This is a genomic window from Micromonospora avicenniae, assembly GCF_900156065.1.
GTDB classification, from domain to species: domain Bacteria; phylum Actinomycetota; class Actinomycetes; order Mycobacteriales; family Micromonosporaceae; genus Micromonospora; species Micromonospora avicenniae.
In genome coordinates this window covers 1-169,965 of sequence record NZ_FTNF01000014.1, presented here as the reverse complement: position 1 = coordinate 169,965, position 169,965 = coordinate 1, and the positions used below count along the sequence as shown (strand labels likewise).

Annotated in this window: 154 protein-coding genes, 3 tRNA genes and 5 pseudogenes; 68 read left to right on the top strand and 94 right to left on the bottom strand. The window is 71.8% G+C overall.

Annotation, left to right across the window (positions count from 1 at the left end; all coding sequences use genetic code 11):
• The first annotated feature begins 701 nt into the window (after window positions 1–701).
• Window positions 702–929 (top strand): hypothetical protein, encoded by a 228-nt coding sequence (locus BXA10_RS21475; RefSeq protein ID WP_076472588.1) that lies wholly within the window; start codon window positions 702–704, stop codon window positions 927–929.
• A gap of 6 nt (window positions 930–935) precedes the next feature.
• Here the strand turns inward: BXA10_RS21475 and BXA10_RS21470 are convergent, their stop codons facing one another.
• The 6 genes from BXA10_RS21470 to BXA10_RS21445 form a co-directional block, all read right to left on the bottom strand.
• Window positions 936–1,733: a carbon-nitrogen hydrolase family protein gene (locus BXA10_RS21470; RefSeq protein ID WP_076472587.1), complete on the bottom strand. Its 798-nt coding sequence runs from the start codon at window positions 1,731–1,733 to the stop codon at window positions 936–938.
• A gap of 96 nt (window positions 1,734–1,829) precedes the next feature.
• The gene (gene clpX / locus BXA10_RS21465; protein ID WP_076472586.1) at window positions 1,830–3,119 is read right to left on the bottom strand and encodes an ATP-dependent Clp protease ATP-binding subunit ClpX; all 1,290 of its coding nucleotides are present in this window, start codon (window positions 3,117–3,119) and stop codon (window positions 1,830–1,832) included.
• A gap of 212 nt (window positions 3,120–3,331) precedes the next feature.
• Window positions 3,332–3,994, bottom strand: coding sequence for an ATP-dependent Clp protease proteolytic subunit (locus BXA10_RS21460; protein WP_076472585.1), 663 nt, complete (start codon window positions 3,992–3,994; stop codon window positions 3,332–3,334).
• 10 nt (window positions 3,995–4,004) lie between these two features.
• Window positions 4,005–4,646 (bottom strand): ATP-dependent Clp protease proteolytic subunit, encoded by a 642-nt coding sequence (locus BXA10_RS21455; RefSeq protein WP_076472584.1) that lies wholly within the window; start codon window positions 4,644–4,646, stop codon window positions 4,005–4,007.
• A gap of 171 nt (window positions 4,647–4,817) precedes the next feature.
• Complete coding sequence (gene tig / locus BXA10_RS21450; RefSeq protein WP_076472583.1) at window positions 4,818–6,167, bottom strand: trigger factor; 1,350 nt, start codon at window positions 6,165–6,167, stop codon at window positions 4,818–4,820.
• Window positions 6,168–6,311: 144 nt separating this feature from the next.
• Window positions 6,312–6,385 (bottom strand) — tRNA-Pro (locus tag BXA10_RS21445).
• A 348-nt stretch (window positions 6,386–6,733) separates the two neighbouring features.
• On the opposite strand from BXA10_RS21445, the gene BXA10_RS21440 reads away from it, so the two are divergent.
• Window positions 6,734–6,807, top strand: a tRNA-Gly gene (locus BXA10_RS21440).
• A gap of 91 nt (window positions 6,808–6,898) precedes the next feature.
• On the opposite strand, the gene BXA10_RS31595 is transcribed toward BXA10_RS21440, so the two are convergent.
• On the bottom strand, window positions 6,899–7,141 hold the full coding sequence (locus BXA10_RS31595) for a hypothetical protein (protein WP_175649260.1): 243 nt from the start codon (window positions 7,139–7,141) through the stop codon (window positions 6,899–6,901).
• Between the two features lie 130 nt (window positions 7,142–7,271).
• Between BXA10_RS31595 and BXA10_RS21435 the strand changes: the two genes are divergently transcribed.
• Window positions 7,272–7,775, top strand: coding sequence for a nitroreductase/quinone reductase family protein (locus BXA10_RS21435; protein ID WP_245828339.1), 504 nt, complete (start codon window positions 7,272–7,274; stop codon window positions 7,773–7,775).
• A gap of 542 nt (window positions 7,776–8,317) precedes the next feature.
• On the opposite strand, the gene BXA10_RS21425 is transcribed toward BXA10_RS21435, so the two are convergent.
• The gene (locus tag BXA10_RS21425; RefSeq protein ID WP_076472581.1) at window positions 8,318–9,040 is read right to left on the bottom strand and encodes an acetate uptake transporter family protein; all 723 of its coding nucleotides are present in this window, start codon (window positions 9,038–9,040) and stop codon (window positions 8,318–8,320) included.
• Between the two features lie 203 nt (window positions 9,041–9,243).
• Between BXA10_RS21425 and BXA10_RS21420 the strand changes: the two genes are divergently transcribed.
• The gene (locus BXA10_RS21420; protein ID WP_076472580.1) at window positions 9,244–9,825 is read left to right on the top strand and encodes a GNAT family N-acetyltransferase; all 582 of its coding nucleotides are present in this window, start codon (window positions 9,244–9,246) and stop codon (window positions 9,823–9,825) included.
• Window positions 9,826–9,880: 55 nt separating this feature from the next.
• On the opposite strand, the gene BXA10_RS21415 is transcribed toward BXA10_RS21420, so the two are convergent.
• Window positions 9,881–10,921 (bottom strand): L-dopachrome tautomerase-related protein, encoded by a 1,041-nt coding sequence (locus BXA10_RS21415; RefSeq protein ID WP_084753090.1) that lies wholly within the window; start codon window positions 10,919–10,921, stop codon window positions 9,881–9,883.
• A gap of 167 nt (window positions 10,922–11,088) precedes the next feature.
• On the opposite strand from BXA10_RS21415, the gene BXA10_RS21410 reads away from it, so the two are divergent.
• On the top strand, window positions 11,089–13,236 hold the full coding sequence (locus tag BXA10_RS21410) for a M14 family zinc carboxypeptidase (protein WP_076472579.1): 2,148 nt from the start codon (window positions 11,089–11,091) through the stop codon (window positions 13,234–13,236).
• Window positions 13,237–13,428: 192 nt separating this feature from the next.
• Here BXA10_RS21410 and BXA10_RS21405 read toward each other — a convergent pair whose 3' ends face one another.
• A complete protein-coding gene (locus tag BXA10_RS21405; RefSeq protein ID WP_076472578.1) occupies window positions 13,429–13,968 on the bottom strand; it encodes a hypothetical protein in 540 nt (179 codons plus the stop codon).
• Window positions 13,969–14,170: 202 nt separating this feature from the next.
• On the opposite strand from BXA10_RS21405, the gene BXA10_RS21400 reads away from it, so the two are divergent.
• Window positions 14,171–14,503, top strand: coding sequence for a hypothetical protein (locus BXA10_RS21400; protein ID WP_076472577.1), 333 nt, complete (start codon window positions 14,171–14,173; stop codon window positions 14,501–14,503).
• A gap of 112 nt (window positions 14,504–14,615) precedes the next feature.
• Here BXA10_RS21400 and BXA10_RS21395 read toward each other — a convergent pair whose 3' ends face one another.
• The 4 genes from BXA10_RS21395 to BXA10_RS21380 form a co-directional block, all read right to left on the bottom strand.
• Window positions 14,616–15,083, bottom strand: coding sequence for a ribose-5-phosphate isomerase (locus BXA10_RS21395; protein WP_076472576.1), 468 nt, complete (start codon window positions 15,081–15,083; stop codon window positions 14,616–14,618).
• Window positions 15,084–15,153: 70 nt separating this feature from the next.
• Entirely contained in the window at window positions 15,154–16,353 is a 1,200-nt protein-coding gene (locus BXA10_RS21390; protein ID WP_076472575.1) for a DUF1015 family protein, read from the bottom strand.
• Between the two features lie 106 nt (window positions 16,354–16,459).
• Window positions 16,460–16,858 (bottom strand): hypothetical protein, encoded by a 399-nt coding sequence (locus BXA10_RS21385; RefSeq protein ID WP_076472574.1) that lies wholly within the window; start codon window positions 16,856–16,858, stop codon window positions 16,460–16,462.
• A gap of 149 nt (window positions 16,859–17,007) precedes the next feature.
• Window positions 17,008–17,634, bottom strand: coding sequence for a mycothiol-dependent nitroreductase Rv2466c family protein (locus BXA10_RS21380; RefSeq protein ID WP_076472573.1), 627 nt, complete (start codon window positions 17,632–17,634; stop codon window positions 17,008–17,010).
• Between the two features lie 218 nt (window positions 17,635–17,852).
• On the opposite strand from BXA10_RS21380, the gene pepN reads away from it, so the two are divergent.
• Window positions 17,853–20,402 carry an aminopeptidase N gene (gene pepN / locus BXA10_RS21375; RefSeq protein ID WP_076472572.1) on the top strand — a complete coding sequence of 850 codons (2,550 nt, stop codon included), beginning with the start codon at window positions 17,853–17,855 and terminating at the stop codon, window positions 20,400–20,402.
• A gap of 87 nt (window positions 20,403–20,489) precedes the next feature.
• Window positions 20,490–21,053 (top strand): Uma2 family endonuclease, encoded by a 564-nt coding sequence (locus tag BXA10_RS21370; RefSeq protein ID WP_076472571.1) that lies wholly within the window; start codon window positions 20,490–20,492, stop codon window positions 21,051–21,053.
• Between the two features lie 51 nt (window positions 21,054–21,104).
• Here BXA10_RS21370 and BXA10_RS21365 read toward each other — a convergent pair whose 3' ends face one another.
• From BXA10_RS21365 to BXA10_RS21355, 3 genes are read right to left on the bottom strand one after another with little or no spacing between them, the layout of a single operon-like run.
• Entirely contained in the window at window positions 21,105–21,512 is a 408-nt protein-coding gene (locus tag BXA10_RS21365; protein WP_076472570.1) for a DUF5130 family protein, read from the bottom strand.
• Window positions 21,499–21,807 carry an aa3-type cytochrome oxidase subunit CtaJ gene (gene ctaJ / locus BXA10_RS21360; protein ID WP_483869397.1) on the bottom strand — a complete coding sequence of 103 codons (309 nt, stop codon included), beginning with the start codon at window positions 21,805–21,807 and terminating at the stop codon, window positions 21,499–21,501. The genes BXA10_RS21365 and ctaJ overlap by 14 nt, the downstream gene beginning before the upstream one ends.
• 56 nt (window positions 21,808–21,863) lie before the next feature.
• Window positions 21,864–23,327, bottom strand: coding sequence for an amidase (locus BXA10_RS21355; RefSeq protein WP_076472568.1), 1,464 nt, complete (start codon window positions 23,325–23,327; stop codon window positions 21,864–21,866).
• A gap of 260 nt (window positions 23,328–23,587) precedes the next feature.
• Here BXA10_RS21355 and BXA10_RS21350 point away from each other — a divergent pair, with 260 nt between their 5' ends.
• Together BXA10_RS21350 and BXA10_RS21345 are read left to right on the top strand one after the other, a co-directional pair.
• Window positions 23,588–24,316, top strand: a complete 729-nt coding sequence (locus tag BXA10_RS21350) for a helix-turn-helix domain-containing protein (RefSeq protein WP_076472567.1) — start codon at window positions 23,588–23,590, stop codon at window positions 24,314–24,316.
• Window positions 24,317–24,373: 57 nt separating this feature from the next.
• Entirely contained in the window at window positions 24,374–25,033 is a 660-nt protein-coding gene (locus tag BXA10_RS21345; RefSeq protein WP_076472566.1) for a dihydrofolate reductase family protein, read from the top strand.
• A 91-nt stretch (window positions 25,034–25,124) separates the two neighbouring features.
• Here the strand turns inward: BXA10_RS21345 and BXA10_RS21340 are convergent, their stop codons facing one another.
• The 11 genes and pseudogenes from BXA10_RS21340 to BXA10_RS21290 all read right to left on the bottom strand — a co-directional run bounded on the left by BXA10_RS21340 (window position 25,125) and on the right by BXA10_RS21290 (window position 35,967).
• Window positions 25,125–26,126 carry an amidohydrolase family protein gene (locus tag BXA10_RS21340; RefSeq protein WP_076472565.1) on the bottom strand — a complete coding sequence of 334 codons (1,002 nt, stop codon included), beginning with the start codon at window positions 26,124–26,126 and terminating at the stop codon, window positions 25,125–25,127.
• A complete protein-coding gene (locus BXA10_RS21335; RefSeq protein ID WP_076472564.1) occupies window positions 26,126–26,650 on the bottom strand; it encodes a 3-hydroxyanthranilate 3,4-dioxygenase in 525 nt (174 codons plus the stop codon). Before BXA10_RS21335 ends, BXA10_RS21340 begins: the two co-directional genes overlap by 1 nt.
• On the bottom strand, window positions 26,647–27,078 hold the full coding sequence (locus BXA10_RS21330; RefSeq protein ID WP_076472563.1) for a RidA family protein: 432 nt from the start codon (window positions 27,076–27,078) through the stop codon (window positions 26,647–26,649). The genes BXA10_RS21335 and BXA10_RS21330 overlap by 4 nt, the downstream gene beginning before the upstream one ends.
• Complete coding sequence (locus BXA10_RS21325) at window positions 27,075–27,848, bottom strand: 2-keto-4-pentenoate hydratase (RefSeq protein WP_076472560.1); 774 nt, start codon at window positions 27,846–27,848, stop codon at window positions 27,075–27,077. The genes BXA10_RS21330 and BXA10_RS21325 overlap by 4 nt, the downstream gene beginning before the upstream one ends.
• 52 nt (window positions 27,849–27,900) lie before the next feature.
• The gene (dmpG, locus tag BXA10_RS21320) at window positions 27,901–28,962 is read right to left on the bottom strand and encodes a 4-hydroxy-2-oxovalerate aldolase (protein WP_076472558.1); all 1,062 of its coding nucleotides are present in this window, start codon (window positions 28,960–28,962) and stop codon (window positions 27,901–27,903) included.
• 71 nt (window positions 28,963–29,033) lie between these two features.
• Window positions 29,034–29,957 (bottom strand): annotated as a pseudogene (locus BXA10_RS21315) (acetaldehyde dehydrogenase (acetylating)); the annotation flags it as partial.
• A gap of 43 nt (window positions 29,958–30,000) precedes the next feature.
• On the bottom strand, window positions 30,001–30,798 hold the full coding sequence (locus BXA10_RS21310; RefSeq protein WP_076472556.1) for a 2-keto-4-pentenoate hydratase: 798 nt from the start codon (window positions 30,796–30,798) through the stop codon (window positions 30,001–30,003).
• 94 nt (window positions 30,799–30,892) lie between these two features.
• A complete protein-coding gene (locus tag BXA10_RS21305) occupies window positions 30,893–32,374 on the bottom strand; it encodes a 2-hydroxymuconic semialdehyde dehydrogenase (RefSeq protein WP_076472609.1) in 1,482 nt (493 codons plus the stop codon).
• A 23-nt stretch (window positions 32,375–32,397) separates the two neighbouring features.
• Entirely contained in the window at window positions 32,398–33,735 is a 1,338-nt protein-coding gene (locus BXA10_RS21300) for an FAD-dependent oxidoreductase (RefSeq protein WP_076472554.1), read from the bottom strand.
• The gene (kynU, locus tag BXA10_RS21295) at window positions 33,732–35,042 is read right to left on the bottom strand and encodes a kynureninase (protein WP_076472551.1); all 1,311 of its coding nucleotides are present in this window, start codon (window positions 35,040–35,042) and stop codon (window positions 33,732–33,734) included. The genes BXA10_RS21300 and kynU overlap by 4 nt, the downstream gene beginning before the upstream one ends.
• 22 nt (window positions 35,043–35,064) lie before the next feature.
• Window positions 35,065–35,967, bottom strand: a complete 903-nt coding sequence (locus tag BXA10_RS21290) for a tryptophan 2,3-dioxygenase (protein ID WP_076472548.1) — start codon at window positions 35,965–35,967, stop codon at window positions 35,065–35,067.
• 145 nt (window positions 35,968–36,112) lie between these two features.
• Between BXA10_RS21290 and BXA10_RS21285 the strand changes: the two genes are divergently transcribed.
• The 3 genes from BXA10_RS21285 to BXA10_RS21275 all read left to right on the top strand — a co-directional run bounded on the left by BXA10_RS21285 (window position 36,113) and on the right by BXA10_RS21275 (window position 38,099).
• Window positions 36,113–36,586, top strand: a complete 474-nt coding sequence (locus tag BXA10_RS21285; protein WP_076472545.1) for an Lrp/AsnC family transcriptional regulator — start codon at window positions 36,113–36,115, stop codon at window positions 36,584–36,586.
• 127 nt (window positions 36,587–36,713) lie between these two features.
• Window positions 36,714–37,247: a hypothetical protein gene (locus BXA10_RS21280; protein WP_076472544.1), complete on the top strand. Its 534-nt coding sequence runs from the start codon at window positions 36,714–36,716 to the stop codon at window positions 37,245–37,247.
• A gap of 12 nt (window positions 37,248–37,259) precedes the next feature.
• Window positions 37,260–38,099, top strand: a complete 840-nt coding sequence (locus BXA10_RS21275) for a class F sortase (RefSeq protein WP_076472541.1) — start codon at window positions 37,260–37,262, stop codon at window positions 38,097–38,099.
• 40 nt (window positions 38,100–38,139) lie between these two features.
• Here the strand turns inward: BXA10_RS21275 and BXA10_RS21270 are convergent, their stop codons facing one another.
• The gene (locus tag BXA10_RS21270; protein ID WP_076472538.1) at window positions 38,140–38,673 is read right to left on the bottom strand and encodes an HNH endonuclease; all 534 of its coding nucleotides are present in this window, start codon (window positions 38,671–38,673) and stop codon (window positions 38,140–38,142) included.
• Between the two features lie 322 nt (window positions 38,674–38,995).
• Between BXA10_RS21270 and BXA10_RS21265 the strand changes: the two genes are divergently transcribed.
• From BXA10_RS21265 to BXA10_RS21255, 3 genes are all read left to right on the top strand, one after another.
• Complete coding sequence (locus tag BXA10_RS21265; RefSeq protein WP_076472608.1) at window positions 38,996–40,063, top strand: mechanosensitive ion channel family protein; 1,068 nt, start codon at window positions 38,996–38,998, stop codon at window positions 40,061–40,063.
• A 237-nt stretch (window positions 40,064–40,300) separates the two neighbouring features.
• Entirely contained in the window at window positions 40,301–41,710 is a 1,410-nt protein-coding gene (locus BXA10_RS21260; protein ID WP_084753082.1) for an MFS transporter, read from the top strand.
• A 195-nt stretch (window positions 41,711–41,905) separates the two neighbouring features.
• Complete coding sequence (locus tag BXA10_RS21255) at window positions 41,906–42,325, top strand: globin (protein ID WP_076472536.1); 420 nt, start codon at window positions 41,906–41,908, stop codon at window positions 42,323–42,325.
• A gap of 218 nt (window positions 42,326–42,543) precedes the next feature.
• Here the strand turns inward: BXA10_RS21255 and BXA10_RS21250 are convergent, their stop codons facing one another.
• The 4 genes from BXA10_RS21250 to ettA all read right to left on the bottom strand — a co-directional run bounded on the left by BXA10_RS21250 (window position 42,544) and on the right by ettA (window position 46,128).
• A complete protein-coding gene (locus BXA10_RS21250) occupies window positions 42,544–43,128 on the bottom strand; it encodes a type III secretion system chaperone family protein (RefSeq protein ID WP_076472534.1) in 585 nt (194 codons plus the stop codon).
• Between the two features lie 131 nt (window positions 43,129–43,259).
• Complete coding sequence (locus tag BXA10_RS21245) at window positions 43,260–44,006, bottom strand: DUF8185 domain-containing protein (protein ID WP_076472532.1); 747 nt, start codon at window positions 44,004–44,006, stop codon at window positions 43,260–43,262.
• On the bottom strand, window positions 44,003–44,449 hold the full coding sequence (locus BXA10_RS21240) for an acyl-CoA thioesterase (RefSeq protein ID WP_076472530.1): 447 nt from the start codon (window positions 44,447–44,449) through the stop codon (window positions 44,003–44,005). Before BXA10_RS21240 ends, BXA10_RS21245 begins: the two co-directional genes overlap by 4 nt.
• A 2-nt stretch (window positions 44,450–44,451) precedes the next feature.
• Window positions 44,452–46,128, bottom strand: coding sequence for an energy-dependent translational throttle protein EttA (ettA, locus tag BXA10_RS21235; protein ID WP_076472527.1), 1,677 nt, complete (start codon window positions 46,126–46,128; stop codon window positions 44,452–44,454).
• A 348-nt stretch (window positions 46,129–46,476) separates the two neighbouring features.
• Here ettA and BXA10_RS21230 point away from each other — a divergent pair, with 348 nt between their 5' ends.
• Window positions 46,477–47,877, top strand: a complete 1,401-nt coding sequence (locus BXA10_RS21230; protein WP_076472525.1) for an alpha,alpha-trehalose-phosphate synthase (UDP-forming) — start codon at window positions 46,477–46,479, stop codon at window positions 47,875–47,877.
• Window positions 47,878–47,912: 35 nt separating this feature from the next.
• Window positions 47,913–50,474 (top strand): trehalose-phosphatase, encoded by a 2,562-nt coding sequence (otsB, locus tag BXA10_RS21225; protein ID WP_076472607.1) that lies wholly within the window; start codon window positions 47,913–47,915, stop codon window positions 50,472–50,474.
• Window positions 50,475–50,527: 53 nt separating this feature from the next.
• Here the strand turns inward: otsB and cobA are convergent, their stop codons facing one another.
• The 3 genes from cobA to cobC all read right to left on the bottom strand — a co-directional run bounded on the left by cobA (window position 50,528) and on the right by cobC (window position 54,073).
• Complete coding sequence (gene cobA, locus BXA10_RS21220; protein ID WP_076472523.1) at window positions 50,528–51,757, bottom strand: uroporphyrinogen-III C-methyltransferase; 1,230 nt, start codon at window positions 51,755–51,757, stop codon at window positions 50,528–50,530.
• A 64-nt stretch (window positions 51,758–51,821) separates the two neighbouring features.
• On the bottom strand, window positions 51,822–52,922 hold the full coding sequence (gene cobT / locus BXA10_RS21215; protein ID WP_076472521.1) for a nicotinate-nucleotide--dimethylbenzimidazole phosphoribosyltransferase: 1,101 nt from the start codon (window positions 52,920–52,922) through the stop codon (window positions 51,822–51,824).
• Window positions 52,922–54,073 (bottom strand): Rv2231c family histidinol phosphate aminotransferase CobC, encoded by a 1,152-nt coding sequence (cobC, locus tag BXA10_RS21210; RefSeq protein WP_084753079.1) that lies wholly within the window; start codon window positions 54,071–54,073, stop codon window positions 52,922–52,924. The genes cobT and cobC overlap by 1 nt, the downstream gene beginning before the upstream one ends.
• Before the next feature lie 132 nt (window positions 54,074–54,205).
• Here cobC and BXA10_RS21205 point away from each other — a divergent pair, with 132 nt between their 5' ends.
• Window positions 54,206–56,332 (top strand): transglycosylase domain-containing protein, encoded by a 2,127-nt coding sequence (locus BXA10_RS21205; protein ID WP_076472519.1) that lies wholly within the window; start codon window positions 54,206–54,208, stop codon window positions 56,330–56,332.
• Window positions 56,333–56,474: 142 nt separating this feature from the next.
• Here BXA10_RS21205 and BXA10_RS21200 read toward each other — a convergent pair whose 3' ends face one another.
• Both BXA10_RS21200 and BXA10_RS21195 read right to left on the bottom strand, forming a co-directional pair.
• Complete coding sequence (locus BXA10_RS21200; RefSeq protein WP_076472517.1) at window positions 56,475–57,044, bottom strand: GNAT family N-acetyltransferase; 570 nt, start codon at window positions 57,042–57,044, stop codon at window positions 56,475–56,477.
• Window positions 57,041–58,423, bottom strand: coding sequence for a cobyrinic acid a,c-diamide synthase CobB (locus BXA10_RS21195; RefSeq protein ID WP_076472515.1), 1,383 nt, complete (start codon window positions 58,421–58,423; stop codon window positions 57,041–57,043). Before BXA10_RS21195 ends, BXA10_RS21200 begins: the two co-directional genes overlap by 4 nt.
• Window positions 58,424–58,587: 164 nt before the next feature.
• Here BXA10_RS21195 and BXA10_RS21190 point away from each other — a divergent pair, with 164 nt between their 5' ends.
• Window positions 58,588–59,409 (top strand): SURF1 family cytochrome oxidase biogenesis protein, encoded by an 822-nt coding sequence (locus tag BXA10_RS21190; RefSeq protein WP_076472512.1) that lies wholly within the window; start codon window positions 58,588–58,590, stop codon window positions 59,407–59,409.
• Between the two features lie 45 nt (window positions 59,410–59,454).
• On the opposite strand, the gene BXA10_RS21185 is transcribed toward BXA10_RS21190, so the two are convergent.
• The 4 genes and pseudogenes from BXA10_RS21185 to BXA10_RS21170 all read right to left on the bottom strand — a co-directional run.
• The gene (locus tag BXA10_RS21185; protein WP_076472510.1) at window positions 59,455–61,038 is read right to left on the bottom strand and encodes an ATP-dependent DNA ligase; all 1,584 of its coding nucleotides are present in this window, start codon (window positions 61,036–61,038) and stop codon (window positions 59,455–59,457) included.
• A 122-nt stretch (window positions 61,039–61,160) separates the two neighbouring features.
• Entirely contained in the window at window positions 61,161–61,367 is a 207-nt protein-coding gene (locus BXA10_RS21180) for a hypothetical protein (RefSeq protein ID WP_076472507.1), read from the bottom strand.
• A gap of 82 nt (window positions 61,368–61,449) precedes the next feature.
• On the bottom strand, window positions 61,450–62,796 hold the full coding sequence (locus BXA10_RS21175; protein ID WP_217696820.1) for a dipeptidase: 1,347 nt from the start codon (window positions 62,794–62,796) through the stop codon (window positions 61,450–61,452).
• Window positions 62,789–63,726 (bottom strand): annotated as a pseudogene (locus tag BXA10_RS21170) (uridine kinase family protein); the annotation flags it as partial. The pseudogene BXA10_RS21170 and the gene BXA10_RS21175, both read right to left, overlap by 8 nt.
• 418 nt (window positions 63,727–64,144) lie before the next feature.
• Between BXA10_RS21170 and BXA10_RS21165 the strand changes: the two are divergent.
• Complete coding sequence (locus tag BXA10_RS21165) at window positions 64,145–64,546, top strand: rhodanese-like domain-containing protein (RefSeq protein ID WP_076472604.1); 402 nt, start codon at window positions 64,145–64,147, stop codon at window positions 64,544–64,546.
• A 27-nt stretch (window positions 64,547–64,573) separates the two neighbouring features.
• Here the strand turns inward: BXA10_RS21165 and BXA10_RS21160 are convergent, their stop codons facing one another.
• The 3 genes and pseudogenes from BXA10_RS21160 to BXA10_RS21150 all read right to left on the bottom strand — a co-directional run bounded on the left by BXA10_RS21160 (window position 64,574) and on the right by BXA10_RS21150 (window position 68,237).
• Entirely contained in the window at window positions 64,574–66,115 is a 1,542-nt protein-coding gene (locus BXA10_RS21160; protein ID WP_076472603.1) for a cobyric acid synthase, read from the bottom strand.
• A gap of 143 nt (window positions 66,116–66,258) precedes the next feature.
• Window positions 66,259–67,233: pseudogene (locus BXA10_RS21155) on the bottom strand (cobalamin biosynthesis protein); the annotation flags it as partial.
• A 245-nt stretch (window positions 67,234–67,478) separates the two neighbouring features.
• Entirely contained in the window at window positions 67,479–68,237 is a 759-nt protein-coding gene (locus BXA10_RS21150; protein ID WP_076472500.1) for a single-stranded DNA-binding protein, read from the bottom strand.
• Window positions 68,238–68,547: 310 nt separating this feature from the next.
• Here BXA10_RS21150 and BXA10_RS21145 point away from each other — a divergent pair, with 310 nt between their 5' ends.
• Window positions 68,548–68,958 carry an HPF/RaiA family ribosome-associated protein gene (locus BXA10_RS21145; protein WP_076472602.1) on the top strand — a complete coding sequence of 137 codons (411 nt, stop codon included), beginning with the start codon at window positions 68,548–68,550 and terminating at the stop codon, window positions 68,956–68,958.
• 108 nt (window positions 68,959–69,066) lie between these two features.
• On the top strand, window positions 69,067–70,206 hold the full coding sequence (locus BXA10_RS21140; RefSeq protein ID WP_175649265.1) for an alpha/beta hydrolase: 1,140 nt from the start codon (window positions 69,067–69,069) through the stop codon (window positions 70,204–70,206).
• Window positions 70,207–70,217: 11 nt separating this feature from the next.
• On the opposite strand, the gene BXA10_RS21135 is transcribed toward BXA10_RS21140, so the two are convergent.
• Complete coding sequence (locus BXA10_RS21135; protein WP_076472498.1) at window positions 70,218–70,901, bottom strand: hypothetical protein; 684 nt, start codon at window positions 70,899–70,901, stop codon at window positions 70,218–70,220.
• 212 nt (window positions 70,902–71,113) lie between these two features.
• Here BXA10_RS21135 and BXA10_RS21130 point away from each other — a divergent pair.
• Both BXA10_RS21130 and BXA10_RS21125 read left to right on the top strand, forming a co-directional pair.
• Window positions 71,114–71,186, top strand: a tRNA-Arg gene (locus BXA10_RS21130).
• Between the two features lie 289 nt (window positions 71,187–71,475).
• The gene (locus BXA10_RS21125; RefSeq protein ID WP_084753074.1) at window positions 71,476–71,778 is read left to right on the top strand and encodes a DUF7677 family protein; all 303 of its coding nucleotides are present in this window, start codon (window positions 71,476–71,478) and stop codon (window positions 71,776–71,778) included.
• 313 nt (window positions 71,779–72,091) lie between these two features.
• Here BXA10_RS21125 and BXA10_RS21120 read toward each other — a convergent pair whose 3' ends face one another.
• On the bottom strand, window positions 72,092–72,631 hold the full coding sequence (locus BXA10_RS21120) for a TetR/AcrR family transcriptional regulator (RefSeq protein ID WP_076472495.1): 540 nt from the start codon (window positions 72,629–72,631) through the stop codon (window positions 72,092–72,094).
• Between the two features lie 72 nt (window positions 72,632–72,703).
• Between BXA10_RS21120 and BXA10_RS21115 the strand changes: the two genes are divergently transcribed.
• Complete coding sequence (locus BXA10_RS21115; RefSeq protein WP_076472494.1) at window positions 72,704–73,204, top strand: nuclear transport factor 2 family protein; 501 nt, start codon at window positions 72,704–72,706, stop codon at window positions 73,202–73,204.
• A 324-nt stretch (window positions 73,205–73,528) separates the two neighbouring features.
• Entirely contained in the window at window positions 73,529–73,786 is a 258-nt protein-coding gene (locus BXA10_RS21110) for a DUF6228 family protein (RefSeq protein ID WP_076472492.1), read from the top strand.
• 123 nt (window positions 73,787–73,909) lie between these two features.
• Here the strand turns inward: BXA10_RS21110 and BXA10_RS31590 are convergent, their stop codons facing one another.
• Window positions 73,910–74,440, bottom strand: a complete 531-nt coding sequence (locus tag BXA10_RS31590; protein ID WP_175649264.1) for a GNAT family N-acetyltransferase — start codon at window positions 74,438–74,440, stop codon at window positions 73,910–73,912.
• 208 nt (window positions 74,441–74,648) lie between these two features.
• On the opposite strand from BXA10_RS31590, the gene BXA10_RS21100 reads away from it, so the two are divergent.
• Window positions 74,649–75,911, top strand: coding sequence for an NAD(P)/FAD-dependent oxidoreductase (locus BXA10_RS21100; RefSeq protein ID WP_076472489.1), 1,263 nt, complete (start codon window positions 74,649–74,651; stop codon window positions 75,909–75,911).
• Window positions 75,912–75,958: 47 nt separating this feature from the next.
• Here BXA10_RS21100 and BXA10_RS21095 read toward each other — a convergent pair whose 3' ends face one another.
• Entirely contained in the window at window positions 75,959–77,191 is a 1,233-nt protein-coding gene (locus BXA10_RS21095) for a TolB family protein (protein ID WP_139338071.1), read from the bottom strand.
• 85 nt (window positions 77,192–77,276) lie between these two features.
• Between BXA10_RS21095 and BXA10_RS21090 the strand changes: the two genes are divergently transcribed.
• Complete coding sequence (locus tag BXA10_RS21090; protein ID WP_139338070.1) at window positions 77,277–77,825, top strand: hypothetical protein; 549 nt, start codon at window positions 77,277–77,279, stop codon at window positions 77,823–77,825.
• Between the two features lie 43 nt (window positions 77,826–77,868).
• Here BXA10_RS21090 and BXA10_RS21085 read toward each other — a convergent pair whose 3' ends face one another.
• Window positions 77,869–78,609, bottom strand: a complete 741-nt coding sequence (locus BXA10_RS21085) for a class I SAM-dependent DNA methyltransferase (RefSeq protein ID WP_076472599.1) — start codon at window positions 78,607–78,609, stop codon at window positions 77,869–77,871.
• Window positions 78,610–78,909: 300 nt separating this feature from the next.
• On the opposite strand from BXA10_RS21085, the gene BXA10_RS21080 reads away from it, so the two are divergent.
• From BXA10_RS21080 to BXA10_RS32585, 4 genes are all read left to right on the top strand, one after another.
• Entirely contained in the window at window positions 78,910–80,088 is a 1,179-nt protein-coding gene (locus BXA10_RS21080) for a sensor histidine kinase (RefSeq protein WP_076472481.1), read from the top strand.
• Window positions 80,089–80,179: 91 nt separating this feature from the next.
• Window positions 80,180–81,319: a hypothetical protein gene (locus tag BXA10_RS21075; RefSeq protein ID WP_076472598.1), complete on the top strand. Its 1,140-nt coding sequence runs from the start codon at window positions 80,180–80,182 to the stop codon at window positions 81,317–81,319.
• Window positions 81,292–82,005, top strand: a complete 714-nt coding sequence (locus BXA10_RS21070; protein WP_076472478.1) for a response regulator transcription factor — start codon at window positions 81,292–81,294, stop codon at window positions 82,003–82,005. The genes BXA10_RS21075 and BXA10_RS21070 overlap by 28 nt, the downstream gene beginning before the upstream one ends.
• 73 nt (window positions 82,006–82,078) lie before the next feature.
• Window positions 82,079–82,813 (top strand): hypothetical protein, encoded by a 735-nt coding sequence (locus BXA10_RS32585; protein WP_342742896.1) that lies wholly within the window; start codon window positions 82,079–82,081, stop codon window positions 82,811–82,813.
• Window positions 82,814–82,823: 10 nt separating this feature from the next.
• Here the strand turns inward: BXA10_RS32585 and BXA10_RS21065 are convergent.
• From BXA10_RS21065 to BXA10_RS21025, 9 genes and pseudogenes are all read right to left on the bottom strand, one after another.
• Window positions 82,824–83,675 (bottom strand): annotated as a pseudogene (locus tag BXA10_RS21065) (GlxA family transcriptional regulator); the annotation flags it as partial.
• A 3-nt stretch (window positions 83,676–83,678) separates the two neighbouring features.
• Window positions 83,679–84,287: a cysteine hydrolase family protein gene (locus tag BXA10_RS21060; protein WP_076472473.1), complete on the bottom strand. Its 609-nt coding sequence runs from the start codon at window positions 84,285–84,287 to the stop codon at window positions 83,679–83,681.
• A gap of 164 nt (window positions 84,288–84,451) precedes the next feature.
• Window positions 84,452–86,512 carry an amylo-alpha-1,6-glucosidase gene (locus BXA10_RS21055; protein WP_076472470.1) on the bottom strand — a complete coding sequence of 687 codons (2,061 nt, stop codon included), beginning with the start codon at window positions 86,510–86,512 and terminating at the stop codon, window positions 84,452–84,454.
• A complete protein-coding gene (locus tag BXA10_RS21050) occupies window positions 86,512–86,880 on the bottom strand; it encodes an SCP2 sterol-binding domain-containing protein (RefSeq protein ID WP_076472467.1) in 369 nt (122 codons plus the stop codon). The genes BXA10_RS21055 and BXA10_RS21050 overlap by 1 nt, the downstream gene beginning before the upstream one ends.
• 315 nt (window positions 86,881–87,195) lie before the next feature.
• Complete coding sequence (locus BXA10_RS21045; protein ID WP_076472464.1) at window positions 87,196–87,612, bottom strand: CBS domain-containing protein; 417 nt, start codon at window positions 87,610–87,612, stop codon at window positions 87,196–87,198.
• Between the two features lie 134 nt (window positions 87,613–87,746).
• Window positions 87,747–88,229: a PPOX class F420-dependent oxidoreductase gene (locus BXA10_RS21040; protein ID WP_076472462.1), complete on the bottom strand. Its 483-nt coding sequence runs from the start codon at window positions 88,227–88,229 to the stop codon at window positions 87,747–87,749.
• A gap of 170 nt (window positions 88,230–88,399) precedes the next feature.
• Window positions 88,400–89,425 carry an aspartate-semialdehyde dehydrogenase gene (locus tag BXA10_RS21035; RefSeq protein ID WP_076472460.1) on the bottom strand — a complete coding sequence of 342 codons (1,026 nt, stop codon included), beginning with the start codon at window positions 89,423–89,425 and terminating at the stop codon, window positions 88,400–88,402.
• 182 nt (window positions 89,426–89,607) lie between these two features.
• Window positions 89,608–90,945, bottom strand: a complete 1,338-nt coding sequence (locus BXA10_RS21030; RefSeq protein ID WP_076472458.1) for a M16 family metallopeptidase — start codon at window positions 90,943–90,945, stop codon at window positions 89,608–89,610.
• On the bottom strand, window positions 90,942–92,234 hold the full coding sequence (locus BXA10_RS21025; RefSeq protein WP_076472457.1) for a M16 family metallopeptidase: 1,293 nt from the start codon (window positions 92,232–92,234) through the stop codon (window positions 90,942–90,944). The genes BXA10_RS21030 and BXA10_RS21025 overlap by 4 nt, the downstream gene beginning before the upstream one ends.
• 125 nt (window positions 92,235–92,359) lie before the next feature.
• Between BXA10_RS21025 and BXA10_RS21020 the strand changes: the two genes are divergently transcribed.
• Window positions 92,360–93,112, top strand: coding sequence for a phosphodiesterase (locus BXA10_RS21020; RefSeq protein ID WP_245828337.1), 753 nt, complete (start codon window positions 92,360–92,362; stop codon window positions 93,110–93,112).
• Here BXA10_RS21020 and BXA10_RS21015 read toward each other — a convergent pair.
• Window positions 93,079–93,291 carry a hypothetical protein gene (locus BXA10_RS21015; RefSeq protein ID WP_076472454.1) on the bottom strand — a complete coding sequence of 71 codons (213 nt, stop codon included), beginning with the start codon at window positions 93,289–93,291 and terminating at the stop codon, window positions 93,079–93,081. The two genes, BXA10_RS21020 and BXA10_RS21015, sit on opposite strands and share 34 nt — an antisense overlap.
• A 288-nt stretch (window positions 93,292–93,579) precedes the next feature.
• On the opposite strand from BXA10_RS21015, the gene BXA10_RS21010 reads away from it, so the two are divergent.
• The 3 genes from BXA10_RS21010 to BXA10_RS21000 all read left to right on the top strand — a co-directional run bounded on the left by BXA10_RS21010 (window position 93,580) and on the right by BXA10_RS21000 (window position 95,504).
• On the top strand, window positions 93,580–94,665 hold the full coding sequence (locus BXA10_RS21010; RefSeq protein WP_076472451.1) for a 3-deoxy-7-phosphoheptulonate synthase: 1,086 nt from the start codon (window positions 93,580–93,582) through the stop codon (window positions 94,663–94,665).
• A 367-nt stretch (window positions 94,666–95,032) separates the two neighbouring features.
• A complete protein-coding gene (locus tag BXA10_RS21005; RefSeq protein WP_425436102.1) occupies window positions 95,033–95,266 on the top strand; it encodes a hypothetical protein in 234 nt (77 codons plus the stop codon).
• Between the two features lie 28 nt (window positions 95,267–95,294).
• Window positions 95,295–95,504, top strand: coding sequence for a hypothetical protein (locus BXA10_RS21000; RefSeq protein ID WP_076472445.1), 210 nt, complete (start codon window positions 95,295–95,297; stop codon window positions 95,502–95,504).
• Between the two features lie 61 nt (window positions 95,505–95,565).
• On the opposite strand, the gene BXA10_RS20995 is transcribed toward BXA10_RS21000, so the two are convergent.
• The 3 genes from BXA10_RS20995 to BXA10_RS20985 form a co-directional block, all read right to left on the bottom strand.
• Window positions 95,566–96,108, bottom strand: coding sequence for a DUF1360 domain-containing protein (locus BXA10_RS20995; RefSeq protein WP_076472443.1), 543 nt, complete (start codon window positions 96,106–96,108; stop codon window positions 95,566–95,568).
• 84 nt (window positions 96,109–96,192) lie between these two features.
• Window positions 96,193–96,528, bottom strand: coding sequence for an SRPBCC family protein (locus BXA10_RS20990; RefSeq protein WP_076472441.1), 336 nt, complete (start codon window positions 96,526–96,528; stop codon window positions 96,193–96,195).
• Window positions 96,528–96,848: a DUF6158 family protein gene (locus BXA10_RS20985; protein ID WP_076472438.1), complete on the bottom strand. Its 321-nt coding sequence runs from the start codon at window positions 96,846–96,848 to the stop codon at window positions 96,528–96,530. Before BXA10_RS20985 ends, BXA10_RS20990 begins: the two co-directional genes overlap by 1 nt.
• A gap of 130 nt (window positions 96,849–96,978) precedes the next feature.
• On the opposite strand from BXA10_RS20985, the gene BXA10_RS20980 reads away from it, so the two are divergent.
• Entirely contained in the window at window positions 96,979–97,392 is a 414-nt protein-coding gene (locus tag BXA10_RS20980; RefSeq protein WP_076472596.1) for a hypothetical protein, read from the top strand.
• A 25-nt stretch (window positions 97,393–97,417) separates the two neighbouring features.
• On the top strand, window positions 97,418–97,744 hold the full coding sequence (locus tag BXA10_RS20975) for a DUF3817 domain-containing protein (RefSeq protein WP_076472435.1): 327 nt from the start codon (window positions 97,418–97,420) through the stop codon (window positions 97,742–97,744).
• A 40-nt stretch (window positions 97,745–97,784) separates the two neighbouring features.
• Here BXA10_RS20975 and BXA10_RS20970 read toward each other — a convergent pair whose 3' ends face one another.
• The gene (locus BXA10_RS20970; protein WP_139338068.1) at window positions 97,785–98,267 is read right to left on the bottom strand and encodes a DUF6232 family protein; all 483 of its coding nucleotides are present in this window, start codon (window positions 98,265–98,267) and stop codon (window positions 97,785–97,787) included.
• A gap of 544 nt (window positions 98,268–98,811) precedes the next feature.
• Between BXA10_RS20970 and BXA10_RS20965 the strand changes: the two genes are divergently transcribed.
• Entirely contained in the window at window positions 98,812–99,789 is a 978-nt protein-coding gene (locus tag BXA10_RS20965; protein WP_076472431.1) for a C40 family peptidase, read from the top strand.
• 69 nt (window positions 99,790–99,858) lie between these two features.
• On the opposite strand, the gene BXA10_RS20960 is transcribed toward BXA10_RS20965, so the two are convergent.
• The 3 genes from BXA10_RS20960 to BXA10_RS20950 form a co-directional block, all read right to left on the bottom strand.
• Window positions 99,859–100,848 carry a sigma-70 family RNA polymerase sigma factor gene (locus BXA10_RS20960; RefSeq protein ID WP_175649268.1) on the bottom strand — a complete coding sequence of 330 codons (990 nt, stop codon included), beginning with the start codon at window positions 100,846–100,848 and terminating at the stop codon, window positions 99,859–99,861.
• 506 nt (window positions 100,849–101,354) lie between these two features.
• The gene (gene murQ / locus BXA10_RS20955) at window positions 101,355–102,314 is read right to left on the bottom strand and encodes an N-acetylmuramic acid 6-phosphate etherase (RefSeq protein ID WP_076472425.1); all 960 of its coding nucleotides are present in this window, start codon (window positions 102,312–102,314) and stop codon (window positions 101,355–101,357) included.
• Window positions 102,311–103,225: a MurR/RpiR family transcriptional regulator gene (locus BXA10_RS20950; RefSeq protein ID WP_076472422.1), complete on the bottom strand. Its 915-nt coding sequence runs from the start codon at window positions 103,223–103,225 to the stop codon at window positions 102,311–102,313. Before BXA10_RS20950 ends, murQ begins: the two co-directional genes overlap by 4 nt.
• A 297-nt stretch (window positions 103,226–103,522) precedes the next feature.
• On the opposite strand from BXA10_RS20950, the gene BXA10_RS20945 reads away from it, so the two are divergent.
• Complete coding sequence (locus tag BXA10_RS20945; protein WP_076472419.1) at window positions 103,523–104,215, top strand: SDR family NAD(P)-dependent oxidoreductase; 693 nt, start codon at window positions 103,523–103,525, stop codon at window positions 104,213–104,215.
• A 94-nt stretch (window positions 104,216–104,309) separates the two neighbouring features.
• Here the strand turns inward: BXA10_RS20945 and BXA10_RS20940 are convergent, their stop codons facing one another.
• Window positions 104,310–105,017, bottom strand: coding sequence for a nucleoside/nucleotide kinase family protein (locus BXA10_RS20940; RefSeq protein ID WP_076472416.1), 708 nt, complete (start codon window positions 105,015–105,017; stop codon window positions 104,310–104,312).
• Between the two features lie 150 nt (window positions 105,018–105,167).
• On the opposite strand from BXA10_RS20940, the pseudogene BXA10_RS20935 reads away from it, so the two are divergent.
• The 5 genes and pseudogenes from BXA10_RS20935 to BXA10_RS20920 form a co-directional block, all read left to right on the top strand.
• Window positions 105,168–105,758: pseudogene (locus BXA10_RS20935) on the top strand (nucleotidyltransferase); the annotation flags it as partial.
• A complete protein-coding gene (locus BXA10_RS20930; RefSeq protein ID WP_076472411.1) occupies window positions 105,755–106,030 on the top strand; it encodes a BON domain-containing protein in 276 nt (91 codons plus the stop codon). The pseudogene BXA10_RS20935 and the gene BXA10_RS20930, both read left to right, overlap by 4 nt.
• A 9-nt stretch (window positions 106,031–106,039) precedes the next feature.
• On the top strand, window positions 106,040–106,801 hold the full coding sequence (locus tag BXA10_RS20925; RefSeq protein WP_076472409.1) for a metallophosphoesterase family protein: 762 nt from the start codon (window positions 106,040–106,042) through the stop codon (window positions 106,799–106,801).
• A gap of 5 nt (window positions 106,802–106,806) precedes the next feature.
• The gene (locus BXA10_RS31585; protein WP_165435832.1) at window positions 106,807–106,950 is read left to right on the top strand and encodes a GPGG-motif small membrane protein; all 144 of its coding nucleotides are present in this window, start codon (window positions 106,807–106,809) and stop codon (window positions 106,948–106,950) included.
• A 139-nt stretch (window positions 106,951–107,089) separates the two neighbouring features.
• A complete protein-coding gene (locus tag BXA10_RS20920; protein ID WP_076472406.1) occupies window positions 107,090–107,587 on the top strand; it encodes a TspO/MBR family protein in 498 nt (165 codons plus the stop codon).
• A gap of 108 nt (window positions 107,588–107,695) precedes the next feature.
• On the opposite strand, the gene BXA10_RS20915 is transcribed toward BXA10_RS20920, so the two are convergent.
• Window positions 107,696–108,472 carry a M23 family metallopeptidase gene (locus BXA10_RS20915; RefSeq protein ID WP_076472403.1) on the bottom strand — a complete coding sequence of 259 codons (777 nt, stop codon included), beginning with the start codon at window positions 108,470–108,472 and terminating at the stop codon, window positions 107,696–107,698.
• 248 nt (window positions 108,473–108,720) lie between these two features.
• Here BXA10_RS20915 and BXA10_RS20910 point away from each other — a divergent pair, with 248 nt between their 5' ends.
• The 5 genes from BXA10_RS20910 (at window position 108,721) to BXA10_RS20890 (ending at window position 115,030) form a co-directional block, all read left to right on the top strand.
• Window positions 108,721–110,064, top strand: a complete 1,344-nt coding sequence (locus tag BXA10_RS20910) for an ABC transporter substrate-binding protein (RefSeq protein WP_076472400.1) — start codon at window positions 108,721–108,723, stop codon at window positions 110,062–110,064.
• Window positions 110,065–110,132: 68 nt separating this feature from the next.
• Window positions 110,133–111,182: a carbohydrate ABC transporter permease gene (locus BXA10_RS20905; RefSeq protein WP_076472397.1), complete on the top strand. Its 1,050-nt coding sequence runs from the start codon at window positions 110,133–110,135 to the stop codon at window positions 111,180–111,182.
• 1 nt (window position 111,183) lies between these two features.
• Window positions 111,184–112,149: a carbohydrate ABC transporter permease gene (locus BXA10_RS20900; RefSeq protein WP_076472395.1), complete on the top strand. Its 966-nt coding sequence runs from the start codon at window positions 111,184–111,186 to the stop codon at window positions 112,147–112,149.
• Window positions 112,150–112,219: 70 nt separating this feature from the next.
• Window positions 112,220–113,290, top strand: a complete 1,071-nt coding sequence (locus tag BXA10_RS20895) for a LacI family DNA-binding transcriptional regulator (protein ID WP_076472392.1) — start codon at window positions 112,220–112,222, stop codon at window positions 113,288–113,290.
• Between the two features lie 78 nt (window positions 113,291–113,368).
• Window positions 113,369–115,030, top strand: a complete 1,662-nt coding sequence (locus BXA10_RS20890) for a glycoside hydrolase family 13 protein (protein WP_425436100.1) — start codon at window positions 113,369–113,371, stop codon at window positions 115,028–115,030.
• Window positions 115,031–115,080: 50 nt separating this feature from the next.
• Here BXA10_RS20890 and BXA10_RS20885 read toward each other — a convergent pair whose 3' ends face one another.
• The 4 genes from BXA10_RS20885 to xylA form a co-directional block, all read right to left on the bottom strand.
• Window positions 115,081–116,508, bottom strand: coding sequence for an MFS transporter (locus tag BXA10_RS20885; RefSeq protein WP_076472390.1), 1,428 nt, complete (start codon window positions 116,506–116,508; stop codon window positions 115,081–115,083).
• A 62-nt stretch (window positions 116,509–116,570) separates the two neighbouring features.
• The gene (locus BXA10_RS20880; protein ID WP_076472389.1) at window positions 116,571–117,686 is read right to left on the bottom strand and encodes a DUF5925 domain-containing protein; all 1,116 of its coding nucleotides are present in this window, start codon (window positions 117,684–117,686) and stop codon (window positions 116,571–116,573) included.
• Window positions 117,687–117,820: 134 nt separating this feature from the next.
• Entirely contained in the window at window positions 117,821–119,272 is a 1,452-nt protein-coding gene (gene xylB, locus BXA10_RS20875; RefSeq protein WP_076472388.1) for a xylulokinase, read from the bottom strand.
• A 10-nt stretch (window positions 119,273–119,282) separates the two neighbouring features.
• Complete coding sequence (gene xylA, locus BXA10_RS20870; RefSeq protein WP_076472387.1) at window positions 119,283–120,470, bottom strand: xylose isomerase; 1,188 nt, start codon at window positions 120,468–120,470, stop codon at window positions 119,283–119,285.
• Window positions 120,471–120,546: 76 nt separating this feature from the next.
• Here xylA and BXA10_RS20865 point away from each other — a divergent pair, with 76 nt between their 5' ends.
• Window positions 120,547–121,785 (top strand): ROK family protein, encoded by a 1,239-nt coding sequence (locus BXA10_RS20865; protein ID WP_245828336.1) that lies wholly within the window; start codon window positions 120,547–120,549, stop codon window positions 121,783–121,785.
• A gap of 50 nt (window positions 121,786–121,835) precedes the next feature.
• Here BXA10_RS20865 and BXA10_RS20860 read toward each other — a convergent pair whose 3' ends face one another.
• Entirely contained in the window at window positions 121,836–122,408 is a 573-nt protein-coding gene (locus BXA10_RS20860) for a MarR family winged helix-turn-helix transcriptional regulator (RefSeq protein ID WP_076472384.1), read from the bottom strand.
• 57 nt (window positions 122,409–122,465) lie between these two features.
• Between BXA10_RS20860 and BXA10_RS20855 the strand changes: the two genes are divergently transcribed.
• Entirely contained in the window at window positions 122,466–123,596 is a 1,131-nt protein-coding gene (locus BXA10_RS20855) for a PP2C family protein-serine/threonine phosphatase (RefSeq protein ID WP_076472382.1), read from the top strand.
• Window positions 123,597–123,605: 9 nt separating this feature from the next.
• Here BXA10_RS20855 and BXA10_RS20850 read toward each other — a convergent pair whose 3' ends face one another.
• The 7 genes from BXA10_RS20850 to BXA10_RS20820 all read right to left on the bottom strand — a co-directional run bounded on the left by BXA10_RS20850 (window position 123,606) and on the right by BXA10_RS20820 (window position 132,126).
• Window positions 123,606–125,090 carry a sugar transferase gene (locus BXA10_RS20850; RefSeq protein ID WP_076472594.1) on the bottom strand — a complete coding sequence of 495 codons (1,485 nt, stop codon included), beginning with the start codon at window positions 125,088–125,090 and terminating at the stop codon, window positions 123,606–123,608.
• Between the two features lie 219 nt (window positions 125,091–125,309).
• Window positions 125,310–127,061 (bottom strand): substrate-binding domain-containing protein, encoded by a 1,752-nt coding sequence (locus BXA10_RS20845; protein ID WP_076472379.1) that lies wholly within the window; start codon window positions 127,059–127,061, stop codon window positions 125,310–125,312.
• A 145-nt stretch (window positions 127,062–127,206) separates the two neighbouring features.
• Window positions 127,207–128,244 carry a lactonase family protein gene (locus tag BXA10_RS20840; protein ID WP_076472376.1) on the bottom strand — a complete coding sequence of 346 codons (1,038 nt, stop codon included), beginning with the start codon at window positions 128,242–128,244 and terminating at the stop codon, window positions 127,207–127,209.
• A gap of 137 nt (window positions 128,245–128,381) precedes the next feature.
• Window positions 128,382–128,984, bottom strand: coding sequence for a GTP-binding protein (locus BXA10_RS20835; protein WP_076472373.1), 603 nt, complete (start codon window positions 128,982–128,984; stop codon window positions 128,382–128,384).
• Window positions 128,965–129,351: a DUF742 domain-containing protein gene (locus BXA10_RS20830; protein WP_076472592.1), complete on the bottom strand. Its 387-nt coding sequence runs from the start codon at window positions 129,349–129,351 to the stop codon at window positions 128,965–128,967. The genes BXA10_RS20835 and BXA10_RS20830 overlap by 20 nt, the downstream gene beginning before the upstream one ends.
• The gene (locus BXA10_RS20825) at window positions 129,341–129,763 is read right to left on the bottom strand and encodes a roadblock/LC7 domain-containing protein (RefSeq protein ID WP_076472593.1); all 423 of its coding nucleotides are present in this window, start codon (window positions 129,761–129,763) and stop codon (window positions 129,341–129,343) included. The genes BXA10_RS20830 and BXA10_RS20825 overlap by 11 nt, the downstream gene beginning before the upstream one ends.
• Window positions 129,763–132,126, bottom strand: a complete 2,364-nt coding sequence (locus BXA10_RS20820; RefSeq protein ID WP_076472371.1) for a sensor histidine kinase — start codon at window positions 132,124–132,126, stop codon at window positions 129,763–129,765. Before BXA10_RS20820 ends, BXA10_RS20825 begins: the two co-directional genes overlap by 1 nt.
• A gap of 454 nt (window positions 132,127–132,580) precedes the next feature.
• Between BXA10_RS20820 and BXA10_RS20815 the strand changes: the two genes are divergently transcribed.
• The 7 genes from BXA10_RS20815 to BXA10_RS20785 all read left to right on the top strand — a co-directional run bounded on the left by BXA10_RS20815 (window position 132,581) and on the right by BXA10_RS20785 (window position 139,037).
• Window positions 132,581–133,288, top strand: coding sequence for a hypothetical protein (locus BXA10_RS20815; protein WP_245828334.1), 708 nt, complete (start codon window positions 132,581–132,583; stop codon window positions 133,286–133,288).
• 12 nt (window positions 133,289–133,300) lie between these two features.
• Window positions 133,301–134,155, top strand: coding sequence for a hypothetical protein (locus BXA10_RS20810; protein ID WP_076472368.1), 855 nt, complete (start codon window positions 133,301–133,303; stop codon window positions 134,153–134,155).
• 156 nt (window positions 134,156–134,311) lie between these two features.
• On the top strand, window positions 134,312–135,970 hold the full coding sequence (locus BXA10_RS20805; RefSeq protein WP_076472366.1) for a sodium:solute symporter family protein: 1,659 nt from the start codon (window positions 134,312–134,314) through the stop codon (window positions 135,968–135,970).
• Window positions 135,971–135,986: 16 nt separating this feature from the next.
• Entirely contained in the window at window positions 135,987–136,334 is a 348-nt protein-coding gene (locus tag BXA10_RS20800; protein WP_076472363.1) for a hypothetical protein, read from the top strand.
• 106 nt (window positions 136,335–136,440) lie between these two features.
• Window positions 136,441–136,824 carry a hypothetical protein gene (locus BXA10_RS20795; RefSeq protein ID WP_076472361.1) on the top strand — a complete coding sequence of 128 codons (384 nt, stop codon included), beginning with the start codon at window positions 136,441–136,443 and terminating at the stop codon, window positions 136,822–136,824.
• Between the two features lie 319 nt (window positions 136,825–137,143).
• Window positions 137,144–138,334 carry a hypothetical protein gene (locus BXA10_RS20790; RefSeq protein ID WP_076472591.1) on the top strand — a complete coding sequence of 397 codons (1,191 nt, stop codon included), beginning with the start codon at window positions 137,144–137,146 and terminating at the stop codon, window positions 138,332–138,334.
• Window positions 138,318–139,037 (top strand): class F sortase, encoded by a 720-nt coding sequence (locus BXA10_RS20785; protein ID WP_076472359.1) that lies wholly within the window; start codon window positions 138,318–138,320, stop codon window positions 139,035–139,037. The genes BXA10_RS20790 and BXA10_RS20785 overlap by 17 nt, the downstream gene beginning before the upstream one ends.
• A gap of 61 nt (window positions 139,038–139,098) precedes the next feature.
• On the opposite strand, the gene BXA10_RS20780 is transcribed toward BXA10_RS20785, so the two are convergent.
• A complete protein-coding gene (locus BXA10_RS20780) occupies window positions 139,099–144,159 on the bottom strand; it encodes an NAD-glutamate dehydrogenase (protein WP_076472356.1) in 5,061 nt (1,686 codons plus the stop codon).
• Between the two features lie 287 nt (window positions 144,160–144,446).
• Here BXA10_RS20780 and BXA10_RS20775 point away from each other — a divergent pair, with 287 nt between their 5' ends.
• Window positions 144,447–146,411, top strand: a complete 1,965-nt coding sequence (locus BXA10_RS20775) for a penicillin-binding transpeptidase domain-containing protein (protein WP_076472354.1) — start codon at window positions 144,447–144,449, stop codon at window positions 146,409–146,411.
• 132 nt (window positions 146,412–146,543) lie between these two features.
• Here BXA10_RS20775 and BXA10_RS20770 read toward each other — a convergent pair whose 3' ends face one another.
• From BXA10_RS20770 to BXA10_RS20745, 6 genes are all read right to left on the bottom strand, one after another.
• Window positions 146,544–147,698 (bottom strand): arginase family protein, encoded by a 1,155-nt coding sequence (locus BXA10_RS20770; RefSeq protein ID WP_342742895.1) that lies wholly within the window; start codon window positions 147,696–147,698, stop codon window positions 146,544–146,546.
• An 84-nt stretch (window positions 147,699–147,782) separates the two neighbouring features.
• Window positions 147,783–148,685: a tetratricopeptide repeat protein gene (locus BXA10_RS20765; RefSeq protein WP_076472352.1), complete on the bottom strand. Its 903-nt coding sequence runs from the start codon at window positions 148,683–148,685 to the stop codon at window positions 147,783–147,785.
• 157 nt (window positions 148,686–148,842) lie between these two features.
• Window positions 148,843–150,531: a coenzyme B12-dependent isobutyryl-CoA mutase large subunit gene (gene icmA / locus BXA10_RS20760; RefSeq protein ID WP_076472350.1), complete on the bottom strand. Its 1,689-nt coding sequence runs from the start codon at window positions 150,529–150,531 to the stop codon at window positions 148,843–148,845.
• 123 nt (window positions 150,532–150,654) lie between these two features.
• A complete protein-coding gene (locus tag BXA10_RS20755) occupies window positions 150,655–151,071 on the bottom strand; it encodes an Asp23/Gls24 family envelope stress response protein (RefSeq protein ID WP_076472348.1) in 417 nt (138 codons plus the stop codon).
• 82 nt (window positions 151,072–151,153) lie between these two features.
• Window positions 151,154–152,089 carry a methylmalonyl Co-A mutase-associated GTPase MeaB gene (gene meaB / locus BXA10_RS20750; RefSeq protein WP_175649267.1) on the bottom strand — a complete coding sequence of 312 codons (936 nt, stop codon included), beginning with the start codon at window positions 152,087–152,089 and terminating at the stop codon, window positions 151,154–151,156.
• Window positions 152,090–152,212: 123 nt separating this feature from the next.
• Window positions 152,213–153,412 (bottom strand): acetyl-CoA C-acetyltransferase, encoded by a 1,200-nt coding sequence (locus tag BXA10_RS20745; protein ID WP_076472342.1) that lies wholly within the window; start codon window positions 153,410–153,412, stop codon window positions 152,213–152,215.
• A gap of 60 nt (window positions 153,413–153,472) precedes the next feature.
• On the opposite strand from BXA10_RS20745, the gene mce reads away from it, so the two are divergent.
• From mce to BXA10_RS20720, 5 genes are all read left to right on the top strand, one after another.
• Window positions 153,473–153,946, top strand: a complete 474-nt coding sequence (gene mce, locus BXA10_RS20740; protein ID WP_076472339.1) for a methylmalonyl-CoA epimerase — start codon at window positions 153,473–153,475, stop codon at window positions 153,944–153,946.
• A 357-nt stretch (window positions 153,947–154,303) separates the two neighbouring features.
• Entirely contained in the window at window positions 154,304–155,659 is a 1,356-nt protein-coding gene (ccrA, locus tag BXA10_RS20735; protein ID WP_076472590.1) for a crotonyl-CoA carboxylase/reductase, read from the top strand.
• A 365-nt stretch (window positions 155,660–156,024) separates the two neighbouring features.
• Window positions 156,025–157,287 carry a coiled-coil domain-containing protein gene (locus tag BXA10_RS20730; protein ID WP_076472337.1) on the top strand — a complete coding sequence of 421 codons (1,263 nt, stop codon included), beginning with the start codon at window positions 156,025–156,027 and terminating at the stop codon, window positions 157,285–157,287.
• 171 nt (window positions 157,288–157,458) lie between these two features.
• The gene (locus BXA10_RS20725) at window positions 157,459–159,753 is read left to right on the top strand and encodes a hypothetical protein (protein WP_076472335.1); all 2,295 of its coding nucleotides are present in this window, start codon (window positions 157,459–157,461) and stop codon (window positions 159,751–159,753) included.
• Between the two features lie 573 nt (window positions 159,754–160,326).
• A complete protein-coding gene (locus BXA10_RS20720; RefSeq protein ID WP_139338074.1) occupies window positions 160,327–161,424 on the top strand; it encodes an AI-2E family transporter in 1,098 nt (365 codons plus the stop codon).
• Between the two features lie 58 nt (window positions 161,425–161,482).
• On the opposite strand, the gene BXA10_RS20715 is transcribed toward BXA10_RS20720, so the two are convergent.
• From BXA10_RS20715 to BXA10_RS20695, 5 genes are all read right to left on the bottom strand, one after another.
• Complete coding sequence (locus tag BXA10_RS20715; RefSeq protein WP_076472331.1) at window positions 161,483–162,292, bottom strand: alpha/beta hydrolase; 810 nt, start codon at window positions 162,290–162,292, stop codon at window positions 161,483–161,485.
• A 67-nt stretch (window positions 162,293–162,359) separates the two neighbouring features.
• Entirely contained in the window at window positions 162,360–162,686 is a 327-nt protein-coding gene (locus tag BXA10_RS20710) for a hypothetical protein (protein WP_076472329.1), read from the bottom strand.
• A gap of 37 nt (window positions 162,687–162,723) precedes the next feature.
• Window positions 162,724–164,514, bottom strand: a complete 1,791-nt coding sequence (locus BXA10_RS20705) for a 3-hydroxyacyl-CoA dehydrogenase family protein (protein ID WP_076472326.1) — start codon at window positions 164,512–164,514, stop codon at window positions 162,724–162,726.
• Window positions 164,515–164,622: 108 nt separating this feature from the next.
• Window positions 164,623–165,723 carry an alpha/beta fold hydrolase gene (locus BXA10_RS20700; RefSeq protein WP_175649261.1) on the bottom strand — a complete coding sequence of 367 codons (1,101 nt, stop codon included), beginning with the start codon at window positions 165,721–165,723 and terminating at the stop codon, window positions 164,623–164,625.
• A gap of 130 nt (window positions 165,724–165,853) precedes the next feature.
• On the bottom strand, window positions 165,854–166,267 hold the full coding sequence (locus BXA10_RS20695) for an FHA domain-containing protein (RefSeq protein WP_076472322.1): 414 nt from the start codon (window positions 166,265–166,267) through the stop codon (window positions 165,854–165,856).
• Window positions 166,268–166,507: 240 nt separating this feature from the next.
• Here BXA10_RS20695 and BXA10_RS20690 point away from each other — a divergent pair, with 240 nt between their 5' ends.
• Window positions 166,508–168,007 (top strand): aldehyde dehydrogenase family protein, encoded by a 1,500-nt coding sequence (locus BXA10_RS20690; protein ID WP_076472320.1) that lies wholly within the window; start codon window positions 166,508–166,510, stop codon window positions 168,005–168,007.
• A gap of 79 nt (window positions 168,008–168,086) precedes the next feature.
• On the opposite strand, the gene nucS is transcribed toward BXA10_RS20690, so the two are convergent.
• Window positions 168,087–168,746, bottom strand: coding sequence for an endonuclease NucS (gene nucS / locus BXA10_RS20685; RefSeq protein WP_076472317.1), 660 nt, complete (start codon window positions 168,744–168,746; stop codon window positions 168,087–168,089).
• Between the two features lie 71 nt (window positions 168,747–168,817).
• Between nucS and BXA10_RS20680 the strand changes: the two genes are divergently transcribed.
• Window positions 168,818–169,435, top strand: coding sequence for a DUF4126 domain-containing protein (locus BXA10_RS20680; RefSeq protein ID WP_076472589.1), 618 nt, complete (start codon window positions 168,818–168,820; stop codon window positions 169,433–169,435).
• Window positions 169,436–169,965 lie beyond the last annotated feature (530 nt).

Genomic DNA, 169,965 nt, shown 5'->3' with positions numbered 1-169,965 from the left:
CCCACAAAATGAGGCCAACCAGTCCGGGGTAATAAATCAATTTGGCACTGGCTTATCAAGCACCCTGTTGAGTTCTCAAAGAACAACCACACACCGATCAGAAGCCCTGCTCCGCAGGACCCCGTTTCGGGGCAACCGCTCCAAACTACCCGAACCGAACCTCGTCGTCAACCTCGACCTGAGGTGATCAACTAGTTGGCCGGACCCACGTCGACGCACGCCCGAGCTGGGCGGTCGTTGCTGTCGTGGGAAACCGCAGACCGGCCGATCGCCGCTTCGCGGCAACCCGCCCGACTCCTGCCGGCTTCAGTACTTTAGCCGGTCGGCTTCGCGTTCGCAACCCCAAGTTTCGGAGTGTTTCCGCACCGCCCGGCCCAGCCTCGCTCGGCGTCTCCACCACGAGCCTGGCGCCCGCTCTCGGCCGGTTTGTCCGGCCTCCCGCGTGCAGAGAGAAAGTTACGCGGACGGCCGGGAGAAGGCAAATCAACGTCCGCAACTGTCTGCGGACGACCCCCACCCGCACGGCGGAACCACACGGGAAACGTGTCCCACTCCCCCAGGTCGACCGCATCGCCTGACCCACGCCCCGGTTCACCGGCGCGGCCGGCGGGCTGTCATCTCGCGCGGAGTGCCCGTACGCACGGATGACTGCTCCGCGCGACCCGTGTCCCCCGGTGCCCACACGTGCCAGAGTGTCTGTCATGGATGTCGTCTCCGAGCAGTCCGCCGCCCCGCTCGCCGAGGAGGCGATGCTCGGGCTCCTCCTGCCGTTCTGGCAACTGGTGATCGGTGCCTTCGTTCTCGTCGTCGTCGTGTTGTCGCTCGGTCGGCTGGCTCGCCGGGGACGTTCGCGCATGACCACCGCGCTGGTGGTGACCGCCGCCGCGATCGCCGGCTTCGCCGTGATCGGGGTGCTGTTGCAGGGGTGACCCCCGTCAGAGCCGTCGGTTGGCGAGGCTGGGCAGCTCGGCGCGAATAGTGGCGAGCCGGTCGAGGTCCAGATCGGCGAACGCTACGCCGGCGCCGTCCGGCACCTGGGTGAGCACCGTCCCCCAGGCGTCGACCACCATGCTGCGACCGAAGCAACTGCGTCCCGGCTCGTGGTCACCGATCTGGCCGGCGGCCAGGACGTAACACTGGTTCTCGATCGCCCGGGCGCGCAGCAGCACCTCCCAGTGGTCGCGGCCCGTGTGCAGCATGAATGCGGCGGGAACCACCAGCACCTGAGCGCCGCCCTCGGTCGCGAGCCGGCGGTACAGCTCCGGGAAGCGCAGGTCGTAACAGATGGAGAGGCCGACCCGCACTCCGTCGACGGTCACCACCACCGGCTGTTCCCCCGGCGCCACCGTCGCCGACTCACGGTAGGACACGCGGCCAGGGATCTCCACGTCGTACAGGTGGATCTTCCGGTAGGAGGCGGCGAGCGCGCCGCTGCGGTCAAAGACCAGCGAGGTGTTCCAGGTCCGCTGCGGGTCCGGGCTGGCCTCGTGGAAGGAACCAGCGATCACCCAGATGCCCAGCCGACGTGCGACGCTCGCGAAGAACTCGCTGACCTCACCGCCGATCGGCTCGGGCGCGGGCATCCCGGCAGCCGGGCCGAGGTAGTCGACGTACTCCGGTAGAAGTGCGAGGTCCGCGCCGCCGGCCGCCGCCCGCTCCAGCAACTCCGCTGCGACGGCCAGGTTGGCCTTGCGGTCCTCGCGGGCGTTGAGCTGGCAGACGGCGACGCGCATGAGCCTCAGCGTACGGCGAGGACCGCCCCGCGGACAGGCCCGGTACTCCGGCAAGCCGGGGCACCGGGCCTGGAAACCTGGACGGAGGAACTCCGGCTAGGCGGACTTCTCCTCGCGGTCCCGGCGAGCGCGTCGGCCGGTGAACTCGCGCGGCACGATCGTCGGGTTGACGTTCTCGAGTACGACCTCACGGGTGATCAGCACTCGTGCCGCATCCGGGTTGCTCGGCACCTCGTACATCACGGAGAGCAGGACCTCTTCCATGATCGCCCGCAGGCCCCGCGCCCCGGTGCCGCGCAGCATGGCCTGATCGGCGATCGCCTCCAACGCCGGCTCCTCGAACTCCAGCTCCACGCCGTCCAGCTCGAAGAGGCGCTGGTACTGCCGAACCAGCGCGTTGCGGGGCTCGGTGAGGATCCGCACCAGGGCGTCGCGGTCGAGGCTGCGCACGTTCGTGATCACCGGGAGCCGGCCGATGAACTCGGGGATCAGCCCGAACTTGAGCATGTCCTCCGGCATGACCTGGCTGAAGATGTCGTCGGTCGACCGCTCGGAGACCGACCGGAGCCGGGCGCCGAAACCGGTGCCGCCGGAACCGGTGCGGGCCTCGATGATCTGGTCGAGCCCGGCGAAGGCACCACCACAGATGAAGAGCACGTTGGTGGTGTCGATCTGGATGAACTCCTGGTGCGGGTGTTTCCGGCCGCCCTGCGGCGGCACGTTCGCCACGGTGCCTTCCAGCATCTTGAGCAGCGCCTGCTGGACGCCCTCACCGGAGACGTCCCTCGTGATCGACGGGTTCTCGGACTTGCGGGCGATCTTGTCGACCTCGTCGATGTAGATGATGCCGGTCTCGGCGCGCTTGATGTCGTAGTCGGCGGCCTGGATGAGCTTGAGGAGGATGTTCTCCACGTCCTCACCGACGTAGCCGGCCTCCGTCAGCGCGGTCGCGTCGGCGATCGCGAACGGGACGTTCAGCATCCGGGCGAGGGTCTGCGCCAGGTGGGTCTTGCCACACCCGGTCGGCCCGAGCAGCAGGATGTTGGACTTGGCCAACTCGACGGTGTCCGTACCCGGCGCGCCGGCCGCCTCGGCCTGGATGCGCTTGTAGTGGTTGTAGACCGCTACAGAGAGCGCCTTCTTCGCCTGGTCCTGGCCGACGACGTAATTGTCGAGGAACTGGCAGATCTCCATCGGCTTGGGAAGCTCTTCCCACTTCACCTCGCCGGACTCGGCCAACTCCTCTTCGATGATCTCGTTGCAGAGATCGATGCACTCGTCGCAGATGTAGACGCCAGGCCCCGCGATGAGCTTCTTGACCTGCTTCTGCGACTTACCGCAGAAGGAGCACTTCAGTAGGTCGCCGCCGTCACCGATCCGTGCCACCTACGTTCTCCCTGCACTCAGTCGGCCGGAGACCCGGCCATGACCCGCGGCGGCAGCGCCCCCGCCTCGTCTCGTTCACTCCGCCGGTCCGACCCAGCGAAGCGGTACAGACCCGACGTTACCCGCTGGCGGAGTTTTCTCCGACCCCCAAAACGGGTGTGTCAGAGGTCGGCCGGGATCAACGCCCCGGCCGACCTCTGACCCGGTACCGGTCAGCTGGCGGCGTTGGCGGCCAGCAGGCCCTTCTTACGGCTGGTCAGGATCGTGTCGACCAGCCCGTACTCGCGGGACTCCTCGGCCGTCATGATCTTGTCGCGGTCGATGTCCTTGCGGACCTTCTCGATCGGCTGGTTGCAGTGCCGCGAGAGCATCTCCTCCAGCTGGGTCCGCATCCGCAGGATCTCCCGGGCCTGGATCTCGATGTCCGAGCCCTGCCCGTAGCCGCCCTCGGTGGCCGGCTGGTGGATGATGATCCGGGAGTTCGGCAGCGCCATCCGCTTACCCGGCGTACCGGCCGCGAGCAGCACCGCCGCGGCACTGGCGGCCTGCCCCAGGCAGACCGTCTGGATGTCCGGCCGGACGTACTGCATGGTGTCGTAGATCGCCGTCATGGCCGTGAACGAGCCACCGGGCGAGTTGATGTACATGATGATGTCGCGGTCCGGGTCGGTGCCCTCGAGCGTCAGCAGCTGGGCCATCACGTCGTTTGCCGACGCGTCGTCCACCTGGACGCCGAGGAAGATGATCCGGTCCTCGAAGAGCTTGTTGTACGGGTTCGACTCCTTGACCCCGTACGAGGTGCGCTCCACGAACGACGGCAGCACGTACCGGTTGTGCACGGCCGCGAACTGGGGCGGCAAACTCAGGTCGGTCATCGTCAGCTCCTCAGCTCAGGGTCCCGGCACCTTCCGGAACCTGGGTGGCTCCGGTGATGACCTTGTCGATGAAGCCGTAGTCCACAGCCTCCTGGGCGGTGAACCAACGGTCGCGGTCCGAGTCCGCCTCGATCTGCTCGGGGGCCTGACCGGTGTGGTGCGCGACCCGCTCCTGGAACATCCGCTTCGTGTAGAGCATCTGCTCCGCCTGGATGGCGATGTCGGCGGCGGTGCCGCCCACGCCACCCGACGGCTGGTGCATCATGATCCGCGCGTGCGGGAGGGCGTAACGCTTGCCCTTGGTGCCCGCGCAGAGCAGCAGCTGCCCCATCGAGGCAGCCATGCCCATCGCGACCGTCGACACGTCGTTGTCGATGAACTGCATGGTGTCGTAGATCGCCATACCCGAGTAGACCGAGCCACCCGGGGAGTTGATCCAAAGGTTGATGTCGCGGTCCGGGTCCTCCGCGGCGAGCAGCAGCAGCTGCGCGCAGATGCGGTTGGCGACCTGGTCGGTCACCTCGCTGCCCAGGAAGATGATCCGCTCCTTGAGCAACCGGTTGTAGACCGAGTCGTCGAGGTTGCCAATGTTGTCGCCACCTCGGGCGTCAATCGCCCGGAGCGGCTTCGGTGGGATGTGCATGTCGGTCATGGCAGCCCTTCGCTCTCCGTACCGTCCTACCCGACACTAACCGCTCGGCCGGGCGGCAGAGTCCCGGTCGTGGCACTGTTCGCTCACAGCGCAGCCACCGCCGGGACGTACCCGGAAAAGGGTTTTGGCCGCCACCCACCGCAACCGGTGGATGACGGCCGCACCCGACGATCAGTGCTCGTGGTTGTGGTGCTCGGCCTCGTTGGCGGCGCGCAGCGCGTCGAGGCTGACCTCGTTGCCCGCAGCGTCCTTGATCGTGATCCGCTCCATGATCGAGGAGAGGACCTTCCCGCGCCGGACGTCGCCGTACACGGCGGGCGCCGTGCCCGAGCGCACCAGCTGGTCGTAGTACTGCTGCGGCGCCATCCCGGCGTGCTGGGCCCGGTGCACGATCTCGTGACCGAACTCGTCGTCCGAGACCTCGACGTTCTCGGCGTCGGCGACGGTGTCCAGCAGCAGCTGGACCTTGACGCCCTGGGTGGCCGCGTCGGTCAGCTCGGCGTCGATCTGCTCCTCGGTCTTCTCCTCCGAGGCGAGGTAGTCCTCCATGGTGGCGCCGATCCGCTCGAGCTGGTCGATCATGGCCTGCTTGCGGCTCGCGACCTCCTCGCGGACGACGCCCTCCGGCGCCGGCACCTCGGCGGCGGCGATCAGCTGCTCCAGGGCCTTGTCCCGGGCGGCGTAGATCTGCTCGACCTGCTTGCCCCGGGTCACCCGCTCGCGCAGGTCGTTGCGGAGCTCCTCGATGGTGTCGAACTCGCTCGCCAGCTGGGCGAACTCGTCGTTGAGCTCCGGGAGCTCCTTCTCCTTGACCGTGCGCACGGTCACCGCCACGTCGGCGTCCCGGCCGGCGTAGTCGCCGCCGACGAGCTGCGTGGTGAAGGTCTTGCTCTCACCCGCCGCGACGCCGACCACGGCCTCGTCCAGGCCCGGCAGCAGCTGCTTGCTGCCGACCTCGTGCGAGATGTTGGTCGCCGAGCCGCCCGGCACGTCCTCGCCGTCGACGGTGGCGTGCAGGTCGATCTGGACGTAGTCGCCCTCCTGGGCGGCCCGCTCCACGGTCTTCAGCGTCGCGAACCGCTCGCGCAGGTTCTTCACCTGCTCGTCGATCTCGCTGTCGTCGATCTGGAGCTCGTCCACCGTCACCTCGACGGTGGCGAGGTCGGGCAGCGTGATCTCCGGGCGCACGTCGACCTCGGCGGTGAAGTTCAGCGAGTCGCCGTCGGCGAACTCGGTGATCTCGACCTCGGGGCGACCGAGCGTCTTCAGGTCGTGCTCGCGGACCGCGGCGAGAATCTGCTGCGGGATGGCCTCCTGCACCGCCTCGTTGAGGACGGTGCCCCGGCCCACCCGCTGGTCGATCACCGCGGCCGGTACCTTGCCCCGGCGGAAGCCGGGAACCTGGACCTGCTGGCCGATCTCCCGGTACGCCTTCTGGAGGCTCGGCTCGAGCTCGACGAACGGCACCTCGATGGCGAGCCGCACGCGCGTCGGGCTCAGAGTCTCGACGGTGCTCTTCACAGGCGTACTCCTTGACGGATCTCAGTTGAGTCTGGGCGTGGATTCAGCCCATCGAGTGTAGGCGAGCCGGCCGGGCACTCCGGCAGCGCCCGGGAACCGCAGCGGAAACGGCGGCACCCGGGGCGACCCGGCCGCGGACGACAGTCGGGGTGGCGGGATTTGAACCCACGGCCCCTCGCTCCCAAAGCGAGTGCGCTACCAAGCTGCGCCACACCCCGTGGCGACGAAGAGTGTATGCCTTCGCGCCCCGGGTCGGGCCCCGGGGCACGGCCAACCCGACACTTCACGCAGTTCCACCCGCGCGTCGACGCGCCGGCACGCACCGGTCAAGCCCCCCCGGCAGCCTGCCGGGCGGCACCGGCGGGGCGCGGACGAGGCCCGGGCCGGGCGGGATCCGGGCCGGGCGCGACTCGCCGGGAAGCGTCGGTACGCCGCGCCGGGAGAGCTTGACTTCCCCGCACATCGAGTCGATCTCGATACCCGTGGCGCGGCGGATCGGGTGGGGCTGCGCGCGGCACCGGCGCATTGGGTAGGCTGTCGGGCGCGCCTCGCGTGTCGAGGCGTACGCGGGCGTAGCTCAATGGCAGAGCTTCAGTCTTCCAAACTGACGGTGCGGGTTCGATTCCCGTCGCCCGCTCCACCCGCGAAGGCCCAGGCAGACCGCATGATCGCGGCACCTGGGCCTTTCGCATCTCCGCCATATTCGATCTTGCATGCCATCCGCGTGCCATTCAGCGGCGGCGTCGGCCCTCACTGGCAACCCGGCGGTCCATCGCTGAGGCGATCTCGCGGTCCTGCTCGCTGGTGGCGTGCTGGTAGATCAGGGCCAACGCGCGTGGTGGCATGTCCCATGCGGTGCATGAGCTCGTGGGTGCTCGCCCCAGACGCGGCGGCGCGACGACGCGAACACCAGCCGCCGACTTGGGCGGGCCGAACTCCAGACAGTCTTTCAGCGCGGCGAGCTTGCGGCGCACCCGAACTGTGGCGGCGTCAAGTACGCCGTGACCGGAGTTCCGCGGTGTCGGGACCTTGGACTCTGCATTTCCCGCCCGGGATCGCCAACCCTGAAGTCCTGATAGGCCGGACCGGTCGAAGGAGGATGTGGTGGCGAAGTTGGGGAGCTGGCCATTGTCCGAGAACGCCATTCGCGCGATGTACGCGGGGGGCCGCGGCAACGCGGCGGCCCGCCGGTTCGCCCGGGTGTGGGCGGCCGTGCACGGCGCCGGCCTGCTACCTCGGCGCTGGGTGACACTGGAGGTCGCCGGACGCCGTAGCGGACGGCTGGCCCGGTTCCCGCTGGGCATGGCCGACTGGCGGGGCAACTGGTATCTGGTATCGATGCTGGGCGAGAACTGCAACTGGGTCCGCAACGTACGGGCGGCCGACGGGCTGGTGACCATCCGGCACGGGCGGTCCCGGGCCTGCCGGCTGGTCGAGGTGCCGGTTGACGAGCGCGCACCGATCCTCAAGCGGTACCTGGCGACGGTACCCGGAGCCCGGCCGCACGTTCCCGTCGACCGGCACGCACCCTTGGCCGAGTTCGCGGCCATCGCGGCGCAGTACCCCGCGTTCCGCGTCGAGGCGGCGGGCGAGAAGTCGGACTACTGAGGCCGAAGTTGATCTCGGATTTCTCCGGTCACCCGTGCCGTCCAAGTTCCAGAAGCCGGTACGCCGGACGGTCACAGGGGGCATGAACGGGTCACGCGCTTCCTACTTCGACCTAGCCCACCAGGTCCTTGTTGGCCGTGATCTTCGTCCTTCCAAACCGACGGTGCGGGTTCGATTCCCGTCGCCCGCTCCACCGCTTCCGACCCAGGCCAGAGGATTCACTCCCGCTCCTGGGCCGGTCGGCCACTCCCCGCCCCGATCTTGCGGGCCATCAGCTCCTTTGGCCCGCCCCTGAGCCGGGCCTGCCGAGCGATCCGCCGAACCATGGTTGAGGCGATCTCGCGGTCCCGCTCGCAAGTCACGTGCTGGTAGATCAACCGCCGCCCGCGTGCTCGCGTGCCCCCATCCGCTGCATCCGGTAGCCAACTGCTCGACATCCTTGATGTCGGGGCATCGCCACCCCCAGGACACCCCGACATCAAGGAAACCGAGTCGATCAGCTCGACGGCCGGGGGCCGCCCAGCCAGCCGGGGAGTGTCCGGTCACTGTCCGACCTTGATGCCTGGTTCACCGGCCATGAACTGGATGACCTGGCGGGGCTCCTGGCCCGGCCGGTTCGGAGCCCCCCGCTTGCCGACCGGCAGGATCACCCGGCGGTACGTCGACTCCAGCATCATCGCCGTGGCGGTGTACCAGGCGATCACCGCGGAGGCGATGAAGATGTAGGCGCCCGCCGTCCGCCAGCCCGAGATGCCGGCGATCTGACCGACCGCCTGGCAGGTGGCCCCGGCCGCGAGCGTGGCGAGCACCAACGCCACAGCGATGTTCTCCGCGAGCGCGGCGAACGCCCCCGACCAGGTGATGGCGGCGAGTGCGATGAACCAGTAGCCGAGCGGCACGAAGGGGTCCGGCGGGGTCAGCGCGCCGACCGCGACGAGCAGGAAGAGCACACCGTACGCGAGCCAGAATGCTCCCCAGATCCCGTGCATGGCGGTGGCCAGGCCGTCGCGTGCCCGGTAGGCCCACATTCCGGCGAGGAACTGGGCGAGCCCGCCGGTGAAGGCGGCGAACGGGAACAGGAAACGCGGGGTCCCGGTGTCGCCGTACCAGCCGGCGAGGTTCGCCGCCACGACGAAGGTGGCGGCGGCGAATCCGAACAGACCGAGGATGGAGGGCGCGGCGACCGGCTGCAACGAGATCTGGGCGTGGTTACGCCAGAACTCGAACTCGCCGTCGTGCGCTGGCGCGTGGGGCACGCGAGACATCTGACCCTCCTCCTCACGACGGCGGACCCTCCGCCGGTCCGGACGGACATCGGCGCCGTCTACCCCCTACGACAGGTCCCATTCGCCTCCGTGCTCCCGCTGTGCCGGTCGGGCCGTCGCGTGCCCCAGGCAGAAAACCCGTCGCGTGCCCCGGGGCAAAAAATGGCTGGTCCGGGCCGGGCGGACGGGCGAAGATCCGGCGCATGCCCCAAGCCACGCTGCACACCGCCCGGATCCGGCTCGTCCCGCTCGCCGACGAACACCTCGAGCACGAGGTGGAACTCGACGCCGACCCCGAGGTGATGCGCTACCTCGGTCCGGCGCGTACGCGGGCGGAGGTGGAGTCGGCGCACCACCTGCGGCTGGCCGCGGCGCAACGGGTGCCGGGGCTCGGCTTCTGGGCCGGATTCGTCGACGGTGACTTCGTCGGCTGGTGGATCCTCGAGCCGCCGGAGCGCGCCGACCAGGGCCCGGTGGCGGGGCAGGCCGAACTGGGCTACCGGCTGCTACGCCGGTACTGGCGCCGGGGGCTGGCCAGCGAGGGTGCCCGCGAACTGATCCGGCACGGCTTCGAGGATCTCGGGCTGACCCGGATCTTCGCAGAGACGATGGCGGTGAACGAGGGGTCCCGGGCCACGATGGCCTCCGTCGGTCTGCGGTACGTCCGGACGTTCCACCTGGACTTCGACCACCCGCTGCCCGGCACGGAACTGGGTGAGGTCGAGTACGCGCTCACCCGCGAGGACTGGCTCGCCGGACGGTCGTTGGGGGCGGCCCGCGACTGAGTCGAGCTCGCCCGGCCGGTCGACGGTGCCCCGCCGGGCCGGACCCGGTGGCGGATCAGGCGTGGTCGTTCGGCGCGGGGCCGGCGCCGACGTTCATCCGGTAGATCCAGACCGGGTAGTCGACGTGGTTCGCGCCACCGGACAGGCCCGGCGTGCGGTGCAGCTGCGCGGCGGGCAGCCAGAGGTCGCCGTCGCTGTCGATCCACATGGCGTCCACCCAGGCCAGGCGGGGGTCGGCGACCAGGGTGGTCACCTTCCGTTCCGGGGTGATGCGCAGGACCCGCCGCTGCTCGGCGTCGCTCAGGTAGATCGTGCCGGTGGCGTCGATGGCGGTGCCGCCGGTCGTCGGCGTGTCGAGCCACGGTTCGACGTACCCGGCCACCGTGGCGGGGTCGAGCGCCGGGTCGTCGAGCCAGCGGGTCTCGATGCGGGACAGGCCGCCGGAGGCGGGTTGGTAGTACAGGTGGCGTCCGTCCGGCGACACCTCGAGCTGGTCGACGTGCAGGACGATCTCGTTGCCGTCGGGGTCGTGCAGTACCTCCCCGTCCGCGACCAGCCGCCGCCCCACCGTGCTGGGGTGCCCGTCCAGCACCCGACGGGCCCGCCGGGACCCCAGGTCGAGCACGATCAGGCCGGGCGCTCCGGCGTCGGTGAGGTAGGCGATCCGCCCGTTGAACCGCACGTCGTCGACGTAACTGTCGTCGCGGACCGCGTCGGTGAGGTCGTAGATCCGGGTCACCTCGCCGGTGCCCGGGTCCACCACGATCAGCCGGGCGCCCCCGGGGACCTGCCGTCGGCCCAGCCCGGGCGCACCGGAATCGATGATCCACAGCTGGCCGTCCGGCCCGGTACGTACGCCGTTGACGTGCACGTACACCCCGTCGGAGCGCGGCTCGTCCGGGGCGGCGTTCCACGACTCGTCCGGCCACGGAACCCGCCGGCCGTCCGGCAGCGCCTCGGCGACCTGCACGCCCGGCGAGTCCGCACCGGGGAAGCTCACGAAGATGCGTCCGTCGACGGTGGTCACACCGGTGCAGACGCGATCGTTCGGGAGCATCGGGGTCAGGCGCGGGTCCTCCCGGGTCGGCAGTGGCATGCGTTCCTCCAGCGGCCGCGTGGGCGGTCGTCCCCAGGCGGGGTGACGGCGGCCCCATCCCCCGCCCCTGGCCGGCCAAACATCATCACCGCGCCGAGCATCCTTGACATATGTCGATCTTTCGACTGGTGTGGGGTCAGCGACATCGATTTCCCACAGGAGGGCACATGATCGTCCGACGACGGTGGGCGGCAGCGGCCACCGCAGCGATCCTGGTCAGCACGGTGCTGTCCCATCCCGGCTCCGGCGTCGCCGCGCCGGCCCCCGCACCATCGCCCAGGGTGACCCTGGCCGGTGGAGAGACCGCGCTGGTCCGGGTGCAGCTCCGCGACCAGGCTCAGCTCGACCAGCTGGTCGCCCGGGGTGCGGACCTCGCCAACCGACCCCGGTCGGTGGACGGGCGGATACTCGCCGACGTGGTGCTCACCGGTTCCCAGCTCGCCGAGCTGACCGCGCAGGGGGCCACCGCGCTCCAGGTGGTGCAGCGCCCGGGTGACGGCGAGCGGCACTTCGCGGAGAGCGTCCGCGCTGCTCAGGCCCGCACCGCCGCCGGGCTGCGCGCGCAGTCCGCCGACCAGCGGACGGCGAGCGCGACGGCGGCCGTGGACACGCTCCAGTTCCTCCAGGCGTACTGGTGGACCAGCGGTGGGCAGACCTTCGTACAGACCGAGGTGGCCACCACCGCGACCGACGACCCGGACGTCGAGATCACCGTGAACTGGCGGACCGCCGACGGCGCGACCGGCTCGTTCCCGCTCTTCCGGTTCGAGGACTCGGGCGAGTACCAGTACCACTACGCCCAGCCGGTGCCGGTGCCGAGCCGACCGGTGCAGGTGACCGCCACGTCCAGCCTGGGCGGGGTGAGCCGCGCCGTCACCCCGACGTCCTGGCCCGGCGCCACTCCGCCGCCGCTGCCCGGCGGTTACCAGAAGGACTTCATCGACGCGTACCTCACTCCGGTGGACATCCAGGCGCGGATCAAGCGGCTGGCCCGCCAGTACCGCGATCTGGTGGACGTGATCGACCTGCCGTACAAGACCCAGGGCTACCGGCGTACCGCCGCCGCGTACCTCGGTGACCCGGCGGCCGCCGCCGTGGTGGTGGAGTCCGTGCGTTTCGGCGACCAGAACATGAACGGTGTCCAGGTCCGCACGGTCGACCCCGGCCGGGCGAACCGGCCGCTCACCGCGACCTACCGGGACCGGGTGCTGACCGTCTCCCTGGCCACCGACGGCGCCGGCAAGGTCACGAGCAGCACCGACCAGGTCGCCGCCGTGATCAACGCGCGCTTCGCCAACCGGTTCCAGGCGTTCGTCGAGCAGGGCTCGGCCGGCCTGCCCATGCCGGTGGTTGCGCCCGTACGCCTCGACGACGGCCTGCAGGGTACGGAGGTGCCGACCAAGCCGTGGACCGTGCAGGCGCTGCGCATCGGCGTCCACCGCGACGGCTCCCGCGTCGGCGTACTGGCCTATTCCCAGGAGCACGCCCGGGAGTGGGCGACCCCGCTGGTCACGCTGGAGTTCGCGGAGCGGATGCTGGCCAACTCACGCACCGACGCGGCCACCCGCGAACTGCTGGAGGAGACGGACATCTTCGTCATCCCGGTGGTCAACCCGGACGGCGCGAACTACTCCTTCCACGACTTCAACTTCCAGCGCAAGAACATGGTGAACCACTGCACCGGCGCCAGCCGTGACCCCGGCAACCGCGACTCGTGGGGGGTGGACCTCAACCGCAACTACACGGTCGGTTCGTACTTCGACGGTTACGTGGGCGCCAGCGGCAACTGTCTCTCCGGCTCGTACGCCGGCACGAGTGAGCTCTCCGAGGCGGAGAGCCGCAACGTCGTCGCGCTGGCCCGGGAGCACAGCAACATCCGGTTCGCCATGAACGTGCACTCCTACGGCGGCTACTTCATGTGGCCGCCGGGGGCGTACAAGGCCGACGGGCGGGTCACTCTGCCCCGGCCGTCGATCGACGAGTCGAAGCTCTTCCAGGACAGCGCCCGGCGCATCGTCGGCGCGATCGCGCAGGAGCGCGGCACGGTCACCTGGCCGTCGCAGACCGGTCCGGTCGCGGACGTGCTCTACTCGGCCGCCGGCAACTCCGCCGACGAGCTCTACTACGAACTCGGGATCTTCGCCTGGGACTTCGAGGTGGGCAACGACCGCTGGAACGCGGCCACCGGCCAGTGGGAGGGCGTCGGTTTCCAGCCGCCGTTCGAGGAGGCGCACGGCGAGTCCCAGGAGTACGCCGGCGGGCTCGTGGAGATGGTCCGGGTCGCCCGCGACTACGCCGCCGCGCAGGAGGGTTGACGAACACCGGGCCGGCCGGGGCTTACCCGGCCGGCCCGGTGCCCGCAGCTGCGCCGGCCGGCCGCGGATGAACCGCGGCCGGCCGGGTAAGCAGCACCATCCTGGCGGAGAACGACCAAGGTCGCGGCGATCCCCGTGACCGGACGCGCGGGCGGGCGGCACAGGCCGGCCCGCCCGCGGCGTACCCGCGGATCAGTTTCCGGTGATCCAGTTCCAGGCGGATACGACCCACTCGGTCTGCTGGAGCCACGCGACGCCCAGGCCGACAAGGAAGACCGCCGTGATCAGGTGCGCACCCCGGGCGGTACGCCGGACCCGGCCGAGCTGACGCTCGATGATCACCCGGCCGAGCAGCCGGGAGAGCGCGAAGAGCCCGACCGCGACCAGCAGGCTCAGCACCAGGATGAAGATCGGGCCGGTCAGATTGCCCTGGCCGGAGATCGCCCAGATGCCCCAACAGATGAAGGCGAAGAGCCCGCCCGCGGCGCTCCACTCACCGCCGCGGCGAAGCTGGGCCAGATGCCAGCTCACCGGCCGCCGCGGAACCGGTTCGCCCGGCCAACCCGTTCCGGTCGGCTCCTCCACCACCGGGAACGGCTCGGTCTGCGGCGCCCGTGGCTGACCGACCGACGCCACACCGCGGCGGTAGCCGTCCCGCTGCTGTGGCACGACCCCGGGCTGCGGCGGCACCTCGACGGTCCGCTCCGCCCACGGCTGTGTCTGGTCCGCCATGCTCGTCCCCTCCCCCTGACCGACGGCGCCGACGGCGCCTCGGTCCGAGGGTAGCCACCCGGCAAATCGGTCGCCGAGCCCCACCACCACCCGTCTCCGGACGGACCGACCCGCCGCGCGGGCCGGTCCCGGTCGCCCGCGCCGCAGGGGTGACGGGAATCTGCGGGCAGCGGTACCCGGGCCACGGCGGTACGGTCGGTGGATGGGTGATGCGGAGCGACGGCGACGCCGGCTGCGGCACCAGGGCGGTGAGCAGACCCGGGAGCCCGAGGGGACCCCGGCCACCACCGCACGGGTGTACGACGGCAGCGAGCCGTCCCGCCGCCGCGGCGCTCCCGGCGACGAGCGGGAGGGTGAGCGTGGGTTGCGCGGCCTGGTCGGGTCGGGCTCGTCGCAGGTGAAGCCCAGCGCCGCGCTGCGGGCCAGGGACGCCGCCCGGCCGACCGAGGAGGACCTGGCCGAGGCCGAGGCCCGGGTCGTCGTCGTGCGACGCAACTGGGTGCCCCGCGAGGAACTGCCCCGGCCCCCGCGTTGAGGCGGCCGGGAACGGCTGACCGCTTCGAGATCACGCTCCGGCCGGCACTTCCTCCGCCGCGTCGTCGACCGGCCGGGTCGGGACCATCGGTCGTGGTCCCGCCCCGGAAGGGTCACGGCAGCGGCGGGAGTTCCCGGCTCGCCTCGTACGCGGCGACCTGCGCGATCCGGCGGGCGTGCCGCTCGTTGCCGGAGAACGGCGTACTGAGGAACGCCTCGACGATGGCGGTCGCCTCGTCCAGGGTGTGCTGCCGGGCGCCGACGGCGACGATGTTGGCGTCGTTGTGCTCCCGGGACAGCTGGGCCGTCTCGATGTTCCAGGCGAGCGCCGCCCGCACACCGGCGATCTTGTTGGCGGCGATCTGCTCGCCGTTGCCGGAGCCGCCGATCACCACACCGAGGCTTCCCTCGTCGGCCACCACCCGGTCACCCGTGTGCAGGCAGAAGGCCGGGTAGTCGTCGTCGGGGTCGAAGACGTGCGGACCGACGTCCACCACCTCGTAGCCCTGGTTGGCCAGGTAGCTGGCCAGGTGCACCTTCAGCTCGTAGCCGGCGTGGTCGGATCCCAGGTAGACGCGCATACCGCGCAGTCTGTCAGGCCGCGCCCGGTGACGCTTCGGGGGCGGCGTCACCGGGCGTTTTCGTCACAACTCAGCGGGGCAGCTCGGCGACGACCAGGCCACCGCGCGCCTTCGGCGTGAACCAGGTGCTCTTACGCGGCATCTTCTCCCGGGCCAGGTTCACGGCCACGAAATCGTCCACGGTCACCGGGGCGACCAGCACGGCCAGCTCGGCCCGACCGGAGTCAACCTCGCCGGTCAGCCAGCTCGCCGGGTAGTCCCCACCGACGTACGTGATCCGCTTGTCGCCCGGGTCGAGACCGAGCGCGTCACGCAGCAGCAGCCGCTCGACCAGGGCGTGGTCCAGGTTCTCCAGGCGCCCGCCGGCGACCCGCGGCAGCCGCACCGCGTACCCCTGACCGGCGAGCCGGAGGTGGACGGTGCCGCCGGTCGCCGGGACCTCGACCGGGCCGTCGATCGGGCTGATCTCCGCGCCGGCCGCCCGCAGGCGCTCCAGCAGCTCGTCGCCGCTGGTGGTCAGCTCGCTGACCAGCCGGTTGTACGGCTGGATGGCGACCGAACGTGGCGTGGTCACCACGGCCAGGAAGCGCGGTAGGCCGCCGGTCTGGGCGGCGAGGCTGCGATGGTTGCCGTCGGCGACCACCAGCTCCCCGCCGCCGGCGAGCGCGGTCAGCTCGTCCTGCTGCCGCCCCGGCCCCACCAGCCAGATCGCGTGGGTGCGCCCCGCCTGATCGGTGTCGGTGGCCGCGGGCACGCCCGCCGCCTCGGTGGCCGCAGCGAGCGCCTCGTGCAATTCCGCACCGCGCCCGGTCTGCAGCAGCAGCACCGGGGAGAGCAGGTGGCCGAGCGCCTCGGCCAGGGCGACCCGCTCCCGGACCTTGGCGATGAAGACGTCCTCGTTGCGGATCACCAGACCGGGCTCGTCGGCGCGCGTGGAGATCTGGTCGGTGTCCACCACCGCGAAGAGCCCGTACGCGGTCTCCTCACCGGGCGCGGTGATCCGGTAGAGCACCACCACCTGCTCGGCCGGGGTGTAGCTCCCATCGGCCTTGGCCTCGGCCAGCCGGGCCACGGCGTCCGGCAGCGCGTCGAGGAACGACTTGCCGAGGCTTCCCGGGGCTCGGTGCGGCATCTCGATGCCGAGAGCACTGTGCGGGTTCGCCTCGATGATCGCGGTGATCTCCGCGTCGTCGGCGAACTCGTCGTAGTTCTGCGCGCCGGTGCCGCCAGTGGTGATCCAGGCCCGGGCGATCGGATGCACGATCGTCATGCCCGCTGACGCTACCGTCGCCGTACCGACCACGGACGCGGACCCGGGCTGCCGTCCATCAGGTGAAAGCGTCGGCCCGGGCGGACCGGCCATCGCCGGCGGGCGGTCAGAAGCGGCGCTCGGCTGCGGTCCGGCGGTGCCGGCCGCCGGCGGGCGTGCCGACCGGGTCGGGTACGCCGGCCGGGCGGACCGCCGAGGCCGGCACGGTCCGCCGCGTCGTGGGGGCGGTGGTCGACGGGGCCAGCACGGCCGGCGCGGGCACCGCGCCGGGCGTCGTCCGCCGGGTCCGGGTCGGCGCCGCGCCGGGCGGCGTCAGCCGGGACGTCGCAGCCACCCGGGCGACGCCCACCACGATCGGCGGCGCGAGCAGGTCCGCCACGTCCCTGGGCAGGTCGGGTCGGATCGCCGGCCAGCGGGAGTCGTCGACCGACCAGTACGCGGGAGTCTCGGCCGCCTCTTCCAGGTTCAGCGGATCGTCACCGGACACATGGCGGTGCTTGGCCATCGGAATGCCTCCACGAGCTGCGAACTCAGCGATTACGGCTGCGGCGGACATCCGGCCAAACGAGGTCGGCGGCGGGGCGGTGACGGGCGCGGTAACTGTGTTAACAGGGGCCCCGCCGGAGACGATGACGAGGGCCCCTTCGCCGCGCCTCAGTCGAAGATCGGGTCGGCGTCCCGGGTCCGCTTCAGCTCGTAGAAGCCGGGGGTGCCGGCCACCAGCAGGACGCCGTCCCACAGCCGGCCGGCGGACTCCCCCTTCGGGGCCGGTGTGATGACCGGGCCGAAGAACGCGACGGTGCCACCGTCCGGGCCGGGGGCGTGGATCACCGGCGTGCCCACGTCCTCGCCGACCGGGCGCATACCGGCCTCGTGGCTGGCGCGCAGCGCCCCGTCGTACTCGGTGCTGTCGCCGGCTGCGGCGAGCGCCGGGTCCAGGCCGGCGTCGGCCAGCGCGGCCGCGTACAGCTCGGGCCCCCGCTCCTGCTTGCCCAGGTGGATCCGGGTACCGAGCGCGGTGTAGAGGTCGCGCAGCACGTCGCCGCCGTACCGCTGTTCCGCGGCGATGCAGACCCGCACCGGCCCCCACGCGGTGCTCAGGAACGCCCTGTAGCTCTCCGGCAGGTGGTCCCGGCCCTCGTTGAGCACCGACAGGCTCATCACGTGGAAGCGCACGTCCACGTCGCGGACCCGCTCGACCTCGAGCAGCCAACGAGACGTGATCCAGGCCCACGGGCAGGCCGGGTCGAACCACATGTCAACGGCGACACGTTCGGTCACGAGGAGGTCCCTTCGAAACGAGGACGCCGGATGTCGGACGTCTCTCCCGATCCTCACCCCGCAGGGCATCGACCGACAGAGGAATGAGACCGTGACCTCGGCCACCGCGGCAGGCCGGTGCATGGAAGACTCGGCTTCGGGCCGACCGCCACGAGCCGGTCGGCGGACGGGCGCCGCGCGGCGTAATGCGAATGGGATGGAGACGAACAGTGCCGGGAGTGCGCAACCTGACGCAGGTCGAGGCGACCGAACGGGCCCGCCTGCTCGAGGTGACCGGGTACGACATCACTCTGGACCTGTCGACAGCCGTGCAGGCGGCTGAGGGTCGTACCTTCCGGTCCACGACGGAGGTGCGCTTCCGCTGCGCCGAGCCGGGCGCGAGCACCTTCATCGAGGTGGCCGCCGACTCGGTGCGGTCGGCCACGCTGAACGGGTCCCCGGTCGACCTCGCCGACTGGTCCGCCGAGAAGGGGCTCGCTCTCGCCTGCCTGCAGAGTGAGAACACACTGGTCGTCGACGCGGACTTCGCGTACTCCCGCAGCGGGCAGGGCCTGCACCGCACCGTCGACCCGGTCGACGGCGAGACCTACCTCTACAGCCAGTTCGAGACGGCCGACGCGCAGCGGGTCTTCGCCTGTTTCGACCAGCCGGACCTGAAGAGCGTCTACACCTGGCGGGCCACGGTGCCGGAGCACTGGCGGGTCGTGTCCAACATGCCCGTCGACCGGGAGGAGCCGGCGGACGAGGGGCTGAAGACCGTCCACTTCGCCCAGTCCGCGCGCATGAGCACCTACATCACCGCGCTCTGCGCCGGGCCGTACCACGAGGTGCGCGACAGCCACGACGGCATCGACCTCGGCGTGTTCTGCCGGGCCTCGATGGCGCAGTACCTGGACGCGGACGACCTCTTCCTCATCACCAAGCAGGGCTTCGACTTCTTCCACGAGCAGTTCGGCGTCCGCTACCCGCTGCCGAAGTACGACCAGCTCTGGGTGCCCGACTTCAACGCCGGCGCGATGGAGAACTTCGGCTGCGTCACGCACGCCGAGTCGCACTACATCTTCCGCTCCCAGGTGACCGACTTCGAGTACGAGCAGCGGGCCAACACGATCCTGCACGAGATGGCCCACATGTGGTTCGGTGACCTGGTCACCATGCGGTGGTGGAACGACCTGTGGCTCAACGAGTCGTTCGCCGAGTGGGCCAGCCACTGGTGCAACACCCACGCGACCCGCTTCCGTGAGGCGTGGACGACCTTCCTGTCCATCCGGAAGAACTGGGGCTACCGGCAGGACCAGCTCTCCTCGACCCACCCGGTCTACACGGAGATGCCGGACATGGAGGCCGTCGAGGTCAACTTCGACGGCATCACGTACGCCAAGGGCGCCAGCGTGCTCAAGCAGCTGGTGGCGTACGTCGGTGAGCAGCCCTTCCTGGCCGGGCTGCGCGCGTACTTCGGCAAGCACGCCTGGGGCAACGCCACCTTTGACGACCTGCTCTCCGAGCTGGAGGCCGCCTCCGGCCGGGAGCTGCGGAAGTTCGCCGCCCAGTGGCTGGAGACCGCCCAGGTCAACACGCTGCGCCCGGAGGTGACCGTCGGCCCGGACGGCACGTACCAGCAGGTGGTGGTGCGGCAGGAGGCGCCGGCCGACTACCCGACGCTGCGTACCCACCGGATCGGGGTGGGCCTCTACGACCTGACCGACGGGCGTCTCGTCCGCCGGGAGCGGCTGGAGGTGGACGTGGTCGGCGAGCGGACCGAACTCGGCGACCTGGCCGGCGTCCGGGCGGCCGACGTGCTGCTGCTGAACGACGACGACCTCACCTACACGAAGCTCCGGCTGGACGAGGGCTCGATGGCAAACGTCGTGCAGCACATCGCCGGTTTCGAATCGTCGCTGGCTCGTGCGCTCTGCTGGACGGCCGCCTGGGACATGGTCCGCGACGCGGAGCTGGCGGCCCGGGACTACGTTGCGCTGGTGCTGGCCGGGCTGCCCGCCGAGAGCGACATCAACCTGGTCACCGCCACCCTGCGGCAGGCCACCACGACGCTCACCCTCTACGCCGACCCGGCCTGGGCGCCGACCGGTTGGGCGGGGCTGGCCCGTACCGCGAAGACGGCGCTCGCCGCCGCCGAGGCGGGCAGCGGCTTCCAGCTCGCCTGGGCCCGGGCGTACGTCTCGGCGGCCCGCTCCAGCGAGGACCTGGCGACGCTGCGGGGTTGGCTGGACGGTACCGACGTGCCGGCCGGCCTGACCATCGACACCGAGCTGCGCTGGAGCCTGCTCGCGTCTCTGGTCGCCAACGGCGCGGCCGGACCCGCCGACGTGGACGCCGAGTTGGCGCGCGACCGGACGGCGAGCGGCGAGCGCGAGGCCGCGTACGTGCACGCGCTGGTGCCCACCGCCGAGAACAAGGCCGCCGTCTGGGCGCAGCTCACCGGTCCCGAGGCGCTGCCGAACTCGCGGAACCGGGCGCTGTTGCAGGGCTTCACGCACCCGACGCAGGTCGAGCTGGTCGCGCCGTACCGGGAGAAGTACTTCGCGGCGGTCGCCCAGGTCTGGGCCAGCCGGGACAGCGAGCCCGCGCAGGAGTTCGCCCAGCTCGCCTACCCGACGTACCTCGTGGAGGACGACACGGTGGCGGCCACCGACGCCTGGCTGGCCGGCGACGGTCACCCGGCGCCGCTGCGCCGGCTGGTCGCCGAGGGGCGCGACGGCGTGGTCCGCGCCCTCAAGGCCCGCGAGCGGGACGTCCGCAGCGCCTGACGCTCGACGCGACCAGGCCCGGGGCCGGCGTGGGTGGGAGCCCGCGCCGGCCCCGGGCCGTTATCGTGGCGAAGAGGAGGTGACGTGATGGCACAGCCGGGATACGAGTGGCGCCCACCCGAGCGTGGCTGGCAGGAGCAGGATCTCTCGGACCTGCCGGAGGACGGGAACCGCTACGAGATCATCGACGGGAGCCTCCACGTGACCCCACCGGCCGGACCCGACCACCACGAGCTGGCCGACGATCTCCGGATGGCCCTGCGCCTGACCGCTCCGAAAGGCTGGCGGGTCATCCGGGAGGTCGGCGTCCGGGTGCCGGGCGGCAACTTGATCCCGGATGTCACGGTGCTCAAACCGGGTGCGTCACGTGCGCGGATGTGGGCCGAGGCTGCCGACCTCGCGCTGGTCGTGGAGGTGGAGTCACCCGGTAGCCGCCGGCACGACCGGTTCACCAAACCCGCGCTCTACGCCGAGGCCGGCATCCCGGCGTACTGGCGCGTCGAACGGGGCGATTTCGGCCCGGTGATCTACCGCTACGGGCTTGCCAAAGGCGTCCACTACGACCTGCTCGGCACGGTCGGCCCGGACGACCCGGTCGAGGTGACCGAGCCATGGCGGATGCGTCTCGATCCGGGCGACTGGCCACGCTGACAAGAGAAGCCCGGTCCGCGCGAACGCGGACCGGGCTTCGTCGTACGAGGGTCAGCCCCGGCCGGCGTGGCTGGCGAGCTGGTCGAGGCCGTTGATGATGCCGCCGGCCAGGTCGCCGAGGCCGAAGGCCGCCACCATGGAGAGCGCGGCGAGCCTGGCGTACGTGTCCGGGATGCGCTTACGCGCGTGCCGGCCGGTGACGACCTCCAGCCGCCGCTGGTTCGGCGACACCGCGATCAGCACCGAACGGTCCGGCTCGGCGAGCTGACGGTGCAGCCGCTCGGCGTGCTCACGGATCGGCTCGTCGAGGCCACCGACGAAGACCGAGAAGACGAGACCGGTGCCATGGTCGGCCAGACGGAGCGCCTCGTCGATGCGCAGCAGCTGCCGAGTCGAGAACGGGCCGTCCAGCACCTCGGGCGGGTTGCCCCTACCGACCTGCGCCTCACCAACGGTCACTTGCGCCTCCGGTTCCACCGGCCGGCGCCTCACGGCCGGCCTGCTCCTGCTTTCGGCTGGTCAGCGCCGGTGCCAGCGCGCCGGCGGCCAGGGCGGTGCCGGCCGAGTCGGCCAGCTGCTCCGGACGGCCCAGGAACCAGACCGGAGTGAAGTCGAAGGGCCGGCCCGGCCGGTAGCGCTTGGCGCCGCCGCCACCGCCATTGCCGCGGCTGGCGGCGTACGCCAGGCCTCCGATCACCAGTATGGCTGCCGCCGGGATGCCGACGAAAACCAGCAACGTGTCGGTAACAGACAATCCCAACGCCCCCAGGCGGAAGAAGAGACCTCAGGCATCAAGGTCGGTGGACAGGTTCAAGGCGTCGACCGCCCGACTCCGCTGCCATTCACGTTAGCGGAGTCGACGGCCCGCCAGATCGCGGGGTGCCGATCCCAACCGCCACTGGAGTTCTCCAATTCCGCAGCGGTAGCGATCAGCCGCGCGTCGTCACCGTACCGACCGGTCAACAGGATGCCCACGGGTAGTCCCGCCCCAGTCGTCCCTACCGGCAACGAGACGGACGGCTCTCCCGTGACGTTGAAGATGGCGCAGTACGGCGAGAACCGGCGTTGCAGGTCGAAATCCGTCGCCGGGTCACCGCCGGAGGTGAACCAGCCGACCGGTGCCTGCGGGGCGGCGAGCGTGGGGCACAACAGCAGATCGCAGCCGGCGGTACGGCGAGCGCCGAGACGCACCTGGGCCTGAAGTTCGCCGAGCGTGGCGGAGAGCATGCCCGCCGAGACCCCCGCGCCCCGGTCCCGCAGGAACCGGGTCAGCGGCAGCAGTTCGCTCTCCCGCTCCGGCGGCACCGGCGAGAGCGCCAGTACGTACCAGACGACCTCGAACAGCGGCCACGCCGCGGGCCCGAACGGCGGCGGCACGTCGACCACCTCGTGACCGGCGGCGGCGAGCAACTCCGCGGCCCGGTCTACCGCGGCGACGCAGTCGGGGTGCACCGGCTCCTCGGCAAGCATCGGCGCGGTGAACCGCCCGATCCGCAGCCGGCCCGGCGTGGCGGCGCGGGCCGCCGCGAGGTAGCCCCCGGGTGGCGGCCCCGGCGACAGGTAGGGCTCGCCCGGCACCGGCTGCGCCAGCACGTCGAGCAGGGCGGCGACGTCGGTGACCGTACGCCCGATGGGGCCGTGGGTGGGCAGGCCGAACGCGCCGAAACCGAGCGGGCCGCCGGAGACCACCCCGCGGCTGGGTTTGTAGCCGACCAGACCACAGAGCCCGGCGGGGATGCGCAGCGAGCCGCCACCGTCGGAGCCCTGTGCCACCGGCACCAGCCCCGCCGCCACCGCGGACGCCGCACCGCCGCTGGACCCGCCGGCGGTGTACGAGAGGTCCCACGGGTTGCGCGCCGGAGGCGCCACCAGACCCTCCGAGTAGAGCGAGCAGCCCAGCTCGGAGGTGGTGGTCTTGCCAAGGCTGACCAGACCGGCGGCCCGGATGAACCGGACCACGTCCGCGTCGACGGGTGGCACGAAATCGGCGAAGGCGGCCGAGCCGAAGGTCGTCCGCACCCCGGCGGTCAGCGTCAGATCCTTGATGGCGGTCGGTACGCCGTGCAGCGGCCCGCGCTCGTCGACCGGTACCGCGTCGGCGGCCCGCGCCGCCTCCCGGGCCGGCTCGACGGTGACGGTGACGAACGCGCCGACGGTGTCACCGAGCGCCGCCACCCGCGACAGGTGGTGCTCCACCAGTTCCACGCTGGACAGCTCACCGCGGGAGATCGCGGCGGCCTGATCCAACGCGGTCAGGTCGTGCAGCTCGGCCATGCCCTCATCCTGCCCGTCCGCGTGCCATCGGGCGCGAAAGACACGGAAGCGTGCGTCGCCCGGTTCCTTACCGCCCCGAGTTCGCCGTGGTTCGCACGTCCCGGGCGATCTGCGCCCTTTCCCGCGTCCTCGGCGATTCGGACCCGCTTCCTCGCGGAACTCCCGGTCGTGCCTCTCGCGCTCCCGGGACGTGTCGGCACTGATCGTCGACGTCGCTAGCCTCACCAGGGAACCTCGGCGGATTGCGGACGGAGGAGGCCATGGCCCTGCGGTTCGAGCACCGCGACACCGAGATCGGCGTGAGCCTCGTCGACCGTGTGTGGCGCACCCGCTCTGACGCGGAGGAGACGATGACGTCCGCAGCACGCACCTGCTGCCATCTGATCCTCTCGCGGGCGCAGGGACGTCTACTCGCCAGCCTGCGTGGTCCGGAGACGAAGGCGACCACGGCACCGGTCCCGCCGGGCACCGAATTCCTCGGGGTCCGGTTCGCGTTCGGTGCGGTTCTTCGGCCGCATCCTTCAGCCTCGATCGTCGATGGGCACGTGCCGCTCCCAGTGACGGAATCGGGCAGGATCGTCATCGGCGGCGAGGCCTGGGAGGCGCCGACATTCGACAACATCGAGCACTTCGTCCGGCGGTTGCAGGACGCGGGCCTGCTGGCGCGATCGCGTCTCGGGGACGAGGAGCAGGTCGCCGGGCATCCCGAAGCCGGCCCGACCGAGCGGACCCTGCAGCGTCGCTACCGAGCGATCACCGGACTTTCGCGAACCGCCGTCAGACAGATCGACCGCGCGAACGCCGCAGCCACGATGCTGCGCGACGGCCTCGACTGGCACACAGTCGTCGAGACGTTGGGGTACTTCGACCAAGCCCACCTCGCGCATGCGCTGCGTCGCTACGTCGGGCACACCGCGCGCGAACTGCAGGCGGGTCACTTCGCCTCGATGTCGTTCCTGTACAAGACCCACCCTGGGCCCGGCAGCTAGCGTCCGGCTGCCAGCCACCCTGGCCGGCTGTCCGCGACCCGAGTTCCGAGGAGAACCGTGCTACTCAGCGTCAACACCTTCGTCAGTCTCGACGGCGTCATGCAAGGACCCGGAAACCCCGACGAGGACCGCTCCGGCGGCTTCGACCGCGGCGGGTGGCTCGTACCGCATGCCTCGACCCACACCAACGAGGTCGTCGAGGGCTGGTTCCGTGAGGCCGACGCGTTCCTCTTCGGCCGTACCAGCTTCGGCCTGCTCGGCGGGTACTGGCCGAAGGTCACCGAACCTGACAACCTGATCGCCACCAAGCTCAACACGCTGCCGAAGTATGTGGTCAGCTCCACGCTGACCGACGATGAAGCCGATTGGCGCCCGACGACGGTCCTGCGCGCTGACCTGGTCGACGAGGTACGCCGCCTCAAGGAGCTTCCCGGTAAGGAACTCCAGGTTCACGGAAGCTGGAGACTCGTACAGGCGCTGCACCAGGCAGGACTGGTCGATGTCTACCGGCTGCTCCAGTACCCGGTCATCGTCGGCACGGGGAAGCGTCTGTTCCCGGACGGAACGACGCCGGCGACGTTCGCAACCGTCGAGGAGAGCTCGCACGTGCTGCCCGGCGGCGTCGTCTCGCTGACTCTCAAGCCCGCGAGCCTCGGCGCGCTCTCCGCAGGCGCGTACACGGTGGACGAGGGACGCTCGACGACGGTCCTCAACTGATGTCCGCGCCCGACAGCCACCCGTCGAAGGCGGCGAGCCGGGTGGTGGCCCCGTATCGGACGACGAGTTCGCCGAAGCGGGTAGCGACGCCCTAGCGGCCGAGGAAGCGCAGGGCGTTGCCGGACAGCAGTTTCTGCCGCTGGTCGGCGGTGAGGAAGTCCGCCCGGTGGACCACCTGCCCCACCGGTCGCTCGCCCAACGGGTACGGGTAGTCGCTGCCGACCAGCACGCGGTCCTCCCCCATGGTGTCGACCAGCAGCCGCAACGCCGCCGGGTCGAAGACCACCGAGTCGACGCAGAACCTGTCGACGTACGTGCTGGGCGGTGCGGTGGACGCCCCGCGCACCAGGTCACCGCGACGGTGCCAGGCGTTGTCGGCACGCCCGAGCCAGAACGGGAAGCTCCCGCCGCCGTGCGCGAAGCAGATCCGCAGGGTGTGGGGCACCCGGTCGAAGACCCCGCCGAGGATCAACGCCAGCACCGACAGGTGCGTCTCGGCCGGCATGCCGGTCAGCCAACGGGCCATCCAGCGATCCAGTCGAGGCCCGCCGGGCATGTCCCACGGGTGCACGAAGACGGGGGCGCCCACCTGGGCGCAGTGCGTCAGGAACTGGACGATCCCGGCGTCGTCGAGGTCGCGGTCGCCGACGTGGTTGCCGATCTCCACCCCGACGTGCCCGGCGGCGAGGCAGCGGTCCAACTCGGCGCAGGCGAGGTCGGGGTCCTGCAACGGCACCTGGCAGAACGGCACCAGCCGTCGCCCGCCGGCGGCGGTCACCTCCAACGTGAGGTCGTTGAAGATCCGGGCCACCTTCGCCGCCTGGTCGGCCGGCCGGTCGTAGCTGAAGAAGACCGGCGTCGGCGAGACGACCTGCACGTCGACGGCGTCCGCGTCCATGTCGGCCAGTCGGGTCGGCGCGTCCCAGCACTCCGCGCCGACCGGCCGGAACTCCGTCTCCCCCACCATGATCATGGCGGCGCGTTCGGAGTCGATCCGCAGCCAGGGCCAGCCGGACCCGCCGCACGCGGCGGCGAGGTCCGGCCACCCCTTCGGCACGACGTGCGTGTGCACGTCGACCAGCGGTGCGCGCATCAGCCCTTGCCCGGGTGCAGCGCGCCGCAGCCGGCACAGGTACGCGCCTTCTCGTCGGCGTAGAACGCCTGGAAGACCGGGGGCAGGTCGGCGGCGATGTCACGCACCTGCAACTCGACCTCATGCACCTTGTGCCCGCACTCCTGGCAGTACCACTGGAACTTCTCCAGGGTGCCCTCCTCGCGGACCCGCTCCACGACCACGCCGATCGAGCCGGCCTCCGGACGCTGCGGCGAGTGTGGGGTGTTCCGCGGCAACATCCACATCTCCCCCTCGCGCACGTGCACCGTACGCGGCCCCTCCGGGAGCATCAGGTTGATGTGCATGTTGCCCTTGACCTGGTAGAAGAACTCCTCGTACGGGTCGACGTGGTAGTCGGTCCGCTGGTTCGGGCCGCCCACGACCATCACGATGAAGTCGTCCCGGCCGGGGAACATCTCCTTGTTGCCGACGGGGGGCTTGAGCAGGTGCTGGTTCTGCGCGATCCAGCCCGGAAAGCTGAACGGCTCGGCGATGTCGCTCACGACTGACCTCCTGAGGGAAGAAGGGCCACGGCCTGAATCTCGATGAGCAGGTGCGGGTGGGGCAACTGGTGCACGGCGACGGTGGTCCGGGTGGGGCCCGTGGCGTCGAAGTACTCCGCCCACACCTCGTTGTAGCCGCCGAAGTCGTTCATGTTCACCAGGTACGACGTCACCTGGACCAGGTCGGACAACTCGGCGCCGACCGACCGGAGCAGATCGGCGATGTTCTCGATGACCGCACGTGTCTGCGCGCGGATGTCCAGGTCGGTGGTGCCGAACTCGTCCACCTGCACACCCGCGAAGGTGTTGTCCGGTCGCCGGGACGAGGTACCGGAGACGAAGACGAAGCCACCCGCGACCTTCACGTGCGGGAATTTCCCGCGCGGCACGGCCTTGCCCGCTACGACGCGCGCCGCGCCGCCGCTCACGACGCGGCCCGCAACGACGCGGTGCCGAGCTTCTCGACGACGGCCCGGACATGCGCGCCCGGTCGCAACGGGACGGCTGCGGTCGCGGCACCGGCGAGGAACAGCCAACCCTCACGCAGCCCCACGCCGTGCCGGCCGGCCAGCCGGATCCCCTCGTCGAGGGCACGGCGCGGGTCGCCGAGGATCGCCGCGGTCGAACCGACCTGGGCCACCCGACCGTCGATCTCCAACAGCACGCCCAGGTTCTCCAACCCGTCCGGCACCGGCGACCAGGGGCCGACCACGAAAGCCGCGGCCGACGTGTTGTCGGCGACGACGTCGGGCAGCGAGAACGTGAAATCGGCGTACCGCGAGTCGATCAGCTCGATCGCCGGCGCGACCGCGCGGACCGCGTCGGTGAAGTCGCCGACCGGCTCGCCCGGCTCGGGGAGGCGGTCCAGCAGGAACGCCACCTCCGGCTCCACCCGCGGGTGGATGTACGCCCCGGTGTCGACGGTGCCGCCGTCGGGCACCCGCATGACGTCGGTGAGCCGGCCCCAGATCACCTCGTCCACGCCGACCTGGGCCATCTTCGCCCGGCTGGTGAGCCCCATCTTGAGCCCGACGAGTCGCTCCCCCCGGTCCAGCCGGCGCTGCAGGAGCGCCGTCTGCACCGCGTACGCGGCGTCGACGTCGAGACCCGTCTCCGCGGCGAGCTGCCCGATCGCGGTGGCGGTGTCCGCGGCGAGGCCGAGCCGCTCGGCGATCCCCGCGACGTCCGGCCCGATCATGCTGAGTCACCCTTCGTCCGTGCGGCCCACCGGCGTGCTTCGTTCCTCGCGCTCACTTGCCCTCCCGGCCGGCGAGGTCCAGCGCCACGTCGACGATCATGTCCTCCTGGCCACCGACCATCCGGCGCCTGCCCAGCTCCACGAGGATGGAGCGGACGTCCACCCCGTACTTCGCGGAGGCACGCTCGGCGTGGCGCAGGAAGCTCGAGTAGACGCCGGCGTACCCGAGCGAGAGCGTCTCCCGGTCCACCTGCACCGGCCGATCCTGCAACGGCCGGACCAGGTCGTCCGCCGCGTCCATCAACGCGAACACGTCGCAGCCGTGCTTCCAGCCGTGCAGCTCGGCCACCGCGACGAAGACCTCCAGCGGGGCGTTGCCCGCGCCGGCGCCCATCCCGGCGAGTGAGGCGTCCACCCGGACCGTCCGCCCGTACGGCGCGTCGGGTCCGGCCGGCCCGGACCCGGCGATCCGGCCGTGCTCGACCGCCGTCACGCTGTTCGCCACGCCGAGCGACAGGTTGTGGTGCGCGTGGATGCCGATCTGCGTCTCCGGCTCCAGCACCTGCCGGTACGCGTCGACCCGCTCGGCCACGTCCGACATCAGCAGCCGGCCACCGGAGTCGGTGACGTAGACGCAGTGCGCACCGTACGACTCCATCAGCTTGGCCTGGGCGGCCAGCCCGGCCGGGTCGTTCATGTGCGACATCATCAGGAACCCGGAGACGTCCATGCCGTTCTCACGGGCCCAGGAGATGTGCTGGGCGGAGATGTCCGCCTCGGTGCAGTGGGTGGCGATCCGGACGCTGGTCACCCCGAGCGCGCGAGCGGCCTTCAGGTCGGCGATGGTGCCGATGCCGGGCAGCAGCAGAGTGGTCAGTCGCGCGTTCGTCAACGCCTCGGCCGCCGCGGCGATCCACTCGGCGTCGCTGGCCGCGCCGTGGCCGTAGTTGACGCTGGAACCGGCGAGCCCGTCGCCGTGGGCCACCTCGATGGCGGCCACACCGGCCGCGTCAAGCGCCGAGGCGATGGTGCGTACCTGCTCGACCGTGTACCGGTGGGCGATGGCGTGCATGCCGTCGCGCAACGTCACGTCCTGGATGTACAGGTCGGTCACGCGGTCACCCCACTGTTCACGGCCGCGGAGCCCCGCTCCGCCGCACTGCCGGTGCTCACGGCCACCCCCGTGGCCACGGCCTCGCGCCGGGCCACCAGCCGTTCGGCGGTGCGCAGCGCCGCCGACGTCATGATGTCCAGGTTCCCGGCGTACTCGGGCAGGTAGTGTCCCGCACCGGAGACCTCCAGGAAGACCGAGACCTGCAGGCCGAACAGGTGGCAACCGAGCGACGGCACGTACGTGTCCACCCGGTCGAACTGCACGTCCTGCTTGAGCCGGTAGCCGGGCACGTATTCCTGCACGGTCGCCACCATCTCCGCGACGGAGGCCGCGATCGCCCCGGTGTCGGCCTCCGGATCCGCGCAGAGACAGTAGACCGTGTCGCGCATCAGCAGCGGCGGGTCGGCCGGGTTGAGCACGATGACGGCCTTGCCCTGCTCGGCACCGCCGACGACCTCGATGGCCCGGGCCGTCGTCTCGGTGAACTCGTCGATGTTCGCCCGCGTGCCCGGGCCGGCCGACCGCGAGGAGATCGAGGCGACGATCTCGCCGTACGCCACCGGCGTCACCCGGCCCACGGCCGCGACGATCGGCACGGTGGCCTGCCCGCCGCAGGTGACCATGTTGAGGTTGCGCTCGTGCAGGTGCTCGTCGAGGTTGACCGGCGGCACCACGTACGGGCCGATCGCGGCCGGGGTCAGGTCGATGACGCTGCGCCCGTGCGCGGCCAGCACCGCGTCGTTGCGCCGGTGCGCGCCGGCCGAGGTGGCGTCGAAGACGATTTCGACGTCGGCGAACTCCGGCATGGCGACCAGGCCGTCCACCCCACCGGCGGTGGTGGCCACGCCGAGCCTGCGCGCCCGGGCCAGGCCGTCGGATTCCGGGTCGATGCCGGCCATCGCCACCATGCGCAGGCTGTCACTGAGCCGCAGCACCTTGATCATCAGATCGGTTCCGATGTTGCCGGAGCCGATCACCGCCACCCCGACACTCATCGAGCCAACCTCTCGTTCGCGACCGCAGGACTCGCAAGCTCGCTCACCGGTCACCGTCCTTTGCGAAGCAGGTACGTACCGAGCCGAGGCCGGAGATCCGCGCCTCGTACGCGGCGCCGGGCGTGACCGGCACCATCGGGCCGAGCGCCCCGGAGAGCACCACGTCCCCGGCGCGGAGCGGGTCACCCGAGCGGGCCAGGGTGCGCGCGAGCCACTCCAGCGCGTGCAGCGGATTGCCCAGGCAGGCCGCACCGGCGCCGACCGAGACCGGCTCCCCCGCCTGCTCCAGGACCATGCCGCAGAGCCGCAGGTCCACGTCGGAGAGACGGCGCGGGGTGGCACCGAGCACGAAGAGCCCGCTCGACGCGTTGTCGGCCACGGTGTCGACGATGGAGATGTCCCAGTCGGCGATCCGGGAGGCGACGATCTCGATGGCCGGCAGCAAGTGGTCGACCGCGCGGATCAGGTCGGCGGTGGTGATCCGCTCGTCGGGCAGGTCGGCCCCGAGCACGAAGGCGACCTCCGCCTCCACCCGGGGCTGGAGCAACCGCCCCATCGGCACCTCGACGCCGTCCGGGACCGCCATGTCGTCGAAGAGCACCCCGAAGTCCGGCTGGAATACGCCGAAGCTCTCCTGCACCGCCCGGGAGGTGAGCCCGATCTTGGCCCCCACCCGGCGGTGACCCTCGCCGAGCCGCTGCCGGGTGTACACCTGCTGCACCTGGTAGGCCGCCTCGATGTCCCCCTCGGGCAGCAGCCGTCCCCGCAGGGGCGGGCACGGCTTCCCCTCCTGGCGGGCGCGCACGAGTTCGCGGCTCGCCGCTTCGATGTCGACGGTCATGGCCGCTCCTCGATGCGTACGGTGGCGCCGGGGTGCATCCTGCCCGGGGCGCCCGCTCGCGGCCCCCCGCGGACGAGCCGGATGGCCGGCCCGCTCATGCGAGGTCCACGCAGACGTTGGTGAGTTCGGAGTAGAAGTCCAGCGAGTGGATGCCGCCCTCGCGGCCGATGCCGGACGCTTTCACCCCACCGAACGGGGTGCGCAGGTCGCGCAGGAACCAGGTGTTCACCCAGACGATGCCGGCGTCGAGCCGGACACCGGCCCGGTGCGCCCGGCCCACGTCCCGCGTCCACACCGTCGCCGCGAGGCCGTACTCGGTGCCGTTGGCCAGCGCGTACGCCTCCTCCTCGTCGTCGAACGCCGCCACGTGCACGACCGGCCCGAAGATCTCCTCGCGGTTCGTCCGGGCATCCGGGCTGAGCCCGGTCAACACCGTCGGCTGCACGTACGCCCCGCCGTCGCGGGCGTCCCCGAAGCGCGGTGTGCCACCCCCGGCGAGCACCTGCGCGCCCTCGGCGCGGGCCACGTCGTAGTGGCCGAGCACCTTGGTGCGGTGCCCGTGCGAGATCAGCGGCATGGTGGCGGTGGCCTCGTCGATCGGCCAGCCGTACGCCAGTTCGCCCGCCCGTTTCGCGAGCCGTGCGGTGAACTCCTCGAAGACCGGCCGCTGCACGTAGATGCGTTCGGTGCAGAGGCAGACCTGCCCACCGTTGGTGAAGCTGGAACGCACCGAGCCGGCGACCGCCGCGTCCAGGTCCGCGTCGGCGAAGACCAGCCCGGCGTTCTTGCCACCGAGCTCGAAGCTGACCGCCTTCACCCCGTCGGCGGCGGCGCGCATGATGGCGCTGCCGGTGGCCGACTCGCCGGTGAACGTGATCGCGTCGACTCCCGGGTGCCGGGTGAGGTGCTCCCCCGCCGAGTCCGGCCCGAACCCGTGCACCAGGTTGAACACCCCCGCCGGTACGCCCGCCGCTGCCATCACCTCCGCGAGCAGCGTCGCCGAGGCGGGGGTCTCCTCGCTGGGCTTCACCACCACTGCGTTGCCGCAGGCCAGGGCCGGCGCGACCTTCCAGGTGAGCAGCAACAGCGGCAGGTTCCACGGAACGATGACGGCTACCACGCCGACCGGTTTGCGCACGGCGTAGTTGAGCGCGCGCCCACCGGTGGGGGTGACGGTGGTGAACGACTCGGTGGGCGCGGACGCGACGATCTCGGCGAAGGCCCGGAAGTTCGCTGCCCCACGCGGGATGTCGAGCGTCCGGGCCTGCGAGATGGACTTACCGGTGTCGGCCACTTCGGCGGTGACCAGGTCGTCGAAGCGGCGCTCCAGCTCGTCGGCGACCCGGCGCAGCACCTCCGCGCGCTCGCGCTCGCCCATCCGGCCCCAGGGGCCGCGCAGCGCCGACCGGGCGGCGGTCACCGCGTCGTCCACGCAGGACGCGTCCGCCTCCACCACCTCGAACACCGGGTCGCCGGTGACCGGGCTGGCCTTGGTGAAACGCCGCCCCGAGTCGACGAACTCACCGGCGACGAAGTTGCGCAGCAGGCCCGGCCCGTCCGGTGCGCGCCCGGTCATCAGCCGGGGATCCCACATGACGGTCATCGACGCCTCCCTCGGCCGAACGCCGCACCGACGGCGCCGACCAGCAGGGCCGCCGCGCCCGCGGCGACCACACCGAGCGCCTGGTGTTGCCGGCGCACCCGACTGACCACCTCGGCGTACGGGGTGGTGGAGAAGGACACCAGCTCGTAGCGGGAGACGTACCGGCCCGGCAGCGCCCGCTCCAGCGCGTGCTCGACCTTGCGGCCGAGCTGGAACAGCGGTGAGGCGACCTTGTCCCGCATCTCCACGAAGTTCGCCAGCGCCATCCGGGCGATCGCCTCGGTGTTGTCCTGCCGGCGCTGCTGGAACAGCGGCAACGCGGCCGCCCAGTCGTCGCCGCACTCGTCCAGGCAACGGTCCAGCTCGACCACGTCCTCGAACGCGCAGTTCGCGCCCTGGCCGTAGAACGGCACGATGGCGTGCGCCGCGTCGCCGAGCAGGCCGACCTTTCCGGCGGCCTGCCACGGCGTGCAGCGGACCGTGCCGAGGACACCTACCGGGTTGTGCTGGTAGTCGTCCACGAGGTTCGGCGCGAGCGGGATCAGGTCCGGGTAGTGCTCGGCGAAGTGCCGTTGGATCGCCGCCGGGCTGCCCAGCGAGGCGAAGGCCGACGTGCCGTGCGTCGGCCAGAAGAGCGTGCAGGTGAAGGAGCGGTCCGGGTTCGGCAGCGCGATCATCATCGAGGTGCCGCGCGGCCAGATGTGCAGGGCGTCCGGATCCAGCGCGAAGTCGCCTCCCATCGGCGGGATGGTCAGCTCCTTGTAGCCGTAGTCGAGGAAGTCCAGGCTCTCGTCGAGCAGCCCGTTGGCGAGCAGCTGACCCCGTACGGCCGATCCGGCTCCGTCCGTGCCGAGGACCACCTCGGCGTTCGCCGTCACCTTGCCCTGTGGGGTCTCGAACGTCATCTCGCCGGTGGCCGGGTCGAGGCCGACGAGCCGGTGATCGAAGGCGGCCCGTACGCCGGGCAGCGCGGTGGCCGCGTCGAGCAGGGCGTTGTTCAACGCGCCCCGGCTGATCGAGTTGATCGCCCGGTCCCCGGAGGCGCTGTAGGACTGGAACTGCGGTTCCCCCGCCACCGGGTGGATCATCCGGCCGCGCATCGGCAGGGCGTCGGTCATCACCTGCTCGTCGAGGCCGATCCGGCGCAGCGCGTCCAGGCCGCGCTCGGAGAGGGCCAGGTTGATCGAGCGGCCGCGCTCGACCCGTCCGGTACGCGGATCGGGCCGCCGCTCGTAGAGCGCCACCCGGTAGCCGCGCCGGGCCAGGAAGCAGGCCAGCAGGCAGCCGGCCAGCCCCGCGCCGACCACCGCGATCTCGTCGTGTTCCCGGTTCATCGGGTCACCTCCGCGACGGTCGCGGCCAGCGCGTCGGCGACCCGCCAGCAGTCGTGGTACGTGGAGTAGAGCGGGACCGGGGCGAACCGGAGGATGTCGGGCTCTCGGGCGTCGGCGATCACGCCGTGCTCATGGCGCAGCCGCTTGCTGAGTTCCGCGGCGCTGCCGGCGGCGACGCGTACCGACAGTTGGCACCCGTGCCGCTGCGGATCCCGTGGGGTGACCACGGTCAGCGGCCGGTCGGCGCTCACCTCGTCGAGCAGCCGCCGCAGGTATCCGGTGAGGCGCAGGCTCCGCTCGCGCAGCGCCGGCATGCCGACGGTGTCGAAGAGCTCGAGCGAGGTGCGGACCGGCCCCATCGAGAAGATCGGCGGGTTGGAGATCTGCCACGCCTCCACGGTGGCCGGTGGCCGGGACACCGGAGTCATCTCGAACCGGGTCGCGGCGTCGGTGCTCCACCAGCCCTCGAAGCGGGGCAACGTCGGGTCGCCGAGGTGCCGCTCGTGCACGAACGCCCCGGCCAACGCCCCGGGCCCGGAGTTCAGGTACTTGTACGAGCACCAGGCGGCGAAGTCCACCCCCCAGTCGTGCAGGTGCAGCGGCACGTTGCCGGCGGCGTGCGCGAGGTCCCAGCCGACGATCGCGCCGGCGGCCCGGCCGGCCTCGGTGATCGCCGGGATGTCCAGCAGCTCGCCGGTGAGGTAGTTGACGCCGCCCAGCAGCACCAGCGCCACGCGGTCGCCCGCCGTGGCCAGGTAGTCGGTCACGTCCCCGGTGCGCAGGGTGTCCTCACCCGGGCGGGGCCGCAGCCGGACCACTGTCTCGTCGGGGTCGAGCCCGTGGAACCGGGCCTGGCTGCGTACGGCGTAGCTGTCCGACGGGAAGGCGCTGTCCTCGATGACGATCCGGGTACGCCGCCCGGCCGGGCGGTAGAAGCTGACCATCAGCAGGTGCAGGTTGACCGTGAGCGAGTTCATCACCACGGTCTCCGCCGGCCGGGCGCCGACCAGTCGCGCGGCCGGTTCGGTGAGCAGCTCGTGGTACGGCAGCCAGGGCCGCTGCGCCTCCAGGTGCCCCTCGACGCCGAACTGACGCCAGGCGTCCAGGTCAGCGAGGAGCTCCTCACGGGTGGCTCGCGGCTGTAGTCCGAGCGAGTTCCCGGCCAGATAGGCGGCCTCCGGGTAGCGACCACCGTCGGCGGGAGGCACGTGGAACAGGTGGCGGTGCCCGGGATCGGTCGCGTCGAGCTGGCGGGCCTCGTCCTCCGGCGCGGTGATTCGGGGTGGGACGGAGTGAGGGGCGTTCATTCGGTTGCTTTCTCGCTCTCGTTCACATGCTGGTGCGGGCCGACCACAGCTCGGGGAAGACCACCCGGGCCATGCTGCGCTGCAGCCACGCCAATCCGGCGGAGCCGCCGCTGCCGACCTTGGCGCCCATCGTCCGCTGCACGGCCTTGACATGCTGCCAGCGCCACTCGCCGAACTGGTCGGCCACCTCGGTGAGCGCCTCGCCGAGCAGCCGGAGGTGGTTGTCCGGCTGCTCGGCGGCGTAGATCGCCACCCAGGCCGCCTCGATCTGCGGGTGCGTCTCGTGCTCGACGCTGACGTCCCGGTCGAGCACCTCGGCGGGGACGTCGAAACCGTGCCGGGCGAGCAGCGCGACGACGTCGTCCCAGAGGCTCGGCGCGGCGAGGGTCTCGCGCAGCTCGTCGTACACGTCCGGGTGCCGGCGGAACGGCCGGATGAGCGCCGGGTCCCGGAGACCGAGCAGGAACTCCAGCTGCCGGTACATGGCGGACTGGAAGCCGGACGCCTCGCCGAGCAGGTCGCGGAACCGGTTGAAGTCGGCGGGCGTCATCCAGCGCAGCCCGCGCCAGGCCGCGTTGAGCGCCTCCAGGTGCAGGGCGGCCCGGCGCAGCGGCGCGAGCGCGTCCCAAACCTGGTCGGCGCGGATCATCGCCTGGGCCTGGAGCAGCTCGTAGCGGGTCAGCCCGAAGTAGAGCTCCATGATCTGGGTGACCATGAGGAAGGACATCTCGCCCGGGTCGTCACTGAGCGGTTGTTGCAACCGGTGCAGGGTGCTCGCGTGGGTGTACACGTCGTAGGGCACCCGGCCGGCGAACTCCAGAGTCGGCTTGCCGCCGGTATGTGCCGCCTTGGCCGCCCGCTGCTGCGGCGTGACCGGGCGTACCGCCGAGGTCAGCGTCGGGCTCCGCAGCTCCATCTGCTCCACCTGTCGTCTCCTTCGAGCCGGATTCACAACATGATGTCGCGGGTGGTTCGCCCGATGGAATGCCTGATCGACGGTACTTCCCGACGCCCACCTGTCGCGCGAAAGGCATGAGGGCGCTTCTGGTTAAGGAACGTAAGATCGGCCAATGGACGACATGGACTGGACGCTGCTACGGGAATTGCAGACCGATGCGCGCCTCTCCTTCAGCGAACTCTCCCGCCGCGTGCACCTCTCGCCACCCGCGGTGGCCGAGCGGGTGCGCCGGCTGGAGGAGTCGGGGGTGATAACCGGCTATCACGCCCATGTCGACCTGGGCCGGGCCGGGCGCACCGTGGGCGCGCTCATCCAGATGAACTGCTACGGGCCGCGTTGCATCCTCAACAACGAGCAGGTCGCCGGGTGGCCGGAGATCCTGGAGATCCACCGGATCACCGGAGACGCGTGCTGTGTCCTGCGGGTGGCGGCCGGGTCGATCGTCGAGTTCGAGCGCGTCATCGACCGGCTCGCCCCGCACGGTCAGCCCTCCAGCACGATGATCCTCTCCACCCCGCTCGACTGGCACCCGATCACCCCACTGCCCGGGACCGCCGGACCGGAGGCCGACCTCCGCCGCCGCTGACCGGGCACGTCACCGCACTGTCGCAGCACGTCCGCCCGGATCCGCCCCGGGTTTGCCGGCGGACCAGAGGGAAAGCACCGCGGGTCGCCCCAGCAGGACCGGTGCACCGGTGCCGGGAGGGAGGATCATGCGGGGTCAGCGACCGGACGGCGGTGTGGTTCCCGCCCCGTCGATCATCAGCAGGCTGCTCGGGGCGTTCGCGCTGATCGCGGCGTTCGTCCTGGTCGGCGCCGCGCCCGCGCGGGCGGGCGAGAACGTGTTCGTCGAGGTCACGCCGAACAGCGTCCAGGCCGGCGAACGAGTGAACATCCGGGCCAGCTGCGACAACAACAACCGGCAGGCGCAGGTCGAGTCGGACGCGTTCGGACGGGTGACGGTACGGCCGGACAACGGGTTCCTGACCGGCTCGGCCACCGTGCCGCGGGACAAGCAGCCCGGTGACTACCCGGTCAATCTGCGCTGCCCGAACGGGAGCAACGCGTCCACCATGCTCACCGTGCTGAACATGGCCCAGCCGAGCAAGGGCCCGGCCACCGGCGGTGGGGGCACCGCCACGGGTGGGCGCACCGGCACGATGCTGCTGGTCGGCGGGCTGGCCGCGGCCGGCGTCGCGGTGGCCCTGGGCATGCTGGGCAGCCGCCGTCGCGGAGCCGGTTCCTGATCCGGGGGCAGCATGGCCCGCTCAACCGCAGGGCGGAGGCGGCCGGATCGGAACACGTTCCGGACGGCCACCCGGTCGGCGCTGCGCGCGTCCGGACGGCTGACGGTCCGGGCCTCGCGCCGGCTGGGCCGGGTCGCCCGGCACGCGCTCTCCGCAGGCGTCGCCACCGCCGATCCGGGGACCGCGCCGCTGCCGGCCCGGCCCGGACGCCCGCGAACGCGCCACCGGCTCGCGGCGGCCGGCGGCCCGGGACTTCCGGTGATGCTCGTCGCCGCGCTGATGGTGCTGATCGTCGCGATGCTCGGGGTGGAACGGGTGACCGGGCTCAGCGTCCTTCCGGACCAGCTCAGCGCGGGCCTGCGCCCGCCACCGAAGAAGTTTCCGGTGCTGCCGGCGAGCCCACCGGCGGAACTCTCCATCCGCACGATCGACCTGCGCGCCCCGGTGCACCACGTGGGGATCGCCGCGGACGGCAGCATCGGGGTGCCGGACGTCAGCCAGGCCCACGAGGCCGGCTGGTACGACCAGGGCCCCACCCCCGGCCAGTACGGTCCAGCGGTGATCGTCGGGCACGTGGACACCACCAGCGGACCGGCGGTGTTCCACAACCTGAAGGAGCTGCGCGCCGGCGACCAGGTGGAGGTGACCCGGGAGGACGGCACCGTGGCGGTCTTCGAGGTCAACTCGGTGCAGCGGTTCGACAAGAACGAGTTGCCGGTGGACGACGTCTTCCGCGACTTCAGCCGCCCGAACCTGCGCCTCATCACCTGCGGTGGCCGGTGGGTCGGTGGGGCGACCGGCTATGCGGACAACGTGGTGGTCTTCGCGTCCCTGGTGAAGGCACACCGATGACGGTGACCGTCGTCGGTGCCGGTGATGCTCGCGCGCCGGATCAGGCCGCCTCGGGCTCGCGCAGATCGAGCCAGTCGGCCCAGCGTGGGTCGGGTGCGCGGTGGCCGAGCACCCGCCAGGCGGTCCCTTTCGGTGCCGCGGGTGCCGAGTGCAGCCGCCAACCCAACTCGGCGGGAGTCTTGTCGCCCTTCGTGTGGTTGCACCGGGCGCAGGCGGCCACCACGTTGTCCCACGCGTGCCGGCCACCTCGGCTCCGGGGAAAGACGTGATCGATGGTCTCCGCCGGCCCGCAGCAGTAGGCGCAACGCCAGCCGTCGCGAGCGAAGATCGCCCGGCGGGACAGCCCGACGTGGGTGCGGTAGGGCACCCGGACGTACCGGGTCAACCGGACCACCGACGGCACCGGGAGGGCATCCCGGGCGCTGTGCAGGATGCCGTCACCATCGGCCACGCAGACCGCCTTCGCGGACAGGACGAGGATCGCGGCACGACGCACCGACACGACACACAGCGGCTCGTAAGTGGCATTGAGGACCAGCGCACCGGAGCCCACCGTAGGTCGTATGTCAGGCATCGCGCTCACCCTCCCGGTTCAGCGGCCACCTTCCGCGCGCCGCCGACCGAAGTTGGGCACAGGGCCACCACGGTCGACGCCGGCCGGATCACCGACGTCCGTTGCGCCAATCGTCCCTGATCGGACCCCGGATTGCACGTACTAATCCGGGGTCCCTCGTGAAGCATTTTCCGGACGTGGCAGGATGACCGGTTTCGCCCCCGGCAGGACGGGCGCCTGGTTCCGGGTGTCCGGCTTCGTCGCCGCCGGCCAACCGGACGATCGACGCAACCACGTCCCCGGCGTCACCCGACGGTGGGTCGGCCACGGTCCCGCCGACGGATTGCGGTACGAATTCACCGTGACTGCCTCCGCCCTCACGGTCCTCGCCGCCGCCCTCCCGGACGACAAACCCAGCCCGGAGTGCCTGAACGAGGCGCTGTGCAACGCCGTCTGGCGGGCGACCCACTGGTCCTGGCTCGCCGAGGGCAGCTACTGGATCCTCGTCAAGCCGCTGCGGGTCATCCTGATCGTGCTGCTCGCCGTGGTCGCCCGCTGGGCGGTGCACCGCACGATCAGCCGGCTGGTCCGCACCACCAGCGACGCCGGCGTGCCGGCCATGCTGCGGCCGCTGCGTGAGCGGGTACCGACGGCCGCGACCGAGCCCGGGGAGTTCGTGCCGGAACGGCGCCGGCAACGGGCCGAGGCGATCGGCTCCGTACTGCGCAGCCTGACCACCGCGTTCGTCTTCGGCATCGCGCTGCTGATGATCCTGCGCGAGTTCAGCTTCGACCTGGCTCCGCTGCTGGCCAGCGCCGGGATCGCCGGCGTGGCGCTGGGCTTCGGCGCGCAGAGCCTGGTCAAGGACCTGCTGGCCGGCCTGTTCATGTTGATCGAGGACCAGTACGGCGTCGGCGACACCGTCGACCTGGGCGAGGCGACCGGCGTGGTCGAGTCGGTCGGGCTGCGGGTCACCACGGTCCGGGACGGACGCGGGGTGCTCTGGTACATCCGCAACGGCGAGATCATCCGGGTCGGCAACAAGAGCCAGGGCTGGGCGCTCGTCGTGGTCGACCTGCCGATCGGCTTCGCCGGTACGGAGGAGGCCACCGCGGTGCTGCGTACCGCTGCCGCCTCCATGGCGGTGGACCCGGAGCTCGCCCCGGAGATCGTCGAGCCGCCCGAGGTGCTCGGCGTGGAGCAGATGACCGTGGAGGGCGCGGTGATCCGGACGGTGGTGAAGACGACCGCGGACGGCCAGTTCGCAGTCGGCCGGGAGCTGCGCCGCCGGCTCGCCGAGGCACTGGAGAACTCCGGGATCACCGCACAGATCGCCGCCGCCCGCCTGTTCCCCGGCACACCGGCCCGGCCGGCGGCCGACGGGGAGACCGGCCGGAGCGGCGCAACCTGAGTCTTTCTCGGCCATCCATCGATGGAGGGGTCGCGGGCCGCGCGGCCCCTCAGGTATCGTCCGTTCGTTCAGTCGGAGATGCGACGATCTATCCGTTCGCCCTAGCCAGTCGTCAGACGATCGGGCAGAATCCGGGGCACGCGTTCCCGCCAGAAGCGTGCTGCGTCCTCGCTGATCCGCAGATCTGACGAGAGTTCCCGAGCCGGCGGCCACCAGTGGCCCGCCTCCCCGGGAACGATGGAGGCGACGGTGACCGACGAGCGACCCTCTCCGGAGGGGCCGGCGACCTTCCGTGAGGTCTTCGCCCAGCGGGAGTACGGGGCGGTCTTCGCGGCGGGCGCACTTTCCTGGGTCGGCGACTACCTCGCCAAGGCCGCGGTCACCGTGCTGGTCTACCAGGAGACCCGGTCGGTCGTGCTCTCCGCCACCGCCTTCGCGGTCAGCTTCCTGCCGTGGCTGGTCGGCGGCCCGCTACTCGCCGCGCTGGCGGAGCGTCACCCGTACCGACGGGTGATGGTGGTGTGCGACCTCATCCGGATGGCGCTGATGCTGCTCATCGCCATCCCGAACCTGCCGATCTACCTCGTGCTGGCGCTGCTCTTCCTCGCGACCCTGGCCAACCCGCCGAGCCAGGCCGCGAAGTCCGCGCTGCTGGCACAGATCCTCAGCGGCGACCGGCTGGTGCTCGGGCTCTCGCTCAACGCCAGCGCCGGTCAGGCGTCCCAGGTCGTCGGCTACGTGGTGGGCGCCGCGATCTCCCAGTTCGACCCGGCCGTCGCACTGCTGTTCAACGCGGCCACCTTCGGCGTCTCGGCGGCCCTGCTCCGCTTCGGAGTCCGCGAGCGGTCGGCGGCGCTGCACGAGACGGACCGCACCCACCTGCTCCGGGAGACCGCCGAGGGTTTCCAGATCGTGTTCGGCACCCCGGTGCTCCGGGCGATCGCCGTGCTGGTCTTCAGCTCCATGCTCTTCTCGATCGTGCCCGAGGGCCTGGCCGTGGTGTGGGCGGACCGGTCTGGCGGCGACCTGGACCGGGGTCTGGCGCAGGCGGTCATCATGGCGGCCAATCCGGTGGGTTTCGTCCTCGGCGGGCTGCTGATCGGGCGCGTCTTCGGCCCGGCCCGCCGGCTTGCCCTGATGCGGCCGCTGGCCGTGCTCGCCCCGCTGACCCTGGTGCCCGCCCTGCTCGACCCCTCCCCGGTGGTGGTCGCGCTACTCGCCGCCGCCTGCGGTTTCGCGGTCGCGGGCATGCTGCCGACCGCGAACGGACTCTTCGTCCAGGCCCTGCCGGACGCCTTCCGCGCCCGTGCCTTCGGCGTGATGGCTACCGGGATGCAGGTGATCCAGGGGCTGGCGGTGCTGGTCACCGGAGCGCTCTCCGACCGCTTCGACCTCCCGTCCGTGGTCGGCGTGTGGAGCGCCGCCGGCGTCGTGTTGATGCTGGTGGCCACTCTGACCTGGCCGAGTCGCCCGACGGTGGAGGCCGCCGTCGCGGCCGCCTCGGGCGGACACACCGGCACTCGACCCGGATCCGCCGGAGTGCCCACGGCCACCGCCCCCGCCGGCAGCAGGAGCAACGGAGCAGGGGCGGACCTACCGGACGGCGATGCCATCGACGGCGAGCGGGCGCGGCACGCGGTCACCTGAACCCGCCTGTGGTCACCGCCGTCGAGGTGGCGGCGCCGTGGGTGCCGCCGCTCGACGGCGCGGCTGAGGGCGGCCGACATGAAGCCCGGCCGGATCGGGTCCGTGCGTTCGGAATCGCCACCCGTGACCCGGCGCACAGAGCGGCGGCGGTCTCCTCCGTGCCGCCGTGGGCGGAATGCCTGGCAGGATGGAACGGTGAACCCCGCAGGCGAATCCGACCGCTCCCAGCCGTCGCAGACTCTCTTCGACGCCATCGGTGGCGAGCCCACGTTCCGCAAGCTCGTGGACGAGTTCTACGCCGGCATCGCCACCGACCCGCTGCTGCGACCGATGTATCCCGAGGAGGACCTGGGCCCGGCGGCCGACCGGATGACCCTCTTCCTCATGCAGTACTGGGGTGGCCCGAACACCTACTCCGCGCAGCGGGGACACCCTCGGCTGCGGATGCGGCACGCACCGTTCCGGATCGGGGTGGCCGAGCGGGACGCCTGGCTGCGCCACATGCGCCGGGCCGTCGATCGACTCGACCTGCCGGCGGACCATGCCACCGCGCTCTGGGACTACCTGGAGCGAGCCGCCTACTTCATGGTCAACGTGATGGAGGACCCGGCCTGAGCCACCGGCCGCGCCCCTGGCGGGCGCGGCCGTCAGGCCGTCAGGCCGTCACGCCGTCACGCCGTCACGCCGTCACGCCGTCACGCCGGGGCAGCACACGGCACCGGCCCGCGCCGCACCGGATGCTCCGGGCCGCAGGGCGGACCGCCCCGGGCCCGTCCCGGAGCCGGTCCGGCCGCCGCCCGGCCACCGGAGCCCCCGGATGGGCGACTCGGAGTTCAGAGCAGGGCACCCTCGTCGTGCAGCCAGTCCACGAAGCTCGTGGCCACCGCCGCGCCACAGTCGAGCATCTCGACCAGGAGCGCGTCGTGCGTCCCGGCGCCCATCGGCACCTGCAACTCCGCGTAGATGGGTAACTGGCCACGCTCGGTCGGATCGCCCACGTACGCCTTGCAGAACCGGCGGGTGTGGTTCCACTCGTTGACCACGCGGTAGGCCCGGTCGGCCCAGTCCGGTGGAACCGTCGCGTGTGGACGGGCCCGCATGACCAGGATCTCGTCCTCCGGACCTTCGAGGGTTACCAGCACGGCGTGCCGCTCCCACATGGCGAGCAGGTTGCCGTCGCCGTCGGCCAGATAGCGCACGTCCAGCAGATCGAGCGCGTCGCAGACCCGGCTCAGCGTGACCGGTGCGACGGTCGCCGGAATCTCGGCGAGCACCGGTCTGTCGTTGGGCTTACAGTCGTCTCCCGGTTGGCGCTGGGCCGGCGGTCCGACCCGGACGGTGCCCTCCACTGTGATCCCGCTTCGAGTTTCCGGGTCACCGCCGTTGGCGGGACCGGGGCGCCATGACCACCACGGCATCGCTCGCGCACCTCACTCCCCAGCGGATCCAGCCGCCTACCGTGCGTTGGATCCGAGGATGGACGGTACCCGGACAGCCGGGATGAGGCATCCCCCCAACGGCCGCACCAAGCCAGAAGGATGAGTGCAGGTCATCCGTTCGGACGAGGCGTGAGGGACGTCACGGCAAGAGCCGAGCCCTTCTGCAACCAAGCGGCTCCGTACGGTCCCACCAGTCCGACCCATCGGCCGACGGCACGCACCTGCACGTCGGCCACCCGTCCGGGCCGCTCCGGCGTGCCCAGGAAGCCCATCCGGACGAGCCCCTGCACCAGTCGCTGCGGCACCTCCACGGCCGGGCCGGGCGGGTCTTCCGGGGTCACCACCACGGCCACGTGGTCGAGCAGGGCGTCACGCAGGGCCCGTTGCCCCACCGCTCGGCCGCCCACGCCCTGCTCGCTCGCCGTACGCAGGGTGCCAGCAGCCGCCTGAGCGATCCGCCACACCTCATCGGCGGGCAGGACCTCCACCGGACGGCTCGCGGCCGGAGGCAACGGCCACCGCCACTGCGCGTCCCGGCGGGGTGGCAGCGCCGAGCCGGAGCGTTCCAACTCCGCCAGCAGATCGGCGGCGCCCACCGCGACGTCGCCGGCGCCCGGACCGGCGACGGTCCGCACCACCAGCACCTGCCACGGCAGGCGGGCCCAGATTGCGATCCGGTCCGTCCCGACCGGCCGGAGCCGGACCGGCGCGGACCGGTCCAGCCGGACCAACCGGGCCAGGAACGCCTCGGCGTCGGTCACCCCGGCGATGCCGTGACCGCCGTTCGGCGCCGCGGCCCGTTCCGGCGGAGTGCCGTGCGCCGCACCGACCCCGGCCGCCGCCTCCGGGCGGGTCATGCGGACCCGCCCGACGGGGCATGGTTCAGCAGGAACTCCCGCTCCCGCTCGGTGATCCGGCGCGGCACCTGCCGGCTCAGGTCGAACGGCACCAACACCGAGCGGGCCCGGCCGGCCAGCACCTCGCCGTCGTAGAGCTCGTACGCGACGGTGAACCGCGAGGGCCGGATCTCCTCCACCCACAGCTCGATACGTACGGTCGGCGCGGCCTCGGCGGTGCCCCGGTCGAGGGAGTAGTCGACCGGGCGCAGGTAGTCCACCTCGTGCCGGCGAATCACCACACCCGCCGCGAACGAGTCCACCCCCCACGCCCGGGCACCGGCGAACATCAACGCCACCCGTGCCTCCTCGTACAGGGTGAGGAAGCGCGAGTTGTTGACGTGCCCGTAGGCGTCGAGATCTGACCAGCGCAGGGCGCAGTGGTAGACGAACCGGTCGGCCATGCTCAGTCGCGCGTCAGCTTGCGGTACGTCACCCGGTGCGGCCGCGCCGCCTCGGCCCCGAGCCGGTCGATCTTGTTCTTCTCGTACGCCTCGAAGTTGCCCTCGAACCAGAACCACTTTGCCGGGTTCTGGTCGTCGCCCTCCCAGGCCAGGATGTGCGTGGCGACCCGGTCGAGGAACATCCGGTCGTGCGAGATGACCACTGCGCAGCCGGGGAACTCCAGCAGCGCGTTCTCCAGGCTGGAGAGGGTCTCCACGTCCAGGTCGTTCGTCGGCTCGTCGAGCAGGATCACGTTGCCGCCGATCTTCAGCGTCAGCGCCAGGTTGAGCCGGTTCCGCTCACCGCCGGAGAGCACCTTGGTCGGCTTCTGCTGGTCCGGACCCTTGAAGCCGAACGCGGCGATGTACGCCCGGGACGGCATCTCGACCTTGCCCACCATGAGGTGGTCCAGCCCGTCGGAGACGACCTCCCAGACGGTCTTGTCGCCGTCGAGGCCCTGCCGGTTCTGGTCGACGTACGACAGCGAGACGGTGGGGCCGACGTTGACGTCGCCGCCGGTCGGCTGCTCCAGCCCGACGATGGTCTTGAACAGGGTGGTCTTGCCGACGCCGTTGGGGCCGATGATGCCGACGATGCCGTTGCGCGGCAGCGAGAACGACAGGTTGTCGATCAGCAGCCGGTCACCGAAGCCCTTGCTGAGGGTGTGCGCCTCGATGACCGTGCTGCCCAGGCGCGGGCCCGGCGGGATCTGGATCTCCTCGAAGTCCAGCTTCCGGGTCTTCTCCGCCTCGGCGGCCATCTCGTCGTAGCGGTCCAGGCGGGCCTTGGACTTGGTCTGCCGGGCCTTGGCGTTGGAGCGGACCCACTCCAGCTCCTCGGAGAGGCGCTTCTTCATCTTGGCGTCGCGGCGACCCTCGACGGCCAGCCGGGCGGCCTTCTTCTCCAGGTAGGTGGAGTAGTTGCCCTCGTACGGGTAGGCCCGGCCGCGGTCCAGCTCGAGGATCCAGTTGGCCACGTTGTCCAGGAAGTACCGGTCGTGGGTGATGGCGATCACGGTGCCGGCGTACTTGGCCAGGTGCTGCTCCAGCCACTGGACGCTCTCCGCGTCCAGGTGGTTGGTGGGCTCGTCGAGCAGCAGCAGGTCGGGCGCCTCGAGCAGCAGCTTGCAGAGCGCCACCCGGCGGCGCTCACCACCGGAGAGCTGGGTCACGTCGGCGTCCGGCGGCGGGCAGCGCAGCGCGTCCATCGCCAGTTCGAGCTTGGAGTCGATGTCCCACGCGTCGGCGTGGTCCAGCTCCTCCTGGAGCCGACCCATCTCCTCCATCAGCTCGTCGGAGTAGTCGGTGGCCATCTGCTCGGCGATCTTGTTGAACCGCTCCAGCTTGGCCTTGGTCTCGGCGACCGCCTCCTCGACGTTGCCGAGGACGGTCTTGGCGTCGTTGAGCGGGGGCTCCTGGGCGAGCATGCCGACGGTGAAGCCGGGCATCAGCCGCGCCTCGCCGTTGCTCGGCTTGTCGAGCCCTGCCATGATCTTGAGGAGGCTGGACTTACCGGCGCCGTTCGGCCCGACCACACCGATCTTGGCCCCCGGCAGGAAGTTCAGCGTCACGTTGTCCAGCACGACCTTGTCGCCGTGCGCCTTGCGCGCCTTTTCCAGGACGTAGATGAACTGGGCCACGGTGCGGACTACCTCCGTAGGTTTCGACTGGGAGCCGGCGGGCGAGGGCACGGGCGGCGGATGCCGCCGCAGCCGCCGGCCGGGCCGGCCGCACGCACGCCATCGTCAATCCTGACAGGTATCCGACGCCGCGCCCACATCACCCCGCCCGGGCGTACCGCCGCGTCGCGCCTGCTCCGGCCCGACGGCCGCCCCGGCGTCGGGCGGGAGCGTGGCTGTTGGCAAGATCACCGACGGGATTCGGCGAGCGTGGCGAGGGTAGGGAACTCCGGCACGGTCTCCCAGACCTCGCAGCTACGCTCAGTACGCCCATGCGGTTGATCCGCCCAGCACCGGAGGTGGCCGAACGTGACCGTCCGCAGCTCCTTTGTCGTAGTGGCGAACCGCCTGCCGGTCGACGAGGTGAGCACACCCGAGGGGCGGCAGTGGCGGCGCAGCCCGGGTGGGCTGGTGACCGCCCTGCACCCCGTCCTGGCCGAGCACCAGGGCACCTGGGTCGGCTGGGCCGGCGGCACCGGCGCCGCCCCGGAGCCGTTCGACCTGGAGGGCATCCACCTGCACCCGGTGCCGCTGAGCGCCGAGGAGCTCGAGCGCTACTACGAGGGCCAGTCCAACGCGACGATCTGGCCGCTCTACCACGACGCCGTGGAGACGCCTGTCTACAAGCGTCGCTGGCGGGAGACGTACCGCCTGGTCAACGCCCGGTTCGCGGAGGCCGCGGCGGACGTGGCGGCCGAGGGCGCCACGGTCTGGGTGCAGGACTACCAGCTCCAGCTCGTCCCCGCGATGCTCCGCGAGCTGCGGCCGGATCTGCGCATCGGTTTCTTCCTGCACATCCCGTTCCCGCCCATCGAACTGTTCATGCAGATGCCGTTCCGCACCGAGATCCTGCGCGGGCTGCTCGGCGCCGACCTGGTCGGATTCCAGCAGCGGCTGGCCGCCCAGAACTTCGTCCGGCTGGCCCGGCACCTGCTCGGGCTGCGCTACGAGGGCCAGATGATCCAGGTCGACGGCCGGCAGGTGAAGGCCGGCGCGTTCCCCATCTCGATCGACACGCGCGAGATGGAGCGGATGGCCGCCGACCCGGCGGTCCAGGCCCGGGCCAAGGAGATCCGGGAGGAGCTCGGCAACCCCCGGACGATCATCCTGGGCGTGGACCGGCTGGACTACACCAAGGGCATCGAACTGCGCCTGAAGGCCTTCCGGGAACTGTTGGCCGACGGGAAGCTGAGCGTCCCGGACGCGGTCATGGTGCAGGTCGCCACGCCGAGCCGGGAGCGCGTCGAGCACTACCAGGCCCTCCGCGTCAAGGTCGAGCGCGAGGTTGGTCGGATAAATGGCGAATTCGGCAGGGTGGGTGTGCCTGCGGTGCATTATCTCCATCAGTCGTACAGTCGCAGCGAACTCGCCGCGATGTACGTCGCTGCCGACGTCATGATGGTGACCCCGCTGCGAGACGGGATGAATCTGGTGGCCAAGGAGTACGTGGCATCGCGCGCCGACCAGGGCGGAGCCCTCGTGCTCAGCGAGTTCGCCGGGGCAGCGACCGAGCTGCGCCAGGCGTTCCTGTGCAACCCGCACGACCCCGACGCGGTCAAGGATGCCCTGCTGCGGGCCGTGCATGTCGAGAAGCCGGAGGCACGCCGCCGTATGCGGACGATGCAACGCCATCTGCGTACCAACGATGTGGGCCACTGGGCCCAGTCCTTCCTCACCGAGCTCGGTGCTCCCGAGGCGGAGGCCGCGTGACCACCTCTCTGCCCGGTGGCGTCGCCACCGACGTCATGGACCCGGAGCTGCGCACCGCGATCGGCCGGATCGCCCGGGTGCCGCAGCTCCTGATCGCCTGTGACTACGACGGCACCCTGGCGCCGATCGTCGAGGACCCGAGCAAGGCCGTACCCCTGCCCGAATCGGTGGCCGCGATCCGCGCGCTGGCCGCGATGCCGCAGACCACCGTGGCGGTGGTCTCCGGTCGGGCGCTGCGTGACCTGGCCGCGTTGTCCCGGTTGCCCAGCGAGGTGCACCTGGTCGGCAGCCACGGCTCCGAGTTCGACATCGGCTTCGTCGAACGACTCTCGCCCGAGCTGATCGAGATCCGCACCCGGCTGCGGAACGCGCTGCGCGAGATCGCCGCGGCCCATCCGGGCGTCCGGCTGGAGCGCAAGCCGGCGAGCGTCGCCGTGCACACCCGCGGGCTGGACCCGCAGATCGCCGCGGCCGCCATCGAGGCGGTCCGCAGCGGCCCCGCGACCTGGGACGGCGTCACCGTCACCCAGGGCAAGGAGGTCATCGAGCTCTCGGTGGTCGCCACCCACAAGGGCACCGCGGTCGACCAGCTGCGTACGCAGCTCTCCGCCAGCGCGGTCCTCTTCATCGGTGACGACGTCACCGACGAGAACGCGTTCGGCAACCTGCACGGCCCGGACGTCGGCATCAAGATCGGCCCCGGCGACACCCAGGCCCAGTACCGGGTGGCCGAGCCGATCGAGGCCGCCCGTGCGCTCGGCCTGCTGCTGGAGACCCGCCGGCACTGGCTCTTCGGCGAGCGGGCGGTGCCGATCGAGCGGCACTCGATGCTGGCCAACGGCCGTACCGTCGGGCTGGTCACGCCGGAGGCGAAGATCACCTGGCTCTGCCACCCGAAGCCGGACTCGGCGGCGATCTTCGCCGACCTGGTCGGTGGCAGCCCCGCCGGACACTTCACCGTCTCACCGGAGCGGGGCGGCATCCCGCTCGGCCAGCGCTACCGTCCCGGCACCATGACCGTGGAGACCCGCTGGTCGGGCCTGACCGTCACCGACTGGCTGGACACGCCCGCCAGCGAGACCACGCCGGACGGACCAGCCGTCATGGGTGGCGACTCGACGCTGATCCGGGTGCTCAGCGGCACCGCGCGGGCACGGATCGAGTTCGCGCCCCGGCCCGAGTTCGGCCAGGTGGCCGTGCAGCTGCAACCGCTCGACGACGGCCTGCTGGTGCTCGGCTCCAACGAGCCGATCGCGCTCTACTCCCCCGGCGTCGAGTGGGAGATCACCAGCGACGGCGTCTACGAGAGCGCCAAGGCGGTCGTCGACCTCCGCGCCACCGGCGGGCAGGTCGTGCTGGAGATGCGCTTCGGCACGCAGAGCCTGGAGCACCACCGGCTGTCGATCCACGAGCGGCAGGCCGCGGCCGAGCAGCCGTGGAAGGACTGGGTGTCCACGCTCCGGCTGCCCAGCACCGCCCGTGACCTCGTCGTCCGCAGCGCCCTCACGTTGCGCGGTCTCTGCCACCAGCCCAGCGGCTCGATCCTGGCCGCCGCGACCACCTCGCTCCCCGAGGAGCTGGGCGGCGTACGCAACTGGGACTACCGCTACTGCTGGCTGCGGGACGCGGCGCTGAGCGCCCGGTCGCTGGTCGACCTCGGCTCGACCGAGGAGGCCGAGGGGTTGCTGCGCTGGATCGACGGAGTCGTCGAACGCACCGGCGGGCACCCCGAGCGACTGCACCCGCTCTACACCGTGGACGGGTACGAGCTGGGCGCCGAGGCGGTCATCGAGACCCTGCCCGGCTACGCCGGCTCCCGGCCGGTACGCGTCGGCAACCTCGCCAACCACCAGCTCCAGCTCGACGTCTTCGGGCCGGTCGCCGATCTGATCGCCGCCGTGGCCGACCTGCGCGGCTCGGTCCGGGAGACGGAGTGGCGGGTGCTGGAGTCGATGGTCGAGGCGGTCAGCCGCCGCTGGCACGAGCCCGACCACGGCATCTGGGAGGCCCGCCTCCCACCGCGGCACCACATCTTCTCGAAGGTGATGTGCTGGATGACCGTGGACCGGGCGCTGCACGTCGTACGGCAGCACGGCGGCGAGGACCGCCCGGAGTGGGTGGACCTGCGCGACCGGATCGCCGCCAACGTGCTGGAGTACGGCTGGCACGAGCACGCCGAGGCGTACAGCGTCGCGTACGGCGACGAGGACATGGACGCCTCCTCGCTCTGGATCGGCCTCTCCGGCCTGCTCCCCGGCGACGACCCGCGTTTCCTGTCCACCGTGCTCAAGATCGAGGCCGACCTGCGCAGCGGCCCGGTGGTCTACCGCTACCACTGGGACGACGGCCTGCCCGGCCGGGAGGGCGGCTTCCACATCTGCACGGCGTGGCTCATCGAGGCGTACCTGCGCACCGGTCGGCGCACCGATGCCGAGGAACTCTTCACCCAGATGATCGACACCGCCGGGCCGACGGGTCTGCTCCCCGAGCAGTACGACCCGCTCGCCGAGCGTGGTCTGGGCAACCACCCGCAGGCGTACAGCCACCTCGGGCTGATCCGCTGCGCCCTGCTGCTGGACAACATGCTCAAGCAGTAACCCGAGCACCAGGCGGCGGCCGGAGGACACGTCCTCCGGCCGCCGTTGCGGGGTCAGAGGGTCAGGGCTGTCACCACGTCGCCGATGACCACCACGGCGGGTGGACGCAGGTCGGCGGCCGTGACGTCGGCGGCGACCGCGTCGAGGGTCGAGCGGATCGTCCGCTGCGCGCCCGTGGTGCCCTCCTGCACGACGGCGACGGGGGTCCGCGCGGGGCGGCCGTGCGCGACCAGGGTCGCGGCGATCGCGGCCAGGTTCTTCAACCCCATCAGGATCACCAGGGTGCCGCGGAGCGCGGCGAGCGCGTCCCAGCGCACCAGCGAGGCCGGCGAGTTCGGCGCCACATGCCCGGACACCACCGTGAACTCGTGGGCCACCGCCCGGTGGGTGACCGGCACGCCGGCCACCGCGGGCACCGCGACCGCACTGGTCACCCCCGGCACCACGGTCACCGGCACGCCGGCCGCCGCACACGCCAGCAGCTCCTCACCACCCCGGCCGAAGACGTACGGGTCGCCGCCCTTGAGCCGTACGACGAACCGCCCCGCCAACGCCCGGTCGACGATGATCCGGTTGATCTCCTCCTGGGTACGGGCCGGCCCGTACGGGATCTTGGAGGCGTCGACCAGCTCCACGTCGGCCCGCAGCTCGTCCAAGAGCAACCCGGGCACCAACCGGTCGGCGACCACCACCTCCGCCTCGGTGAGCAGCCGCAGCCCCTTCACCGTGATCAGCTCAGAATCTCCCGGCCCGGCGCCGACCAGGGCCACCCGCCCACCCGGGACGTTCGCCGGGATCCCGGCCGCCACCGGGTCGGTCGACAGTGGCTGCCCCGCCGCCAGCAGGTCGCGCACCGCGTCCCGGACGGTCATCGCCCGGCGCGGGTCGCCGCCTCCGAAGACCGCCACGGTCACCGGACCGTGCCGGGTCACCGCAGGTGTCCAGGCGGTCGCGGCATCCCGGTCGTCGGCGCGCACGCAGAAGATTCGCCGCTGCGCAGCGGCGGCGCTGACCGAGGCCGCGGCGAGCGGGTCGTCGATCGCGACCTGGACCAGCCAGGCCCCGTCGAGGTCGGCGGGCGTGAACCGGCGCTCCACCCAGCGCAGCCGGCCGGCGTCGACCTGCGCGCGCAGGGCCGGGGTCAGCGCCGGGGCGACCAGCAGCACGTCCGCGCCGGCGTTCAACAGAGCCGGCACCCGTCGGGTGGCGACCGTCCCGCCGCCCACCACGACCACCCGCAGCCCGGACAGCCGCAGCCCGAGCGGGTACGGCGCCTCGCTCACGCCGCCGCCCCCACGGCGCGAGGGATCACGTCGCCGAACTGCCGGCCCGGCTCGCTGCGCCCGTTCACTTCTCGGCCACGCCCGCGGAATCGAACGTGGCCACCTCGTGCAGCACCCGGACCGCCCCGGTGACCACCGGCAGGGCGAGCAGCGCGCCGGTGCCCTCGCCGAGGCGCAGCCCGAGGTCGATCAGCGGCTCGAGGCCGAGTCGCCGCAGCGCGAGCGTGGCGCCGGGCTCGGCCGAACGGTGCCCGGCAACCATCGCGCCCACCGCGTCCGGGGCGAACGCCGCGGCGGCGAGCGCGGCGGAGCCGGCGATCACCCCGTCCAGCAGCACCGGGACCCGCCGCGCGGCGGCGCCGAGGATCAGCCCGGCCAGTGCGGCGTGCTCCAGGCCACCGACCGCGGCCAGCACGCCCAGCGGGTCAGCCGGATCCGGCCGGTGCCGGTCCAGCGCGGTCCGCACCACCTCGACCTTCCGCCGGTACGTCGGGTCGTCCACGCCGGTGCCCCGCCCCGTCGTCTCGGCCGCGTCGGCGCCGGTGAAGGCCGCGATCAGAGCGGCGGCCGGGGTGGTGTTCCCGATGCCCATGTCGCCGGTGAGAAGGATGCCGGCGCCGGCTCCGATCAGCTCGCCGGCGACCCGGATACCCTCCTCGACGCCGGCCCGGGCCTCGTCCCGGGTCAGGGCGGCGGTCACCGTGAAGTCCCGTGTGCCGCGCCGGACGGTGGCACCTACCAACCGGGGCACGGCCGGGTCGAGCGGGACCGCCGCACCGCCGGGCACCGGGTCGGCGGGCGCACCGGGAATCGGGGTGGCCACGCCGACGTCGACGACGGTGACCGCGGCGCCCGCCTGCCGGGCGAACGCGTTGACGACCGCGCCGCCGGCCAGGAAGTTGGCGATCATCTGGGCGGTCACCTCCTGCGGCCAGGGGCTCACCCCCTGGGCGTGCACGCCGTGGTCGCCCGCGAAGATCGCCACAGCGGGAGCGCCGGGCAGCGGGGGCGGACAGGTGCCGGCGAGGCCGGCGAGGCGTACCGACAGCTCCTCCAGGGCGCCGAGTGAACCGGCCGGCTTCGTCAGCCGCCCGTGCAGCTCACGAGCCTCGGCCATGGCGGCCTCGTCCAGCGGCTCGATCGCCGCGATCGTGCTCTCCAGCATCATGCCTCCAGGATCTCGCCCAGTACCCGGGTGAAAGCGTCGGTGGTGGCCCGGTCCCGGACGGCCACCCGCAGCCAGTCGGGCCCGAGACCGGGGAAGGTGTCGCCCCGGCGTACCGCCCAACCACGCTCGCGCAGTCTGGTCCGGACCGCCGCGGCGCCCGGCAGGTGGATCAGCACGAACGCGCTCGCCGGCCGGCCGGCGACGCGTACGCCCGGCAGGTCGGCGAGACGGGCGACCAGGTGGTCGCGGTCGGCGGTGAGCTGCGCGGCGATGGCGCGCTCGGCCTCGACGGCGACGGGACCGGCGCAGGCGGCAGCCGCCGCCAGCGCGGGCGAGGAGACCGGCCAAAGCGGCTGTACGGCGGCGAGCCGGGCCAGCAGCTCCGGCGCGCCGAGCAGGTAGCCGATCCGGAGCCCGGCCAGTCCCCAGGTCTTGGTGAGGCTGCGCACCACCAGCAGACCGGGCAGATCCCGGCGGGCGGCGAGGGACTCGGGCTCGCCGGGCCGGTCGGGGTTGGCTGTCGTGTCGGCGAAGGCCTCGTCGACCACCAGCACCCGCCCCGGCCGGGCCAGCGCGGCGACGTCCCCCGCCGGATGCAGCACGGAGGTGGGATTGGTCGGGTTGCCGATCATGACAAGGTCGGCGTCGGCGGGAACCCGGGCCGGGTCGAGGCGGAAGCCGTCGGCGGCGTCGAGCAGGACCCGTTCGACCTGGTGCCCGGCCGCCCGTAGCGCCGCCTCGGGCTCGGTGAACTGCGGATGCACCACCACCGGACGGTGCACCCCGCGCAGCGCCTGGGCGATCAGCACGAATCCCTCGGCGGCGCCGGCGGTGAGCAGCACCTCGTCCGGGTTGCGGTCGTGCCGGGCGGCGACCGCGGCCCGGGCCGGCTCGGAGTCCGGGTAGCTGGCGAGGTCGGCCAGCGACGCGGTGATCGGTCCGGCGAGCCACGGCGGCAGCGGCGCCCGCCGGACGTTGACCGCGAGGTCCACCAGCCCCTCCCCCACCTCCACGTCGCCGTGGTGACCGAGGTCGTGCTCGCGGTGAACGGCCAGGTCGGCCGGGTCGACGACGTCGGAGCCGGCCGGGTCGCCGGCGCGGAATGGGACTTCGACGCCCGGGAGTGTCCCGCTCGGCTGACCACGCATGCCCGCGATCCTGCCGGGAAGGCAGCGCGCGGGACAGCCGATCACGGCGTGGGACGCGTCACCACCCGTTCATCGTGTGGGCGTTTATGAATTCTTCTCATTTCCGAATCGGAAATGTCATAGCTTGACCGTGTGAGCAACCGACCCCTTGCTGCCGCTGGTCGTACCGTTCCTCTCCTCCGCGCCGGCCTCATCGCCGGCATCGTGATCGCCGCCCTCGCCTATCCCCTCGTCGCCGTCACCGGCCTGGGCGCGAAGGCCACCGCGCACGCCACCGAGAGCAAGACCAGACTGCTGGCCAAAGCCCTCCCCGCGGAGACCTCGTACCTCTACGCGCCGGACGGCAAGACCATGCTGACGATGTTCTACGAGGAGTACCGGCAGTACACGAAGCTGTCGGACATGTCGCCGATCATCCAGCAGGCCATCGTGGCCGCCGAGGATTCGCGCTTCTACCAGCACAAGGGCGTCGACCCGAAGGGCGTCGTCCGGGCCTTCGTGGCCAACGCCCAGGCCAGCGGGGTGTCCCAGGGCGCGTCCACGCTGACCATGCAGTACGTCCGGATGGCGCTGCGGGACAGCGCGACGACGCCCAAGGAGGTCCAGGAGGCCACCCAGCAGACCAGCCTGCGCAAGATCAAGGAGATGCGGCTGGCGCTGGACCTGGAGAAGGAACTCAGCAAGGAAGAAATCATCGAGCGCTACCTGAACTCGGCGTACTTCGGGCACCGCGCGTACGGCATCTACGCGGCCAGCGAGATCTTCTTCTCCAAGACCCCGAAGGACCTCACCCCGGTCGAGGCGGCGACACTCGCCGGGCTGGTCAAGTCGCCGAGCCAGTACGACCCGGCGAGCTCGGACCAGAAGGAGGCCACCGCGCGGCGCAACTACGTCCTCGACCGGATGTCCCAGCTGGGCTACCTCTCCCCGGACGCGGCCGCGTCGGCCAAGGCCGAGCCGATCCGGCTGAAGCTGACCAACCCGCCGAACGACTGCGCCGCCGTCCCGGAGAAGTTCAACAGCTGGGGCTTCATCTGCGACTACCTGAAGAACTGGTGGAGCTCGCAGCCCGCGTTCGGGCAGAACCGCCTGGAACGGATGGACAAGCTGCGCCGTGGTGGCTACCGGATCGTGCTCAGCATCGACCCGAAGATCCAGGAGGCGGCCGAGAAGAACCTCGGAGCCGGCACCGGCAGCCCGTTCGCCAACGGCATCGTGCTCAGCGAACCGGGAACCGGACGGGTCAAGGCGATGGCGGTGAACCGGACGTACTCGCTGGACCTGAGCGAGAACCCGCAGAGCTCGAACCCGGAGGCCGGGCCGAAGGTGAAGGCGAACTACCCGAACACGGTGGCGCCGCTGCTCGGCGGTGGTGACCTGCCGGGCTACCAGGCCGGATCCACGTTCAAGATGTTCCCGATGCTGGCCGCCCTCAACGAGGGGATGCCGCTGTCCACCTCGTTCAACGCGCCGCACCGGTACCAGTCGGCGATCTTCGACGGGTGGGCGCCGACGAACGCGAGCGGCGCGATGACCGGCATGCAGACCATGTGGTCCGGCTTCGGCAAGTCCGTCAACACGTACTTCGTCTGGCTGGAGGAACGGGTCGGCGCGGACAAGGCGGTACGCCTGGCCGAACAACTCGGGCTGCGGTGGCGTACCGACGTCGACCGCGAGCAGGCCTCCCCGTCCAAGGTGAAGAAGTGGGGTGCGTTCACCCTGGGCGTCTCCGACGCCACCCCGCTCGAGATGGCGAACGCCTACGCGGCGGTCGCGGCGGACGGCCGGTACTGCGAGGCGATGCCGGTGCAGGGCATCTTCAACCGGGACGGCACACCGGCGACGTACACGACCGCCTCCGGGATCAGCCGGGAAGTGGCCAAGCCACGATGCCGGCAGGTGGTGACCCCCGACGCCGCCCGAGCGGCCACCGACGCGGCCCGCTGCCCGACCGGGGACACACCGGCGCGGGGAGGATGCGGTGGCTGGTCGACGGCGGACAGCGTGCGAGGCACGGTCGGACGGCCGGTGGCCGGCAAGACGGGTACCACGGACAGCACCCGGTCGGCCTGGTTCGTGGGATACACGCCGGAGCTGGCGGCGGCGAGCTTCATCTCCGATCCGGACAACCCGTTCAACGCGGTCGGTGACGGCCAGTCGCAGATCCCGGTCAACGCGGTCGCGGAGACCCTGCGGGACGCACTGAAGGGCAAACCCACCCGCCAGTTCACCCCACCCAGCGACGCCATCGTCGGCTGACCCACTCACCCACCCGGCCCCGCCCCAGACCCGGCCCTCCGGCCCACACGAATCGGTTGATCAAGAGGTTCGCGTCACGAACCAGCCACGTCCTGACGCGAACTTCTTGATCACCGGCGGAATCCCGGGGGTGGAGGTGGGGTCAGTGGAGGTCGGCGGCTACGAAGGACCAGAGTTCCAGGTCGGTCCGGGCGCCACGGACGTAGCCGGCGTTGCGGAGCAGGCCCTCGTAGCTGAAGCCGGCCTTCTCGGCCACCCGCCGGGACGGGGTGTTGCCGGGCGCGACCCGCAGTTCGATCCGTTGGAAGCCGTGCTCCAGGATCAGCGCGATGGCCACCGCGTCCACCGCCTCGACAGCCAGCCCGAAGCCACGCGCCTGCGGCGCCATCGCGTACGAGATCTCGGTGAGCCGGGCACCCCAGTCGCTACGCCGGGTCCAGAGGCAGCCGACCAGCTGGGCGTCCTCCCGGCGGATCACCCCGTAGTGGTCGCCGTCGCCGCTGTCCCGGCGCTGCCGGGCCAGGTCCGTGCACCAGGCGAGCCCGTCGATCGGGCCGGAGTCGTCGGCCAGCGGCAGCCAGCGCCGGGTCAACTTGTCGGCGAAGATCTCCCCGGCCGCCGCCGCGTCCACGTCCCTCAGCTGCCGCACCTCGGTGCGGGGCGTGGAGACGGTGAGCGCCGGGAAACGGCGGACCGCGACCTGACCGATCATGCCGGCACCGCCGCGGGGGCCGGCTCTGCCGCCGCCGCGGCCACCAGCCGGGTGGCGATCTCCGGATGGCCCGCCCAGTGCAGGGCGAGCTGCGAGGCGTGCACGTTACGCCAGACGAAGCCCTCCGCCGAGCCGCCCTCCCAGCTCCACGCCGGGCGCTGGCCGGCCCGCGGACTGAGCACCGCCCGGTGCTCCTTGTGCCCGACGAGCACCGCGCCCTCCGAGGCGACCACGCTCGTGGTACGGGCCGTCGCCGTCCGGTAGCCGACGACCAGGCCGTCCCGGCTCGCGCCGACGGCGTCCAGCACCCCGCACATCGGCAACCCGTCGAGCTCCCGCGCCAGCCAGAGCATGCCGGCCCCCTCGGCGATGACCGGCCGGCCGGTACGGGCCAGCTCGGCGACCGCGATGCAGAGGCGCCGGTTCGCCGACAGCTGTTCGGCGTACGACTCGGGGAGCGCCCCGCCGACGATCAGCGCGCGGGTGCCCGGCGGGAGCGCCTCGTCGCGCAGCGGGTCGAGCATCACCACCTGGGCGCCGGCCGCCCGCAACAGCTCGGCGGTCTCCGGCGTGCTGTAGCTGCCGCCCGGGGCCCCGGCCAGCGCGACCACCGGGGGATCCGCCGGGGCCGCCGGAGCGGCCAGCGCGTCCTGGGGTGACCAGGCCACGGCGGGCAGGGGTGGGGCGGAGCGGGCCAGCCCGAGCAGCCGCCCCAGGTCCACGGTCGCGGCGACCGCCTCCCCCAGGCGGCGTACCGCCCGGCTCGCCTCGCCGGAGCCGTCGATCGCCGGCACCACCCCGTGCCGCCGGTCGGGCAGCACCGCGGGCAGGTCGTGGCGGCGCAACGCCCCGTAGACGGGCACCCCGGCGTCGTCGAGCGCTTCACGCAGCATCGCGTCGTGTCGGGAGGAGGCCACCCCGGTGAGGATCACACCGCCGAGCCAGAGCTGCTCGTCGTACGACCGGAAGCCGTGCACCAGGGCGGCCACCGACTGCCCCATCGCCGCGACGTCGACGACCAGCACCACCGGGCTGCGCAGCGCGGTCGCCACCGCGGCGGTGGAGTCCTGGTCGGGGCGACCGGTGACGCTGTCGTACAGCCCCATGCTGCCCTGGACCACAGCGAGCTCGGCGCCCACGGCGCCGTGTGCGACAAGCGGAGCGAGCCGGTCGGCACCGACCAGCAGGGGGTCGAGGGTACGGCCGGGACGGCCGGCGGCGAGCCCGAGGTAGGCGGCGTCGACCCGGTCCGGCCCGACCTTGAACCCGGCGACCTTGACATCGCGGTCGGCGAGCGCGGCGAGCAACCCGATCGTCAGCGCGTTCCTGCCGTGCCCGGAGGACGGCGCGCTGAGCACCAGGCGCGGCACGACGGTCATCATCGACTCCTCGCGTGCGGCGGGTACGCGGCTGCGGGCCCGTGGGAGCGGTTCGCCCGGTGACGATACCGGCCCACACCGATGGAAGAGCGACACGCAACGGACCTGTCGCGCCCCGCAGCCGGACCATCGCGGGCAGTGGTGCCGGTCATACGGGTAGCCTCGTGGCTGTGTACCGGTTCCTGCTGACTCCGCGCTGGCTCGGCTACCTGGCGCTGGCCCTGGTCGCCGCCGTGGTGATGGTGTTCCTGGGTAACTGGCAGCTGGACCGCTACCGGGGACGCACCGAGATCAACGAGCGGATCGACGCGGGCCAGCGGATGACCCCGGCGCCGTTGCGCGACGCGCTGCCCGCCCCCACGGGCGGAGCGGGCACGGCCGGTCCCGCTCCGGCCGAGGAGAAGGTCTACACCCGGGTCACCGTCACCGGCCGGTACGACGCGACGAACACGGTGCTGGTCCGCGGTCGCACGGTGGACAGCCGGGTCGGGTTCGAGGTGCTCACGCCGCTCGTACTGCCCGACGGCAGCGCGGTGCTGGTGGACCGGGGCTGGATCCCGCCGGCGCCGGGCGGGGCGACCGCACGGCCCGAGGTGCCCGCCGCCCCCACCGGCGACGTGACGGTGGTCGGCCGGGTGCACGAGAGTGAGAGCCGTCCCGGCGCGGTCGAACGGCTCGACGGGCGGTTGGAGACCCGCCGGATCGCCGTCCCGCGACTGGCCCACGAGTTGCCGTACCCGGTCTACGGCGCGTACGTGCTGCTGGACGAGCAGACCCCGCAGGCCGACCGGACCTTCATCGCGGTACCGGTGGGGCACACCAACAACTGGCAGAACCTCGGCTACATCGTGCAGTGGTGGCTCTTCGCCGTGATGACGCTGTTCGCCTACGGCTGGGCGGCTCGCCGGGAGGCTCGGAGGGCCGCCGGCCTCGACAAACGGCCGGTCGACCGGGCCGCCGAGCCGGTGCCGAGCACCCCGGTCTGAGGGCAGGCCCGCGCTCGGCGCGCCGGCGGGCGCAGGCCCCGATGCTCAGGCGGTGGGGCGACCGGCGTGGATCGCCCGGACCGCGTCGATGGTGTCCGCCTCGGCGGCCGTCTTGTCCGTGCGGTAGCGCACCACCCGGGCGAAGCGCAGCGCCATCCCACCCGGGTAGCGGGAGCTGGTCTGCACCCCGTCGAAGGCGACCTCGACGACCTGCTCGGGGCGAACGCGAACCACCCAGTCGCCCTTCTCCACGGCCAGGTCGAGGAACCGCTCGGTCTGCCAGCGCAGCAACTCGTCGGTGAGTCCCTTGAACGTCTTGCCGAGCATCACGAACTCACCGGTGCGCGGGTCGCGGGCCCCCAGGTGGAGGTTGGACAGCCAGCCCTGGCGCCGGCCGCTGCCCCATTCGACGGCGAGCACCACCAGGTCGAGCGTGTGCCGGGGCTTGACCTTGACCCACGCGGCGCCGCGCCGGCCGGCGTCGTAGGGAGCGTCCGGCGCCTTGACCACCACCCCCTCCTGGCCGGCTTCGATCGCCGCCGCGAACGCCGCGCCCGCCTGTTCCGCGTCGTCGACCAGCACCCGGCCCACCAGCAGCGACTCGTCGACCGCACCGGCCAGCGCGGCCCAGCGGTCCCGGCCGGGCAGGTCGATCAGATCGTCGCCGTCGAGGTGCAGCAGGTCGAAGAAGTACGGCGTCAGCACCGCCTGGCCGGTGGTCTCGGCTGCGGCGAGTACCGCGGGGGCGACCGGTGTACGGCCGGAGGTGCTCGGTGTGGTGCGCCGGGCGGCGCGGCTCGAGGTCTGCTGGAACGGCAGGGGCCGCCCGGCCTCGTCGAGCCCGATCGCCTCGCCGTCGAGGACCAGCTCCCGGGCCGGCAGGGCGCGCACCGCGGCCACCACCTCCGGCACCCGGGAGGTGATCTCGTCGAGGCTGCGCGTGAACACGGCGATGTCCTCGCCGGAACGGTGAACCTGGATCCTGATGCCGTCGAGCTTGACGTCGACCACCGCGGGCGTGCCGGTCGCGGTGAGCGCCTCGTCGACCGAGGGCGCGCTCTGCGCCAGCATCGGGGCCAGCGGGCGCCCCACCTGGAGACCGAACCCGGCCAGCGCCGCAGCGCCCCCGTCGAGCGCGGCCACCGCGACCGTGCGCAGGTCACCGGAGAGCAGCAGAGCCCTGCGGACGGCCGTCACCGGCACCTCGGCGGCCCGGGCGATCGCGTCCGCGAGCAGCCCGGCCTGGGCACCCTGGCGCAGTTCGCCGCTGAACAGACCGGTCAGCAGGCGTTGCTCCTCGGCCGTGGCCGCGGCGTAGAGCGCACCGAGCAGCGCCCGGCGGCGGGCCTGCGAACCGGGGCCGTGCACCGCCGCGATCCGGTCGATCTCCGCGTCGACGGCGGCCACCGTCAACGTCGGTTCGGCGGCGGGCGGCGGGAGGTCGCGAAGGCTCGCGTAGCCCACACCGGTCTGGCGCTGCCGCAGTTCGCCGGCGAGCCAACCGGCGCCCGCCGGCACCTCGGGCGGGTCGAGCGCCCGCAGCGCGCCGGCCAGCAGCTCCACCTTGGCCCGCCGGCCGCTGGTGGCGGCCACGGCGGCGGAGGTGGCTGCCAGATCGAGGAACCGCACGGGTTCATCCTGCCAGCCACCTCCGACACCACCCGGGCATTGCCGTGCCCGGGAGCTGACGAACCACCCGCGGCCCCGCCGGCCGGGGCGGGCGGCGCCCCGGTGCCGGCGGAGCCGCGTGGTCAGGCCGGGACGGGCTCCTCGATCCGGAGCCCACGCGCGCGGACCTCATCGGCGACCCGGGTGAGCATCGAGTCGAGTGCGACCAGAGCTGCGGAGAGCTCACCGAGCTGTTCCTTGAGCGTGTCCTCGGGCCACGCGGAGACGTCGACGTCCCCCAGAGCGCTGACGGCGGCCTGCAACCGGGCCATCACCTCGTTCGTACTCATGTTCGAAAGGCTATACCAGTTGCGCGTGCGACACGCCGTAAAGTCCAGAATCGACCGCGCCGTTACGGTTTCGACGCACGCCCTAGCTTCGGGCCGCCTCCGCGACCTTGCCGAGCAGCAGCGCCTCGGCGAGGCAGACCCGGGCGAACTCGCCCAGGTGCAGGCTCTCGTTCGGCCCGTGCGCCCGGGCGTGCGGGTCCTCCACACCGGTCACCAGGATCGCGGCCTGAGGGAACATCTCCTGGAACGTGGCGATGAACGGGATCGAGCCGCCCACACCGATGTCGACCGGGTCGGTACCGTCCCAGGCTTCGCGGAAGGCCGACCGAGCGGCATCGAACATCGGCCCGGTCGCGTCGATCACGCACGGGTCCCCGTCGTGTTCGAAGGTGACCGTCACCTGGGCGCCCCAGGGCGCGTGCTTCTCCAGGTGGGTGCGGACCGCCTCGTACGCCCGCTTCCGGTCGTCGCCGGGCGCGAGCCGGACGCTGAGCTTGGCCTTCGCGGACGGCACCAACGCGTTCGGCGCCTCCCCGGTGGCCGGCGCGTCGATGCCGAGCACGGACAGGGCCGGCTTGGTCCAGAGCCGGTCGGTGAGCCGGCCGGTGCCGATGAACTCCACGCCCTCGACGACGCCGGCCTCGGCGCGGATCCGGTCCTCCGGGTAGTCGACCGTCGCGCCCTCGTGGCCGACCAGCCCCTCGACGGCGACGTCACCGGCGTCGGTGTGCAGCGTGGCGAGCAGCCGCACCAGGGTGGTCAGCGCGTCCGGGACCGGTCCGCCGAACATGCCGCTGTGCACGGCCTGCCCCAGCGTCCGCACCTCGACGAAGCAGTTCACGATGCCGCGCAGCGAGGTGGTCAGCGCCGGTACGCCGACGTCCCAGTTGCCGGAGTCGGCGATCACGATGACGTCCGAGGCGATCTCGTCGCGGTGCTCCTCGAGCAGCCGCTCCAGCGAGTCGGAGCCGTACTCCTCCTCGCCCTCGATGAACAGGACCACGCCGACCGGAAGGCGGTCACCGTACGCGCGCAGCGCCGCCACGTGCGCCATGATGCCGGCCTTGTCGTCCGCCGCGCCCCGGCCGTAGAGCCGGCCGTCCCGCTCGACCGGCTCGAACGGGTCCGACTCCCACAGTGAGAGGTCGCCGACCGGCTGCACGTCGTGGTGCGCGTAGAGGAGCACAGTCGGCGCGCCGGGCGGGGCCGCCTTCTTCCCGATCACCGCCGGCTGCCCGCCGGAACGTGCGATCTTCACGTCCAGGCCGCAGCCGCGCAGCAGCTCGGCCACCGCCTCGGCGGAGCGCTCCACGTGCGAGTGGTCGAAGCCGTCGAACGCGATGCCGGGGATGCGGACGAGGCGTTCCAGGTCGGCGCGGACGCCGGGCAGCTCCCGCTCGACGGCGGCCCGCACCTCGGACTCGGACATGATCGGTGTGGTCATGACCGGCATCGTATTCCGGCCTTACGGCGGCCTGCCGCCTGGGCCGCGAAGCCGGTGGCCGGCGCCGTCGGCTCGGCCGGGCCGGTGGCCGGCGCCGTCGGCGCGGCCGGGCCGGCCCGGTCAGCCGAGCCGAACGTAGTAGCGGGTGCGATCGTGCGGCAGCCCCGGCGCGCCGTCGACCACCAGGTCGGCGTGCTCGGCCGTACCGTCGGCGGCGAAGTGCGCCGACTCGCCGGCGTGCCAGCGACGCAGCTCGGGCAGGATCTCCGGACCGTCCCGAGCGACCGCACGGGCCAGCCGCAACGGCGCCGGCGCGGTGACGAAGACGGCCAGGGTCAGCTCCGGCCGTGCCGCCGCCCGTGCCGCGCTCACCCCCTCGACGATCAGCACCGGGCCGACCGGCACCGGCACCGCGTCGGGCAGGAAGCTGCGCCGGACCCAGCTGTACCGGTGGTACGCGCCCGCCCTACCGGCGCGCAGCGGCGCCAGCACCCGCGCCTCGAGCCGGGTCCAGAAGGTGAGCTGATCGTCCCAGCCGTCGAGCAGGTCGTCGGTGTGCACCACGGGCGGCCGGGCATCACCGTGCAGTGCGGTGAGGGCGTCCGCGAGGTGCGCCGCGAACCGGCTCTTGCCCGCGCCACTCGGCCCGTCGATCGCCACCATCCGGGTACGCCCCAGTCGCGCCGGACCGGCGAGCACCCGCCGGGCCAGTTCGGCGTACGCCTCGACGACCGCAACCGGCGTCATGCCGGCGTACCCGAGTGCGCGGTCCACCGGCGCGGGTGGGCGGGTCGGATGCGCGGCACCGCGCCAGTATGCGGGGCGGGTTCGGGCTCCCGGTGGGCTCCCGGCGGGCTGACGCGGGTTGGCGTGGGTTGGCGCGTGGGCTGACGCGGGTTGGCGGCCGACCCGCATCAGTTCGGCCGCCAGTCGTCACGCGACGTCACTGTGCGGGCCGCAGCCGGCACCCCTCCTCGCTCCCTTTGCTCTGCACCCCAATACGCACCGAACACGCTTCGTCACTCCGGCTCGAAAACCCCCTCGGCAACCATCCCGCGTTTCAGCAGTTCACGGCGGTGGTGCGTCCGCGGGTGCAGAGCAAAGCATCGGAAGGGGCAAGCACTGCACTCGGCGGCCAGTAACGCTCCGCTACATCGCGGGCAGTAATGGTCCGTGTGCACGCTCCCGGCCGGTCGCGTCCCCGTTCGGAGTACCGGATCGGCGACCACCTGTCACGTCCGGGGGAATCACGTCACCCGCCGGTTGGCGCCGATCTGTTCGCCCGGCGGGGCATCCTGTGGCTGGGCATGATCGGGAGGTGCTCCGTGACGTGATGAGCCCCGGCGTCGAGGCCCTGCTGGAACAGGCCCGCTCCGGGCTGCAACGGTTGACCCCGCACGAGACCGTCGAGGCGGTGCGTGGCGGTGCGCTGCTGATCGACACCCGCACCGAACGCCATCGCCGGGAGCAGGGCGACCTGCCCGGCGCGATAGTCGTCGATCGGACGGTGCTGGAGTGGCGGCTCGACCCGGCGAGCCCCTGGCGCATCCCGGAGGCCACCGGCTACGACCGGGAGATCGTGGTGGTGTGCCGGCACGGCTACAGCTCCAGTCTCGCGGCGGCGAGCTTGCAGGCGCTGGGGCTGCGGCGGGCGACCGACATGATCGGCGGCGTCCAGGGCTGGATCTCCGCCGGCCTGCCCCTCTCCGAGCACCCCGCCGACGTACGCCCCTGACCTGTCTCGCCGCCGCCGCGTCCGCTCCTATCCGGGCGGGGCGCCCGGCGGTATGAACGGGAGGCCCGGGGGCGGGCCGGTCTCGATGAGACGCCAGAGCGCGTCGGTGTCCAGGTGCTCCTCGACGAGGTCGCCGAGCACGTCCAGCGAGCGTTCCCGCGCCGCCGCGAAGGATGTGTCGGCGGCGACCCGGAATCCGTGGCGCCCGGCGAGCCGAGCCGCCTCGGTGAGGAATTGGCGACGGAACCCGTCGGACTCGAAGGCGCCGTGCCAGTGGGTGCCGGTCACCGCGCCGAGCACCATTCCCTCGCCGCTGCCGTCGGCGCAGGTGATCAGCGGGGCGACCGCCGGGTCGGCCGACGACACGTACCCGTGATGGATCTCGTACCCGCGTACCGGCAGGCCGGGCCCCACGGCGCCGACCGACTGCCGGACGGTCTTTCGCTGCTCGAAACCGATCTCCAACGGGAGCACGCCGAGGCCGGGGACGGTGCCCAGTCGGCTCTCCACCGGGTCGTGGATCGACCGGGCCAGCATCTGAAAACCGCCGCAGATGCCGAGCAGCGGCTTTCCGGCTGCGGCGTGGGCCAGCACCGCGTCGGCAAGACCGGTCTCGCGCAGCCAGGCGAGGTCCGCCACTGTCGACTTGGAGCCGGGCAGGACGACCAGGTCGGCGGCGGCCAGTTCGGCCGGCTCCACGGTGAGCCGTACCCGCACGCCGGGCTCGGTGGCGAGGGCCTCGACGTCGGTGGCGTTGCTGATCCGGGGCAGCCGTACCACGGCCACGTCGAGCCATTCGGTGCCGTGCGGGGCGGCCGGTCGACCGAGCACCTGGCCGTACGCGAGCGAGTCCTCGGCGTCCAGCCAGAGGTCGAGCGACCAGGGCAGCACCCCGTACGTCGGGCGGCCGGTGACCCGGTGCAGCATGTCCAGCCCGGGGCGGAGCAGACCGAGGTCGCCCCGGAACTTGTTGATCACAAAGCCGGAGATCAACGCCTGGTCGGCCGGGTCCAGTAGCGCCACCGTGCCGAACATGGAGGCGAACACGCCACCGCGATCGATGTCGCCGACCACGATGGCGGGCCAACCGGTGTGTCGGGCGAGCCCCATGTTCACGTAGTCACCGGCACGCAGGTTGATCTCGGCCGGGCTGCCGGCGCCCTCGCAGATGACCACGTCGTACGCGGCTCGCAACTCGGCGAGGGCCGCGTAGGCGGTCTCCGCCAGCCGGGGCCGCAGCTCGCGGAAGGTGCCCGCGGTGACGGTGTCGACCGCCTCGCCGAGCAGCACCACCTGGCTGGCCAGATCGCTGCCCGGTTTCAGCAGCACCGGATTGAAGCGCAGGTCGGGGGCGAGCCCGCAGGCGGCGGCCTGCATCGCCTGGGCCCGGCCGATCTCACCGCCCCGCCCGTCCGGGCCGACGACCACCGCCGAGTTGTTGGACATGTTCTGCGCCTTGAACGGCGCCACCTTCACGCCCTGCCGGTGCAACCAGCGGCAGATTCCCGCGGTGAGGACACTCTTGCCGGCGTCGGAGGTGGTGCCGGCCACCAGCAGCCCGCCACTCATCGCCGCCACCCGCGCCCGGCCGCCGCCCTGCCGACGATGGCGGCAGGCGAAACACCGGCCCGCCCGTCCCGCACCGGGCCGGACGGTGCGGGACGGGCGCCGACCGGCGCGCCGACGCGCCGCACAGCCCGTGGCAGTGTGCGCAGGACCCGGCGGCCGGCAACGGAGACCAGCCGGCCGGCGGTCAGCGGATAGGCAGCCGCCACTGCGAGAGCGAGCAGCCCCACCGCGCCGGAGATGCGGGCGGTGCGGGCGAGGTGTTGTGCTTCGGGACGTGGACCGTCGCCGAGGAAGGGCCGCACCTCCGACCGACCGAAGTAGACGTTGCGTCCACCGAGTCGTACGCCGAGCGCCCCGGCCATCGCCGCCTCGCACTGGCCGGCGTTGGGGCTGGGGTGGTCGTTGCGGTCCCGCCGCCACACCCGCCACGCCCGCTCGCGGTCGCCGTCCGCGTGCGGGGCGACGGCCACGGTGAGCAGCCCGGTCAGCCGCGCCGGCACCAGGTTGAGCAGGTCGTCGAGCCGGGCGGCGGGCGTGCCGAACCGGGCGTACCGGGGCGAGCGGTGCCCCACCATCGCGTCGAGCGTGTTCGCCGCGCGGTAGCCGAGCAGACCGGGCAGTCCCGCCACCGCGCCCCAGATCAGCGGGGCGACCACCGCGTCGGAGGTGTTCTCGGCGACCGACTCGACGGTTGCGCGCGCCAACTCCGGCTCGTCCAGGCTCGACGGGTCACGACCGCAGAGGTGGCTCAGCCGCTGGCGGGCGGCCGGCAGGTCGCCGTCGCGCAGCGCCCGACCCATCACCTCGGCCTCGTGCCGCAGCGTGCGGCCGCCCAGCACCGTCCAGGTGCCCGCCGCGACGAGGGCCGCCCGAGCGATCGGCCGGTGCCGGGTGGCCGCAGTCGCCGCCACACCGAGCAGCACCGGCGCGCCGACGGCCAGGGCGGTGAACGCGGCCCCCGCGCCCCGGTCCGGGCGGTAGAGGCGCCGCTCCAGCGCGCCGGCCGCGCGGCCGTATCCCGCGACCGGGTGCCAGCGGCGCGGGTCGCCGAGCAGCCTGTCCAGGGCGTACCCCGCCACCAGTCCCGCCGCGTTCGCCAATGGCGCCGCCTGCCGCACGCGTACCACCTCCGGCCGGCCAGCCTAGACGAAGGCCGTTTTCGGACTCGTGCGCGCGGACCCGGGTCACCCGCCGCAGCGCGGCCACCCATGTCTCCCGACCGACCCGGCAACCTCCTGGCGACGGCCCAGCCATGCGGGGTGACGGCGACGAAGCCGTCGCCACCCCGCCCCCCCCCGTTGCGTCGGCTGGGTCACTCACCCACGCAGCCTCGCGTCGACGCGTTGCCGGGTCCTCGCCGGCGTCACGCGGGCTGCGGCACCCGCCCACGGCGGCCGCGGCCCGACGACCGACCGTTCGGCGACGACTCGTCGGGCGCCGGGGCGAGCTCGCCGTCGCCGTCGTCGGATCCGTCGACCAACGGCGCGAGCTCGTCGGGGTCACTCTCGGGGCTCCCCGCACCGTCGGGTATTCCACCGAGGAAGTCCCCGGCTTCCGAGGCGAACGGGGATGTGGTGCCGGCGGAGGGCACGTCCCGGACGGCCTGCGGCGCGACGAAGTCCGGCAGCTCGAAGTCCTCGTCGAGGGGCCGGTCGTCGGGCAGCGCCGGGGCCTGATCGTCCGGCACCGGCTCGGTCGGCTCCCCCTTCACTCGGCTCTCCGCCTCCGCGTCCTCAACGGTGCTGGTGGTGACGCCCGGGCGGTTACGCAGGAACCGGGCCCGACCGCGGGACAGGTCGTGCCCGACGGCCACCGCCTCCAGTTCGTAGAGGGTGCGGTGGTTTCCGGCGTCGTCGGTCCAGTCCCGGGTGTAGAGGCGGCCGCAGACGACCACCGGATCACCGACCATCACCGAGGCGGCCACACCCTCGGCGAGCTTCCGCCAGCAGTTCACCCGGACGCGCAGGCTGTTGCCGTCGACCCAGCGACCGCTGTCCCGGTCGAGGCGGCGGGCCGTCGAGGCGACCTTGAAGTTGGCCACCAGGGTGTTGCTCTGGGTCGTGCGTCGCCATTCCGGCGCTGTCAGCACATTTCCGACGATCGTGACGTAGGTGTCGAACATCGTCCCTCCAGGGATCGGGGCTGCCATCGCGAGTCGACTCGTGCCGAGCCTGCGCCCGGCACGGGCCGCGCGCCACCGCCGCCGGCCGTACCTGTGGACGACGTGCCCGCCTGTGGAAAACACCCTGATCAAGCTCACATTTGCTATGCGAACGGTTCCGAATCGGGTCGGTCTGGGTAAGGAGTTGATCAAGCAACCACCGGCGCGCAGGCCCCCGGCGACGCGCACCGGCGGCAGCGCCCGACGAGAGGACAGCGACCATGACGACGAGCACACCTCGTACCGCCCGCGTACCGGCGCAGGTGCGGCCATGAGCGCCGTGACCAACCCGGCGACGGTCGACCGGTGCCTGCGGGTCGGCGCCGGGTTCTCACAGGGCGACCGGAACTGGATCGTGGAGCAGTTCGCCACCCTGGACGCGCGGCTCGCCGCGTTCCACGCCGACGCCACCGAACTGGAGGTGTCGGTCAAGGACCGCAACGCCCGCGGCCAGAAGGTCACCCTGGAGTGCTGGATCGCCGGCCGCCAGAAGATCGTCACCACCTCGGCCGAGGAGGACCTGCGGGCCGCACTCAACGACGCACGCGACGACCTGCGCCGACGCCTGAACGACGCGAAGACCCGGCAGGAGCCCAGGCACAACAAGCACGTACGCGAGATCGGCCGGCCGGAGGCCGAGGCGGCCGCCGACGCGGAGCGCGCCGACGCGGAGACAGTTTGAGCCGTACGCCAGTGGCCCCCGCCGCCCTCGGTCGGCCGCGGGGGCCACGGCACGGACCCACGACCGGAGGGGCTACCGGGCGGTAGCCTTCCGGCGTACCGTCGGATCGTGGAACCGGACGTGCTGGGCCTGCCCTACGAGCGGCAGACGATCGATCTGGGCACCGACGACGAGGGACCGGTCGTCGCCACCCTGGTCCGGCGGCGCGCCGAACGCCCCACCCGACGCGCCGTGCTCTACGTGCATGGCTTCGTGGACTACTTCTTCCAGACCCACCTGGCCGACTTCTTCGCCGAGCATGGCTGGGACTTCTACGCCCTCGACCTGCGAAAGTACGGCCGCAGCCTGCGCACCCACCAGACCCCGAACTTCTGCCGCGACCTCACGGACTACCACCCGGAGCTGGACGCCGCAGCGAAGATCATCCGCGATGACGACGGGCACGACACGCTGCTCGCCGTCGGCCACTCGACGGGCGGCCTGATCGTCTCGCTCTGGGCGCATGCCCGACGCGACAGCGGGATCGTCGACGGCATCGTCCTCAACAGCCCGTTCTTCGACATCAACGCACCCTGGCTGGTACGGCGCCCCCTCCTGGCCGCCGTCTCCCGGCTGGGCCGCCGCGCGCCGCACCGAGTCCTGCCCTTCGACCTCGGCACCGTGTACGGCGAGAGCATCCACTCCGCCCACCGGGGCGAGTGGAGCTACGACCTGGCGTGGAAGCCGCTGGCCGGGTTCCCGGTCCGGGCCGGCTGGCTGGCCGCGATCCGCAGCGCGCAGCGCGAACTCCGCGCCGGGCTGGACCTCCCCATGCCCGTACTGCTGGCCTGCTCGACCCGGTCCTTCCGGGGCAGGCGGTGGCACGATTCGGCCGGGCTCGCCGACGCCGTCCTGGACGTCGAGCACATGGTTCGGTACGCCCCTCGCCTCGGTCGGCACGTCACCCTGGCCCGCTTCGACGGCGGCCTGCACGATCTCACCCTCAGCGGCCCCGGCGTACGGGAGAAGGTCTTCACCGAGATCGGCCGATGGGCCGAGGCGTTCCTCGGCGCGGGTCCGACGGCCCCCGCCGACGGCGCTGACTCGGGCGCCACCCGTGCGGCCCCGCCCGACGGCACCGACGCGGGTGCCACCCGCACGGCGCAGGCCGGCGGGACCGGCCCGACGGACGCGGCGGGTGCGGACCCCGCGACGGGTGCCCCGGAAAGCCGGCGCCCCGCCGACTCCACGGGTGCCGTCCTGAGCTGACCTGGGCCTGCTCAGGCCTCGCCGGTCGCCGGCAGCATCGCGCGGATCCGGTCGAACGTGGCCACCGGGTGGCTCTCCGTGCCCGGCAGCACCAGACCCAGGCAGTGCAGGGCCATCCCACCGTCGGCGGCCGCGTCGACGCCGAAGACCGGCGCCCCGACGTAGCCGGCCGGCAGACCCGCACCGATCCGCACCTCGTCGCCGACGCGGGACACCCGCTCGATCGCCACCTCCAGCGGCCGGTCGCCGCCCTCCGGCAGACCGTGGGCGAGCACGAAGGCCGAGCCCGGCGTCGCGTCGATCCGGGCGACCACGTCGGCGTCGGCCGCGACGATGTCCACCACCGGTTGCAGGCGGAACGCCCAGCCGGCCGCCGCCGCCACCGCGTGCAGGCCGGCCACCGGCAGGATCGCCACACCGACCTCCGGACGCCGGACCCAACCGGCGACGGACAGCGCCGCCGGGGCCACGCCGACCGGTTCCGTGACGCTCGCCCGCAGGCCCAACTCACCCGCGCCGCCGGCCACCGAGTCGGCCGTCAGCAGGTACTCCCCAGCGGGGTCCTGGAAGAGGAAGGCCGTGCCGGCGCCGTCGGGGTCGAGCCCATCGGCGCGACGGTACGGCAGGATCGCGCGGCCGACGAGCTGGCAGAGCTCGTAGGCGACGTCGTTCTCCATGTCGGGGTCAAGCAGCACGCAGCCGAGGGTACGTCGTGTCCGGCCCCGTATCCGGCAGGCGTCCGGCCACCGATCGGTGTGCGCCGGCTCACGTCCGATACGCGGGCACCCACGACCCGGAAACCCGATGCCGGCCGCCGCCGACGCGTGCGAACCTTGTCGGCGTACGACGCCAGGACGGTACGTCGATCAGCCAGCGCGCGGGCGGTACCCTCTTGGCGCGACGCCACGCGCCCGTAGCTCAGCGGATAGAGCAGGGGACTTCTAATCCCAAGGCCGCAGGTTCGAATCCTGCCGGGCGCACCCTCTCCATCGCAGGTCAGCGGCTTTCACTCCCGTTCGGGGCGATCACCACGGCCTCCGTACAGCCATTCGTACAGCCAAGTCAGCCGAAGAGGTGCTTCGCGGCCTCGTCCACGGCAGCCCGCTCGATCTCGGGCAGGACGTGGGCGTATGGGGGCCGCCCACCTCCACGGTGAGTCCGGGCGAAGCCGAACAGACCTGCCCCGTTCCACGATGTGCGGACTCACGGCGGAGATGGGCTTTCAGGCACCAGGTAGCAGGGCTCTGGCTGGTGCTGCATGATCAGCGCGTGGGACAGCTGCCGGAAGATGTCAGGTCGTGTTACCGGTTCTTCGCGTTCTACCTCGCCAATGGCACGCTGTGCCTAGACCTCCTGGACGGGATTGACTGCCGGCCTGCTCTGATGCAGTTCGGCTCGACGCTGGAACAGGTCATGGCGATCTTCTCCAACGTGCTCGACATCGACGAGCACGACCAGGTGACGAACGCGGGCGATGCCGAGTGGCGCGCCGCGCAGTACATCCGTCGTTACTGCGACCGGGAGTACACAGTCGAGCCGCCATTCGAGGCTTGGGAGCTAGAACTGCCGTGACGAGGGGTGGCTGTACAGCCACCCGTACAGCCACGACCCCCGGCTGACGCCGACGCAACCCGACAACGGCGGACGGGCTGACCAGGTACGCAGCCACCCGACCAGCCTTCCGCGATCTTCTTCTAATCCCAAGGCCGCAGGTTCGAATCCTGCCGGGCGCACTTTCCCCACCGCAGGTCAGCGGCTTTCCACTCCCGGTCGAGATGATCGCTGCGGCCTTCGCGCAGCCATTCGTACAGCCAAGTCAGCCGAAGAGGTACAGCGCTTCAAGGCCGATGAGCGTGCATGTGGTCATGTCAGGACCAGCCGAAGATCACCGGGTGGCGAAGCCGGCCAGGAGAACCTCGACGGCGCGATCGAGCACGGCTGCCGGAACCGGCGTCGCCGCGGTGGTCTGGGCCAGACCGCGGATTAGCAGGTAGAGCTCCTCGACACCGACATCCGGCCGGACGCTACCGGCGGCCTGGGCGCGGCGCAGCGCCGTGTCGACCGCGGACTTGAGCTCGGTCGACACCGCGACGACGGCCGGAGGTGCATCGTCGCCCAAGATCGAGGCCAGCGTGAGCTTGCTGGCGCCTCTCGCGATCATCTCGTGGACCAGCGTGGACAGTGCCGCAGATGGGTCGGGTGCGGTGGCCGCGGCCCGGGCTCGGCCGAGCAGGCCGGTGAAGTGCCGCACCAGCGCGGCCTCGACCAGTGCCTCCTTCGTCGGGAAGTGCCGGAACACGGTGGCGATGCCGACGCCGGCCAGCCGCGCTACCTCTTCGGTCGAGCCGGTTTCACCGCGCGTGCCGAAGACCTGCTCGGCGGCGGCGAGGATGCGCTCCCGGTTCTCCCGTGCATCCTGGCGCATGGGAGCACTTTAACCGAAGTCTCGACTTCGCTATCGTAAACGAAGTCCAGACTTCGCTAAGAGGGAGAGACCATGCGCACGCCCGAAGAAACCGTCCGCACCGTGGCCGCCGGGGTCTGTCGCCTCATGCGCGGCGGCCTCACCGCGGCCGAGGAGGCGGCCCAGTTCGACGAACTGGCCGCCTGCTACGCCGAGCACACCGACGTGCGGCACCCGCTGAACCCCCTCGGCGACACAGCGCTGCGTAGCCGAGCTGCGGTGCGCGAACACTTTTCCGCCGGCCCTGGCCGCCCCACTGGGGTCCAGCGCTATGACATCGTCGACGACCACGTGTACACGACGGCCGATCCCGAGGTCGTGATCTTCGAGTTCCGGTACGCCGGCGTGATCGACGGCCGCACCTTTACGATGCCGTGCATCTTCGTGGTGCGGGTCCGCGACGGCGAGATCGTCGAGTCCCGCGACTACGTCGACCACGTGGCCGGTGCCCGCGCATTCGGCCGCTTGCCCGCCCTGGCCGCTGCACTGACAACCGGAGACTCGTCGGACCGGCCGGGCCCGGCGCGGTCGTGAGGATCAGCGGCCCAGCGGAATCCGGCTCAGGCGTCCTCGGGTCGCTTGCGAGAAAGTAGCTCGGCAGCGGGTCTACAGGCCCCGACGCGCCGACTTCCCGGACCAGCAACCGACGTCGCGCGCCAGCCATAATGCGGCAACATGAACGCCCCGCTGATCATCAAATACCCACCCGCAGAAAGCACGTGGGTGCTGCATCCACCAGAAGATCCGTGGGGTGACGGCTACGTCGCCGTCATGCAGGTAGAACTGCATGACCAAGGGCTCACAGCCCGGCGCGGAATTGAGCTTGCATGGCCTTCTCATGCCTAAGAGCCGGACCTCGTGGACTTCTTCCAGCTGCTAGCCGACGACTGGCGCGGCTGGGGCGGCGAACGAAGTTGGCGATCATTGGACGCCACCATGCGGATCACCGCCCGGCACGACGGCAAAGGACACGTCGCACTAGGCGGCACGCTTCACCGGGACTCCTACTCACCTGGCGGGTGGCTCGCCCGAGTCTTCATCACCGTTGAGGCGGGGGAAGAGATGACGTCGCTCGTTGCCGACCTTCGTGCCCACTTCGAGGGACTGGCGAGGTGACCCCGTACAGCCAAGCCTGCCAGCCAACGCCGACGCCAGGGGGCTGACGGCCCGAGCAGGCCAAAAACTCCCTATGCCCGCACCCCGCCCGGAAGCTCGCTCCCGCTCGGAGATCCGCGAAGCTCACGCGGCGGTCCCGGCGACGTGGTCGACGAAACCGAGTCGCCGGTTCATGGCTATCGCGGACGCGTTACGCGGGTGATGGATCGTCGCGAGCCACCGGTAGCCGGACGATCGCACGAAGCGGATCGCCAGCAACTTCATCGCGAGCGACAGGCCCTGCCCCCGGTACGGCGCGAGGACGCCGGTCATCTCGCTGAATGCGTACCCCTTGTCCGGGTGCAGCGAGGTGCTCGACATCCCGATCCAGTCGTCGCCCCGGAGGGCGAGGATGACGCCGCCGGGGTCGAACGCCGGCACGTCGACGCGTTGGGTGAGGTACTCCTCGTACGTGTAGAACTCTCCCCGGTCGGGGATGTCGGCCGAGCACGTCTTGTTCAGCTCGTAGAGCGCCCACCTGTGCTGGGGAGTGTCCCCGAGTTCGGCCATGGTCGTGAGGTCGATGCCGGACTCGCGCGCCCTGCGGAGGTACGGCTCGAACGCCTCGTCGTCGAAGCCGTCGATGTCCAACTGAAGGCGAACCCATTCCGGCATGGACGGACCGTACCCGGGAGGCTGTTGGTGCAGCCGAGCTGCCCGTCGACGCGGCTCCCGGCCGCCTGCCTCGTCCGCCCCAACTGTGACCATCGACATAGTTCGTACCAGCCGGTAGGTAGCATGATCGTTTGGCCGGGCTGAACGAAAGGACCAGGCGCGGTGCGGACGGGGCCGCTCCCTCCCCTGAGATCCGAAGGAGTGCACCATGCCCACCGCCGAGCCCGTACCCGCCCCTGAGCACGTCGCAGTCATCGGTGCGGGGATGGTCGGGCTGGCCACCGCCTGGTTCCTTCAGGAGCGCGGAGTACAGGTCACCGTGCTCGACCGCACCGGCGTCGCGGCGGGCGCGTCGTGGGGCAACGCCGGGTGGCTCACCCCCGGCATCACCACTCCCCTGCCGGAGCCGGCGGTGCTCCGGTACGGGCTGCGCGCCCTGCTCAGCCCGTCGTCGCCGGTGTACGTGCCGCCGCGCGCGGATCCCCGGCTGCTGCGGTTCCTGACGGGCTTCGCGCTGCACAGCACGCAGGCGAAGTGGCAGGCCGCGATGGCGGCCTACATCCCGATGAATCGGCGCGCGTTCGAGGCGTACGACGCGTTGGCGGCCGGCGGGGTCGGGGCGGTGGCGCACGAGGCGAAGTCGTTCATGGCGGCGTACCGGACCGAGGCCGAACGCTCGGTCCTCCTCGACGAGCTGGGGCACATCCACTCCGCCGGCCAGGAGATCGAGTTCGACGTGCTGACCGGCGCCGAGGCTCGGGAGGTGGAGCCCTCACTGTCGGACGCCGTCGGCGCCGCCATCCGCCTGCACGGTCAACGGTTCGTCAACCCGGGGCAGTACGTGCACGCGCTCGCCGAGGCCGTTCGCGCCCGCGGCGCGTCGATCGTGACCGGCGCCGACGTGGTGGACGTACGCGACGAGGGGGCCGGGGTGCGGGTGGTGACCGCCGCCGGCACGGACGACCGCTACGACGCGGCGGTGCTGGCGACCGGCACCTGGCTCGGCGCCCTGGCGCGGCGCTTCGGCGTACGGACCGTCGTGCAGGCCGGCCGTGGGTACAGCTTCAGCGTCGCCATCGAGCACCTGCCGTCCGGTCCGGTGTACTTCCCTGCGCAGCGCGTCGCGTGCACGCCGCTGGGCGACCGGCTGCGCGTCGCCGGGATGATGGAGTTCCGCAGCGCCGAGGCGCCGCTGGACAAGCGTCGGATCCGGGCGATCACCGAGGCGGCCCGCCCGCTGCTGCGCGGCGCGGACCTGGACGCGCGCGCCGACGAGTGGGTCGGATCCCGACCGTGCACCCCGGACGGACTGCCGCTGATCGGCCGGACCAACTCACCCCGGGTCTTCGCCGCGGGCGGTCACGGCATGTGGGGCATCACCCTCGGCCCGCTCACCGGCGAACTGCTCGCCGAACAGATCACCAGCGGCCGGCAGCCGGTGGAGCTCCGCCCCTTCGACCCGCTGCGCTGACGGAAGCCTGGTCCGGCGGCTACGGGCCGGATCGGCGAGAGCAACTCCTAGCGTCCCCCGGCACGCCGGCGGAGCCGACGCACCAGCAGGAGGACGGCGAGCAGCGACGGTACGGCGAGGGTGGCGTACAACCACGGCGGCGCGGCGAACGGGGAGGGGCGGGGCGCCGGACCGCCGAATGCCGCTCGGGCCAGCAGGTCACCGGGCACCTCCAGGTCGCTCACACCGCTCGGGGCGGTCACCAGCACCTGCTCCCGGCGGCCCGCGCCGACCGCCGTGAGCACGGTGCGCCGCTGCGCCTCGTCCTCCTCGACCGACTGCCGTTCCACCACCGGCTCCCCGTCGCGCCAGCCGACCAGCTCCACCGCCGAGCCGTTCACCGGGATCGGGTCGCCGACCGGCCGGCCGGTGGCGGCGTCGAGGAACTCGATCCGCCAGGAGCGTCGCAAGGACTCGGCCAGGTCCGCGCATCGGAGCGCGCAGCCGTCGTACGTCAGCAGGGCGATCCGCCGGCCGTCGGGGGTCCAGGCGGCCCGGCCGGCCAGTCCTCGCCGCTCGCCCAACTCGACCTGCCAGCGCACCACACCGCCCGGGTCGGTCACCACGAGCCGTTCCCGCTGGGCGACCTCGGCGGCCGGATCCACCCAGCCGGTGACGGCGATCAGCGAGCCGTCCGGGGACCAGGCGGCCCTGCTGTGGCTGGCGAAGGTGCCGATCGGCAGCACCCGTTCGGTGCCGCTCCACGGGTCGAGGATCAGCAGGTCGTCCGGCTTCGACGGATCGTTGACCGGCTGATTGTCCGGACCGTACGTGATCACGTCGTCGTCGTTCGCCCTGGTGGCGACTACCGACTTCCCGTCCGGCGACCAGGCGAGCGGATCCAGCCTCGGCCGGTGCGTACGCCGATCGTCTCCGCTGCGTAGGTCGATCATGCTTCCCTGGCCGGGACGCAGGTACCACCGGCCGTCCGGGGAGAGCAGTCCGTGCCCCTCGCCCACGCTGATCGGCAGCAGCCGGTAGCCGCCGTCCCGGCCGACCACGACCCCGGTGGACTCGAAGTAGCGGGTCTGGGCGGTGAAGAAGAGCACCGAGGCGGGTCCGACCGGATGCTGGCCGACTGTCGCCTGCCAGAGCCACGGGTCGCGCACCTGGGTGGGAACGACTTCGGCAGGCGGATCAGCGCGTCGCGCGGCGAGCCAGCCGGGCGCGTTCACGGCGATGAAGCCGAGGGCCGCCACGGCGACGAGGACGGCGACCTTCGGTACGCGGCCGATCGACACGACTCCATTCAACCCCACCGAGCCCGCGGCGATCATCCCACCCTGAACGCGCCACTGTATCGATCCGACCCGTACCCTCGTCGTCGTGAAAAGGCGTGTTCTGGTGCTGGTGGCGGCGCTGGGCGCTCCGGTGGCGCTGCTGCCGGCCGGCGCGGTCACGGCCGGCTACCTCGCGGTGCACAGGGACTCGACTCGTCAATCGACCTGCCAGGAGTCGCTGCCGATCGAGGAGGCGAAGGTACGCACCGTCCGGTGGGACCCGCCGGAGGAACTGCCGGACCTCGGCGACTACCCCAGGATCCGCTGGCAGGTCCGCGCGAAGGGAAACCCGTGCTCCCGAGCGCCCGGTCCGGCGGACTGGGCGTACCAGGGTGTGGTCGAGCTTCGCCCGGAGGACGCGCGGGCGTTGGCGAAACGGTACGGGTTCGTGGCGTACGACCCCGTCGGCTCCGAGGAGTACGCGAGCGGCCGGACCCCCGAGGACGTGTGGCCGGCCCTGGCACCGTTCCTGCCGTCCGAACCGCGATGGCTGACCAGCAGGGTCTACGACGAGTTGGACACGTCCACCCGATGGCGGATCGTGTACCTCGACGTCGCGCATGCGACGGTCCTGTTCATGCTCGACGACCACTGATCAGCGGGCCGAAGGCAGCGGAGCAGGGCGACCGGCCGGAAGATCACCCGCGCGGCAGCCGGTAGACGGACACATGGGACCGCGAGTCGGCGGTGAACTCGGCACCGGTCCAGTCCGCGTGCCGGCTCTCCAGCTCGAACCCGGCCAGCTGCCCCATGAGGTCCAGCTCGGAGGGCCAGATGTAGCGGTGCGGGCTGCGGCCCAGCTGGGCCTGCCGGCTCTCGTCGAAGCGGAAGTGGTGCGACACGACGTACTGATTGAGCACGTCGTACGTGTCCAGCCCGATGTAGCCGGGCTCGGAGTTCCAGACCACCGCCTGCTGGCCCGGCGGGAGCTTGCGCAGCTCCGGCACCCAGAGCTCGATCACGAAGCACCCACCGGGTGCGAGGTGCCGGGCGGCGTTGCGGAAGCACTGGACCTGCTCGGCCTGGCTGAGCAGGTTCGAGATCGTGTTGAAGACGAGGTAGACGAGGTGGTATTCGCCGGGAACGACAGTGGTGGCCATGTCGCCGACGGTCACCGGGATCGTCGCCTCGTCCACCTTGGCGCGGAGCCGGTCGATCATCGGGCGGGAGAGTTCGACGCCGGTGACGGGTACCCCCCGCTGCGCGAGCGGGATGGCCACGCGGCCGGTGCCGATGGCGAACTCGAGGGCCCGCCCGCCGGCGGCCAGCTCAGCGAGACGGTCCACTGTGGGCCCGAGCACCTCCGGTGCGAACATTCCCGTGCCCGGAGTGTCGTACCGTTCGGCGGTCTCGGCATCCCAGATCTCTGCCTGCAGCATGCCGACCACCCTGCCCTCGGCGGAGAAACGGCTCAATGCATTTTCGGCCGCGGTGGAACGGGTTCGGCGCCGGTGCGATCTGCGGGGTGCCCGGTCGGCAGCGCGCCGTCGTCGGCGCCCACCTGTTGACACGCTGTAACCGGTTCCGGTGCGGCGCGAACCGCTGACCAGCTTCGAAAAGCAGGAGTCACGCTGTCGCACACCGTGTGTGACGACACGCAACACCCTCATGTTATTCTTGCTCGTCGATCTATGCCGCAAGACCCCGGACCGGGTCGTCGCCGGAAGGACCCTCCCCCGATGCCGGCCGTTCCCGTTCGGACCGTGCCACCCGCCGTGCTGGACAGCCCGGCCGGCAGCGCGCTGAGCCTCACCTTCGCCACCCTGCCGGCTCTGCTGCGGCTGACCTGCGGGATCGTCGGCGCGGTCGTGGCCGTCTCCGTTCGTACGCCGCCGGTGCAGGCCGTTCCGCTGGTCTCCGCCGTCGTGGTGCTGACCGCCTGGTCGATCTGGTACGCGGTACGCGCCCTGCGCGGCGGCGTCACCCCGGCCATGGTCGCCGGGGACGTGACGCTCACCCTGGGCGCCTGCCTGCTCATTCCCTGGCTGGTGGCCCCCGAGGTGCTGCCCGGCGAAGGAAGCTGGATCGCCGTCCTCGCCAGCACCACGGTGATCAACACGCAGGTCACCGCACCGGCACGCTGGTCGATCCCGGCCGGCCTGCTGGTCGCGGCGGGGTACGCGACGGGCGCGCACACGGCGGGCAACCCACGGGAGGCCACGGCACACACCGCGACCCTGCTGGTCCAGGTCGGCTGTGCGGCGATGATGAGCGCGGTGATGGGTCGCCGGATCTCCCGCGCCGACCGGGCCTTCGCCACACGCCAACGGCTGGTCCGGGAGGTGCTGGTAGCCCGTACCGCACGGGAGTCGGAACGCCGGCAGAATCGCGACCTGCACGACACCGTGCTCGGCACGCTCACCATGGTCGGCCTCGGCGCGGTCACCGGCCCGTCGGCGGAGCTACGCCGACGGTGCGCCGCCGACCTGCGTACACTCGCCGCCCGCGCCGACACCCGGGCGGTCCCCGCCGACGGTCCGGTGTCGCTCGACGACCGGTTGCGGACGGTACGCGACCGGTTGCCGGCGCTGCCGGTGACGGTCGAACTGGCACCGTGCACGGCACCCGCGGCGGTGGCGGACGCGGTCGCGGGAAGCGTCTACGCCGCGCTGTCCAATGTGGTCCGGCATGCGCCGGGATCGACGGCCGAGCTACGCCTGCGCCAGGCTGCCGGCGGCGTCGTGGTCGAGGTGGCCGACGACGGTCCGGGCTTCGACCCGGCCGCCGTCCCATCGCACCGGTACGGGCTGCGCGAGTCGGTCCGGGGGCGCATGGCCTCGATCGGCGGCAGTGCCCGCATCGACACCGCCCCTGGTGCGGGCACCCGGGTCCGCCTGGAGTGGCCCGGTGTCGGCTGAACTCCACACCGCCGCCGGGCGGGGGCACGCCCCGGCGACGGCGCCCGCCGTCCCGCCGCCACCCGCCCCGGGCCCGAGCAGGGCCGGCGAGGTGCCGCCCCCGACGGCGGTGGGTCAGGTCGCGGCCGCGGTCGGACAGGCCTCGGACCGCGGCGCCCGGGTCGCGGCGACCGCCATCGCACTGGCCTGGCACTCCGCGATCGGGCTGCCCGCGGTGCTGGCCAACCGATCGGAGCTGAGCAACTCCGGTGTGGTGCTCGCCGCCTGGGCGCTGGTGGCCGTGATCGGGATCCTGGCCGGTGCCCGGCTGCTGCGGAACGCCCCGCTGCCGGCGTGGCCACTCGCCGGGCTGCTGCTCGCGGTCGACGCGATGGTCTTCGCCGCCGCCGGCGAGCGGCAGCTCTTCACCACCGCCAACTGGGTGTGGGGGACGCTCGGCTGGTTCTTCGTGCTGGCGCTCTGGGGTCGGCGGGTGGTGGGCCTGATCGCCCTGCTCGCCGCGCATTCGCTCATCGCCCTCGCGGCGGTCGTCGGATACGGCGCGACCGCCCCGGCCGACCTGGCCCGATTCGTGATGTACGTCTACGGCACGTCATCGCTACCGATCGCGGCGTTCGCGGGCAGCGCGGTGATCGCCGCACTGGCCGGGGAGCGAGCAGCCATCGCCGCGGCCACCCACGCCATGGCGGCCGAGCGGGACGCCGCCGAGCGGGCCCGGCGGGACCGACGGGAGCGGCTGGCCCTGGTCGGCGGTGCCGCCGGGGCGGTGCTCGCGGAACTGGCCGACGGCCGTGCCGATCCGGCCGACCCTCTCGTGCAGCGCCGGGCGGCGCTGGCCGCGGCCCGGCTACGGCGGCTGATCGCCGAGTCGGACGATGTACCCGATCCGCTGCTGCACGAGCTGCGTGCCGCCGCGGACCTGGCCGAACGCAACGGACTGCCGATCGACCTCGTGATCATCGGTACGCCGCCGCCGCTGCCGGTACAGGTCCGCCGGCGACTCGCGGACCCGCTCACGACCACCCTCGCGGACGCGCGGGAGTGGGCCCGGCTGACGGTCGTCTCGGGCCCGGACGAGGTGGTGGTCAGCCTCGTCACCCCGGACCGGGACGGTCCCGACACGACCGGCCCGCCGGGCGACTGGGCGGACGATTCGCACGGCGGTCGAGTTGACCGGCTCTACGAGCGGGACGGGGAGATCAGATGGATGCAGACCCGGTGGCGGCGATGAGCGGCGAACGACCGATCGGGGTGGCCATCGTGGATGACCACCCGGTGGTCGTCGACGGGGTGCGCGCCTGGCTGGCCACCGAGCCGCGGCTGACCGTACTGGCCACTGGGGACGACCCTGACGAGGTGCTGCGGACCGCTCCGGAGGCCGACGTCGTCCTGCTCGACCTGCGCCTGCACGGCCGGATGGCGCTGGGCAAGCTGGCCGAGCTGAGCGCCGCCGGGCGGCGGGTGGTGGTCTACTCGGAACACACCGACCCGGAGACGATGCTCGCGGCACTCGATGCGGGTGCCGTGGCCTTCCTCGCGAAGCACGAGGGGCGGGAGCACTGCGTGGCCACGGTACTCGCCGCGGCGAGCGATCGCCCGTACGTGCCGCCGGCGCTGGCCGGGGCAATGGTCGGTGATCCGCGGCCGGATCGCCCGGTTCTCTCCGACAAGGAGCGCGAGGCGCTGCTGCTCTGGTTCCAGTCGATGTCGAAGGCATCGGTGGCCCGCCGGATGAGGATCAGCGAGCACACCGTCAAGCAGTACGTCGACCGGGCGCGGATCAAATACACCCGGGCGGGTCGGCCGGCCGCCACGAAGGCGGCGCTGCTCGCCCGCGCGATCGAGGACGGCCTCGTCCGGCCGGAGGAGATCGGCATCTACCGGTCGCAGGCGAGGTACGACCGGCCGACCCCCTAACGGGTGTCATGACATGCGGGCGGGGATCCCGCCAGGCTCGATGGCAGGGTGAGCTCTGTGGGAGGTCGTGACGATGCAGGCTGACGCGTCGCCCTTCTTCATCGGTCCGCACCGGTTCGACGCACCGGACGATGAGGTGGGACCGCTACTCGACCGCCGGTACGAGCTGATGCCGGCCCTGGGCGAACAGGTGCTCTGGCGGCACCGACTGGAAGTCGCCGGGCACCTGCTCGGCCCGAGCGAGATCCGACGGGTGTGGACCCTGCCCAGCCCGGTGGCGGTGACCGTCACGGATCAGCGGATCGTCTGGGTGGGCGAGGGCTCACAGCTGGCCGTGATGCCCGGCGGGCGGGCCGTGGGCATCGCCCGGCACCGCCCGCCGGTCCGGCTGCCCGGCCTGCTCAGCGGGCAGATCCGCTGGCAGTGGCCGTCCCGGCTGGAGTTGGCACCGGCCGGCCGGCACGACCCCGCCCGACTGCTGATCGTGTGCGACGCGCTGCGGACCATCCAGCAGCCGGCGCTCGCCCTGAGCGGCCCGGCCGACGAGGTCGCCAGGCTGGCTCGGCAGGTGTGCCGGGCGGTGGCCGCCTTCCGGTTGGGCCGGCCCCAGCTGGTCGATCTGTCGCCTCAGGAACGTGACGTGCTGGCGCTGCGGTCCGCTGGTCGGGTCATCGGGGAGGAGCGCATCACCCTGCCCGGGTCGCTTCCGGTCGAGTTCCGGTCCCGGGACGACTACTACCGGCGGGCGACGGACCCGGCGCCCGACCGGCCCGGGCACGCAGGCGACGCAGCATTCGGGCATCGGTGAAGCCGACGGTCCGCGCGGCCGACTCCACCGTGGCGCCGTGCCCGATCAGGTGCTCCGCCCGCTCGACCCGGAGAAGCTGCTGGTAGCCGAGCGGGGTGAGGCCGGTGGCCCGGCGGAACAGGCGGTTCAGCGTCCGCTCGGCGACCCCGCCGACGGCGGCCAGTTCCGCCAGTGGCAACGGCTTGGCGTAGCGGTGGTCGATCACGTCCTGCACCCGGTGCACCGCCTCGGACAGGTGCGAACGGTGCCGCAGCATCACGCTGGCCTGCTGTTCGAGACCGTTGCGGCGGGCGTACACCACCAGCTCGCGGGCCACGCGGGCGGCGACGGCGGGGCCGTGCCGGACGGCCACCAGGTGCAGCGCGACGTCGATGCCGCTCGCGATACCGGCGGAGGTGACCACGCGGTCGTCGACCACATAGAGCACGTCCCGGATCACCCGCGCCGCCGGATGACGGCGGGCCAGGTCCTCCTGCACGTCGTGGTGGGTGGTGCAGCGGCGACCGTCCAGCAGTCCGGCTCGGCCGAGGGCGTACGCGCCCGCGCAGACGCCCGCCACGGTGCCGCCGGCAGCGTGGTGTGCGGCCAGCCGGCGCAGGCCGTCCGGGCTGACCGGGCCTGCCGGGCCGTGGGCGGTCGGCCGCCAGCCGGGCACCATCAGCAGGTCGTCGGGCGTCAGCTCGGGCCATTCGGTACGGGCGACCAACGGCACGCCCTGGACGGTGGGCACCTGTGCCCGCTCGGACACGTAGTGCAGCTCGTACCCGTGACCGAGGTCGGCGGCGGTGGAGAAGACCTGGGCCGGCCCGGCGAGGTCCAGCAGGTGCAGCTGCGGGACGAGGAGGAAGACGACCCGGGTCATCGGTCAGCTCCGCGGGCGGGCCGGGATCGCGCCGGTCACTTCGTCCACCGTGCGCACGGTGGCGAACCGCCCGGCCAGGGCGTACTCGGTGCGGCGGACGATTTCCTCGTTCGACAGGGTGCGCGGGTCGGCGAGGACCTCCGCCAGGCCGGCGGTCTCCGGAAGGTCCCGATGCGGAATCGGAAACGTCATCGTCGCGTCGGTCACGAACGTCATCCGGTAGCCGAGATCGGCACCGACCCGGGTGGTGGTCTCGACGCACTGCTCCGTACGGATACCGCACACGGTGACGTCGCGGACTCCGGCGAGCGTGAGCAGCTGCTGGAGGTTCGTGGTGGTGAAGGCGTTGTGCGAGGTCTTGACCAGCGTCGGCTCCCCCTCGCCGGGCGCCAGCCCGTCGATCAGCCGCACGTGTCCGAGGGCCGGGTCGAAGACCCCACCGGTGCCGGGCTCGGCATGCAGGACCCAGACCACCAGGTCACCGCGACCGCGGGCGGCATCCACCAGGCGGTCCACCTGGCCGACGATGTCCGGGTTCGAGCCGTACGCCCAGATGGGGCGCTGGCGGAAGGACTCCTGGACGTCTATCACGACGAGTGCTGCTCTGCTCATGGGACGATCCTGGCCTGGTGGAGGCTGGAACGGCAGACACCATCATGCCCACCTGCGGAACGATCCGGCCAACACCAAGGGTAGGTAGCTGGCCGGACGCCTCGGGTTCCGGGTCGGATGCCGGGCGGCGGCGCATACCGCCGCCCGCGTACGACCGCCAAAGCTCAGTCGACCAGGTTGTGCACCTCCAACCGGCCCCGGGCGAAGGCGTCCACCCGGCCCCAGCGGCCCGGGATGTCCAGCACCTCGATCCGGCCCATGCCGACCGGCAGTCGCGGGTCCACCGACAGGTGTCCCTCGTGCGGCTCCAGACCGAGCATGGTCCGCAGCAGCAGCAACGGCGTACCGGTCGACCACGCCTGCGGGCTGCACGCCGTCGGGTACTCCACCGGGAACTTGGTCAGATCCCGTTGGTAGCCACCGAAAGCCTCCGGGAGCCGGCCGCTGAAGTACGTCGCCGCGTCCAGGATCCCGCTGGCGATGACGGCCGCCTCCTCCGGGAAGCCGTACCGGCGCAGCCCCCAGGCGATGAACGAGTTGTCGAACGGCCAGATCGTGCCGTTGTGGTAGCCGATCGGGTTGTAGCGGATCTCCCCCTCGGCGAGGGTACGCACACCCCAGCCGGAGAAGAGCCGCGGACCGACCAGGTGCTGGGCGATCTTCTCGGCCCGCTCGTGGGAGACGATTCCGCTCCACAGCAGGTGGCCGATGTTCGAACTCAGCACGTCGCACTGGCGTCCGTCGGGGTCGAGCGCGAGGGCGAAGTACTCGCCGTCCTCCACCCAGAAGTCACGGTTGAACCGCTCCTTCAGCTTCGCCGCCTCCTGCTCGAGCTGGTCCGCGTACGCCGGGTCGCCCCAGAACTCCCGGGCCAGGCGGGCTGCACGCGTCTTCGCGTCGTACGCGTACCCCTGCACCTCGCAGGTCGCCCGGGGGAACGGCGGCAGTTTGCCGTCCGAATAGGAGATCGAGTCCCAGGAGTCCTTCCAGCACTGGTTCTCCAGGCCGGTGTCGGTGTTGCGCCGCTCGTACCAGATGTAGCCGGTGCCGACCAGGTCCGCGTACTCGTCGATCCAGCGCAGGGCGGCCCGGGACTCCTGCTCCAACTCCTTGACCAGCGCGACGTCCCCGGACCACCGCTCGTACTCGTCGAGCAGGATCAGGAACAGCGGCGTGGCGTCCACCGAGCCGTAGTACGGCGAGTGCGGCTGCTCCTCGAAGGCGGCCGTCTCGCCGTACCGCATCTCGTGCAGGATCCGGCCGGGATCCTCGTCGCGGAAGTCGTCGAAGCGGGTGCCCTGCAGCGACGCCAGGATCCGCAGCGTCGTCTTCGACAGTGCCGGTGTGAACGGCAACGTCTGCAGGCAGGTCAGGATGCTGTCCCGCCCGAACATGGTCATGAACCACGGCAGTCCGGCGGCGGGGAGGGTCGCCCCGCCCAGGGACAGCGGCGAGAAGCGCAGCGCCGCCAGGTCGACCAGGCTGCGCTGGTACGTCTCGGCGAGGGCCTCGTGCTGGCTGTTGAGCTTGGGCGCGTCAGCTATCCACTTCTCCAGGTCGTGCTGGAGCGCCAGCCGCTCGACGTTGCGGGTGCCCACGCCGAGCCGCAGGTCCCGCCCGCCCGGTCCGACGGCGATGGTCTCCACGTCGATGCGGGTGTTCCACTGCTCGTTCGGTTCCAGGTGGATGGAGAAGGCGAACCCGTCCCGGTCGTACCGGGCCGGTGCGGAGGAGACGATCGAGGTCTCCCGTACGAAGTTGCCGCGACGGTAGCCCAGCCGCAGGCAGTTGGCCTCGACCTCGCTGTAGATCTCGCCCTTCTTGTTCAAGATCTCGTCCTTGACCTGGAACAGATCGGCGAAGTCGGAGCCGGCGTCGATCCGGATCTCCAGGTCGACGGGCTTCTCGTCATGGTTGAGGATGACGAGCTGCTCGCGGAAGCTGCCACCCACCGCCCGTTCCCGGATGACCGACAGCTTGGCGTCGATGTAGTGGGTGGCCATGCCCGGCACCAGGAAGAACCGTGCCTCGTAGTACTGGAGGTCGTCGAACGAGAGGGCGTTGAGGCGCTCACCGTTGATGGTCAGCACCCACTTCGACAGGAACCGGGTGTCGAGCGAGAAGAGCCCGGTGGGCTCGCTCGGCGTCGCCTCGATGTCCCCCGTGTCCTCGGAGACCACGAAGGTGTTGCCGTCCAGGATCCGGATCGTGTTGGTCGAAGCCATCACCGCACCTCCTGCCCGAACTTACGGCGCGGCCCACGGGCGTCCGGGTTCCCGGGGAAGGTCCGCTCGACCTGCACGAACAGGCGTGGATCGCCGGCCACGGTCATGTCGCCCCGCAGGACCGCCGCGATCCCGTGTTCGCGTCCGGCCGCGATGTCCTCGAACAGCCCGGGGCTGGTGCCGATCACCGTGTCGGCCTCCTGGTTCTCCCGGCTCACCGAGATCCGGCCGTGGTCGATCCTGAGGAACCAGTGCATGGTGTGCGGCCCCTCCTGCAGGTCCACCCGCATGGTGCCGGCGGTCTTGGCGAGCCTCGGCTCGTACTCTCGCCGATCGATCTCCTCGAAGAATCTCGTGGTGGCGTCCAAGGGTCCCCTCCTCGCACGGTCCGTCACGCCCGGCGGCCGCCCGGCCGGGGTGTCGCCGTCCTCCGGTCGGCCGTTCGGCGTCCGAGCACGGGTGCCCGTCCGGCGAGCCGTCAACCTCGCCCGGATCGGGTGAGCCCGCGGCCGGCCACGTGCTGCCGGCGAGCGGAGACGGTCACCGCGGCCGCAGCGGGTGAAGCCGTCGACGTACGCGGACCGCCGGGTCGGGCCGGGCAGCCGGATACCCTCCGCACTGGACGGACGCGACGCGCCGGCCCCCCGAATCCTCGGGGAGCCGGCGCACGCCCGCGGCGGACGTCAGTTGTTCGGATCGTCGGCGCTGATGTCGGCGAGCACCGACTGGGGCTCACGCTCCACAGCCAGGTCGCCCATCGAGACGAGGCCGACGAGGCGCCCGTCCTGGACGACCGGCAGTCGTCGCACCGCGTAGGTACGCATCAGGTCCGCGGCGGAGACCGCGTCGTCGTACTGGCTCACCGTGATCACGTCCTTGGTGGTGATCTCGTTGAGCCGGGTGGTGGCGGGGTTCATGTTCTCCGCCACGGCACGAACCGTAATGTCACGATCCGTCACGATGCCAACCACGTTGTCGCCATCGGTGACCACCACGTCGCCGATCGCCATGTCACGCATCTCCTGCGCCGCGGCGGTGAGCGTGTCGCTGCCGTCCATCGTCACCAACCGGGTCGTCATGAACTCTCCGACCGTTGTCACGGTGCCCCCTCTCGGTGTCGGCACCGGCGGTCTACCCGCCGCTCCCACCGGGGTAACGCCCGCGGGCCGGGCGGCCCGAAGGCGGCCACGCCGAACACCCCCACGGCCATTGCCCGGGCCGTAGCGGCGCGGGGTCAGCTGCGCGGCGGGAGGCCGTAGACACGCTCGACGTGCAGACGCAGCACCAGACGACGGTCGGCGACCATCGCCCGCCGGTAGTCGTCCCAGTCGGGATGCTCGCCCTGCAACGACCGGTAGACCTCGATCAGCTCCTCGACCGTGGCGTCGTCGGGGGCGGCGGCGATCGGGGTCAGCTCGGCACGCGCCTCGGCCACCGCGTACGCCCAGCCGTCCTCGCTGCTCACGTGGAAGGTGGCTCGCGGGTCGCGCCGCAGGTTGACGGTCTTCGCGCGATCATCGGTCACCGAGGCCCGGATCAAACCCTGATCCCGGTCGAACGAGTAGATGACGGTGGACAGTTGCGGCCGTCCGTCCCGCTTGATGGTCGCCAGCACGCCCATCCGGCGCGCGGCGATCAGGTCGATCAGCGCCTGCTGCGTACGCTCGTCCGGCACGGTTTCCTCCAGTTCGCCCTGGTCGGGTTTCCATCCAAGCATGGTCCGGGAGCGGTCGCCTGCGATGGTCGACCGGGCTTCCTGTGCTGTCGGGCCGGGCGGGTGGACGGGTTACCGCGGGTTCGATGAAGTCACGACGGGCCCACCGCCGCCCAACCCGGCCCAGGCCAGGGGCCAGGGGCCAGGCAGGCGGGCGGTGGGCGGTGGGCGGGTCAGCGGCGCTCGGCGAGCAGCAGCTCGGCGACCTGCACGGCGTTGAGCGCGGCGCCCTTGCGGAGATTGTCGTTCGAGCAGAACAGCGCCAGGCCGTTCTCGACCGTCTCGTCGGCCCGGATCCGCCCCACGTAGACCGGGTCCCGGCCGGCGGCCCGCAGCGGAGTGGGCACGTCGGTCAGCGCCACACCGGGGGCGTCGGCGAGCAGTTCCCGGGCCCGCTGCGGACTGATCGGGCGGGCGAACCGGGCGTTCATCTGGAGCGAGTGACCGGTGAAGACCGGCACCCGCACGCAGGTGCCGGAGACCTTGAGGTCCGGAATCTCCAGAATCTTGCGGCTCTCGTTGCGCAGCTTCTGCTCCTCCTCGGTCTCGAAGGAGCCGTCGTCGACGATCGCGCCGGCGAGCGGGAGCACGTTGTAGGCGATGGGCTCGGCGAACGAACGCGGCGCGGGGAACTCGACGGCCGCCCCGTCGAACGCGAGGCCGGCAGCGTGCTCGGCGACCTTGCGGACCTGCTCGTCCAGTTCGGCGACGCCGGCCAGGCCGGCACCGGAGACCGCCTGGTACGTCGACACGACCAGGCTGACCAGCCCCGCCTCGGCGTGCAGTGGACGCAGCGCCGGCACGGCGGCCATCGTGGTGCAGTTCGGATTGGCGATGATGCCCTTCGGGCGTACGGCGGCGGCGTGCGGGTTCACCTCGGCGACGACCAGCGGCACGTCCGGGTCCATGCGGAACGCCGAGGAATTGTCGATCACCACGGCGCCGGCCTCGGCGACCCGGGGCGCGAGCTCGATCGACGTGTACTTGCCGGCCGAGAAGAGCACGATGTCCAGCCCGGAGTAGTCGGCTGTGGCCGCGTCCTCGACGGTGATCTCCTCGTCCCGCCAGGGCAGGGTACGGCCGGCGGACCGCGCCGAGGCGAACAACCGCAACTGCTCCGCCGGGAACTCGCGTTCCGCCAGCACCTGCCGCATCACGCCACCGACCTGGCCGGTGGCCCCCACAATGCCGATCCTCATGCCCGCGAGGCTACCGAGGGCACCAACCAGAACGGGAACCCTTCCCACTCCCCGCGCCCGATATCACACTCCGTCACCCCACCCCCACCCACCCCGCGAGGGGCCACTTTCACGGAAAGAGTGGCCTCCCGGCGGGAAATGGCCACTCTTTCCGTGGAAGTGCCGCTAGGTCGGGCGGGGTGTCAGGAGATGATTTCGGCCAGGTGGGTGGCGGCGAGGTCGTCGCGGATCATCGCGGCGTCACCCTCCACGACCAGGGTGAGCGAGTCGGGGTGCAGGTGCGTGGCGGCGGCGGCGTTCACCTGGTCGACGTCGCCGGAGAGCAGGGCCTCACGCAGCCGGGCGTGGTAGTCGTCCGGCAGGTCGTGCACCACCAGCGTGGTCAGCGCCGAGGCGATCGCCCGCGGAGACTGCAACTCCACCGACAACTGCCCGGCCCGCCAGGAGCGGGCCACAGCCAACTCCTCCTCGGTCACCCCACCGCTGCGCGTGCGGGAGATCTCGCCGACCGCCTCGACAAGCGCCGGCGCGGTCACCGCGGTCTGCACGCCGGAGCTGACCCCGAACCGCCCGAACCGCCGCGACGAGGCGAAGTCGCCCCGGATTCCGTATGTGTAGCCACGCACCTCGCGGATCAGGTGGTTCAGCCGCGACGTGAAGGCGCCACCGAGGATGGTGCCGGCCAGCGCCATCGGCACGTGGTCGGGGTGGGCGCGGTGCGGGGCCGGATGTCCCAGCCGCAGCGTGGACTGCACCGAGCCGGGCCGGTCCACCAGGATGATCCGGCGCCCCTCCCGCAACGGCGTCTCGACCGGACCGCCCCGCTCGATCGGGCCGCCGCCGGCGCCGGCGAACGCGGCCGCGGCGAGCGTGTCCAGGTCGATCCGGTCCAGGTCACCGGCGACGATCAGAGTGCCGGGCCGGATGAACCACTCCGAGTGGAAGACCCGGATGTCCTCGACGTCCAGGCCGGCGACCGAGTCCGGGTCGCCGTACATCGGGCGGCCCCAGCGGTTCTGCGCGCCGAACAGGTCGGCGCGCAGCGCCGCGTCCGCCCGCGGCCCCGGGTTGGCCCAGTCCATTCGCAGCGCGGTGGCTTCGTCGTCGCGTACCCGCGCCACGTCCGCGGGGTCGAGCCGGGGCGTACGCACGGCCTCGGCGAGCAGCTCCACGGCGGCGGTCAGCCGGTCCACCGGCACCTGCACGCTGACCTGGAACGAGTCCCAGTCCAGCCCGGTCACCAGTTCGGTGCCCAGCCCCTCGACGGCGAGCGCGTACGCGGCCGCGTCCCGCTGGGCGGTGCCCTCCTCCAGCGCCTTGGCGAGCACCGCGCCGAGCCCTTCCCTGCCGAGCGGCTCCCGCTCGGCGCCGGCATCGAGCAGCAGCAGCGCGACGGCGAGGTTCTGCCCGGGCAGGTGCGCGGCGACCACCTGACCGCCGGCCACGGCGCGGCGGACGACCGGCGGGAACCGGTACGGGCGGGCGGCGCCCGGGCCGGGGCGCGTGGCGATCAGCGTCATGGCTTCTCCTCGGCGAGGTAGGTCAGGGTCACCCGGTCGTCCGCGGCGAGCACCTCCGCGGCGGCCTCGGCGATCTGCTCGGCGGTCACCGCCAGCCACGCCGGCAGGCGCTCAGCGGCCTTCGCCGGGTCACCGAGCTGGGTGGCGTACCGGCCGAGCGTGTCCGCCCGTCCGTCCACCGTCGACATCTGCCGCCACCAGGCGGTGCTGAGCAGTGCCTTGGCCCGATCCAGCTCGGTGGCGGTGACCGGCACGGTGGCCAGCTCGTCCATGACCGCGTGCAGCCCGGCGGCCAGGTGCTCGGCGCTCACCCCGGGGCGGGCGGTCGCGGTCGCGATCAGCGGCGCCGGAGCGTGCGCCAGGTCCACCCCGTACGCGCCGACCAGGTCCGGCTGGGCGAGCCGCTCGCCGTCCGCGAGCCGCTGGTAGAGGCGACTGCCCCGGCCGCTGCCGAGCACGGTGGCCAGCACGGTGACCACGTCGTACCCGGCACTGCCGAACGGGTGGGTACGGTGCGCCACGTACACCCGCGGGGCCGGCACGTCGGCGACCACCGTCTCCGTGGCGGGCCGCCCGGTGGCCGCCACCGTCCGGCCGTCCGGCGCGGCCGGGATGTCCGCCAGCGGCGGGATGACACCGAAGTACTTCTCGGCAAGCTTGAAGACCTCGGCGGCGGTGGCGTCGCCGACCACGGTGAGCACGGCGTTGTTCGGCGCGTAGTACGTCCGATGGAACGCCTGGAACGTGGCCAGGTCGGCGGCGTTCAGATCGGCCATGGAGCCGATCGTCGCGTGGTGGTACGGGTGCCCCGGCGGGTAGAGCAGCGGCAGGAGCCGCAGCCAGGCGTCGCCGTACGGCACGTTCTCGTAGCGCTGGCGCCGCTCGTTCTTGACCACCTCACGCTGGTTGTCCAGCGTCTCCTGGGTCAGCGCCGGAACCAGGCCGCCCATCCGGTCCGCCTCCAACCAGAGCGCCAGCTCGAGGTGCTCGGCCGGGACCGTCTCGAAGTAGTTCGTGCGATCGGGGTTGGTGGTGGCGTTGAGCGACCCGCCGGAGCCCTGGATGAGCTTCATGTGCTCGGTCTTCGCGACATTCAGCGAGCCCTCGAACATCAGGTGCTCGAAGAGGTGGGCGAAGCCGGTCTGCCCCCGCGGCTCGTGCCGGGAACCGACGTCGTACCACAGATTCACCGCCACCGCCGGCGCGGTGCGGTCCTCGCTCACCACCACGCGCAGGCCGTTGTCCAGCCGGGTCGTCTCGATTGGCCAGGGGTAACCGCTGTCGGGCATGGGACGACGCTATCCGATCGCCCGGGCGGAAAGGTGACGCGCCGTCTCCGGGCGAGCCGTCACCGCATCCGCGAACAGCCCGCGAGGTGCGCGCATCGACCGGCCGGGCCGGGGTACGGAGGGGCATGTCCGCGCCCAGCGCCCGCCCGGCCGCCTTCGCGACCCGTGCGGGCGACGCCGTCTGCAACGCCGCCGCCGCCCTGACCCGCCTGCGGGGAGCGCGGCTGTTCCACCCCGCCGGCCGGTCGTTCGCGGGTGAGGTGACGATCTGGGGTACGCCCGGCCCCCCGACCGGCGTCAGCTTCCTGGACGAGCCGGGCCGCTACCCGGCGACGATCCGGCTCTCCAAGGGCTCGTCCACCCCGGGGAGCTGGCCAGACCTGCTCGGGCTGGCGGTGCGGGTGCACACCGACGGCCCCCGCCCGGTCGACCTGCTGGTCAGCTCCAGCGGCGCGCCACCGGTGCTGCGGGTGATGCCGCTGCCCCGTCGACGGTTCGCCGGGACGTACAGCACGATCGTGCCGCTGCGCGCCGGTCCGCGGCGGCTCTGGCTGGCCGCGCTGGCCGACCCGGACTCCGCCGACCTGGGCCGGAGCCTCACCGAGGCGGCCGCCGCGACCCGGACGGACGAGCCACGCCTGGTGCTCGCGACGGCCTCCGCGGTGGGGCCGTGGCGGCCCTTCGGCCAGGTCAGCATCGGTACGCAGCTCAGCGCCCGGCAGGACGCCGCGTTGGCGTTCGACCCGATCGACAACCTGCCGGCCGGGCTGCGTGCGGTCGGGGCGCTGGCGTGGCTGCGGGCCCACTCCTACCGGGGTTCCCGCCGGGCACGCGGGGTGGAGATTCAGTCCGGGGGCTCGCTCGGGGTCACCGTCTGATCCGACGTCCGGTGTTCGAGCACCGTGTCGGGTGCCACGTTCCGGTCCTCGCGGGCGTCGGACTCGGTGAGGATCGCCTCGGCCTGCGCTTCCGGGTCGTCGCTGCCCGCCGCCGTCTCCTCCGGCAGCAGGTGTGCCCGGGATTCGACCCGGTCCAGCTCACTCTGCTCATCGCTCATGCCGCCCCTCATACCCCGGCTTCGGGGGCGGCACGCGCACCACAGGCGTGGGACGTCAGCGGCGTCGGGCTGAACGTCGCCCGATGCGTCAGGTACGCTGGCTAGCGTGACGCGGTCGTATCGATGGTTTAGGCAGCCGGCTGGAGGAGCCGGTGACTTCACCATGATCTGACGTCACCTCTCTTCGAGCCGGCTGGGCAGGGCCTCATGGTCCTGCCTTTTCTGTACGAGCAGCCGGCTCGACCCGGGCACCGGCCCCGGGACACGGTCGGCGGAAGGAAGCCCACCGTGACGACCCCGGAGACCGATCGGGTCAGCGATCAGCGGATCGACCGCGTCGTGCCGCTGACCACCCCCGCCCTGCTCCACCACGAGCTGCCCCTGGACGAACCGCTCGCCTCGGCCGTGCTGGCCGGTCGACGCGCGGTCGGCCGCGTGCTCGACCGCGCCGACGACCGGCTGCTGGTGGTGGTCGGCCCCTGCTCGGTGCACGACCCGGCCGCCGCGCTGGAGTACGCCGGGCGGCTGCGTGAGGCGGCGGACCGGTTCGCCGACGACCTGCTGATCGTGATGCGGGTCTACTTCGAGAAGCCCCGCTCCACGGTCGGCTGGAAGGGGCTGATCAACGATCCGCGGCTGGACGGCTCCGGCGACGTGAACACCGGCCTGCGGCTGGCCCGCGCGCTGCTGCTGGACGTGCTGCGCCTCGGCCTGCCGGTCGGTTGCGAGTTCCTCGACCCGATCACCCCCCAGTACATCGCCGACACCGTGGCGTGGGGTGCCATCGGCGCCCGCACGGTGGAGAGCCAGGTGCATCGGCAGCTCGCCTCCGGACTCTCCATGCCGATCGGCATGAAGAACCGTCCGGACGGCAGCATCGGCACCGCGGTGGACGCGATCCGGGCGGCCGGCGTACCGCACGTCTTCCCCGGTATCGACTTCTCCGGCACGCCGGCGATCATGCACACCCGGGGCAACACCGACGGGCACCTGGTGCTGCGCGGTGGCGGCGGCCGGCCCAACTACGACGCGGAGTCCGTCGCCGGTGCGCTCGACCTGCTGCGGGCGGCCGCCCTGCCCGAGCGGGTGGTGATCGACGCCAGCCACGCCAACAGCGGCAAGAACCACCGCAACCAGCCGCTCGTGGCCGCCGACGTGGCCGGCCAGCTCGCGGCCGGGCAACGCGGCGTCGTCGGCATCATGCTGGAGTCCTTCCTGCAGGCGGGGCGGCAGGACCTCGACCCGACCCGGGAGTTGGAGTACGGCAAGTCGATCACCGACGCGTGCATCGGCTGGGACACCACGGCCGACGTCCTCGACCAGCTCGCCGCCGCCGTCCGCGCCCGCCGCGCCACCCTCCCCACCCCCGCCTAACCCCACCCCACCCACCCACCACCCACCCACTCCACCCCACCCCCGGTCCCGGTGATCAAGAGCTTCGCGTCACCGAAGCGCGCCGATCTGACGCGAACCTCTTGATCAACCGGACCGTGCGGGGTGTGACGCAGGGCACAGGACGGGGCGGAAGACTCGCGGGGATGCCGCGGTTGAGTGGAGTGTCGGTGTGTCCAGTGTCCCCGGGCCTCACCCAATCGCCTTCGCGGAATACCGTCCGGCTGGAGCCGCGTCGAGCCACTCGCCGAGAGGCGACCTGCACACCGACGCCCAGCGGCGCCCCGGCCATCCGGCCGGGGCGCCGCTGTGTTTCCTCCCGGCGTTTGACCGTTTCCGGCGCGGGTAGCTGATCGCCGTGACCGACGACGCACCTGTGACAGACGAACCGGACACCCGGCGCCTCGACGACCTGCTCGAAGACCTGTACCACGGCCAGGAACGGGTCAGCCGGTCGGACATCTACCGGCGGGCGGTCGCCGCCGAACTTCCCGCCGACTGGCTCACCCGGATCGGCGCGCTGCCCGAGGGGGAGTACTCGGTCGACGAGGCGGCCGATCTGCTCGGTGGCTCGGTCACCTGAGACCCCCACCCCCGGTGAGAGGAGCGAGATGTCCCACCACGAGGAGGAGCACGAGAAGATCCCCGCGCTGGCTCAGCCCCCGGCGGGCACGGACAACCTGCCCGACCCGGACTTCGCCAACGAGCACGACCGGACGGCGGTGGACCGCAAGGTGATCACCGACGAGGACAAGGGCGAGCGGGAGCCGGAGGCGTCCCGCGGCTGGGCAGGCGAGAACGGCGGTACGACTCCGACCTGACCGGCTTCATGTTGGAAAGGGCCGGCTCTGCACGCGCCGGCCCTTTCCCGTCGGTCGGTGCCTACTCCTCGTGCTGCCCGCCGGCCTCGGCGGCCTGCTGCGCGACGGCGTAGCCCATCTGCAGGAAGTCGGACGCGGCCACCGCGGTCAGCGCCGTGGCCACCAGACGGGTCAGCCGCGGCGCGAGCACCAGACCGCCGGTGAGTCCGGTGGCGACCCAGACCGCGAGACAGAACGGGCAGCTGAGCAGTTCCCCGATCGCATGCCGGGTGGCACTGCCGGAGTCTCGGACCTGTTCCATCACCTCACCGCTGCCGATCGGCCGGTCGTAGCGGGTGAACGGGGCACGCAGCGGGCTGGTGATCGCGTCCTTCGACAGCAACCGGCTCAGTTTGTGCGTGGCGACGGCGAGCAGCAACACGTCGGCCGGGGCGGGCCGTTCGGGCACGGGGCGACCGGTCGCCCGGACCAGGCCCGCGATGGCCGCGGTCACCCCCGCGTACGTGCCCATCGCTGCCAGGTAGCCGCCGAGCGGGCGGTGCTCGTGTGGTGCGTACGCCTGGCGCAGCCGCGCCGCCTTCTTCCGCAAGCCGTAGGGGGTCACCCGGTCTCCTCGTCGTCGCACCTGTGCTCCGCCGGCCGGTCGGCCGGCGGTACCGGCCTGCCGACCGGCGGGGTGTTGCGCGGGTCAGCCCGCCTGAAGGTTGTCGGCCACCTCACGGGCCAGGCTGTCCAACGCCTCGACGGCCAGCCGGTTGGCGTCCTGCCCGCCGGACCCGCCGGAGAAGTCGAACCGGATCCGTGCGCCGCCGGAGTTCTCCGGGTCCACCCGGATCTCCGCCATGGACTCGGTCGGGGACGAGACGTGCCACCGAGCGCACAGCTCCTCGCCGCGGATCTCCGGCGCCGGAACGCCGTCCGTACGCAGGAACGCGGGCAACCAGGCGGCGGCCCGGTCCGGGTCGGTGGCGGTGTTGAAGACGACCTCCGGCGGCGCGGACATGCCACGCTCCGCGTGCGCCATCACTCGTCCCGCAGCCGGCTCGGGTCGACCTCCCGGCTCGGGTACCTGGCCAGGTATTCGGTCTCCAGCTCGGCGGTCCGGCGCAGGTGGTGGGCGAGCGCCGAGTCGGACGCGTGCCGCAACGTGTCGAGCCGGGTGCGATGCAGGCTGTGGATCTCGCGGATCAGGTCGTCGTCGGTCAGCTCGCCGGGGTCGACACCCAGCTCACCGTCGAGGTCCGGGCCGAGCGTGGTGGGGTCGGCGAGGTGGTCGCCGCTCCACTCGATGACCCGCTCCTCCGGGCTGGCCGCACCGCCCGGCAGGTAGCCTTCCTGTCTCATCTCGCCCCCCTGGTCTCGTTTGGGCTGGCGTCTAGACGGTTGCCCACACCGGGTGGCACCAAACGTCCCGGCCCGCGACAACTACGACACCTCGTCGGAGAGAGCGGCCGGTGCCGGTACCCTCGATGCCATGAAGCGGCTCTGGACCCCGGCGTGGATCGCACGCCACGTGGCCACGGTCGTGCTCGTCCTCGCGTTCCTCGCGCTGGGCTGGTGGCAGATCAGCCGGGCCGCCGGAGGGAACACGCTCAGCTGGGCGTACGCCTTCGAATGGCCGATCTTCGCGGGGTTCGTGGTCTTCGTCTGGTGGCGTGAGGCACGACACACGCTGCGCGGCGACGAGCCCGAGCGGCCGGCCGAGCCGGTCGCCGCCGGGGACGATCCGGTCGTCGGCGCCCGACCGGTGGTACGCCGACCGGTCCGGGTGGCCCGGGTCCCGGCGGCGGCGGACGGCATGGAGGATGCCGACCTGGCCGCGTACAACCGCTACCTGTCATGGTTGAACGCGAATCCGGGCGCTCGGCCCGGTGACTACCCCGGCTGAGCCGGGTTCGGAAGGACGGACAGAGGTGGGCGGAGCCCTTACCCGGTACCGCGTGATCGCCTGGATCGTGGGCGTGGTGCTGATCGTGCTGGTCGTGATCGGCATGCCGCTGAAGTACCTGTTCGACAGCCCGGTCGTGGTGGAGACCGTCGGCCCGGCGCACGGATTCCTCTACATGGTCTACCTGGTGGCCGCGTTCGACCTGGCCCGCCGTGCGGACTGGCCGTTGAAGCGGATGCTCGGCGTGATGCTGGCCGGCACCGTGCCCTTCGTCTCCTTCTACGCCGAGCGTCGAGCGACGGCGTGGCTCAAGAAGCCGGCTGAGCGCACGCCGGAGCCGGTCGCCGGCTGACCGGCCCGGACCTGACGGATCAGCGGCCGGACCGGACGGATCAGCGGCTCGGCCGCCACGGGTCGGCCGAGGCGAGCGGCTCGTTCCACCCGCCGTACCTGTTCATCTCCCGGGCCCGCACCAGGGCCCGGGTGACCTGACCGAACTGCCGCTCGTCGTCGGTGCTGAAGAGCAGGATCCGCTCGCCCCGGTACATGCCCCACAGCTCGTACGCCGGCGGTCGCCACCGGTCGCCGGCGAGCCCCAGCAACGCCGGCACCAGCAGGACGGCGCCGAAGATGAGGTACGCGCTCGCGGTGAGCCGTTGCAGCCCGCCGGTGAAGCCGAGCAGCAGGCCCACTCCGCCGATCATCGCGCCGCTGGTGGCCACCGCCCGTACGGCGATCCGATCGTGTGGCCCTCGGGTGGTGCGCAGGTGGGTGAGGTCGGCGATGCGGAAGGTGTTGCGGCCGACGGTGAACCTGTCGACCGTGACGACGATTCCGGGGCGTGCATAGAGCAGCGTGTTCTTGGCACCGGTCACCCTGGGTGATCCAGGTGCTGTGGTCGCGCCTTCAGGATTCACGGCTACCTCCCGCGGCGGTCCGTCGGGGCGGCCCGTCGAGGGGGTACCAGGCATCAGTGCTGGTCGACGGGAATCCCGGCTACGGGTTCATTGTGTTGCCGCCCTGCCAGCGCGGATCGGGATTTGCCGGACCACGGCACAGCGCCGGCATCGGTCCATGGACGGGAATGGGAATCCATTTCCGTCTTTGTCCGTTATGGGGCATCACCATCCGGCGGCATGCGTCCAGAACGACGAATGTCATTGTCTGGGCAAATGCCGCAACCCCGGCGCACCTCGCGCACGATCGCCTCGTTAATGATCACGTTGGGTCACCTGTCGCAGGCGGCACTTGCGGCCACTATGCCAACATTCGTCCCGACTTCCACTGCGCACGACTCCCGTCCCGGGTTAGGTTGGGCGAGCCGGCCCGGCCCAGTGCCCACCACCCGGAGGGCCCCGGTCCGGTGTCATCGGGGGCGTCAGCACCCACCGGTGGCCGTGGGAGAGGAGCCTTCCGCTCTTGTCATCCCTGAAAAGAATGCTGCGCACACTGGCGGTCACCGGCCTGGCGGCCGCGCTGGTCGCACCGGCCACGGCGGCCCGGGCAGAGCCCTCCCCCGCCGATCTCACCCGCCAGATAGCGCGCTCCTCGACGGAACTGGAGCGGGTCGTCGAGTCGTACAACAAGCTCCGCGAGGACATCAAGACCAACAAGGCCGCGGTAGACCGATTACAGGCCCGCATCGGCCCGCTGGAACGGCAGACCGAGCAGAGCCGGGCGGACGTCGCGGAGATCGCGGCGACCGCGTACAAGACGGGTGGCCTGCAGGCCGCGGACGCACTGCTGCGCCCCGGCGGCTCGGCCGCCATGCTGGACCGCCTCGGCACCATCGAGCACCTGACCCGGCAGCGCCAGGCTCGAATCTCCGGATTCACCAAGAGCCAGCGTCAGCTGGTCGACGAGAAGACCCGCCTGAACAAGGTGCTCGTCCGGCAGGACGCCCAGGCCCGGGCGTTGGCCAACACCAAGTCGCGCATCGAGCGGGATCTCGCTCGCCTCTACGACCTGCGCCGCGCGGCGTACGGCCGGGCGACCGAGGCACCCGCGCCCGCGGCCCGGCCCGATCCCGACCGGCAGGCACCCGCCGTCTCCGGTCGGGCCGGCGTCGCCGTTCGGTACGCCTACGGGGCCATCGGGAAGCCGTACGTCTGGGGTGGGTCAGGCCCCAACGGCTACGACTGTTCGGGCCTGACCTCGGCGGCCTGGCGGGCGGCCGGAAAGTCCCTGCCACACAACGCCCGGATGCAGTGGGGGGCGGTGGCCCACATCGGCCGCGGCGAGCTACGCCCGGGTGACCTGGTCTTCTACCGCGGGCTCGGACACGTTGCCCTGTTCGTCGGCGACGGCCAGGTGATCGACGCACCGAGCGCCGGACGGAACGTGCTCAAGCGGGGCATGAACATGATGCCCATCCACGGCTACGGCCGGGTGCGCTGATCCCACCTGACGGCGAACGGCCGGCGTCCCGATATCGGACACCGGCCGTTCGTCGTGTTGGTTGGTATGTCAGGCCGCCTGGAGTCCCTCCGCCCGGGCCAGCTCACGAAGCCGGCCGAGGGCCTGGATCTCCAGCTGCCGGATCCGCTCGCGGGAGAGCGAGAACCGCGACGCGACCTCGGTGAGCGAGTGCTCGCGCCCGTCCTCCAGCCCGTAGCGGGCCCGCATGATGCCGGCCGAACGGTCGTCGAGGTGGTTCAGCAGGCCCTCGATCCGCTGCCGCTCCAGGCCGGTCAGCACGATGTCCTCCGGTGACGGGGCGTCACTGTCGGCCACCAGGTCACCGAGGTTGGTGTCGCCGTCGTCGCCGACCGGCGTGTCCAGCGACACGGTGTCCTGCGACCAGCGCACCAGCTCGTTGACCCGCTCGACGGTCACGCCGAGCGCCGCCGCGATCTGCTCCGGCTCCGGGTCGCTGCCCAGCTCGCGGGTGAGCTGGCGGGCCACGTTGCGCATCCGGTTGACGTCCTCCACCAGGTGCACCGGCAGTCGGACGGTGCGCTCCTGTTGGGCGATCGCCCGGCTGATCGCCTGGCGGATCCACCAGGTGGCGTAGGTGGAGAACTTGTAGCCGCGCTCGTAGTCGAACTTCTCGACCGCCCGGACCAGGCCGGTGTTGCCCTCCTGGATCAGGTCCAGCATGGGCATCCCCGACCGCACGTACCGGCGGGCGATCGACACGACCAGTCGGAGGTTCGCGCGGATGAAGAGGTCCTTCGCCCGCTCCCCCTCGACGACCAGCCGCTCCAGGTCCTCACGGGCGACGCCGGCGGGGACACGGTCCTCGTCGAGCAGGTGCTCGGCGTAGAGGCCGGCCTCGATCGCCTTGGAGAGATCGACCTCCTTGGCGGCGTCCAGCAGTGGCGTCCGGGAGATCTCGTGCAGGTAGACGCCGACCAGGTCACGCTCCTCGGCGACCTCGTCGGTACGCATGCCGATGTTCTTGTCCACGTTGCCCACGGTCCCCTCGCTCGCGCCGGTTGCCCGGTTCCTTGCCATCCCCACGTCCATCAGCCCTCCCCCGCGACTACCGCTGTGCCCGTCGGTGGTGACACCTACACAACAGTTGAGACGTGTCGGGGATTCCATGTCGTGAGTCGAAACTGTCACGAATGCCTGAGTAGTAGCTGAAAGCGCGATCCATGTTTGCTGTCAGCACCCCGCCGGGTGGCTCGCCTTGGGCACCACGTACGGGTCGGTGGCACGACCGCTCACCGTCGCCCCTGATATGGCAGCATTGCGGATAGGCGGGGGACAGCGACCCGGGTCACCACCAGGGGTGCGATCCTGGTCACTGCCGAATACGCACCGGCGGACGGGGCGGTTCATCCACGGAGTTGGTATTACCCCGCGCCTCGTTGAACAATCCGGAGCCGGGTTCTATGCCCGCCCGCCGGACGGGTTCCCGACCGGCTCGGACACGGCCTGCCGGCACGGCGTTCGCCCCGATCGCGCCGACCGAACCCTCGCGCCGGGTGACGCCTCGATTACCGTTCGACGTCCGGTCAGGGGGCGAGCAGGGCGAGCGCCCCGCGTACCTGGTCGTCGGCGCGAGCCAGGGCGGCACGGGCGGCCGGTATTCCGGCGCCGGAGACGAGCGAGACCAGGGCGGTCTTCAGGTCACCCTCGGCCTCGGTGAGCGCCCGCCGGGAAACCTCCTCCGAGCACCCGGTGGCCTCGATCAGTATCGAGATCATCCGACCACGCAGTTTGGCGTTGGTGGCCACCATGTCGATCATGAGGTTCGAATAGACCCGTCCCAGCCGAACCATCACTGCCGTGGAGAACGCGTTGAGCACCAGCTTCTGCGCGGTGCCCGCCTTCATCCGGGTCGACCCGGTGACCACCTCCGGTCCGGTATCCACCCCGATGAAGACGTCCACCGACCGGGCGGCCTCCGCCTCCGGATTGGCGCAGAGGAGCACCGTCGAGGCGCCCTTGGCGCGGGATGCGGCGAGCGCACCCAGGACGTACGGGGTGCGGCCGCTGGCGGCCAGGCCGACCACCAGGTCACCCGTTCGTACGCAGTCGGCCGCCTCGGCCGCTCCGCCCCGGTCGTCGTCCTCGGCGTTCTCCACGGCCCGCCACACGGCGTCCGGTCCACCGGCGAGGTGAGCGCAGACCCAGTCCCGAGGCGAGTTGAAGGTGGGTGCCAGCTCGGCGGCGTCGAGGACGCCGAGACGGCCCGAGGTGCCGGCACCGAAGTAGTGCACGCGGTAGCCGCCACGCAGGGCCGCCACGGCCAGGTCGACCGCGGCGGCGATCTCGTCGAGCACATCGGCGACCGCGGCCGGTACCAGCCGATCCGCCTCGTTGATGACGGCGAGCACGTCCCGGGTGGACATCAGGTCCAGATCGATGCTGAGCGGGTTGCGACGCTCGGTGGGGGCGCCCACCCGGACGACGGGGCGGGAATTCGGAGCGGGCGACGACACCTCATCCGGCTCCACGGCGCCGGTGGTCATGCCCGCCTCCGTCCGCCGCCCACCCGGTGGGACTGGACGGCTTCGGCGGTCGCCTCGAGGGCCTTCTTGGCGCGGGCCCGGTTGCGGGCGGCCACCCCGACGAAGAGGCAGTCGACCACGGTGAGCTGGGCCAGCCGGCTCGCCATCGCCCCGGATCGGTAGGTGGTCTCCCGCGCCGCGGTGGTGAGTACGAAGTCGGCGACGTCGGTGATCGGCGAACGCGGGAAGTTGGTGAGCGCGACGGTGGCGGCACCCCGGGCCCGGGCCTGTTCCAGTACCTCGATCACGTCGGAGGTGGTGCCGGTGTGCGAGATGCCGACGGCCACGTCGCCCCGACCGAGCAGCGCGGCCGAGGTCAGCGCCGTATGCACGTCCGGGAAGTAGAAGGCGGTGCGGCCGATCCGGTGCAGCTTCTGCTGGAAGTCGGAGGCCACGAACCCGCTGGCGCCGGCGCCGTAGACGTCGATCCGGCCGGCGCCCGCGATCGCGTCGACCACCCGCTCGCAGACGGCCGGGTCGAGCTGCTCGGCGGTCTCCTCGACCGCACGGGCGTCGTTGAAGGCGATCGTGGCGATGATCTGAGCCAGGTCGGCGCCGGGCGGGATGTCACCTCCGACCACCCGGGCGTCGGGCGGCTCGATCCGGCGGGCGGCCTCAGCGGCGAGCCGGATGCGTAGTTGGGGGTAGCCGTCCATGCCGACGGACCGGCAGAACCGGATGACCGTCGCCTCGGAGGTCTCGGCTGCGGTGGCGAGATCGGTGATCGTCCGGCGCGCGGCGTCGGCCGGGTCGGCGACGACCAGCCGGGCGACCCGCTGTTCGGCCGGCGACAGCGACGGGAGCAGGCCACTGATGTGGACGATCAGCCCACCGGGCTCGTGACTCGCAGAAATCTTCGGACTCTTCGCCACGGATGAAACTTACTTTCACGAAGCGTGAGCGTCAACCATGACTGCGCGTGTTGGGGGAAGTACCGCCGACGGTGGCCCGCCATCCGGGACAGCGTGCCACCCCGTCGAGCCCGGCGCGTCAGCCGCCAGGCCGGGTCCGCCGTCCCCGAAGGTGGCGAACGACACGGGCATCCGACGCGTTCCAACCGTACGGCGGCGCGGGACGTCCGGTCCGGCGGTCCGGGATCGGACGACTCGGCGTCGTCGCCCGGGACACCCGCGTGAGGCCGCTCTTCCGCCGGGGTTAGCGTGTGCCGTATGGCACGACACAGTGTGCTCGTCACCGGCGGGGCAGGCGGGCTGGGCACGGCGGTCACCGCCGCCTTCGTCGAGGCGGGTTGGCGGGTGGTCGTACCGGGGCGCGGCGGCCCGTCCGCGGCGGAGCCGGTGGCCGACGGCGTACACCGCCTGGTCGCGGACGTCGCCGACCCAGACGGCGCCGCCCGGGCGGTGCAGGCGGCCGCCGACGATCCGGACGCGCCGCTGCGCGCGGTGGTCAACCTGGTCGGCGGATACGCCAGCACCGGGCTGGTACACGAGACGTCGATCGACGAGTTCGAGCGGATGCTCACCGCCAACCTGCGCCCCACCCACCTGGTCACCCGGGAGGCGCTCCCCCACCTGGTGGCCGCCGGTGGCGGTGCCGTGGTCTGCGTCTCCGCCCGCGCGGCGATCAGCCCGTTCCCGGGCGCGGCCGGCTACGCGACCGCCAAGGCGGCGGTGCTCGCCTTCGCCAACACGGTGGCCGTCGAGTACCGACGCTTCGGTGTGCGGTGCAACACGGTGCTGCCGAGCGTCATCGACACCCCGGCCAACCGGGCCGCCCAGCCGGACGCCGACCACTCGCGCTGGGTCCCCCCGGCCGAGATCGCCGCGGTGATCCGGTTCCTCGCCTCCGACGAGTCCGCCCCGACGAGCGGAGCGTCGGTGCCGGTGTACGGCCGGGCCTGATCCGGTCGCCGGCCACCGCCGGGCGTCGTGGCGGATCGCCGTCGCGGCCACCGCCGGGCGTCGTGGCGGATCGCCGCCGCGCTCCACCCACTGGTCACGCCGGTTCCAGTGATTCCGGCTGGTTCTCCCGCCCGCCGGGCGTGAGGGGCGGGCCGGCCGCGGGTTCGTCGGTGCCGAACCAGTCCGCGAGGTGGCGCCGGATCTGTCGGGACACCTCGTCGGCCGACCGCCCGGCGTCCACCAGGATGAAGGTCGGGTACTCCGGCAGAGTCCGGTAGGCCGTGTCGGCGGCGGTCAGCCAGCCCAGCGTCTCGTGGTCGCTGCCGCGCCGCTCGATCCGCCGGTACGCCTCAGCCGGGTCGAGGGAGAGCAGGAAGGTCACCTGCGGCTGCGGGAAGACGCGGTAGCCGACCCGGGCCAGCCGCTCCCAGCGGTGCCCGCCGTGGGCCCGGATGCTCGCGTACTGGCAGGCGGAGTAGCGGTCCATCACGGCCGTCCGCCCGGTGAGCAGGCAACTGACCAGTGCGAGGGCGATGGCGAGCCAACGCAGCACGGACTCCACGGCCAGTAGCCCGTCCCGCCCGACCAGCCGCTGCGCGTCCGGGCGGCCGAGTCGTTGGGCGATCCGGCCGAGCCAGCGTCGACCGCCGGCGTTGCGGTGATAGGTGGCGGGACGCCCGGCCGCGGCGAGCGCGTCGGCGAGCAGGTGCGCCTGGGTGGTCTTGCCCGAGCCGTCGATGCCGATCAGGGCGACGCTGCGCAACCGGGCTCGGCGACGTCGCGCCCGTAGTGATCTGACCACCTTGCACAGGCTATCGGATCCGCGCTCTCCGACTGTGGTTTATGTACCAGTTAAGCCCGTTTCACGCCTACCCGCCACCGCCGCAGGTGTGGGCGACCCGAATGCCGGGTAACGAAGCCGGAATCAACCGCCTGTTACGACCGACGGGAGACCCAGATGGCCGAGCGCGGGGACGAGAGTCTTCTGCACACCCTCAAGAAGGTCGCCGCCGTGCTCAAGCAGTCCGACATCCCCTTCGCGCTCGGCGGCAGCTTCGCCGTGTACGCACACGGTGGTCACTCCAGCGACCACGACGTCGACTTCCTGATCCGGGAGGTCGACGTCGAGCAGGCGTTGGCGGCGCTCGTGGAGGCGGGTTTCACCGCCGAGCGCCCGCCGGAGGACTGGCTGGTGAAGGTCTACGACGACGAACGGATGGTGGACCTGATCCACCGGCCGATCGAGACGCCGGTGACGGAGGAGACGTTCGCCGACACCCTGGTACGACCCGTCGACGCGATCCACATGCCGGTGCTCTCCGCCACCCAACTGATGGTGCACAAGTTGCTCAGCTTCTCCCAGCACTACTGCGACTTCGCCCGCGGCCTACCCCTCGCGCGCTCGTTGCGGGAGCAGATCGACTGGGAACGGGTACGGAAGGAGACGCAGCACTCGCCGTACGCCGAGGCGTTCCTGGTGCTGCTGGACCGGCTGGAGGTGGTGCCGTACTCCGGCACCCCGGCAGAGGAGGGGACATCGTGACCCAGCACCGTGGCACCAGTACCGGGCCACCCGACGAGTACCTCGAGGCGGAGATCCAGCGAGCGCTGGCCGAGGATCCGTCCATCGCCGAGCAGGGCATCACCGTCGTCCGCCGGGAGACCGGTCTCGTGCTCTACGGCGAGGTGGAGAGCTCCCACCGGCGCGAGGAGATCCTCCGCCGCGTCGCGGACCGCTTCCCGACGCTACCGGTCACCAGTGAGATCGGGGTGGTCCGCACCGAGGCGCCGACGCAGATCGAGCAACTGCCCTGAGGAGGTTCCATGGTGATAAGGATCGCTGCCGTCGGCGACGTGCACCTCGACGAGGACGTGGTGGGCCGCTTCCGGCCGGCCCTGGAGGAACTGTCCGACTGCGCGGACGTGCTCCTGCTCGCCGGTGACCTGACCCGGCACGGGACCGAGGCGGAGGCGCGCTGCGTGGCGCAGGAGTTCGGCGGGCTGGACGTGCCGGTGATCACCGTGCTGGGCAACCACGACCATCAGTGCAACCAGGTGCCCCAGGTGGTCAAGGTGCTGGAGGACGTGGGCATCACCGTGCTGGAGGGCAACGGCGTGGTGCTGGAGTGCACCGGTGGCCGACTCGGCGTCGCGGGGGTGAAGGGCTTCGGGGGCGGCTTCGCCGGGCGCTGCGCCAGCGATTTCGGCGAGCCGGAGATGAAGGCGTTCGTCCACACCACCACCGAGAGCGCGGACCGGCTGGCCGAGGCGCTGCTCAGCCTGGACTGCGACCTGCTGGTGGCGCTCACCCACTACGCACCGGTGCCGGACACGCTCGCCGGCGAGCCGCTGGAGATCTACCCGTTCCTCGGCGCGTACCAGCTCGGCCAGGCGATCGACTCCGCGCCGACCGCGCTCGCCGTGCACGGGCACGCGCACAGGGGCAGTTCGCGGGGCACCACCCCGGGCGGGGTACGTGTCCGCAACGTCGCGCACCCGGTGATCAAGCAGGCGTACAGCGTCTTTCACCTGGGCGATCACCTTGATCAAGGAGAGGTTTCGCGTTTGAGCGCGTCGGGTACTTGATCGACATGGAGCTGATTCTTTGGATTCTCGCGGTCGTACTGGTCGTCGCCGGCATCCTGGCGCTGTTCCGCCGGCAGATCCTGTGGGGCATCGTCCTCATCATCGTCGGACTGCTCGTGGGCCCGGGAGGCGTCAGCATCTTCAATTGACGCCGCCACACCCCCTCGCCACTGGACCCGCCGGGGTCGTCGTGGCCGGCCACTCCGTCCTCCCGACAGGAGCACCGGTCCCGGCGACCCCGGCGCCGTAACATCCGGGCCCGCCCACCGGCGGCCTATCACCGAGGGGATGAGCATGAACACATCACGTCTGGCACGGCGCATCGGGGCCCGAGCGAAATGGGCGCTGCTCGGCTTCGGCGCGGCGGTCGCGCTGGCCGCCACCGTCGGCGTGGTCGGTGTACGGGGCACCTCCGCCGAGTACGCGGCGCTGGATCGTCCGTCGTGGGCCCCGCCCGGGTGGCTCTTCGGCCCGGTGTGGACCCTGCTCTACGTGCTGATCGCGCTGGCCGGCTGGTTGGTCTGGCGGCGCGTCGGGTTCGGTGCCGCCGTCTGGGCGTGGGTCGCCCAGCTCGTGCTCAACGCGGCCTGGACGCCGCTCTTCTTCGGCGCCCGCCGTTACGGGGCGGCCTTCGCCGAGATCGTCGTGCTGTGGCTGGCGATCGCGCTCACCGTCCTGCTGTTCGCTCGCGTGTCCCGCACGGCGGCGTCGCTCATGCTGCCCTACCTGGCCTGGGTCACCTTCGCGGCGGCCCTCAACTTCGCCATCTGGCGGCTCAACCCCTGACCGACGCCGGGCGTCGCCCCCGGGTCTCGGCACCGCTGGTCGTACGGCTGCCGGCGCTGGTCCGCGCCGGTTGGGCCCGGCCGGGTCCGGCCGGGCCCACCGGTCAGGTCAGCACCGTGGCACGCCCGGGATGAACCCGTCGTACCCGGTGTACACGTACGCGTCGGAGATGAACCGTCCGGAGCCGATCCGGTCCCAGATCGAGCTGGTGCCGTAGGTGCCGGTGACCGTGGTGCCCGTGGTCTGGCAGTGGATGGTCACCTGGGCACCGTCCGCGACCGTGCCGACCGAGGCGTAGCCGGTGCCGGGCCCGGAGCGAACGGTGAGCGGGGTGCCGCTGGTGTTGACCGTGCCGGTGGCGGTGCCGCCGGACGAGCACCCGTTGTCACTGGTGTAGTTCTTCGTCCCCCAGTAGAGGGCGAGCGTGCCGTTGAACCGGACCTGGATGTCGCCGCCGTTGAGGCGCTGCTCGTAGTGCAGGTGCGGGCCGGTCGAGCCGCCGGTGCTGCCGACCCAGCCGATCACCTTTCCGTAGCCCACCGCCTGGCCGACGGAGACGTTGAAACCGCTCAGGTGCGCGTAGTAGGTGTGGTAGCCGCCGGCGTGGCTGATCCGGACGTACTTGCCGTAGCTCGTGCCGCCGAGGTCGGTCACCCGGTCGACGGTGCCCGGCGCGCTGGCGACCACCGGATCGCCCGAATCGTCGGTGCGGTTGAAGTCGACCGCGTTCGCCGGGCTGTGGTTGGTCCGCGTCTGGCCGGACCAGACCTGGCCGCAGGGGAAGGGCACCTTGAAGGTCGGTGCGGCCATTGCCGGCGTCGCCGGCACCAGAGTTCCCACGACGAGCAGGCCGGCCGCCACCAGGCTGAACCACCGCTTACGCATCCAGCTCCTCCTATGTCGAAATCCTTCAATGGATTACATACAGCTTGACAGATATTGACGGATATCGAAAGAGGGCGTGTCTCTGCGGTGGGAGCGCGCCCACTCCGCTACCTGGAGGTTTCCGGATTGTTACTCGGTCGTGTCTGACAGGGGCTGGACCGCGCGCGATGCAAGCGCTTACATGTTGGGACGCCCATCGGACCGGCGCCGGTTCTACTACGACCGCGCCGGCAAGAAAGGAGGACGGCATGGCGGTCTTCACCAGACCACGCCAGGCCTTCGTGATCGCCGGCGTACTGGGGCTGGCGCTCAGCGCCACCGCCTGCGGCACCGGCAACGACAAGGGAAGCAGCAACGCGGACTCCGCGGAGTGTGCCGCATACGACAAGTACCAGGGCCACGACGGCAAGAAGGTCACGATCTACTCGTCGATCCGTGACCTCGAGGCCGATCGGCTCGACGAGTCCTGGAAGACGTTCGAGGACTGCACCGGGATCGACATCGACCACGAGGGCAGCCCCGAGTTCGAGGCTCAGCTCCCCGTGCGGGTGGACGGCGGCAACGCCCCCGACCTGGCCTTCATCCCGCAGCCGGGTCTGCTCAAGCGGTTCGTCGACGCGGGCAAGGTCAAGACGGTCAGCGCCGACACCAAGGCGCTGGCCGAGCAGAACTTCACCCCCGACTGGCTGAAGTACAGCACCGTGGACGGCAAGCTCTACGGCGTCCCGCTCGGCTCGAACGTGAAGTCCTTCGTCTGGTACTCCCCCAAGATGTTCAAGGAGAAGGGCTGGACCCCGCCGACCACGTGGGACGACCTGATCAAGCTCAGCGACACGATCGCGGCCAGCGGCATCAAGCCGTGGTGCGCCGGCATCGAGTCCGGTGAGGCCACCGGCTGGCCGGCCACGGACTGGATCGAGGACCTGATGCTGCGGACGCAGACCCCCGAGGTCTACGACCAGTGGACCACCCACGGCATCCCGTTCAACGACCCGCGGGTCGCCGAGGCGGTCGACCGCGCCGGCCAGATCCTCAAGAACGAGAAGTACGTCAACGGCGGCTTCGGCAACGTGAAGAGCATCGCCACCACCGCCTTCGGCGAGGCCGGCCTGCCGATCACCACCGGCAAGTGCGCGCTGCACCGGCAGGCGTCCTTCTACGCCAACCAGTGGCCCGAGGGCACCAAGGTGGCCGAGGACGGCGACGTCTTCGCGTTCTACTTCCCGGCCGTCGACCCGGCCAAGGGCAAGCCGGTGCTGGGTGCCGGCGAGTTCGTCACCGCCTTCGCCGACCGTCCCGAGGTCCAGGCGGTCCAGACCTACCTGGCCTCCGGCGAGTACGTCAACAGCCGCGCCAAGATCGGTGACTGGCTGTCGGCGAACAACAAGCTCGACATCAACAACGTGCCGAACCCGGTGGACAAGCTCTCCGTCCAGATCCTGCAGGACCCGAAGACGGTCTTCCGCTTCGACGGTTCCGACCTGATGCCGGCCGCCGTCGGCGCGGGGACGTTCTGGAAGGGCATGGTCGACTGGATCAACGGCAAGGACACCGCATCGGTGCTCCAAGGCATCGAGAGCAGCTGGAAGTGATCTGAACCGGTGGGCCGGCTCGCGGAACGCGGGCCGGCCCACCGGCCAACAAGGACCTGGGAGGGTCGATGGAGTTCGACTTCGCGGAGGAACAACCGAAGTTCCTCATGCTGATGTACGGGCTGATCGCTTTCGTCGCGGTGGTGGGTGGTCTGCTCCTGCTTCTCGACGTCGTGCCGGCCTGGTTCGCCCGCCGCCGGGAGGCGCGGCTCGTCGCCGCCTCCGCCAGCGGCGCCCCGCTCCCCCGCAGGCCGAAACAGCGGGAGGGTTTCTTCGCCCTCTTCTTCCTGCTGCCGGCGCTGCTGCTGCTCACCATCGGGCTGGTGGTCCCGGCCATCCGCACCGTGTTGCTCTCCCTGATGGATTCGAACAGCACCAACTGGGTGGGGCTGCACAACTACGGCTGGATGTTCTCCGACGGCGCGATCGTCCGGGTGCTGATCAACAGTCTGGTCTGGGTGATCCTGGTACCGCTCATGGCCACCGCCTTCGGGCTCATCTACGCCGTCCTGGTGGACCGGGTCCGGTTCGAGGCGTTCGCAAAGTCCCTCATCTTCCTGCCGATGGCGATCTCCTTCGTCGGCGCCAGCATCATCTGGAAGTTCGTCTACGCGTACCGGGGCGACGGCCAGGAGCAGATCGGTCTGCTCAACCAGATCGTGGTCAGCCTGGGCGGCGAGCCCAAGCAGTGGCTGCTCGAGTCACCGCTGAACACGCTGCTGCTGATCGTCATCATGGTCTGGATCCAGGCCGGCTTCGCCATGGTGGTGCTCTCCGCCGCCATCAAGGCCATCCCGGCCGACATCATCGAGGCGGCCCGGCTCGACGGGGTCAGCCCGTGGCAGATGTTCTGGCAGATCACCATGCCGAGCATCCGCCCCGCGCTGATCGTCGTCGTGGTGACCATCACCATCGCCACGCTCAAGGTCTTCGACATCGTCCGGACCTCGACCAACGGCAACTACGAGACCAGTGTGATCGCCAACGAGATGTACAACCAGGCGTTCCGCTACGGCGAGAACGGGCAGGGCTCCGCGCTCGCGGTCTTCCTCTTCATCCTGGTGATCCCGGTCGTGATCTACCAGATCCGCAACCTCCGTCAGCAGCGGAAGGGCTGAGATGACCACCGCCACGCCCACTGTCGCCGTCGGCACCACGCGGACCGACGCTCCGAAGACCGTCGCCGGCCGGGTCCGCAAGCGGCTGAACAGCCGCACGGCCACCTTGGTGTCGATCATCATCGCGCTCTTCTGGACCGTCCCCACCTTCGGCCTGTTCATCTCCTCCTTCCGCCCGGAGGACCAGATCAAAACCACCGGCTGGTGGACGTTCTTCACCGACCCGCAGTTCACCCTGGAGAACTACCAGCAGGTGCTGTTCGGCCGGTCCTCGTCCTCCGGGCAGCTCGCCAGCTACTTCATCAACTCGTTGGCGATCACCATCCCGTCGGTGCTCTTCCCGATCGCCTTCGCGGCCCTGGCCGCGTACGCGCTGGCCTGGATCAACTTCCGAGGCCGGGAATGGGTCTACATCGCGATCTTCGCGCTGCAGATCGTGCCGCTGCAGATGGCCCTGGTGCCGCTGCTGAAGTTCTTCTCCACCGGCGTCACCGTCGCCGGCATCCAGGTGCTGCCGGCCTGGGACCTGGTCGACGAACAGAAGTTCGCCCAGGTGTGGTTCGCCCACACCTGCTTCGCGCTCCCGTTCGCGGTCTTCCTGCTGCACAACTTCATCTCGCAGCTGCCGGGCGACCTGATGGAGGCGGCCCGGGTCGACGGGGCCAGCCACCCGAAGATCTTCCGCACCATCGTGCTGCCGCTGATCACCCCGGCGCTCGCCGCGTTGGGCATCTTCCAGTTCCTCTGGGTCTGGAACGATCTGCTGGTCGCGCTCATCTTCGCCGGCGGCGGGGACGAGACGGCGCCGCTCACCGTCCGGCTGGCCGAGATGGCCGGTACCCGCGGCAACGAGTGGCAGCGACTCACCGCCGGCGCGTTCGTGTCGATCGTCGTACCACTGATCGTGTTCCTGTCCCTGCAGCGCTACTTCGTGCGCGGGCTCCTCGCCGGGAGCGTGAAGGGCTGAGGCACGTCGTCCGCCGCCGCCCGCGATCCGGCGGGCGGCGGCGGACGCGGCCACGGAGCTGGGGGGAACCGTGACCACGATCGATGATGTAGCCCGGCTGGCCGGGGTCTCCACGGCGACCGTCTCCCGGGCGCTGCGCGGGCTCCCGACGGTCTCGCCCGCGACGCGGCACCGGGTGCTGTCCGCAGCCGAGAAGCTGCAGTACGCCGTCTCGCCGAGCGCGTCGCGCCTGGCCGGCGGCCGGACCGGCACCATCGCGGTGGTGGTCCCGCAGATCACCCGCTGGTTCTTCGCCACCGTCGTGGAAGCGGTCGAGAAGTTCCTCCACGAGTCCGGGTACGACCTGCTGCTCTACAACCTCGGCGGCCGTGAGCAGTCCCGGCAGCGGGTGCTCCGGACGGCCAACCTCCACAAACGCGCGGACGCCATCATGCTGGTGGCCACCCCGCTCTTCCCCGCCGACGTCAGCACGCTCACCGCGCTGGACGTGCCCGGCGTGACGATCAGCTCGGGCACTCCGGTACCGGGCTGGCCCTGCGTACGGATCGACGACCTGAACACCGCTCGGACGGCCACCCGGCACCTGCTCGACCTCGGGCACCGCCGGATCGCGCACATCTCCGGCTACCCCCACGACGAGCTGGCCTTCACCGCGCACGCCGAACGGCGGCGCGGCTACCAGGCGGCCCTACGGGCGGCCGGGCTGCGGCCGGACCCGAGCCTGGACGTGGAGTCCCAGTTCACGATCGCGGGCGGCACCCGGGCCACCGCCGAACTGTTGGCTCGGGGCGAACCCCCGACGGCCATCGTCGCGGCCTGCGACGAGATGGCGATGGGCGCGATGGCGGCACTGCGTGACGCGGGGCTGCGGGTACCCGACGACGTCAGCGTGATCGGCATCGACGACCACGACCTGGCCGGCGTGCTCGGCCTCAGCACCGTGGCCCAGCCGGCGGCGGAGCAGGGCCGGCTGGCCGCGCGCATCCTGCTCGACCCGCTCGGCGGGCACGCCCTCGACACGGTCGACGGCCGGCCGCTCACCGCGTCCGGCCCATCCCGGTCGGACACGCAGAACCCGCCGGTGATCCTGCCCACTCGGCTGGTCGTACGCGAGTCGACCGCACCGCCCCGGGCACACTGAACGGACCGCCCGCCGGCGATGCCGGCGGCCACCCCGCACCACACGCACGACACACGGGAGAAGGCCCTGAACACCAACGTGAGCAAGGAAGACCGGTCCGGCGGCCCGATCGCCGGCTGGTGGACCGAAGCGGTCATCTACCAGATCTACCCGCGCTCGTTCGCCGACTCGAACGGGGACGGGATCGGGGACCTGCCCGGCATCACCGCCCGCCTCGACCACCTCGTCGAGCTGGGCGTGGACGCGGTGTGGCTCTCCCCCTTCTACCCCTCGCCGCAGGCGGACGCCGGGTACGACGTGGCCGACTACCGCGACGTCGACCCGCTCTTCGGCCGGTTGCCGGACGCGGACGAACTGATCGCCGAGGCGCACTCCCGTGGCCTGCGGGTGATCGTCGACCTCGTGCCCAACCACACCTCGTCGGCGCACCAGTGGTTCACCGCCGCCCTGGCCACCGCGCCGGGCAGCCTCGAACGGAGCCGGTACGTCTTCCGGGACGGCCGGGGCCCCGACGGCGCGCAGCCGCCGAACGACTGGCAGAGCGTCTTCGGCGGACCGGCGTGGACCCGCGTCGTCGAACCCGACGGTCGGCCCGGCCAGTGGTACCTGCACCTGTTCGACACCGGCCAGCCGGACCTGAACTGGGACAACCCCGAGGTGCGCACGGAGTTCCTCGACGTCCTGCGGTTCTGGCTCGACCGGGGAGTGGACGGCTTCCGGGTCGACGTGGCGCACGGCCTCATCAAGCAGGCCGACCTGGCCGACTGGCAGGAGCCACAGGAGATCCTCTCCGGCAACGAGGCGGACCGGCCCCGACCGCCCATGTGGGACCAGGACGGGGTGCACGAGATCTACCGCGACTGGCGCCGGGTGCTGGACGGCTACCCGGGTGAGCGGATCCTGGTCGCCGAGGCGTGGGTGGAGCCGGCCGAGCGGCTCGCCCGCTACGTGCGGCCCGACGAGATGCACCAGGCGTTCAACTTCGAGTACCTCCTCGCCGCCTGGACCGCACCCGCCCAGTACGCGGTGATCACCCGCTCGCTGGAGGCGACCGACTCGGTCGGAGCGCCGACGACCTGGGTGCTCTCCAACCACGACGTGGTGCGGCACGCCTCCCGCCTCGGCCTGCCGATCGGCACGCCGCGCCCGAACGGCATCGGCATCGGCGACCCGCAGCCGGACGCCGCGCTCGGCCTGCGCCGGGCCCGGGCGGCCACCCTGTTGATGCTCGCCCTACCCGGCTCGGCCTACCTGTACCAGGGTGAGGAACTGGGACTGCCGGAGCACACCACGATGCCCGACGAGGCGCGCCAGGACCCGACCTGGGCCCGTAGCGGGCACACCCAGCGAGGTCGCGACGGCTGCCGGGTGCCGATCCCGTGGGAGGCCGACGCGCCGTCGTACGGCTTCGGCCCGACCGACGCGAGCTGGCTGCCGCAGCCGGAAGTCTGGGCCGAGTACGCCCTGGACCGGCAGCGGGAGGTGCCCGGCTCGACGTACGAGATGTACCGGGCCGCGCTGCGGCTGCGCCGGGAGTACGCGCTGGGCCAGGGCACGCTGCGCTGGCGGGAGTCCGGCGACACGGTGCTGACCTTCGACAACGGCGACCTGACCGTGCTCACCAACTTCGGCGAGGCGGCGGTCGCCCTGCCAGCGGGTGCCGAGGTGCTGCACGCGAGCGAGCCGCTGACCGACGACGGGGCGGTGCCGACCGACGTGACGGTCTGGTTCCGCGCCTGACCCGTCGACCTGGGCCCCGGCCGGCGTTCGGCGTCGACCGGGGCCCTCGTTCACTCCAGGCGCTCGGCGCGTTCGTGCAACAGCCTTCGCACCGCCGCGATGTCGGCCGGTGAGTGGCGCGCGGCGAGCCAGTACATGACACCGGTGGGCACGAAGAAGAGCTGGAACGCGGCCAGCCCGACGGCGTAGTTCAGCGGCGGCGGGAAGGCCGTCTGCAGCACCGGGAAGGCCACGCCGACCAGCCCGTTGCCCGACGCCCGGCCGACACCGTTGACGAGGTTGCCGAGGCTGTAGACGGTGCCGCGGTGCTCCGGCGGATTGACGTCGGCGATGAGCGCGAACCAGTTCGGCGAGTTGGCGGAGGTGAGGGCGAGCGCGACCACGGCGGTCAGCAGGCCGAACCCGACCGTCGGCTCGGTCACCACGCTGGCCAGCACGGCCGCGATCACCGCGCCGGCGCTCGCCCCGTCCGGCACGTCGATACGCATCGGCACGAAGAACAACACCAGGTAGAGCGGCACCGCGGCGAGGACGCCCACCGCCGCGACCAGACCCCGCCCCCGTGGCGTACGGCGCTGCACCGCGTCGCCGACCAGCCCGCCCACGATGGAGAAGACCCCGCCGAGCTGGAACAGCGTGGCGAAGACGCTGCCCACCAGCACGGCGGTGGCGGTCGAGAGGCCCTGGGCCTCGGCCCGCTGGGTGAAGAGCACCGGCAGCCAGACCAGCGAACCGAACGCGGCCTGCGCGGTCAACCCCTGCAGGACGAGCCAGCGGTTGGTCCGCCGGGCGAGAATCCGCGGCAGGTCGGCCCGGCTGATCCGGTAGTCGTAGTCGGCCCCGGCGGCGAGCGCGTCGACCAGCTCCGGCTCGCTCTGGCCGCGCCGGATGTCGTAGGTGAACAGGTACGCCACCGTGGCCGCCAGGCCGACGACGGCGAGCACCAGGAACGGCCGACGCCAGTCCACGCTCCCGAGCAGGCCGGCGACCAGCGTTCCGGCCAGCGTGCCGACCCCCTGGGAGAGCCCCCAGAAGCTCATCACCAGACCCCTGCGGCGAGGCGAGATCAGGTCGGTGACCACGGAGAACCCGACCGAGCCGACCGCGCCGAGGCCGACCGCCGCGACCACCTGCGCGACCAGGAACGTCAGGTAGTTCCCGGCCAGGGCGCCGCCCCCGGTGCCCACCGCCCAGATCAGGGTGCCGGCCATGAGCAGCGGCTTACGGTTCGCCCGGTCGCCGACGTACGCCCAGCCGACGGCCGCCGCCGCGCTCACCACGAACGTCGCGGCGGTGACCAGGCCGAGCAGCCGCTGGGGCACCTCGAACGCGTCGGCGATCGGGCCGTACAGCGGTGGGACCAGCCCGATCGCCACGTTGTCCAGCGAGGCGAGCAGCACGAAGACGACCACGCTGTAACCGCGGTGCCCGGCTGTGCCGCCCCAGGCACGCGTCATCCCGCCGCGGCTCATGGTCATGCGTGGCAGCCAAGCAGCCCGAGGTCACGAGCGGGTGACGGCCCGCCGTAGTGGGTGCGGGTTCACAGGTAACCGCCGATCGTCACCGGCGCCTCGGTCACGACCGGCGCACCGGCGCGGAGCGCGTACAGCTGGGCGAGAGTGGCGCCGCCGGCCGGCAGTCCGGAGGTGTCGTCGCCCAGCCACGCGGTCGCCTCGGCGTACGACAGCGGGCCGACCTCGATCCGGGCCAGACACCGGCCGGGCCGCACGACCGCCGGATGCAGCCTCGACAGGTCCTCGTTCGTGGTGATCGCGACGAGCACGTTGCGCCCCTGACCGAGCAGCCCGTCGGTCAGGTTGAGCAGCCGGGAGAGCGCCTGCCCGGCCGTCTGCCGAGCCTCCCCCCGGATCAGGTCGTCGCAGTCCTCCAGGATCAGCAGCCGCCAGGACCGCTCCGCGCCGCCCTCCTTCTCGTCCTCCTCCTCGCCGACCGCGACCTCCATCAGGTACGCCGGGTCGGCGAAGAGCTCCTCGGGATCGAGGACGCAGTCGGCCTGGCACCACTCCCGCCACTGCCGGGCCAGCGCGCGCAGCGCCGTGGTCTTGCCCGTGCCCGGCGGTCCGTGCAGCAGCAACAACCGGCCCGACACCGCCTCGGGGACCAGGCCCATCAGGTCGGTCAGTGCCGCGGCGGCGTCGGCCGGATAGTTGGATCGGAGTTCCGCCCAGGTCGGGGCCTCGATCCCGCGCGTGTCCCGCTGGCCACCGCCCTGCTGGTCCCGGTGCCAGAAGCCCATCGACACGCGGCCGGCATCCAGCGGCTCGGCGCTCTGCTCGACGATCTCGTCGAGCACGCGCGTCCCGGTCTCGGCGTCGACCGCGGTGACGGTCACCTCCACACCCCGTCCCCGCCCTTTCACGATGCGGGCCAACCAGCCGTCGCCGGCGGCGAGACGGGACACCCGGTTGCGCTCGATGGCGGTACGGATGAGCCGAGCCTGCTGCGGCAGGAGATCGGTCCCCGGCCGGGGCCGGGCCAGCTGCTCCGTCCTGGCCCAGGTGTGCCGGCCGCTCACGAACTCGTCGAGCAGCAGGGCATCGACCACGTCGCACGGACTGTCGAAGTCGTCGAACTGCATGACCGGCAGCGGAGCGGGTCCGGTCGGCGTGGCCGGCGGCAGGGACGGGGAAGGCACGTGAAGATCATCCCCGACGGCGGGACATGCGGACAACCGGTTAGGTCGCCGACCGGCCCGGCCGGGGAACGCGGCCGGCCGGGGGGGGTGAGCCCCACGGCTCCCGGGGCGGACGACGCCGCCCCGGGAACCGGTCAGCGCTCGATCACGTGGTCCCGGGCGGCGGCGTACCGCTCCCGGATCGCGGGGACCGGCTCGGCGGCGTACTCCTCGGTGCCGTCGAGCTGCCACGCGGGTGGCCGGTCACCACCCAGGGCGACCCACGCGGCCTGGCGTGCGGCGCCGTCGGCGACGTACTCGCCGGGCGGCGGCACGACCACGCGGCAGCCGAACACCTGCGGCGCGATGCGCCGCACAGCGATCGAGCGGGCCCCACCACCGACGAGGATCACCCGGCGGACCTCGGCGCCCTGGGCGACGAGCGCGTCGAGCCCGTCGGCGAGCGCGGAAAGCATCCCTTCCACGGCGGCCCGGGCGAGGTGGGCCGGAGTCGAGTTGCGCAGCGTCAGCCCGTGCACGGCACCGGTGGCGGTGGGGCGGTTCGGGGTCCGCTCCCCCTCGAGGTACGGGACCATGACCAGCCCGTCCGCGCCGGCCGGCGCGGACAGCGCCAGGTCGGCCAGCTCGTCCAGGTCGACCCGGAGCATCGACGCGGCGGCGTCCAGCACCCGAGCCGCGTTGAGGGTGCAGACCAGCGGCAGGAACCGCCCGGTGGCGTCGGCGAAGCCGGCCACGATGCCGGTGGGATCGGCGGACGGTCCCGAGGCGACGCTGAACACGGTGCCCGAGGTGCCGATCGAGACCACCACGTCGCCGGGACCGGCGCCCACACCGAGCGCTGCCGCGGCGTTGTCGCCGGTGCCCGGGCCGAGCAGCACTCCGCTGCCGGCAGGTCCCGCCGGCAGCCCGTCGGTGGCCAGCGCGCCCGGGTGCAGCTCACCGGCCACCTCGGTCGGGCCGAGCACCGCCGGCACCGCGAGGCGCCGGCCGAAGGCCCGCTCCAGCAGGTCGAACCGGTATTCGCCGGTGGCCGGCGACCAGTAGCCGGTGCCGCTGGCGTCACCGCGGTCGGTGCGTAGCCCGGCGAGACCGGGCGCCCCGGCCAGCCGCCAGGTGAGCCAGTCGTGCGGCAGGCAGACCGCGGCGACCCGGGCGGCGTTCTCCGGCTCGTGCCGGGCCAGCCAGCGCAGCTTCGTGGCGGTGAAGCTGGCCACCGGCGCGCTGCCCACCGCGTCCGCCCAGAACCGCCGGCCAATCTCGCCGTCGCCGGCCTCGGCGATCAGGTCCTCGGCCGCGTCGGCCGAGCGGGTGTCGTTCCACAGCAGCGCCGGCCGGACCACCTGACCGGCCTCGTCCAGGGCGACCATGCCGTGCTGCTGGCCGCCGATGGAGACGGCTGCCACGTCGGCCAGCCCGCCGGCGGCGTCCACCGCCGCCCGCAGCGCCGTCCACCACGCGGCCGGGTCGACCTCGGTCCCGTCCGGGTGCGGGGCGCGGCCCTGACGGACCAGCGCTCCCGTCTCCGCGTCCCGGATCACGACCTTGCACGACTGGGTGGACGAGTCCACCCCCGCTACGAGCGGCATGCCGACCGCCTCAGCGCGCGCCGAGCAGGTGCTCGACGGCGAGCTGGTTGAGCCGGACGAAACCGAAGCCACGAGCGGCGGCCGCGTCCACGTCGAACTCCTCGAAGGCGGAGCGGTCCTTCAGCAGCTCGGCGTAGCTCTCCCCGTCGCCCACGGTCGGGGTGGCCAGCTCCCCCACCTTGCTGACGGCCAGCGCCTCGGCCACCTCCGGGTCGGCGCGGAACGCCGCGGCCCGCTCCCTGAGCAACAGGTAGGTCGCCATGTTCGCCTCGGCCGACGCCCAGACCCCGGCGATGTCCTCGGTGCGGGAGGGCTTGTAGTCGAAGTGCCGGGGGCCGTCGTAGGCGGGCCCACCCCCGGGACCACCGTTCTCCAGCAGGTCGACCAGGGCGAACGCGTTCATCAGGTCACCGTGGCCGAAGACCAGATCCTGGTCGTACTTGATGCCGCGCTGGCCGTTGAGGTCGAGGTGGAACAGCTTGCCCTGCCAGAGCGCCTGGGCGATGCCGTGGGCGTAGTTCAGCCCGGCCATCTGCTCGTGGCCGACCTCCGGATTGAGGCCGACCAGCTCCGGGTGGGCCAGGGTGGAGATGAAGGCGAGTGCGTGCCCGACGGTGGGCAGCAGGATGTCACCGCGCGGCTCGTTCGGCTTGGGCTCGAGCGCGAAGCGCAGGTCGTACCCGCGGTCGATGACGTACTGGGTGAGCAGGTCGACGGCCTCGCGGTAGCGCTCCAGCGCGGCCTGGACGTCCTTGGCGACGTCGTACTCGGAGCCCTCGCGGCCGCCCCACATCACGAAGGTCTTGGCGCCGAGTTCGGCGGCGAGGTCGACGTTGCGCAGCACCTTGCGCAAGGCGTAGCGGCGGACGTCGCGGTCGTTGCTGGTGAAGCCGCCGTCCTTGAACACCGGGTGGGTGAAGAGGTTGGTGGTGACCATCGGAACGACCATGCCGGTCTCGTCGAGGGCCTTGCGGAACCGCGCGATGTGCTGGTCGCGGGTGGCGGCGTCGGCGCCGAACGGGATGAGGTCGTCGTCGTGGAACGTGATGCCGTACGCGCCGAGCTCCGCGAGCCGGTGCACCGCCTCGACCGCGTCCAGCTCGGGGCGGGTGGCGTCGCCGAACGGATCACGGGCCGGCCAGCCCACGGTCCAGAGCCCGAAGGAGAACTTGTCGGCGGGAGTGGGACGGGGTGCCATGGCAGCCTCCGAGGGGTGGGGTCGGCTATTTGTTCAGCGATTGAATTATTTGGCTGACCTGTGGCACTGTCAAGAGGTGACCCCTACCCCCGGTCCCGTCGGCGCGGTCCGCCAGGGCAGCCTGCGTGAGCTCAACCTCGCCGTGGTGCTCGGCCGGATCGCCGCCGCCGACCGCCCGCCGTCCCGGGCCGTCCTCGCCACCGAGACCGGCCTCACCCGGGCCACCGTCTCCGCGGTCGTCGAGGACCTGATCACCGGCCGGCTGGTCACCGAGGCCGAACCGGCGCCGCGTTCCGGGGCGGGACGCCCGGCCCGCGGGCTGGTGCTCGCCGGCAACGGGCCGGCCGGTCTCGGCCTGGAGATCAACGTCGACTACCTGGCCGTCTGCGTGGTCGACCTCGCCGGCCGGGTACGGCACCACACCGTGCACCGTGCCGACCTGCGGCCGGTCTCCCCCGCCGACGCGCTCAGCCGGCTGGTCGAGCTGGCCGGCCAGGCCCGGGCCGAGGCCGCGTCGCAGGGACTCACCCTGGCCGGAGCGGCGCTCGGCGTGCCCGGGCTGGTCGACGACGCCGGCACGGTCCGACTCGCGCCCAACCTCGGCTGGCGGGACGTTCCGGTGCCCGCGCTGCTCGCCGGACTGCCCCCGCTGACCGAACGGGTCGACGGCGTGCCCCCGATCGTGGTCGACAACGAAGCGAACCTTTCCGCGCTCGGCGAGCTGCACGCCGGTTCCGACGGGCCGGCCAGTTTCCTGCACATCTCCGGGGAGGTCGGCATCGGCGCCGGCATCGTGCTGGACGGCGACCTCTTCCGCGGCGCCCGAGGATGGAGCGGCGAGATCGGGCACATCCCGGTCCACTCCGCGGGGCGGCCCTGCCGCTGCGGTGGACGCGGCTGCCTGGAGCAGTACGCCGGGCAGGAGGCGATCCTGGCCGCCGCCGGGCTGGACCGGGCCGACCTGCCGGCCGACACGGCCCCCGTCCGGCTGACCGAACTCGCCGAGACCGGCTCGGTGGACGCGCTGCGCGCGCTGCACGAGGCCGGCACCGCGCTCGGCATCGCGGTCGCCTCCGTGGTGAACCTGCTCGACCTGGACACCGTGGTACTGGGCGGCGGCTACGCCCCGCTCACCCCGTGGCTGCGCCCACCGGTGCTCGACGAGATCTCCCGCCGGGTGCTCACCGCCGCCTGGTCACCGGTCACCGTACGACCGGCGGCCCTCGGCGCCGACGCCGCCGCGGTGGGAGCGGCCGGCTCGGTGGTCCGCCGGATCATCGCGCGGCCGGCGGGCTGGCTCGCGCGCACCGGCTGAGCGGCCCGACCCGGCGAGCCCGGGCGGGCAGCCACCCGGCGGGTGGCCGGTCAGGCGGTGCGCGCCACCGGTGACCCGTCCGACCAGTCGCGGGGTGCGGGCAGAATCGCCTCGTCGCCGTCGAACCCCTCCGGCCGGACCGGCACCGGCTCCACCGGGGCGGACTCCGCCTCCTGCCGGCGAGCGGTCTCGTCGAACTCGCGCATGCCGTGCAGCAGCGCCTCCCGCCCCTGCGCGGTCATACCGGAAAGAATGCGGGCCAGTTGCTCACGCCGATCCTCCCGCAGCTCGGTGAGGAGGCGGCGGGCTTCCGGGGTGAGATGCAGCGCGATCTCCCGACGATCGAGCCGTCCCGGCTCGCGCTCCAGCATCCCGGCGGCCACGAGGCGGTCGCAGAGCCGGCTGGCCGAGCTGAGCAGCATGTCGAGCCGGCTGGCCAGCCGGCGCAGGTTGATCCCGTCATGCTGTTCGACCACCATCACCGCGCGCAACTGGGCGCCCGAGACGCGGCTGGTCGTCCGCTCCCGCGCCGCTTCCCATACGGTGAGTAGTGCACCCGCCGCCGCGTCCAGTGCGGCGGCGGTGCTCAGCGCGGGGTCCCGTGGATCGTGCAGTTCGGCCATGGTGGCCCGAGAGTACTCCGCAGACCCGGCGAATGAGCCGCTGAGCGAGGAGTGGTAGTGAACGAACCAGCCGATCAGGCACGAGAGGCCCTTATCGTCGCGCCGGCGCACCGGCTGGTCGACGCGGTCGCCGACGTCCTCGCCGAGCGGTACGGGATCACCGCCACCGAACTGTTCCAGGTCGACTACCGGCTCGCGGTCCTGCTCCCGCTCGGCGAGGGCACGGGGATCACCGCTCCGGGGCATCCCGCCTGGCGCTGCTTCGATCATCAGGAGGCGGTGCTGGACGGCACGACCGGATACTTCCCGGTGACCATGCGCGGCGAGCGGCGTGGCGTCCTGCGCCTGGCCCCGGTGTCCGACGAACCGGCCGTACGGAACGAGCTGGCCGATATCGCCACCACCCTCGCGCACGAACTGGCCGCCGTCGCCGCCGGCACCGACGTCTACCGCACCGCGCGCCGCAGCCGACGCCTGACGCTCGCCGCGGAGATGCAGTGGGAGCTGCTGCCCGGGCGCAGCCGGACCCGATCCGCGTTCGGTCTGGCCGGGCAGCTGGAGCCGGCGTACGCGGTGCGGGGCGACAGCTTCGACTGGTCGGACGACGGGGAGCAGCTCTGGATCGCCGTCATCAACGGGATGGGTGAAGGCGTCGCGGCGTCGATGCTGACCGCGCTGGCCACCAGCGCGCTGCGCAACGCCCGCCGGGCCCGGCTCGCCCTGGCCGACCAGGCCGCCCTGGCCGATCAGGCGATCTACGACCTGCACCGGGGCGACCAGTACCTCTCCGCGCTGCTGCTGGAGCTCGATCTGAGCAGTGGCGTGATGACGGCCGTCGACGCCGGATCCCCCCGGCTGGTACGCGTCCGCGACGGCGAGGTCACCGGCCAGGAGCTGGAGGCCCAGTTCCCGCTCGGCATGTTCGAGGCGACCGACTACCGGGCGCAGCGCTTCCCGCTGCACCGGGGGGAGCGACTCTTCGTGCTCAGCGACGGGGTGATCGACGCGGTCGGGCAGCACGGCCGCTACGGCGAGCTGGCGATGGAGCGTTTCCTCCGTCATACCGGGAGCATGGAGCCGCTGAACGCGGTCCGTTCACTCCTCGGCGACCTGCGCGCGTTCGTGGCCGGCGACCTGGTCGACGACGCCGTCGTCGTCTGCGTGGACTGGACCGGCCCGCAGCCCTGACCCGCCCGTTCAGTAGGCGCCCCGGCCGTTGACCACCGCGCCGAAGGTCTTCCAGAGGATGGTGAGGTCGGCCGCGAGCGACCAGTTCTCCACGTAGTAGAGATCGAGGCGGATGCCGTCCTCCCAGCTCAGGTCGGACCGGCCGCTGACCTGCCAGAGCCCGGTCATTCCCGGCTTGACCAGCAGCCGACGGGCCACGTCTCCGTCGTAACGGGCCACCTCGGACGGCAACGGCGGCCGGGGACCGACCAGACTCATCTGGCCGAGCAGGACGTTGACCAGCTGTGGCAGCTCGTCCAGCGACCACTTGCGCAGCAGCCGGCCGACCCGGGTCACCCGCGGGTCGTCGCGCATCTTGAACATCAGGCCGTCGGTCTCGTTGCGGGCGGTCAGCTCAGCCAGCAGGTCGTCGGCGTTCACCACCATCGTGCGGAACTTCCACACCCCGAACTCGCCACCACCCCGGCCGACCCGGGTCTGGCGGAACAGCACCGGGCCGCGGCTGTCCAGCCGGATGGCCAGCGCGATGACCGCCAGTATCGGCAGCAGCAGGGTCAACGCGACCAGGGCGGCGGATCGGTCGACGAAACCCTTGACCAGCTTGCGCGTGCCCCGGAACTCCGGCGCCTCGACGTGGATCAGTGGCAGGCCGGCGACCGGACGGGTGTGGATACGGGGACCGGCGACGTCGGTCAGCGCCGGAGCGACGACCAGGTCGACCCCGGTGCCCTCGAGCTGCCAGCCGAGCCGGCGCAGCCGCGTGGCGGTCAGCTCGCCGGACGCGGTGACGGCGACCGTGTCCGCACCGATCTCGGTGGCCGCCTCGGGGATGCCCCGGAAGGATCCGACCACCGGCACGTCACCGAGCCGCTGGGGCACCGGGGCGAGCAACGCGTCCGGGATGCAGGCCCCGACCACGTGGTAGCCGGCGTACGGCTCACGCCGCAAGGTCTGCACCAGCTCCAGCACGTGGGCGGTGTCGCCGACCACCAGGACCTTCCGCGACCAGCCACCACCGCGCGAGCGCGCCCGGTGCAGCCGCTTCCGGGCGGCGAACCGGGCTGCTTCCAGGCCGAGGGTGCCGACGGCGAACGAGATCGCCAGGAAGCCCCGGGACACGCCCACGTCGGCCACGTAGCCGACGATGGCGATCCCGCCGGCCAGACGCAGACTCGCGGTGCTCACCCGGCGGTACTCGTCCGCTCCGTAGCCGATCACGCGGTCGTCGTAGCAGCCCAGCGCCTTGAGCGAGACCAGCCAGAGGAGCACCAGCCCGGGGGCCACCAGCACGTAGGGAACCTTCGAGCCGCTCGGCTCCTCGTCGCCGAAACGGGCGAGGTAGCCGACCAGCAGGGCGATGGTCAGAACGACGCTGTCCAGCACGACGAGGGCTCGGATGTAGGCCCGTTCGTCGATGCGGGTCGCGGCTCCGGACGGGGTGCCCTCCGGGGTCCACGGCGTCCTGGCAGGGGTCGACAGCGTAGCCGAGGTCACCAGCCCTCCCACTTCGCTCAGGACGGCCCCGGGTCGACGATCGGGCCGGGCAGGGGCCGACGGCGCCAGGGCACGTCGACATCCTGCCTGACAACCATGGCGGCCGATTGCTTTCGACGTATTGCCGTCACTTTTCCTGGCCGCGGGTACCGACGAAAGAGGGCCCGCCGTACACCGGATTCGCGGTACGACGGGCCCCTGGGTCTGCTGACCGGCCGGTCAGCGCGGCGCCGGTGGGCGCAACGCGATGGCCTTCAGGAAGATGCCCCCGATCTCGGTCGGGTTCTTGGCAACGAAGCTTCCGCCACCGGTCTGCTTCGTGATCGAGTCCAGCTCCGCCTTGCTGACGCCGTCCCCGATACCGATCAGGATGACCTGCACCGGTCGCTCCGGATCGGCCAGCCGCTTCAGTTCCGCGAGCAGCTTCGCCTGGGAGATGCCGGACTTGTCGTCGTTCTTGCCGTCGGTGAAGAGCACCACCGAGTTCACCCGGCCGGCCTGCCAGTCGCCTTGCACCGTCTTGTAGGCCGCGAGGATGGTGTCGTAGAGGCCGGTGTCACCGCTCGAGGGCCGGATGTTGCTCAGCGCCGATTCCAACTTGCCCCGGTTTCCGGAGAGTGGCGCTATGCCCACCAGTTCCTTGTAGTCCCGGCTGCCTACCAGGTTGGTGGAGAAGGTCCAGAGACCGATCGACCACGAGTCGTCGAAGAGACCGAGTCCGCGGCGGGCCGCCTCGACCGTGACCTCTTCCCGGCTGCGGTTGTTGGCGGCCGGGACTGCCGCCTTCATCGAGCCGGAGACGTCGATGACGGCGAGCATCCGGCCGGTCTGGGTGGCGATCGACCAGCTGGAGACGACGCGGTCGATCGAGTCGCCGTCCAGCCCGCCGGCCGCCGTTCCGCCGCCGGCCGGCACGGCCGGCGACCCGGCGGGGCCGGGGGCGCCCTCCGGCGCCTCGAACCCGGCGCCGAAGTTGCCGTCCGGTGCCCGCAGGCCCTGCGCGGCCAGCCGGTCCCGGAAGCTCGCGGTGGTCAGGAGCTCGAAGAGCCCCCGTGCGGCCGAAGCCTTGTCCGGCTCGATGCCGGGCAGCACGGCGAACGGGTAGTCCAGCGGAGCCGGCGCCGGCTCCAGGTAGAGCGCGGCCAGCGGGACCGGAGGCTTCGTCTTGTTGTACGCGATGACGTCTTCTTCGGAGAGGGCCGCCGCGCCGAGCCCGCTCGCGATCGCCGTCGGGTCGGTCGACTTCGGGAACCGCTCGAGCAGGTCGTTCCGCAGGGCGGACCGACCTGTCGCCAGGGCGCGCAACGCACCTACCGTGGTCTGCTGGTCGCCGCTCGCACCGCCCGCCGCGGCGGTCAACGACATCAGTCCGGAGAGTCCGGCGGCGTCGCGCGTGGGTTCGACGATGCCCGTCGAGAGCGGCTTACTGCTGTTCACCTGCTTGAGCAGGTCGGTCCACTTCAGCTTCGCGTTCGGCCAGCCCAACCGGCTGGCGATCGGTTGGGGCATCGCGACGACCACCGGGCTGCGCGCGACCGAGGCGCCATTGGTCGGCGCGAACGCCGTCGCCTCCTTCTTGAGTCGCACCAGCCAGGTCGACGAGTCCGGGATCCAGACGTCCGGCGCGACGGCCGTGCCGCTGGCCTGACCCACACCGGCCAGGACCGCGCCGTGCTTGCCGGCCACCACCGCGGCGACGTCGACCGGCTCACTGGCGCTGACGTTGACCGCGATGCAGGTGCCCCCCACCGCCGCCCCGTCCTTCACCCACTGTCCGGCGGCGGCGTCGACTGCGGGGGCCAGCTCGGCGGACACCGCCACCGAGAGCTGGATCTGCCCCGAACAGGAGGGCTGTATCAACTCTCGGTAACCAAACCACGCACCCGCCGCAACAACGACGAGCGCCGTCGCCGATGCGGCGGCGGCGGCTCCGGGAATCTTCGAACGCATGCGATGGCGGCCTGCAGACACGCAGACAATCTTGCGTACCCATTCCCTGAACTGCCATAACCGTTCGTACGAAAGTTACCCAGGAGAAACAGTTGATCAACGTTCAGCAACAGAACGTGACCGACCGGACCCGCGTTGTGGCTGGATGATCGATTTCGCGCCCGGCTCAGGGCAGCACGCACGTCGGGCTCGGCACCGACAGCGGCTCACCAACCGGCTCGAGTACGCCCGTCGATCCGTCCATTGAGAACGCGCGGACCATGTGCGCCCGCTCGTCTGCGACGTAGAGGTGCTCACCGAGCAACGCGAAGTGCCGGGGCCATTCCCCACCGGTGTCCACCTCGCCCACCAGTTCCGGTCGGTCGCCCCGCAGGTCGAAGACGGCGATGGTGCCGACGCCCCGGTTGGCGACGTAGAGGAAAGCCCCGTCCGGCCGCACCGCGATCTCCGACGGCTGCACGTGCCCGGGCCGTCCGCTCGCCTCGACCCGGCTGCGCCGGTGCAGCGAACCGTCGGCGGTCGACTCGTACGCGGTGACCGTCCCGTCCAACTCGCCCACCAGGTAACAGCGCCGCCCGTCCGGGTGGCGGGCCAGATGTCGCGGGCCCGATCCGGCCGCCGCGTGCACCCGCGGCGCCCGGGGCACCAGCCGGCCGGTGGCCCCGTCCAGGTCGTACCGGTAGACCGAGTCGGTTCCGAGGTCGACCGCGAACAGCGGACCGTCCGTCGGATCCGGGGAGACCATGTGCGTGTGCGCCCGGTCCTGGCGCTCCGGATCGGGGCCGTGCCCCTCGTGCACCACCAGGTCACTGCGCTCGCCGGGAACCCCCGAGGAGTCGAGCGGGAAGACGGTCACGCTGCCGCCTCCGTAGTTGGCGGCCACGAGGTGCCCACCGCCGGGGAGCACGGCCAGGTGGCACGGCTCACCACCACCCGTGGCCCGAGTGGCCAAGGCCGTCAGCTCACCCGCGGGCCCGACCCGCCAGGCACTGACCGCGCCGTCCGGCAGTTCGTTCACGGCGTACAGCACGGGCAGGCTGGGGTGGCGGGCGAGGAAGGACGGGGAGGCGGTCGGCGCGACGGTGTCCAGCAGCGTCAACGCGCCGGACGCCGGATCGCGGCGGGCCGTCATGATCCCGGTGCCGCGCCCGCCGCTCTCCGCCGTGTAGCAGCCGATGTGGACCACCTCACCCCGACCGTTCACCGATCCCGCCCTTCGCCGACGCCTGTCGTCAAATCCAACCAGAGACTTTCCCCGTCGCCGGCCGGGTCAGCCATCAGGCGGTGACTTCTTCCCGGGCGAACCGGGGGCTTCGACGGCGGCGGCGCGCACCGGCACGCTCAGGCCGCGGGCACCGGCTCACCCCGCTGCCGGGCCACGTGCTCGACCAGGCTGATCAGCACCAGCTTCCCGGACTGCCGATCGCGCGCGTCACAGAGCACCAGCGGCACCTCCGGATCGAGGTCCAGCGCGCTGCGTACGGTCGGCAGGTCGAAACGGCGGGAGTCGTCGAAGCAGTTCACCCCCACCACGAACGGAATGCCACGCTGCTCGAAGTAGTCGATCGAGGGAAAGCAGTCCGCCAGGCGGCGGGTGTCGGCGAGCACCACCGCACCGAGCGCTCCGAAGGCCAACTCGTCCCAGAGGAACCAGAAGCGGTCCTGCCCCGGGGTGCCGAACAGGTACAGCTGCAGGTCGTCGTTGATGGTGATCCGGCCGAAGTCCATCGCGACAGTGGTCGTCGACTTGCCCTCCACCCCGGAGAGATCGTCGGTGTCGGCCCCCGCGCCGGTGAGGATCTCCTCGGTCTGCAACGGCCGGACCTCGCTCAACGCGCTGACCAACGTCGTCTTGCCGGCACCGAACCCGCCAGCGACGAGGATCTTCAACGCCAGGGGGACCCGGGTGCCGGTGCCCGTCCGGTCATAGCGCACGGAGTCCACTGACCACCGCCTTGAGGATGTCGTCGCCGGGGATGGAGGACATGGACAGCGGCTCGTGCACCGCGATCAGGCCGCGTGCGAGGAGGTCACCGAGCAGTACCCGGACGACGCCGACCGCGAGATCCAACTCGGCCGCCAGCTCCGCCACCGGCACCGGCCGATGGGTCAGCTCGACGAGTCGCCGATGCTCCGGCGCGAGCTGCGGATCGGCCGCGTTCGCGTGCGGCCCGGCCAGGATGAAGGCGACCAGGTCGAACCCGTCAGCGGCGGAACGGACCCGGCCACCGGTGAGGGTGTACGGACGGACGACCGGGCCGGCGGCGTCGTCCAGCCACTCGTGCTGCGGCCCGGGCGGCTCAGTCAGCATCGACGGCACCCGCGGTCGGCCGGGCCGGGGCTGTCAGATACTCGCCCACCCGGATGACCAGCATCGCCATCTCGTACGCCACCAGGCCCAGGTCCGCCTCCGCCTCGCTGACGACGGCGAGGCAGGCGCCCTGCCCGGCGGCGGTGACGAAGAGGTACGCCGACTCCATCTCCACCACGGTCTGACGCACCGGTCCGCCGTCGACGTGGCGGCTCGCGCCGCGCGCCAGGCTGGCGAAACCCGAGGCCAGGGCGCACAGGTGCTCGGCATCCGCGCGATCCAGGTCGGCGCTGGCCCCGAGGAGCAGCCCGTCCGCGGACAGCACCACCGCCTCGCGGGCATCCGGTACCCGTTGCACCAGATCGTCGAGCAGCCAGTCGAGATCGGCGCTCTGCTTCGTCGATTGCCGCACTAGGCATTCCTCTCAGTCTCGGTCGGTTCTCCGCCAGCCGCCGGAGTGCCGGACGACGGGGCCGGGTCGGGGCTGGTACGAGGTGCGGGGCGGGTCGCTCCGGCGGCCCGTCCCCGGGCCGTACCCGCCTGCAGCGCCGACATCACCCGGCGTACCTCCTCGGGTGCGCGCGGCGTCGGCGGGTCGTCGGCCGGGTGCGGGGCGCGGGCGGACGGGGGCCGTCGGCGGACCCGCCTGGGCAGACCGTCCACCTCCCCCGGGGCCCCCGGCGGCGGTGCCTCGGTGGCCCGGGCCGGCGCCGCCGCATGTGTCCGAGGAACCTCTGCCGTCACGGCGGCGGGCCCGACGGCCGTCGCCACGGAATCCGGCCCCGGGTCGCGGCGGCGGCTCGCAGCCGCCCGGGGGCGGGGCGTCGCGCGGCTCCGCGCGACGGTGCGGCGGTCCGGCGCACGGCCCACGACGTCCCCGACGCCCGGGGCCGGCTCCTCGGTGATCAGGTCGGTCGGGACGAGCACCACGGCCGTGATCCCGCCCGCCTCCGACCGGAGCAGGTTCACCCGTACGGCGTGCCGTGCGGCGAGCCGCGCGACCACGAACAACCCGAGCCGGGCGCTCTCGGCCGGGTCGAACTCGGGCGATCGGGAGAGCCGCCGGTTCGCCTCCTCCAGAGCGGCGTCGGACATGCCCAGGCCGTGGTCGGTGACCTCCAGGGCGTACCCGTTGGCCACCCGCTGACCGTTGACGCTGACCCGGGTGGCCGGCGGTGAGAAGGCGGTGGCGTTCTCGACCAGTTCGGCGAGCAGGTGGATCACGTCGCCGACCGCCCGCCCGAGCACGCCGGCCGGCTGCACGTCGACGATGTCCACCCGGTCGTACGCCTCGACCTCGGAGATCGCCCCGCGGACGAGGTCGACGACCGCGACCGGATTGCGCCAGCCCCGGCCGGGGGCGGCACCGGCCAGGATGACCAGGTCCTCGGCGTGCCGGCGCAGCCGGGTGGCGAGGTGGTCCACCTGGAACAGCTCGGCCAGCTCGTCCGGATCCTCGGTACCCCGCTCCATCCGGTCGAGCAGGGCGAGCTGCCGGTGCACCAGGCTCTGGCTGCGCCGGGCGATGTTCAGGAAGACCTCGTTGAGCCCTCGCCGCAGGCTGACCTCGTCGACCGCCGCCCGGATCGCGGTGCGCTGCACCTCGTTGAACGCGCGACCGACCTGGCCGATCTCGTCGTCGCCGTACTCCAAGGGGGGCGCCTCGCGGCCGACGTCCACCTGCTCGCCGCGGCGCAGCCGCGTGACCACCTCCGGCAACCGCTGTTCGGCGAGTTCCAGGGCGGCGGTCCGTACGCCGCTGAGCCGGCGTGCCAGCGTGCGGCCGACCCGTACCGCGACCAGCACGGACGCGACGACGGCGACCAGCCCGAGCACTCCGGCGACGGCGAGCCGGACGAGGATCCGGACGGCGGTCGGCACCGACCGGTCGGCGAGCCCGTCGGAGGCGTCGAGCTCGTACTCCCGCAGCTGCCGCTGGACCTCGTCGTAGCTGGCCTGCCAGCGGGCGGGGTCCACGGTGGGCACTGCCCGAGGATCAGCAGCGACCAGGCTGTCCTGCATCGCCCGCAGGCGCGCGAAGTCGGCCTGCTCGGTGAGGCGCTGGTAGGCGGCCCGCTCGGCGGCGGGCAGGTCGGCCACCGCGTCCTCGATGAGGAAGCGCTGGTTGCCGATGATCTGTACCAGCCGGGGGTGTTCCCCCTCGGCGAACCGTCCCGCGGTCACGACCCCGCTCAGCAGGGCGTCGGCCTGGGCCAGAAGTTCCCGGGACCGGCCGAGCGCGGTCAGTGCGCGCGCCTCCCGGTTGAGATCCGGCTCGGGTAGCGTCGCGGTGGCGGAGAACGCCTGGAACGCGGAGGCGATCATTCCGTTGTAGAGGCCGAAGGCACCGGCCCGGTCCAGTTTCCGCTGGTCGATGAAGCCGCGACCGGCGGGGAGCGCGTCGAGCGCGGTGACCAGTTGCTCGATGCGCGCCTCCAGCGACGCATCGGCGGCGTCCCGCAGTTCCTCGCCCGCGACCCGGCGGCGCAGCTCGGCGAGCGCCCGGTCGGTCCGCTCCCGCTGCTCGGCGAGGGCGGCCAGCGGCTCGGTGCCGGCCAACTGCACGACGGTGAGTCGGCGCTCCCGTTGCAGCTCGGCCACGACCGCCTCGCCGGGGCGACCCAGGTCGTAGAGGAACGTACGGGCGGCGAGCAGGTCGAGGGCCGGTCCGAAGGTGAGCGTGGTCGCGAAGATCCAGAGCGCCAGCAGAGCGGTCACCGGCACGACAACCAGCGCCGTCAGCTTCGAGCGGATCGGCCAGTCGCGCGTTCTCATCGGACCTCGCCCGGGCGGTATGGCAGGAGGAGCGCCGGCGACGGCCGGGCAGCGCTCTCACCGGGCAGCCTCCCGGCAACCGGCGCCGGGCACCGGCACGGGCGCCTTGGGCAGGATACGTAATCAAGACGAGATGCACTACCGCCCGTTGCGGTCACCACAACGCTCCGATGTGGATCCGGGCCCGACCGATCCGCAGCCCGAGGTGGCCGAAGGGACCTCACCCAGGCGACGGTCCTTGGAACCCGGTCCGGCGACCTTCTTGGAACGAGTCAAATTTCTGTCTCTACCTTCGGGCCGCCCGCACCGATCGCCTGTCCGGGCGGAAACCGGACAAGCAGCGCGATGACGCCGTACCGACGTGCGGCGGTCGAAGGATCGCCCAGGAAAAGTGCGGCGGATCGGGATTGGCGATCAGTGAGCCGAGGGAATACCGGGTGACGAAGGAGGAGCCATGTCGCCCACGCAGATAATCGTCATCGTCATCGTCGTACTGGTGGTCGTGGCGGTGGCCGTCGCCGTCCGGTCAATGGCCCGTCGCCGTTCGCTGCGGAACCGGTTCGGGCCGGAGTACGACCGGATGGTCGCCGAACGGGACAGTCGTGCCGCCGCCGAGCGGGAACTGCGGGAGCGGGAACGCCGGCACTCGGAGCTGTCACTCACCCCGCTCTCCCCGGATTCCCGGGCCCGGTACGCCGCTGCCTGGGAGGAACTCCAGGCCCGCTTCATCGACTCCCCGGCCGACACGGTCGGGGACGCGGACGAACTGGTCACCCGGCTGATCGCCGAGCGTGGGTACCCCACCGGTGACTTCTCCGACCAGATCGCCCATCTCTCCGTCGAGCATGCCCGGACGCTGACCCACTACCGCGACGCGCACGAGATCCACCTGCGCAACGCGCGGGGCGAGGCCGGCACCGAGGAGCTGCGGCAGGCCGTCGTGCACTACCGCGCGCTCTTCGCCGACCTGCTCGGCGAGGAGCCGGTGCGCCCCCGGCTACCGGAACAGCGCCGGCCGGAGGAGGCGCACCCCGAGCCGCGCGAGCCGCAGGAAGCCCACCTGGAGCCGCGCGAGCCGCAGGACCTGGAGCCGCGCGGGCCGGAGGGGAAGGACCCGGGCGGACGCCGGCTGGAGCAGTCCCACGACGCCACCAACCGTTGAGGAGGCACCGCGATGCGCCAGGACAAGCAGCAGGTGAGCAACGACCACGCCGAGGCCGTCCGGTCCACCCCGGTACCCGTGTCGCCCAACGGCGGCCGGACGGAGGTGCCGGAGGACGCGCTGGACGACCGGGGCACCTTCGACGACCCGTCGGTCGCCGGCGACGGCCACCGAACCGGGCGCACCGACGCCGACGACGACACCCGAGTCGCCCGCACGGCGGAACGGGACGCCGGTGAGGGCGGCTTCCACGAGCCGGGGCCGGTGCCGACCGCGCTCGGCGCCCCCACGGTGGCCGGCGCGGTCGCCGCGTCGGCGCTGGCCAGCCCACGGGCCGAGGACGAGCCGGACGCCCGGGAGGAGCGGACGGCCAGCCCGGGCGACGGCGCCGAAGAGGGCGATCGCGAGGGTCTGCGGGCCGATCCGACCGCCGAACTGCACCGCCGGGGCACCGCCGTCACCGCTGCGGCCGCCGCGCCCGGGGCTGTCCGGACGGATCCGTCGGCGGCCGGAGTTGCCGGCCCCGCCACGGCCGGTCAGCCCGGCACCCTCACCTCGGCGGGAACCGCCCGACCGGCCGGCTCCACAGTGGCCGCCGAACCGGCGAGCCTCTTCGACTCGCTGACCGCGCAGGGGTTCCGCGACCGCTGGCGGGACGTCCAGCTGCGCTTCGTGGACGACCCGCGGGCGGCGGCAGGCGACGCCGAGGCGCTCGTCGAGGAGGCCATCGAGGCCCTCTCCGCGGCGCTGGCGGCGCAGAAGAGCACCCTCGGTGGCTGGCAGAAGGCCAGTTCCGCGGACACGGAGGAGCTGCGGATGGCGGTCCGCCGGTACCGGGACTTCCTGGACCGCGTGCTCGGTCGCTGACCGTTCTCGAAGGGCGCCCCGGCCACCGGCCGGGGCGCCCTCGTGTCCGGGTCCGTCCATGGTGAGCGATGGGCGATCCGCCGCAGGAGTGGATTTCGGCGAGCTCGGGTACTAGGCCGCCCGCGAGACACGACCCGCGGACGAGAGGTGACGTGGATGGACGGCGGCGGACTTCGGCTCGACCTGAATGCCCTGGACTACGTCCTGCTGGGGCTCTACTTCGTCACAGTGCTCGGTGTGGGCTTCGCCGCCCGCCGCGCGATCCGCACGAGCGTCGACTTCTTCCTCTCCGGCCGTTCGCTGCCCGCCTGGGTGACCGGCCTGGCCTTCGTCTCGGCCAACCTGGGGGCGCTGGAGATCATCGGGATGGCTGCCAACGGCGCCCAGTACGGTGTGATGACGGTCCACTACTACTGGATCGGCGCCGTGCCGGCGATGGTCTTCCTCGGCATCGTGATGATGCCCTTCTACTACGGCTCCAAGGTCCGCAGCGTGCCGGAGTATCTGCGGCTACGGTTCAACCGCCCGACCCACCTGCTGAACGCGATCAGCTTCGCGGTCGCCCAGGTGCTCATCGCCGGGGTGAACCTCTACGCGCTGGCGCTGGTGATGCAGGCGCTGCTCGGTTGGCCGCTCTGGGTGGCCATCATCGTGGGCGCGGCGATCGTGCTGGCGTACATCACCATCGGCGGCCTCTCCGGCGCGATCTACAACGAGGTGCTCCAGTTCTTCGTGATCCTGGCCGGTCTGATCCCGGTCACCGTGATCGGCCTGGTGAAGGTGGGCGGTGTCTCAGGGCTGATGGACGCGGTCCGCGACTCGAAGCTCGGCGAGGCGGGACTGCACGCCTGGCAAGACACCGGCACGACGGCCAACCCGCTCGGGGCGCACTGGCTCGGCATCGTCTTCGGCCTGGGCTTCGTGCTCTCGTTCGGCTACTGGACGACCAACTTCGCCGAGGTGCAGCGGGCCCTGTCGGCGAAGAACATGAGCGCGGCGCGGCGTACTCCGATCATCGCCGCGTACCCGAAGCTGCTCATTCCGGTCGTCACCGTCATCCCCGGCCTGATCGCCCTGGTGACCGTCAAGGGTCTGGGTGCGCCGAGCGGTGACCTCCAGTACAACAACGCGATCCCGTTGTTGATGCGGGACCTGCTCCCCAACGGCGTGCTGGGAGTGGCCGTCACCGGCCTGCTCGCCTCGTTCATGGCCGGCATGGCGGCCAACGTGAGCGGATTCAACACCGTGTTCACCTACGACATCTGGCAGGCGTACGTCCGTCGCGATCGGCCGGACGACTACTACCTGCGGATCGGCCGGTACGCCACGATCGCGGCCGTGGTGATCGGCATCGGCACCGCGTTCATCGCCGCCGGCTTCAGCAACATCATGAACTACATCCAGGCGCTGTTCTCGCTGTTCAACGCCCCGCTGTTCGCCACCTTCATCATCGGCATGTTCTGGAAGCGGATGAGCGCGCTGGCCGGGTTCTGGTCGCTGCTGCTCGGCACGCTGGCGGCGCTCGCCACCTACCTGCTCTACAAAAGCGGCATGATCCACTTCAACTCCGACCTGGAAGAGAGCTTCTGGGGTGCCGGCATCGCGTTCGTCACGGTGGCCGTGGTCGCCGCGATCCTCACCCCGCTGACCGCGCCGAAACGCGGCGAGGATCTGCGCGGGCTGGTCTACGGCACGGGCGGCATCGACCTGAAGGCCGGCGTGCTGGCCGGGGACGCCGCCTGGTACCGCTCCCCGGTGCTGCTCGGTGTGATCGCCCTGGCGCTCGCCGTCGTCCTCTACATCCCGGTCTTCTAGGAAAGGTGTTCGCGAGATGGACAACCACAGCGAGCCGGCCCGCGATCCGCTGGTCGACGGGGCCGAAGCGGACGAGCGCCGCTCGGCCGCGGCACGCCTGTTCGACATCCGCCGGGTGATCGGTGGCCTCTTCGCGGTGTACGGGATCGTCGTCACCCTGATGGGGGTCTTCGACAGCCAGGCCGAGATCGACAAGGCGGAGGGTGTTCGGATCAACCTCTGGGCCGGCCTCGCGATGCTCGCGTTCGGCCTGCTCATGCTCTTCTGGCAGTGGGTCCGCCCCGCCGAGCCGCCCGCCGCCGAGCAGGACGGGGTGATCGGTCAGCCGGACGACACAGGATCCGCCTACCCGGAAGGTTCCTGAGCCGGCGCGAACACCCCGCCACACCCCAGGCATGACAGGCCACCCACGGGGTACGCGATCGGATCAGGAACGTTCGGAAGGGGCCACGGGACAGGAGGGCAGCAGCATGAGCGACCGTGACCGCCAACCGCCGCTGGAGGAGAGCCCGGAGATGGCCGCGGCGGTGGACGACGACAGCACCGTCCCGCAGCTCCGGACCGGGGGCGGTGGCGACCGGGACAATCCGGCCTTCGCCCAGCCGGGGGACTCCACGGACCAGGGAGCGCCGACCGAAGATCTGCTCGGCGATCCGTACGCGGCGGGCACCGGAGCCACCGGCACCGGCACCGGCGCGGGGGGAGACAACATCCGCACCGGGGTTGAACAGCCGTGGGATCCGGAGGACCTGGTAATGGCCCGGGGTCAGGACCTCACGCCGGAGAACCTCGAACGTGCCCGCCGGGACCTCGACGAGCTGGGCCAGGCCGCAGTGGAGCGCACCGTGCCCTGACCCGTCGGCTGCCCAGGCCCCCACCTGACCGTAGGACCGGTCGGGTGGGGGCCTCTTCGTGTGCGGTCCCCGCCCTCTGAGCTGATGGTCCGCCCCAAACTCCTCGTCATCGTGGTGACCTCGCATGCCGGACACCGAGCCAGCAAAGAGCCCTAGGGGCACCGGCAGGGCGGAAAGCCGCTTAACAGTCGCTTAGGGCTTACACCCTATGTACGTAGGAACACGAATCTTTCCCTTGATAAGTCATGAAACGGTCTAACGTCGGTCTTAGCTCGGGCGCAGCCGAGTTCAGGACAACAGGGATGGAGTGACGCAGGTCATGGCTAAGAAGATGCTCGGGAAGGTCGTCGCGGGCGCCGCCCTCGGTGGGGCGTCCCTCCTCGTGTTCACCCCCGGAATCGCGCTCGCGGACGGGCACCACGACGGCAAGGACCGGGACGGCAAGGTCCTGGCCAAGCCCCACGCCGTGAAGGCCGGCGAAGAGGTCAAGCTTCTCGAGATCTGCTCCGAGAAGCAGGAGCACGCCTTCGTGTGGTCGAAGGTCACCGGCAAGGTCGACCTCAAGCCCGTGAAGAAGGACGACCGGGGCGACTGGGGCCGCGAGGACGACAAGGGCCGCGACCACGACGGCAAGGACGAGCACGGCAAGGACGACAAGGGCAAGGACGAGCACGGCAAGGACGACAAGGGCCGCGACCACGACGGCAAGGACGAGCACGGCAAGGACGACAAGGGCAAGGACGAGCACGGCAAGGACGACAAGGGCCGCGAGGACTCGGGCCGTGAGCAGGAAGGCCGCTACGACAACGGCGGCGACTACGAGAACGGTTGGTCGGGCGGCCAGGGTGCCGGCGCCGCGGACTCCGCCGACGACCACAAGAAGGAAGAGGACCGCAAGAAGGAAGAGGACCGCAAGAAGGAGGAAGACCGCAAGAAGGAAGAGGACCGCAAGCACGAGGACAACAAGGACTGGAACGGCTACGAAACCGGCCAGGACGCCGAGGGCCGTGGGGACTACGGCGACAACGGCGACAAGAAGGACCACGAGAACGGCGACAAGAAGGACCACGAGAACGGCTGGGACGGCGAGAAGTCGGGCGACTACGGCCGCGAGGACAGCCGCAAGGGCGAGGAGTCGCACGACTACGGCCGCGAGGACAGCCGCAAGGGCGAGGAGTCGCACGACTACGGCCGCGAGGACAGCCGCAAGGGCGAGGAGTCGGGCGACTACGGCCGCGAGGACAGCTGGGAGCACAAGCGTGACTTCGTCTACTACGGCGAGGCCAAGGTCGACAAGCACGCCAAGCCGGGCCACTACGAGCTGAAGGGCTCCTGCGGCGAGGGCAAGTTGATCGTCCTGCCGCACGGTGGGGTCGACGGTGGTGACGGCGGCACGACCGGCGGCACCGACATGAACCTGGCCGCGGGTGGCGCCAGCCTCGTCGGCGCTGCCGCCCTGGGCGGGATCGTACTGATGCGTCGTCGGCGGACCGATGAGTCGGTCGCCTGACGCGACGGCGACACGGGCCGGCGGCCGTCACGGGAAACCGTGGCGTGCCGCCGGCACCGCCGTTGTCGCCCTGCTCGCAGTGCTCGGCGCGGGGATGATCGGCGCCTCCCTGAAGACCACGCCCGCGCCCCGTCCGCCCCAGCCCCTGGCCCAGGCCGCCCCCGAGTCCAGCCAGCTCGCCGAGGCGGATCAGCCGGCCGAGGGAGACCAATCGGCGCAGGCAGGGGAAGCGGCGCCGGCCGGGCTTCCACGCGCCACGCCCACCACCATCGAGATCCCCCGGATCGGGGTGAACGCGAAGATCATGTCGCTCGGGACCAAGCAAGACGGGACGGTCGAGGTGCCTCCACTGGACCAGGCCGAACTGGCGGGCTGGTACGAGCCGGGACCGAGCCCCGGCGAGGTCGGCAACGCCGTCATCGTCGGCCACGTGGACTCGGCCAAGATCGGCCCGGCGGTCTTCTTCGAGCTGGGTGCCCTGCAACCCGGCGACACCGTCACGGTCAGACGATCGGACGGCCAGCCGGCCACCTTCCGGGTCGACTCGGTCAAGTCGTACCCGAAGGACGAGTTCCCCACCGAGTTGGTCTACGGGCCGAGCGAGGAACCCGGCCTGCGGGTGGTCACCTGCGGTGGCCAGTTCGACGAGACGGCACGCAGCTACCTGAACAACGTGATCGTCTTTGCCAGTCTGGTCACCTGAGAAGACGGCGCGGTCCGGCGGGTCGGGGAATCCCGACCCGCCGGACCGCGTCCGGCATCGGTCAGGCCGCGGCGGAGGTCCGCACCAGGGTGCGGATCTGACGCAGCAGCACCGACAGCGCGGCGAGATCCGCTCGCGACTCGTCGAACTCGCCCATCGCCCGCCGGGTCCGGTGGATGGAGGTCGAGTTCGACTTCTCCCACCGTTGGACCCGCTCCTGTGGCGACATGTCGTCGGGCGTGGAGTCGAGCACCTCGGCGGTGAGCGCGGCCAGCGCGGCGTAAAGGTCGTAGCGCAGCGCCATCCGGGCGAGCGTCTGCCACCGGTCCTCGCGCGGCAGCAGGGAGATCTTCGACAGCAGCGCGTCCACCCGGAAGAGGTCGGAAAGCACGAAGTAGACCGGCGCCACCTCGCCGACGTCCCGTCCCCGGTTCGCCGCCGTCTCCACCACGTCCAGCAGGCCGAAGCTGTACATCAACCGAGTCGCCTGCTCGGCGAGCTCGCGCGGCAGACCCCGCTCGGTCATCGAGTCGATGTGGGCCGTGATGGCCTCCCGCTCGCTGCCGTAGAAGAGGCCCTCGAGCCCGGGCAGCAGCCGAGCCACGCCGTCGCGAAGGCGGCGGATCTCTGCCGGCACGTCGATCGGCGAGCGACGGTTGGTCACCAACCACCGGACGGCCCGATCGAGCAGTCGGCGGGTGTCCAGGTAGACGCTGGTCTGCAGCTCCGGCGAGACCTTGTTGTCCAGGGCCTCGATCGCGTCCCACAGCTCACGCAGCCCGAACACCTCGCGGACCACCACGTACGCCCGGATCACGTCTGCCGGGGAGGCCGCCGTCTCCTCCATCACCCGGAACACGAACGAGATGCCGCCCCGGTTGATCGACTCGTTGACCAGCACCGTGGTGACGATCTCCCGGCGGAGCCGGTGCCGGGCCATCCGGTCGGCGAAACGCTCCCGCATGGGAGTCGGGAAGTAGTTGACCAGGACGTCGGTCGTCCACTCCTCGTCGGCCAGCCCGTCAGCCAGGATGTCCCGTTCAAGGACGATCTTGACGTACGCGAGCAGCACCGCGAACTCCGGCGCGGTCAGCCCGGACTCGACCCGGACCGCGAGCTCCTCGTCCGGCGGCAGCGCCTCGAGCGCCCGGTCGAGCCCGCCGGAGCGCTCCAGCTCGTTGATCATCCGCCGGTGCACCGGAAGCAGCGACGCGGCCTGCGCTTGGGCGTTGTTGATCGCCCGGGCCTGGTCGTAGTTGTCCCGCAGCACCAGCTTGCTGACCTCGTCGGTCATCCCGGCGAGCAGCTCGTCCCGCTCCGCCGTGGTGAGTTCGCCGTCGGCGACCGCGGTGTTGAGCAGGATCTTGATGTTCACCTCGTGGTCGGAGGTGTCCACCCCCGCCGCGTTGTCGATGAAGTCGGTGTAGATGCGACCGCCGGTCAGGGCGTACTCGATCCGGCCGAGCTGGGTGAAGCCCAGGTTGCCGCCCTCACCGACGACCCGGCAGCGCAGGTTCTTGCCGTCCACCCGGATCGCGTCGTTGGACTTGTCGCCCACCTCCGCGTCCGTCTGGCTGGACGCCTTGACGTAGGTGCCGATACCGCCGTTCCACAGCAGGTCCACCGGCGCGGTCAGGATCGCCCGCATGAGCTCCTGCGGCGAGATCTGATCCACGTCGTCGTCCAGGCCGAGCCGGGCCCGGACCTGCGGCGAGACCGGGATGGACTTGGCGGTACGCGGGTAGATGCCGCCGCCGGCCGAGATCAGCTCCGGGTTGTAGTCCTCCCACGACGACCGGGGCAGATCGAACAGCCGCTTCCGCTCGGCGTACGAGGTGGCGGCGTCCGGATCGGGGTCGAGAATGATGTGCCGGTGGTCGAACGCGGCCACCAACCGGATGTGCTCGGAGAGAAGCATCCCATTTCCGAACACATCGCCCGACATGTCGCCGACGCCGACCACCGTGAAGTCCTCGGTCTGGGTGTCGTGCCCCAGCTCCCGGAAGTGCCGCTTGACGGACTCCCAGGCGCCACGGGCGGTGATGCCCATCTTCTTGTGGTCGTACCCCGCGGAGCCGCCGGAGGCGAACGCGTCGCCGAGCCAGAAGTTGTGCGCCGCGGAGACCTCGTTGGCGATGTCGGAGAAGGTGGCGGTGCCCTTGTCCGCCGCGACCACCATGTACGGGTCGTCGCCGTCGTGCCGGACCACGTCCTCGGGCGGCACGATCTGCCCACCGACGATGTTGTCCGTCACGTCGAGCAGCCCGGAGACGAACTCCTTGTAGCAGGCGACCGCCTCGTCCCTGTCCCCCGGCTTCTGCTTGAGCACGAAGCCGCCCTTGGCGCCGACCGGCACGATGACGGTGTTCTTCACCATCTGCGCCTTGACCAGGCCCAGCACCTCGGTGCGGAAGTCCTCCCGCCGGTCCGACCAACGCAGACCACCGCGGGCCACCGGCCCGAAGCGGAGGTGGACGCCCTCGAACCGGGGCGAGTACACGAAGATCTCGAACTTCGGCCGGGGCGCCGGCAGGTCCGGAATGGCCTGCGGGTCGAGCTTGAAGGCCACGTAGAGCTTGGGCCGGCCGTCGGAGCGCCGCTGGTAGAAGCTGGTACGCAGGGTCGCCTGGATCAGCGTCAGGTACGAGCGCAGGATCCGGTCCTGGTCGAGGCTGGCCACCTCGTCCAGCGCCGTGCGGATGCTCTCCACCAGTTCGGCGCTGTTCCGCTGCCGTTGCTCGGTGTCCGTGTCACCGGGTGCGAAGCGGGACTCGAAGAGCTGGACCAGCAGCTCGGCGATCCGCGGGTACGCGATGAAGGTCTGCTCCATGTAGTCCTGGGAGAAGACCGTGCCGGCCTGCCGCAGGTACTTCGCGTAGGCCCGGAGCACCACCACCTGCCGCCAGGTCAACCCGGCGCGCAGCACCAGCTCGTTGAAGCGGTCGACCTCGGCCTCGCCCCGCCACGCCGCCGCGAAGGCGTTCTCCACGTGCGGGCGTACCTCGGCCAGTTCCTGGTGCGCCTCGGGCAGCTGCAACCCGAAGTCGTACAGCCAGATCCGGCCGTCGATCCGGTCCACCTCGTACGGGTGCTCGTCGATCACGCGTACGCCCAGCGAGTGCAGCACCGGCAGCACGGCGGAGAGCATCATCGGCTCGCCGTACCGGTAGACCTTGAACCGTACGTCCATCGGCTCGTCCTGGTCCGCGCCGGTCGCCCGCGTGCCCAGCCGGGGGGCGGACTGCTTGCGGAACAGGTGCATCTCCAGCTGGCCGGGCTCCTCCAGCAGCTCCAGCTTGGCCAGGTCCTTCATCGCCTCGTACGGCGTGTGCCCGTCCTTGTAGCCCTCCGGGAACGCGTCGGCGTACCGGGCGAAGAGATGCTTGGCCTGCTCGTCGCCGAGCTTGCGTTCGAGCACCAGCCGGTAGTCGTCGTCCCAGAGCCGGGTCGCGTCGGCCAACTCCTCGGCGAGCAGGTCGGCGTCGATGTCGCCGGGCGGGTTCGTCGGGTCGGTACGGACGATGAAGTGCACCCGGGCGAGCATCGACTCGGTGACCCGGGTGGTGTAGTCCACCCCGACGCCGTTCAGCTCGCGCAGCAGGATGTCCTGCATGCGCAGCCGATTCTGCGTGGTGAACCGGTCCCGCGGCAGGTAGATCAGGCAGGAGATGAACCGCCCGTACGCGTCCTTGCGCAGGAACACTCGCAGCTGGCGACGCCCGGCCATGCGCAGGACACCGATCACCGCGTGGTAGAGGTCGTCGGTCTTGATCTGGAAGAGCTCGTCGCGCGGGTAGGTCTCCAGGATCTGGAGCAGGTCCTTGCCGGAGTGGCTGCGCCGGCTGAGGCCGGAGCGTTCCAGCACCTCGGCGACCTTGCGGCGCACCACCGGCAGCTCGCGCACGCTGGTGCGGTACGCGGCCGTCGAGAACAGGCCCAGGAAGCGCCGCTCCCCGATGACCTCGCCCGCCTCGTCGAACACCTTGAAGCCGATGTAGTCCAGGTAGGCCGAGCGGTGCACGGTGGCCCGCGAGTTGGCCTTCGTGATGATCAGCAGGCGCTTCTCCAGCACCTTCTCATGGGCTTCGGGCGTCATCGACGACAGCGCCCGCGCCTCCGGCGCGTCCTGCCGCAGGATGCCGAGCCCGGTGCCGAGCACCGCTTCCAGCGCCTGGCCACCCTGCGGGGTCTCGACCAGCCGGTACTCGCGGTAGCCGAGGAACGTGAAGTGATCGTGGGCGAGCCAACGGAGCAGCTCGACCGAGTCCGTGATGTCCTTCTCCGGCACCGGAGGGCGGTTGTCGCTGGTCCGGGCAGCGGCCAGCTCGTCAGCGAGCGACAGGGCCCGCTGGCGCATCTTGGGCCAGTCCTCCACCGCCTCACGGACGTCGGTGAGGACCCGCTGCAACTCCCGGCGGATCCGATCCCGCTCCTCGGCGTCGCGGACCGGATCTATCTCGATCCGCATCCAGCTTTCCACCAGGTCACCGGCGATCGCGTCGTCCGGTTCGACGTCCGCGGCCACCTCGGCCAGCCGGCCCAGCGGCTCCCGGCGCACCACCACCAGCGGGTGGACCAGCAGATGTACGTCGAGATGGTGCGAGTTGAGCAGCGCCGTCACCGAGTCGACGAGGAAGGGCATGTCGTCCGCGACGATTTCGACAACCGTGTGGTGCTGCTCGGCGTCGGGCTCGTGGATGCGCAGCTTCAGCTCGCCGGGCACCCGCTGCTGCGCCAGGTCCCGGTGCGCGCGGGCCGCGTCGAGCATCTCCTCGGCGGTGAAGCCGATCAGCTCCTCGTCCGGGGCGAACCGCCAGAAACGGCTGACCAGGGTCGCCGCGTCCTGGTCGTCCCCGGCGAGCGCGACGGCCTGGGCCACCAGGCGCTCCGCGTTGGGCACGGGTTCGTCGAGCTCGGCGTCCTCCACGTCCTCGGCCAACGCCTCCGTCGGCAGGCCGAGTTCGTAGATGGTGTCGATGCTCGACCCGGTCAACCCGGTAACGCCCGTGTCGAGCCGGCCGTAGCCGTCCCCGTCGGTCGCCGAATCGAAGCTGTCGTCGTTCCGGCCACTGTCGTTCGGCCGGAGGTCGGGTTCCGGTTTGATCGCCGGACGCCGGTCCATCGGTGCCACTCCCCTCGACGACCCACCGCATTGTGGGTCACTCTGCCGCCCAGCCTAGGCCCTACCGGTCCACCCCTTCGCGGGCGGACCATGTGCCGGACGTCCGAATCGGGACTCTGTTCATTCGCCCCTGGCGGGTCCGAGGTTCGCCGCCTGCCGAGTACCCCGTCGCGCGATGTTCATCACACCGCCCCGAGCCGTCTTTCACCACGTCGCAGCCCACCCGGGCGGTGGGCACGCCGCTGCCGTACTACGGTGAGGCGACCGATTGCGGAGGGCCCTGCTACATGCATCTGTCGTACCCGCGCCATCCTGGCCGCACCCGTCCCAGCCGCCGTCTCGTCGCTCTCACCGCGACGCTGCTCGCCGCCGGCGCGCTCACCGCGTGCTCCGACGAGGACGGCCCGGAGCGCACCGTCGAGGCGTTCCTGTCCGGCTGGCGCTCCGGCAACCTGCAGGCGGTCGGCTTCGTGGACGCCACCGGCGCCAAAATGCCGGCGGACGAGGTGCTCAAGGAGATCAAGGAGCTCTCCGGCGAGCTGGCGGCCACGCCGCCGACCTTGCGCCGGCAGGGCGACGCGAAGATCACCGCCGACACCGCGACCGCCGGGTTCCAGGTCGAGTGGACCCTTCCGGGCAACACCCGCTGGGCGTACGACCGCCAGGTCCGGCTGGCCCACGCCGACGACGGCCAGTGGCAGGTGATCTGGGAGCCGCAGCTGGTCCAGGAGCAGCTCACCCCCGGGGACCGGCTCGGGCTGCGCCGGGACCCGGGTCCGCGGGCGGGCGTGCTGGACGCCGCCGGTAAGCCGATCGTGGAGCCACGTCCGGTCGTACGGGTCGGCGTGCAGCCCGAGCAGGTCAGCGACGTGCCGGGGCTCGTCAAGAAGCTCGACGCCGCGTTCCGGGCGATCCGGCCGGCGATCGTACCGGCCATCGACCTGTCGGATCTGCCCAAGCGCCTCGCGGAGGCGGACGACGGCGCGTTCGTCGAGGTGGTGACGCTGCGGGACGAGGCGTACCGACAGATCAAGCCACGCATCTACGACCTGCCGGGCACGAAGTTCCAGTCCGACAAGCTGGACCTCGCGCCAACCCGCGAGTTCGCCCGGGCGCTGCTCGGTTCGGTGGACCCCGCGCAGGCCGACGACCTGACCGCCCACCCGGAGAAGTACCTGGCCGGCGACCTCGTCGGCCACGGCGGGTTGCAGGGCCGGTACGACGATCGGCTGCGCGGCCAACCCGGCCTCACCGTGATCGTCAAGCGTCCCGGCGAGGACGGCAGGCTCGTACCGACCGGCACCGAGGTGTTCCACCGCGATCCGCAGCCGGGCCAGCCGCTGAAGACGACGCTCGACGTGGCCGTGCAGAACGCGGCCGACACGGCACTGCGGGCGGAGAAGCAACGCTCCGCCCTGGTCGCCGTACGGATCAGCGACGGCGCGGTGCTCGCGGCGGCGAACGGCCCGGGTCCGGCGGGCGAGAACCTCGCGTTCAACGCCCAGGTCCCGCCCGGCTCGACGTTCAAGATGGTCAGTGCCCTCGGCCTGCTGGACCGGGGGGCGGTCAAGCCGGACACGACCGTCGACTGCGACAAGACGTTCACCGTGGACGGCCGGTCGTTCAAGAACTCGGACAACTTCGCGTTGGGCGCGGTGCCCTTCCGCACCGACTTCGCGAAGTCCTGCAACACCGCGTTCGCGGCGTTGGCGCCGAAGCTGGGCGGCGACGGCCTGGCCGTCGCCGGCCGATCGCTCGGCCTGGAGGGGCAGTGGGACCTCGGCGTCGACACGTTCACCGGCAAGGTGTCGGCGAACGGGTCTCCGGCCGAGCAGGCCGCGGCCGCCTTCGGCCAGGGGACCACGCTGGTCAGCCCACTCGCCATGGCGGCCGCCACCGCGGCTGTCGCGCGGGGCCACTTCGAGCAGCCGAAGCTGCTGCTGGACCCGGCCCCCGCGAAACCGGCCGCCGCCGGGCAGCCGCTGAAGGCCGACTCGGTGCAGGCGGTACGGGCCATGATGCGTGAAGTGGTGACCAGCGGCACCGGCAGCACGCTCAAGGACGTGCCGGGGCAGCCGGTGTACGGCAAGACCGGCACCGCCGAGTACGACAACAACCCGGCGCACACCCACGCCTGGTTCGTCGGCTGGCAGGGGGACGTCGCCTTCGCCGTCTTCGTGGAGAAGGGTGGTGCCAGCACCGCCTCCGCCGTGCCGATCGCCGAACGCTTCCTCCGCGCCCTACCGCGCTGACGATCCACCTCGGGCCGGCCGACGTCGAGGCCGCGCACCCGCGATCGACTCGGCTGCAAGGAAGTCGGGTGTCCCGCTCAGCCGGCTGCCCCGACCTCGCCGTAGACAGAGTCGATCAACCTGCTGCGCGGATCAGGCGGAGTCGGCCGCCGGCGCGGGCGGCCCGGGAACGGCCGACACCGGGCCGCCGGACAGCGGGTCGGCCGACACGGGCCCGGGCGACACCGGACCGGGCGACCTGCCCGCCGACGGGGCAGTGCCCGAAGCAGCCGACGCCCTCGTCGCGTCGACCGGCGGCCTTCCGTTGCCACGGCGCGGGGCGGGGGCCGGCGCGTCCGCCGGGCCGGGAAGCAACCGGGGCGGCACGGCTCCCGGAGAGGTAACCGGGGTGAGCCCGGCCACGACGGTGTTCACGATCTCGGCGGCGTACGCGCCGTCGGGGTCGTAGTCGGGATCGAAGACGGTCAGCTCCACGCCCAGGCAGTGCGGGGTGTCCACCAGGCCGGCGAGCAGGATCTCCAGTTCCGCGAAGGCGATTCCGCCCGGGTCGGGCGCGTCCACCGCCGGCATCACGGCGGGGTCGAGGACGTCGACGTCGATGTGCACCCAGTAGCCGACGCACTCGGCGAGCTGCTCGTGGGCCCACTGGGCGGTCCGCGCGGCGCCCTCGGCGCGCAGCGCCGGCACGGGCCGGGTCAGGATCCCGGCGGCCTGCAGGTCGAGGCGGTACTCGTCCTGGGCGCGGATGCCCAGCACCACCACGTCGATGTCACGGAAGTACGGCCGGCGCCCCTCGATGGCGGCCAGGTCGGCCTGCCCCCGGCCGGTGACCAGGGCGAGGTCCTCGCCGGCCGCGGCGCCGACGTACGAGGCGTTGCCGGGGTGCCGGAAGTCCGAGTGACCGTCGACGAAGGCGAGCCCGATCCGCCCGCCGACCGCCTCACCGAGGCGGTGCATGGCGAGCGCGGATCCCAGCAGCACGGAGCAGTCACCGCCCAGCACCAGGGGGAACTCGCTGCGGTCGATGATCGCACCGATCCGGTCGGCGAGCGCCACCGAGTACGCAGAGATCTCCCGGGCGTGGCAGACGCCGTCACCGGGACGCCAGTCACCCGGGTCGTACCGGGGTGGGGTGAGGTGACCGGCGTCCCGCGCCCGCAGCCGGGCCAGCAGGCCCTGGTCGCGTAGCGCGCCCGGCGCCTTGGCGCAGCCCGGGACCGAGCTGGGCGTGGGCGGGCGCAGCCCCAGGTTCGTCGGTGCGTCGAGGACGGCGATCCGGCGCATCATGAGCTCCCGTCCTCGGCGGTCGGGCGGGCCGGCCGGTGTGCCGGCCCGCACTGGTCTGCTACGTGCTCGGAACCGTTCCGCTGCTCAGAACAGGGCGCTGGCCAGGGCCCGCCGGGCGGAGGCGACCGCCGGGTCGTCCGGACCAGCGATGGTGAAGAGGCCGATCAGGTGCTGGCGTACCTTCTCCCGGTCGTCGCCGGCGGTGCGGCGGACCGTGTCCACCAGGCGCTTGTAGGCCTGCTCGGCCAACCCGCTGAGCACCTCGATGTCGGCGGCGAGCAGCTGCGCGTCGACGTCGTCGGGGTTGGCCGCCGCGGCGAGCGCGCTCTGCGGGTCGGCGCCGGCGACCCGGCGGGCCAGGCCCACCTGGGCCAGGCCGGCCTCGGCCGCGGCGTCCGCGGGGGCGTCCGCCAGGATCTTGCGGTACGCCCGCTCGGCGGCGTCCAGGTCGCCGGCCATCAGGGCGTCGTCGGCCTCGTCGAGGCGCGGGTCGGCCGGCTCGGTGAGCGCCACGCCACCGGCCTTGAGCACCGCCTGGATCCACTGCTTCAGCTGCGCCTCCGGCACCACCCCGGAGAAGGCGTCGACCGGCTGACCGCCGACGACGGCGTAGACCATCGGGATGCCCTGCACCCGGAACATCTGGGCGAGGCGCGGGTTGGCATCCACGTCGATCTTGGCGAGCACCCAGGCCCCGCCGCCCTCGACCGCGAGCCGTTCCAGCACCGGCGAGAGCTGCTTGCACGGCTCGCACCACTCGGCCCAGAAGTCGATCACCACGGGTGTGTTGAGCGAGCGCTCCAGCACCTCGGACTGGAACGTCGCCTCCGTCACGTCGATGACGGTGACGCCGCCGACGGCGCCACCGGGCGCGCCGGCAGGCGGACCGGCCTGGGCCGGCGTGGAGGTGGGGGCGGGGGCGCGGAGGGCGCTGAGGTCGACCGCGCCGCGAGTGAAGATCGACGAGGTGATCCGTGGGTCGCTCATGGTTATCTAGTTTCGCACGGCCGTCGCCGAACTCAGATCAACCGCGACGGCGACAGTTGCAGTTCTCACCCTGCTCATCCCACCCGTACGGGCAAAGACCGCACCGCGCCGCGCGGACGCGCGGCGCGGTGCAGTGCGGTGTGGTCCGCCGAAGGGGTCAGAAGCGGGCGGGTTCGCGGTAGGTGCCCCACTCCGCCCGCAGGGCGTCGCAGATCTCGCCGAGCGTGGCCTCGGCCCGGACCGCGTCGAGCATCGCCGGGATCATGTTCTCCCCGGTGCGGCTGATCTCGACCATCCGGCTCACCGCGGCCTTGACCGCGGCGTCGTCCCGGGCGACCTTCCGCTCGGCCAGCACCCGGCGCTGCTCCAACTCGACCTCGTGCGAGATGCGCAGGATCTCCAGGTCCTTGGCGACCGTGTTGGTGTGGCAGTTGACCCCGACGATCCGCTTCTCGCCCTTCTCCAGCGCCTGCTGGTAGACGAACGCGGCCTCGGCGATCTGGCTGGTGAACCAGCCGTCCTCGATGCCGCGCAGGATGCCGGAGGTCATCGGACCGATCTGGTGCGGACCCTCACCACCGAGTTGACGGATCCGGGCGAAGATCTCCTCCGCCTCGGCCTCGATCTTGTCGGTGAGCGCCTCGACGTACCAGGAGCCGCCGAGCGGGTCCGCCACGTTGGTGACCCCGGTCTCCTCCATCAGCACCTGCTGGGTACGCAGCGCGATCTCGGCGGACTCGTCGGTCGGCAGCGCCAGGGTCTCGTCCAGCGCGTTGGTGTGCAGCGAGTTCGTGCCGCCGAGTACGGCGGCGAGGGCCTCGACGGCGGTGCGTACCACGTTGTTCACCGGCTGCTGGGCGGTCAGCGACACCCCGGCGGTCTGGGTGTGGAACCGCAGCCAGAGGGCCTTTTCGCTGGTGGCGCCGTACACGTCGCGCAGCCAGCGGGCCCAGATCCGCCGGGCGGCCCGGAACTTGGCGATCTCCTCGAAGAAGTCGACGTGCGAATCGAAGAAGAAGCTCAGCCCCGGCGCGAAGACGTTCACGTCCAGTCCGCGGGAGAGCCCCAGCTCGACGTAGCCGAAGCCGTCGGCGAGCGTGTACGCCAACTCCTGCGCGGCGGTCGACCCGGCCTCGCGGATGTGGTAGCCGGAGACCGAGAGCGGCTTGTAGCGCGGGATCTCCCGGGCGCAGTACTCCATCAGGTCACCGATCAGGCGCAGGTGCGGCTCCGGGTCGAAGAGCCACTCCTTCTGCGCGATGTACTCCTTGAAGATGTCGGTCTGCAGGGTGCCGTCCAGCGTGGACAGGTCGGCGCCCTGCCGCTCGGCGGCGACCAGGTACATGCAGAACACCGGCACGGCCGGGCCGGAGATGGTCATCGAGGTGGTGACGCCGGCCAGGTCGATGCCGTCGAAGAGCGCCTGCATGTCGGTGGCGGTGTCGATGGCCACGCCACAGTGGCCGACCTCGCCGAGCGCCTGCGGGTCGTCCGAGTCGCGGCCCATCAGGGTCGGCATGTCGAAGGCGACCGAGAGGCCGCCACCGCCGGCGCCGAGGATCATCTTGTAGCGCTCGTTGGTCTGCTGGGCGTTGCCGAAGCCGGCGAACTGGCGGATGGTCCAGGTCCGGCCCCGGTAGCCGGTCGGGTAGAGCCCCCGGGTGTACGGGTACTCGCCCGGCCAGCCGATCCGCTCGAAGCCCGGGTAGTCGGCGCCCTGCGGTGGCCCGTAGACCGGGTCGACGGACATCCCGGAGAGGGTGGTGAAGTCTGCGTCCCGCTTGCGCGCGGCGTCGTACCGGGCCTGCCAGCGGGCCCGACCGGCGGCGATCTCGTCGGCGTTCATGCGCGGGGCTCCTCCTCGAGTCCTGGACTGCACATCGAGTGTAGAACCCCTGCCTGAACGATCGCTAAGGCTAGTCGTACCGGCGGGTAACGTGGCCGGCCCGGCACGCCGGGACGCCGCAGGTCAGGCCGTCGGCGGCGCGGCCGGGTCGGTCAGGGCCACGTCGTCGACCCGGATGTTCACCTGGTCGACGCGCAGCCCGTACGCCTCGACCGCCCCGGTCACCTTCGCCCGGACCGCCTCGGTCACCTCGGGCACCGTCTTGCCGGCCTCGATGACGATGTTCAGGTCGATCACCGCGCCACCGTTCACGACCTTCGCTGACGCGCCCCGGGTGGCGTCGCCGACCTGGTCGAGGCCGATCTTGTCGAGCACCGAGTTGAGCATCCGCTCCGCGTCGCCACCCAGGTCGGTCACGCCGGGCACCGACCGGGCGGCGGCCACCGCGATCTTCTCCAGCACGTCGTCGTCGACGGAGGTCGTCCCGCCCGCCGCCGCGGCCGGCGTCACCGACTGCCCCTGTGTCGCGTCCTCAGCCATGGTCTCCCCAAACGTCGCACCGCCCCCGGTGTTCCGGGGGCGGTGCGAGCGTACTAAGGCGGAGGGGTCCGCAGTGGACCGGTCAGGTGCCGAGCTGCGCCAGCAACTCGTCGGCGGCCGCGTACGGGTCGATCGCCCCCTCGGCCACCTTCGCGGCGAGCGACGGCAGCTCCGTACCGTCGCGTAGCGAACCGATCCGGTCGCGGAGCACACCGAGCGCGATCGCCTCGACCTCGGCGGCGGCCCGCGCCTCCTGCCGGCGGCGCAGCTCGCCGTGCTCGACCAGCCAGTTCCGGTGCTTGTCGATGGCGGCGGCGATGTCGTCGATCCCCTCGCCCCGCGCGGCGATCGCGCGGGTCACCTGCGGCCGCCACTGCCCCGCGGCGCGCTCGCCGAGCGCGATCATGCCCTGGATGTCGCGGTACGTCGCGTCGGCGCCGTCCCGGTCTGCCTTGTTCACCACGAAGACGTCGGCGATCTCCAGGATGCCGGCCTTCACCGCCTGGATCGCGTCACCCATGCCGGGGGCGAGCAGCACCAGCGTGGTGTCGGCCAGCGAGGCGACCTCCACCTCGGCCTGCCCGACCCCGACCGTCTCCACCAGCACCACGTCGCAGCCGGCGCCCTCCAGCACCCGCACCGCCTGCGGGGTGGCCGCGGCCAGCCCGCCCAGGTGACCACGGCTGGACATCGAGCGGATGTAGACACCGGGATCGGTGGCGTGGTCCTGCATCCGGACCCGGTCACCCAGGATCGCCCCACCGGTGAACGGGCTGGACGGGTCGACCGCCAGTACGCCGACCCGGTGCCCCCGCGCGCGCAGCGCCCGCACCAACTCGTTGGTGGTGGTGGACTTGCCCACGCCGGGCGACCCGGTCAGCCCCACCACCTGGGCCTGGCCGGCGTACGGGGCGAGCGCCGCCGCGACGTCGCGCAGCAGGTCGTCGCCGTTCTCGACCAGCGTGATCAGGCGAGCTACCGCGCGGTGGTCACCCGCGCGGGCCCGCTCGACCAGCATGGGCACGTCCCGGCTGCGACGCACCGAAGCGGTGGCCGCGGCCGGGACGTTCTCGATGGTTCCGCTCACAGGGCTACTTTCGTCCGGCGAGCGCGGGCCCGCAGGCCCGGCCGCTCAACTTGCTCACTGACCGCTCTCGCCTCGGGCCGGGACGTGGATGATCAGCGCGTCGCCCTGCCCGCCGCCGCCGCAGAGCGCCGCCGCGCCGGTGCCACCGCCGCGCCGTTGCAGCTCCAGGGCGAGGGTGAGGACCAGGCGGGCGCCGGACATGCCGATCGGGTGGCCGAGCGCGATGGCGCCGCCGTTGACGTTGACCTTCGCCGGGCTGATCCCGAGGTCGCGGACGGACTGGACGCCGACCTGGGCGAAGGCCTCGTTGATCTCGATGAGGTCGAGGTCGGCGACGGTCAGCCCGGCCTTGCGCAGCGCGTGGCGGATGGCGTTCGACGGCTGGGAGTGCAGGGAGTTGTCCGGGCCGGCGACGTTGCCGTGCGCGCCGACCTCCGCGATCCAGGTCAGCCCCAGCTCCTTCGCCTTGGCCTTGCTCATCACGATCACCGCGGCCGCGCCGTCGGAGATCGGCGAGGAGCTGCCGGCGGTGATGGTGCCGTCCTTGGCGAAGGCGGGGCGCAGCTTTGCCAGCGACTCCACCGTGGTGTCCGGGCGGATGCCCTCGTCCTCGCTGATCACCACCGGGTCACCCTTGCGCTGCGGGATGACCACCGGGGTGATCTCGTCGGAGAAGTGCCCGTTCTTCTGCGCGGCGGCGGCCTTCTGGTGGCTCGCCGCGGCGAAGGCGTCCTGTTCCTCGCGGGTGATGCCGAGCTTGACGCCGAGCCGCTCGGTGGACTCCCCCATGGAGCAGCAGTCCCAGGCGTCGCTGAGTCCGTCGTGCGCCATATGGTCCTTGATCACCACGTCGCCGTACTTGTAGCCGACCCGCTGACCCATCAGCAGGTGCGGTGCGTTCGTCATCGACTCCATGCCGCCAGCCACGACGATGTCGAACTCGCCGGCCCGGATGAGCTGGTCGGCCAGGGCGATCGCATCCAGACCGGAGAGGCAGACCTTGTTGATGGTCAGCGCCGGCACGGACATCGGGATGCCGGCCTCGACCGCCGCCTGCCGGGCCGGGATCTGACCGGCGCCGGCCTGGAGCACCTGTCCCATGATCACGTACTGCACCTGGTCGGGGCTGACGCCGCCCCGCTCCAGAGCCGCCTTGATGGCGATCCCGCCGAGCTTCGTGGCCGGGAGGTCCTTGAGGTTGCCCAGCAGGCGCCCCATCGGGGTCCGCGCGCCGCTGACGATCACCGAAGCCATACCTGCCTCCGAGGGGGTGCCGACCGTACGCCTTAACGATTGTTCGGCCAGACTAGCGTCATGGCAGAGAACTCCCCCGTCGAGCCCGCTGCGGACTACGTCACAGGCATCGGGCTGCTCCGGATCGATCACGTCGGCATCGCCGTCGCCGACCTGGACGCCGCGATCGACTTCTACAGGCGGACGTTCGGGATGCGTTGCGTGCACACCGAGACCAACGCCGAGCAGGGCGTACGAGAGGCGATGCTGGCCGTCGGCCCCGACGTCGAAGGGGGCTGTGTGCAACTGCTCGCCCCGCTCACGCCGGATTCCACCATCGCGAAGTTCCTCGACCGCAACGGTCCCGGGGTGCAACAGGTGGCTTACACCGTCGCGGACATCGACGCGGCCTGCGCGGCGCTGCGCGAGCGGGGCATGCGCCTGCTCTACGACGAACCGCGGCGGGGCACCGCGAACTCCCGCATCAACTTCGTCCACCCGAAGGATGCCGGCGGCGTCCTGGTGGAACTGGTCGAGCCCGCCGCCGCGCACTGAGGAACGCACCGGAGATGCGCGTCGATCATGAGGTTGGCGGCGCGGGACGGCGGCGTGTCGCGCCGCCAAACTCATGATCAACCGGCCTGCGGCGGGCCGGCGCGGAGCCACCGGCGCGAGGTCGGGGCGTGCGGTGATGTGCGGTGCCCGGCTCTTTCGGACACCTTCACGCATCGGTGGATGCAATTGTTCACATGGGACTTCCCGACCTAACTACCGTTCAGTAACGTCCGCCCCCAACAGGAGCGCGACCGGTCGACGATGTGTCGGACGCCGACATGGTGGCCGGCCGTACCGGTGCCGACGATGGCAGCACCCAGTCCCGCGCGTGCGGGTGCGGACGAACGGGAGGTCACCGTGCAGGACATCCTCGAAGCGATCATGGCCGCTGAGGGCTCCGACCAGCCGGAGCGGGAACTCGCCGGGATCGTCGGCCTGCCGGTGCCGGAGAGCTACCGGGGCGTCGTGGTGCGGGCAGCCGAGACCCGGATCTTCGACGGGATGGCGAGCCGCGACAAGGACCCGCGCAAGGCGCTGCACGTCCAGGAGGTGCCGACGCCCGAGCTCGGCCCGGGTGAGGCGCTGGTGGCGGTGATGGCCAGCGCCATCAACTACAACACGGTCTGGACGAGCATCTTCGAGCCGCTGCCCACCTTCACGTTCCTCCGCCGCTACGGCCGGGTCTCCGAGCTGACCCGCCGGCACGACCTGCCGTACCACGTGGTCGGTTCGGACGCGGCCGGCGTGGTGCTGCGCACCGGTCCCGGGGTGACCCGGTGGCGGCCCGGCGACGAGGTCGTGGCGCACTGCCTCTCCGTGGAACTGGAGGACTCGGCCGGCCACGACGACACCATGCTCGACCCGCAGCAGCGGATCTGGGGCTTCGAGACCAACTTCGGCGGCCTCGCCGAACTGGCCGTGGTCAAGGCCAACCAGCTGATGCCGAAGCCGCGGCACCTGAGCTGGGAGGAGGCGGCCAGCCCCGGGCTGGTCAACTCGACCGCGTACCGGCAGCTCGTCTCGCACCACGGCGCGAACATGAAGCAGGGCGACGTGGTGCTGATCTGGGGCGCGTCCGGCGGCCTCGGCGGGTACGCCACCCAGCTGGCGCTGGGCGGCGGCGCGATCCCGGTCTGCGTCGTCTCCTCGCCGGAGAAGGCCGAGCTGTGTCGCAGCATGGGCGCGGAGCTGGTCATCGACCGGGCCGCGGAGGGTTTCCGCTTCTGGAAGGACGAGGAGACCCAGGATCCGGACGAGTGGCGGCGGTTCGGCGAACGGATCCGCGAGCTGACCGGCGGCGAGGATCCGGACATCGTCTTCGAACACCCGGGGCGGGAGACGTTCGGCGCGAGCGTCTACGTCGCCCGGCGCGGCGGGACGATCGTCACCTGCGCGTCCACGAGCGGCTTCCAGCACCAGTACGACAACCGCTACCTGTGGATGCACCTCAAGCGCATCGTCGGCAGCCATTTCGCCAACTACCACGAGGCGTGGCAGGCAAACCGGTTGGTCGCGCTCGGCAAGGTGCACCCGACGGTGTCGCGTACCTACCCGCTGGAGCAGACCGGTCAGGCCGCGTACGAGGTGCACCGCAACGCCCACCAGGGCAAGGTCGGCGTCCGCTGCCTCGCGCCGCGCGACGGCCTCGGTGTCCGCGACCCGCAGCTGCGCGCCCGGCACGAACAGGCGATCAACCGGTTCCGCGGTCACTGACCGCAGCGGTCCCACCCCGGCCCTCCCCCGCCCGCTCCGGCCACCGCGAGCGGGACGGGTGCGGCCGTTCGCACGGCCACCTGCCGAGGCACTGGCTCCTCGACCAATGCGGGCACCACCGCCTTTCCCGTGGGCCGTCGGCGCCCCATTCGCGCACTCACGCGGGGTAAGCACAAAGGGCCCGGCCGGCACCGTCGTGAGCCATTTCCCGCCTACCGGTGCGGCACCTTCCGACCCACCCCGGACCTGCCAAGATCGCCACCCGGCCGGCTCCCGTGACGCGCGGAAGTTGACCATGTAAAGAGGACTCGAAAGGTTCGTACCGCTCTTGCGGAGCACCCTGGGGCGTCTGCCAGTATGTCCCAATGCCCCAGCAGCAATCCTCCCCTCTCGCGTTCTTCGATAACGCGAACTCACAGCCAGATTTCACCGTTGGCCTGCGCGGATACAACACCCACCAGGTTGACGACTTCATCGGCCGGATGACCGCCGCGCTCACCCAGTCCGAGCAGGCGCGCGCTGAGGCCGAGCAGCGGATGAACGACGCCCAGCGCCGGCTCCGCCAGGCCGACCAGCGCGTGGCCGCGCTGGAGCAGAAGGTCGCGGACACCAACAAGCAGCTCGAGGAGAACAGCCGGCCGACGCTCTCCGGCCTGGGCACCCGCGTCGAGCAGATCCTCCGGCTGGCGGAGGAGCAGGCCAACGACCACCGCAACGAGGCCAAGCGCGAGTCGGAGGGAATCCTCTCCGCCGCCCGCCTCGAGGCGCGTGAGATCACCGACAAGGCTCGCGCCGAAGCGGCCGCGATGAAGGCCACCGCCGAGCGCGAGGCCGGCAACCTGCGCACCGCCGCCGAGCGGGAGGCCGCCGAGGTCCGCGTCCAGGCCCGCCGTGAGGCCGACACGCTGCGCGCGGACGCCGACCGCGAGACCAAGCAGCTGCGCACGGTGACCGCGCACGAGGTGGCCGAGCTGAAGTCCACCGTCGAGCGGGAGGTGGCCACCCTCCGGGCCACCGCCGAGCGGGAGATCACCCAGCAGCGGGCCAAGGCCGCCCGGGAGGCCGAGGAGAAGCGCGCCGAGGCGACCAAGCTGCTCACCGACGCGCGCGACAAGCGCGACAAGGACCTCCAGGCCCTGGAGCTCCAGCTCGCCGAGCGCCGGGAGAAGGCCGAGCGCGAGGAGTCCGAGCGGCACGCCGCCCAGGTCGCGCAGACCCAGAAGCTGGTCAGCGAGGCCGAGCAGCGGGCCCGGGCCGCCCAGGAGCGGGCGAAGGAGATCGAGCAGCGGGCGGAGGCCCGCCGCGTCGAGTCGGAGCGCACGGCGAACGAGACGGTCGACAAGGCCAAGGCGCTGGCCGACAAGACCCTGAACGAGGCGAAGGCGGAGTCGCAGCGCCTGCTCAGCGAGGCGCGGACGGAGGCCGAGCTGACCACCCAGGCGGCTCGCCGGGAGGTCGAGGACCTCACCCGTCAGAAGGACGCTGTCACGTCGCAGCTGGGTCAGATGCTCTCCGGTCTCGCCGGCATCGTGCCGGGTGTGCCGAACGGGCAGGCCGCCGCGGCGGCCGCCACGCCGGAGGCCGGCAAGGCCGACGGCGACAAGGTGGCCGCGGAGTCGGCCGGCTGACGCACCGCAAGCTCGGGGCATGACGCGGCGCGGGCGCACCGGACAACCGGTGCGCCCGCGCCGCATGCTTTCCACCACCCGCTGTCATCTACCCGTACGACTCGAGTGAAGTAGGGCCGACAGGGCGTCCGTATCGCCCCAGCAGGGCCCGTTGCGTGTGAGGATGAGGGCATGTCGCACGGCGAGGAACTGTTCGCTCTCGGCGGGGACGTGGCCACGGAGCCCAGCTTCGAGACCGCTCTGCGGGGGTACGAGAAGAAGCAGGTCGACCGATACGTCGCGCGGGCGGAGCACGAGATCACAGCTCTCGCGGCCGAGCGCGAGCAGGCGTACACCCAGATCCACAAGCTCGCCGGTCAGGTCGAGGTGCTCCAGCGGGACCTCGCGCAGGTGCGCAAACAGGTAGGTGTGGTGGACCGGGCCTCGTTCCGGCACCTCGGCCCCCGCGTCGAGCACATCCTCACCCTCGCCGAGGAGCAGGCGGAGGAGATCCTCCGCGTCGCCAACGATGAGATCGACTCCCGGCGGGCCGCCGCCGAGCACATCATCGAGGATGCCCGTGCGCAGGCCGAGAAGGCGTTGAAGGACTTCGAGATCGCCCTCGCCGCGCGGCGTGCCGAGGAGGAGCGGCAGGCCAACGCGCGCAAGGCCGAGTCGGAGGCCGCGCTGCGGACCGCCAAGGAGGAATCCGCGAAGTTGCGCCGGAACGCGCAGGACGAGCTGGCCAGGGCGCAACAGGAGGCGAGCCAGCTGCGGGAGGCGGCCAAGGAGATCCACACCCGGGCCCAGCAGGAGTCCACCAAGCTGCGCGAGGCCGCTCGGACGACGCTGGAGAAGGCGCAGCAGGAGGCCACCGAACTACGGGACGCCGCCAAGGAGGTGCACGCCAAGGCGCAGCAGGAGGCGAAGCGTCTCGTCGACCAGGCGACCGAGGCCGGGCGGGCCACCCATGCCAAGGCGCAGCGGGAGGCCAAGCAGATCATCGACGACGCCGCCATGGCGGGCCGGGCCACCCGGTCCAAGGCCCAGCAGGAGGCCGAGCGGATGACCACGCAGGCGTCCGAGGCGGCCAAGCGCGGCCGCGCCGAGACCGAGGCGTACGTGCAGCGGATGCGCGCCGAGACCGAGGCGTACGTGCAGCAGTCCCGGGCGCAGACCCAGCAGGAGCTGGGCGCCTGGCGGGCGGGCGTGGAGAAGGAGGTCAGCTCCCGACGGGAGACCGCGGACCGCGAGCTGGCCCAGCGCCGGGCCGCCGCCGAGCAGGAGTTCGCCAAGCGCCGCGACGAGCTGGACAAGCAGCACAAGTCCCGCCAGCAGGAGCTGGAGTCGACCTTCTCCCGCCGCCAGCAGGAGTTGGAGACCACCTCGACCCGGCGCCAGCAGGAACTCGAGACCGAGTTCACCGCCCGGCGCGACCAGTTGGAGGCCGAATACACGGCCCGTAAGAACGAGATCGAGCAGGGCGCCGACCGCGTCCGGCAGGCCGCCGAACGCGACGCGGCCACGCTGCGCCGGCAGGCGGAGGAACAGGCCACCGAGCTGCTGCGCCGAGCCGAGGCCGACGCGAACGACAAGCGCCGCAAGGCCGACGAGCACGTCGCGACGTCCCGTCGGCAGTTCGAGGAGTACGCGGCGACGACCCAGCAGGCCCTGGCCACCACCCAGCAGCACCTCGCGGCGACGCAGCAGGAGGTCGCGTCCGGCCGGCAGCAGCTCGCACAGGTGATGCTGGAGATCGCGCAGGCCCAGCAACAGCTCGCGGATCTGCGCCAGGAGACCTGGAACTCCCGGCAGGAGTCCGACGAGCTCCAGCGACAGCTGACCGAGCTGCGGGAGAAGGTCGCCGCGGAGCCGGCTGGTTCCGACGGGCCGACCTCGCCTCCACCCGCGGGTGCGGCCGGAAACAGGCCGGCGGCGGGGCCGGCCGTGGCGGCCCGGCCGGTCGACGTCGGACGGGGCGCGGGCGACGACCCGACGGCGAAGCCGGCGGGCACGTCCCGCACGGGCGGCGCCAAGAGCGAGCCGGTCGCCGGCAAGGCCCAGCCGGACAGCAAGGCGCAGCCGGTCACCGCGACCGCACAGCCCGCCGACGCCACGGCGCGGCCCGCCACCGCGGGCGCGGCCCCCAAGGGGGCGGGTGGCGCGCAGGGCGGAACCGACAGCGCCGGCGAAGCGGGCGCGGCGACCGGGACCAAGCCGGAGCCGGCAACCGACGAGGGTGAACCGCAGGCTGCCGGTCAGCCGAAGGCTCGCCCGGTGGCCGAGCCGGTCACGACGGTCGACGACGGGGCCGCCGGTGCGGCCGTGGACGGTGAGCCGACGGTCGCCGCGGTACCGGGCGAGGGCGGCCGGGGCGCCACCCCCACGAAGATCACCAGCACCGGTGAGAACGGCAAACGCCCCAGCAAACCGACCACCGACGAGCGGGCGGCCAAGCCCAACACGGTCTCCGTCGAGAAGGAGTGATGCGGGGGCCCGTCCCCGGGCGGCGGACGAGCACCGTTCCGTTCCGCGCTACTGAACCCGCGTCGCAGGCGCTTGCGTCGCGACCGGTGGCGGACCGTGGCTTTCGTGAGTCGCGACGAGGCCCTGGCGAACCGCGGTGGCTGCCATCGCCGCGCCTCCGGTAGCTGTGGACGCAGCATGCCCACCCGGCACCGTTGCCGCCACGAGACTGGTGCCTCTGAGTCATATTTATGCCTCTGCGTCATCACGCTCGCGCACACGTCGGCGTAGGCCCCTCGCCGCGCCGAGCCGGTCAGGCCGGGTGGCAGGCGTCGTGACGACAGGAGCGACTGATGCGGGACGCGAAGGGCCAGTAGTCTCCGGGCAGAGCCGGTGTCAGGAGTGCGCCGGTTGCGCGGATGAGGCGACGCAGTCGCCGAGCTGACCGGAGGACTGGTGACACAGGACGGGCCGAGGGCCGACGGGCCGGACCCGGAACGGGCCGAGGCGGAGCAACAGGCCCCGGAACGTGGCCGGGGGCGGCGTACCCCCGCACCCCAGGGCGCGAAGCCGCCGCGACCCGACGCCACGGCGGTGGGCGAGGGACCGGACGACCCGACGGAGCCGGCACCGGCCACCGGCTCGGGACGCTTCGGGCCGCGCGGCCGTCCGCTGCGACGCAGCAGCTTCCTGGTCGGCTTCACCGGGGGGCTCGGCGCGCTGGCCGCGTACGCCCTCTATCTCGGCCTGCGCAACGCCCTCGGCATCCTGGTTCTGGTGGTGATCTCGCTCTTCCTCGCGATCGGCCTCCACCCGGCGGTGGCCCGGCTGCGCCGCTGGGGCCTGCCGCACGGCCTCTCCGTCGCGCTTGTCGCGTTCGCCGTACTGCTGCTGCTCTGCGGCGGGGTGTTCGCGCTCGTGCCGCCGATCATCACCCAGTCCGGCCAGTTCATCGAGCAGGTACCGAACTACATCGAGCAGTTGCGCCGCAGCGAGACCGTCAACGAACTGGTCGAGCGGTACGACCTGGTGCAGAAGGTGCAGGGCGCGTTGAACGCGGAAACCGTGGGGCGCGCCCTCGGTGGCGTGCTCGGCGGCGCCCAACTGATCTTCGGCACCATCTTCCGCGCCCTGACCGTGCTGGTGCTGACCATCTACTTCCTGGCGTACTTCAACCGGTTGCGTGCCCTCGGCTACTCCCTGGTGCCCGCGTCCCGGCGGGAGCGGGTGCAGCTGATCGGCGACGAGATCCTCACCCGGGTCGGCGCCTACATGGTGGGCGCGCTCTGCATCGCGGTGCTCGCCGGCCTGAGCACGTTCGTCTTCGCGCTGATCGTCGGGCTGGCGTACCCGATGGCGCTGGCCGTGGTGGTCGCGGTGACCGACCTGATCCCGCAGATCGGGGCGACCCTCGGCGCGGTGATCGTGACCCTGGTCGGCTTCGCCACCGACCTCTCCGCGGGCATCGCCTGCGTGGTCTTCTTCCTCGTCTACCAGCAGGTGGAGAACTACCTCATCTACCCGAAGGTGATGCGCCGCTCGGTGCACGTCAACGAGGTGGCCGCCCTGCTCGCCGCGTTGCTCGGGGTCGGCCTGATCGGTGTGGTGGGCGCGGTGATCGCCATCCCGACGGTGGCCGCCATCCAGATCATCCTGCGCGAGGTGGTGCTGCCCCGGCAGCAGTCACGCTGACGCCCGCTCGGCGCCGCGCACGGCGGCCGGACGGGGGCGCGTACCGCGACTCGCCCGCTCAGCCCGCGTGGGCCTGCGGCGGGCCCGGCACCGGCCGGTCCGCGAACGAGGCCACCGTCCGGTCGGCGTACGCGCTGACGTCGCCGGTCTCCATCGGGCCGTCCCAGGTGGTGGGCAGCGGCACGGCGACGGCCGGGTTGACCCGGTGGACCACCGCGTCGAGCACCCGTTCCGCGTCACCGACCCAGAGATGCTTCGCCCCGGGCACCCCGACCACCTCGGCCTGCGGCACCGCCGCGAACCGCTTCCGCGCCTCCTCCGGACGCAGGTAGTCGTCGAACTCGGGCACCAGCGCCGTGACCGGCCGACCGGACTGCGCCCACTGGGCCAGATCCTCCGGCTTGGAGTAGCGCAGCGGCGGGGAGAGCAGGATCGCGCCGGCGACGGCGGGGTCGCAGCCGTACTTCAGGATCAGGTCGGTGCCGAACGACCAGCCCAGCAGCCAGATGTCAGGCAGCTCGTTGAACTCGGCGTACTCGATCGCGGCGGCCACGTCGTAGCGCTCACCGACCGCGTTGTCGAACGTCCCTTCGCTGGTACCGCGGAGGCTGCTGGTGCCCCTGGTGTTGAACCGCAGCACCGCGACGTCGGCCAGGGCCGGCAGCCGCCAGGCGGCCTTGCGGAAGACGTGGCTGTCCATCATCCCGCCGTGCGTCGGCAGCGGGTGCAGGCAGACCAGGGTCGCCACCGGCTCCCGGTCCAGCGGGCGAGCCAGCTCGCCGACCAGGCGCAGCCCATCGGCGGTGTGCAGCTCGATGTCCTCCCGCTTGGCGGGGAGGACGGACGACGCGCGGATCGGTTTGCTCACCGGTCAAGTCTGGCGCTAAGGCGTCGGCGTCGCCCGCCCGGGGAGGAAACAGCGTGACCCAGATCGCTCAGCCGTAGCGGGGGGCGCTGCGGCCGCGCTGGATCACCGGGCCACGCCGGTCCCGCGCACCCCAGCAACCGCGGTGCCAGTGACGGCGGTCGCTCAGATCGCCCCGGCCGTCCGCCGGCCAGGCGACCACGTGCGGCACCCCGGGCCGAATCTCCTGATCACACCCCGGACAGCGGTACGTCTTGACCGAGGAGCCCCCGCTGATCCCGCGTACCTGCCACTCGCCGTCGCGCCACTGCTGCACCGAGCCGACGCCCTGGCGCGCCCGCTCGACGTCCAGGTCCTGGGTCTCGTCCCGGCGGGGACGGTTACGACGGGGACTCACGTCATCAAGCGTACGGCCGGCTCACTGGCCCCCACGGTCAGCGGTGCGTGTGGTCGCGGAATCCCCGGCCGGTCTTACGGCCGAGGTAGCCCGCGGTGACCAGGTGCTCCAGCAGCGGCGCGGGAGCGAAGCCCGGCTCCCGCAGCTCCAGGTAGAGCTCCCGCTGGATGGCCAGCGCGACGTCCAGCCCGACCACGTCGAGCAGCTCGAACGGGCCCATCGGGTAGCCGCAGCCGAGCTTCATGGCGTGGTCGATGTCGTCCGCGGTCGAGTAGCTCGCCTCCAGCATCTTCACCGCGTCGTTGAGGTACGGGAAGAGCAGCGCGTTGACGACGAACCCGGAGCGGTCGCCACAGACGACCGAGGTCTTGCCGAGCGCGGCGCAGACGGCGCGGGCCGTGGCCACGGTCTCCGGCGAGGTGCGGATGGTGCGTACCACCTCGACCAGCTGCATGATCGGGGCCGGATTGAAGAAGTGCAGCCCGACCACGTCCGCCGGCCGCTGGGTGGCCATCGCCATCTCGATCACCGGCAGCGAGGAGGTGGTGGTGGCGAGGACCACACCCGGCTTGCAGATCTCGTCGAGGCTGGCGAAGAGCGCCTTCTTCACGCTCAGCTCCTCGACGACCGCCTCGACCACCAGGTCGACGTCGGCGAGGTGGTCGAGCGTGGCCGACCAGGTGATCCGGCCGAGCGCGCCGTCCCGCTCCTCCTCGCTGAGCTTGCCGCGTACGACGCCCTTGTTGAGCGAGGTCTTCACCGCCTCGCAGACCGTGGCGGACTTCTCCGCGCCCCGGGTCACGGAGACGACCTCGTAACCGGCCTTGGCGAAGACCTCGATGATGCCGGTGGCCATCGTGCCGGAGCCGACGACGCCGACCTTCGCGGTCGCCCGGGCCCCCTCGGCGAGCGCGGCCTGGCCGGCCACGGGCGTCGCCTCGTCCGGTACGACGACCGGCGAGCCCGGCCGCTCGTAGGTGTAGAAGCCGCGGCCGGACTTGCGCCCCAGCAGACCCGCCGTGACCATCTGCTTGATCAGCGGCACCGGCGCGTGCCGGCGGTCCCGCCCACCACGCCGGTACATGGTGTCCAGGATCTCGTACGCGGTGTCGACACCGATCAGGTCCATCAGCGCGAGCGGGCCCATCGGCAGGCCGCAGCCGAGCTTCATCGCGGCGTCGATGTCCTCCCGGCTGGCGTAGTTCGACTCGAACAGGGCCACCGCGTGGTTCAGGTAGCCGAAGAGCAGCGCGTTGGCGATGAATCCAGCGCGGTCGTTGATGGTGACGTCGACCTTGCCGAGCCGGGCGCAGAGCGCCTCCACGTCGGCGACCACGTCGGCCGAGGTGACGACCGTCCGGATCACCTCGACGAGCTTCATCACGGGCGCCGGGTTGAAGAAGTGGATGCCGATGACCTGGTTGGGCCGGCTGGTGGCCACGGAGATCTCGGTGACGCTCAACGACGAGGTGTTGGTGGCCAGGATGGCGTCGGGCTTGCAGACCCGGTCCAGCTCCGCGAAGATCCGCTGCTTCAGGTCGAGGTGCTCCGGGACCGCCTCGATGACCAGGTCGACCGCGTGCAGCGCGTCGAGGCCGACGGCGAAGGTGACCCGGCCGAGCAGCGCGTCCCGGTCCGCCGGGTCGAGCTTGCCCTTGGCGACCGCCCGATCGGTGGAGCGGGTGAGGGTGGCCTGGCCGCGTTCGAGCGCCGCCGCGGAGATCTCGACGGCGACCACGTCGATGCCGTTGCGGGCGAAGACCTCCACGATGCCGGCACCCATGGTGCCCAGCCCGACAACGCCCACGCTGGTGAACTCGCGTGCCACGACCGGCCTCCCCAGTACGCTCCGCACGGCCGGTTGAACGGCCGCTAAGGTTATGCGCGCGAGTCTGCCATGCACCGCCCGGTTGTCGAGATTCGGTGGCATATTTCGTCAGACGGCCGCCCGCGTCCCGCCCGTCGTCGCGGATCCGACGCCGGTCAGCGCCAGCAGTTCGGCGACGAACTCCGCCGGCCGTTCGAGGTGCGGGCTGTGCCCGCAGCCGGCGAGCACCACCTCGCGGTACGCGCCGCCGGCCGCGGCGTACCGGTCCAGCACCGCCCGGGTCTGTCCGATCATCGGCTGCGGCGGGCACTCCGCCTCGCCCGGCCAGCCGGGCACGGCACCGAGCGAGCCGAGGTACGCGAGGTCGAAGAGCGAGGAGTCCGACACGATCACGTCGGCGTCGCCGCGTATCCAGGTGATCGGCGGCTTCGACGCGACCGCGACCAGGTCGTCGGCGAGCCGGAGGTACGTCGGCGCGAGGGCGTTCAGCACGCCGCGCTCGCCCGGGGCGATACCCGGCCAGTTCGCCGAGGCGACCGAGGTGCCCGGGTAGTTGTCGTCCCCCGTGGCGGTGGAGAGGACGCTGTCCAGCAGCAACTCCTCGTCCACGCCGAGCGACGCCGGGTCCGACACGTAGGTGGCCCGCAGCACGTTGCGCGGGCTGGCCTGGGCGTCGTCGCCGCGGTCCTGCGCGGCGAGGCGGGCCACGAAGTCGAGGTTTGCGGTGCCCGCGCCGGTGCCCGCGAAATCGGGGGTGGTCGGGGTGCCGGCCACGTCACGGGTGCCACCGAAGCCGTACGGGGAGACGGGGGCGGCGAGCAGCAGCCCGGCCACCCGGTCGGGGTGGTCGATCAGCAGGCTCATCGCCACTCCCCCGCCGAGGGAGTGCCCGACCACCAGCGGGCGTACGTCCGGGGCGGGGAAGAGCGTCGCCTCGTCGAGCAGGGCGGCCACGTCGTCCGCGAAGTCGCGTAGACCACGGGTGGCGTCCACCGGGGCGGTCTGCGTGTCGCCGTAGCCACGCAGGTCGGGGGCGACGATCCGGAGCGTCTCCGGCAGGCGCCGGATCAGGGGCTCCCAGAAGGCCGCGGATGAGCAGTTCCCGTGTACGAGCAGCACGGGCACCCCGTCCGGCGGGCCGGCCACCCGTACCGACTGGCTGATGCCGTTCGACGTGACGACCCGCTGCTCGCTCTCCATCCGCGGCATGCTGCCACCCCGCCGGTCAGCGGTCCATGTGGTCGACGCCCATCCGGTCCGGTCCGCAGGTGTGGCCGGTCGCCGGGGTCCAGTCAGGTCGCCACCGCGACGCGTCGGGCCGGAATGGCGAGGCGTCGCCTCAGCGCAGCACCGGCGGCGTCGGCAACGGCAGGGGCAACGTCGGCCGGTGGTCACGCCGGGGCGGGCCGAAGCGGATCCCGACGGGGTCGGTGCGGGCCACGCCCGGGTCGAAGAAGCGGAGTTCGGTACGTCCGAGCCGGATCACGTCCCCGTCGCTGAGCCGCGCCACGCCGGTGATCCGGCGGTCGTTCAGCCAGGTGCCGTTGGTCGAGCCGAGGTCACGCAGGCAGGCACCCTCGGACGCGAGCCACACCTCGGCGTGCCGCCGGCTCAGATGTGGGTCGGCGACGGAGACGTGAGCCGTCGGGGCTCGGCCGATCAGCTGGGCTTCGGAGCGTAACCGGAAACTCGCCCCGCGCATCGGACCACCGGCGACCGTCAACAACGGCAGCAGTTCCGCAAGCTCCTCCATGGACAGTCAGCCCCTCCACCCCACACCGTGACTCCCCGCATCAGCGTGCCACCAGACGGTAGTTGCCTCCATGGCCACGCGGACACCTCCGCGCCTCCGGCCGTACACCTTCCGCTCCCCGATTCGGGCGGCGAAGTGACTGATCGGTGCTGGTCACAAGGGTTCAGGGCACGCCGAAGGCCTGGGCACGGTGGTCGATTCGCCCTACCGGCGAGTAATGCTCGGGTCTAGACTCCCGCCATGACGGCTGTGCATGTCCCCGGCGCCCCGGTCATCGAAGACGGCCTGCTGGTCTCCACCAGCCCGGCCACCGGCGTCGAGGCCGGGCGGTTCCCGGTCGCCACCTCGGCCGACGTCACGGCGGCGGTCGCGCGGGCCCGCGCCGCCGGACAGTGGTGGGCGGCGCTCGGCTTCGCCGGCCGCCGGAAGCGACTGCTGCGCTGGCGGGCACTGCTCGCCCAGCGGATCGAGCAGCTCACCGACCTGATGCATCTCGAAGGCGGCAAGCCGGTCGCCGACGCCGTCGTCGAGGTCGTCAGCGCCGTGGAGCACATCGACTGGGCCGCACGCAACGCTCGAAAGGTACTCGGCGCGCGCCGGGTCCGGTCCCGGCTAATCCTCGCCGAATTCTCCGGCCACCTCGAATACCAGCCGTACGGGGTGGTCGGTGTGATCGGCCCGTGGAACTACCCGGTCCTCACCCCCATCGGCTCGACGGCGTACGCGCTGGCGGCCGGTAACGCGGTCGTCTTCAAACCCAGCGAGTACACGCCCGCGGTCGGGCAGTGGCTCGTCGACACGTTCGCCGAGGTGGTGCCGGAGCAGCCCGTCCTCACCGCGGTGCACGGGCTCGGCGACGTGGGCGCGGCGCTCTGCCGCTCCGGGGTGGGCAAGCTCGCCTTCACCGGCTCCAGCGCGACCGCGCGGAAGGTGATGTCGGCCTGCGCCGAGTCGTTGACCCCGGTGCTGATCGAAGCGGGCGGCAAGGACGCGATGATCGTCGACAGCGACGCCGACCTGGACGCGGCGGCCGAGGCCTGCGTCTGGGGCGCGATGACCAACGCCGGGCAGACCTGCATCGGTATCGAGCGCGTCTACGCCGTCGAACCGGTCTTCGACGCCTTCGTGGCGAAGGTGGTCGACCGGGCGGGCCGGCTTACCGTGGGCGCCGACGGCTCGGACCTCGGCCCGATCACGATGCCCGCCCAACTGGACGTGATACGCCGGCACATCGACGACGCGCTCGCCCGGGGCGGGCGCGCCGTGCTGGGCGGCGCGGACGCGGTACAGCCGCCGTACGTGCGGCCGACGGTGCTGGTCGACGTGCCGGAGGACTCCGCCGCCGTCCAGGAGGAGACCTTCGGGCCGACGCTCACCATCAACCGGGTCAGTGACGTCGACGAGGCCGTCACCCGCGCGAACGCCCTCACGTACGGCCTGGGCGGTTCGGTCTTCGGCCGGCGCCGCGCGGTGGCGATCGCCCGCCGGCTGCGCTCCGGCATGGCCTCGGTCAACTCGGCGCTGGCCTTCGCCGGAATGTCCACACTGCCCTTCGGTGGGGTGGGCGATTCGGGCTTCGGCCGGATCCACGGCGCGGACGGGCTGCGCGAGTTCGGCCGGGCCAAGTCGATCACCCGACGTCGAGCGCGCTCGCTGTTGCCCTCGATGACCTTCGAGCGCACGCCGGCCGACGTCGCCCGGCTCGTGAAGGCCATCAAATTGATGTACGGCAGGTCATGACGGCGAGCCGCTTCGACGTCCGGAGCGATGGTTCACTCCGGGCCAGGACCACGGGACGAGCCGTCGGCCCGACACCCGCTCAGAAGAGCGTCAGTTCGTCGCGCTCGATGCCGCGCAGCTTGTCGTAGTCGACCACCACGCAGCGGATCCCCCGGTCGGTGGCGAGCACCCGCGCCTGCGGCTTGATCTCCTGTGCGGCGAAGACACCGGCGACCGGCGCGAGCAGCGGATCCCGGTTCATCAGCTCCAGGTAGCGGGTCAACTGCTCCACGCCGTCGATCTCCCCGCGCCGCTTCACCTCGACCGCTACCGCGCCCTGGTTGGCGTCGCGGCAGAGCAGATCCACCGGCCCGATGGCCGTCATGTACTCACGCCGGACCAGGGTGAAACCCTCGCCGAGGGTCTCCGGGTTGGCGGCGAGCAACTCCTGCAGGTGCGCTTCCACGCCGTCCTTGCGCAGGCCCGGATCCACGCCCAGCTCGTACGAGGTGTCCTGGAAGATCTCCTCGAGGGTGATCCGCAGCTCCTCGCCGGCCTTGTTGACCACCCGCCACACGCCCGGAGCCTCCTCCAGCCGGCACGGCGGGCTCATCCAGTTCAGCGGCTTGTACGCACGGTCGTCGGCGTGGATGGAGACCGACCCGTCCGCCTTGACCATGAGCAGTCGGGTGGCCGGCGGCAGGTGCGCCGAGAGCCGTCCGACGTAGTCCACCGAGCACTTCGCAATGACCAACCGCACCCGACGAGGGTAGCGGAGGAGCCGGCGATCACCGTCGGGCGGCACTGGCGTGCCGGTGGGATGCTGTGACCGTGTTCGAACTCCTCACCGGAACCGGCCTCGCCGCCTCGGCCGGACTGAACGCCTACATCCCTCTGCTCACCGTGGGTCTGCTGGCCCGGTACACCGACCTGATCGACCTGCCGAGCGGCTGGGCCTGGCTGGGCGACGGCTGGGTCCTCATCATCCTGGCGGCGCTGCTCTCCGTCGAGGTGGTCGCCGACAAGGTGCCGATGCTCGACCACGTCAACGACGTGGTGCAGACGGTGGTACGCCCCACCGCAGGCGGGCTCGCCTTCGGCGCGGGCTCGACAGCCGAGACGGTCACGGTGAGCGACCCGGGGAGCTTCTTCGGATCCCACGAGTGGGTACCCGTGGCGACCGGCGTGCTCATCGCGTTCGGCGTGCACCTGCTCAAGTCCGCCGCCCGACCGATCATCAACGCGACCACCGCCGGCGTGGGCGCACCGGTGGCGAGCACCGCCGAGGACGCGACCAGCGCGCTGGTGTCGGTGGTGGCGATCCTGCTGCCGGTGCTCGTCCTGCTGTTCCTGGTCGGGCTGCTCGCCTTCTGGTTCTGGTTCCGGCGCCGGCGTGCCGACCGCCGACGAGAACTGGAAGCGGCCCGGGCGGCCGGCTTCCGCGTCTAGCCAGCGCCGCGCCAACCGATCGTCGTCCAGCCAGCGCGGCTGCCACCGGCCGCCTGGCTCGCCCGCGTGTGGCTGCGCGGCCGCCTGACTCGGCCCGTGTTTGGATGCGCCGCTGCTCGGGTCGGCTCGGGCTGCGGGTGGGTGCGCCGCTGGTCCGGCTCGGGCTGTGGGTGGATGCGCCGTTGTCTGGCTCGGTCCCGGGACTGGCCGCGTCCGGCTCGGTCCCGGGGCCGGCCGCGTCTGGCTCGGCTCCGGGGGTTGGCCAGCTCGGCTCCGGGGGTTGGCCGGGTTCGGATATGCCGTTGGCCGGCACCCGGGTTCGGGTGCCGGCCAACGGTCATGTCATTGCTGTGTGGTTGTCAGCTGTTCCAGTAGTGGGCGACGAGGTCGGCGGCCTGCTGTTCCCACTGGGCGTAGGCGTCCGGGTAGGCCGACACCTGCACGGTCTGGGCGGCCTGGGTCAGCGGCATGTCGTGCCAGCCGTCGACCTGCTTCAAACCCTTCAGGAACGCGGTGGTGGCGTACTGCGG

Bases quoted from the DNA above. Each gene is read 5' to 3' on its own strand.
- BXA10_RS21475 (WP_076472588.1), top strand. From the start codon at position 702: ATGGATGTCGTCTCCGAGCAGTCCGCCGCCCCGCTCGCCGAGGAGGCG.
- BXA10_RS21470 (WP_076472587.1), bottom strand. From the start codon at position 1,733: ATGCGCGTCGCCGTCTGCCAGCTCAACGCCCGCGAGGACCGCAAGGCC.
- BXA10_RS21460 (WP_076472585.1), bottom strand. From the start codon at position 3,994: ATGACCGACCTGAGTTTGCCGCCCCAGTTCGCGGCCGTGCACAACCGG.
- BXA10_RS21455 (WP_076472584.1), bottom strand. From the start codon at position 4,646: ATGACCGACATGCACATCCCACCGAAGCCGCTCCGGGCGATTGACGCC.
- BXA10_RS21425 (WP_076472581.1), bottom strand. From the start codon at position 9,040: ATGTCTCGCGTGCCCCACGCGCCAGCGCACGACGGCGAGTTCGAGTTC.
- BXA10_RS21420 (WP_076472580.1), top strand. From the start codon at position 9,244: ATGCCCCAAGCCACGCTGCACACCGCCCGGATCCGGCTCGTCCCGCTC.
- BXA10_RS21415 (WP_084753090.1), bottom strand. From the start codon at position 10,921: ATGCCACTGCCGACCCGGGAGGACCCGCGCCTGACCCCGATGCTCCCG.
- BXA10_RS21410 (WP_076472579.1), top strand. From the start codon at position 11,089: ATGATCGTCCGACGACGGTGGGCGGCAGCGGCCACCGCAGCGATCCTG.
- BXA10_RS21405 (WP_076472578.1), bottom strand. From the start codon at position 13,968: ATGGCGGACCAGACACAGCCGTGGGCGGAGCGGACCGTCGAGGTGCCG.
- BXA10_RS21400 (WP_076472577.1), top strand. From the start codon at position 14,171: ATGGGTGATGCGGAGCGACGGCGACGCCGGCTGCGGCACCAGGGCGGT.
- BXA10_RS21395 (WP_076472576.1), bottom strand. From the start codon at position 15,083: ATGCGCGTCTACCTGGGATCCGACCACGCCGGCTACGAGCTGAAGGTG.
- BXA10_RS21390 (WP_076472575.1), bottom strand. From the start codon at position 16,353: ATGACGATCGTGCATCCGATCGCCCGGGCCTGGATCACCACTGGCGGC.
- BXA10_RS21385 (WP_076472574.1), bottom strand. From the start codon at position 16,858: ATGGCCAAGCACCGCCATGTGTCCGGTGACGATCCGCTGAACCTGGAA.
- BXA10_RS21370 (WP_076472571.1), top strand. From the start codon at position 20,490: ATGGCACAGCCGGGATACGAGTGGCGCCCACCCGAGCGTGGCTGGCAG.
- BXA10_RS21355 (WP_076472568.1), bottom strand. From the start codon at position 23,327: ATGGCCGAGCTGCACGACCTGACCGCGTTGGATCAGGCCGCCGCGATC.
- BXA10_RS21350 (WP_076472567.1), top strand. From the start codon at position 23,588: ATGGCCCTGCGGTTCGAGCACCGCGACACCGAGATCGGCGTGAGCCTC.
- BXA10_RS21340 (WP_076472565.1), bottom strand. From the start codon at position 26,126: ATGCGCGCACCGCTGGTCGACGTGCACACGCACGTCGTGCCGAAGGGG.
- BXA10_RS21325 (WP_076472560.1), bottom strand. From the start codon at position 27,848: ATGATCGGGCCGGACGTCGCGGGGATCGCCGAGCGGCTCGGCCTCGCC.
- BXA10_RS21310 (WP_076472556.1), bottom strand. From the start codon at position 30,798: ATGACCGTCGACATCGAAGCGGCGAGCCGCGAACTCGTGCGCGCCCGC.
- BXA10_RS21305 (WP_076472609.1), bottom strand. From the start codon at position 32,374: ATGACCGGGCGCGCACCGGACGGGCCGGGCCTGCTGCGCAACTTCGTC.
- BXA10_RS21300 (WP_076472554.1), bottom strand. From the start codon at position 33,735: ATGAACCGGGAACACGACGAGATCGCGGTGGTCGGCGCGGGGCTGGCC.
- kynU (WP_076472551.1), bottom strand. From the start codon at position 35,042: ATGAACGCCCCTCACTCCGTCCCACCCCGAATCACCGCGCCGGAGGAC.
- BXA10_RS21285 (WP_076472545.1), top strand. From the start codon at position 36,113: ATGGACGACATGGACTGGACGCTGCTACGGGAATTGCAGACCGATGCG.
- BXA10_RS21280 (WP_076472544.1), top strand. From the start codon at position 36,714: ATGCGGGGTCAGCGACCGGACGGCGGTGTGGTTCCCGCCCCGTCGATC.
- BXA10_RS21275 (WP_076472541.1), top strand. From the start codon at position 37,260: ATGGCCCGCTCAACCGCAGGGCGGAGGCGGCCGGATCGGAACACGTTC.
- BXA10_RS21270 (WP_076472538.1), bottom strand. From the start codon at position 38,673: ATGCCTGACATACGACCTACGGTGGGCTCCGGTGCGCTGGTCCTCAAT.
- BXA10_RS21260 (WP_084753082.1), top strand. From the start codon at position 40,301: ATGGAGGCGACGGTGACCGACGAGCGACCCTCTCCGGAGGGGCCGGCG.
- BXA10_RS21250 (WP_076472534.1), bottom strand. From the start codon at position 43,128: ATGCCGTGGTGGTCATGGCGCCCCGGTCCCGCCAACGGCGGTGACCCG.
- BXA10_RS21245 (WP_076472532.1), bottom strand. From the start codon at position 44,006: ATGACCCGCCCGGAGGCGGCGGCCGGGGTCGGTGCGGCGCACGGCACT.
- BXA10_RS21240 (WP_076472530.1), bottom strand. From the start codon at position 44,449: ATGGCCGACCGGTTCGTCTACCACTGCGCCCTGCGCTGGTCAGATCTC.
- otsB (WP_076472607.1), top strand. From the start codon at position 47,913: ATGGACCCGGAGCTGCGCACCGCGATCGGCCGGATCGCCCGGGTGCCG.
- cobT (WP_076472521.1), bottom strand. From the start codon at position 52,922: ATGCTGGAGAGCACGATCGCGGCGATCGAGCCGCTGGACGAGGCCGCC.
- cobC (WP_084753079.1), bottom strand. From the start codon at position 54,073: ATGCGTGGTCAGCCGAGCGGGACACTCCCGGGCGTCGAAGTCCCATTC.
- BXA10_RS21200 (WP_076472517.1), bottom strand. From the start codon at position 57,044: ATGATCGGTCAGGTCGCGGTCCGCCGTTTCCCGGCGCTCACCGTCTCC.
- BXA10_RS21195 (WP_076472515.1), bottom strand. From the start codon at position 58,423: ATGACCGTCGTGCCGCGCCTGGTGCTCAGCGCGCCGTCCTCCGGGCAC.
- BXA10_RS21180 (WP_076472507.1), bottom strand. From the start codon at position 61,367: ATGAGTACGAACGAGGTGATGGCCCGGTTGCAGGCCGCCGTCAGCGCT.
- BXA10_RS21175 (WP_217696820.1), bottom strand. From the start codon at position 62,796: ATGTCCGAGTCCGAGGTGCGGGCCGCCGTCGAGCGGGAGCTGCCCGGC.
- BXA10_RS21165 (WP_076472604.1), top strand. From the start codon at position 64,145: ATGAGCCCCGGCGTCGAGGCCCTGCTGGAACAGGCCCGCTCCGGGCTG.
- BXA10_RS21160 (WP_076472603.1), bottom strand. From the start codon at position 66,115: ATGAGTGGCGGGCTGCTGGTGGCCGGCACCACCTCCGACGCCGGCAAG.
- BXA10_RS21150 (WP_076472500.1), bottom strand. From the start codon at position 68,237: ATGTTCGACACCTACGTCACGATCGTCGGAAATGTGCTGACAGCGCCG.
- BXA10_RS21145 (WP_076472602.1), top strand. From the start codon at position 68,548: ATGAGCGCCGTGACCAACCCGGCGACGGTCGACCGGTGCCTGCGGGTC.
- BXA10_RS21120 (WP_076472495.1), bottom strand. From the start codon at position 72,631: ATGCGCCAGGATGCACGGGAGAACCGGGAGCGCATCCTCGCCGCCGCC.
- BXA10_RS21115 (WP_076472494.1), top strand. From the start codon at position 72,704: ATGCGCACGCCCGAAGAAACCGTCCGCACCGTGGCCGCCGGGGTCTGT.
- BXA10_RS31590 (WP_175649264.1), bottom strand. From the start codon at position 74,440: ATGCCGGAATGGGTTCGCCTTCAGTTGGACATCGACGGCTTCGACGAC.
- BXA10_RS21100 (WP_076472489.1), top strand. From the start codon at position 74,649: ATGCCCACCGCCGAGCCCGTACCCGCCCCTGAGCACGTCGCAGTCATC.
- BXA10_RS21085 (WP_076472599.1), bottom strand. From the start codon at position 78,609: ATGCTGCAGGCAGAGATCTGGGATGCCGAGACCGCCGAACGGTACGAC.
- BXA10_RS21080 (WP_076472481.1), top strand. From the start codon at position 78,910: ATGCCGGCCGTTCCCGTTCGGACCGTGCCACCCGCCGTGCTGGACAGC.
- BXA10_RS21070 (WP_076472478.1), top strand. From the start codon at position 81,292: ATGGATGCAGACCCGGTGGCGGCGATGAGCGGCGAACGACCGATCGGG.
- BXA10_RS32585 (WP_342742896.1), top strand. From the start codon at position 82,079: ATGCAGGCTGACGCGTCGCCCTTCTTCATCGGTCCGCACCGGTTCGAC.
- BXA10_RS21060 (WP_076472473.1), bottom strand. From the start codon at position 84,287: ATGAGCAGAGCAGCACTCGTCGTGATAGACGTCCAGGAGTCCTTCCGC.
- BXA10_RS21055 (WP_076472470.1), bottom strand. From the start codon at position 86,512: ATGGCTTCGACCAACACGATCCGGATCCTGGACGGCAACACCTTCGTG.
- BXA10_RS21040 (WP_076472462.1), bottom strand. From the start codon at position 88,229: ATGCTTGGATGGAAACCCGACCAGGGCGAACTGGAGGAAACCGTGCCG.
- BXA10_RS21035 (WP_076472460.1), bottom strand. From the start codon at position 89,425: ATGAGGATCGGCATTGTGGGGGCCACCGGCCAGGTCGGTGGCGTGATG.
- BXA10_RS21030 (WP_076472458.1), bottom strand. From the start codon at position 90,945: ATGACGCTGATCGCCACGCGCCCCGGCCCGGGCGCCGCCCGCCCGTAC.
- BXA10_RS21025 (WP_076472457.1), bottom strand. From the start codon at position 92,234: ATGCCCGACAGCGGTTACCCCTGGCCAATCGAGACGACCCGGCTGGAC.
- BXA10_RS21020 (WP_245828337.1), top strand. From the start codon at position 92,360: ATGTCCGCGCCCAGCGCCCGCCCGGCCGCCTTCGCGACCCGTGCGGGC.
- BXA10_RS21015 (WP_076472454.1), bottom strand. From the start codon at position 93,291: ATGAGCGATGAGCAGAGTGAGCTGGACCGGGTCGAATCCCGGGCACAC.
- BXA10_RS21000 (WP_076472445.1), top strand. From the start codon at position 95,295: ATGTCCCACCACGAGGAGGAGCACGAGAAGATCCCCGCGCTGGCTCAG.
- BXA10_RS20990 (WP_076472441.1), bottom strand. From the start codon at position 96,528: ATGGCGCACGCGGAGCGTGGCATGTCCGCGCCGCCGGAGGTCGTCTTC.
- BXA10_RS20985 (WP_076472438.1), bottom strand. From the start codon at position 96,848: ATGAGACAGGAAGGCTACCTGCCGGGCGGTGCGGCCAGCCCGGAGGAG.
- BXA10_RS20980 (WP_076472596.1), top strand. From the start codon at position 96,979: ATGAAGCGGCTCTGGACCCCGGCGTGGATCGCACGCCACGTGGCCACG.
- BXA10_RS20960 (WP_175649268.1), bottom strand. From the start codon at position 100,848: ATGGCAAGGAACCGGGCAACCGGCGCGAGCGAGGGGACCGTGGGCAAC.
- murQ (WP_076472425.1), bottom strand. From the start codon at position 102,314: ATGACCACCGGCGCCGTGGAGCCGGATGAGGTGTCGTCGCCCGCTCCG.
- BXA10_RS20945 (WP_076472419.1), top strand. From the start codon at position 103,523: ATGGCACGACACAGTGTGCTCGTCACCGGCGGGGCAGGCGGGCTGGGC.
- BXA10_RS20925 (WP_076472409.1), top strand. From the start codon at position 106,040: ATGGTGATAAGGATCGCTGCCGTCGGCGACGTGCACCTCGACGAGGAC.
- BXA10_RS31585 (WP_165435832.1), top strand. From the start codon at position 106,807: ATGGAGCTGATTCTTTGGATTCTCGCGGTCGTACTGGTCGTCGCCGGC.
- BXA10_RS20920 (WP_076472406.1), top strand. From the start codon at position 107,090: ATGAGCATGAACACATCACGTCTGGCACGGCGCATCGGGGCCCGAGCG.
- BXA10_RS20915 (WP_076472403.1), bottom strand. From the start codon at position 108,472: ATGCGTAAGCGGTGGTTCAGCCTGGTGGCGGCCGGCCTGCTCGTCGTG.
- BXA10_RS20910 (WP_076472400.1), top strand. From the start codon at position 108,721: ATGGCGGTCTTCACCAGACCACGCCAGGCCTTCGTGATCGCCGGCGTA.
- BXA10_RS20905 (WP_076472397.1), top strand. From the start codon at position 110,133: ATGGAGTTCGACTTCGCGGAGGAACAACCGAAGTTCCTCATGCTGATG.
- BXA10_RS20900 (WP_076472395.1), top strand. From the start codon at position 111,184: ATGACCACCGCCACGCCCACTGTCGCCGTCGGCACCACGCGGACCGAC.
- BXA10_RS20885 (WP_076472390.1), bottom strand. From the start codon at position 116,508: ATGACCATGAGCCGCGGCGGGATGACGCGTGCCTGGGGCGGCACAGCC.
- xylB (WP_076472388.1), bottom strand. From the start codon at position 119,272: ATGCCGCTCGTAGCGGGGGTGGACTCGTCCACCCAGTCGTGCAAGGTC.
- xylA (WP_076472387.1), bottom strand. From the start codon at position 120,470: ATGGCACCCCGTCCCACTCCCGCCGACAAGTTCTCCTTCGGGCTCTGG.
- BXA10_RS20860 (WP_076472384.1), bottom strand. From the start codon at position 122,408: ATGGCCGAACTGCACGATCCACGGGACCCCGCGCTGAGCACCGCCGCC.
- BXA10_RS20830 (WP_076472592.1), bottom strand. From the start codon at position 129,351: ATGCTGACTGAGCCGCCCGGGCCGCAGCACGAGTGGCTGGACGACGCC.
- BXA10_RS20820 (WP_076472371.1), bottom strand. From the start codon at position 132,126: ATGAGAACGCGCGACTGGCCGATCCGCTCGAAGCTGACGGCGCTGGTT.
- BXA10_RS20815 (WP_245828334.1), top strand. From the start codon at position 132,581: ATGTCGCCCACGCAGATAATCGTCATCGTCATCGTCGTACTGGTGGTC.
- BXA10_RS20810 (WP_076472368.1), top strand. From the start codon at position 133,301: ATGCGCCAGGACAAGCAGCAGGTGAGCAACGACCACGCCGAGGCCGTC.
- BXA10_RS20805 (WP_076472366.1), top strand. From the start codon at position 134,312: ATGGACGGCGGCGGACTTCGGCTCGACCTGAATGCCCTGGACTACGTC.
- BXA10_RS20800 (WP_076472363.1), top strand. From the start codon at position 135,987: ATGGACAACCACAGCGAGCCGGCCCGCGATCCGCTGGTCGACGGGGCC.
- BXA10_RS20795 (WP_076472361.1), top strand. From the start codon at position 136,441: ATGAGCGACCGTGACCGCCAACCGCCGCTGGAGGAGAGCCCGGAGATG.
- BXA10_RS20790 (WP_076472591.1), top strand. From the start codon at position 137,144: ATGGCTAAGAAGATGCTCGGGAAGGTCGTCGCGGGCGCCGCCCTCGGT.
- BXA10_RS20785 (WP_076472359.1), top strand. From the start codon at position 138,318: ATGAGTCGGTCGCCTGACGCGACGGCGACACGGGCCGGCGGCCGTCAC.
- BXA10_RS20780 (WP_076472356.1), bottom strand. From the start codon at position 144,159: ATGGACCGGCGTCCGGCGATCAAACCGGAACCCGACCTCCGGCCGAAC.
- BXA10_RS20775 (WP_076472354.1), top strand. From the start codon at position 144,447: ATGCATCTGTCGTACCCGCGCCATCCTGGCCGCACCCGTCCCAGCCGC.
- BXA10_RS20770 (WP_342742895.1), bottom strand. From the start codon at position 147,698: ATGATGCGCCGGATCGCCGTCCTCGACGCACCGACGAACCTGGGGCTG.
- BXA10_RS20765 (WP_076472352.1), bottom strand. From the start codon at position 148,685: ATGAGCGACCCACGGATCACCTCGTCGATCTTCACTCGCGGCGCGGTC.
- icmA (WP_076472350.1), bottom strand. From the start codon at position 150,531: ATGAACGCCGACGAGATCGCCGCCGGTCGGGCCCGCTGGCAGGCCCGG.
- BXA10_RS20755 (WP_076472348.1), bottom strand. From the start codon at position 151,071: ATGGCTGAGGACGCGACACAGGGGCAGTCGGTGACGCCGGCCGCGGCG.
- meaB (WP_175649267.1), bottom strand. From the start codon at position 152,089: ATGCTGGTCGAGCGGGCCCGCGCGGGTGACCACCGCGCGGTAGCTCGC.
- BXA10_RS20745 (WP_076472342.1), bottom strand. From the start codon at position 153,412: ATGGCTTCGGTGATCGTCAGCGGCGCGCGGACCCCGATGGGGCGCCTG.
- mce (WP_076472339.1), top strand. From the start codon at position 153,473: ATGGCAGAGAACTCCCCCGTCGAGCCCGCTGCGGACTACGTCACAGGC.
- BXA10_RS20730 (WP_076472337.1), top strand. From the start codon at position 156,025: ATGCCCCAGCAGCAATCCTCCCCTCTCGCGTTCTTCGATAACGCGAAC.
- BXA10_RS20725 (WP_076472335.1), top strand. From the start codon at position 157,459: ATGTCGCACGGCGAGGAACTGTTCGCTCTCGGCGGGGACGTGGCCACG.
- BXA10_RS20700 (WP_175649261.1), bottom strand. From the start codon at position 165,723: ATGCCGCGGATGGAGAGCGAGCAGCGGGTCGTCACGTCGAACGGCATC.
- BXA10_RS20695 (WP_076472322.1), bottom strand. From the start codon at position 166,267: ATGGAGGAGCTTGCGGAACTGCTGCCGTTGTTGACGGTCGCCGGTGGT.
- BXA10_RS20690 (WP_076472320.1), top strand. From the start codon at position 166,508: ATGACGGCTGTGCATGTCCCCGGCGCCCCGGTCATCGAAGACGGCCTG.